Origin of the sequence: Turicibacter sp. KK003, assembly GCF_037014675.1 — a bacterium.
Lineage (GTDB): Bacteria > Bacillota_I > Bacilli_A > MOL361 > Turicibacteraceae > Turicibacter > Turicibacter faecis.
In genome coordinates this window covers 1,042,998-1,273,683 of the sequence record NZ_CP142738.1, presented here as the reverse complement: position 1 = coordinate 1,273,683, position 230,686 = coordinate 1,042,998, and the positions used below count along the sequence as shown (strand labels likewise).

The window sequence follows — 230,686 nt, the reverse complement described above, 5'->3', positions numbered from 1 at the left end:
AAATCCTACCCCATTTTTCATGGATATCATGAACGTGTCTTGGTCAACGATAATAAGATAGATTTGAAAATGATCAATAAGTGCTAGAAAGATGAGGAGTGAAAACCATGTTTTTTATTGGTGTGTTTGGAATCAATCAAAAGATGAGTGAAATTAAAGAATTACCTCCGATGATGTGTAAGTCTTGCCGACAAACGGAACGATTTACGTTAATGAAGTGTTATCAGCAATTTCATTTCTTTTTCTTACCCATTTTTAAGTGGAATATTCGTTATTTTATCCGGTGTTCATCGTGTCAGATGGTAGCAAATATCCCATTAGATAAAGGTCGTTTATTAGAAGCGGGAGAAGCGGTTGAATTAACGCTTTGGGATCAGGAAATCATTGAATCACCTGAAAAAAGAAAGCGACGTTGTCAGGCCTGTCATGAAATTGTAGAAGGAACCTTTATCTATTGTCCGTTTTGTGGGCAAAAATTGTAGCCTAAAAAAAGTGGTCCAATTCAGGACCACTTTTTTATATCTTACTGTAAAACGAGAAAATTACCTTTTCAAAAGGATACTTTCTTCTTTCTCCCAAAAGCGTATTGATTTTGTTCAACATCCTTAGTTTGCGATGTTTCGTAGACACTGCAAATAGGAACGCCACCTAGCAGCTAGGGTCAGTGTTAAATAACGAGGCGTTTGTTTCGAGTGTCAGCACGCGTGTTGCAAGGGTTTGTTTAAACGCCTGATCGTGTTCAACGACAATCATGGTCGGTTTAACTTCTTGAATAAGTTGTTCAATTTGTATTCGTGCATAAAGATCAATAAAATTGAGAGGCTCATCCCAAATGTAAAGATGGGCCTTTTCACAGAGGCTTTTTGCAATTAATATCTTTTTCTTTTGACCCGAAGAATAATTTTCTATCTTTTTTTCAAATTGTTGTCGAGCAAAGCCTAACTTGCGCAAAATAGTTTTAAATTGTGTTTCATCTAGTTGGTGCTCCTGTATAAATGCGCGAAGTGTTCCATTTAAATGATCTGTCGTCTGTGGCACATAGGAAATGATAAGATGAGAAGATCGTTTAATGGTTCCGGTGTAAGAGACCGACGAGTCAAGAATACAACGAAGCAAACTACTTTTACCGCTACCATTTTTCCCCTCAATGAATAGACGCTCCCCCTCGGAAAGAGAAAAAGAAATGGGGAAACAAAGACGACGGTGATCATAGAAAAGACTAACATCGGATAGTGATAGGAGAGGGCCAGCTGAATAGGGTAAAGAAACTAACTTTAAAGGTTCGTGTTTCTCTATATTTTTCAAAAGCGCCGCTTTTTCATCGATGGCCTTTTTACGCCGTGCCTCAATTGATTTGGAACGCTTCATAAGTTTAGCCGCCTTATGGCCGACAAATCCTTTATCAACCGGTCCAATTTTCGTCGCCTCTTTTTGATGGGACCAATTGGCTGATTGGCGCATCGACTGTTGAAGTCGCAGGACCTCTTTTTTTAATTGTTGATTCCTTTCAAGTTCCTGTTCTTGCTGGTGATTAAAGTTGACAAACCACGATGAAAAGTTTCCAGATTGACACTCAATGGTTTCTTTATTTAGGGCAAGAATATGATCCACACACGCATCTAGAAAATGCCGATCATGAGAAATAAGCATAAATCCTTTTTTACGTTTTAAATAGGCAGCGACGCACGATCTTCCATGTGCATCTAAATGATTCGTTGGTTCATCAATTAAAAGAAAGTTTCCTTCTCCTAAAAAAAGAGCGGCAAGTAAAACTTTTGTTTGCTCCCCGCCACTTAACGTCTGAAACGGGCGCGCTAAAATATCAGTTGAAAGATCCAGTTGCGAAAACTCACAAATAAATTCCCATGTTTCCCTCATCGGACATAACTGTTGTAACACCTCCTCCGTCGATTGTTGCGGAACTGGCACATTCATCGGAAAGTAATCAAAAGAAACAGAATGAACAATGGTTCCCGTGTAGGACTCCAATCCTTGTAAAAGCCGAAACAACGTCGTTTTTCCACGACCATTTCGCCCAATGACACCGAGTTTCCAGTCCGTGTCAACTTGCAAATGAAGATTTTCAAACACATAATCGCCACTCGTTGGATAAGCAAAAGTTAAATTTTCAATTTTAATCATGGACATCAAAATTCCTCCTTTGGGTTAAAAGATAACGATTCTTACAGGATGTTCGCTTGTCCCTTGAGGTTCTGATTCCCTTAAAATAAAAAAGGAATCCCAAGAAAGTTCATTCTTAGGATTCCTTTTCACATGTGATGCCCAAAAGGGGGCACTTGATGGCAAGAATCAGATCGAAAGATTACTTTTTTGACGTAAAGACAACGCGTCCATCACAACATAGACCGTTAATTTATTTTCTTTGTCAAAAAAGTTAATCATCTTTCCACCTCTTTCGATTCAAATTAAAAAAAGTCAGCAGGGGCATGTCACTATACATCTACGGTATCCTATCCACGCGGCGCTTTAGAATCAATTTTCATCGGACGCATACTAGGTCTTTACCGCCGATCCCTAAAGTGAGAAAGGCCGATGTTTCATCGTGATTTTGTTTCCCTCAATACACAGTAATTTAACATAGAAAACAAAGCATGTCAATTCCAAACAGAATGAATCTTCTTTTTTTCGTCTGAAACGGTTGCCATTTTAGGTTCTCATTCGAGGGGGGCTTGTCATATATTATAGAAGAGGGGGGTGTTTGTGTATGCTTAGTCAAACAATGTTGCGTATTAAAAGAAATATTGGAACGTGTCTCTCCGAAATCGATGAAATTATTGAGCATTGTCAGGGACTGCTTGAAAACAATAATATAATTATTTTAATTAATGGGGAACTTTATCATAAATTAGAAGGAGAATGTGCCAAGTTAACGAAGGTTCGCCACGCGTTATTTTATATTTACTCCAATTTAGAGACAGAATTTACGTCTTATGTCCTTGATTTAACGTTAGAAGGTCATGAACTGATTAAAAAAATTAATGACATTATTGAATGCATCGAGGAAAAATGGAATGAAGGGGACATAGACATCAATAAATATATATTAGCCCAGGCGATTGTGAGGTTACACTTAGACGGGGATGTGGTGATTGATATCGATGATTTAGAACGCGTCCTTCAACTTCCAAACCATTATTGGCTCTGTCTTTATGTGGTCAACGAGCGGGACATCAGGGTTTGCCACTACTCAGCATGGAAAACGAAGCAGGAGGCACTCCTTTTTGCGATGCAGATGAATGGATGCGGAAAGGATTATGTGATCAATCGATTTGAGTTAAAGATTGTTTAATCATTGAGGAGAGAAGGTGTTCAAATGGGGGAAAGCATATTTGAATATACGGATAAAGATGGGGTAGAGTTACAGGTTTATCACTGTAAGTTATACGATGAATACTTTATTCGAGTAGGGGAGCGGATTGTTGAAGTCGACCCTACTGTCTTAAGTGAGTTGCGCGATGTTTTAACTAAATTAACAGATACAATTTTATAATGAGGCATCAAAAAAGGGGATCTCACTTCGGTTCCCTTTTTTTGATAGAAGGTAAACTGGCGTCCTTATACGTTAGTTGGAAAGAGTCGCATCATAAATGAAAAAATTCATGTCGTGTACGCCCTCTTTAATTGTCACCTTCTTTTTTAGCTCGCAACGGCGCGTCATCCCTTTCCGTTCGTAAAAGGCAAAATTGCAACTTGTATCCGTAAATAAATAAAAGTCGTGTAAGTATTCTTGATGAAGGTAATCTAAAAATGCTTGATAAAGCAGTTGCCCAAGTCCCATTCCTCGGTAACTCGAATCGACCACAAATAGCGCTAATTCAGCTGAATACGTTTTTTTACATTCTTTTAGTAACTGTTGATCAACAGTACTTACGTTGCCAAATAATTGGGCTACCTGGCGTCCTTCTCGTGAGGCATAAAGGTGAAGAATGGCCTGAATCTGTCGCAATCGTTCATAAATAGAACACCGATGGGTAAAACAATTTTTACCTAAAATGATTCCGACCGGGGTTCCTTTATATAAGGCAACCATTGAAAAGGTTTGATTAGCCAAACAACTTCTTAAAAAGACGGCCGCCATTTTACCGGCTGTCTTTGAGTCCGTTAACTGGTCATAGTGCCAAGTTTGTCGAATGATCCTCGTTAAAGGTTTAAAATCTCTTTCTTGATACGGTCTAAAGCTTAAGTCCATCTGATTTCCTCCTTGTTTTTATCTTGAACACTTTATATAATAAAGTTTACAGTTACTGTAAGGTCAAGGAGGAAATAAAAAAATGAAACCATCCCATTTGCTAACGGTCCAACAATTTTCAAATTTACATCAGGTGAATAAACGGACCTTGCACTATTATGATACCATCGGCCTTTTTTCCCCAACACAAAAAGGTGAAAATGGGTACCGCTATTATGACACGACCCAAAGTGTTCATTTCGAGTATATTCAATTTCTCAAAGGATTAGGGTTGAGTTTAGATGAGATTCGCACATATTTACAGCAGCCCAATGCCCAAGACTTTTTAAAGTTGGCGGATGAAAAGTTAGATGAGTTGGCGAGACAGATAAAGCAATTACAGCGTCAATGCGAGATCTTACAGTTAAAAAAAGAGCAAGTAGAAAAAAGTCTTCACCCGGTGGAGGAAAAGATTCAGATCGTTGATTGTCAAGAAGACGCCATTGTTCTTTTAGAGGTGCGTCAGGGATTGGAGGACACTGAATTTTTCAAAAAAATCAAGGAACATTTTTCAATGGAGCAGTTACCATTAGGAATAGGAACGGTTATTTCATTAGATGGCGTGCGTCAACAGGGGATTAATTCTCATGAAGGATTCTTTTTTAGATGCTTTGAAGAGACGATCCCTTCTACTTCATTAAGAAAACCGAAGGGGCGTTATCTTTGTGGGTATCACCGGGGGACGTGGGAAGGGATTCCCGCTGTTTATGAACGGATGCTTCACTTTGCAAAGGAACATCATCTTCAGTTAGGGGCATACGCTTATGAGCGGGGATTAAATGAATTTGTCATTGAGAGAGAAGAGGAGTATTTAACAGAGGTCATGATTCCCATTCTTGAAGAAAAAGTTGAAGATTAAGGGAGAGATCCCTCGTTACGGACAAATCCCGCTCAACTTTCCCTAAGAAAGAAGCTTCCTCGTTTATCAGGCATATAAAAAAGCGATCGCTCTTTATTTAAAGGCGTCGCTTTTTTCTTATTCTTTTTCTTCTGTTCCTAAATGAAAGCTTAAATTTTGAATGGTTAAAGTTAATAGTTCAACCTGAGCTAACATTTTATAAATATGATACTCAAAAATAGGATCGATCGGTTGTTCTAACTGGATAGATTTTTGGCACCCCGTATTAAAGAACTCAATAATTTCCATCTTATTTTCAAAGGTCATCTCTGTTTCTTCATGATTGAGTTTAGCAATACACTTCGCGTGGAAATAAATATCGTGACAGGCATCAATCGAACATTTTAACTGTTGAAGGGAAACGGGATGCTTATGAAATTTTGTATCTTCACAATAATTATGATAAATTGCATTTAAGCGATTTAATTCTAAATTTAATGGTTGCATATTTAAATCTTGATGAATTAAAATATTCTTTACTAATTCAAGCGTTAAAGATTCGATTTTTTCAATCTCTGAGGTGAGTCGCCCGAGGTAGTTAGGCTGTGCAATGACATAATTCACCACAATTCCAACAATAATTCCAATCGACGTATCCGTTGTTCTTAATAACGAGTACACCAGCGGATCGTGATCGGCGGTAATTCCCATAATAATCGATAAGCAAACCGTGGTGGCGATGATAATCGATGCACTGATTTTACTCCTATTACAACAAACAATCGTTACAATCATCGCAATTCCAACAAAGAGGGGAGAGTTTAACTGAAAAAGGGCAAATAAATAACCAATGATTGCACCTAGAACCGTTCCTAATAAACGGTTTTTTCCGGCAACGAGCGAACTTTTCATCGTATTTTGCAATGCGAAAATCGTCCCAATGACTGCATAAAAAGCATTACTTACTAAAAAAGTATGGCCAAGGGCGGCAGTAATCACAACCGCAATTCCCGTTTTAAATGTTCGCATTCCAATAAATGAACTAATTCTCATCTTTTTCGCTCCTTTGACTCCTTTAAAAACTGACTACTTACTACTATATTACTGATTTTTCAAGGAATCAATAAAATATCACAAAATTTTGATAAAAATTGTTTATTCGGCCACACTAACATTGATTGTTTTTACGAAAGGGGTTTTTAGTGATGAATCAGTCGATACCATTTCCTAAAAAGGCGAAGCCACAAGTTCAACATCAACAGCCAGGAATCGAGTCTGTCATGGATCCAGCACCTATTTATGAGCATCCGGACTATCAAAAGGAGGCCCGCCTACAAGATAAAGTAGCGATTATTACTGGTGGAGATTCAGGAATCGGTCGCGCGGTAGCTGTTGCTTTTGCCAAAGAAGGGGCGGACCTTGCCATTGTTTATTATAACGAAACCGAGGATGCAAAAAAAACGAAGGAACAGATTGAAAAATTAAACCGACAATGCTTATTAATTCAAGGAGATTTGGCAAATGCCTCATTTGCGCAAGACATTGTTAATCAGACATTAACAACGTTTGGAAAAATTAATATTTTAGTTAATAATGCTGCCGTCCAATATCCCCAAGCTGATATTACCCAAATAAAAGATGAAGAGTTACATCGTACATTCGATGTGAATTATTTTGGAACCTTTTATTTAACACGTGAGGTCATTCCCCATTTAACAGCGGGAGATAGCATTATCAATACGACTTCTGTTACCGCCTATGAAGGCCATGAGATGCTATTAGACTATTCATCCACCAAAGGGGCATTAACAGCATTCACCCGCTCGTTAGCGATGAATTTAGCACCTCAAGGAATCCGCGTCAATGCAGTAGCACCTGGGCCGATATGGACCCCGTTAATCCCTGCATCTTTCGATGCGAAAAAGGTCGCCGAACATGGAACAAGCGTTCCTATGAAGCGTATGGGACATCCTGTTGAATTGGCGGGGGCTTATGTTTTACTCGCTTCAGTTGAAGGATCTTATATGTCGGGAACAACAATTCATATTAATGGGGGAACCATCACTAACAGCTAAACGAACATTCGTTCACACCTCGTGTGTGAAAAACTATCCCTCAGTGAGCGTTAAACACAAAAAAATCCGGTCTTTTCCCTCCCCAGAACCCAAAAAACAAATGATCGTTCGTGACAGAGGAAGAAGGTTCAACTCGTTAACAAACACATGTTCGCATAACAGATATCCATGATGTCAAACATACGTTCGTAAACAAAATCAACAGACACGAAGCGGTAATATGTTATAATAAAAAGGCGTGCAATAACTAAGAAAACAACATGCTGACAATGATAGGGGGCGTTCGTACGTGAAGCCTTATTTATTACCCGTCCTTTTTACTCTCCTTATGAGTGGGTTAAGCCTATGGGTGGAGCAAGGAGCCTACACGCCATCAACCCTTGGCATTCCGACGGTTCAGGTCGCTGATTACTCCGTCGGTTTATTAACGCTTGAGGAGCGATGTGTGGATGAAAAAAACCAGCAGGTGATCTGTCACCAATTAACGGATATTCAAGAAGGAGATATTTTAATCACTAAATCTAATCACACGCTATTTTACCGTCACGGACACGCTGGGGTTGTGATTGATGCGAAAGAGGGACTTGTTTTAGAGGCGCTAGGCTACGGAGAAAGCTCCACGCTTGAACCATTAGAAAAGTGGAACTATTATCCGACAGTTAAAGTTCTTCGATTAAAGGATGCTAGTCAACGGGATCGGTTAATGTCTCAAAACTTCACTCCTTTTTTAGGCATTGATTATCATCTTTTTGCTCGAAAAGCCGATTTATCGGCGACCCATTGCGCCGATATTGTGTGGAAAGTTTTTAATCAGATTGGCATCGATGTAGATAGTAACGGCGGGTATTTTGTGACCCCAAAAGATATTGCGAAGAGTCCTTATTTTTTTGAAATCGCGTCCTATGGTTTTGAAACTGAAGGAGGTTGGTCGTAATTTCTGACTTTTTATGTGAAATTCATACGTTTTTTTCATTAGCATCCGAATGCATTTTAAGTTAAAATAGATGAGGGCAATTTTTATGGGAAGAAGGGGAGTTTAAAAGTGCCATTAGCAGAATTAAAGTATATCGATACTGCTTTATTAACATTAGATAAGAAGCGGGATCATTTTGAAGTTATTTCAAAATTATTGAAAATAGAATTTAATGAAATTATGAAATTGTATTCGAAGGATTTTTTAAATATTACGACACGTGTCAAAGGACATGATAGTTTAAAGGAAAAGATTCTTCGCCAGGGGTACTATAAAAAGTTTGATGATCCAAAACATTTAATCTATCAATTATCGGATTTGATTGGCGTTCGCATTGAATGCCGATTTGAACAAGATGAACGCGAGATTTTTAAAGTCCTTAAAAAACATTTCGATGTGCGAAATAAAGAGGGGGGATATTATAACGAAAATAATCCCCATATTAAGCTTTATCTCGATGAACGACAACCTCAACGTCAAAAGAACGGGTTTAAAATTTTTAGAATTGACGGAGTGATCACGGATACCGATCACGATTTGCCATTTGAGTTGCAAATTAAATCGCTCGTTAACTTGTTTTGGAGTGAAATTGAACATAAAATTATTTATAAAAACTATAATGTGTTATTAGTTGACGATTTACTCGTTGAAATGATGCATTCGATTAAAAATAACCTCGCGTTACTCGATAAACAGTTGCTCTCAATCTATCGAAATGTTGAACAACGCCAAACCGATGGGGATTACCAACGTCGTAATCTCGAAGAGGCGATGGCTAAAATGTGCAATGATATTTTTGCGGCTCAACTGAAAGAGCAATTAGGGATGAATGTAAACATCAAAAAGGCGTGCCAAACCATTATGAAGTATACGTTTTTCCCAAATGGAATGTTTGAGATCCAAACAGTTAGTGATTCTTTAATTAAGGCGCTTGAACGTCTATCAGAAATTTCAAATGATAAGGTTGAATTTAACGTTCCAATTGTGTTTTCACGAGAACCGGTTTATCATTCAACTTTCTCACAACTGATAGGGCCTTATTTTCGAGAGGTCATGAATAAAGAGTTTCACTGGAATTTATTTTTCAAAATCTTATTTGAAATCGAACCACAAGATAGTGTCGATGACTTTGAAAAGTTTTTATCTTTCTTAGAACAAATTTATCAAACATCGCCTGCCATTACACGGTTGAAAAAGACATTATCCTCGCAGTTTGAGGATAAAGCACCACTTATTATGGATACATTAATTGAGACTTTAGCAGATACCATTATTTTAATTGATGATGTAGAGTGTATATATGAACATAATTTAACTAAGGTCACATCTATTATGGCGGAAACTTTACGTGATATTACCTCACAAATTTCCACCTATGATCAATGGCTCGTTCAAGAAGAGACTGTCCTTTTAGAATTTAAGCAAAATTTACTTGAAGAATTATCATAAAAAAAGCAAAAGCGATTTCTCGCTTTTGCTTTTTTTAATCCATAAAGTATGATTTTATTTCATCATGTTGTTGAGTCACACTCAGAATAAGCATCAGTTGAATTCGAGCCTTTTGACCATTTAAATTACTTGCTAAAATAGCTCCAGCTTCGATTAACTGTGCACCTCCACCCTCATATCCATATGATCCTAACACACGCCCCATTGGACAACGTGAAACAATCACAACTGGAATATCACAAGCCAGGGCGCGATTGATTCCGTCCATCATCATTGGGGGAACATTTCCGCGCCCCATCGCCTCAATGACAATTCCTTTTGCTCCCTGGTCGACCAAGAAATTTAAAAGTGTACTGTCCATTCCTGAAACAGCCTTCAATAAATGAACATTCGTTTCAATGGCATGTGTATTCACATGTTTCGTTGGAGTAGATTGTTTCTGATAATAGATGACATCATCTTGATCAACAATCCCAATTGGACCAAACTCTAACGATTTAAATGTATCCAGGCTCATCGTATGGGTCTTAGTTACCGATCGAGCACTATTCACCTCATTATTTAGGACAACTAAAACTCCTTTTTTTCGCGAATTAGGATGAACGGCTGTACAAATAGCGGCTGCTAAATTACTTGGTCCATCATAACCGAGTTCTGATCCATTACGCATTGCACCGACGACAACAACTGGTTTTTCAGAGTCAATGCACACATCTAAAAGAAACGCTGTTTCCTCTAAATTATCCGTTCCGTGTGTCACAACAACCCCCACAATGTCTTCTTGTGACAATTTAGATTCAACGACCTCTTTTAATTCCATCATTTTTTCCGGCGTCATATGCGGACCCGGAAGTTTACCAAATTCGACAATATCAAGTTCAGCCACTTGATCAATATTCGTGACCATTGACATGATATCCTCACTTGACATCGAAGGAATCGCGGCCTTCAGACGTGGGTCTACTTTCATTGAAATGGTTCCACCTGTAAAAATCACTGCTACTTTGTTTGCCATAAAAAAAGCCTCCACGTTCATTAGTTTTTATCGTACTACATAATATTGTACTCATTATACATAGGTGTTGCAACTATTTGTCAAAAAATAGAAAACAATTTCCTTAACCCCTTATTTTTGATAACCAAGAACAAATTCATCATGACGTTCACGAAAAAGCAGCGGGAGAAAAAAGGGGGGGCATAACCATTAAAGGGTAGCAGGCACCGAACGGTGAGCTAAACCGATCACCACATCATCAAGATGAAGTAATCCAATACTTAAAAAGACGCATACCGTTAAATGTTCTCCGCATCGCGCAATGGAAATCTTTCCTCCAGCATTCAGTCCTGTCGCTTTCATTGAAACTTGCATAATTGCATCACGAGCAGCACCTGCAACAGCCCCATCTAACACACAGGACTCCTTTGTCACATGCGTTTTCCGTGCGGCAATAATCGCACGTTCAATGATTTTTGGGATAGACTGAATCAAATTGCCACCAATATCAACAGCTGTTACTTGAATGCCTTGTCTATTTAAATCTTTAATTAGCTGCTCCTCCTCCTGACGACTAGACGTCATTGAAACTCGGACAGCAGCTTTAGCAACATCTAAACTACTAAATGACTTCATCGTGTAAAATCCTCCTTATATTAAATAACTATATATAGACGCCGAAATCGACCCGCGAGCCAAAAAGGATTCTACCTCAATAGCGGTACCCTATAGCTTTATCAGAGCATCAACTAAGTATTATTGGGTCACCTAACATTCATCATTTTATTTTAAAGAACTATCTCTTTAAGATTACACCTTTTTTAAATAAAACACAAAGTTTTTTCGATTTTTTTAAAAGACAGATTGTAATATTAAGTGCGACAAATAAAAAAAGCTCATAAATAGAATTCTTTGTTATAGAATGAAGTTACCACACCAAATTCTTAACAAGGAGATCTATTTATGAGTTATAAACATCTTAACACATTTGAGCGTACACGTATAGAAGTTCTTTCAAAAATGGGTTATTCAACGAGACAAATTGCGGGGCAATTAAATCGTCATCATTCAACCATTGCTCGTGAACTAAAACGAAATACTCAAAAGACGTATCAAGCAGAGCTAGCAGATGAATTAGCCGAGCAACGTCGCTTAGTTTGTCATCGTCCAGAGACCAAATCTGAAGAAGTTATTCAAACCATCCAACATTATTTAAAGTTAACCTGGTCGCCTGAACAAATTTCTAATACGGTTTTAAAGGGTGTTATTTCATTCAAAACTATTTATCGTTGGATTTATGACGGAACGATTTTGTTAGGGGATTTAAGCTGTTTAAGGCAAAAGGGAAAACGCCGAAAACCACGAGAAACACGCGGACGATTTAACATTGGGACATCAATTCATCAACGTCCGAAAGAGGTAAAAAAACGTCAGGCATTTGGTCATTGGGAACTTGATACAGTTGTTTCAAGCCGTGGTAAAAGTAAAGGATGTTTAGCTACATTTATTGAACGTCAAACACGATTTTATGTCGCCGTTAAAATCGAAAATCGCTCAGCATCTGAAATGTACCGAGCGATTAGTGAGTTATATGAACATTTTCCTAAAGACACCTTTAAAACTTATACCGTTGATCGAGGAAAAGAGTTTGCTTGTTATTCCAAAGTAGAAGCAGATTTAAAGGTTCCTGTTTACTTCGCTGACGCCTATTCCTCTTGGCAAAGAGGAAGTAATGAAAATGCCAATGGTCTTCTTCGAGAATTCTTTCCGAAGAAGACGGACTTAGCACGAGTTAGTGAGAAAGAGATTGATGAAGCCCTCCTCCTCATTAATCATCGACCACGAAAATGCTTAGGTTGGAAAACTTCATTCGAGCTATTTCATGAGAAACTGTCGCATTTGTATTGACAATTCGTCAAAATAAAAAAACACCATTGCCGGTCAATGGTGTTTTAGGAATGTAGGTAAAGATAAGGAGTGTGAGCACAAAATTGGCTCAAATCTATTATACGTTCAATTGGATAAGGCTTCAATAAAATCTCGTGACTGAAACTAAACAAATCTAATGGAATTGAAAGAGGATTCCCTTTTCTTACAACTTCAACTCGCTTTCGACGCAAAAAGGACACATTTTATTCTTACTCTTCGGTAGAATAGGGGATTTTGTAGATTTTTTAAAAGAGGTTAGGGTCAATTCGATTGGTTGTAGACTTTAACGCAGAGTGGGCGGGTCCCGATACGACCGCCCCGGTTACATCAAATCGTGAACCATGACAAGGGCAATCCCAAGTTCGTTCGGCACGATTAAAGGATAGTTCACATCCAAGATGAGGACACGTAAGATCAACCATCCATGTTTCACCTTGCTCATCCATATAAACCCCATATTTTCCTTCATCCAGTTTCAAAACAATAGCTTCACCCGGGGTAAGTTGGGATAAGTCTTCTTCCGCTCTTAACTTTCCTTTAACGAGCTCCCACGCCGTTTGGGCATTATAACGAATAAGGTTTTTGATTTGAGGGGCGATGTGTTGACGGTTAGGGTTAAAAAGAGAGGCATACGGCGACTCTTGTCCTAAAATTAAATCTTTCAATAAAAGCGCAGCAACCGTCGAAGTCGTCATCCCCCATTTTTTAAATCCAGTTGCAACAAAAATCTGATCGCCTTGTTTCATCTGACCAATATACGGAAGACGGTCAACGGTGTCATAATCTTCTGTTGACCAACGATACGAAATATTTGAAGGGGCAAAGTATTGCGTTGCAAACTTTGTCAGCGCCTCATATCGAGTCTTTGTCTCTTTTTCTGTTCCGGTGCGATGATCTTCTCCGCCAACTAATAAATAATTTTGATACGTTCGAATGGATCGGGTAGGTTGCCCGTAAGAAAGATACATGCCTTCAGGCATATTTTTTACACCTTCACACGCCATGAGGTAAGACGTTTGTGCCTCCATCTTAGCAAAAAGGAAAGACAAGTCATCATAAAAAGGGTAGTGCGACGTTTGAACAACCTTTTGTGCCTCAATTTCATAACCTAACGACGTGCACACGGTAAGGGTCCCATCCTTTTTCTTAATATCGGTTGCCGCAGTCTGCTCATAGATCCGAATGTTTGGGTATGTTTGGATTTCTTCTAAAAGAGCCGTCGTGTATTTAACCGGATTGAACTGGGCCTGATTCTCTAATATCAATGCACATTCAATGGGGAAGGGGAGATTCAATGTCTTAACTAATCGTCCCTTTAATCCTAGTTCCTGATAAGCTGCGTATTCTTTTTCAAATAACGGAATATCGTGGGCGTTTTGAGTGTAAATCGCCGAAAACTTTCGTTCAAACTCACAATCCATGCGATGCTGTTTAATGGTTTGGGAGATAAAGTCTAACGCTTCAAGTTGAGCATTTGCATAACACTTTGCATCATAATGGCCGAATGTGTGGATCAACTCATGATAAATTAAGTCATGTTGGGCTGTCACCTTGGCCGTTGTATAAGCTGTCGTTCCGCTTGAAACACGATCTGAATCTATTAAACAAATCGTGAGAGGGGTGTCTTTTAATAAATAAGCCAACGTGATCCCGGTTATGCCGGCACCGACAATACAGATGTCAGTTTTTGTATGTTGGGAAAGGGGGGGATAGGTTGATGTCTTCTGAGATAAAGACCATAAAGACTGATGCATCGGTAAAACCTCCTAACTATTAATCATTATCCGTCTTAAGCTAACTAGACCTGCCATTCACCGTTTATAAGCCTATCTAAAAGATAATCAGGCTATCATTTCCGTTGTCTATTCATCTGGCAACCTCTGAAAAGCGAATTGAGACTTAGATAGAGATATGCCCAAAAGAACTGGATCAGACGGACATGTTTATCTAATAGTGTGAAACAAGTCTGTTAAACTATGTATGATCAGTTACTATTTTGCAAAAAAAACATAAACTGAGCGTTCATAAAAGATTTCCCTTTATAAATAACCATTTCTTGATCATCTATCCATAACTTCTCATAAACTTCATTATGTTAACTTACTAATAGTTTTACTATTAGTAAGTTAACATAATATATATTATCGGTAGTTATGTCTGTTTAAATTTAAATCGCGTCATATCAACGATTATGAGTTCGTTAAATCCGTTAAATTCGCCTTTTTTTATAAAAACCGTGGTCAAATTGGGGTCAAAACTCAAATATTTTAAAATGATTCTGCTCTTTTTTAAAACTAGATGGAGTCATTGGAATCACGCCTCTTACTTCGGTAATTTTGTGATAAAACGCGCGTACCCTGTTGCGTTTTTTATTCCCTTGAATGTGGTTCCCTTTATTTAATAATCCCTCCTTTTATTAAGTCGTGGGGAATTCCCTTTAAAGACTCCCTCTTAAACTTGTGGCATACAAAAAGGACCTCCATTTGAGATCCCAATAATCGATGATACACTAATTCATAAAGCGGCCTTTTTCTTCCTTTTTTAATTCGCGCCCTTTGGACACTTCTGTTTTTACGATTTCCCACTCCACCTTCAACATTTTTTGGTATTCATCAAGCAGCTTGCGATAAGCAAAGTCTGATAAATCAGCTTCTGTTAAAACCGCCGTCGTCAGTTCATTCAAAAGAGTTAAAATCTTTCCATCCTGGGCCCAATTTAAATACAACTTTAAATACGCATCCAACTCCACAACTTCCTCTTTAATCTGATGAAGTTGCCCCCTCGATGCTTTCTTATCAGAACTTAACATTCGACTATTTTTATATTGCTCAATAAGCGAACAATACCTCGAAACAGCGCCCTTAATATCATGCATCCAGCGTAACTTCTCTTCCGTCATCCTCGCGCGAGATTGCGCCTCCTGATTCATTTCAAGATTACATCTGACAATAATTAAAATTCCGAATAGTGCTAAAACAATGACTGCGATTTCTTCCATAACTAACCCTCCCTACTCAATAAATTATTCACGGCACCCCCCATTTATGAACTAATTCGTTTAAAATTATCAGCTAACATGTCATTTCTCTATCACACCCTGCATATAGTAGAAAAGTCGGCATAACTGATTTTTTCATACAAACGATGGGCACGAGTTGTCCATCTTTTTTTTTGAAGAAAATAAAGACCGTTTATTTAAATTCCGCTTCCTGATGTATGACTTAGGACTCTTTTAGGCATACTGTAAGCATATGATTGTTGCTCAAGAGGAGGCACCTAACATGAAACGCAACGGTTTACTTTTAACGATGACCTTCCTATTACTTTGTGCCTGTCACCCCTTAACCCAGGATTCAATATCCCCTACTAATCCTACGCCGCGGCCTACTCAAATCCAACAAACGATCATTCAAATCATTGAACAACAGGAGTATGATACCATCCATTGGATAAGCAAAGAAGATATTCAAAATTTTATCTCTCTCAACCCCTCATTCATTGAAGAGTGCTATTTATCGTATGGAACCGATGACTTAAAAATGAGTGATCTTTTTATTATTAAACCGATTCATGGGAAGAAAAAAGCTGTCATTGACGCATATAAGATTCATCAACAATATCGGATGAATCAAAGTCTTCTCAATCAAGATGAGGCTAACTTTAACAAAGCCCAAAATGCCCTTATTTATGAACATGATGATTATTTAATTTTCCTTCTCTTGAATCACCCACTTCAGGCTCAAAAACAACTGAATGCCGTCCTTGACTTAAAAACAACTAAAAAATGTCAATGAATTCATTGACATTTTTTAACGAATTAAAATCCCTTCTTCCTTCGCCATTAACGTGTATTTAGTTACAAATTCGGATTTAGCTTCAGTATACGCATCCCGGTCGTTAGGATATTTCTTCCATAAAATCAATTTCAGTTGTTCATAAGCGCTAGCAATTTCGGGATGTTGATTTAAATACGCACAAAAGTATCGTTCATCGTGATCCCCCAATCGACGCAAATGAAGATGAAAGACCTTTTCTGCGAATCCTTCACTCGTGTACCCTTTGTTAAAGGAAATCCTTCCCGGCATTTTTGACATACACTGATATCCTGAAGCAATCAATGTCTTTTCAACCTGCACGAGCGCCACATCATCGGCCACTTCTATTAAAAGATCAATAATAGGCTTAGCCCAAATGCCTGAAATGGCCGTGCTCCCAATATGGCTTATCCTCAGCTCTTCGCTTAATGAAAGGAGTTTTTTTAAATGATGAGCTTCTTCTTCATACCAGTTAATCCAATGAGGTTGTGGCTCACTTAATTGAATGGGAAAGAGTTGCCATAACTCTTCTAAGCTCATTTCTGATAATTCTTTTTGCATGTTGCCTCTTTCCTTTCTAAGTTTTTTTCTTTTTAGGTTTGGGCAGAGGAATATCCGGATACATCACCTCTAATAATCCCGCCACAAAGGATCGAGAATCAAGATGAGGAACGAGAAGCATCGGTTTTGCTCCAGCATAAGGAATCGTATATTCTGGTGTTTGAACATAATTAATGGCTGAGAGGATGGGTTTTACTAAAAATTGATTATTATAAATACCACCGACTAACTTTTGACGATAATAAATGAGATACTCTCCCATCATCGCGCGACAGCGAATGTCTTCTAACTCAGATAATTGTTCTAACACATACTGAACATAAGATGGACTTGATGACATAATTAAAGACCTCCCTACTCGATGGACTAAAGCAACGATTCATTCAAGATATAAAAATGAAAAGTTGACCTCTATTTAATATAGAAAAACTGTTTATTTTTATACAAACAGCGTCCATGCCGTATAGTTTTGTGCCCGCCGGTTATGCTAGTTAATGAAAATTAAGCAGGATAGGTGATAAAAATGGAAAATAACAAGGCAATTCTTAAAGAGTTAAATAAATTTTTAAAAGGAATTAAAATGGGGACCGAGACATTTAAAAAATATGAAGAAAAGGCTCAGGATGGAAAACTAAAACACCAGTTAAGTCATATCCTTTCGATTTTTCATTCACACGATCAAAAAATTTCTGCCGCCGTGTTAGAATTGGGCGGAAAAGTCCACGACTCGTTAGGCATTGAAGGTGAAATGGCCCTGATGTTTGAAAAATTAAAAGAGGTCTTTGTAGATACTGATAAAGAAATCCTTGAACATGCCGTTAAAGCGATCGATATGGGAATTAAAAATAGTGAGAAGTCATTAAAAGCGTTAAAAGAATTAACGCCTCCAACTCAGGTGACTGAAGGAATGACCGAAATTGTAAATGATTACAAAACAACACTAAAAACACTCGAACACTTTAAATTTTAACACCATGAAAAAAAGCAGAGGACATCACTCCCGCTGCTTTTTTCGTTTAATTCCTTACGACGTAAATTCTAATAGTTTCAAAATATGTTGGGCGATATTCCGCTCCACCCCAATCGAAGGATAGGAATGAATATGGATAGCCGGATTGAAGTTCAGTTCAATAATCGCATAAGGGGATTCCTCATCGCCCTCACGTTCAATCATCATATCGACCCCACAAATTTTCGCACCGACCACTTGGGCGGCCGCAACAGCAATTTCTTTAAATCGTTGAGGCATGACATCTGTAAAATCGATACTATCTCCACCCGTACTAATGTTAGAATTTTTCCGCAAATAAACAGTCTCACCTTCTGCCGGAATATCCTGAACCGTTCGATGACTTTGACTTAGGAAAAGCTCAACTTGTTCATCTAATTTAATTTTTTCAAGTGGCGTTTTATACCCTTGTCCGCGTAAAGGATTCTCATTCTTTTTCGCCACCAATTCAGCAATGGTATGAATTCCATCCCCGATAACATTGGCTGGGACACGGTGTAGGACACCTACCACTTGATCATCAATCACAAGAAAACGATATTCTTTACCAGGAATAAATTCTTCAACCAGAACCGTCTGATCATGAGAAAACGCTAACTGTAATGCCTTTTTAAGAGCTTCCTCTGTAGCCCCCGTTTGAAAAATGCTAATTCCAAGTCCGAAGTTCGTCGATTTCGGTTTAATCACAAGTGGATGCCCGCTAAACGTTCCAATCGATTGATAGGCATCTTGCAAGTGATGAAACTCACTTCCTTTGGGAACGCGAATCGCCCCTTGTTCCAAAATTTTTTTTGTGACTAATTTATTTTCCATCATTAAGACAGAGACATAATTATCCTTTGATGTCTTAGTCGCCTGTTTCACATATTCCATTCGCTCTCCCTGTCCAAGAGAAATAAAATTTTCAGAGGCATCTAAAACATCCACGCAAATTCCTTGCTTGATTGCTTCCTTCATTAAAATTTGTGTCGATAACTCAAGATCTTCATACCCTAACAATCGAAATCGGCCATCGTTCGCCTGTTGCTTATACTCCCGCGCTAACGAAAGTGGTGCTTCGACCCCGCCCATTTGTTGTTTGCGTTTACGCATGGAATAGGCCCACGTAAAGGGATAACTTAACGCGCGTTGTTTGATAAGTAAGAATTCGTTTTCCCCTTGGAGTGAGAGTTTTTTGTTTAACTGCTCCATTTCATTGAAGATGGCTAACGCCCACTCCCGTTGACTAATCGTATGCCCTTGGCGTTTTAATGGCGTATTGTAATCGAGTCGTTTAGACACCCGCTCTTGATTTTGTTCTCCTTCTTCCCCCCATGATTCATCGATTTCCTGAGTTAAAAGGTAAATCATAAATAGATGAAGGAAACGAAGATCCCCTTGTGAAATCCCACACGGATCAAAAGGATTTGCTTGTAACTGCTTAATCGTTAAAGATGGCCCTTCCCCTTGAGCGATTTCAATCGTTGAACGAAAGAGAGCCGTCAAAAACCAGCGATAATACCTGGCGCGCTGAGTCATCTGCTGATAAAAACCGTGTTCCTCTAATGACCCCTTCATCAAATGATGTAACGGTTTCGCATAAGAATAATGATACGAAAGTATGCCCTCTTCTCCTTGTTGCAACGTAAGTGGCTGCCAGAAGTATCTATGATGAGGTAACTCTAATAATAATAAATGATGCAAATTAAGTAAAAACGCGTAGCTTGCCTGTGTCCCTAAAAGGGCAGGTGTTTGGAGGATGATTCCCCCATCCTTTGGATCTATTTTAAAATAAGGATGCTTGGTGTGAAGAAATGAGCAGGTTGCCTCAACAGGTTCCCCGTTTTCATTCACAACATATCCCTTTCGCGTCAATTGAATGATCGGTGTCATGTCGATGGTCGGATTGATCATCTGAAGTCGTATCTTTTCCACTTAACAATCGCCTCCTTACGATTCGTCGGTATAAATAATAGGACATACATCCCTTTAATAGACTTGATATTGCAATTGATAACCAAATGCCAGTGACTCCAAAGGGTTTCATGAGTAACAGGGCAAGTGGAATTCGAAGACAGGTAAATATAATGCTGATCAGTGCAGGAATGTTCGGACGCTTAATTCCTGTAAAGAAACCGTTTAATACCATTTCAATGGCACTGAAAAGTTGTGAACAAGCAATGACTTGTAGATAGTGACACGTCATCCTAATGGGGTGTTCCTCTTGAATAAAAAGTAACGTCAAGGGGCGCGGAATCAGGATAAACAGTAGCGATGCCACAGCGGCATACCCTACGGCAAGCCCTAATGCATAGTTAACTCCAATTCGGATACGGTCGTTTTGTATTGCCCCGTGATTTTGTCCAACAAAGCTTGCAATCGCACCATTAATACCTCCAATAACCATAAACACAATGGATTCTAGTTGGAGACCAATTTTTTGCGCAGCAATCGCCTCTTGTCCGAATATCGCGATGCATTTGGCAAGCACAATATTAACAAATGTAAATAATATGCGCTGTAATGCCATCGGAAACCCAAGTCTTACGATGTCCCATGCCGCTTTTCGCTCAAACCCAATCGAGGGTTGAAAGCGAAATAGCGGACGGAAACGGCTATAAAAAAGAAGCGTCATGACTCCATTAGCTATTAGCGAGGCCCACGCGGCACCGCTCACCCCTTGCCCACATCCGTAAATTAAAATCGGATCTAACGTGAGATTTAATAAGATTCCAATTAAGTTAATTTTCAAAACTTCTTGATTATTTCCATGAGCATTGAGTAGACGGGCGTATAATAAATTAAAGAAGTTAAAAAAGAGCATCGGGGCACTAATTAAGAGATAATGAGTCGCCCCTTGCGAAACGCCCGCATGGTTTAAATCTAAAAACCCAATCAGTCGCTTGGCACTGAGTGTAAGGAAAAGCGCATAAAGCGCCCCCACTATTAAGTTAATGAGCGTTCCAGCGTTTATATAACTTTTAATTTTTATTTTATTCTTTTCTCCGATAGCATGAGCCACGCTAATCCCCGTTCCAATCACGACAAAGGATTGAATCGCATAGCCAAGACCAATGAAAAAGGTTGATGATCCTACACTTGCAACGGCCTCACTTCCAAGGCGCCCCACCCATAGCATATCTACTAATTGATAGGTAAACTGTAGAAGTGAGCTCCCGATAATGGGAAGAGCTAGCGTCAATAGGAGGGTAGAAACCCTCCCTTGTGTCATGTCTATTTTTTTCATGCTACTCCTCCTTTTTTTGCTGACTAGCTCGGTGAGGAGCCTGCGTTTTTTGGTAACATTTTTGTCCCCCTGACAGGTTATAAACGCATTTGAATCCATGATTAATTAAAATATTTTGGGCGGCATTTCCAGTCACACCTTTATTACAATACGTCACGACAGGTTGTTGTGGATTCAGTGTCTTTAACTGATCACGAAGCTCACTTTGAGCGAGGTGGCGCGCCTGAGGAAGATGATTTTTTTCATATTGCGCTCGAACTCGCGTATCAATGACCTGAATTTCTTCCCCCTGTTGCAATCGTTGATGAAGTTCCGTCGGAGTCATCAGAGGACGACCGTGATTTAGAGCATTGTCTAGTGCCATTCCAACGTAATGGACAGGATCTTTTGTTGTTGCAACTTGCGGAGCGTAAGCTAAATCCAGGTGGAAGAGTTCGTCGACTGTCGCTCCATAGGTGATCAATGTAGCAAAGACATCAATACGTTTATCCACCCCATCGTATCCAATCGCCTGAACACCGAGCAATTTTTGCGTTTTTTTATCGGCAATCGCTTTAATCATTAGCTCCTTTCCTTTAAAATAAAGAGCTTTATCCGGCTTAATGGTATGGCAGATTTCAAGGTCAAACCCGGCCTGTCTCGCCTCGTCTTCTGAAAGTCCCGTTCGTGCAACTGTTAAATCAAACACGCTCACAAGGCTCGTGCCAAGACTTCCCTGATAACTCAGCGTTCCCCCAGTCACAACATCTCCCGCGATTCTTCCCGTCTTGTTCGCTGTTGACCCGAGCGGATGGTACATCGGTTGTTGCGTTAATCGCGAAAACGTTTCAATGCAATCACCGCAGGCGTAAATAGCTTCCTGACTCGTTTTCATCGTTGAATCGACTTTAATGGCCCCAGTTGTTCCCAGTTCAATGCCTGCTTTTTTTGCTAAGGTCACATTCGGACGAACCCCCGTGGCCAAAAGAACAAGGTCGGCTGATAAAGAGGTACCATCTTGCAACACCACGTGATCTTGTAAAATTTCTTGAATCGTTGTTTGTTTTAAAAGATTCACGCCCTTTTCCAAAAGTAAATGTTCAAAATAATGCGCCATATCCGGATCAAGTCCGATCGACAACTGTTGATTTTTTTCAACCAATGTGACAGAGAGCCCCGCTGAAATAAGTCCTTCTAACATTTCTAACCCGATAAATCCACTCCCTACAATGACAGCCGTTTTAGGATGATAGGACATTAAGTGTTGTTTAATCGTTAAAGCATCCTGTGCGCTTTTTAACGCATAGACATGCGATTGCTCCATTCCTTTAATAAGTGGAAAAGACGGCGTCGCTCCTGTCGCTAAAATAAGTGCGTCATAACGATCCGTAAACTGACGATTTGTTTTTAAGTCTTTGACCTGAATTTCTTTTTTTTCAGGGTCAATTGCAAGAACTTCATGAGCTGTTTTAATTTCTACAGCATAGCGTTCCTTGAAAAAGGTGACATCCCGTGGTGTTAAGGTTTGAAAAGAATCAATATTTCCTCCTATATAATAAGGAAGACCACAACTCGAATAGGAGATAAGCTCTCCTTTTTCATAAACGCTAATCTCAGCCTGCTCGTTATTTCTTCTTGCTTTTGCTAACGCAGACGTTCCCGCTGCCACGGCCCCAATTACAATAATTTTCATCTGTTAATCTTCCTTTCCTTCTTCTGTTATTGAAAGCAGTTGACTTAACTGTCTTAAAAGTTCCTTTTTACCTGCCTCGTTAATCCGATAATAATTCCAAGTCCCCACTTTTCTTGATTGAACAAGCCCACACCCAACCAGGATCTTCATGTGATGAGATAACGTCGGCTGTGAAATTTGAAAAAATTCTAATAACTCACACGCACACCGTTCCCGTTGTACTAATAGGCTTAAAATCTTTAGCCGATTCGTATCTGATAACGCCTTAAAGCACTGGGCTACCTCTTCCTCCTTCACTCTATCCCTCCTTCTTGAATCCTTAACTCAGGAGCAAATGCTCATTGCTATTTTTATTCATTGATCAACCAACCATTTTTTAAAGTCTAAGCTAATCGATTAAATCCGTATATATAGATAATTATCTATATATACACACCAAAAAGCAACAAAAAAAGCAGATGATTTATCATCTGCCTCCTATTTTTATGATTCTAAAATCCTTAATGCGGTTTCAACGGATTCATAAACCCCTTTTAAGCGATTCATCTCAAAGAGCGCCCCCTCAATTTCACTCATACTTTTCCCTTCAGACCGTAATCGGTCAATGAGATCCTGCGGGGCCTCATAACGCGATTGTAAATCCCGTTGGGCTTGTAACAACTGTCTTCTTATCTCTCTCATAACAAACTCCCTTAATTATATTCTTCCCCATTTACTTAAAACCAAAGAAGTAAACGATATCATTGTAACATTTTTCACTTATTTTGTCAAATTTGATTTAAAAATAACCTAGTCGGACCCAGTTGACTCATTTCTAAAGAGAAAAAAAGGGAGAGGAGCCCGTTGTTTAAAAAACTTTACGTTTCTTCCCCCTTTCATTAACACGACTAGATGCCCAACGACGACGTTTTACATCACCACTTAAATATTTATCTCCCTCATCTTTGAAGCCTTGAGCCCACCGTACACGTATCCGGTACGGCTATTCATAGAACAAACACGCTTTATTAGATGTTTTAACTCTTCTTTTGACACTAAGAGGATACCTAATACAACAGTCTATCTCCTTACATCTCCTCAACTACTAAAGTTATTAGTCAGGCGAATGCTCAACTTTTACAGTAAGAAACAAAAGACAAGAACTGTTGAAAGGAGATTTGCGCCCGCGTGAATCAAAATACCCGCAAAAAGGCTCCCGTCTGACTTCGTTTTCTTTAACCAGCCAAGTGTCCACCCGATACCGGCCGTTAATCCCACAACTAAAAAAATAGGCCCAATGCTCTGATTTAAGACTGAAAAACAATGAATCAGTCCAAAAATCGTGGCCTGTAACAGATTTGCCCATCCCCAATTGATCCATTGTCCAAACAATTCTAACAAAAATCCCCGAAAGAAGATCTCTTCCGAGAGAGCTGTTTGTATACAAGCCCACAAAACAAGGATTAAAATGTTTTGAACGCTCCACCCACTTTCTAAAAAAGAATCCACAACAAATCCACTATAGGTTAAACATCCTGTCTGATAAAGCCAAAGATACGGAATAAAGACCCCAAGGCCGATAGCTGTAAACAAGATAAACATCCATTTGAGTGGCAATCCCTTACCTATTTTAAGTCCTATCCAAGAAAAGAAGCCGCTAAATGCTCGACGAGAGCACACGTAATAAAGAAATGGAATCGCCATTAGCAAACCGACTTGTAATAAAGCACTTATAAGCTGATTCATTAAAATCATCCTCTAACCCCCTGACAGAAAAATGATCCACTTGATGAAGTGGACCATTTTTTTCTATTCGTTTACTATTCACTTTCGACTAAATTTGATGCTTCATTGTGAACGTGTTGATTTGAATAAGAATCTTCTTTACCCGGGATAAAACTCATTACTACTCCAACAACAATGGTTAAAACAACGACTCCCCATCCTCCGGTAACGAGGTGTGAAAGTGGGTATCCCGAATAAGGCGTTTGAAGATTTGTGATTAAGTAAGTGATGCTAATAAATAAGAAAATGACAGGGCAAATATATTTAATGGCAATATCCCACCAAACGCCATATTTAAAATCTGTATTTTCATTTAAATACCCGCGTAATTTTTTAGCACCAAACATCCATCCCAAGGCGAGACATTCAACGAAGCCAATGGCGATTAAATTAAAATCATTGACGAAGTGATCGACAATATCTAACCAATAAAGTCCAGCACGTGTTGCAAAAATTAAGCTAGCTAAACATCCGATGACGCATAACCAAAGTGTTGTTTTCTCTTTGTTCCACCCAAATTTATCAACTACTGCTGTAATAATCGCCTCCATAATTGAGAAGGCTGAATCAATCGCAAGCGTGAATAACATAAGGAAAAAGACTAATGAGAATAAAATGACCCCAAGACTTCCTCCAGGCATTTGCCCAAGCGCTTCTGGATAGGTCACAAAGGCTAACATAATTCCTGTATGACTCATATCAGAAATTGCAACACCACTAATTTGTGCTAAATAACCTAAAGTCCCGAAAGCGGCAAATCCAGATAAAAAACTGATTGCGGCATCAGCAAACCCAATAATCATAGCATCTTTAGTTACTTCCGCATCCTTACTTAAGTAACTTCCGTAAGCGATCATGATTGAGAATAAGATACTTAAACTAAAAAATATTTGTCCATAAGCAGCCGCCCAAACATTAACATCGAGCAACTTCGACCAATCCGGTGTTAAATAATAACTGAGTCCATCCATGGCTCCGGGTAACGTCACGGCACGGGCAATTAAAATCACCAATAAGATAACAGGTAAAATCACGGTATATTTCACGATTTTCCCAACTGATGTCACCCCATGTCGAATGCAATACCACATACAGAACCAACCGGCAATTAAGGCGATGACGACCACCGGGCTAAATCCACCTAAATCAAACATCCCGCTTGAGACTTGTAAAACATCCCCGGTAAAAATATCGGCTGCTGCTTTTTCCATCCAAGGCGATTGGAAGGATAAGCCAACATAATCAATGACCCACGCTAACACGACCGAATAATAGGCACAAATACAAAAGGCCGTTGCTACTCCCCACCAACCGATCCATTCAAATTTTTTGTTGAGTTTGGCAAGGGCACTCGGTGCACCAGATTGAAATCGTTTCCCAATCGATAACTCAAGTGCTAATAACGGGATTCCCGCAGTTAACAGAGCCACAAAATATGGAATTAAGAATGCGCCTCCTCCATTTTGATAGGCAATTCCCGGAAAACGCCAGGCATTTCCGAGTCCGACAGCCGATCCGATTGCCGCCATAATAAAGGTTTGTCTCGAACTCCATTGTTGACGTGCCATACAAAATTCCCCCTTTTTCAATCATTTAGTCCCCTTTTTACAGTAATTCTCTCTTTTCTCAATAAAATTTACCGTTTTAAGGCAACTACGGGTATTGTAACATATCCCAACAAGTTCGCAAGACACAAAAAGGACATTTTTTTAGGTGAAAAGGGTTTTAGCTCGCAAAAAAAGATGTCTCCTTGATTGGAAGACATCTTTTTGCTTTTTTCTAGCGATTATCTACTTTTTCTGGATATAAATCGTGATTCATCAAGCGATAGTTAGCCATTTCTTCGTATTTTGTTCCTGGACGTCCATAGTTACAATAAGGGTCAATACTAATTCCACCACGAGGGGTAAATTTTCCCCAAACTTCAATATACTTTGGATCCATAAGACGAATTAAATCTTTCATAATGATGTTCATGCAATCTTCATGGAAATCTCCGTGGTTACGAAAACTAAATAAATAAAGTTTTAACGATTTGCTCTCTACCATTTTTTGCCCAGGAATATAGGAAATATAAATCGTCGCAAAATCAGGCTGCCCCGTAATCGGACAAAGACTCGTAAATTCAGGACAGTTAAATTTCACAAAATAATCGTTATTCGGATGTTTATTATCGAATACTTCTAAAATCGTTGGATCATATTGATAGACATAGGCTGTTCCTTGATTTCCTAGTAAGGTAATTTCTTTTAATTCTTCTTTTTGACGACCGCTCATCTTAGTTCCCCGCTTTCTTTTTCATTAAATAGTGGTCAAGCCCTCGTTGGCGTAATTGGCAAGCCGGGCATGTCCCACACCCACTTCCGATGATGCCTTCATAACATGTTAATGTTTTGGTCCGAATATAGTCAAATTGACCGAGTTGGTCGGCAAGCTCCCACGTTTCGGCTTTATTTAACCACATGAGGGGCGTGTGAATGACGAAATCCGTATCCATACTTAAATTGAGTGTGACATTTAACGATTTGATAAAGATATCTCGACAATCGGGATAGCCGGAAAAATCGGTTTCGCAGACCCCTGTAATGAGATGTTTAGCGCCTTTAACTTTAGCTAACACACCGGCAAAACTTAAAAATAATAGATTTCGCCCTTCGACAAACGTTGAAGGAAGTTCCCCTTCCGCCCCTGGTGTAATGTCAATCTCTGAACGTGTTAATGCATTTGGAGCTAACTGATTCAATAAAGACATATCAAGCACATGATGTTCAATTCCTAATTCGTGACAGATTTCTTTTGCACACTGTAATTCAGCGATATGACGTTGTTGGTAATCAAATGTAACCGCGATGACTTCATCAAACTGTTTTAACGCCCAAAATAAACAAGTGGTTGAATCTTGTCCCCCACTAAATACAACGACTGCTTTTTGTTTCATGATTCTCTCTCCTTAATTCAGTAGCATAAGCCACTCTTGTCTTAAACTTGCGTCTTGTTCGATTTTGTTCCCTCGATACGTGAGGGTGGTCGTCGAGGTTCCTGGTTTTTTTATTCCTCGGGCCGTCATACAACTATGCTCTCCCTCAATTTTAATCATAATCGCTTCGCTTCCCGTAATTTTTTCGATAATTTCAGCAATTTCTTCCCCGATGCGTTCTTGAAGTTGTAATCGTCGCCCAACCATATCCGCAATACGCGCTATCTTACTTAACCCGATGACCTTGTCTTTTGGCAAATAAGCAACGCTCACCGTCAGGTTATACATCAAGGCTAAATGATGCTCACAATAACTAAAAATCGGAATATCTCGCACGATGACGACTTGATGGGGGGAGTTAGCGACCTCTTCCTCTTCAAAAGTGGTCCCAAATAAGTGAACCATCTCCTCATTACTCACCGTCATCCCGGCAAAAACCTCTTCATACATTTTGGCCACCCGTTTCGGTGTCTCTCTTAGTCCTTCACGCGTCGGATCATCCCCGAGTGCAACTAAAATCTCTCGAATACATGCTTCAATTTTTTCAGTATCAATCTGACGTTTCATGTTAAACTCCCCTCATCTCTTTTGGCCAAATATATTTGTGTAATTGGAGTTGCAAGCGAACATCATTTAACTGCTTCTCTTTCATAAACGCCACCACTTCTGCCGGGGAAATCAAATCCGTGACTGGGCTAAAATAGACCGGGCAACGTGTCGATAACTGCGACTGTTTTATTACCGAAAGCGCGTCCTGTAAGTCCGTCTCACTCGCAATAACAAATTTATAAACATCTTTTTGATCGACAACATTTAGATTATTTAGGCACATGTGACGATTCATTCGGCTCTCCCAACCTTTATAGTCGATAATAAAATGGACGTTTTGTTCCTTATATCGATGTTTTAATGGGGTGATATCGATGGATCCATTCGTTTCAATATGAATCACTAAACGATTATCTTGGACTAATCGATCCAACAAGTGCTCAATGCCGGGTTGAATTAATGGTTCCCCACCGGTTAAGGTCACGTTTTTAACATTCGCCTCTTGAATCCACTGGTAAATGTCTTCTACTCCCATTTTTGTAACACAACTCGTTCCATCCCATGAGTAGGTAGTATCGCACCAAGCACATCTTAAATTACAATCAGAAAAGCGGACGAAGGCGGCTAACTCGCCTGATGTCGGCCCTTCTCCATCAATCGAGACGAACGTTTCAATTACTTTGAACATGAATATTCCTCCGTGTAAATACAACTATTCGTTGGGGTTTCAAATAACTCTACCTCAGTGACAGCCACCCCGTCTGCTTTTAATTTTCGATAAATGTCGCGTGACATTTCCTCAGCTGTTGGTCGATAGGGAACAAAGACGATTTCAAACGCAAGTCCTGATTCTTCTAATTTTTTGGCGACTTCTTTCCCCTCTTCGCTCGCCTCAACGACTAACTTGTGATCAAAGCGATCATGAATCTTTTTAAGGGCTTCTTTGACCGATGAAAAATCATCGACCATTCCTCGTAAGTGACCCGTTTCATGCAAATCTTGACTTGAAACTTTAACGACTAATCGATAACGATGCCCATGAATATTTTTACACTTTCCTTGATATCCGCTTAAATAATGCGCAGTATCAAATTGAATTTCACTTTTTAATGTAAACATCTGTCTCTCTCCTACCTAAAAAAAGTTCCCGTTTATCCTGAACTAGACAGATAAAAGGGAACTTTTTTATTCTAAAGACGCTCAGTGAACGTCATCATTATAAAAAAGGGCGCCTATAGGCACCCGTTGTTTTTATCGATATGAGCCTAGTTTTGTTTTAAGACAGGATGGTCTGAATGAACTGTCTATTAAAATGAACCTCCTATTTATACCATAGTTAGCGAATGATGACAAGTCATTGTGTTTATTTTTTGACAGAAAAAGCCGGTTGATTAACATTCTTCCATCAACCGGCGCTCTTTTATTTTAAGAAGTTTCTTTCTCTGCTAAAACTAAACGTGCAAAGTTATACGCCATATACATATCACTCTCATCATGATTCGTTAAGAGAATAACGGTCACTTTATCTTCTTGATGGCGCAAAAACATTGAATGCCAACCGATAAGATTTCCGGTGTGTGACACGGTATTTTCAACCCCTGCATTGACAAACCATCCATAACCATAAGCCGAGGTTCCGATGGTTGAATACGCCTGGGTCATGAGACGATAACTTTCGCCTGAAATGAGGGTATTTTCCCGTAAGGCACGATCATACTTGTATAAGTCCATCGCAGTTGAATGGAGACCTCCTGATGAATAACCGAACGAGGGGTGTAAGACTTTAGCCTCGTCCCCATTGGCAATGTTTCCATTATACGCGGTGGCGAGATGCTCAATTTTTTCACCTGAAACATTCAGTCCAGAATCCGTCATCCCTGCCGGTTGAAAGATGTGTTCTTCTAAATAATCTGAATACGTCTGTCCACTCACTTGTTCAACAATCGCCCCTAACACGTCGTACCCTAAATTCGAATAAATAGACTGGGTTCCGGGTTCTTCGTAATAAAGGTTTGATGCCTTAAATGCCGGTGCAATGACGTCCATCACCGAGACTTCTCGTGAGTAATCGGTTAAATCATCGCCAGAATAAAGTCCCGAGGTATGTGTGAGTAATTGATGAATCGTAATTTGATCGGCGTGAGGCATATCCGGAAAGTACGACTCAATCGTTTGATCGAGGGAGAGTTTCCCCTCTTCGACTAATTGTAAAATACTCACAGCGACAAATGATTTAGAAACCGAGGCAATGTGGAATTGATGATCGACACTCATCGCTTCTTGATTCTTGACATTTGCCATTCCGTAAGGTTGTAATAAAACCATTTCACCTTCGCTTGCCACTAAGGCGACTCCATTGAAAGCGCGTTCCTTTAAATAAGCATCCAAGGACTGAGCCAGTGTCTGATAATGACCAGACATTACCGTTGTGGTGTTTTCTTGTTCTTCTACTTGTTTGGACGATTTCTCCCGTGCTTCTTCGTTTAAATGAGTGGTCGTCGCGCATCCTCCAAAGAGGGTCAGGACTGCCACTAAACAAATACACCCGACTCTTTTTTTCATAATTCCTCCCACGGTTGCCTTTATTGGGCCACTCCAGTCATGAGCAATTGGTTAAAGCGTGAAATAATCTCTTGATTAGGGTGAACCGATAAATATTTTTCAAAAACTAATCGTGCGCTTGTGTGATTCATCTCATGTAGCGGGATATCCACCGAAATCTCACGGGCATTCACCCAAAAGGATGCTTGATTTGATTCGCTAGTTTCCATCCCCAACGCGTAAATTCCTAAATCAGAACAAATATAACAAGGACTGTTTTTTGCTTCTTCGCAAAATGGATGAATGTCCCCGTTCAAATCTAATTGTGCTTTGATATTTTCCATCGGATTTAAAAATTCTAAATGGATGTGATGGATTGGAAACATACATCGTTTCACTTGGACTGAGATTTCATTATGAGCGACTTCTTTAATTTCTAAACACACATGATCGTTTTCATAATAAGGCGGATTGTGTCGTAAATGTTCCACCCCGTACTCTCCTTCAACTGATACTGATTTCAAATAATTAATAAACTTATAAATCATTTTCATCACCTCAGATTAAATCCGTCTAAATAAAGAGACATTATCTAGACGCTTGTTGAACTTAAACCCTGTTCCCTTAATTAATCTATGCCAACTTATCACAAACTATGATACTTGAGGGATGAATCTCAATCTTTTTCTTAAGAAAGGAATATAGAAAAGGTGAGTCGCCTTTAACGCCTCACCCTCATCATACACATAATTCGAATCTGCTGTTTTTATCGTGATTCCATCTTCCAAAAAACACTGTTTGCACTAAACGTGACACTTAACATGGACGAACCCATGAAAATTTATAGACTTTTATTCCAGTCGAAGGGGGTAAGACTAGAAGTTTCGTATTATATTTCAAGCCAAATGTATAGGTGAACCATTCGAAACATTAAATCAATGTTTTTAAGGTTACTCCTCCGTAAACATATCATCCATTTTGCTCATCCTTGTCGTATTAAATGATGCAAGATTGAACTCCTGCAATTCACTACAACCATTAAACATATAACTCCTATCTTGTACAGTACTTGTATCTAGACCACTTAAATCAATGATGTTTAATGGTGTTCTGCTAATAAGAGAGCTCCTTAAATCCGTTGTTTCTAACATTACTTTTTAGTAATTAACCGTTTCAAATTTAAGAGCCATCGGTGAGCTAGGAAACTTGTCTTCAAGATATTTTTAAATTATTTTATTTTCTCTCAGACTTCCCTACAATATAAATCTTCGTATCAGCACTGTCTCCCTTCTAGCTATTTAATCCAGCACTATCATCCGAATACTTCCAATCGTGAGATGAAAAAAGGTGATTCTCTCAAGGACGGAATCACCTTTTTTCATCTCACGATTCTTCTTCAGTTAGATTTCTCATTTTTTCAAGTTTTTTTTGATACTCCGCTTGTAACAATGCTCTTTTGGCCTCTTCTTCTTTTTTTAGTTGTTCTATTTCTTTTAAATAGTCTGCTTTTAATTGGAGATTTAGTTCTTGATAGTTTAATGCTTGCTCTTTTTTTACAATTTCGAGGTGTTGATTTAATGCCTCTCGTTCTTTTACGAGTAAGGCTTGTTGTCTTTCTTCTTGCGCTTTGATTTCGTTTCTTTTTAACTCTAATTGAGTCGTTAACCGCTTAATCTCCTCCATTTGATCTGCTACTTCTGCCTTTAGTTTAGCAACTTCTTCTCGTGTGGCCTTTGCTGAGTCAAGAATCACTTTGGTTTGCGCCGCTTCTCGCTCTAATTCTGTATTTTTTTGACGCAACAAATCGTTTAAATCCTTGAAGTTCCTTTCTTCTTCTTTATACGTCGTCACGGTCTGCTTTAACCCTTTTACCTCGTCTTTTAATTGTTGAATAACCTTTTCTTTTTCGCTTAATTGTTCGAGACTTTCTTTTAGCTTTTCAATTTCTTCTTCTTGTTTAATTAATTGTTGATTCTCCTTATTTTTAAGAGCTAACTCCCGAATCTTTTGGCGCTCCATCAGATGAATATAAATATCCGTCATGCGTTTTGTAATTTGTTGTAATTCTTCAACTTCTTGTTGAAATTGTTGGGATTCTCCTCCCATTTGATTCAATTCAAATTGCGCCACTAATAATTGCATTAAATCTTTATTATTAACTCCCGTTTCCTGTGCTAATTCAATAAATCGCTGTTTTAATTCCTCATCAATTCGTACACTTAATACTGTATCCGCCATTTTCTCACCTTTTTTTATTTCTTTTTTCTCTATTATACCTCATTCTTATTCTTTTTTCTACCCCTCCACTTATCCGCGCCACAAATGTTTACATGCGTAAACATTTGTTTTTGTATCAATATACAACAAGTATACTTATGTAAACAAAAAGTATACACTCAATCCAATAAGTTTTATATTCAATATAACTTTAATTATATTGAATATAATTAAGAGGATTTATTCTCCAATAATTAAGAGTAGTTTTTAGAAAAAACAAGGGAAGAAAGACGTTGAAAAAAGTGAAGAGATGAGTTAAATATTGGAATAAGAGAAATAGAGGTTTTTTTATCCCTATACAGAAAAAAACTTCGCCGATTTGAGATTTTCGTGTAAAAAAGGGAATTGGGATAAGTGCGACGTTGGAAACCAAGGATAAACGGTTCGAATAGCGTTGAGCCGTTATACACAGGTAAGAACTTGATATCCGTTGCACAGATTCACTTACACTTCTTTGAGAGTGGAGCTTCTCTAAGTTCAATTTAAACTATACCTCATGAATGACTCTCCCACCGCCTTACCTTGTTTTTAGACGGTTTGCGCGGGTTGTTCCATCACTAAACCGTACCGTTGACTTATAGAGAAATTTACTCCCCATCAAATGGCCATGACTGAAAGTCGAACGAGAGTGAGATTTTGTGTTAACAGGTAGCTTGTTAAATCTAAATTAATGACAATCTCTGAGAGGACACAAACGTGCGATAAACACTAAAAAATTTTATAAGATGTCCTACCCCTAAACTAACGATTTGTTCATCATTCAAAAAAATGGGCCCTATCCTTTCGTAAGCCGGGTTGTTTTAGCTGCCCCAAGATTGGCCCTTATAACATATCCCGGTCTATAATATGAAATCAAGGCGTGCATCGATTCCATACGTTTCCCATATCACGATGTATCGGAAACGGCATCTAAAAAAATGAGCCCTCCCAGAAAGGGGAAGGCCTCGTAGTCTTTCGCTATTTTTTAGTCTCCATTTCTAGTGATTCGTCCGAATAATTAACCTTCGGATAACCGTCTAAAACCCGTGTCTTGTCTTTTAAGGCCAGATGTCCTCCTTTTATTGAGCGGCCGGACATATTTTAGATCCTCCCCCTCAATTAAGAGGCGTATCAGTCGAGTTCAATAACTGACACATCTAATCCATGATCTCCGTAGTCTCCCCACTTACGTATGGTTCCTGGTTCAAAAAACGCCGAATCATGACGGGAACCTTCGTCAATCAAAAGGAGCTGCGTCTCCCTCGTCAATCGATTTTCTTTTAATGATTGGAGTTCCTTTCTTTCATCTACAAGCATAGGCGATAACACATAGGGTAAGGCGTACTCACAAATGTCCTCACGATGACGTGATGGTTCAAAGAGGAGTCGGACCACGAGCTCAACTGATGCTTCTTTAGACAACACATGGCGATAATTAATCCCTTGGGCAACGATGACCAATTCATAGTCCTTAAGGCTCTGACGCTCACGCCCAAGTGGATAGTTATGATAAACCTCAAGGGGGTAACCCTCTTTCTTAATGAGTTCTCTCATTGTTTTTTGCAACACCCATGTCACATCGCGATGAGTTATAAATTGATAATCTAAATAATTTTCCTTAATTTCTTCAATGGCTCTCCCTAGCAGTTCCTTAGCAGGCGTCATCTTACTTCCCCCCGAAAAAACAAATTAGCTTTCTCTTTAACTTATTCAGCCCCCTGGAAAAAAATAATATACTTAAGAAAATAAAACAAAAGGGAGGTCTATATTTTTGAATACCAGATCATCAGCGGAAAAAACGTGAACGAAGTTTCACATCGGCGGGCCACCAAACTGCCGTATAGCTACCATTCGCTCGGTTCCATAGTTCTTCCACTGGATAATCTGAGCTTAACCCGTTAGGATCCCATCGCAACAAATAATATGTTGGATAGAAGGGGCGATGCTCGTCCTGTGCATTGCTAATGCCATCCGCCAATGCCTCCCGACTTTCATAAACATAATGATTAAGACGTGCTGTTTCATCCTTCGATTGATTTGGAAAACTCCCCTTAATCGTCGTTAGTTCCATCATCGATAATGGACGAACCGTTGAAAAATCGTAATTTTGAATCCCTTGAGAAGGGGCGATTATGATAAATGGAACATCCGATGTGAAGTTTGAAAACATAGTATCTGGAATCGTATTTGCCTTATATTGACCAAAATCAATAATTTTTACCGCTGTACACCCACTAAACATCTCATCCACACTTGGGTCCACAGCCGTTTTGAATCCACTTAAGTCCAGGATTGTTACGCCACTACACCCACTAAACATTTGACTCATATTTGTGATATTCTCGGGTTGAAAATGACTCAAGTCCAAATCGGTTAACCCGGAACATTGGGCAAACATAGAACTCATATCCGTCACTTTTCCTGTATCAAAATGGCTCACATCTAAAGCAGTCAGACGACTACACCCCTGAAACGTAGAGCTCATATCCGTCACTTTCCCTGTATCAAAATGGCTAACGTCTAAAGCAGTCAGACGACTACACCTCTGAAACATTTGACCTATATTCGTCGCATTCCCTGTATCAAAATGGCTCACATCTAAATCCGTTAAACTCGAACAGTCGGAAAACATCCCATTCATACCTTTGACATTTCTTGTATCGAATTGACTCACATTTAAACTCGTTAGGCTATTACAGTAATCGAACATCCCCGTCATATCCGTGACCTGACCTGTGTCAAATTGGCTCACATCTAAACTCGTTAAGCCAGAGCAGTCTAAAAACATCCCCGTCATATCCGTGACCCGACTTGTGTCAAATCGACTCAAATCTAAACTCGTTAAGTTACCGCAATAGGCAAACATGGAATTCATATCGGTCACATTCTTGGTCTGAAAATTCGTCAGGTCCAAACTTGTTAAACCCGCACACTCATAAAACATGGAATTCATATCGGTCACATTCCCGGTTTGAAAATTCGTCAGGTCCAAACTTGTTAAACCCGAACACCCATAAAACATGGAATTCATATCGGTCACATTCCCGGTTTGAAAATTCGTCAGGTCCAAACTTGTTAAACCCGCACACTCATAAAACATGGAATTCATATCGGTCACATTCCCGGTTTGAAAATTCGTCAGGTCCAAACTTGTTAAACCCGAACACCCATAAAACATGGAATTCATATCGGTCACATTCCCGGTTTGAAAATTCGTCAGGTCCAAACTTGTTAAACCCGCACACTCATAAAACATGGAATTCATGTTCGTGACCTGACTCGTATCAAATTGACTTACATCCAAGGATTCCAAAGCACACTCATAAAACATGGAATTCATGTTCGTGACCTGACTCGTATCAAATTGACTTACATCTAGGTTCCTTATGCTACTGCTATTAAACATGTTAGACATATCCGTTACTTTCCCCGTATTAAATCCACTCACATCTAAACTTGTTAATCCCCTGCAGTTATAAAACATCGCACTCATATCAGTAACTTGACTTGTATCTAAACCACTTAAGCTTAAATCCGTCATTTCTTGACAGTCGAAAAACATTTGAGACATATTCGTGACCTGACTCGTATCTAGTCCAGTTAAATTCAGGTTAAGGACCGTCTGGTTATTTTTAAAAGATTCTAATAGGTCAGTGGTTTCTAATTGTACTTTTTTCCCACTCACTTCCTCCAGTTGTAGGTGTGTCATAGAGCTTGGAAAAATTTTAAGATCTTTGACGCTAACTTGGCGCCCACTATATTCACCTGGAATATAGATTTCCGTTTCCGTGCTACTTCCCTTCCACCCATTTAAGATATATTTATCCGGGATTGTGTCATCATAATCCCAATTATCCAAATTAAATGTTGCCATCATATCTCTCCTTTTTCTTGAATCTTCTATCGTATTTATATGGTCAACCTCCCCTTCTCGTGCAAGCCTTGGCCTAAATAAAAAGGATTTCTTCATGTTAAAAGAAATCCTCCTTGGCATTAAATACAAACGACCCTTAACTTGGTCAGCGGAAAAAACGTGAACGAAGTTTCACATCGGCGGGCCACCAAACTGCCGTATAGCTACCATTCGCTCGGTTCCACAATTCCTCCAAAGAATTAGACGCTGATAAGGGTTTAGCGTCCCACCGTAGGAAGAAATATGTTGCATAGTTTGGTCTTTCAGACAAATTTATATCCGGGATTGCTCTTGCCAATGCTTCCCGACTCTCATAGACATATTGACCTGGATATTCCGTTTTTTCTTTTAATCCTCCGAGAAAACTTCCCTGACCTGCCTTATATTTTAAACCTGATCGTGGGCGAATGTTTGAAAAATCATAGTTTTGAATACCGGTAGACGGGGAGATTATAATAAGCGGAATATTAGATTGAAATCCAAATAAATTATCCGCAGTTGTCCACTGACATTGCCCTAAATCAATAATTTTTAATTGAGTACATCCTTTAAACGTATCCCATTTAAACTGAACGTTTTCCAGATTAAATCTACCTAAATCTAAACTCGTTAACTCACTACATCCCTCAAACATGCAACTCATATTCGTGACATTTATCGTATCAAACCCACTTACATCTAAACCCGTTAACCCACTACATTCATTAAACATGGATCTCATATCCGTGACATTTGTCGTATCAAACCCACTTACATCTAAATTCGTTAACCTACTACAACTAGCAAACATGGAATTCATATTCGTGACACTTTTCGTATCAAACCCACTCACATCTAAACCTGTGAACCCGCTACAACCCGAAAACATCCCACTCATATTCAGGACATTTCCCATTTGAAATCCTCTCAAACTTAGGTCCGTTACCCCCCCTCCCCCCCCCCCCGCAATCACTAAACATGTAACTCATATCCGTAACATTTGTCATATCAAACCTACTCACATCCACACTTGTTAACCCACTACATTCATTAAACATACAACTCATATTCGTGACATTTCCCGTATCCAATCCGCTTAGATCAATATGAATAATCTTACTTCTATAACGAAAAGATTCCGATAAGTTGGTGGTTTCTAATTGTACTTTTTTCCCATTCACTTCCTCTAGTTCTAAGTGGGTCATCGAAGATGGGAAAATTTTAAGGTCTTTTAAACTAATTTGACGTCCGTTATACTCCCCTGGAATATAGATTTCCGTTTCCGTGGTACTTCCCGTCCATCCATTCAGTATATATTTATCTGGGCTTGTGTCATCATAATCCCAATCATCCAAAGTAAATGTTGCCATAGTTTCTCTCCTTTACATTGAGTCTTCTATCTCATTTATACGCTCACCCCATCTTGAGCGTGCCACCCTTAGCCTAAATAAAAAGGACTTCTTCATATTAAAAGAAATCCTCCTTGATGTTAGAAATGAATTATTCTTCACTTTTACCTGTGATGTTGGGTCCGCCCCCTTGAACTATACGGCCACCACACAGCATGGTAGCTTTGCCCTACCAACTCCTCTAGTGGAAGATCAGATAACGAAACATCTGACCTCCATTCTAGGAAACACCGCGTAGGACAAGCCGGATTTTGCGAGGAGCCTACAGTCTCTAATGCCTCACGACTCTCATAGACGTACTGATTAACTTGCATTGATTTTTCCTTTGATCCATCCGAAAAAACTCCATCGTTCGCCTTAAATGTTGCCCAAGATAAGGGACGAATGGATGAAAAATTGTAGCCTTTAATCCCTTGAGACGGAGATATTACAATAAGGGGGGCAGTTGATGAAAAGTTAAATACGTTGTTTGGAACGCTTACCCAATGACACTGACTGAAATCAATAATTTTTAATTGGATACATCTTGAAAACATCGAACCCATTTTGGTCACATTTTCCGTTTGAAACCCACTTACATCCAAATTTGATAAGCTGCTGCAATAATTAAAAATCTCAAACATACTTTGCACATTCTCTGTATTCCAGCCATTTACGTTTAGGCTCTTTAGATAAGAACACCAGGAAAACATTGCACTCATATTCGTTACTCGACTCGTATCTAAACCGCTTAAATCTAAATTAATAACCGTTCGATTTTCTTTAAAAGAGTCCAATAAATCCACTGTCTCTAATTGTACTTTTTTACCATTCACTTCCTCTAGTTGTAGGTGGGTCATCGAAGATGGGAAAATTTTAAGGTCTTTTAAACTGATCTGTCGTCCGTTATACCCCCCCTGGAATATAGATTTCCTTTTCCGTGGTACTTCCCGTCCATCCATTCAGTATATATTTATCTGGGCTTGTGTCATCATAATCCCAATTATCCAAAGTAAATGTTGCCATAGTTTCTCTCCCTTTCATTGAGTCTTCTATCTTATTTATACGCTCCCGCCATCTGAGGTGTGATCCCTCTTGTTTAACATTTTATAGAAAATGAGCTTCCCTCCCTAGGCAAAAAAAGGACTTCACCCGCCGTAGGCCCCAAGCAATTCGTACACATGATTAAGCTAAAACAAAAGTTATGAATAACCTTTAAAGGGGAGTCCCCCTAACTAAATATAACTGTTCGATTCATGGGGGCACAGTGAATTTTTCCATTTAAAAATGGCTCGCATGTCTCCAATCACTCCTGGATCCATACCAGCCATACCATTCAGTTCACCATTAAAACTGAATTAAATCTCCCGCATTTTCTTTCAACTTATCCACGGAGTGAACGTATCGATTCGTTGTCGCAATGTTTTGATGGGCCGCAAAATCACGCACCTTCTCAATACTTGCCCCTCCACGAATCGCGAGAGTAATCGCCGTATGCCGTGTCGAATGCACCTTCAAATGCTTTGAAATCCCCGCCCGTTGACACGCCGTCTTCATCATATAATTGAGCGAACTCGGATCTAATTTTTCATTGTTACGTTTATTTCGTGAATGCCCCACAAACAAATAACTGGATGCATCCTTGTCATAATCACGCCCTGTTCGTGCCACATACTCATCAATCAACGCCTTCACCGGTGCCTGCACCTTCACCATGTCCCGCTTATTTCCTTTTCGTACAACATGAATGACCTCGTATTCCCCATAAGTAGCAAGGTCCTTCAATCGAATATGAATCAATTCCGATTTACGTAGGGCGGTCGTCAGGGCTAAATAGATAATGGCCTTGTTTCTTAACTCGACCAATTTGGTTGTATCAAAAATCGCCAACAACTGCGTGCACTCTTGTTCCGTTAAGAACTCGGTCTCTTTCGATGTCACTTTAGGCTTTTCTTCTTTTAAATTACCAAATGGATTAAACCGAAGCAACGCTGTTCCCGTCTTGTTATCCTGATATTTTAACAACCACTTATAAAGTGAACTTAACGAAGAAACCTTTCGATTAATTGTCGCTGTTGCACATCCTTTTCCCCTCAAATCTAACAAGTAGTGCTCCACATCAAACATATTAACCGCAATAATTTGCTCAAGTGTAATCTGTTCTATTGTCTCGACTTGAAAGAAATCTAAAATATCCCGTTCATACGAGATCGCCGTATACCGACTATTGCTTGCTTTTAAATTCAAAAAATGTCGAATAAAGTGAACTTTTTTCTCTGGCCCAACCGCCCGATTTCGACTTAATATTAATTCCACCATCATCACCATCTCTACTTGAAATATTCTCATCATAGCATAATTTTGACGAATATAAAAGAATGAGATCAAAAAAAGGAACCAAATTGGGTTCCCTTTTTTAACGGTATGTATTTTTTAGTTTAATTCCTAAATAAATTTCACCTAAAGCTGTAATGATAAGTGCCGTTCCAATAAAATATGGGGCAGAAATCAACGCCTTAAATGGTTGGAATACGACCAACGCCCCAAAAATAACAAAAATAACATTGGCCGCCGTATAAATATTGAGTCCAAAGTAACCGTTACGAATCGATAAAAACGTTAAATAGATTCCTCGGACTAACACCCAAATCCCATAAACTAACACCAGGACATCGAGCGTTGAAATTGGATAAAGCCATAGCGTTAATCCGAATAAAATATTAATTAATCCATTAAAAATATAAAAGAAACGTCCTTCACGACCCTTACTTCGTACAATCGTCATCACACCGATAACCATAAACATTAACGCGATTAACGCACTCAGACTAATAATACTTTGAAGCGGGAAAATAAAAAAGAAGACGCCAATAATCGCGAAGGCAATTCCTTCTACAAGAAATAATTTCTCTAGATAACTTTGCATCTTATCGCTCCTTTCAATGAGCATGAAAAAACAGTGTATTTTCCACTTGAAAACACACTGTTAGTATGTAACAACATTTCTTATTTATAACCTCACCAAGGATGAATGAGCAAAAATCAAATTCACTTTCCTTATAAAATGGGGGAAAGCAACTATCAACACGGAAATTATTAATCTTACTTGCCGAAGTCTTCATAAAAATGAACAATTCTAAACCCTTTGTCGCTTTAAACCTCCAAGGGATAGGTATCTGGGTGAGTTTCATCATAAGACTCGTTACACCAAATAATAACAATTAAATCCGTTTCCCCAGTATTTTCGATGTGATGAGTATATCCTGCAGGGATATCAATCACCTTTAGGTCCTCTCCATTGACTTCATACTCCAAAATTTCATGACTAAAAATGGAACGTAATCGCACACATCCATACCCACTCACGACCAGAAATTTTTCAATTTTGGTCTGATGCCAGTGGTTCCCTTTAGTGACACCCGGTTTACAACAGTTAATCGAAAATTGCCCTCGATTAGATGTTTTAATAAATTCAGTGAACGACCCACGTGTATCCTTATGCATAATTAAGGGATAACTCAATTCATTTTCAGGTAAGTAACTAAGGTAGGTGCTATATAACTTTTTTACCAATAAGTTATCTGTTTGAATCACCTCTTTTGTTTGACGACTAGTTTTAAACCCCGTTAAGATGTTTGCTAATTCCCCTAGTGTCAAAGAATAAACTGGTGTGACAGTCAACAGGCCACTCTTTTTACGACAATCCTCATGCAAGATTTCTAGAAACTGATATAAGACATCATCAATATACACTAAATTTAATAGGAGATTTAGATCTTTAATCCAGATAGGCTCATCCCTTGCTATTTGATAACAAAAGGTGGCGACAGCCGAATTATAGTGGGGCTGTGCCCATTTTCCAAAAACATTAGGTAACCGATAAATATATACTTTCGCTAAATTCCTCTCAGCATAGCGTTGTAACGCCACTTCCGCGGATAACTTACTTTTTCCATAGGCAGTTTTATCACCAGCCTTAATGGATGAAGTAAACAAAATGGGAGTATTTTTCTCATGTGCCATTAAAACATTCGTTATTCGTTTCGTTAATTCCTCATTTCCTTCAAAAAACTCACTCTCATTTAATGGGCGATTGACCCCCGCCAAATGAAAGATAAAATCTGCCTGAAGTACCGCTTGATCTAATTCAGAAGGGGTCCCCCCCTTATCAATCTCAAGGATGTTATATTGTTGATAAGATTTAAGAGTTGCCACAAGATTTTTTCCAATAAATCCGTTCGCCCCCGTTACAAGTACGTTCATTTAAAATCATCCCCTCGATTAGTTTTTAATGCCTCCTGAATATAAGGAAGATTTAACAATTTTTCCTTTACCTCTTCTATAGTTAACCGATACGTATTATGCGACGTATAGGCTTGCTGTTCCACAAGCGATTTGGTCGTATTAACCGACGTATGATAGTTCAAATCCCTTTTATCGCATGGAATTTTATAATAGGAGTCATAATCCACGGCAACAAGCATATCCTCCGACGAAACTAAGGTCTCGTATAACTTTTCTCCGTGTCGCGTTCCTATTATGTCAATGAGAGGATCAACACCAAAAATCTCACATATAGCCTTAGCTAAACATTCGACCGTACACGCAGGGGACTTTTGAACAAAAATATCTCCTTGCTCCCCATTTTCAAACGCAAACATGACAAGCTTAACCGCCTCATCAAGACTCATCAAAAAACGTGTCATATGCGGGTCCGTCACTGTCACAGGATGCCCCTCTTTAATTTGATCAACAAACAATGGAATTACAGATCCACGGGAAGCCATAACGTTCCCATATCTAGTTCCACAAATCACGGTCTGTCCCGCTTCAAGCAATCGGGCCTTGGCAATAAACGTCTTTTCCATAAGCGATTTGGACATCCCCATCGCATTGATGGGGTAAACAGCTTTATCAGTTGAAAGACAAATTACTTTTTTGACCCCACAGCTAATTGCTGCATTTAATACATTTTCGGTTCCTAAAATATTCGTTTTTACTGCCTCAATGGGATAAAACTCACAGGATGGTACTTGTTTTAGGGCAGCCGCATGGAACACATAGTCAACTCCACGCATCACCTCTTTGACACGATCTGAATCACGAACATCCCCTAAATAAAATTTCAATTTGGGATTGTGATACTTCTTCCGCATATCATCTTGTTTTTTCTCATCGCGAGAAAAAATACGAATTTCCTTTAATCCTTGATGAAGAAACGCCTTAACTACCGTATTTCCAAATGACCCCGTTCCTCCCGTAATCAATAATACTTTATCTTTAAACATCGATCTCACATCCCTCATTCGATCAACCTTTTCTTTTCTATTCCTCAAAAAAACCACGTTTAGAATAATCAACGTTGATCCCTTCCTTTTCAAGGAAAGGAATCACCTCACGCGCCCACTTTCCACGAACAATGCTAAATTTATTTTGATGGTAATTTCCAATATCTATAATCGGATTTCTCGTTGCATTAATGTAGTATTTTTTTGTTGTCGAAAAACGCATCAACTCCCATTGCCACGGATTTTGAGGAATTTTTAATTCATTAATGAGCTCTGTTCGCTTCCAAATTCCCGGTTGGCAACTATGTAAGTATGGAGCCATTGGTGGCCGTAAATTAAATCCAGTTAAATCGGTTTTAATATTCGGACTATACTCTAACTCAAAGTTAAACATCACTGTATTTTCTCCAAAATGATCGATGCAATACTGAATGCGTTCCTCATTCACCTGACTCCGAATAAAAAAGTCATCTAATAAAATAATTACATACTTGGTATCAAGTAATTCGAGCGTTTTCTTAATACGCGTTGTCCAAACAGGCTCATTTACACAAAGTGTTGGTATTTTATCATAGCTTTTTGTTTCCGTCGCTAAATAAATTGGAAATGTGCAGTTGGGCCAATATTTTTTGAAACAGTGATAAAAGATATCCCATAAATCATCATAGCAATCACAACTTAATACTAAAATACACGTTTGATTCATCTTCACGCCTCCACATTCTCTCTCTTCCAATTTTCATATAATTGATTAAACGTTTCTTTTAATCGCGGGTTGCGTTTAACCTTTTGACGGACAGGAGACAGATGGAGTTCTGAAAAATGAAGGTATTGTGTACGGTATTGATCATAGAGTCCCTTCGCTTTTAAATCCAATCTCACTAAAGCTAACGATTCAAAAATTTCAAGACAATGCTCATTTATCACATGGACAATGCTATTTGGACGTTGATAATAATAATAATAGAGAGGTTCCTCTAACAACGTGATTTTTGGTCTAGCTAATAGTAAACGCAACGTGATGATGACATCCTCCGAATAAGATAGTGGGGGAAAATTCAATCCCGTTCCCTTTAAATAAGTATGTTTCATAAATTTCGCCCAAACAGCAGGAGCAAGTTGCGCGTTTAGGAAACAGAAAATTGGATCTCGGTTTATCTCATCCTCAGAAGTAAAAAATATTCGTAGGGGATGATCGCGTCCACCCTCTTTTAAAAAGGCCTGATAAATGACCATATCCGCCTCAGTTTCTACTGCCTTTTGATAAAGGGTTTCACAGGCTTTAGGAGCCAACCAATCATCTGCATCTAAAAATAAAATATACTCGCCCGTAGATTGGGCAAGACCGACTTCACGTGCTTTAGACGATCCTTGATTTTCTTGATGAATCACTTTAATCGATGGATACATTTGTGCTAACTCATCACATAAATTAGCGGTTTTATCGGTCGAACCATCATTAACAAGAATAATTTCAATCTCCTGAAGTGTCTGTTTTAAGACTGATGAAACACTTCTAATCAGATAATCCTCTACCTGATAAGCCGGGATAATAACACTCACCTTAATCACTATCTATTCCCTCCCTCTGCTCAATAATAAACTTTCCATTCAAATATTTCTCATACCAATGCTGATACTGCGAATCAAATGCCGCCTTTAATTCCTGATTTTCTAGACATACTTTTTTTACGGGTGATAAGTGTTGGAACGCAAAGTTAATATATTCTTTTTCATAGCGATCATATAATTGACAACCTCTTAAAACATTAGCCACTTCTTCTAAGGCCTTGAATATCTCTAAACGTGTTTCGTTCACCGAATGCACTAGACTCCCTTCTCGTTGATCATAATAATAAAATCGTTGATCACAAAAGCTAAGCTTAGGATGATAGCGTAGTAAACGACTTGTTACAACAACATCTTCTGCATACGATATGTCGGGAAAATGAATCTGATGTTCATTCAAAAAACTTCGTTTAATAAATTTTGCACACATCGAAGGTTTAATTTTATCCTGTAGGAAATGAAGGACTGGTGTAGCTGCAATCTCTTCGGGACATCCACTAAAAATATTCAGTTCATACCCCTTATTTCCGATAACAAGTACCGCTTGAAAAAGGACAATATCCGCTTCTTCGAGCGTCGCTTGCGTATACAATTTCTCTAAGGCCTCCTTATCGAGCCAATCATCTGCATCAAGAAATAAAAGATATTCCCCCTTCGCCATCTGAACCCCGACTTCACGCGCTTTCGCCGATCCTAAATTACTTTGATGAATAACTTGGATATTTTGATAGGCCTTCGCAATATCATCACTTAGTTTAGCCGTTAAATCAGTCGACCCATCATCAACGATAATTATCTCTACGTCCTTGAATGTTTGCCGTAAAACCGATGACACTGATCTTAAGATATATTTCTCTACTTGATAAGCCGGAATAATAACACTCACTTTATATGGAGAATAATTCACTTGCTTCTTCCATTGAAAATCATCCACAATTGTTTGAAGAATATTTTCAAGTTGGGTGATCCCACGCTCAAAACTTAAAGACTGCGCTGTCTTTAATCCATTTTGAATGAGTCTCTCTCTTAACGCCGGATTCGTAAGTAACCGTGTTAACCCATCGGCCAATTCAGAGACTTGATGCGTTTGTGAAATAAGGGCATTTTTTTCATGTTGGGCGTATTGCATAATCCCTCCACAATTGGTTGCCACCACACATACACCTGAAGCCATCGCTTCTAGTGGCGGCATAGCAGCTCCTTCATAATCAGAGCAACTAAGTAAAATATCCGCCTCTCGATACACTTTTGCCAATTCTAGTTGAGAAACATTTACCTGATAATCAATCTCAAAAGGAACCGGACTAACTTCTGGTTTGACTTGACATGCCCACACTACTTTAAAACGTAATCCGCGATTCCAAACATTAACTAATACGGTTAAGGCTTTGACAAATCCTTTAAATTTTAGCACCGGATTTCCTACTAATAAGATAGTTAACTTTTCCTTTTCCTTTTTAACTTCCGGATAATAGAAAGACGTATCGATATAGATAGGAAAGATATATGAATTTTTTCCAAACCGAGTTTGAACAATATCATGCACGTATAACGAATTCGTCGCATAGTAAATGTCGTGTGAAAATTGTTTTTTTAATCTATTTCTTAGGATCACCTCAGATTGCAATGATTGAACATCACCATATAACGCCTCATGCCCTTGCTCCCAATAAAATACAGGGATGCGGTCACTGACCAATTCTTCAAACTCTCCGGTAAAAGTCGCAAAAATAATATCGGCTTCTAAATCATCAGTTAAGTAAGGTTCGTAAGGACGACGAATAATCTCCTCATCCGGAACGAAATCCTCAACCCATGTTGGTACAATACGATCATAATCTCCACGGATCATCAGTTTAATCCGGTATCCTAGTTTTTGTAAAAACTTCATTTGTTCGTATAAAATTTTAAGTCCTCCGGTTAACGATCGGTGAGTAATAACATAAAGAATCGTTAATGGATTCCTTGATTTCATCATGGGTTGTAAGGGTTTCACCGCTTTAGAAGTAGCGGGATAAATTTTAATTAATTTCTGATTTAGTTTAGGTAATCGATAGAATGAAATATCAAAAGATTTAAAATCCGGTATTGTCCACGTTTGATCCAAATTATCGTCTTTAACTAGGGCATAAATTAAAGAAACTCCACGTTGAATAAGCCAATGTAATAATGCTTCCCCCTCCTGTTTACTAAGCGTATTTAGCGCATCGGGAATAAGGACCACATCATACGCTTGATTCCAGTGCGTTTCATGCGTCCCCCCTAACGAGTGAAAAAAAATCTTTTCATAATAGCCTAAAACATTGGATGTCATCTCCCCACTATTTACAACACATAAATCAATCTTTTTATTATCTAAAAGATTTACACACCCTAACACCGGAGTGAATAAGGGCGAGGAATGAGTCACCTCAAGGATTCTAATTCCTTCAGGTAGTTCTAAAAATGGGATGACTTCCAAGGCAGCTTCCAAATTTTTCGTTTCCATTTTTCGCACTCCCCTCCTAACCTTCAATATATGACATTATATGAAAGTTCGCCAAAAAGTATCACTTTTTACCTCCAAATAAGCATCAATACTAGAACCCTTTCATAAACAAACATTATCAATAATAAACTGAATTTAGCGACCATTTCTCCTTCTCCCCTACAAGAGTTATCCAGACTCATGAGAATTAAACTCTTTCAAAAAACACCTAACCCTTCATGGAACGACCGCATTTTTCAATGAGAAATGTCGCTTTCATTTATATAAAAAAGCCCCTTAGTTTCATAGCTAAGAGGCTTTGTTTTATTCTTAGGTCATTAAATATCTTCTAATTGTTTCGCAATCTCTTTGACAATAAGATCAACATTTGTCATACTCAACGATTTTTTCTTGATCTGAGGACAATGTTTATCTAGCTTTCGCGTCATTCCATGATTTAAAATATTTGTTAACAAAATGGCTAATTTTACGCCATTAAAATATTGATCATTATATCGTTTATCAACCTCAAAATACTTACAATTTGGAAGAATCTTTTTTAATTTTTGAACCGTTGGAGTTGCGCCCCCGACAATCATCACCTCAGGGCAATTTATTTTCTCAATGTCGAGCGCCTCGTCCACAACAATCTCCGTCATGTGATTCACCGATGGAGACCCTTCCTTTATGGATAGCTTGAGTGTTGCATATTCTCCCTGTAAACTTATTAACTCCTGTTCCAGACGCTCCTTTTCTTTTAAGGTTGTTATGAGCGTCGATTCTAATTCCTTCATTTTTGTTTTATTAGCTTTTTCCAAAGCGTCTTTTTGCTTACCTAATAAAGATTTTAAATCGGTATTCATCTCTTTTACCCGTGTTAATTCGTGTTTAAGGCGGTTCACCTCTTTTTCTAATTGTTTAGAAATAGATGGATCCTTCGTATGGCAGGACTGTAAAAAAAACTCCCGATTTTTTTGCATAATATTACTTAGGACAAAGTACGGTAATAATTCATATAACGATTGTTCAAAAGCGACGAAAATAGGCATCGGTAATACAAATTCACCTAACCGTACCGTCTGCTCCTCATCCGTTCCATACTCCTCATCTTCATCCGTGCAAAGTAGCAATGCCATCAACTGATAAACGTCTGCTTGTGTTAAGCGATAATCCATCTTCTGTGTCCATAACCCTAAATCTTTTAACCATTGAATCACTTTATGAGATTCAGCTGATTGGAAAAACGACTCCAGTTTGGCATTCAAAAAATCAACCACATTTTTCCCTAAATAGTCAGAGTATCCGCGACAAAAGCTTTTAATTCGCTTTGAGAAGAGCGAGTTGGATTTGACCAATTGATTTTTCAAGTAAAAATAACTTTCTTCCTCGAACTCAAAAAAGATTTGTTCCTTTTCTAATACACTCTTTTTTAATGTATTAAACGTGTTTTTTACCTCGTAGTTGACCCCCTGTTTTTCTAGAAAAAAATCAAGCACAGACAAATAAATTAAAAACTCCTGTTCATCAGGTTTTTCTTGATAGATAAATTTTTTAAGCTCTACTTCCTTTAGCACAGGATGCTTTCCAAGCTTGTTTTTTATCTCTTTATAAAAACGCGGATTTTGTTTATATAATTCATCAAATAACGCATTGAAAATAGTCTGATCGTCGTTTGCTGCTTCAAACAAGCAATAAGCAAACTTCACTTTATATTCTTCCTTTAACAATGGCCTTTCCAAACACACATGACGATAATACTTATACTTATCCCGGCGTTGCCAAACAAGTGGAAATCGATGATATAACCCTTCAATCGTTGAAAAATTATATCTTGCTAACACATAGGCCAAAAAGACTTCCCGATTTTCAACCAATCGAGTTCGTCTCATCCTCTCTATCCCCCTTTCTTTTTAACAGTATATGTGTATTCATCAGATAAATATGCGTTAAATACGAGCATTTTTCCGCTTATTCCAACGGCTCGGTTACCAAAAAAGGACAGTATACGCGATACTGTCCTTAAACGCTTTATTTTTTTAATTTTGGAAATCCGAAAATAATTGCCAAAATTCCGAATACACCCATTAGCATTGGATAATGGACATATTTTACAATTTCCATCGGGGAAATAGCTGCAAGACCTGCCGCCCCTAAAATTTGCGCTCCATACGGAATAAGCCCTTGCCAACACGATGAAAAAATATCAAGTAAGCTTGCACTACGACGCGGATCAATTTCATACTCCTCAGCAATTTCCTTTGCCAATGGTCCCGCCATGACAATGGCAATCGTATTATTCGCTGTTGCTAAATCCATCACACTCACGAGCGTTGCAATACCAATTTCTGCTCCTTTTTTAGAGCGAACGCGCGATTTGATTAAATACAATAAATAATCAATTCCACCATGATGTTTAATGAGTTCTAACACACCACCTACAACTAAACAAAGTAAGGCTAACTCCTGCATCCCCGCCATTCCCTGCGAAATAGCGTCAATGAATTGCTGTAACGTCAAGGCATGTGTCATAAATCCAATCACCCCTGCGAGGGCCACTCCGCTTCCAAGTAAAATAAAGACATTGATGCCCATTAAAGCCCCGACTAAAATACATAAATATGGAACAACCTTTAACCACTCAATTTGATACACCGCATCCAGCGTAACCTCATACTGTGAGGTTAACGCGAGTAAAATAATCAGGGCTAAAATCGCAGCGGGTAAAACAATTAAAAAGTTAACTTTAAACTTATCCCTTAATTCACACCCTTGCGTTCTCACCGCTGCAATTGTCGTATCTGAAATAATAGATAAATTATCTCCAAACATTCCACCACCGACGATGGCTCCAACAACAAGTGCTACATCAATTCCCGTTGCCTGCGCAACACCAAGTCCAACAGGTGTTAAAGCCGTGATCGTTCCAACTGATGTTCCCATAGAGACGGAGATAAATCCTGCAATAATGAATAGTCCAACCACCACTAAATGAGGTGGAAGTAACGATAAACTTAATTGTACCGTCGCATCAACGCCTCCCATCGCCTTGGCCACACCGGAAAATGCGCCCGCCAATAAAAAAATCATGACCATCATCATAATACTTTCTTGGCCAGCACCCTTACAAAATATACCTACCTTTTCATGAAATGACTGTTGACGATTCATGACGAATGCGGCAATTGACGAGAATAAAAATGCCACAAGAACGGGCATCGAGTAGAAATCTCCTGTCATGATTCCGCTTCCAATGAATAAAATTAAAAAGAGACCGAGTGGCAATAACGCCCACGGATTTCCTTTCCTTTGATCTGATTTCATCACTTTCCTCCTCCTAAGGTTCTAAACCTTTCCTACCAATCTACGCTTCCTTTATCAGACAATGGAATATGAATTAAGATTGAGAGACGTTTAAAAAAGAAATCTAAACATGTTTACCTTGTAAACGATTTAGTTAGACCATCCTTTGTCTTGCACGTCCTCTATATCGAATCTTTCAGTTGCCATATGAAATGTAGAAAGCACTTCTGTTTATACGGTTTATATATAGTTTACTGATGACCGTATTTTTTGTCAACATTTGCACCTTAAGTTTCGAAGCGTTTGTCCCATATTTTAAAAACATATGAAGAAAGGAGTATCGATTTTATGAGCATTAAACAAACCATCTTAGGTCGCCTTCATCAAGTGAATCGAGAGGGAATACACGAACTGATCCATTTTTTAACCCAAGAAAGTGATTATTTTACGGCGCCGGCGAGTGTCAAAGGACACGGTAACTATCCCCATGGACTTTCCATTCACTGTCATAACGTGGTAGAATTATTACTACAAAAAAATGAGATGTTTCATCTCGGTCTTTCACGTGAAACCATCTATTTAGCCGGCTATCTACATGATCTATGTAAGGTTAACGTCTTTCATCCGACGCTCAAGCTTAAAACTAATCAAAAGGGAGAGCGTGAATGTTACTTTACTTACGAGTATATCGACGAACTCCCGCTTGGACACGGTGAAAAAAGCGTCATGATAGCCCAGCAATACATTCGACTCACGATTGAAGAAATCATGCTCATTCGATGGCACGCTGGACCGCATACGATATGTGACAACACTTACCGTTACGATCAAGTGCTTAAGCTTTATCCTAGCGTCAAAGCCATTTACACGGCCGATGAAGAAGCGGCAACATTTTTAGAGAAGGTAAAAGACGCCCCCACTTTTCAAATCAGCGTCTTCTATAATTGGAAGAAGAATGGCGTCCTCCCAAAAGTATAAGAAATTCCAAGGTAGGAGAAGAAACCGTTTTAACGCATTCATTTAACCTACTCGTTATACCTTTATAAAATACTAAAAAACCACTCGTCGGCATGAGTGGTTTTTTAGTATTTTATAAAAATTAGTTCCCCTTCTAAGCAGAGGACAACATGACTTGAATAGATCAACCTAAAGAAATGGATTATAAAAACGTGAACCATTAGAAAACGTAATCCATAAAAAGAGAATCATCAGTACCCCCATTCCTAAAAGGGCAAATCCATCCTGTTTTCGAAACGGGCGTTCACTATAAAACGTCCGTTTTTTATACTTTCCAAATGAACGTAACTCCATGGCGTAACTAATCGTTTCTATTCGATCAAGGCTTGTTAACACAAGAGGCATTAAAATCGCCCCCATATTTTTAAGACGCTTCGGCAATTTTTCACGACGAGACAAATCAATACCTCGTGCCTGTTGAGCCTGCGAAATCTCAATAAAATCCCGCTGAATATCTGGAATATAACGCATAGCAATCGCAACCGAATAGGCAATCTTATAACTCACACCGATCTTATTCAACGAGGCCGCAAATTCACTCGGATGAGTCGTTACTAAAAAAATGAGCCCGATAGGAATAATCGTCAAATATTTTAACGTCATATTTAGCTGATAAAATAACTGCTCCCAAGTCAATGTATAGGGACCGATAAGTTTTATCACATCATGTCGAGTGTGATAGATTGCTACCCCCTCATACGGAGAGAAAAAAAAGACGGCTAGATTATTAATCACTAAAAAAACGAGAATAAAATAAAACACAAAGGCAATCTCTTTAAAAACAATTTTTGACACTTTATACATCACAAAACTAAGACCTAGCATAACGACAAGAACACGTGTATCGTAACTTAACATCGCCGTCATCGACCACATTAGAAAACAAAGGAGTTTCGTACTTCCCGTCAATCGATGAATCCACGAATCTTTGTCAATATAGGCGAGTAATTTCGGATTCACCTTATGATCCCCCTTTCTCATGTGCAATAAATTTATAAATAAAGGACTCAGGATCCACACCGATGCGATGAGCTAGCGAATAAAGAGAGGTTTGCTTTAAATGAGCGGCCTCAATTAATTCTTTATGACTCATGACTTGATAGGTTGGGGCATCTCCAATTAAGCGTCCATCAGCCATGACGAGCGCACACGTCGTATATTCAAGCATGAGATGCATATCATGCGTAATCATTAAAATCGTCATCCCACGCTCATTGAGCATTTTTAAAAACTCCATAATTTCCCGATAATGCTTTAAATCTTGTCCAGCCGTTGGCTCATCTAAAATTAACACCTCAGGATTTAGCACTAAAATCGCCGCAATACTTACCCGCTTCTTTTGTCCGAAACTTAACGCCGAAATCGGCCAATTACGGAAAGGATACAATCCACAAATTTTCAATGTCTCATACACTCGACGCTTGATTTCTTCTGGATGAACGCCTCTTGCTACAAGACCAAAAGCCACTTCATCAAATACCATTGTCTTAGAAATCATTTGTCCCGGATGTTGCATGACAAGGCCGATTTTACTTGCACGTTCTTTAATGGTCGATCCGGTTAAATCTTCCCCTTTAAACGAAATATGCCCCGACGTAGGCTGGTAAAATCCGCTAATTAATTTTGAAATGGTTGACTTTCCGGCCCCATTTCGTCCAACTAAACTCACCATCTCGCCTCGATGAATCTCAAATGAGACGTGTTTTAGGACGTGGTGATCAGGCGAATAGCCGAAACTTACCTGATCAAACGATAAAATGACATCCGCATGTTCCCGACCCATAGGTGCTTTTGTTGTTTCAAACCAATCTTTTAACTGATCGACACAGCTCGTTAAATCCATTTGATCTAAACATTCAGGATTCATCGACTCACAAATAGTGCACCCGGCTTCCTTTAACGCACTAATATAAAGCGGCTCTCGAATCATCACCTCTTGAAGCAAAGGGGACGCTAATAATTGATTCGGCGTTAAATCGCCCACAATTTCTCCGTGATTCATCACAATAATTCGATCCACCTTTTGAGAAAGAACCTCTTCTAAACGGTGCTCAATAATCACAATCGTCTTATCTGTCTGTTGATGAATGTCTTCGATAAGAGCCATCGTCTTCACCCCAGTGGCGGGATCTAAACTAGCAAGTGGTTCATCAAATAACAAAATGTCGATCTCATCAACCATAACTCCCGCCATAGTCACGCGTTGTTTTTGTCCTCCTGAAAGTTCATGGGGTGAAGATGCCAACTTCGAATCCACTTCAACAAGCTCAGCGACACGTTGAACCATTTGATCCATTTTTGTTTTTTTGACATTTAAATTTTCTAATTTAAACGCAATATCTTCCACAACGGTCAACCCAATAAATTGATCATCTGGGTTTTGTAAGACCGTTCCTACAACCATCGATCGTTCAAAAATCGATTGCGTTAAAGCATTTTGACCTTTAATTTTAAAAGTTCCCGTTGTTTGTCCTCGATAAATATGGGGGATTAACCCATTAATACAATGAGCAAGCGTACTTTTTCCCGATCCCGATGGCCCGACAATCAAGACTTTCTCACCTTCATAAATAGTTAACTGAATATTTTTAAGGGTTGGACATGATTGGACATGGTACTGAAAGCTAAAATTTTCAAATTCAATCATCGGTTTTTTCATCCGTCCCATCCTTTCTCTCAACTAATAAATAAAAATTTAACCTTTCACTCACAAGGGCTAAACCTCTTTTGAATAAAAATATAAACTTATCATTCTAACCTAAAAGAACACTTGTTAAATAAGCGTCAACCTTCATATTATAACACACCTTTGTCGAATAACGCACGATTTTGTATTTAACATCCGTGAAAAATATTCTTGTTCATTTCATCATTGACAAAAATTCTTTTCTTTAATCCATCCATCTTTCATTTCGAAAAAAAAAGTGACCCTTCCTTGAAGAAGTAATCACTGATTGCTCATGAATTAATCTTCTATCACGAGACTTCCTTTTTTAATCCGCGTTTTCGCATAAGCGTTCACTAAAAGCGATCCCAAAATCCCCACGGTCACCATATTCGCACATCCAGCCACCATCCCTTGTAAATAAACTTTATCCAAAGGTTCAGCATAAATAAGAACATCAAGGGTTGGAGCGACGATAAACCACCCAACAATATTAGCGAAAATCTGCGTGAAATTAAATAAAATTATTTGTTTCATTCCAAAATAACCATCTTCAATTTTAAGCATTTTAGAAGACATTCCCAGGACAAGACCAATCATCGCCGAAGCAATGATCCAACTAAACCAAGGGGATCCAAAAATAAGGACATCTTTAAGAAAGTGACCAATCAATCCCGTCGCAAACCCCGCGAGTGGGCCATAAAGAACGGCAATTAAGGCCAAAACAGCATAAGCTGTTTCTAAACTTGTATTAGGAATTCCCGAAGGAATGGATGCAAATCGTGAAAGCACAACAAAAATTGCCGCACCAATCCCAATTGCTACCACTGTTTTTATAGAATGAGTTTTTTTCATGTTGGAGACTCCTTTTTACCGACAAATTTCCTTATCTTAAGTATAGCCATCCTCATTTATTCTGTCAACAGTGAACACTAAGACCCTTTTTGCTCGCTAATCGCCTTGGCCGCCAAATAAGCCATTGACATCGCTGCCTGAATATTATATCCACCCGTATCCCCATCAATATCTAACACTTCACCGACAAAATAGAGATTAGACACCTTTTTCGATTCCATTGTTTTAGGCTTGATTTCTTTAATGGAAACCCCACCCGTTGTCACCATCGCCACATGATATCCCCCAAGCTCTTTAATCTCCATTTCATATTCAGTGAGCGCCATCAACAAATTCTGCCGCGTGACCTTCGTTAACTCGGCACACTTTAACTCCTCATCAATCTCACACAACTCAAGGACCTTATCCGCGAACCGTTTCGTTAGCGGAAGATTCCGTACAATTGTTTTCACTCGTGTCTTCTTTCCTTCACTTAGTGCCTTCGTCAACTGACTTCGAAAATCCTCAATCGAATCCACCCCCACGAAATTACACTTAATGACATCACCCGACTGTATATATCGTGAATAATTAATAATCCCTGGTCCAGATACCCCAGAATGCGTCAATAAAAAGTCCCCTTGATACGTGCCAATCTTCTTCCCCCCACGCCAATGCGTATACGACAGCTCCTCAAATGATGTTCCCGATAAATCAGCCAAGGCGTAATTTTTTATTTTGAGTGGCGTTAATGCCGGTTTAGTTGGCACAATTTTATGTCCAAATTGCTTTGCAAAGACATAGCCATCTCCTGTTGAGCCAGTATGCGGATAGCTAAGTCCACCCGTTGCCATGACAACGACGCGACTCATAAACTTCCCTTTATTTGTCGTTGCCACAAACATGTCCTGCTCTTTAATTAGCGATTGCACCGCATGCTCATAATAAATCTCAACCCCTCGTCGCTCACATTCATCGACTAACACCCGAAGCACATCTTGTGACTTCAATGACTTTGGAAAGACCTTTCCTTTTTCTGTCGTGATAAATTCTAACCCTCTTTTTCTAAAAAAATCTAATAACTCCTCGTTTGAAAAAGCTAGCAGAGCTTGTTTTAAAAAACGAGCATTCTCACCATAACACGTTAAAAAATGATCCATATCCCCGGCTTGCGTAATATTGCATTTTCCTGCACCGGCCATCAATAACTTTCGGCCACAGGACTTATTTTTTTCTAAAAGAGCAATCCGCTGACCTTTTTTTGCACACCCAATAGCGGTAAATAATCCGGCAGGTCCACCGCCTATTACGATTATGTCATACTGTTTCAAGCATCTATCCTCCAATGATATTCAACTTTTTATCAACAAAATTTGATGAATTTAGTTTATCACGAGCCCACTTCTTTATGCAAGAAAAAAACCTAAGCATCCTGCTTAGGTTTTTTCAAAAAGGTGGACTAACTGACGTAAAATCTCCTCACAAACCCCGTTAATATTCGCTAACGAAAGAACACCAAGTTCTTCCCTCTCACCTAGCGACGCTAAATCCCGAATTAGAACTTTGTCTTTCCACCCCATTAACTCTTGGGGGGTTAACAAGGGCATGACAATGTCCGTTGAATGAATGCTTGTTAAACAACTGCGCATGTCCGCTAACCAGCTGGCTTGAGATAGAACAAGTTGGTCGAGCTGAGCCGTATCGTGATAATAATAATCGTATAATGTCTGCCTCGGAATGTGGTCTTTATGGGCATGAAAGTAGGGAGCATACACTTGATCACGCCACACATAATCGGTATAAAGGTGAATCAAATATCCCATTAAAAAGTCGGCGGATACCTCTTTTAGCTGTTGCCGGGCGACACTTAATGCATATACGTAACTCACCTCTGTTTCTTCGTAAAAGTGTGTTTTCGCCTTGTCCGACCAGGTCTGATTCGCCCGGATATGAATCGCGTCTGGACTAATGGCCCCAAGGACGAGCTCAGAAGTAAGTGAGCGATGGGTTAATGCACACCACCTCACTAAAAGATCTAAATGAATCACCGGTGACGGCATCCTTATCCCCTCTTTTCCTCTGGTAATTCAATCGCTAACAGACTAGATACAAGGTAGTCCTCTAGCTTTTGCGCACGTTCTTTCGGATATAAGGTCATCCAGTCGTAGTAATGTAAGGCCCGTTGGTTCTTCCCTTTTAAGTAAACAAGCGGCTCTTCCAAAGCGCCAAATTTTTCGGCAAGATAGGCACTAAAAGCAATTTTCAAACTAAAAGCCAAATATCCCTCTAGCGTGCGATGCCAAGGCTTTACTAATTTATATTGTTTAATAAGTTCTTTATTTTTTTTCAAACGACGCACTAGTGGTTTAATGAATGGCTCCAACGCGATTGGAGCCAACCAACATTCTAGTAAGGAATGAATAAATTCTGATTGATTAAGTCGGGGAGAACCTAACACCACATCTCCAACCTTAACGACAGATGAGTTTACATTAAAACTTAACAAATAGACACGTTGGTAAGACAACAACGGTGAATCAAACTCCTCATTGACCTTTTCGATCAAGGTCAATACATCCTTTCCTTGCTCATAAGCTCGAATTTGATCATTAATTTGCGGTAATCGCTTTTCTAGCCAGAAGCGTTTGAAATGAACTCGCTCTAACTCGGCGACAATCATCATTAAAGCACCCATCAATTCTTGCGCATCCTTTGCGATGAACTTTTTATAATCTTTCGTCGCCTTGACATAATCGGGCGATTTTTTATATAACGAAATCAAATATCGATTTCCCTCTAATAACTCGGTCATTTGAAAGTTTTCAAAATCAGTATCTGCTAAAATAAGTGGCAAGACAAGTTCGGAAACTGTTTTATTTTTCGGCAATACCTTTTGAATACGTTTGATTTCTTCTTTTGCATAATCACTTAAACAGTCCTCAAAGTAATGGAGGCACTTTTCTTCTTCAGTAGTTGTCAATACCGATGGCGGCCCGACTAATAACTCTAAAAAATAAACTAGGTCTATTAAATACGACGGTAATATTTCTAATGCTTTTGGTTGTTCAGTCATGACACTATCCCCCTAAAAAGTCTCTTATCCCTCTTATTTTATCATAACCCTTATCAAAAAGGGAATTTTAAAATGCGGAATATAAATTATTATCTCCCTAATTAATAATCGATAAGCCTCATATGAATCAGGTGTGTTAGAGTTTAAAGGGCACCTATTCGGATCCTTCTCTCGGACACTAAAAAATCATTACTATTGCTTATCGCCCCCAGCATGCAGGGGAAGTGCCATGATTTTCACCCTTTTTTTAGTCCGCTTTCAAATCCTTACGGCTTTTAAATGTTTAATCTTGCCACCGTTGATTTAGCAATCGAATCATAGCGATATTTAAGATTCCTCCTTGGGTCAGATAAAGCGTCAATTGTTTTTGCACGTAATTACAGGCCTGGTGTTTTAAATAAAGTTGAAGAAGTTCCTCACGCTGATGAAGGGTTAAAAGTGGACTAACGATACCCTCTACCTGATCTAAGTACTCCTCATTTGGTAACATTAATAATTCCTCAAGTAACAAGCGAAGTGTCCCCCACCCTTCATTTGTCAATGGGGCGGCATCCGCCCCCTCTAAATGATCATTTATTTCACGGTAGTTCGAAGAGTAAGGTAAATTTACAAAATCATAGTCTTGCTGTTTAGTCATCAGATACATTAAATAATAATAGCGTTCCACGGTTTGAAAACTGTCAAAGGGGATGTACTGCTTGAAGTATTTATGACATTCTTCATAATTCCCACGATAAAATTGATTTTTTCCATACAGGTAAATAAGCTGTGAACTTCTTTCAAGTGGCCGACTTTTCTCAAGATAGCTTTGTGCCAGCTCGTAACATTTCTCCTTCATCAACACATCAATCAAAAGCACCTGATAACTCACATGAGTTTGAGGTAAATAGACTTCTAATTCCCGGGCTAACTCCATATCCGTCACGCCCATTTTCCTTAAACAAGCAGCAATCGAGTATACGATTTTATATTGGCTAGAATCTAGCAGTAAATATTTTTTGTAGTGGTCAATCGCCATCTCATAATCACCATAATACTCATAAAGAGTCGCCAATTTCAAATGTGGCCATAACCCTTCCGCCCCGCTAGCAAACTCGAATTGTGCCCCTGGCTTACCGAGTGTCAGACAAGCCTCATAACTTCGAATGGCTCGCGTTGGGAACCCCAGCTGTTCTTCAATGGTTCCCTTAATAAACATTAAATACGTAAAATGAGGATAAATTTTAATACCTTCATCTGCAGCCGCTAGAGCTTCCTGACTTTGCTTATTAGCAAGTAAAGTATTAATTCTAAAAATCATTAACTTTGGCATATACCCTTTCTGGTAATCAGTTGCCTCATATGCCTTATTATAGTAATAAATAGCCTCCTCGTAACGATTTAATTGAACAAGCTCATTGGCATAATTAAACTGATGGAACGGATTATCAGGCTCTGCTTTCAATACCTCTTCTAAAATAAGCTTATTTCGGAACGGTTTCTTTTTCGCATTAACAACCTCTTTCAAATATCCTGTATGGTAAAACCCAATCTCCGAAAATTGGGAATTAACAGTCTGATTTGTTAACAGTTGTTCATGAATCGCACCTTTATAATAAAACCCTCTATTTCGCCGAAAGAGTCGGTGATTTAAATTAATCACACAACTTTGAGGACTATTATCCTCCGTAAAACTGAGTGTTTTGATGTAGTAACTATCTACATCTTTTTCACATAGTACCGACTGAAATAAAGCACGATCACTTTCTCTTAAATATTCGTCAGCATCTAACACAAGAACCCACTCCTGCGTCGCAAAAGAAAGTGAGTAATTGCGGGCCTTTGCGAAGTCGTTCTCCCACTGATAGTGTTTAACGACAGCATGGTATTTTTGAGCAATCTCAACAGTTCGATCGCTTGATCCCGTATCCACAATCACAACCTCACTGACCAACCCTTGCATACTCATCAAGCATTTCTCTAAACAGGACTCTTCATTTTTCACAATCATACATAAACTCACGGAAGGCTTCGTTTCCATCCCAACACCCCCAACTTAATGTCCCCCATTTTTTTAGCCATGTATCCTCCTTCTATCATATGCTACCACTGCTTAAATGCTCATTCTTTTACTATAAAAATCCTAAAGTCCTCACACCTATCTACCATAAAAATTAAAACTCGTAGAATCTACACAAAAATACGGGTGTATTTCCCACGAGTTTTATAGCCGTTGAACTTATTTAATACCTTCAACACAACTGCTTAATGATGGAGTTACTCTGTTTCAACAGGCTCATGTGATTCAATTGTTACTACTGGGTTTGATAATGGAGTAGCCGCTCCACCAGTTCCTAAATTAGTAACTTTAACCCCAACTTTACTTGCCGGTGTTGTATTAATAAAGGCAAAGTTTGAAGCTTTTTGAATTGGATCCCCTAATGCATAAGTTTCCGTATCACCTGCAGGAATAACAATTGGTTGGATAGAGGCTGTGACTCCTTCAGGGCGGATTTTAACAAAAATTGTTTGATCAATCGATTTAGATGTATCAAATAAGGCTTGCGCATCTGCACCACCAGCAATATCGCCTAACTCGGTTGATGCGGTATAAATACCATAAGGAGTAAGTGTAACTGGCCCATCAATAGTTACACTCGGTGTCCCAGTTACACTTACCGCTAATGACTCATCTTTCACTGTTGTTACCGTCATTATTTCTGGGAACTTAATGTCTACTCCCGTCACTTCTACTGCTCCATCTAACGTAACTGTTGGAACTCCTGTGACACTGACTGCTAATGGACCATCACCCGCTGTTGTTACCGTCATGACGTCTGGGAACTTAATGTCTACTCCCGTCACTTCTACTGCTCCATCTAACGTAACTGTTGGAACTCCTGTGACACTGACTGCTAATGGACTATCACCCGCTGTTGTTACCGTCATGACGTCTGGGAACTCAATATCGACACCTGTTACTGTAACCGCTCCATCTAACGTAACTGTTGGAACTCCTGTGACACTGACTGCTAATGGGCCATCACCCGCTGTTGTTACCGTCATGACGTCTGGGAACTCAATATCGACACCTGTTACTGTAACCGCTCCATCTAACGTAACTGTTGGAACTCCTGTGACACTGACTGCTAATGGGCCATCACCCGCTGTTGTTACCGTCATGACGTCTGGGAACTTAATGTCTACTCCCGTCACTTCTACTGCTCCATCTAACGTAACTGTTGGAACTCCTGTGACACTGACTGCTAATGGACCATCACCCGCTGTTGTTACCGTCATGACGTCTGGGAACTTAATGTCTACTCCCGTCACTTCTACTGCTCCATCTAACGTAACTGTTGGAACTCCTGTGACACTGACTGCTAATGGGCCATCACCCGCTGTTGTTACCATTATGACGTCTGGGAACTTAATGTCTACTCCCGTCACTTCTACTGCTCCATCTAACGTAACTGTTGGAACTCCTGTGACACTGACTGCTAATGGACCATCACCCGCTGTTGTTACCATCATGACGTCTGGGAAGGTCAATTCTAATCCGCTAATTTCAATTCCAGACACTTGAACCGGTCCATCAATCGTTACACTAGGAACTCCTATTACGTTTACAGTTAACGCATCATCACCCGCTGTCGTCACCGTCATGACGTCTGGAAACTCGACATTTAACCCTGTTACTTCTACTGCTCCATCAATGGTGACACTCGCCATTCCAACAACATCGACGGCTAACGCCTCTCCTTCTGTTCGAACAACGACTGGAGGAAGCGTTGCCACATTCACATCAATTGGATATTCAGCAACAATCGTTAATGGGGTATTTAGAATGTTAACATCGATGACCTCAGGCTGTGACTCACAGGCAATCATCGTACGTTGGGTTGCCCATCCACCTGATACATTCCAAACAATAATTTCAAACGTATCTCTTTCAGGATCCTCACATCTTGATTGGTAAACCCATTCCCCCGTCTCACAGTCTAAATCTAATATCCCATGACGTGGTTTTTGACAGACATAGAAAAGGTTACGTGCTGGACAGTTACCATCGACATCAACTCGACCTCTAATTGGTTGAGAACAGTCCCCTTTTACATAAACGGGACTTTCAACAATCAATTTACAACACTCACAGTCTACCTCAGGAATTTCAACTACGATAGATCGTTGTCCCATTTCGGGAATAAACGTAATCATCGTGTCCGTTTCCTTAACAACAGCCATCCCGTCCTTAATAGCCATTAAAACAGCTGCACGTGAATCTAATTCACGATAAAGGTCTCTAGGATAAATGACTTCCATGACCGTTAAACGTAATTTTGGCTTAGCAAATTCAGTTTGAACCGCTTTTATTTTAAAAATTGGGGACTCATCACGTCCATACTTAGCAAAAAGGTGGCTTCCGCGGGCATTCGAAATCATAATCAAACTATTTATTTGATTATTTCCAAAATTGCTATTCATATATTCACCTCATTTATAAATATTAAAATTAATCTAGATTAATATGACCGACTAACTAATCGGCCACATGATATTATATTAATCATTCTTTATTTCGGCACTACATTCGTTAATGCTACGCCATAAAATTTCTATTTTTAGGTAAATATACTTGAAAGGCGTTATGGGCCCCTTCAAAGCACCTCCCCTTATATAATACTAGGTACCCAATCCGTTGACATTTTTCACTTGAAATCATCTCGATAAATATACCCCATGGAATAGAAAAATACGTTTAAACTGATGAAAGGAAGCTTCCTTTATAGATAAAATAAACAAATCCGAGTGAAAAAAACATAAAAAGTAACAGTAGAAATAAAAAATCCTAGGATGTAGACACGTGTATCATCTACAGACTAGGATTTTTCAAAACAATTTACTTTTTAGTGAAGCAATTTATCTTCGATTCGGAGCGGCCAAAACCTGAGTCCAAATATCATCGTATTGTTTAATGAACTCGCCAGGATCGCGGAATGTTTCCATTGGTAAAGAATCCAACAATTCTTCAGAGGGACTATAAGCCTCATTTTTTGTCCATTCTTGATCTTCCACCATTTTTAATGTTTCCGTATTAGGTGTTGAATACATTACATATTCTGTATTCATTTTCGCAATTTCTGGACGTTGCATGAAATTTATAAACTCATGAGCTAGTTCAACATTTTGAGCCGTTTTAGGAATAACCATCGCATCTACCCAAATATTTGAGCCTTCCTTTGGAATCACATATTCCATATTTTCATTTTCATCCATGATATACGTCGCATCTCCCGAGTAAACAACCGCAAGTGCAGCATTTCCAGCAATCATATTATCAATAACCTGATCGGTCACATAGGCATACACGAGCGGTCGTTGATCAATTAAAAGTTGCTTCGCCTCTTCTAACTCCCCAATACTTTGCGTATTCATCGAATAACCAAGAAGCTTTAGTGCAACCATTAACGAGTCACGTTGACTGTCATACATAAAAAGGTTTCCTTTATACGCGTCATCCCATAACACAGACCATGAATCGACTGGTCCGTCAACAATTGTTTTATCATAGAGAACCCCCACTGTTCCCCAAAAATAAGGAACAGAGTATTTATTATCTGGATCATACGGAAGATACTTATACTTATCATCAATATATTTAAAATTAGGAATCAAGTTATAATCTAACGGAATTAATAAATCCTCTTGAATCATTTTTTCAATCATGTAATCAGATGGAAAGGCAACATCATAATTCGTTCCACCCGCTTTTATTTTTTGATACATCGTCTCATTTGAATCATACAATTCATAAACAACCTTACAGTCAAATTCATCTTCAAAAATCTTTAATACTTCAGGGTCAATATACTCCCCTACATTATACACGTAAAGTTTCTCACGGTTATCCTTTGAACAGGCACTTAACACTAGTACAAGTGAGGCGACTACCATCATCAATCCTTTTTTCATCAGATGACTAAACCTCCCTTTTCTTTTTAATCGATAAATTATTTGAAATTAAAACCGAGACAAGAATGAAGCTAACCATAATAGTTGCCAACGCATTCACCGTCGGACGAATTCCACGTTTCGCCATTGAATAAACCTCAATTGATAAATTAGTAACACCATTACCTGCTGTAAAATAACTAATGACAAAATCATCAATCGACATCGTAAATGCCATTAATGCACCCGCCATAATTCCCGGTAAAATTTCAGGAATAACGACCTTTCGAATCGCTTGCATCGGTGTCGCACCTAAATCCATGGCTGCTTCTGCTAAATTAGGATTCATCGCGTAAAGGCGTGGGAGAACAGATAACACCACATACGGAATACAGAACATAATGTGTGAAAGTAACATCGTCGTAAATCCAAACTTCATTTTAAGTGTTTTAAATAACATCATTAACGCAACGGCCAATACAATATCCGGACTAATAACAGGTAAATAGTTAATATTTAAAACAAAAGCTTTTGTTTTCTTCGTTAACTTAAAAATTCCGATTGATGTAAAGGTCCCAACAATTGTTGAAATTGCCGTCGCTAACACTGCAACAATCACAGTATAGAAAAGGGCTGTTTGCATTTGAGAGTCTTGAAGCAACTCCTCATACCATTGCAATGAAAATCCCGTCCATTTTCCACTTGACTTTGATTCATTAAATGAAAACACAATCAAAACAGCAATCGGTGCATATAAAAATAAAAACATAATCGCTAAGTAAAAGCGTGATAACCATTTATTTACCATGGAAGTGCCCCCCCTGCTTGACCGTCTGAATCAAATCGTTTCATTAACCAAATCGACAATAAAATAAAAATCATTAAAATCATCGATAACGCCGAACCAAAATACCAGTTTCCTGTTAATAAGAATTGCTTTTCAATCAAGTTACCAATCATCATAAATTGCCCTCCACCTAATAGCTGTGGAATCACAAACGTACTAACAGCAGGTAAAAAGACCATAATGATTCCCGTAATAATTCCAGGAAGCGTTAGTGGAAACACGACCTTAGAGAAAACTTGACGATTATTCGCCCCTAAATCACGTGCCGCATCAATTAAATTTTTATCCACTTTTGTAATCGCTGTATGAATCGGCAATACCATAAATGGTAAAAAGTTATAGACCATTCCTAAAATAATGGCAAAATCAGTATACATAATATCGACAGGCGCTAAATGAAAGAACTCCAAAATATTATTTAAGATTCCATTTTTCCCAAGAATTGAAATCCAAGCATAAGTACGGAGTAACATATTAATCCACATTGGCATAATAAAAAGTAATAATAATGAGGATTGTCTTTTGGGATGACATTGAGCAATCACCCAAGCTAAAGGGTACCCAAACAACAAGCACGCAAGGGTTGACCATAAAGCAATCCATAATGAACGAACAAGCGTCGAAATATAGATTGGACTAAAAAATTTCGTATAATTATTAATCGTAAAGCGAAAAGCCATTGGATTTCCATCGCTTGGATCAATGACACTGTATAAGAAAATTAATAACATTGGAATAATGATAATAATAGAAATCCAGACAATGTATGGATAACTTAACCGTTTTGTTGATTCATGCATAATTAAATTCCTACCTCCATGACATGAATATCAGCCGGTGCAACCATCATCCCAACCACTGATCCAACTTCAGCACTTTGTGTACTATGGACAATGTATTCTCGACCCTCTACCATGACGATAATTTCATAATGAACCCCTTTAAAGATGACACTATCAACCACCCCAGTAAAGGCTCCCTTCTCTTTATCAACAATTTGTAAATCTTCCGGACGAATAACAACTTCAACTGCTTCATTAGGATTATATCCACGATCAACACATTCAAATATATGCCCTTCAAATTCTACTTTATAGTCCTCAATCATTGTCGCATTGACAATATTACTTTCACCAATGAAATTAGCCACAAAGCGATTACGTGGTTCATTGTAGATATCCACTGGTGTCCCAATTTGTTGAATTAACCCATCGTTCAATACGACAATTGTATCTGACATCGTTAAAGCCTCTTCCTGGTCATGTGTAACGAAGATAAAGGTAATTCCCATCTCACGTTGAATCTCTTTTAATTCATATTGCATGTCTTGACGTAACTTTAAATCTAGCGCACCAAGGGGTTCATCAAGTAATAAAACTTTAGGACGATTAACAAGTGCGCGAGCAATCGCAATACGTTGCTGTTGTCCTCCAGATAATGAGTCGATCCGACGATTCGCAAAATCTGTAAGTTTAATCATTTTTAACATTCGGTTTACACGTTCTGTAATTTCCTTTTCTGGAACATTTTTCATTCTTAAACCAAACGCAATATTGTCAAACACATTTAAATGTGGAAATAACGCATACTTTTGAAAAACGGTATTTATTTCTCTCTTATAAGACGGTATTTGAATTAAGTCTTTTCCTTTAAAGATAACCTCCCCTGAAGTCGGTGTATCAAACCCACCAATAATTCGAAGTAACGTTGTTTTACCGCACCCAGACGGACCTAATAACGTTACAAACTCATTTTCATGAATGGTTAAATCAATCCCCTTTAAGATAATATCCCCATCATATTCTTTCGTTAAATTTTTAATTTCAATTAACGGTGTTTTTGTCACACGAAACTCCTCCTTAAATCAAACTAAAATGTTGGTGGGGTTGACACCCAAAGAACAGATGCACATTTATCTGAATTATTCTTTAATTTATGATCCACATCAGCTTTATAATAAAAACTTTCACCTTGTCGAACCTTATACCGTTCTGTGCCGAGTACCAACTCAACCTCACCTTCTAAAACATACCCAAACTCTTCACCGTGATGAGGCTCATCATCATAAGACATTCCGCCTGGTTGAAGATCAATAATAATAGGTTCCATCTCATTTTTTTGAGCATTAGGAATAATCCAACGAATGGTCATATCGTAATCCGGCTCTTCTTTTATAAAAACGTCCTCTTGTTGAAATACAATTTTTTCATCCTTTTTTTCGTCGGCAAAAAATTCGCCAAGTGTTGTTCCTAAAGCCTCTAAAATGTCAACCAGCGTTGCAATGGATGGGGAAGCCAAGTCGCGTTCTACTTGAGAAATATAACCCTTTGTCAGCTCTGTACGATCAGCTAATTCCTCTTGGGTCAGTTGAAGTTCCATTCGTAAACGTCTTATTTTCCCTCCTATAATCATCTTAACACCTCGATCCCTCTCTAAACTATTTGTTTACTTTTAATAAACCACATTTAATTATAATGAGAATAAATTTTTTGTCAATATCTATCTAAAAAATATATTTTTTTCTTCCCCTTAAAAAGAGAAATATTTGAATCTGCCGTTACATCTTCCATCCCCCTTTTTATTTTTTGGATTTCCCGTCATTCTATACAAAAAAATCCTAGGAATAAAGTCCTAGGATTTTTTGTCTTATTCAGCGTTACGCTTACGTTTATCGAATTTTTTACGCTCGTTTGTATCTAAAATTTTCTTACGTAAACGAACAGAAGTTGGTGTAATTTCTACTAATTCATCTTCATTAATATATTCTAATGCATACTCTAATGTAATTAAACGTGGTTTTTTCAAGACAACCGTGTTATCTTTCCCCGCTGAACGGCAGTTTGTTAATTGTTTTGCACGTGTAACATTTACTGCTAAATCTAAATCTTTATTATTTTCTCCAACGATCATACCTTCATAAACAGCTGCTCCTGGCTCAATGAACATGATTCCACGATCTTCAAGTCCCATTAATCCATAATTCGTCGATTTTCCATTTTCCATTGAGACTAACGCACCATTTTTACGCTCTCCAACAGATCCTTTTTCCATCGGACGGTAGTCTGAGAAGGTATGGTTAATAATTCCATATCCTTTAGTCAACGTTAAGAATTCTGTCATAAATCCGATTAATGCACGAGATGGCACATCATAAATTAAACGTACTTGTCCGTTTTCATTATGAATCATGTTTTGCAATTGACCTTTACGGTATCCCATCGCCTCAATGACGCTACCTACGTGTTCCTCTGGCGTTTCAATTTGAACGTATTCATAGGGTTCACATAAAACACCATCAATTTCACGAATAATAACTTCAGGTTTTGAAACTTCTAATTCAAATCCTTCGCGACGCATATTTTCAAGTAAGATTGATAAATGAAGTTCCCCACGTCCTGAAACAACCCATTCCTCTTTTGTTCCGACACGCTCAACTACTAACGAAACATCTCGTTGTGTTTCACGATACAAGCGTTCATCAATTTTTGAAGCCGTTACATGTTTTCCTTCTTGTCCTGAGAATGGTGATGAATTCGTCGAGAACGTCATTTTTAATGTTGGTTCATCGATGTGTAAAATAGGTAAAGCTTCTTCTTTTCCAATCTCACATACAGTTTCCCCAACGTTGATATCAGGTAACCCTGCGATAGCTACGATATCTCCAGCTTGTGCCGATTCAATTTCAACACGTTTTAATCCTAAAAAACCAAATAATTTCGTTACACGGAATTGTTGCACACTTCCGTCTAAGCGACAGATTGACACCATTTGATTAACATTCATTGTTCCACGTACGATACGCCCGATTCCAATACGTCCTACATAGTCATTATAGTCTAACAACGCTGGTTGGAATTGTAATGTCCCATTTGGATCCATCCCTGGGTCTGGAATATTTTCTAAAATAGATTCAAAAATAGCTTCCATGTTTTCTTCTTGATCAGCAGGGTTAGAGCTTAAACTTGCTGTCCCATTTAACGCTGAACAATAAACGACTGGGAACTCTAATTGATCATCATCAGCACCTAATTCAATAAATAATTCTAATACTTCATCTACAACTTCTTCTGGACGAGCTGCTGGACGGTCAATTTTATTGACAACAACAATCGGTGTTAATTTTTGCTCTAACGCTTTCTTTAAAACGAAACGAGTTTGTGGCATCGTCCCCTCATAAGCATCAACCACAAGTAAAACACCATCAACCATGTTCATAATACGCTCAACCTCACCGGCAAAATCGGCATGTCCTGGCGTATCTAAAATGTTAATTCGGTAGTCTTTATAATCAATGGCCGTATTTTTAGCTAAAATTGTAATTCCACGCTCACGCTCAAGATCATTTGAATCCATTACGCGTTCAGCAACTGCCTCATTCTCACGGAACGTCCCCGCCTGACGTAATAATTGGTCCACTAACGTCGTTTTTCCGTGATCGACGTGGGCAATAATCGCAATGTTTTTAATATTCATATAGTCACCTCTGACTGAGTATTTTTTAATTTGTCCTGAAATATTATACAACAAAACATACGATTCTGTATCAAATTTTGACTTAAAAATATGAAAAAATTTTCAAAGCCTTTTCATTTTCACAGATTGAGAATAAATAACTCTAACGCTAGCTCCTTATCTAAGATCCCCGTTTTTATTTTATAATCCATATCCGCTAATTGAATTAAATATTTTTTTAAAACTTTAGGGTTAAAATGATGGGACTGACTGTGAATTAACTTCACACGATAGGGATGAACGTTTAACGTCTTTGCAATATCAGCCTCACGATATCCCTGTTGACTTAACTCAATGACTTGTGACATTAAACGAAATTGATTCGCGATTAAGATTAATAGCTTTAATGGCTCTTCATTTTGTGTCATTAAATCCTCATAAATTAAAAACGCCTCTTCAATCTTGCGCTTCGCCAATGCATCCGTTAATAAGAACACATTATCCTCTAATTGTCTCGCTACAAGGACATGAATGACCTCTACTGTTAACACTTTAGAAGGAGCATCCATAAAATAAATGATAATCTTTTCAATTTCCTGCAACAGCGTATCAATCTTCGCATGCGTAAGCCTAATTAATAAGTCTAAAACCCCTGGTTCACATTCAACCCCTTCTTTTTCTAGCTTTTGCTTTGCCCACTCTTTTAATGAGGCCTCCGAATAAGTCTCAAACGTAAAGACCTCTGACTTTTTCTTAAGTAATTTAACTAATTTTTTACGATCATCTAACTTATCATACGGAGCATATATAATTAAAATATTATCCGTTTTAGGATGTTCTAACACGTCCATTAACACGTTTAGATCATGGGGTTGCTCCCCTTTTCCCTCTTTTGTTGTTAAGAAAACGGGGTTTTTAATAATAATTGCCTTTTTAGGACTTAAAAAGGCAACGGTCTGTAAATCAAAAATTGCCTTTTGAATCGTTGTTTCGCGCATATCGTAAGAAATTGCATCGAAAGAATTAATTTGATGCTTATCCAATAACTCGTGTATTTTTTTCTCACATAAAACAACCTGTTCGCCAATTATCGTATAAATCGCCATAGTGTCACCTCGAATTTATTTTAACATAAAAAAGAAAAGACCCTTGATTTATTTCCCTATTTTTATAGTTTTATTTTAAATTCAGTGAACGATATGGGGTGTTTTTTTATAAATAAAATTTTTAGAGAATTGTCTAATTTTTTATTTTTTATATTATTTCTCATTAGGGCGCTCATAAATTTGACGATAAAAAAAACTAATGATGTGTTTTTCGCTTATCATTAGTTTTTATGTTGATAGTTTCCTCTCTTCGCTCATTCCTTTCATTCTAGCTAAATAATTAATGTATTTTCTAATTATTTGATTTTATTATTCACGAATAGCTGTGTGTAAATTAGGCCTTCCGCTTCGAATTTTTACTTGGATACTTCCATGATCCTGTGTATTTAACATCGGAATTTCTAACTGTTTATGTGTTTCTAATACCTCCGAACTTGGATGGCGATACCGGTTGTTTTTCCCACTAGAAATAATCGTTAGTTGCGGTTGAAGTCGTGTTAAAAAAGCGTGCGAATTAGATGTTTTAGAGCCATGATGTGCCGCCTTATAAATATCAGCCCTTAAATTAGGGTATTGCCTTAAAATTTCCGCTTCAACCTGTGCACTTACATCCCCTGTAAATAAAAAGGTAACTTGATCGAGGGTTACTTTCATCACAAGCGACTTATCATTTTCATTGTCTTTAGGGGTATCCGGTTGTAAAAAGGTGATTTCCTGGTTCCCGCATCGCACTTTTTCTCCTTGCTCTGGCGATAAAAGCAAAACGCCTAGCCGTTTTGCAACTTGGGTAATCTCTCTTAGATGATCACTTGTAGTATTTTTGGGGATAACAAGATACTTTACCTCAAAACGCTCGAGTAGGGAGATCGCCTCACCGACATGATCAAAATCACCATGTGTCAAAATCAAATAATCAATTTGACGAACCCCTTCTCCAAGTAAATAGGGTTCTAGTGTTCGCTCAAACAAAGCGATTTTTTCTCCCGTAAATGATACTTTTCCGCCTGTATCGATGACGGTGGTACACATTTGAAAAGGAGATTGCATCACCATACTATCGCCCTGTCCTACATCTACAAAAGTTACTTGGCTATCTGTCTTTAAGATCCGCTCCCCTTCTAAAATTAAAACAACACCTAGTAAAATCAAACATACACTTTTCCGCTTCACTCTTGGCTTTTCTAACAGCCACGCGACTAACACCAACAAGATAATAATGAACACAACAGATGTTAAATGAAGCTGCCCGATTATCCAGTTAAATTTTAAAAATTGTTCACTTATTAGAATAATCTTCTCAAACAACGTTAATAAATACTCGCTAATTGTAGCCAGTGGTGGAATCCATAAGGTTAAAAGGAGCAATGGAATTAATAGGCTACTAACGATAGGGACTAAGCACAAGTTAGCCACGTACCCCGCTAAATTTATTTCGTAACTGAGAAACAGTTGAATCGGTAACACCGCTAATTGGGCGATCAGGGGAACGAAGAGAAAAATAAATTTTCCACTGATTCGCTTCATCATTGATTGAGAGACGATTAAACAAAACGTGAGCCAATAAGAATAAATAAACCCAGTCTGATAAACCTGAAGGGGAAATAAAATAAAATTAATAAGAAATATCAAAGAAAATAAATCTAACGATGAAAATCCCCATCCCATTCGTTGATTCAGACGTGCTAAAATGGCCATTCCACCAGCACGCACAATGGAAGGACTAGCTCCACTTAATATCATAAATCCAACTAATAGAATAATTATTAAACTATCGGCCAGCTCCATCACGATGCCCACTCGTTTAAACATATATCCTACAATCCCTATAAGTAATCCCACATGAAGACCGCTTACAGCAAATAAATGTATAATTCCTAGATTAGAGTATCCTTCACTCATAGCCTCATCTAAGCCATCCCTTACTCCTAAAAACCAGGCTTGTATATAGGTGGCCGTTCGGGTAGGATAATGCTCCTCTACCCAGTTGGCTACTTGGCGCTGGTACTGCCTTGCACTCCATTCATGATCAATGACGCGCGTCTGATTTAAATAAACCGTTCCCCTCATCCCATTCGTGTATAAATAATTTTTAAAATCGAACCCGTGAAAGACACGGGGAGGCTCAGCCATTGAAGCCTCCTGATTCACCTCAATCCAATCACCAGGTAAAAGTCGAGGTTGTTCTGCCTGAAGGGTTAAATAAAAATACCCCGATTTCGTCCAAATCTTTGCCGTCTGCTTATTAGAATCTTGCTTTTTCACCTCGATGACCTTAGCATGTTCAATATGAAGAGGCTCAGTTGCCCCATCTAAATCCTGAATCTCTGCCACTTCCATATAAATAACGGCTATTATCCCTAGGAGGAAATAAACCCAGTATGTCTTAGGAAATCGTTTAAAATAGACAAAACCCACCGGAAGGAGTAAAAAAACGCCCTCCTTTACGAATAATGCGACAATAATAATCAATACAAAGTATATCAGATGCTGGCGTATTTTAAAGTTCAAGATACTCACGCAACTTTTCCAATGTTTTTTCCCCTATTCCATTTACATTTGTTAACTCCTCAACGGACTTAAATGTTCCGAACTCTTCACGGTAATCAATAATCGCACTAGCCTTCGCGGGACCAATTCCCGGCAGAGTTTGGAATTCAGCTAAACTTGCTCTATTTAAGGAAACCTTTTGCTCCTTTTGAGTTCCAACTTCTATTGGCGCCTCCTCCTCATCAATATGCGGAATATAAATGACCATTTCATCTTTTACCTTTTCAGCCAAATTTACGACATTTACATTAGCCGTCTCTAAAAAACCACCTGCCAATTCAATGACATCGTGCACACGACATGAGGAATCAATTTCATAAATTCCCGGTGCCTTTACTTCACCCTTTAGGTCAACCGTATAAACAGAGGGTTCTAAACTAGAGGAATCACTCTCTATCTCTTTCTCAACGTCCTCATACGGCGTCAAAGGAAGCTCCTGCGTTTCTTCTGGTTGCTTAATAAAAATAAATAGGATGACGGCTAATAGGATACCCCCGATAATCATTAATTGTTTTTTCATTAAATCACCTCATCTTAAAATACGCTTAATTTATCTCATTTCCTTTTATAAAAATTAGAAAAAACACTATCCTCCCAAAAAGGAAGATAGTGTTAGACATGGTTTATAGTAAAGGGGTTCCTGATAAACGAACAATTGAGAGATACCCAGCTGATCCAGCCTGTTGACTATTTACTACTCGAATTGCTCGTTGAGTCGTATTTTTAATTATGAAGTTAATTCCTTCATCTTCAACGTAAAAGCAGAAAAAAACATTTAATACAGGGGTTGCATGTGTCCCATCTAGACAAGTGTAATCGCTAAACGGAGCGGCTAATGGACTTGGATATCCGCCAGGACGAGTAAAGGTAAGTCCTAATCCATAAGTTGAAACACCCGCTGCTATTGGATATCCTGGATTTAACGGCCCACTTGGGTAAAGTTGGATAGTCGATGCTAGTAGATAAACCCCTGGCTGACTTATAGTGAAAGTCCCTGTATCCTCATTGTATCGAATCCAAGGAAATTCCCAAACACCATTCCAAATAGGACCCCATCCATCAACCGGTGTTCCATTCGCAATTTCTTTTCCGCCAGATTCAAAATCCGGTTGATCTAGAACATACTGTGCAATACCTACCGCACTTGGACCCGTTGGCCCCGTCGCTCCGGTTAACCCGCGTGGTCCTTCAGGTCCCGTCGGTCCGGTTGGTCCTCTTAATCCTCGAGGTCCTTGTTGACCCATTTGACCTGGTTGTCCCTGTGGCCCCTGTTGACCCACCGCTCCCTGTGGTCCTTGTTGACCCTCTGGTCCTTGTGGTCCGGTTGGCCCAGTTGGCCCAGTTGCTCCGGTTAACCCACGTTCTCCTTCTGGCCCTGTTGGCCCCGTCGATCCTCTTAACCCTTGTGGTCCTTCGGGTCCCGTTGGTCCTGTTGCTCCAGTTAATCCACGCTCTCCTTCAGGTCCGGTTGGTCCCGTTGCTCCAGTTAATCCACGCTCTCCTTCGGGTCCCGTTGGTCCTGTCGCTCCTCTTAATCCCGGTTCACCTTTCAAACCAAAATCACCTTTTGGTCCCATTGGTCCGGTTGGCCCTGTCGCTCCTCTTAGTCCGCGTTGTCCTTCGGGTCCCGTTGGTCCTGTCGCCCCTCTTAATCCGCGCTCTCCTTCAGGTCCCGTTGGTCCTGTCGCCCCAGTTAATCCCGGATCACCTTTTGGTCCCATTGGTCCCGTTGGCCCCGTCGCTCCTCTTAGTCCGCGTTGTCCTTCGGGTCCCGTTGGTCCTGTTGCACCTCTTAATCCCGGTTCACCTTTTTCTCCGCATTCACCCTTAGGCCCTTGATCACCTTTTAAACCAGATTCACCTTTAGGCCCCCTTGGTCCCGTTGGCCCTGTAGGTCCAGTTAATCCACGCTCTCCTTCGGGTCCGGTTGGTCCCGTTGCTCCGGTTAATCCACGTTTCCCTTCGGGTCCGGTTGGTCCCGTTGGTCCAGTTAACCCACGCGGTCCTTCTGGCCCTGTTGGTCCCGTCGCTCCTCTTAATCCGCGCTCTCCTTCAGGTCCCGTTGGTCCTGTCGCTCCAGTTAATCCACGCTCTCCTTCAGGTCCCGTTGGTCCGGTTAATCCACGTTCCCCTTCGGGTCCTGTCGGCCCTGTCGCTCCTCTTAATCCACGTTCCCCTTCGGGTCCCGTTGGTCCGGCTAAACCACGTTCTCCTTCTGGCCCCGTTGGCCCGGTTGGTCCAGTTAATCCACGCTCTCCTTCAGGTCCCATTGGTCCTGTCGCTCCAGTTAATCCACGCTCTCCTTCAGGTCCCGTTGGTCCTGTCGCTCCGGTTAATCCACGTTTCCCTTCGGGTCCCGTTGGTCCCGTTGCTCCGGTTAATCCACGTTCCCCTTCTGGCCCTGTTGGCCCGGTTGGTCCGGCTAAACCACGTTCTCCTTCTGGCCCCGTTGGCCCGGTTGGTCCAGTTAATCCACGTTCCCCTTCAGGTCCAGTTGGTCCCGTTGCTCCCCTTAACCCACGTTCCCCTTCGGGTCCTGTCGGCCCGGTCACCCCAGTTAATCCGCGTTCCCCTTCAGGTCCTGTCGGTCCAGTTAATCCACGTTTCCCTTCGGGTCCAGTTGGTCCGGTTGCTCCAGTTAATCCGCGTTCCCCTTCAGGTCCTGTCGGTCCTGTCGCTCCGGTTAATCCACGTTTCCCTTCGGGTCCCGTTGGTCCCGTTGCTCCGGTTAATCCACGTTCCCCTTCTGGCCCTGTTGGCCCGGTTGGTCCGGCTAAACCACGTTCTCCTTCTGGCCCCGTTGGCCCGGTTGGTCCAGTTAATCCACGTTCCCCTTCAGGTCCAGTTGGTCCCGTTGCTCCCCTTAACCCACGTTCCCCTTCGGGTCCTGTCGGCCCGGTCACCCCAGTTAATCCGCGTTCCCCTTCAGGTCCTGTCGGTCCAGTTAATCCACGTTTCCCTTCGGGTCCAGTTGGTCCGGTTGCTCCAGTTAATCCGCGTTCCCCTTCAGGTCCTGTCGGTCCAGTTAATCCACGTTTCCCTTCGGGTCCGGTTGGCCCGGTCACCCCAGTTAATCCGCGTTCCCCTTCAGGTCCTGTCGGTCCAGTTAATCCACGTTTCCCTTCGGGTCCGGTTGGTCCGGTCGCCCCAGTTAATCCACGTTCCCCTTCGGGTCCGGTTGGCCCGGTCGCTCCGGATAACCCACGTTCCCCTTCAGGTCCGGTTGGCCCGGTCGCCCCTCGTAACCCTCGTTGTCCTTTTGGTCCCGTTGGCCCCATTGGTCCCTCACAACAACTATCGCAATGATTACATTGATCAGGACAACAGCCTTGCGATTCACAGCTACAGTTACTTCTATAATCATTGCAATTACTATCTGGTATGTGTTTTATCATTTTCTTCACTTCCTGATCGAATTTATTAAGTGGATAAAATATCTATCCTCTCTAATATATTAAAGAAACCATTTATTTGTCACTGCCTACACCCTTCATCTTTAAATTAATAATTATTTCTACAAATATGAAAATTTACTCACTTAATTACATTAAATCTCAAAACTAATGAAGTTTCTCCCTACTTTGTTTCTTACTTAAAAAACTTTTTTCTTGACAACCCAAAAAAGAGACCCAGGTCCCAATCACATAACCCTATTTTCCACTACAACAATATTAAAAAATTCAAAGTCTCTCTCATATTTTACAAGAAAAACTTATTAAAAATGCTATACCGTATCAAATCAAATTGGTTCTATAATATTTGGTGTGGGTGATGCCCACACCTCTTTTATTGGAATTAAAAAATAAGTACAAAAAAAGAGACATAACGTCCCAAATTCTATACAATGTAATCGACCAAAAAAACACGAAAGGATTGGGTTTATGTCTCACACTAATTGTATCTCAACTTTACTTGATTTAAAAGATAAAAATATTACTTTTTCAAAAAATTGTATCCAAGAAACTCAGATTAAGAATGTTCGTTCTAAACTTATTTTGGGAACTCTTTCTTTTCAACCGACTCATTGCTACCACTGTGGTCATTCTTTTGACTCAAATATCATTAAACACGGCTTCAAAACTTCACGTATTAAGCTAGTCAAAATTTCCGGATTTGATGCTTATCTAGACTTAAAAAAACAACGTTATAAATGCCGTCATTGTGACCGAACATTTACCCTAGAAACATCTCTTGTTAACCCTAATTGTTTTATTTCCACTCCCGTAAAACAAGCCATCTTTTTAGAAGCTAGTCATAAGAAATCCGAAACAGATATTGCACGTGAGCTTAACGTTTCTCATTCAACCGTTAACCGCGTCATTCATTCTTCCTATGAAGAACAGCCGCTTCCCTTTAATTCTCTCCCAAAAGTTCTTTGTTTTGACGAGTTTAAGTCGGTTAAATCGGCCGAGGGAGCAATGTCCTTCATTTTTTGTGATGCGTCCAATGGAAAGCTAATTGATATCGTTGAAGACCGTCGCTTAAGTACTCTAAAGGACTATTTTATGCGGTTTTCTAAGGAAACTCGTGAAGGTGTAACCCACATCGTCATTGACATGTACGCCCCTTATATGACACTCATTAAAGAGGTATTCCCTAAGGCTAAGATTGTTTTAGATAAATTTCATATCGTTCAACTAGTCTCTCGTGCTCTTAATAAAACCCGCATTCGTTTCATGAATCAAAATAAAGAGTTTTATAATAAATTCAAACATTATTGGCGACTTCTCCTTAAAGCGCAAGAAGATCTTAACGCTACAAAATTCTTCTATTCCAATTGTTTTAAAAAGATGGTTTCTCAACAAGAAATTGTCGACTTTTTACTAGACTTATCTCCTGAACTAAAGGAGACTTATGATTTCTACCAAACTGTCCAACAGGCTATTAAACTTCGTAACCTTGAAATATTTCATCATGCCATTCAACACCCCTCTGACCTGCTTTCACACGAAATGAAAACAGCTTTAAAAACACTCACTCATTATCAAGATTATGTCAAAAATACTATCGAAACTCCTTATACAAATGGAGTACTGTAAGCACGTAATAATAACACGGATACAAAAATAGCTACCAATCCTGTAAACTAAAAGTACAGAGTTGGTAGCTTTTATCTTATATTGTTACTGACAAATCTCTTGGACTGTTTTCGCCCATGGCAAAAAGTCCACCAATACGCCTGGATTTCGTATGAAGTCCGTATTAGGTAGTTTTTGAAAAAGATAAGTGAGATATTTGGATGGATTTAGACTGTTTGCCTTGGCTGTCTCCAGGATTGTGTATGCCATCGCATTAGCAGTCGCACCCTTCATACTGGTTGAAAAAAGGTAGTTTTTACGACCAATCGCGATGGGGCGAATCGCTTGTTCAGCTAGATTATTCGAGGCTTCAAGATTTCCATCATCTAAAAAGCGCAAAAGCTCTACCTTTTGATTGAGGGCATACATCACCGCTGTTTGAAGTTTTCCTTTCATCACATAGAAGGATTCGAGCCACTTGAAAAATTCTTCGATGACTGGTTTGATGATCAGTTGGCGCTGTTTTTGACGTTGCTCAGGAGATAAATCTTTAATCGTCTTTTCAAAACGAAAGATTTGATCGCAGTATTCGACTGCCTTTTTTGCCTTACCGTTATTTCCAGGTATCTCAAAAAACTTTCTTCTGACATGAGCCCAACATCCAACTAATTTCACGTTGGGAATATTTTTATAGCCGGAGTACCCATCACAGTGAAGATAACCTTTAAATCCTTCTAAGATAGTGGTTGCCACCGCGCGTTCACGTGTTAGATCAGCGTGGTAATAAGCTACAGGATGTTGGGCATTTTTGATGGTTCTAAATAACCAAATCCTTGATTGAGAGGTGGCAGGTTTTCCATCCGCTCGATTTAAAATTTGATACGGTGTTTCATCTGCGTGTAAAACGGTCTGTTGAACTAGTTCATCTCTCAATCGCTCATAAATCGGAAGTAACCAATCATAAGAGGTAGTGATTATCCAATTTGAGAGCGTCTTATCACTCACACTTAATCCATAGCGTGCCCATTCTGATACTTGTCGATAACAAGGAATACTTAAGACGTATTTTTGATGAAAAACTTCAGCTAACATACTCGCTCCGGCAAAGCTTCTTTGAATCGGAGCTTTTGGAGTTTCGGCACAACGAATCGGTTTAGCTTCGATCGATGCATCATGACAATCACATGCATACGCGTAGCTAATGTATCGCTTTTTATATAATCGGGCTGGAACGAAACAAACTTCGTCACGAATGATCTTTTTTCCTATCTGTTTCATTTCGTTTCCACAATTTGTACATAAGCAGTCTTCTCCATGTAATTGACAATGGATTTCCTCAATTGGTAAGTCCTTGATTAATTCTGCCTTCCTTCCCTTTTGTTTTTTACGTCGATAGGTTATTTCTTCGACGGTTTGGTCTTCAGTTGTCTCTGTCTCTTCAAAAAATTATCTGGATTAAATAATGAAATTTGGCCGTCGGCTACTTTAGTCTTTTCACTCGAAGATCCAAATAGCTTTTTATTTAGGTACTGAATTTGTTCAGTTAGTTGGCGAACTTGTTCCAGAAGTGCCTTATTTTGTTCCATTAATTGTTGTTCAAGTTCTGTCATCAAATTCACCTGCTTTCAAAAAGGTTTCGTGTTAAGATTAGTATACCTAATCTTACAACTTATGAAAATAGAAATAAGAGATTTTTGTCGAAAATCCCTTATTTCTATTAGTATAAACATCCTGTTTTAGCAGGTTTAATGGCTTTGGGTTGTTGAATGGATAACCCCTCTAATAACCAACGGAGTTCTTGGGCCGTTAATTTCTTAACTTCATCTTGATCTTTAGGCCATTGTAAATTTCCATTTTCAATTCGTTTGTACAATAACATAAATCCCTCACGATCCCAGTACAAAGCTTTATATCGATCCTTTTTTCTTCCACAAAACAAGAAGATAGCATCATTAAATAAATCTAAGTTGTATTTATCCGAGACGACACTAGCTAAACCGTCAATCCCACAACGCATATCAGTATGGCCACAAACGATAAAGATATTTTGAACCGTAGTAAAATCAACGAGCATACTTAGACATCTCCGCTAGAACAGTATGTAAGATATATTTGTTCACACCATTGTAAAACGTGACTTCAGCATCCTTAATTTTAAAGTGACAAACAGGTGTATTTTTATTAGTCTCAGATACTGAATGAGACTTTAAATTAGAGTCACTCAATGCGACTGGAACTATAATAGGATTTTCTTTCATAAAAAATAGACCTCCTTTACTTTGATAGCTACAGTATAGCTCAAAGTTGAAGGTCATAATAGACATGTTTATATTACGTGCTTACGTTTAAACTCCCTTCAAGCTTATTTTAAACGATACACAAAGGAAGCACGTCATCGAGTAAAAAATATTGTGATTGATATGTACGCTCCTTACATCAGCCTCATTAAGGATCTTTTTCCTCATGCCCAAATTATCATTGATAAATTTCATCTCGTTCAACATCTCTCTCGTGCACTGAACAAAACTCGAATCCGATTCATGAAAAAGTTCAAAAAGCATGGTCGTAAATTCAAACGTTATTGGCGCTTATTTTTAAAATCTCACGCTTTACTTAATACCACCACTTATCGATCAGTTTACTGCTTTAAACAACCCATGCGTGAAATTGATATCTTAAACTTTCTACTTGATTTATCTCCTGAATTAAAAGCAACCTATGATTTATATCAAGAGTTACTTTTCGCTCTTCAGACAAAAAACTTAAAACGATTTAATCATTTACTCGAAACGGAACATCCGCTTGTTTCTCCTGAGTTTCAAACGGCTTTCCAAACCTTTAAAACTTATCAATCCTATATTAAAAATACACTCTCAACTCATTACACAAATGGTCCCATCGAAGGAATTAATAATAAAATTAAGGTCATTAAGCGTATTGCCTTTGGATATCGTAGTTTCTATCACTTTAAATCTCGTATTCTCATGGTTCAAAATCTAACAAAGCCTAAAACGAAAATCCTAGCAGCATAGCTACTAGGATTTCGATTTGAATTTTCGTTGTAACAGGTTACAAATTAATCAGCAACACTATTTGACAAAGAACCAATTTACCTCGATAAGATATTGGATGTGTTTAATATATTAAGTATTATAGTAATGATTATCAATAATTTTCACCACTATTGATAACACCAACTACTTTTGCGCTACAACAATAATACGCTCTGATTCCTCTGTAGGTGCCTCATCAAGAAAATCGGCAGAAATCTCTAAAATTTTAAAACCGATATCTTCTAACCACTGAACATATTCTTCAATAGCAAATGTTCGTTGATAATGTGTTTCTTCAAAACGCTCGTATCGATCGCCTTCACGTTTAAAGAATGTTAGCTCATGTTCAATACTATATGGATATTTACCTTCGCAAACGTGCCAAATATACGTCAAATCCGGGTTGGTATCCGCAAAAAGATAATCTTGAAATATTTCTGTTACCTTAAACAGCGAATGAACATCAAAGATTAATATTCCACCTTCTTTTATGCTTTCATAAAGGTGGCGAAATGTCTGAAAAACTTCTCTATCGTTTTTCAAATAATTTAATGAGTCAACATAAATCACCGCGCCGTCAAAATCGCTAAAACCTTCTAAACGTGACATATCTTGTTGAACATAGTGAATTCCAAGACCTTCTGTCAACGTTTTTTCATACGCTAAGGAAAGCATTTCTTCAGATAAATCAATTCCTGTTACATGATACCCTTCCTTTGCTAAAAGAATAGAGATGGTACCCGTTCCACAACCAACGTCTAAAATCGTACTTCCTTGGGGTAAATATTGCTTTGTTTTTGAAATCCACTTATGATAAGGAACATCCTGCATCAGGATATCATAGTAATATGAAAAAGCTTCATATGCCATTAGTTTAACATCCCTTCCACATTAACGCGAGGAACATCTGCCCATAACTTTTCTAAATTATATTCTAAACGAGTTTCTGGGGTAAATACATGTACAATAATTGTTCCGAAATCGGCTAATACCCATTCTGCATGGTGTGCCCCTTCGATATGTTTTAAACTTAACTCACTAATACCTTCTAAGTCTTTTAGCTCACGAATAATACCTTGTGCTAAACGATCATTTTTTGCTGTTGTAATAATCATATAATCATAAATTGGGGAATGATTTTTCATATCTAATACAACAATATCATCTGCATGCTTATCATCTAATGCTTTTACGAATTTCGCTAAAATTTCCATATTAATCCACTCCATTATAAATAATCATAATAATATTCATAGGCAGCCATTGTATCCGGGTGAATATCCGCTGATGACTTTTGTTTTAAATACGCAATCGTATTGGCTAATGTTTTAGCAACAGCCCTATTTAAATCCTGGCCAGACAAATTACGAATCTCATCTACCCCAGGTTGGATACGACCGGGTTCAATATAATCTGCTAAAAAAATAATTTTTTCAAGTGTCGACATCGCTGGCCTTCCAGTCGTATGGTACTTAATCGCGTTTAAAACATCCTGATCAATAATCCCGTAAGACTTTTGGGCAACAATTGCCCCAACTGGAGCATGCCATACCAACGGACTATAGTTTAAATACTCCATTTCATTTGCGGCGATTAACTTTTCTTTTAATTCATTATTTGGTAAATATTTCGCAATATCATGTAATAAGGCAGCTACCTGTGCGGATTCTAATAAAACATGATACTTTTCTGCTAATATTTCACTTGTTCTTACAACACCTAATGTATGTTCATAGCGTGTCGGCGGCAGTTGATTTTTAACTTTTTCTTGTAATTGTTTTAACTTCATCGCTTATTTAGGTAAAACAATTTGTTTCTTTTTACTTGATTCTTTATAAAAAACAATTGTTTTTCCAATCACTTGAATGATTTCAGCATCAATATCCGATGCAATCTCCGCCGCAATTGCCTTTGGTTCCTCAAAGCAGTTTTGTAAAATTGAAACCTTAATTAATTCACGTGCCTCTAACGCATCATATACCGTTTTAATTAGTGGATCATTAACCCCATTTTTTCCTACTTGAATAATAGGTTGCATGGTATGAGCGAGTCCCTTTAAGTAACTCTTTTGTTTTCCTGTCAACATTCTGTTCACCTCTTCATAGTTTCTTACTATTTTATCTACATAGTCTCCGATATTCTTTATAAAAAGAAGACTCGGCAATAATGAATAAACTATTTCTAATTGATTAATCACCCTTAACGGGTTCATTATACCATCGTTTAAGACAATTGCGCCTTTTAGATGAACTTTTTTTAAATCAGTGAAGGTCTAACTAATACACCGACACCCTTTGGCGCATAGACCGTTATTTCCTGGCCTGCCCCCATTAAAGTTATCCATCCTAGTCCTGAAATAACGAGGTCCGTTTTTTCTTTCCCGATATGGTACACATGTTTTTCCATCGCAGCAACACCGTTGGATGTTTCAACAATAGGTTTTAAGACATTTCCTGCCTGTGTTTGCCATAGGGAATCTGCTTTTTCTAATTTTGTACGATGAATATGCAAAGCATTTGAAAAATGAGTAATAAAAGAAGTACGCTCGCCTTTAACAAAATCCATTCGGGCTAAGCCACCAATAAACAGTGTTTGTTTTGGATTTAATTGGTAAACACCTGCTTTGATTTCTTTTTTAGGAGTAATTTCCTTCAAAACTTTAGGTGAGACATAATGAGCTAATTGGTGTTCGTTAATAATCCCCGGAGTATCAATAATTGATGTTTTTTCATCCAGAGGAATTTCAATAATATCTAATGTTGTCCCTGGAAAATGGGATGTTGTTATAACATCGTCTCGCTCTTCCGTAAATCGTTTAATAATGCGATTCACAAGCGTTGACTTTCCAACATTTGTACACCCGACAATATAAACATCTCGTCCCTTACGATATTTTTCAATCATTTCCATTAACTCATCAATTCCTAGTCCTTTTGCAGCACTTACTAATGCAACGTCTAGTGGCTTTAATCCAATTTCCTTTAATGAGCGTCGCATCCAATGATTTAGTTTTGTTTTATTTACTGATTTAGGTAATAAATCAACTTTATTTCCTACTAATAAGATATCATTTCCATTAATATGACGTGATATTCCTGCAACCATACTTCCTGAAAAATCAAAAATATCAACAATATTTATAACAAGAGCATCTGATTCTCCGACTTTTTGTAAAATTTTCAAAAAGTCGTCGCTTGTTAATGAAACATCTTGTACTTCATTATAATGTTTTAATTTAAAACAGCGTTGACAGTAAATGAATTGCCGATCCATTTTCTCAATACTTGATTTAGGTGTATAGCCTATCTCCTTAGAATTTATTGTTTGAATGGTTGCTCCACAACCAATACATTTTAATTCTTCCATAAAATCCTCCTCGATATTAGTCTAAATACGGTGGAGTTGGTAATTGACGTTTCTTTAGCCTTTTCACGACAAGCTTTTCGAGTTGACGATTTAGCTTCGTCGAACTTTCATCCGAATGTAGATGCACGGGTTCGACTAAAATCATATATAAACCAAGACGTTTAGCGACTAAGACATCCGTCATCAATTGGTCTCCAATCATTACGACTTGTGAGCGATCGTATTGTTTTAAAATTCGGCTCAATTTAACTTTTAATGGTTTCAATGCCTTATGATGAGCAGCTTTAATTTTTAAATCTTTTGCAAAGTATGCGACACGATCTTTGTTATTATTCGATACAATTATAACCTCAAATCCTAATTGTTTTGCCTCATCAAAAAATTTCAAAATTTCAGGTGTTGGGGCTTTGACAGTTGCTCCTACTAATGTATTATCAAGATCCGTTAAGATAACACGCTTTCCATCTTCCTTTAATTTCATCAAATCTATTTGGAATATATTTTTTACATATTCATCTGCTACAAAATAACGAATCAAAAAAAAACTCCCCTTTCATACTTCAATACTATTGACCACAAAATCGAATGACATTTTTCTACGTATTCATTTCATTTTATCATAAATTCACAATAGTTTTAAGTCTATCGACAGAAAGTTACGCATATAATCTACTAAGTCAATCCACGAGGGAGGTTCTTGCTTATGTTTTTGTTTCAATTTATCGCCTCACTCTTCTCAAACCTTGTACCATTAGTTGGTGCGATTAATAACCAGGCCTTTCCTAGCCCATTAACAGCTGAGGAGGAAAAATATTATCTTGAACAAATGGCTAACGGAGACAAAGAGGCACGTGAGAAGTTAATCGAACATAACTTAAGACTAGTAGCTCACATTGTTAAAAAGTATCAAAATCAAAACGATGATAAAGAAGACCTTATTTCTATTGGTACCATTGGTCTTATTAAAGCCATTGACTCCTATTCACCTGATAAAGGAACAAAATTAGCCACTTATGCTGCACGTTGCATTGATAATGAGATTCTAATGCTATTTCGTTCATCCAAGAAATCAAGAAACGATGTTTCATTATATGACCCGATTGGTTTTGATAAAGAAGGAAACGAAATTTGTCTCATTGACGTTGTCAAAGATAATGGTATGAGTATTAATGACGTTGTCATTCAACAAATGGATTTGGAAAAAATCGAAAAAAACTTAGATCAACTTACCGAACGTGAACGAGATATAATTGTTCGAAGATTTGGCCTTGGCCATCATCAAGAAGAAACACAACAGGAAATTGCTAACTCCTACGGAATTTCCCGAAGTTATGTTTCACGAATTGAAAAGCGCGCACTTTTAAAACTGTACCGTGAATTTATTAAAAACTAAAGACGGGAAAAGGGGATAAGTATCCCCTTTTTCCTATAGTCGACGACGATAGTCTGCATCTGATGGCATACGCCAATCCGTCCGTGGAGAAAGAGAAATATCTAATACTTTAGGTCCGTCCGGCATAGCTGAACGTTTAAATTGTTGAGAGTAAAAACGACGATAGAAAATCTGTAAATATTCTAATAATTTTTCTTCAGAGAACTCGTCTTTAAATGCTTCTTTCATTAAGAGATAAATACGATCTTCTGTATCCCCGTTATTAAGCATATGATATAAAATAAAGTCATGAATTTCATATTTACCAATAATCTCTTCCGTATGTTGTGGCGTGTCAATTAATTCCGGTGAAATCGGAGTATCTAACACATCGGCCAATGTTTCTTGCAATAATTTTGCATCTTCTTCATTCATTGTTAATTCCTCTGATTGAAGGCACATAAACTGTTTAACCATAAACTTGACTAGTGTTTTAGGAATCCCTGCATTAATTGCATACATAGACATTTGGTCTCCATTATAAGTACACCATCCTAAGGCTAATTCGGACATATTTCCCGTTCCTAAAACTAAACCATTCATTTTATTCGCTAAATTCATTAAAATATTAGTCCGTTCGCGAGCCTGTGCATTTTCGTAAGTAATATCAATTTCTTTAGGATCATGACCAATCGTTTCAAAATGAGATAGGACAGATTCCCTTAAATCAATATCATGATGTGTAACTCCTAACACTTTCATTAATTGGTTAGCATTTTGATTTGTTCGTTGAGATGTTCCGAATCCTCTAATAGTATAAGCCATAATATTTTTACGTGGTATCTCAAGGAGGTCAAATGTTTTAGCCGCCAATAATAAAGCCAGAGTTGAGTCTAACCCACCAGATACACCAATTAAAACTTTATCCAATTTAGTGTGCTCAATTCGTTTAGCTAATCCTGCCATTTGAATATTCATCATCTCTTCAAATGCATCTTTTAAATCATTTTTTGGAACAAATGGAGTGGGATCAATGGTTTGTTCAAATTTATAGTGTTTATTTTCAACAAGATTAAATGGAATGTGCTTTATATAATCCATATTATCTTCTGCACTTTGTCTAAAAGAAGACGAGCGACGACGATCAAACTGAATATTAGAAATATCTAAATCAGCAAACATAACATTTAAATCCTCGCGTGAAAACATGTCTGATTCAGCTAATAATGTTCCATTCTGGGAAATTAAACTATGGCCACCAAAGACCCCGTCCGTCGTTGACTCGTACACCCCAGATGAACAATAAATATAACCTGCAGCAAGTTTTAAACTTTGAATACGAACTAAATCTTTACGAGTTTTACTTTTTAAGTAAACCTCATTACTCGTTGATAAATTTAAAATAACGTCTGCTCCATTCAACGCTAAACGTTGACTTGGAGATGAGGGAACCCATAAATCTTGACAAATTTCTACACCAAATGAAATTCCTGATTGATGATGATCAAAAATAAGTGATCCAAATGGAACTTTACGACCTAAAAACTCGATTTCATCATAATGTTTAACGATTTCATACCCGCGTGTAAACCAACGCTCTTCATAAAATTCCATGTCATTTGGAAGATAAAACTTTGGAATAACTCCTAAAATCTTATCCTTTTGGATGACAATAGCACAGTTATATAAATTTCTATGAATTGAAATTGGTGCCCCGACAGCGCACACCCCTTCAAACGGATTATTTATTAATAAGTGTTCAATGGCCGTTTTAACATCTTGCAATAAATATTCTTGAAATAATAAGTCTTGGCAAGTATATCCGCAAATAGATAGCTCCGGAAATACTAAAATTCCTGCTTGGTGATCTTGGGCTACTTGTAACGCCCTTAACATCACATCTACATTTGCCATCGGATCTCCTACTGAAACTTTCGGCGATGAAGTCGCCACTTTTAAAAATCCATGATAAAACATGAATTATTCACCTCTTCCATATAATTGATGTCTTTTAATATAATCGTCGACTGATTCCAATACTAAATCGGTACGATTAGGGTTTTCTCGATACATAGTTGATGAGATATCACGTTGATGAAAAGCATCTAGAACTATAAAACGGTCTTTAAAAGATGGGAATTGATTACTAATCAGTTGATTTACCTCAATATCATCACGTTTAAAGACAATTAATTTAAATGTTTTCATAAGTTGTTCATACTGAAACCAGTTCGGTAAATCTTTTAAATTATCTGCACCGATAATAAAGGCAATCTCCTCTTCTGGATATTTTTTTTGTAGTTGACTTAATGTTTCATAGGTCGTCAACACTTTTTCCGACTGAACTTCGATTAAAGATACAGAAGCCTGTGGTAATTTTTCACACAACAATTCTAACATCGCAACTCGATGCTTTGCCGTAATTAACCCTCTTTTAGGATAATCGTCCCCCACCGGTAAAAAATAGAATTTTTTACAGAAGTTTTGTTTTAAAATGTGCATTGCTATTTCATAATGTGCGATGGTGGGAGGATTAAAGGATCCGCCAAAAACAACAATCATTAATTATCACTCCTCTTTTCACTTCACTTTATTATGAACCAAATATTATTTTTCATCCAAGGAACCGAAAAGAAAACAATCGCCATTTAAATGCGATTGTTTCCCCTAATTTAAATCATTGATACAAGTTCAGATACCATCTCTGAAGATTCTTTCGCAGCTACTGTTAGAAACTCATTAAAAGAAATATGTGATTCTTTTCCGGCAATATCTGATAACGCACGAACAATTATAAAAGGTTTTTCATAATGATGGCAAACTTGTGCAACGGCTGCTGCCTCCATTTCAATTGCAATCACGGACGGGCAATTTTTTTTAATCAATTCCATTTGATCTAAACGATTAATAAAAGAGTCACCTGTTCCAATTGTTCCTAACCAATAATTTTTCCCGATTTTATCCAGAATAGATTCCACTTTTTTCACTAATGAAACATTCGATTCATAAATTGCGGGCATTCCCGGGACCTGCCCATAGGCATAATTAAATCCAGTGACATCTACATCATGATATAATGTGCCTGTTGAAATCACAACATCTCCTATATTTGCTTCCTCATGTAAACCACCCGCTGATCCTGTATTAATAACATAATCAATATTATAATGTTCAAATAGTAATGTTGTCGCAATGGCGACATTGACTTTCCCTATACCACTTTTTAACAATACAACCTCACGATGATTTAATTTTCCTTTTGTAAATTCTACATGAGCAATTGTTCTAACCTCTTCAACTTCCATTGCATCACGTAATAATGCCACTTCTTCTTCCATTGCACCAATAATTGCAATTGTCATGATTTTCAACCACCTTTTAAAATTTAATAAAAAAGAGCTGCTTTGAGGCAGCTCGGGTTTTATCGGACGTTTACGATTGCAATCGTTAAGACACCTTTAGGTGTAGAAACAACTGCCGTGTCACCTTGACGTTTTCCCATTAATGCTTGTGCAATAGGTGATTCATTTGAAATTTTTAAATCAAATGGATTGGCCTCTGCACTACCTACGATTTTATATGTTACCTCTTCTTTTGTTGCATCATCGCGGTATGTTACCGTTGACCCAATCGTAATAACGTCGCTTCCTTCATCCGATTCAATAACAACGGCATTCTTTAAAATATATTGTAATTCTTGAATGCGCTCGTAAACCATTGCTTGTTCTTCACGTGCAGCATCATACTCAGCATTTTCCGAAAGGTCCCCTTGAGCACGTGCTTCTTGTAACTTAACTTTAATTTCTTCCATTCGCACCTGCGTTAGGTGATCTAATTCATCTTGAAACTTTTTAATCCCCTCAAGGGTTAAATGTTGTTGTTTTTCTTTCATTAAAAATTCCTCCGAATCAATTGAAACCAGTAAGATTGATTATTTCAACTATATATTATACATGAACTTCATAATTTAGTAAATATTATACCATTAATCAAATTGAGGTGTACAATTGTTAAGTTAATGTCTTATTTATTATTCCATTTTAAGGATAAATCATACTATTTTTTTCAATTTTAAAAAGTAGTTTATAATTTTTTCATTCTTTCTATGCGCTTAAAATACTATTGATTTTTGTAATTAGTAAGTCTAAAGCTACTGCATTAGTTTTACCGTCAGGTACAATAATATCCGCATATTTTTTCGTAGGTTCAACAAATTCTTGGTGCATTGGTTTAACCGATTCTATATATTGAGCAATCACTGAGTCAATCGTACGTCCACGTTCTGTTGTATCTCTTAATAAACGTCGAATAAATCGGATATCATCATCACTTTCTACAAAGATTTTGATATCTAATAATTCACGGATTTTCACATCTTCTAAAACAAATAATCCTTCCACAATAATAATTTTTGTTGGATCAATTTTTTCAGTCACGTCGCTACGTGTATGCTGAGTATAATCATAAACAGGTTTCTCAATTGAATAACCAAGCATTAACTTTTTTAAATGTGTGACAAGTAATTCATTGTCCATTGAAAGAGGATGATCATAGTTTGTCTTAATTCTTTCCTCCATGGTCATATGACTTTGATCATTATAATAATCATCTTGTCGTAACAATGTAATCGTGCGATCTGAAAAAGCGTCATATAAAATACGTGAAACACTTGTTTTACCTGAAGCTGTTCCTCCAGCAACGCCAATAATTAATGGTTTATTCATCTTTCTCTACCTCATTTATAACAATATTTTTAAAAAAAGATTGGACCGATTTTCTAATCAGAGAATCAAATATCCTATCTTTTTTTTAGTATTTTCTATTCAACATCTTTCAATTCCAAATACGTAGTATACACTATCTTTTTTCAAAATTCAACAATATTTTTACCGAATTCTGTCTTTAATCCTCGGAATATCTTGACAAAAAGCCATAGTTTTTAACTATGGCTTTTTTATTATTTAACGTGTTTTCTCATCATATCGTTTTTATAAACTTTAAAAGGCACCTTGAATTTTAGCACTTGTTTTGGATGCCTAGCTACTTCTAACGCCTCACCACGTTCATCAAATAATTCTTCAATCGTCATAACCTGTGTCTTAATTTTAGGACCGAAAAATTCAACGACTTCACCTTTTTTAAAGTGATTTCGCTGTTGAAGTGTAACTTCTTGTGTTTGTTCATTATAATCAAGGACTAATCCAATAAACTCTTGGGTTGGATGTTCATCTCTATTATTAAACATTTGCTCCTCATGAGACGGAATTCCTTCAAAAAAGGCCGGCGCAGTTTCGCGATTTGCACATTTTGAGAGTTCCACTAATAAGTCTTCATCAAACACAAAATGATCCGGATCTTCACAGTATAAATCAATTAATTTACGGTAAGTACTTACTACGGTAGCAACGTAATGGATCGACTTCATACGCCCTTCAATTTTTAAACTATCAATCCCTAGCTCGATCATCTCGGGAACTGAGCGTAATAAATTTAAATCTTTTGGACTCATGGCAAACTTAATCTCGTCCTCATTAAATAAATGTGTCATCTCATTACCTTCATTTTTTACAAGGTCGTATTCCCAACGGCAAGACTGACAACAACCTCCACGATTAGAATCACGGGCAGTCATATGATTAGATAGTGTGCAACGCCCTGAATAAGCTATACACATGGCACCATGAACAAATGCCTCAATTTCAACATCTGTTTGATCCACAATCTCTTTAATTTCTTCCTTTGTCGTTTCACGAGCTAATACAACACGATGAAGTCCTTCCTGTTCCCAGAACTTAACTGCCATAACATTCATTGTTGATTGTTGCGTACTTAAATGAACCTCAACATTTGGTGCCACTCGTTTACATGTTTCAATAATTAATGGGTCCGCTACAATAATACCTGCCACACCAATTTCTCCAAGTGCAGTTAAATACTCTTCTAGCCCCTCCATATTCTCATTATGAGCAATAATATTCGTTGTAATATAAATTTTAGCTCCATATGGCTTGGCAAATTCTACGCCCTCACGAATTTCTTCTAATGAAAAGTTTTGAGCGTTTGAACGTAGTCCGAATTCTCGCCCACCGATAAAAACAGCATCGGCCCCATATACAACTGCAATCTTAAGCTTTTCAAGGGAACCTGCTGGCGCGAGTAACTCCGGTTTCTTTACAATCACACGTTTTCCATCCACGATGGCTGATACCTTCTGTCTTGCCATAATTACGTACTCCTCTCTCTATTTATTTTTATAAATTGACGGTTTATAGAAAAAGCCACGATCAAGTAATCGAGATACCGGTTGAATTTCTTCCATTTTTTTATACAATGCGCGTCCCACTTGGTTATATTTTGCTGGGTCCTCACAAAATAAATCGATTGCAAAACGATAAGCTTGTGTCACCGACAATAAATATTCACGAGATTTTAAAATTCCGTCCACTCTTAAAGCATCTACACCCGCTTCAATAAACTCAGCCAAGTCGTCGATCATACACACGTCACTTCCATTGAAAATATGTGTACCTTGGCCATCCTCAAATACCGGATAATATAGTTGGCGCTCTGGATCAAAAAGTTGCAACCCTTGCTCACGTGACTGAACCTTTTCAACGATTTGCCCTTGGAACTTCAAGTAATTTCCAACTAAATGGCGTCGCGATTGAAACATACAAATAGCACCATGTACTAAAATTTCAATCTCACCTTTCGCATGATCTTTAGTTTCAATAACCGAATGCTTCATAATTTCAGGTGCTAAAATCGTGCGGTTTACTCCACGGTCATACCAGTAATTAACTGTAAAATAGTTTGTTCCAAGCGTTTCACTACTCCAGTGTAGTGTCATGTGAGGCATAATTTCCCTAGCAAGCATATATGCCCCAGGATCCGAAAAGCGTAAAGCATCAATCTCCCATTTTTTAAGCTCCTCAAGATAGATTCTCAATTCCTTCAATAGGGCATTGGTCATGATCGCATTAATAGCTACGTAAACCTTTTTATGATGACGTTTAATTAATTGAACCGCTTCATATAATTCATCTTTATTAAAATAACCTGCTAAACGCAACCCAAACTTTTCATCACCGATAATAAACGCATCCGCACCGGCTTCGATTAAGGGTTCAATCTCATCAAAATGATGAGGCGTCACAACTAACTCTGGTTTTTTCATCTTATCAACTCACTTTATTATACTAACTTTCAACTTCATCTTTGTTTTCCATATCAGATCTTTCATGATGATTATAAGGGCAAAAGAACCTCTACCCCTTCCTTCTTTTAACATCATGAATCACACATCATTAGGAACACAATTTTCTCCCGCATCTTACTTTTCAACATAAATTTGTTCTAAAACAAATGTGAGATGCATATCTATGATTATAAACTACTTACTTTTTTTTTGCACTTATTTTGGCTTATTTTGTTTAGAATACTGACTTATTCACTAAAAAACACCGCAAACTAGCAGTGTTCTTTCAAAATTTCTTTGTTTTTCTTCATGCTAATGGCAACGCCATCTCCAATTGGTAATAATAAGGTATCATACCCTTCATGTTGTGCTAACCACTCATTGTATCTATTAATCTTACGAACCAACTGTTTCAAATTTCGACTTTGCTTTTGTTGATTATCAAAAATGTGACCGTGGAAGATTAAATTATCGCTAATAATCATTCCATCTTCTTTCAATAAAGGTTCATATTTTTCAAAAAACTTTTGATACTGCGCTTTAGCCGCATCAATAAAAATCACATCATATTGTAATATAGGAAGTTGATTATTTTCAATTTCTAGTGCATCTGCCTCGATTAAAACTACCTGGTTTCCAATAGACGCGCGTTCATGATAAGACACTGCTTCTTGATAACGAACAGGATCTCGCTCAATACTAACAATTTTCGTATGTGGTAAATGTCTAGCCATCATAAGTGAGGAGTACCCAATGGCCGTTCCAATTTCTAAAATAGCTGACGGATTTTTAATTCTTAACAATTGAAGCATCAATTCAAGGCCTTGTTCCTGAATGATTGGTACGTGATGATCCTCAGCGTACTTTTTCATTTCAATTGAAAGATCATCATGAATAATGGTCTTAAAACGACTCATAAGTTGTAATAATTGTTCATTCATTACCTTCTTCTCCTTACTGCTGTCGACATACATTTGTCCCTGCCTCATATGAAGGGAGTAGATATGCGCGATAAAAATTCATGTGTTCCTCATATGTTTCAAAGAAATGGGTTTTCCCGTCCACACAACCAAACATATCCGCTATAAAGAATAAATAAGAATGACTTACCGGTTGTAAGACAGCCTTAACGGCATCAATCGATGGATTGCTCACCGGTCCAATAGGTGCACCTGGCGTCACATATGTATTATACGGTGATTGCACACGTGTCATTGCCTCTGTCACTCGTACCGCATGTTCATCTAATGCATATAAAACCGTCATATCGCTTTGTAAGTACATTCCCGAATTGATCCGATTAAAAAAGACACCCGCTACCATTGGCATTTCCTCTGTGTTTTGGGTCTCCCCCTCAACAACGGATGCTAAAGACATAACCTCATGTACACTTAAGGGGCTCGTTTCAAATAATTCACGGATAGGATCCAGTTTCTTTTGGGTCACATCAAGCATCTGACGTGTTAGTTCATCCACGGTATATGCTCCTTTTGAAAATGAGTAAGTAATCGGATAAATATACCCCTCAAGTGGATATTTTATTCCGTCTTTTAAAATATCCTCGGTTAAAAACCAATAATCATTAATCAATTGATTTATATACTCTGAATTTTTCCACTCGGTTAATAAGTCTTCCGCTGTCAAGGAAACCAGTGGTGATACATTCGCTGCGACGTATTCTAAATCATACCCCTCAGGGATTGTCACTTTAACACTATCGGGTTCGACGACGAGCCCTTTTTCGAATTTTTGATACATTTGCTCAAGCGTCATCGATGGTGTTAATTCATACTCTCCCGCTTGGATATGAGACCAATCATGAAGACGTACAAGTAAATCGGCCATTTTCGGATGTTTAATCAGCCCAAGCGCTGCTAACTGTCGATTAACTTTCTTCGTTGTTGTTCCAGGCTCAATTGTATAATTAATCACTGTGTTATCTTGGGAATTGAACGGTTTAACGGTTGCCTGGTATAAGTAACCTCCATATAAAACGACAACCACTAAAACGATACATACACCCCAAGTAAAAACACGTACAGCTTTTCCCATTCATTTTCACCTCTAAAATAAGCAGTGTAAGAGTGGAGGCCTCCTCCATTCCTACACTGCTTTTTATCAATTATTCTGCACTTTCAGCCTCTTCGTCAGCTAAAAATGTATTAATTACTTCTTCAATCATATCCCATTCTGCATCTGTTTCTACAGGTAATAATTCTCCACCTTCGTTATTATTACTTGGAATATAAGCTGAAACATGTAAATCAACATTTCCATCAGCATCCTCGTGCTCTGCCCCTACTGGGTAGTAAACGACATATGATTTATTATAGTCATCTGAATCAAATGTAAATAAAATTTCACATAATAATTCATTTCCGTTTTCGTCAATAACTGTTAATTGATTTTCATCTAACATTGTTAACACCTCTTATTTTATTATTACACGAATGAACGTGCCTGGCTTGAATCCAGATAGCTTTGTAAAATGATGGTTGCAGCCATTTTATCAACAACTTTTTTACGTTTCCCACGACTTACATCCGCTTGGATTAATACGCGTTCAACTTGCATCGTCGTTAGCCGTTCATCCCATAAAATTACTGGAACGCTTGTTGCCTCCTCAAGTTTTTTAGCAAACTCTTGTGTCGCCTGACCGCGCTCTCCGATTGAACCATTCATGTTTTTAGGCAGTCCTAAAACGATTTTTGAAACATGTTGTGTTTTTACTAATTGTTGAACGTGTAAAATTGCTTTTTTATAATGATTCTCTTCAAAACGGAACGTTTCGACCCCGTGAGCCATCATACCTAATGCATCACTAATCGCGATACCTAACGTACGTGTTCCTAAATCTAATCCAAGTGTTTTCATTTTCTTGTTTCAACAAATTTTTCTAATAAAACTTCTAAGATTTCATCACGTTCAATTTGTTGGATTTTATTACGTGCTCCCTGATAACTTGAAATATATGCAGGGTCTCCTGAAATCAAGTATCCAACCACTTGATTAATGGGGTTATATCCCTTTGTTTTTAATGCCTCAAAGACATCGACTAAAATTAACTCAACTGTTTCATTTTGATTTAATTTATCCTCAAGTGCCTCATTTAGCATCATCGTATGATTTGAGATCATCATATTCACCACCCATAAATAGTCCTTAATCCTATTTTACAATATTGCATTGAGGATGAAAAGAACTATAAGTTATTTTTTAACCATTCGTCAACGCTTAATAAGGCATCTGCAATTTTAGTGATATCTTTAGCTCCAGCTTGTGCCATATCTGGACGGCCACCACCACCACCGCCGCAAACGCTTGCTACTTCCTTAACAATTTTACCGGCATGGACACCTTGTTTAACATAGTCTGCCGTTACCCCACAAGAAATAGCTACTTTTCCTTCTGAGGCACTTGCTAAAACGATAACAGCTGAGTCTAATTGTTGTTTAAACTCATCTACCATTTGACGAAGATGATTCATATCTACGTCCATTAATTGCGCTGTTAAAACCGTTAATCCATTAACCTCATGTGTATTATGAACAATTTCTTTCATTTTTAAATGCGATAATTTAGATTTTAATGATTCATTCTCACGATGAAGCTCTTTTACTTCGTCTAAAACTCCCGCAACTCGTTCTTCAAGTAGCGCCGGTTTCGTTTTAAGCGTTTCTGATACGTTTGTAAATCGTGTAATAAAGTGATTCATATATTCATACGCCGCTTGAGAGGTTACCGCTTCAATTCGACGCGTTCCGGCACCAATTCCAGATTCAGAAATAATTTTAAACAACCCAATTTCTGAAGTATTTGTGACGTGACATCCACCGCACAATTCGATGCTATACTCCCCAGCTTTAACGACACGTACAACATCTCCATATTTTTCACTAAATAAGGCCATTGCACCCATCGCCTTTGCCTCATCAATCGATTTTTCAAACACTTGAACTGGAAGTGAAGCCCAAATTTTTTCATTCACAATGGATTCGATACGTTGTAACTCTTCAGCCGTTAGACCTTGCATATTTGTGAAATCAAAACGTAAACGCCCAGCTGATACTAATGACCCCGCTTGATTCACATGATCACCAATTACATCTTTTAATGCTTGATGTAATAAATGTGTCGCTGTATGGTTTTTCGTTAAAGCCAAGCGATCATTCACTGTAATTGAGGACTTAACACGGTCATTTAAAGACAGGATTCCCTCAACGTTTATTGTGTGTAAGTGTTGACCATTTGGCGCCTTAATAACATCTTGCACTTCTACCGTTGCCTGTTGAGATACCATCGTTCCTCTATCAGCTACCTGCCCTCCACTTTCTGCGTAAAATGGCGTGCTATCTAAAATCACTTGACCTTGTCCCGATAATGACTCTACAACTTCACCATCTTTTAATAATAAAATCACTTGACCTTCTGATGTATATTGATCATATCCAACAAACGTCGATGGTGTTTTAAAATTCATAAGCGCCTCATTTTGAGATTGCATACTTGCTACATCTTCGCGAGCGTTACGTGCACGGTCTCGTTGAGCCTGCATCTCTTGATCAAACCCATCTTTATCAACACTAAAACCTGACTCTTCCGCATACTCTAATGTTAATTCATACGGGAATCCATACGTATCGTAAAGCATAAAGGCATCTTTCCCTGAGATAATTTTTGTCTTACTTTTCGCCATTAAATCATTTAAGATTTTTTCTCCATCAGCAAGTGTTTGACGGAAACGATCCTCTTCAGACTTAATCACCTTTTGAACGAGTTCAATTTTATCTAACACGTATGGATAATAATCTTTCATGATATCCGCTACAACAGGGACTAACTCATACATAAACGCACGATCAATTCCTAAATTTTTACCATAACGAACAGCGCGGCGAAGTAAACGACGTAAGACGTAACCTCTTCCTTCGTTTGAGAGTAACGCCCCATCAGCCACCGCAAATGTTACGGTTCTTACATGATCGGCAATAACTTTAAAAGCAACAGCCGTTTCATTCGTGTATTTCACACCTGAAATTTGTTCTGTTTTTTTGATAATTGGCATAAATAAATCGGTATCGAAATTAGTTTCTACCCCTTGTAAGACGCAAGCCATACGTTCAAGCCCCATCCCGGTATCTATATTTTGATTTGGAAGCAACGGATACTCACTACGATCTAATCCTTCTTTAGAATTAAATTGTGAAAAAACAATATTCCAAATTTCAATGTAACGATCATTTTCAATATCTTCCTCCAATAAACGGAGTCCAATATTTTCTGGATCATATTTTGGACCACGATCAAAGAAAATCTCTGTATTAGGACCACATGGACCTTCTCCAATTTCCCAGAAATTATACTCTAATTTCACGATATGTTCTGGTTTAACTCCAAGTTTAATCCATAAATCATACGTTTCTTTGTCACTTGGATACACCGTTACATAAAGTAAATCCTTATCAAAACCAAACCATTCTGGAGAAGTTAATAATTCCCATCCCCAAGTAACAGCCTCCTCACGGAAATAATCACCGATTGAAAAATTTCCCAACATTTCAAAGAATGTATGATGGCGCGCCGTTTTCCCTACATTTTCAATATCATTTGTACGAATTGATTTCTGTGCATTTGTAATTCGTGGGTTGTTTGGAATTTCACGCCCATCGAAGTACTTCTTTAACGCTGCGACCCCACTATTAATCCATAATAAAGTTGGATCATTTGCCGGAACTAATGATGCCCCTGGCTCGATCATATGCCCTTTAGATTTAAAGAAATTTAAATACATTGAGCGAATTTCTGAACCTGTCATATATTTCATCGTTTATCACCTCTTAAAATGAGTATAAAAAAAGCCCTTATAAATTAAGGACGATGTGAACGCGGTACCACCTTATTTTTGTTTTTATGAAAAAAACAACACTTAAAGGCGATAACGGTGCTAACCGATAGGTTTTACCTACACTCAAGAAGTAGCTTTCGAGTATTTTTCATTAGGGTTTATCTCAGCCTAGAAACCCCTCTCTGTGGAATTACAAATCTCTACTTTCTTCTATCAACATTTTGTTATTCGACTCTATTTTATCGATTTTACGTCAGAGTTTCAAGCTTTTTTTTATATTTCGTATAACTATCGATCAAAAAGTTTTTCATTTAATCTAAAAAGAGCCTCCCCTAAGGGAGGTTCTTTTAAAATGGCATCATATCATGAAAGTAATCTTGCCAACATCCAATATTTTTTCGATACTTTTTCATTTGACGTTGAAATTGTTTTTTATAATGACATGGGTCTTCTTGATAAGCTACTGTCACAATAAACACTAAAATAAATAATACTAGTAGAACTGCTTTTTTCACACCATTCACCTCACTTCAACATGATAGTTTTAGTTTGGTTCATTTTATTTTTTTTATGTTAATATTCAAAAAAAATTTATCCTACTCGTCCATAAAATCATAGGGCGTGACTCCTTCAAGTTCCACCTCATCCAAATATTCAAATGGAATTCCATGTTCCTTAAAGTACTCCTCAAATGGATTTGTAATCGTTGTGTGTTCCTTTTGCATTTCAAAGCGTAATTTTAACGTTGTTTGCCGTTCATCTCCCTCATTTTTTACCCCTTTATCCAATGCCAAATACTCCCCAATAATAATGAGAGATTTTTTTGCCCGAGTGATAGCAGTATAAATTAATTTTTTTTGAAGCATCACGTGATAGGCATGAGTCATTGGAAGGATGACAATCGGATACTCTGAACCTTGAGATTTGTGAACAGAAACACAATAAGCATGGGTTAAATTTTGCAAATCACCTTTTTTATAACTTACCTCTTTTGAATCAAAACACGCGATAAGCCGGTCTTCCTTCTCTTCATTTTCATTCTTATAAGAAATCCCGATAACTTCACCAACGTCGCCATTCATAACCCCCGTTTCAGGTTGATTAGATAGTTGTAATACTTTGTCACCAATCCGAAAAATTCGTTGACCGAATACCATCTCCCTTTTATTTGAATCATCAGGGGGATTAAAGATTGCCTGCAACATTTCATTAATCGCGTCAATTCCACATTCTCCACGATACATCGGAACTAACACCTGAACGTCGTTTGCCGTATACCCTTTTGAAAGTGCATTTTCAACAATCTTCTTCAAGTAAAGCGGTATTTGTTGATGTGGTGATTCAACATATAAACGATCTGTTTTTTTTTCTCTTAAGTCGTTTGGTAGCCGATTATTCTTTACGGCATGAGCTAACGCAATAATCGACGAATCTTGCGCCTGTCGGTGTACTGTTGTCAAACGCGTTAATGGAATGGCCCCACTTTCAATTAAATCCTTTAAAACTTGCCCTGGACCTACCGATGGCAATTGATTATCGTCTCCTACTAAAATGACTTGAGCACCCGTTTCAATACATTGAAACAGCTGAAAGGCAAGCAGTGTATCTAACATTGAACTCTCATCAATAATAATTAAATCATAATCTAATTGAGAAAACTCATCATGTTGAAAAACACCGTCAACACCATATCCAAGTAACCGATGAATAGTTGAGGCCTTTAATGTCGTCGTTTCCGTCATCCGCTTAGCAGCGCGCCCCGTCGGGGCAGCTAACGCAATTGGAAATTTCTTTTCAGAGGTTGCGTATTGGCTAGGGTCAAGTGTGATTTTATGTAGTAAGGAATAAGCCTTTAAAATTCCTTGTACCACTGTAGTTTTTCCAGTTCCAGGTCCCCCCGTAATAATACTAACCGGATATTTTAGAGCCATTTGAATAGCCTCTTCTTGTTCCTTCGAATACGTGATTGACATCTCCTTGACCAACCGTTTCATTACTTCCTCTAGTTCCTTATCATTAATCGAATCTTTTGTCTGTAACCTTAAAATCGATTCAACGATTCCCTTTTCACTATTTACGAGTAACGGAATAAATAAGAATTCGCCTTCAATATAAATTTTTTTCTTCTGGATAAGTGATTGAATTTGTTGATCAATCTGAGAAAAATCAAGAAGTTGAGCAGACTTTTGATTTAAATACTGAAGAGCACTTTGTACGAGTTGCTTATGATAGACATACGTATGCCCTCTTTGAATAGCGATTTGATCTAGTACATATAGAAGTGCGGCACGAATTCGACGTGGATCATCCAATGAAATACCTAATCTTTTTGCCAGTTCGTCTGCCCGTAAAAATCCGACTCCTTCAATATCCTCAATAAGCCGATAGGGGTTCTCTTTAATTATTTCTAACGCCTGGTATTGATAGCGTTTAAAAATTTTCATGACAAGTTTCGGACTTAAATCGTATCCATAAAGAGGAGCTAAAATTTGCTCAGTCCCCTGCTGATCAACCAACGTCGCATATAGCTTATCCGCCAATTTTTTTGATAGCTTAGGTACTTTCTCTAACGCTTCGCGATTGTTTAAAATCACATTAATCGCGTCGTCCCCAAGTGTTTCAACAATTTTTTCAGCCGTCTTTTGTCCGATCCCCTCAAAAATATCACTACTTAAGTAATGCACCAGAGAAGATTTCCCCCTAACCGCGATACTTTCGTAGGCATTCACCTGAAACTGCCACCCATACTTCGGATGTTTGATTAGATTCCCCTTAAATCGATACGTTTTGTTTTCTGTTAACTTAGGAAAATAACCCGATACCGTCACCTTGTAATAAGTTTTATTTTCCGTTAATCCAATCGCTTCACATACTTTTTCATCTACAACTTTGTACGCTAATTGAATTTGCTCCTCGGGACATTGGTGTTCGGTAACTACTATTGTTCCTATTGAAAAACCATTATCCTCGTTATAAAAGATTGAATCTAAAAATATTCCCTGAATTGAGTTGACTTCTTCCATCAACGTCACCCTCTCTTAATACATTCGACGCTCACCGTCTTTAAAGGCTGCCTCGATACGTCCACCACCTAGGCATACATCCCCTAAATAAAAGACAGCCGCCTGTCCAGGGGTTACTGCACGAACCGGATCTAAAAGTCGAACCCTTAATAGTTCCCCTTCCATCCATTCAAGTTCAACTGGAACATCGGGTTGACGATAGCGGAATTTAGCCGTGCATTTGAAAACGCCTTTAAACTTCTCTGTTGGAATCCAGTTGACATTTGATACGTGTGCTTCATCTGCATAAACATATTCATTCTCAAAACCTTGACCCACATATAAAATATTTTTTTCTAAATCTTTTCCAATAACAAACCAAGCATCACCTTTACCACCAATACCCAGTCCTTTTCGTTGCCCAATTGTATAATACATCAGTCCGATATGTTCACCTAAAACTTCCCCGTCTAATGTTTGCATAGTCCCAGGTTGTGCGGGTAAATAGTTTTGTAAAAATTGGGTGAAATTACGTTCACCAATAAAACAAACTCCTGTTGAATCCTTCTTTTTAGCCGTTGCTAAATCCAACTTTTCGGCAATTTCACGAACCTCAGACTTTTGTAATTCCCCGACTGGAAATAACGTTTTACTAAGCTGTGCTTGTGTTAATTGGCTTAAGAAGTACGTCTGGTCTTTGTTGTTATCAACCCCACGTAACATTCTCACCTCTTCGCCATGTTCAACACGCGCATAATGTCCCATAGCAATATAATCGCAGCCAAGCCCCATCGCATAGTCTAAAAAGGCTTTAAACTTCACTTCTTTATTACACATAATATCTGGATTCGGGGTGCGGCCCGCCTTATACTCGTCTAAGAAATACATAAAGACGCGATCCCAATACTCTTGAACAAAATCCACACGATGAAGTTTAATTCCTAACTGATCGGCGACTGCCTTAGCGTCCATATAATCTACTTCCTGTGGACAGACCGCATCATTAACGGTAGGATTTCCTAATACATCCGAATTTGCGGCACTATCCCAATTTCTCATAAAAACACCTTCGACATCATAACCTTGCTCTTTTAATAAGTACGCAGCAACTGACGAGTCAACACCACCTGACATTCCGACGATAACTTTTTTTCCTTTATTTAAACTCATTTTTGAAACCTCCAATTTTCTCATACTTTACTACGGTTTAATTCATCAAACTATAGGGAATCCCATCTTTATTATAAAGGCTCCTCCACCTAGTACGATACAGCCTCACATAAAAACATTAAAACATTTATAGCGCCACTCATAAAAAAACTCATAATTTTTGATACGAGAAGGGATTAAACCGGATGATACAAAAATATTCATTATTTTACACGCATTATTTGAGATCATCTTTTGACACATAACCTTTAATTTAATAGGGATCGTTTACTCTATTATCGAACATTCGACCCCTATTCTATTCTTTATTATAAGCAAAATCTTAAAGATAAGCAATATTTGATAAGTTTCGCCTTCTTCAGTACTATAAATAAAAGGTTCTATAATATTTGGTGTGGGTGATGCCCACACCTCTTTTATTGGAATTAAAAAATAAGTACAAAAAAAGAGACATAACGTCCCAAATTCTATACAATGTAATCGACCAAAAAAACACGAAAGGATTGGGTTTATGTCTCACACTAATTGTATCTCAACTTTACTTGATTTAAAAGATAAAAATATTACTTTTTCAAAAAATTGTATCCAAGAAACTCAGATTAAGAATGTTCGTTCTAAACTTATTTTGGGAACTCTTTCTTTTCAACCGACTCGTTGCTACCACTGTGGTCATTCTTTTGACTCAAATATCATTAAACACGGCTTCAAAACTTCACGTATTAAGCTAGTCAAAATTTCCGGATTTGATGCTTATCTAGACTTAAAAAAACAACGTTATAAATGCCGTCATTGCGACCGAACATTTACCCTAGAAACATCTCTTGTTAACCCTAATTGTTTTATTTCCACTCCCGTAAAACAAGCCATCTTTTTAGAAGCTAGTCATAAGAAATCCGAAACAGATATTGCACGTGAGCTTAACGTTTCTCATTCAACCGTTAACCGCGTCATTCATTCTTCCTATGAAGAACAGCCGCTTCCCTTTAATTCTCTCCCAAAAGTTCTTTGTTTTGACGAGTTTAAGTCGGTTAAATCGGCCGAGGGAGCAATGTCCTTCATTTTTTGTGATGCGTCCAATGGAAAGCTAATTGATATCGTTGAAGACCGTCGCTTAAGTACACTAAGGACTTATTTTATGCGATTTTCTAAAGCAGCTCGTGAAGGTGTAACCCACGTCGTCATTGACATGTACGCCCCTTATATGACACTCATTAAAGAGGTATTCCCTAAGGCTAAGATTGTTTTAGATAAATTTCATATCGTTCAACTAGTCTCTCGTGCTCTTAATAAAACACGCATTCGTTTCATGAATCAAAATAAAGAGTTTTATAATAAATTCAAATATTATTGGCGACTTCTCTTAAAAGCCCAAGAAGATCTTAATGCCACTCATTACTTCTATTCCAACTGCTTCAAAAAGATGATCTCTCAACAAGAAATTATTGACTTTTTATTAGCCCTAGACCCTGAACTAAAGGAGACTTATGATTTCTACCAAACTGTCCAACAGGCTATTAAACTTCGTAACCTTGAAATATTTCATCATGCCATTCAACACCCCTCTGACCTGCTTTCACACGAAATGAAAACAGCTTTAAAAACACTCACTCATTATCAAGATTATGTCAAAAATACTATCGAAACTCCTTATACAAATGGAGTACTCGAAGGAATTAACAATAACATTAAAGTCATTAAACGTATTGCCTTCGGATACCGTAGTTTCTACCATTTCAAAGCAAGAATTTTGATTATTCATAAATACACTTTTGAACAAAAAAAGAAGAGGAACCAAGCCGTCTAAAGAATGGCCTAATTCCTCTTGATTACATGTATAGATTTTATTCACCCACACGATTTGACAAAGAGCCAAATAAAAGGTAAATAAACTAAACTGGTTAGTTTACTTACCTACCATCCACCCACGATAATAAGCGAGGGGCTATCTTAATTATTAAATTAACGTTTCCCTTTATCGTATGGTTCTCCAGCTGCTTTTGGTCCAACTATATTACGACTAAAGACCATTAGAGCAACTAATGTCATCACGTAAGGTAACGCGTTATAAAATTCCATCGGAATTTCAAATGACTTTAATGTATCATTAATAATCGCTAACTGACCTAATGTTTTCATAAATCCAAAGAAAAACGACGCAAATAAAACTCCCCATGGATTCCATTTACCAAAGATAAGAGCTGCAAGAGCCAAGAATCCAAGCCCAGCTACTGAACCATTGTATTCATTCGATGTCGTTACAATAATAATCGCACCTCCAAGTCCTGCTAAGAAACCAGAGGCTAACACACCGATATAACGCATTTTATAGACGTTAATCCCCATCGAATCTGCCGCTTGTGGATGCTCCCCACATGCACGTAATCGTAAGCCGAATGAAGTTTTAAATATAATATACCACGCTAGCACCACTAATCCTAAAACAATAAAGGTTGTCGCATACATTTTACTAAAGAATAGAGGACCAATAACCGGAATTTTAGATAAAATAGGAACATCTAAACGTGAAACACCTTTAACAATACTTATATTCTGACTTCCTGTCAGTGTTCGCGCTAGGAAAATAGTTAACGCGGGAGCCAATAAGTTAATAGCTGTTCCGGAAATAACTTGATCGGCTTTTAAATTAATACTTGCATAAGCATGGAGCAATGAAAAGGCACAACCAGCCAATCCACCGAGTAAAATACCAATCCAAATCGTTGCATCGCTTCCTGCATAATATTGATTAATAAATAATGCTGTCGTAAATCCACCAACAATCATTAATCCTTCAAGGCCGATATTGACAACCCCACTACGCTCACTAAATAGACCACCTAAAGCTGTCACTAACATTGGCGCTGTAAAGGCAAAGGCATACGGCATCATTGAAACAATAAAATCCCACATTATTTCGCACCTCCGTCTTTTTTCTTAGAAGCTATTTTTTTAAAGAAGCTTTGGAGTAATAATGAAATGGCTGAGAAGTATATAATCGTTGAAATAATAATATCAATCAATTCACTCGGAATCTCAGTCATGGCTTGCATAAATGCTCCCCCAACTTTCATAAATCCAAATAAAGCTGCTGATAAAAAGACCCCAATTGGTGTATTTAATCCAAGTAAGGCTACCGCAATTCCATCATACCCTTGCGTTGGTAACACCCCAACTTTGATATGATCCGTATACCCGACATAAAACGTCGCTCCAGCAAGTCCAGCTAAAATCCCTGCAATGATCATTGAAAGAATTACGTTTCGTGTAGCCTTCATCCCTGCATATTCTGCTGCATGATGATTATATCCAACGGCCTTTAATTCATAACCAAAAGTTGTTTTTTCAAGGATAAACCAAATGATAAAGCAAGCAATAATCGCAAAGATTAATCCTAAATTTACAGCAGAACCACTAAAGAATTCAGTCATAGCAGCCATTTTTAAAGATGCTGTTTCTGCAATCGTTGCCGATTCTGTAGAATACTTTCCAGGAATTAATGTTTTCACCGCATATTGCACGCTCCATAGCGCAATATAGTTCATCATAATTGAGGTTACTACTTCATGAATCTTAAATTTTGCTTTTAAAATTCCGGGAACAATTGCCCAAATACCACCGGCAATCATAGCCCCTAAAATTACAACAATCAAATGAATCATTCGTGGTAAATCAAGCGTTACCCCTAAGTAAACAGCCATAAATCCACCAACTAACATCTGACCCGGAACACCAATGTTAAACAGTCCCGTTCTAAACGCAAAGGCCACTGATAATCCTGTCAAAACTAATGGGGTCATCTGTAACAATCCATTTCCGAACTGTTTTAAATTACCTGATAAAATTCCTTTAAACCCACCTTGAAATAAATAAGTAAATCCTTCAAATGGATTATATCCAATCAAGAATAAAACGATAAATCCAACTAAAAATCCAAGAATAACTGAAGCAAACGGTGCTAATTTCTTCTGAACAGCATCATCCGACAAATTAAACTTCATGTTCTTCATTACTGTTCACCTCTTTCACGTCCGGCACCCGCCATTAATAATCCAATTTCTTGTTCATTCGTTTTTGCCGCATCTAAAATTCCTACAATCTCACCTTCATAAATAACGGCAATTCGATCAGAAACATTTAAAATTTCGTCTAACTCCAGAGAAATTAACAGGACGCCACGTCCCTTATCACGCTCTTCAATTAATTCACGATGAACATACTCAATCGCACCGACATCAAGCCCACGTGTTGGTTGTGCCGCAATCAATAATTTTGGTGAACGAACAACTTCACGTCCAATAATTGCTTTTTGTTGATTTCCACCCGACATACTGCGCGTAATTGTCTGGCTTCCCTGTCCACTGCGGACATCAAAACGTTGAATCAACATTTCCGATTGCTCTCTAATTGCTTGACGATTTAAAATTCCACCTTTACTAAAAGGTTGTTGATAATACGTTTGTAAAATAAAGTTATCTTCTAGTGAATACTCTAAAACAAGTCCATGCTTATGGCGATCCTCAGGAATATGTCCAATACCAGCTTCTGTTCTTTTACGTACAGATAATCGACTGATATCCTCTCCACCTAACTTCACCGTCCCTCGATCAGCTGGGCGTAATCCCGTAATCGCCTCGATGAGTTCTGTTTGACCATTTCCTTCAATTCCCGCAACTCCTAAAATCTCGCCTTCGTATACTGTTAAAGATAGCTGTTTTAAAGCATCTACACCACGGGCATTTTTCACACATAAATCATTAACTTCAAGAACTGGTGCACCCATTTTAGCTTCTTTCTTATCTAGTTTAAATGTCACTTTTCGCCCAACCATTAAATCAGCTAAATCCTGTTCTGTGACCTCATCAACGACAACCGTCCCAATTCCCTTTCCTTTACGAATAATCGTACAATGTTTAGCAATCGTCTTAATTTCTTTCAACTTATGTGTGATGACAATAATCGACTTTCCTTCTGCCGTTAATTGTTTCATAATTTTCATTAAATGATCAATTTCTTGTGGGGTCAAGACAGCCGTTGGTTCATCAAAAATTAAAATATCTGCATTACGATAAAGCATCTTTAAAATCTCAACACGTTGTTGCATTCCGACAGAAATATCTTCAATTTTTGCATAAGGATCAACATGTAAATTATAATGTTTTGATAACTCAGCCACACGCTTCGCTGCTTTTTTAATATCTATACATCCTCCGCGTAACTTCGGTTCACTCCCTAAAATAATATTTTCTGTGACCGTAAAATTATGAACTAACTTAAAGTGCTGATGAACCATCCCAATTCCAAGCTCAGTTGCAATGTTTGGATTGGTAATCTTCACTTCTTTTCCTCGTACCTTAATACAACCACCATCTGGTTTATACATTCCGAATAAAACGCTCATTAAGGTCGATTTACCGGCACCATTTTCCCCTAAAAGGGCATGAATTTCTCCCGGTTCCACTTGTAACGTAATATTATCATTTGCTTTAATTCCCGGGAACTCTTTTGTGATATTGAGCATCTCAATTACGTATTCCATTGCTTTACCCCTTTCTGTACACTTTGTTCTGTCCTCTGTAGCATCCTGTCTGTATTCCAATCCAAGTTACTGCTACTAACCTGCCCTCACCTGGTCATCGCTTCAATAAAAATAATCGTACCTTCTCTTTTTAAAAAGATACATGTTTCATCATTAAGCAAACTTGGTCTGTTAAACATGAGGTGATAAATGACACTATGGATGATTATCCATTCCTATTTATTATAGAATAATTTAATTAGACTAATCAATAAAAAAATATCGAATATTGTAATATTTCATCGCTTCTTTCTTTTTATTAACATCTTCACATAAAAACTGATATTGTCTAACTGGGGATTCCCCTTCTCACTACTAAAAAGGTAGCCATCATGCTTAAAGAATGATGGCCACCTTTCCACTTTTATTAAAAATCACTATTCTCCTGATAAGTTAAGAGATTCAAAATTATATCCGTATTCAGTTAATGTTTTTTCTACACCCGCTAAATCACTCGGAACAACTAAAGACCCATCTTTCATCATCCCATAAATTTTATCTGTCTCTGATTTCGTTGTTTCTGATAAATTTGGATTTTCTTTAGGTAACCCGATGGCATCGCTTTTTGCGTCTAATGTCACAACTTTTCCACCATCAAAGTTTCCATTAACCGCTTGATTAATAGCATCATATGCTGCATTATCAATACGTTTAATTGCTGACGTTAAAATCACTGAACGACCATCTGATAAAAGACCGTCTTCATATTGATCAACATCGACACCAATGACATAAACATTTTCTCCAGCCTCAGCGCGCTCTTTCCCTTCAGCAATAACACCGCTTCCAACCGCTCCAGCAGCTGTGAAAATAATATCGATTCCTTTATCGTACATTCCACCCGCTTGAGTTTTTCCTCCAGCTACATCAGTGAAAGTTCCATTATATAAATAATCTGCTACCTCTACACTCGTCCCAAGGTTAGCATTAGCATACGCCACACCCATCACAAATCCATATCCAAACTTTTGAACGGCTGAACTTACCATTCCACCTATAAATCCAACTTTATTTGTTTTTGTTTCTAAAGCTGCTGAAACCCCTGCTAAAAACCCTGCTTCTTGCTCAGCAAAATAAATAGCTAATGTATTATCCGTTACCGTTTCATCTACTTTCTCGTCTACTTTGACACGCGGTTGTCCATCAATAATAACAAATTTTTTATCTGGATTTTCAACTTGTAATTTAGCAATTGCTTCTTCAAACTTAAATCCAGGCGCAATAATCATTTCATAACCACTTGCAAATAAATTATCGGCTGCATCTAAGAAGTCTTGCGTTGCTTCACCTGTTGGTTTAAGGTATTTTGTTGAAATTGTTCCATTTTCTTCTCGGTAACGCTCAATTCCTTCCCACGTTCCTTGGTTAAATGACTTATCATCGATATTTCCTAAATCTGTCATCATCCCGACCTTAAGTTTTACATCAGCTGATGCTCCTTGTGATCCATTGTTGTCTGCTCCTTTACCGCAAGCAGTTAATCCCACTGTCGCTACAAGTGCAAGTGTTAACATAGAAAATTTCTTTTTCATTTTTGTATGGCCTCCTCATAAAAAATACACTATTAGTGTAACAAATTCTATTTTTATTGTAAATATCTAACGTTATTTTTTTATAGAAAAAGACAATTTTCTCTATTTTATTCATTTTCGACAATATCCAGCCAAAAAAAAGCGATACCCCATACATTTTAGGTATCACTTTTTTAAAGGTTTTAATTATTTATAATTAATTGTACTTGCATCATATCCAACTTCAGATAAGTAAGATTCTAAAGCATCTGCAGTCGCTGGAACAATAATTTCTTCCGTTTTAATTTGCGCTAAAACTTGGTCTACTTTTTCTTGTGTTTCTGTACTTAAATTAGGATTTTTTTCTGGTAATCCAATTCCATCTGTTTTGGCATCCATTGTGATGATTTGTCCACCAGGGAATTTTCCTTCACCATATGCTTTTAAAGCATCATATACAGCAGTTCCGACCTGTTTAATTGCCGAAGTTAACACAACAGAGTGTCCGTCACTCATTAATCCTTCATCATATTGATCAACGTCTACACCAATAACATAAACATTTTCACCATTTTCTGTACGGGCCTTCGCCTCATTAATAACACCATTTCCAACTGCCGCTGCTGCTGAGAAGATGATATCAATTCCTTTATCATACATTCCACCAGCCATCATTTGTCCACCTTGAACGTCGTGGAAAGTTCCTTGATATTGATAGTCAGCTATTTCAACATTTGTTCCAAATGTTGCATTTGCGTAAGCAACACCCGCTACATATCCCCAACCAAAACGTTCAACAGCTGGAATTTGCATCCCACCGATAAACCCTACTTTACCTGTTTGTGATTGTAACGCTGCCGCTACTCCTGATAAAAATCCTGCTTCTTGCTCTGCAAAGAAAATAGATAATGTATTTTCCCCAAGAGGTTTAGGTTCCCCTTCTAAAATAACAAAAGAAATATCTGGATTAGCAGTTTGAAGCTCTGTAATTGCCTCCTCAAATTTAAATCCAGGTGCAACAATGACATTATTTCCAGCCATCATCAAATTATCTGCTGCACTTAAATAATCTGCTGTCGTTTCACCACTAGGTTGTACGTGTTGTCCTTTAACTCCTTTGTGGTCTTTCATATATGCTTTAATTCCTTCCCACGTTCCTTGGTTAAATGACTTATCGTCAATCGTTCCTGAATCAATCATCATTCCCACTTTAAACTTCTCTTGAGTCGTTTCCGATGTTGAATCTGAACCACCCTTATCCTTTTGGCAGGCTGTTAACATTACCACAGCAACCATTATTATCACGAACATTGATGTAAATTTTCTCATAATAATCCTCCTAGTTCTAAAATTCCTTGAATAAGTCTATCAAAAAGAGGATGTTTTGTAAATATTTATCGAATATTTACTTTTTTATTTTTCATTACTCTTATTGACAATTAATATTATTAGAAATTTTATCAATTTTTATAAGAAATTTAAATCAATTTCAAAAAATTATTTCCATATTTAAGCTCTACTAACTCTCTCTTCTTTTAATCACATATTATAGATTTGTAATCATTTCGTGATATTGGGTTTCGGTCATGAGAACCTCTCGTGGCTTGCTTCCCTCACTCGGACCAATTAAACCATTCATCTCTAAATCTTCAACAATTCGTGCCGCCCGATTATAACCAATTCTAAATCGCCGTTGAAGAAGTGAGGCTGATACCTTCTTCGTTTCAATAATATATGCTAAAACCTCTCGCATCAGTGGATCCTCAAGGGTTTGGGCCTCATTTTGAATTTGTTCAATGTTTTCTAAAAAGTCTTGCTTCACCTCGTCTACGGCAACTTGCGACTTAATAAATTCGACGATTCGAATAACCTCTTCATCCGAAATAAATGCTCCTTGAACACGAGTCGGATTAGAGGCTCCCATCGGTAGAAATAGCATATCCCCTTTTCCAAGTAATTTTTCAGCGCCTGGCATATCGATAATCGTACGTGAGTCAACTGCCGAAGATACCCCAAAAGCAATTCGCGAAGGAATATTAGCCTTGATAACCCCGGTAATAACATCCACTGATGGGCGTTGTGTTGCAATAATTAAATGAATCCCAGCTGCACGTGCCATCTGTGTTAAACGCATGATACATTCCTCAACCTCTTTTGAAGCCACCATCATCAAATCAGCTAACTCATCAATAATAACAACAATAAATGGTAGAGGAGCTTTATGGCCGCCTTCTCCTTCATTATAACCTCTCACATATTCGTTATAACTTTCAATATTACGTGTTCCGCTCTCGCTAAATAGTTCGTAACGATACTCCATCTCTGAAACAACCTTTTTAAGTGCAAGTGAGGCTAAGCGTGGGTCCGTAACAACAGGGGCTAATAAATGGGGAATCCCATTATAGCCATTTAACTCAACTTTCTTAGGATCAATCATTAACATCTTTACCTCGTTAGGTGTAGAGCGCATCAGGATACTACAAATAATAGTATTGATGCAGACTGATTTTCCAGATCCCGTTGCTCCCGCAACCAGTAAGTGAGGCATTTTATTTAATGGAGAATAAACAGTCTTTCCAGAAATATCTCTCCCAAGGACCATCAATAATTTTTCCTTTTGCTGTTTATGCGGAACCTCTTTAACAATTTCTTTGAATGTTACCAACGTTTGTTTAGGATTAGGAACTTCAATTCCAATCGCTGATTTTCCCGGTATCGGCGCTTCAATTCGAATACCTTTTGCGGCTAATGCAAGTGCAATATCATCCGTCAAATTTAAAATTTTACTAACTTTAACGCCAACATTAGGTAGAATTTCAAATCGTGTAACCGAAGGACCAATATGAACTTCCTGCACCTTAGCCTTTACGTCAAAATTTTTAAAAGTATCCTCTAGTTTTCTCGCCTGTGATTTAGCACTCACCAACAATCTTTGTGAATGATTAGTCTGTTGGTAATCAACAAGTAGATCCAAAGGAGGAAGAACATAATTCTCATCTTTTAACACTTGTATTTCAGTCTCAAGAATAGGTTCTTGTTCAACTAAAGGTTGGTGTTTATCAAACTCTTTAATTTTAAACTCTTCTTCCTCAATATGTTCCTCTTCGTCTGTTTCCTCAACTTCTAACAGTTCCTCTTCATCCACACTTTCATTTAGCAGTGTCACTACAGGTTCGTGAGTCGTTGCATCTGTTTTCCTCACACGCTCTCTACTTGTTGTTGGCACACGCTTTTTATGTCGAACACTTTGACGTTGCTTCATCTGATAATCGCGAGCCTTTTCATAAAAATCTTTCACTGTTAAATCAAAAATCAGTAATGTTCCATAGCAAAGAACAAATAACGATACAATATACAGACCATTTGTTGTGACTAAAGGAACAAGTAATCCGTAAATAATCGCACCCGCCAATCCTCCTCCTGCCGTAAAAGAATTATTTAAAATATCATTTGAAAAATAGTATTTTAACATCCCTTCAAGAATGGGAATATTATGCGCCTTAAATTCACGGTATACCGGCAGATGACTAAAAACGATTAACGAAACGAAAACTAATCCCCATCCTATTTGCTTCGAGTTAAACGGACCAGGGCTTTGTCGTTTTACAATAAAACGCCACCCATAAATTATCATCGCAATTGTAAGTACCCAAAAAAACTCTCCAACTAAAAATAATCCTAATTTTTTCAAAAAAGTCCCAATAATACCTAGTTGGCCAATCATTAAAATGGATAGTAAGACGAGTAATATACCAACTAATTCATACCCTATTCCTGTTAATTTAACTTTCTTTTTACGTTCTTTCCTTGCCATACTCTTACCTCAATCATTTCATCTTTAAAAACTGCTTCTATTATCTCATAAAATTTAACTTTTTTCATGCTCATTCCATAACTATAACAAAAAAACTACCTTTCTTATCGAAAGGTAGTTTTCTCTATAGATTAAACTCTTCCACAATTGGAATAATAATCGGTTTACGTTTCGTTTTATTGAAAAGTAACTTTCCTACTTTATCTCGTAGCTCCTGTCTTAACCCCTGCCAATTTACATACTGTTCTGTCACAAACTGCCCAATAATCTGACGAACTAATTCGTCGAGTAATTTATAAAGTTCCTCGTTCCCTTTTTCATAAACAAATCCTTTGCTCACAATCTGAGGTCCCGCTACAATAGCCTTCGTATTTTTATTTAAATTCGCAATAACAACGATAATTCCATCATTCGCCATCAATTGACGATCGCGTAAGACAACACTTCCAATGTCACCAACACCCAAGCCGTCTACCAACACCTGATCGATTTGAATATGCTCGGTATGATTGACCAATTCACGTTGTTGAAATTCAACAACATCACCATTATCTAATAAAATAATATTTTCAGGACGATACCCCATTTGTTCTGCTACCTTAGCATGAGCAACTAAATTGCGATACTCACCAATAACAGGCATCACATATTGCGGTTTTAATAAATTCATCATTAACTTCAAATCTTCACTACTTGCATGAGACGAAGGTAACAAATTCTTATTAACAACAAACACCTGTGCCCCTGTGCGATAAAGCATATCAATTGTTCGGGCAGCCTTTACTTCATTCCCCGGAATTGGAGGTGTAGCCACAATCACCATATCCGTTTTTTCAATATGAATTAATCGATCTTGGTGTTTGGCCATTCTCGTTAATGAATTGAATGGCTCATGACGATTTCCTGTTGTTAACACTACTAAGTTTGAAAGATTATTATCGTTTTTTTCATCAATATATAACAGGTTCATTAACATTGATTTTGGAATACGTAAATATCCTAATTTCACTGCAATATCGACGATACGCTGCATTTTACGCCCAATAATAGCAATTTTACGTTTATATTGAACAGCTAAATCAATGACTAACTGAATGCGATAAAGGTCAGACGAATATAACGAACAAATAATACGTCCATTAGCACGTGAAAATGCCTCATCCAACTCATATTGAAGCGCCGATCCCGCTCCAGTATAACCTGATTTATCCGCATTAATACTCTCCGAAAGTAAACATAAAACGCCTTCTTTTGAAATTTCAGAAATTTTAGCATAATTTGTTTGATAACGTCCTTTTGCATTTTGATCAAAAGTAAAATCGGAGGTATAAACAATGACCCCATCCGTTGTATGAATACAAATAGCGACCGAATCAGGAATGCTATGAGTCGTTTTAAAGAAAGTAACTTTAATTTCCCCAAAGAACAGCTCATTATTCTCACGAATTTTATAAAGCTTATATTGTTTATAGTCTAATCCATTTTCCGTTAATGCATCTTCTACTAATGACATCGTTAATCGAGTTCCGTAAACAGGAACGTTAATCACGCTTAAAAGTTGTGGAATAGCTCCTATGTGATCTTCATGACCATGTGATAAAAAGACCCCTTGAACGCGAGATACATTCTCTTTTAAATAGGTAAAATCAGGAATAACTGCATCTACTCCTAATAAGTCCTCTGTTGGGTATTTTAAGCCTGCATCTAAAATGAAAATTTTATCATTTACTTCTACAACGTATAAGTTTTTTCCGTTTTCATCAAGCCCACCTAATGCAAAAATTTTAATTTTTTGTTCTACTATTGATGCCACATTCTCATCGCTGTCAATGATATGAAACAACTTACTATTTCATAGGTTACCTCAGTTGACAACGACCCACCTCCTTTAATTTAAAATTCAACTAAAAACATCTACTGTAACCTCTTTTATTTAATCATTGTAAACAATTCTATCATTTTCATATCCATGTAATAAAAGGGAAGTTTTCTCTCACTACGTCGCATAAACCTCATCTTTAATTAAACATTTTCATATCTATTAGTTTTGAATTTTTCAGACCTTAAAACCAACAACTCTACTCTTAAAGTTATTGGCAAGAACGACTAGTTTTATTCTGTCTATCTTTATTTAGTAATTAAGATCATACCGTCTCTTTTAACTTGCTCCATTTTTTAAAAAATAATGACGATTATTTCATCAACCGTTACGAATTTGTAAAATTAAAAGTTTAAATTAAGAATTCATTTAATTTATTAACGACATAAAAAAAAGATACACTATAACAATTTTTAATCTTAAAATAAAGACCCTGTCCCTCATTTATATCAAACCGAAAATGTTTATCTTCTACCTTTATTATAGTACATCCATTGAAAGACGACAAGTGTTAGAATATTTTTTTACCGAAAAACGGCAGCTAAATTAAAAGCAAAAAAACATCTGCTTTACTCAGATGTTTTTTCTTAATGTCTATTCGTCGAACAGTGGACTTAGTTGCTCAAACAGTGCCTGGCTTTCAAACTGATTCATCTCAACTAGTGGAAGTCGAAGCCCACCTACTTCCATACCAAGTTGATTTAACATGGCTTTAACCGGAATTGGATTGGTGGTCGTAAATAACCCCCGATAAAGGGGATCAAGTTTTTCATTCAACGCTTCCGCCTCCTCTTTTTGACCATTGTTATATAACTGATAAATTTTATTCATTTGTAATCCTGCAACATGAGAGGCAACTGAAATAACACCATCGCACCCCAACTTCAAGGCATTTAAATAGTTCGAATCATCCCCGCTATATAATAGAAAATCTTCTGGTGCCTTTTCCTTTAATGCTTTTAGTAGTTCCAAATCACCACTCGAATCTTTAATTCCTACAATATTTTTTATTTCCGCTAACTCCAAAATTGTTTCTAGCGATAGACTAACTCCTGTTCGAGAGGGAATATTGTATAAGAAAATAGGTAAATCTGTTGATTCGGCAATTGCCTTAAAATGCGTTAAAAGACCTAGCTGATTTGGCTTATTATAATAGGGAGTCACAACTAATACAGCATCAGCCCCCACTTCCTCGGCTAACTTAACATTATGAATGGTTGTTTTTGTATTATTCGTTCCCACACCCACGATAATAGGGATGGTTCCTCCCGCAAAATCAATGGCTGTTTCCCAAACCCGTAACCGTTCAATCGCTGTTAGTGTTGGGGCCTCTCCTGTTGTTCCTGTAACGACTAAGCTTGTTGATCCGTGTTTTAGAAGATGTAAAATTAACCGTCTTAAGCTACTAATATTTAGTTGATTATTTTCATTAAATGGGGTTACCATCGCAGTCATAACTGGCCCAAAACTATTCATAACTCTCACATCCTTCTTTTTAAATTAAATTATAATGTAAAAAATTCAATGTCTCTTCAAGTTTTAATGCGTCAACATAAAATGTTAGTTCCATAGGTGTTCTTTGCTGATTCATCCAACTTACCTGAACATAATTTCCATGCTTTTCGTACGAAAGCCCTTCGTCTTTTAAATACTTTTCAACGGCTTCCTCATCATAGGTTTGTGCATACCAATACTCTCCGTGTTTAACTAGTTCATGACACTCAATAGGACGAACAACACCAAAAATTTCATATCTTGTATATCCAGCCTTATAAGTTAAACTTAGTGTTGTTACTTCCTCATCAACAACATATGTCCCAATATGATCTGCACTTGTCGAACGTAGCCGTAAGTTTACATGGTTCTTTTTCGCTAATTCAATTGCTTTTAAATGAATAACCTTTGCCCCCCGGGCAGCTAAAGCAATTAAGCTATCGTAACTTATTTTTTCCAAAACTCTCGCATTTTTTACTAACTTAGGATCCGCTGTCATGACTCCCTCAACGTCAGAATAAATATCAACGTAAGTTGCCTTTAAAGCCCCACCTAAAGCAACAGCCGATGTATCACTTCCTCCACGTCCTAGTGTTGTAATACTTCCATCATCTGTCGTACCTAAAAAACCGGGAGCCACTAACACATCATAATCATTAAACAAATCCATCATTTTATCTATCTCAACCGTAATGATGTTTGCATTAGTATAGTTAGTATCTGTTTTAATTCCAACCTCACTTGGGGCCAGCGAAGTCACCTTTAATCCTTGCTGTTGCAAAAAGTCCGACATGACAATGCTTGAAAGAATTTCTCCGCATGAAAGAAGTCGATCATACTCCCGTTTAGACACATGATAAGTCACTAATTCTTTCAATGAATCCGTCGCATAGGGTTCGCCATGTCTTCCCATTGCTGATACAACAACAACGACTTTATACCCTGCACTCACTTCACGTCGAATATGTCTAAATGCTTGGTATCTCATTGCCTGATCTCTTACCGAAGTTCCACCGAATTTCATCACTACAATATCCATTTTAATCACCTAACAATCCGTTCTGATGCATATAATACGCAATCTGTACACTATTTAGGGCGGCTCCTTTAAGAATGTTATCCGCAACGATCCAAAAATGAATCACCTGCTCCTCGAACAAATCCTTTCGGATACGCCCTACAAATACCTCATCACGATGCTGTAAATATAAAGGCATTGGGTAGGTTTGATGTGAAATATCATCCCGTAAAACTACATCTTCACACTGTTCAAATAAATCAATAATTTCCATTCGCGTACTCACAGGTGACTTCAACTTAACCGTAGTTGAAATACTATGACCATAGCGAACTGGAACGCGAACACAGGTGGCATTTACCTTTATCCCATCATCGTTTAATATTTTTTGTGTTTCGTTAATCATCTTGATTTCCTCTTTCGTATAACCTGATTCCATAAACACATCTATTTGCGGAATCACATTATGCGCAATTTTATAATAAATCTCATCTGAGCGAGTCGGTAAAATTTGTGGTAGATGATTCTCGTCTGTTAACTCTGCATCATACTCATACAATGCCTTCGCTCCCGCTCCCGAAATAGCCTGATAGGTAGAAACATTCACTGACTCAATTCCGTATCTATCTCTTAACGGTTTTAATGCGACCACAAGTTGAATCGTCGAACAATTGGGATTAGCAATTAATCTTGTTTCCTTTGATAAAATATGAGCGTTCACTTCGGGTACAACTAAAGGAATCTCTGGGTCCATTCGAAAGGCACTCGTATTATCAATCACAACAGCACCTTTTGAGACAGCAATCGGAGCGTATTTTAACGATACACTTCCTCCGGCACTAAAAAAGGCAAGGTCAATATCATCAAACGAATTTTCCGTTAATTCCTCAATCACAACATTACTATTTCTGAAGGAATACACTTTTCCTGCTGAACGTTTAGACGCTAATAATCGCAAAGAAGAAACTGGGATAGGATAACGATCTAATGTCTCTATCATGTTGCGTCCTACCTCGCCGCTTGCCCCGACAATTGCAACACGATATCCTCGTTGGTCCATCACAATCCCCCTTTCTTTTCACTTGAGGCAATGTAATCTCTAACAAAGCGGAATAAATAATAAGCTGCCGTCTTAGGCGCAATAATACTTGGTAAAGACAATGCTAATTCCGATTGGATTCCCAATTCTTCAGCTTTCTTAAAGTTAACACCTCCCGGCTTACTACTCACGTCTAGAACGTAGCAGTCGCGTCTCACTTGAGTTAAATCCTGCTCATCTAGCATCATAAAAGGAACTGTATTTACAATGACATCATAATGATGTAAATCACTTCTCATCAAATCAATATGAATTGGATTTAATCCCATTTCAAATAATCGTGCCTCGTCTTTTTTCTTTCTAAAAGTCACGCTAACATATGCACCCAATGCCTTTAAGTCCCGTGCAATAGTCATCGCTATTCGCCCTGAACCAATAACTAAAATCTCTGCCTGATGAATCGTAATATCTGTGTTTTTTATAATATGATATATCACACCTTCCGCTGTTGGAATCGAATTATAAATTGCGACTTCATCATGGTCGAAAATCACTTCATATTTTCTTGGCACAACTTCTAGCAATTTCAATAATTTTGGATAGCGAATGGGGGTTAAGATAACACAATCTTCAGGCAAATGCCGTAAAACATCCTCTGTTAAATATAAATGGGTATTCGCAATTCTACCATCCTCTGCAATGCCACCGAACGGTAAAATAAGATAATGTGTTTCTTTTAAAATATGAAAATCAAAGCTTGAAGAATCCAGATGATATTGAATCAAATCCATCCCGCTATCACGAATATATTCAGATAAATAATTCATCCGTTTATCATTATTTATGATTAAAATCATAATGATCACCTACCTTCTCTGTAGTTACATAGTATTTTATGACGGGAGAAATCAAGTCGTGACAATATTATCAACAATGTCTTAATAACTCGTTGACATTTGAGAACTCTTATATTACGTAGCGTTAGGTGGATTTTTCTCCCTCATCCACTCTCCTTTAGTCTGTAAACAGGAGCCGATGATCGAGCTAATTTTTTCCTACGAAAACCTTTAATGAACTTATCTCTATCCCGCATTCCTACACTTAATTAACGAGAGTTCATATTTTTCAGCAAGATAAAACTCGTAGAAAAAGCGTCGAGATTGACTTTTTCTACGAGTTTTAATGTCTGATCAAAAGAACAACTCAATACTAGCAAACAATAGCAGTTCTGATATACCTCCCTATCTATCCGGCATTTAGCACACCATGAAAAACTACCACATAACTTCTTAAACTAACAGTTGCAACTTGGCTCCCCCTCACTATAAAGAACTCATTCATCACAAAAATAGATAATCTTAATTTCGTATCAGAGCGGCACGGAAAACTTATCTAAACAAAATAAGTATTTATCACTTCACCCTATAAATTTGCCCTAGGACTTCGGTTTATTTAGTTAACTTTGTCATGACTAAAAAGGCTAATGCTTACTTGCATTAGCCTTTTTAGTCACCATATTCAAAAAATATTTACTATCATATATCAGGTTTTAAACCATGAATCTTACTTTCTATCGACATTCCGGACGGGTCCCCTCTACTATTTCATCAATGGTTTTAAATTCATACCCTTTTTCTTTTAATTGATTAATCATCGGTTCTAAAGCAATAACCGTTTCAGGTTTAGGATGCATGAGAATAAGAGCACCTGGTTGTAGTTTTTTCATAACCCGATTAATTAAAACATCGGCTGTTCCACCTTTCCAATCTATGGTATCTGCCGTCCACATAATCGAATACATTCCCTGATCATAAGCCGCCTTTAATGTTCGATCATTAAATTCTCCTGCTGGAGGGGCAAAATAAGTAATGGGTTCATTAATAATTGACTTCAATACATCATTTGTTTTTTTTATTTCATCTACATATTGCTCATAAGTAAAACTACCCCAACGTGATGGATGTGAGTAGGAATGGTTACCGATAACATGCCCATCTTCGTGTATTTTTTGAACCTGATTTTTATGATTTTCAGCGTATCGTCCCTCAAAGAAAAAGGTTGCCCGAACACCTAAACGATCTAAGATGTTTAACATTTTATCTAACTCTTCCTCCCCCCAAGCCACATTTATCAAAAGAGAGACATAATCTCCATTCTCATTCCCCTTATAAATTGGGGTCTCTCGAAACTCTTCAGGGCTTTTTTCATAATTGATGGCACGACAAACTAATAACGACGGATCGAAACTTCCATTTAATAGCATATTATTATAAGATAACTCATAATCAATTTCTGATCCTTGTAGACCGGGTACAAATCCCCACACACTATCAATACGTGGTTCACTCGGTTCGACGCGATGAGTTTCCATATAATGAACTAACTGTTGGTGAATGTCATCATTCATATTTGAAACTGGGTATGACTTGGGATAGAAGTTCATCCCAATTAAAAGCGTGATATAAGCAATAATCCCAAACACAGCTCCTACTTTTTGCTTCACAGCGGTCACCTCTACTCATACGATTTAATCCTTATCAGTTTGCCACACTCATGTATGATTTATACATTTTTTTAATAATTTCTACCATATATTCGTATTTTACAAAGTTGCTTTCCAGAAAATAAAAAAACTCGCAAATATGCGAGTCCTTTTATTATTTTGCTTGTTGTTCTTTCATTGCTTCCTTACGTGATAAATTTACACGACCACGATCATCTACCTCAGTCACTTTTACGTAAATTTGGTCCCCAATATTAACAACATCTTCTGTTTTCGCTACACGTTCTTCTGCTAATTGAGAAATATGAACCAGTCCATCTTGACCAGGGAATATTTCAACAAATGCTCCGAACTTTTCAATACGAACAACTTTACCTAAATAGATTTTTCCAATTTCAACTTCGCGGACAATATCTTCAATCATTGCCATCGCCTGATTAATGTTTTCCGTTTTATCGTGCAAGATATAAACTGTTCCATCTTGCTCAATATCAATCTTAACTCCTGTTTTATCGATAATCTCGTTAATTTGTTTTCCACCAGGTCCAATGACATCGCGAATTTTCTCAACCTTAATTGTCATTACCTTAATTTTTGGCGCATAAGCTGATAAGTCCTCACGTGTGCTTGAAATCGTACTTAACATATGATTTAAAATTTGCATGCGTCCTACTTTGGCCTGTTGTAGAGCCTCTTCTAAAATCTCACGACTTAACCCTTCAATCTTAATATCCATTTGTAAAGCCGTAACCCCCTGAGCTGTTCCGGCTACTTTGAAGTCCATATCTCCTAAATGATCTTCCATCCCTTGAATATCTGTTAAAACCGTATAGTTATCGCCTTTTTTAACAAGTCCCATTGCAATTCCAGCAACAGGCGCCTTAATTGGAACTCCAGCTGCCATTAATGCCATGGTCGATGCACAAATCGATGCTTGTGATGTTGATCCGTTTGATTCTAAAACCTCAGAAACTAAACGAACAGTATATGGGAAATCTTTTGCAGATGGCATCACTTGTTTAAGCGCACGCTCACCAAGGGCCCCATGTCCAACTTCGCGACGTCCCGGTGCCCCATAACGCCCTGTCTCTCCAACAGAGAATGGTGGGAAATTATAATGGTGCATAAAGCGTTTAGTTTCTTCGACTTCTAGCCCATCTAACATCTGGTGTTCATTTAATGCCCCAAGCGTACAGATTGATAACGCCTGTGTTTGCCCACGTGTGAATAAAGCCGATCCATGTGTTCTTGGTAATAAATCAACGCGTGATGAAAGTGGACGAATTTCGTCAATTTGGCGTCCATCAGGTCGTACTTTTTCATCCGTAATTAAACGACGTACTTCTTCCTTCACAATTTTATTTAAAACCTCTTTAACTTGTTTAAGTTCCTTTTCGGTTACCTCTTCTTGTTCAAATACATCAATGACACGCGCGTTTACGGCATCAATTGCTTCTTGACGAGCATGTTTTTCAACCACTTGAATCGCCTTTAACATATCAGCTTCAGCCATTTCACGAACGCGTGTATTAATTGCCGGATCAATTTCATATAAATTTAATTCCATCTTTTCTTTTCCAATTTCCGCAACAATTTGCTCTTGGAAACGAATGATTTCCTTAATCGCGTCATGCCCAAACATGATTGCTTCTAACATCACTTCTTCAGGAACCTCTTTTGCTCCTGCTTCCACCATGTTCACCGCATCTTTTGTTCCCGCTACCGTTAAATCAATATCCGATTGTTCTAATTGTTCAACCGTTGGATTTAATACGAACTCTCCATTAATACGTCCAACAACCACTCCAGCGATAGGACCTTCAAATGGAATATCTGAAATAGATAAGGCCAATGATGATCCGATCATCGCTGCAATCTCTGGTGAGTTATCGTGATCAACACTCATTACATAGTTAATGACTTGTACATCATTTCTAAATCCGTCTGGGAATAATGGACGAATTGGACGGTCAATTAAACGTCCCGCTAAAATTGCATGTTCACTTGGACGTCCTTCACGCTTAATAAATCCGCCAGGAACTTTCCCAACTGCATAAAGACGTTCCTCATATCCAATTGTTAATGGAAAAAAATCAATATCTTTTGGTTCTTTTGATGCCACTGCTGCCGTTAAGACAACCGTATCTCCATAACGAACTAAAACCGAAGCATTCGCCTGTTTTGCTAACTCACCCATTTCAAATGTCAATGGACGTCCCGCTAACTCAAACGAATAAACGTGCTTTTCTGACATATATATTACTCCTTCATTTTCTTCATTTGTATTTATTCTTTTCTATCATACCATAAGCAAATAATTTAAAGCACTAATTTTTTTCATATTCCTCCCTTATTTGCCAAAGAGAGAAGAAAATCTTCTATCATTTATAAAAATTTCATTTATCCGCTGACTTCCCTTCAAATTCTTCACCACCTAAAAAAGAAAATAGACTTTTTATCTATCACCTACTTCATTGAGTATTCAAATCTAACTTCTCTTCCCCTATAGTTTAACCTTTTATTTTTAAATTCATTCCTGAATTTTTCACCATCAAAACAAATTATTAGAGAAATAACTAATTTTTAAATTTTTAAGTTAATTGTTTGTAGAATTAATACTCTAAAAAAGTCGCATCAAATTTATCATAAAAGAAGAGGCTAATTTCAAAAAAATGGACAGATGACCGAAAAAAAAAGCGCCTTTTAAGGCGCTTTTTAAGCCACATCAATGGTCGCTTTGATTTCATTTAAATGTGCAATAATTTTTTGAGCTTGACTAAAATCGAATAAATCAAGGATACTTCCCACACTCCTAAATGGATCTTCGGTTAATACTTGGTTATTTTCAACAAAACCATTGGCGGCGATATAATCGATCAGTAATTGAATAAACTTGAGTTGATTGACATTGAGGGATTGATCACTTAAAAATTCAGAAAAAATTTCCTGGGCTGCTTCTTTATCCATCCCCACCAGTTGTCTAACTAACTTTGTCACAGGCGTTTGACCAAATTCTTTTTGGTACTCTTCCTTTGTTCCAAGTTGCGTCCACATAAGTGTCTCTAACGTTTGAATATCTTGAACCGTTAAAGATTTATTATGGCGTAACTTATAAATCGCAAGTTCATCTCGGTGTTCATGTAAATAATGTTCCACCTTTTTACGATAATTTTTCAAATCATTTCCCCCGTAAATCGGGCCTGTTTCCTCCATCTCAATAATTTCATCAGAAAAAGACGTCGTATAAATCACTTGTGTTTGCCGCTCAATTAACTTCACTAAATCTCTTAGCGCTTGTCGAACATGCTCCAACTCAAAGATCGAGGCCTCATCCCAAAATTGTTCGGTTTGTAATCGTTCAATCATATCCTTATGCGCCACCACTTGTGCAATCGTTCCAAGTTTAGCTAACGATTCCGCCGTCTTGACAACGACCTGCACGGCTCGTGTTGGTTTTTGATGTTGTAAGTACGCCAATTCAATTAAATACATCGTATAATCAAACTGTTTAGCAAGTTCATCTTCTTTTTTCGGCATAATTAACGGAGAAATATGCGATTTTATTTCATTGACAGCCACCGCCCCAAGATGTTGCCACGACGCTTCTTGTTTATATTTATCCACAAAAGTTAACTTCATTTTCACTCGAAAACTGTCTTCATTTAATGATGAAATATCTTCTAAAACATCTGCAAGTAACGCTTGACGATAGTTCATATAGGGAGCTTCTTGATATGCTAAATCTTGAAGTTCTTTCATGATCTCCATTTTTAAATTAAATGTTTTTTCCGTTAAAGACGCCGTAATCTTTGTCTCCATTCCTTGAGGATTCAAACGGAAAAATTCAAAATTACGACAAAAATCAAAAATTAAAAACTCCTCCTTATCTTGATTTACGCCTAGTAAATCTTTGCACAGGCGCGTTCCTCGTCCAATCATTTGATGAAACTTCGATTTAGAACGCACCTTTTTAAAGAAGACAAGGTTTAAGACTTCTGGAATATCAATTCCCGTGTCTAACATATCAACGGAAACAGCAATTTGCGGATACTTTTTCGCCTCGCTAAAATCATCAATCAGCGTCTCAACATACTTCGTACTGTAATCAATGACTCGGGCAAAATCACCACCATATTCAGGATAGAGCTGATTAAAGCGATTCACGATTTCCTTCGCATGCCGGGAGCTTTTGGCAAAAATAATACTTTTTCCAAGCTTGTCTCCCCCTTCAACACGCAATCCTTTTTCCATCAATTCCGTTAACACTAGATCAATGGTATCGGTATTAAAAATCCACTGATTGACAGCCGAACTATCAATGGTGTCTTCAATCGTTTCATCCGCTTCAAATAGTTCATCAAACTGTTCCTTTTCTTCTTCCGATAGTTGATCATACGTGATCCCTTCTTCCATGACGGCTGATTTCATTTCATAGACGCGATAACTTACTAAATAACCACTTTCAACCGCCTCTTCAAGCTCGTAGGCAAACGTTGGTACCCCATTTTCAAGATCAAAAATCGAATACGTATTTTTATCAATTTCATCTTTTGGCGTTGCCGTTAATCCAATTAAAAGCGCATCGAAATAATCAAAAATCGCTTGATACTTTTTATAAATACTTCGATGGGATTCGTCTACAATAATCAAATCAAAATGTCCGGGTGTAAATAACTTTTTCCCGTCCTTTCGTTTGGCCTCATCAATCGCATTCATCATCGTCGGATACGTCGAAAAAATCATTCGAGCTTGCTCTGGATTTTCTTTTCGATCGAGGAGATTGCATAAGGTTAAATGAGGGAGAAGTTGACTAAAATTCGTTTTCGCTTGTCTAACGAGTGCCGTTCGATCGGCTAAAAATAAAACATTTTTCACATAATGATGTTTCATTAGCACATCGACCATCGAAATCGCCGTTCGCGTTTTTCCCGTTCCTGTTGCCATCACAAGTAACATTTTTCGTTGTTTTTTATCAATCGCCTCACAGACACGTAAAACCGCCTCTTTTTGATACGGACGATTCGTGATGTGATCTTGAATGTCTGAACTTAAGACAGGCGTGATCGTTTGCCGACGCTCAATCATTAATTGCAATTTTTCTTTTGTAAAAATTCCTGCCACTTTTCGTTCGGGATAGTTCACATCATCCCATAAATAAATCTCGTATCCGTTCGTAAAGAAAATAATCGGACGTTGCCCATATTGACGTTCTAAACAATCCGCATAAAGTTTAGCTTGTTGTTGTCCTACTTTTGGATCGACCGTTGATTTCTTCGCTTCAATAACGGCCACAGGTTTTCCATTATTTCCATAAAGGACGTAGTCAACAAACCCCATCTGACTCGTTGTTGGCATCCCACTCACTTGAACTTCTTCTAAGGCATCGACCCCTAGTTCAAAACCTGCTAATTTAACCTCTAAATCAATATAACGTTTGCGTGTTTGTTCTTCTGATAAAGGATCGACCTCAAATGAATACGATTTAACATGCTCTACTCGACGCTCCGTTAATTGTTGACGTAACGCCTCGTTCTCTTTAATCATTTCTTGTAACCGTTTATCTTTAGAACTTAGCGTCTCATAAAGGGTTTGTAATTCTTCCGGACGTGTTCGCTTCTCTTTTCCCTCATACAAAATCGACTCATCAAACGGCGTGGCTGTATACTCTTTTGCATAGCAATAATCAATCCAAGAAATAAATTGATGTAAGTTATGAAGTGAAAGAACGGCCTCTTCTCGTTTGATGCCGCTATTGGTATGCACCGCCACGTTTCCAAGTTTAATAATATATTTAATTAACGGGAACAACTCTTCATCCATAATGTCCCGAAACGAATGTTCATGAATTAAACTCGATAGATTATCTTGATAGGGAACGCGTAAAGCTTCATCGAAGCTATACACCCACTTGACAGCAAGTTCCAATGCCCGACGGCTTAAAATCGCACAGTTAGCGGGACTCACGATAATCCCCTTTTCCGCCTCCAAACAGGCAGCAGCAAAACTTTCAAACTCTGTCTTTCCCTCTAAAAACTTAAAATTACCACACATCAAACCCTCACTCCCTTCATCTTCCCTTTTTACAGTCAAGTCCACCTTCAGGTATTTTTTAATCTTTACTCTATTATACCGTATTTTCGCAAAACATTTCCACCCGAAGAAATTGGAAGACCGATGCCTTCTTTCACTAAAAAAAGACGCCCCCAAAAACGGGAACGCCCTCCATTACTCAACGACTAATTCTCCACGAAACGCGCGTTGCATTAACGAATGAAAGTTTGTTTCTAATTCAGCCAAACTCTTGTTTAATAATTCTTTTTGCTTTTCAATATTCTCAACCATTTCAGCAAAATGATTTTGAAGTTCGATAGGAGGGATATAAACCTTAATACTTTTAAATTCCTCCGCATTTATATTGGCCATTCCAACAATATTCTTAGCCATATTAAATAGAAGAGATTTTATATATTTGGTATTCATATACGATGCAATAAATTGGCCATTGGCTCTATTGTTAGGAATAGCTTTAACTAAATATCCTGCGTATGCCATTGGCTCCTCCCTTTTATAGACAGCCGTTTTTCCAACTAATTCTTTGCTATTAGTTCGATTAAATAAAACTTCCCCTTTATAAACTAAATATTTTTTTCTATCCTTTTCATCTAAGTCAATATACTTTAGGGCTCTCAAATCCCAATTACCACGATAAGTAATATTATTCATTCTCAATACTGCGTATTCACCTTCATTTTCATTAGCTTTAGTACTCGTTCCATATTGAGTTTTAACTATAATATCTGAAATTCTTCCACATTCCCATTCCTTACTATTTAACCCTGGGTCTCCAAACATGTCATAAAACACACTTTGAATTAAGTCATCAAGTAAAGCGATTTGTTCTTTTCGTTTATCGATTAACCTCCGCGCTTGATCTAGTATTTGAGCAATTTTAATTTGTGTTTCTAAAAGTGGTAAAAATATAATCATATCCTCAATCTCTTTAGGACTAATATTGGGTTGTGCCACCCCCATAGCTCTCTGTAGAATAATGCTCCTTAATGTATTTAAATAGTAATATAAATATAAATTATTAATCAAATTAGACGGGATAAGTTTTGCTACCCGTTGATTTAATAATGCCTCTGTATCCTCTTCATAGATACCAAATTTTCCAGTAGTTGCCCCCGATAAAGCAACCAATATATCTCCCTTATGTATACTATATTTTTGAAGCATATCTTGACTAACACTATCGACAAAGACTGTTTTATCATCTAAAAGAACTGAATTGTCACTTATGTTACTAATTCTTATCACCGGAATACCCTGCTTTTGGAAATCTATACTTTTAAAAGCGTAGCCCCCTCTTACTTCGCAAATATCACCTAATTTTACTTTTTTTATCATCCTTTATTCTCCAATCATTTTTTCTAATTCTTTTAGCCCCTGTTGAATTTCTTCTTCGAGTGTTTGAATTTTCTTTACAATGATGGATGGGGCTTCGTACTGGACTTCTTCGTATTCGATTTCTTTATATTTATTGATGGATAAATCGTATCCTGTTTCGCGAATTTCATCCACTGATACGAAGAAGGATTGTTCTGTTTTCTGGCATTCTACTTCATTTTCTAAATGACTAAAACGCTCAATGATGTCAGGGATATCATTATCCTGAATCGGTTGACGTTTATCATCAAGTGAATACCCATCTGCTTTCATATCATAAAACCAAACGTGATCGGTTCCACCGACAGTTGTTTTCGTAAAGATTAAAATCGCTGTTGAAACTCCCGCATACGGTTTGAAGACTCCACTTGGAAGAGAGATGACCGCCTCTAACTTATGATTTTCAACGATTTCCTTTCGAATATCTTTATGAGCCTTTGAGCTACCGAATAAGACTCCATCTGGAACAATTGAGGCACAACGTCCACCTGTTTTTAAAATCCGTAAAAATAACGATAAGAATAAAAGCTCCGTTTTCTTCGTTTTAGTCACTTTTAATAAGTCAGCAGATACCGCTTCATAATCAAGTGACCCTTTAAACGGAGGATTCGCTAAAATTAAGGTATATGTATCCTCGTCTTTATTTTGTTCAGATAAAGAATCTTTATATTCAATGTTCGGATTATCAACGCCGTGTAACATCATGTTCATCGCCCCAATCCGTAACATCGTACGGTCCATATCGAACCCATAAAACATGTCATTATTGAAATGCTCTTTTAATCCTTGATTATGGAATAAATCGGCATGATTGTCTCTTAAATATTGCTGGGCTGACACTAAAAAACCTGCGGATCCCGCTGCCGGGTCAACGATCACATCTGAAGGTGTCGGTTTCATTAATTTCACCATCATATCAATGATATGACGTGGCGTTCTAAATTGACCATTCGTTCCCGCTGTTGCCACTTTAGAGAGTAAATACTCATATAAATCCCCTTTAGTATCCGGTGTTAAAGGCAAGACATCAATCATATCGACTAACTTCGTTAACATTTGAGGGGTTGGAATTTTAAAAATCGCATCCCCCATATATTTGGTATATGCTGAGTCTTGGTTGGCATGCAACGATTTAATAAATGGAAAAACTTCAGTCGCTACTGTCTGATACATTTGCGTCGCTTCTTCATTTTTAAAACGGCTCCATCGTAATGCTTGACGATCGGCCGGAAACATTCCGGTATATGGGAACCCGAGCAACAACGCTTCACTTTCTTTACGTGTCTCAATTTCATCTAAATTTTTAATAAATAACAAATAAGTAAACTGCTCAATGACCTCTAACGGGTTCGTAATTCCCCCCGTCCAAAAGGTCTCCCATATTTTATCGACTTTACTTTTCAATTCACCAGTTATCATGATACGTTCCTCCCTTTTCTATGTCAAAGACGCTTTATTATCTAAACTCATTAGTTAAAGGCCTGCCCATTTAGTATGAAAATAGGACAGATTCTTTATACACGTTAAAAAAGAGCCTTCTTAGAAGGCTCTTTTAAAATTATCGACGTAATCCTAAACGCTCGATTAAAGTAGCGTAACGGTTGATATCTTTGTTACGTAAGTAAGCTAATAAGTTACGACGTTTACCAACCATGCGTAATAATCCACGACGTGAATGATGATCGTGTTTGTGTTGTTTTAAGTGGTCGTTTAAGCGATTGATTTCAGCTGTTAAAACAGCGATTTGAACTTCTGGAGAACCTGTATCTCCTTCGTGTACTGCGTAAGCTTTAATAATTTCTTGTTTTTCTACTTTTGAAATAGCCATAACTATTACCTCCTACATTTCTTTTAAATACGCCTCAATCCAAGCTATTCGCTGGAGGAGCTAAAAGCATAGAATAAGGACATTTCTAATTCTATCATACTTTTTCATTATTGCAAGTCTAATTTAAAATAACTTCGCACTAATTGTCGATCAAAGGCTAACTGTTCCATTAACTTTTCAATCGATGAAAATCGTTGTTCGTCCCTTAAATAGGCACAAAAGTCTAAAATTAGCTCTTCCCCATAAATGTCAGCATCAAAATCTAAAATATACGTTTCAATACAAATTTGATGATTAAAATTAAAGGTCGGGTTATGCCCAATGTTACACATTCCAACGTAGTGGCGTCCACGCACTTCAACCTTTACCGCATAAACCCCACACTTCGGAATGACATAATCTTCACTTAACTTCAAGTTTGCTGTCGGAAATCCAATTTGTCGTCCTCGTTGTTTTCCGCTAACAACGACTCCACGTAATCGATAAGGGCGTCCGAGCATCTGTGTAACCTTTTCTAAATTACCTTCAGCTAAATAGGATTTAATTTCAGTCGCTCCAATTTTTTCTTCGTTCAACTCACATTTAGGCGTTACATTGAGACTAAAATGCTTTGAATAGTTGGCTAGCAATGTTACTTCTCCTTCCCCTCTATATCCAAATCGAAAATCAAACCCTGTTGATACATGAGCAATGGACGGTTCAATTAAATAACGTTGGATAAAGTCGGTCGCTCGCATCTTCGCAAGCTCCTCATTAAACGGTAAAATAATAAGTTCGTCGACTCCTAACTCTTTTAACACTCGAATTTTTTCTTGATGCGGTGTTAAAAGATGAGGGCTGTTTAATTTATTTAAAAATTGATTGGGATTCGGTGAAAAGGTCATCACTGCACTTCTAATCTGATGCTTTTTCGCATAATCCACGACTTCTTTAATGACTGCTTGGTGTCCTAAATGCAGACCATCAAAATAACCGAGAGCCACAGCTAGCGGTTGATCCATCTTTTTCGTTAAATTTAATTCAATCACTTTCATCGTTATTCCTTCCTAAAAGAATCCACGTACCGAACGATAAACCTCGCGTGTCGGATGTTTTTCATAAACAGCTAAACACTTCCCATCACGGCTAAACAAGGCGACTGGTGAAGACGCTGTTTGTTTCACTTGATCATGATGAAGTTGAACACCATTACGAACCAGCTTTTCAACCCAAGCATCTACCGTAACCGATGGGAAGGCAGACATGGCCTCTTCGATGGACATCAATGTTAACGTTCCTTGTTCAGCTCGTTGTTTAAACTCTTCCATTGTTAAACAACTTTCAATTTTAAAAGGACCCGATGCAACCCTTCTCAAATAAGACATATGCGCGGGATAACCTAATTTTTCACCAATAGTCACTGCAACGGTTCGGACAAACAACCCCTTACTTCCTCGAACACGAAAACTGAATTTCACAAGCCCGTCATCTGTTTTCGTAATCTGACTTGTTAATTCAAGATTTTCGATCGTCACCTCGCGCTTAGGGCGTTCGACCTCAATTCCCGCTCGTGCATACTCATATAACTTTTTCCCATTAACTTTGACAGCCGAGTACATCGGCGGAACTTGAATACTTGGCCCCATCATCTCGTTAAAAACAGATTTTACATCCTCCTCTGTGATTTCCCCTTCAACGAATTGACGGTCGACCATCTCTCCGTCAGCGTCTTCAGTCGTTGTCGAAAAACCTAGGGTCACTTCCCCTAAATACTCTTTTTCATTCGCCGTTAAGAACTGAGAAATTTTCGTTGCCCGACCTATGCACAACGGCAGGACGCCCGTTACATTAGGATCAAGTGTCCCTGTATGTCCCACTTTCTTCGTTTTCAATACTTTTCGCGCAATATTTACACAATCATGGGACGTCATCCCTGCTGGCTTATCTAATAATAAGACTCCATCCATTCGTTACCGTCACCCTTTCCTTAAATAGATAATAAAAATTGTTCAAATACATCATTGGCCATCAAAAGACCTCGCCGTGTTAACTTAATTCGATTATTTTGACGAATTAAATATCCCTCTTTTATTAATTGTTGAAGGGCTGTTCGATATAAAGACTCAACATCTCGTTCATAGTGAGCTGAGATTTCCGATAAATCGACCCCCTCTTGTAAACGCAAACCTAAAAACATCTCCTCTTCTAAATGTTCTTCTACTGTTAAAGTGCGCGACTCAATAATTGGTAGCTCTCCTTTGTTCAACTTTTCGATATAGGCATTAATCGAGCGTGTATTTTGATAACGAACACCCTCAATATAACCATGCGCCCCGAGTCCTACGCCAAAATATGTCTTATTTTTCCAATACCATTGATTATGAATACTCGGCCGAGATGTTGAAAAATTGCTGATTTCATAGTGATGATACCCGTTCTTTTCTAACGTATTAATTACTAACTCATACATATGGGCTTCTAGTTCGTTATCCGTCAAGGTCACCTGGTCTTTCATATAAGCTAGATAGAGTGGCGTATGCTCCTCTACAATCAATGAATAGGCGGATATGTGTTCAACACCAAGTGAAATAGCCTCCTCTACATCCCGCTGAACTTGCTCGAGCGTCTGCGTTGGAATGGAGTAAATTAAATCAATATTTATATTCGTGATACCTTTTGATTGAAGCAGCGAAACCGCCCGATGCACTTCTTGACGTCGATGCTTTCGTCCAATTATTTTTAACAACTGCTCATCAAACGTTTGAACACCTAAACTAAATCGGGAAACATGATTCGCGATAAAATAGTTCACTTTTTCTTCAGTTAAGTTTTCAGGATTAGCCTCTAAACTAAATTCAACTAACTGATCAAGGGGAAGGGCTTGCGCTAGGTAATCAAATAAAGGACGGATTTGCTCAATACTTAGGGCCGTTGGTGTTCCGCCCCCTATGTAAACCGTCTGAACCTCATCAAACCCTACTTGCTGCTCGTAATATCGAAGTTCACGAATTAAAGACTCCACATAGGCCTCGTGACGCTGACCCTTCGTTAATAACTTAGGAAAATCACAATAGGTACAAATATGGTCACAAAAAGGAATATGAATATATAACCCTTTAGGCATAAAAACCTCCTATAAATGCGTAATGACATTTAACTTTAGCCGTTTCGCAAAGTCACGCGCCATTTGCATATATTCATCATTTAAATAAGCAGGATCATGACAATCAGAATTCACCATCACCTTAACTTCTTTAAACTCCGTGGCGATAATTTTCCAAAACTTCTCCGATGGATAAGGATAGCGAACACCATCTTCATATTTTTGTTCTCCTCGACGTAATCCATTTGCATTCACTTCTAAAATCACATCGTACTTAAGTGCAGCTCTTGCAATTTGTCGAGTTACTTTTTCACAGGCTTCATCCCATTTAGGATAAGTCGTCATGAAAACATCTGGATGAGCCAAAATTTTAAAAAATCCTGTTGCCATTCCCTCTTCAATACCCGCCGCATAAAGCTCTAACTGACGAGGTTCTGTGAAATGAAACGCATCTTTAAATTTTCCATCAATCTGAATATAATGTTGCGCTAAAATTAAATAATCCGTTTGCTTACTTAATGCCTTAATATCTTCAAAAAGAATAGGAAAATATTCACACTCAAGTGCTTTTAAAACGCGGATCTGGGGATACTTTTCTTGAGCTTGTTCAATATCATTAAAATAATCTGATAGTTCATCATAACTCATTCGACGCGTTCCTAGTTGTTTAAAGTTGCGATGCGGCGTATGACAACTCATTCCAATTTCGTCATAATGATGTAAAACAGCCTCACGTACGTAAGCCTCGACACCACCCTTAGCATGTTTGCAACGGTCATGATGTGTATGATAATTTGTTAACTTCATCGTTCCACCTCTTTTAATGTTTTTCTTTCTTATTCCTCCCGCTTATAAAGCCAAAGGGACAAGCTTTCATCCTATCACATTCACTTCATAAAATAGAAGCTTTTTTTATCCTATTATTACCTATACATCCAATCCTATTTTCATCTTCATAAAGTTAGCTAAACAGGCGCCAATTTGCTATTTCATCTAAGAGAGAAATACTCCCCCTAATAGAGACGTTAAATTATTTTCAGGAATAGGTCACTTATTGCCACCTCTAATGATTAGGACTACCTTTTTCATCTTTCCTATCAAAAATTAGCATACTGCAATGACGCAGCAAATGAATGAACCGCCATTAGGAACCCTCCCTTATTGCTCAACTTTAAACATTTATTTTACGAAAAACTTATCTGGCCTTATCTATAGTTTACCTTATATTTTAAAAAACATCATTCATTAGCTGTTTTTTTTATCTATAGAAAAAGAGAGGGCGCCTCCTCTCTTAATCTTCGTCCATTGATAAGACCGCCATAAATGCCTCTTGTGGAACTTCAACCGATCCAACAGACTTCATACGTTTCTTACCTTCTTTTTGTTTTTCAAGTAACTTACGTTTACGTGAAATATCTCCACCGTAACACTTCGCAAGAACGTTTTTGCGTAATGCTTTAATCGTTGAACGAGCAATAATTTTACCACCGATGGCTGCCTGAATAGGAACCTCAAATTGTTGTCTTGGAATAATTTCTTTTAATTTTTCCGTAATAACTTTCCCTCGTGAATACGCAAAATCTTTATGAACAATTAAGCTTAGTGCATCAACAATCTCTCCATTTAATAAAATGTCCATTTTCACTAGTTTAGATGGCTTGTATCCAATTAACTCGTAATCAAATGAAGCATATCCTTTAGTCGAAGATTTTAATTGATCAAAGAAATCATAGACAATTTCACCTAACGGAATTTCATAATTCACATGAACGCGTGTCTCATCTAAATATTGCATATCAATAAATACACCACGTTTTTTCTGACATAATTCCATAATCGGTCCTACATAATCATTCGGTGTCATGATTGACGCTTTAACGTAAGGTTCTTCAATCGATTTAATGGTTTGTGGCTCTGGCATCTGAGAAGGGTTGTCAACAACCAACTTTGTTCCATCCGTTAAATAAACATGATAGATAACAGACGGCGCTGTTGCAATTAAATCAATATTAAACTCACGTTCAATACGTTCTTGAATAACATCCATATGAAGTAATCCTAAAAACCCTGTACGGAATCCAAATCCAAGAGCTTGTGAAGTTTCCGGTTCAAATTGTAAAGAAGAATCGTTTAATACTAATTTTTCTAATGCATCACGTAAATCATTATAGCGAGCGGCATCGATTGGGTATAACCCACAGAATACCATTGGATTTAATTTACGATAACCTGGTAAAGGTTCTTCAGCTGGCTTTGCAACCGATGTAATCGTATCCCCTACGCGTACCGTCTTCACATCTTTAATCGATGCGGTAACAAAGCCTACATCTCCAACACTTAAATAATCAACGACTTTTTCATGAGGGGTATGCACACCAACTTCGACTACCTCATATTCGGCTCCAGTTGCCATCATTCGAATCATTTGCCCTTTTTTAATAGTTCCATTAACGACACGAATAGACGCGATGATTCCTCGATATTGGTCATAAACAGAGTCGAAAATTAACGCTTGTAATGGGGCATCCGGATCACCTGTCGGAGCAGGAACCTTCTCAACAACCTGTTCTAAAATCTCTTCAATTCCGATTCCAGCTTTTGCCGAAGCTAATACCGCGTCATCCGCAGGAAGACCAATGATATCCTCAACCTCTTGTTTGACACGCTCCGGATCCGCACTCGGTAAATCAATTTTATTTACTAATGGTAAAATCTCTAAATCATTATCTAATGCTAAATAAACGTTCGCAAGCGTTTGCGCCTCAATTCCTTGAGCAGCGTCAACAACCAATACCGCTCCCTCACATGCAGCTAATGAACGTGACACCTCATATGTAAAATCGACGTGTCCTGGCGTATCAATTAAATGTAAGATATACTCATTTCCATCTTTCGCTTTATATGTTAACTGCACGGCATTTAACTTAATTGTAATTCCGCGCTCACGCTCAAGTTCCATTGAATCTAATAGCTGATTTTTCATCTCACGTTTTTCCAATGCGTTCGTTCGCTCTAAAATACGATCCGAAAGCGTTGTTTTTCCATGATCGATGTGGGCTATAATTGAAAAGTTGCGAATTCGTTTTTGTCGCTCTTTAATTTGTTCACTATTAATCGCACTCACAAAGCTCACTCCATTCCAGTTTAATATCCATTTTATTTTACTTTAAAATGGCCTGTCTCACAAGAAAAATTTGTTGAATCGTTTGTTTTTATCAAGATTCCAAAAAATTCAGCCCTCTGCGTAGGAAAAAAACCTTCTTCACCAAATAGAAGAAGGTTTTTTCCTACGATTCACTAATCACACGATCAAAAAAACGAACTGTCGTTCTTAACACCTCACGAACGACCGTTTTTAATAGATTTCCAATATCCTGTCCAGCCTTTGAAATATTATTATGGCCAATTCCCCTCATTTGATTTGAATGATCGGTTAAATTTCCCTGCTTTTCAAGAGTTGAGGAGTTTTGTTGTACACTCTTTCCTTCCTGTACCACCTGACTATACGGAACAAATGTATGGTCCTCATCGTCTAAGCTCTCCTCATATTGTTCGATTTGGTCCTCTAGAAAAGTTGAATCAGGGATAGGCGCCGATTGAATCTTGATCGTCTGTCCCCTTAAACTATACAGGAGCCCAATCATAAAACATATCACGCCTAATGTTACTGTTCCCCCTCTTTTCATAGCTCCCCCTCTCACTAATTTCCTGTGACGTAATCTGCTAAAACATCTGCAACAGCTTGGGCTGAGTTGTATACCTCTTCATACGTATTATACTCTCCGCCGACTTCAATCAGTAACATCGTCGTTGCAAAGTCTTGATTGTAAACACCATTATATCCCGCGCCCCCATTCGGTCGAATTCCTCGAGAAAGACCCGGGTATTTTTCGTTAAGTTTAGCATCTAACTCTTTAATAATTTGATGATTTTCCTCATGTCGGTCGTTATCAGTCCCAAGAACAAACATAATTTTGGCGTACGGTTTTCCGTCAATCGTAATCGCAGAGTTAGCATAACTTACCGAATCGCGATGGAAATCAATAAAATATTTCAATGTCTCATGTTGACTTGCCGTATCCTCTAAATACACACGTGAGGCTTTATATGAAGACGCATAATTCCAACTATTCTTACTCACATACTCTGCAACTGATCGCGATTCGACTAACGCATTTATATTTTTTCCTTGGAGGGCCTGTGCCACCATATACGAAAGATCGACGACACTTAACGGGCGACCAAGCGAATCATTAACAGCTCCATCCTCATATAATTCCCCGTCATGTGAGTTAAAAATATAGACCAGTGGATTTTCCGTATAGGTCGTGGCGCCCGTCTCTGAGGCCTGATCTGGCACTGCCTCAGCGGCTTTACTTTTATAGGTGTAGCGATAGCCCTCTGCCGACGGAATGGCCGCCGTTGCATTTTGAGAGGGTGATTTCATGTTGATAAAAGCAAATCCGTCATTAATGAAAGAATATAATTGATTTAAGTCAAGTGACGTCATCACGGCCTTAAAATATTCTTGTAAGTTGAACACAACATCAATAATATCGCCTGCTGTTGAAAAATCAAAAATACTTGATAAAATCGGCTCCTGTTGACGATGCTCATCATTAGCATTCCGTTGATTCAGATAAAATAACTGAAAAAACTGGGTGAAAAATAGCGTAAGAACAAATCCAACTCCAACAAGGTATGGCGTTAATTTATTCAGCTTCTTTTTTAATCTTTTTCTTCGTAAACGTTGTTTTCGATTCAAGTCCTCCCGCCCCCTAAAACTCTATTTTCAAAAAGACTCTCTTTTTGCTCATCCCTTTATAAAAATATATAGTCCATTATACAGAAGCGGGAGTGTTAATTCTTGTTGTTTTATGGATACGATTTAGCTAAATTGTACGTTTGTATGAAGAGCCCGATTAATTCCATTGGAAATTAATGTCGCTAATTCTTCCATATCCGTATCAATTTCCTTAGGGGTCACAATCAAATTATATCCATTGGGGGTCAATACTTCAGAGATTAACTGGCGCTTTTCCTCTTCCTCAAGCACACCTACCTGCCCCATAAATTGCTGGCGAAGTTCGGTTGAAGGTAAATCATCATCCGTATAAGTTTGACGCACCGTCGAAAACGGAACCAGTTTTTTATATGAACGTTTTTCCTCTTTTAATGATTTACCTATATGTTTCAATAGCAAGTCAATCGTATCACTTGTAATTGAAACTGCGTCAACTACTGTCGGAACCCCAATTGCAAATACCGGGATCCCTAACGATTCCTCATCAATCGCCTTTCTTTTATTACCAACGCCACTTCCTGGAGCAATTCCTGTATCCGTCATTTGAATCATCTTATTCACCCGTTCAATTGATCGTGAAGCGAGGGCATCAACGACAACCAAAAATTGAGGTTTCACTTTTTGAACCAATGACTCGATGATATCGTAGGTTTCTATTCCGGTCATCCCCATAACCCCTGGAGCAAGCGCACAAACTTCCCGATAACTGCGGTCCACTTCATCGGGGCGTAACTCATATAAGTGTCTTGTCACAATAACTTCGTCAACTACCATCGGTCCTAAGGCATCCGGTGTAATATGATCATTTCCTAGCCCAATCACTAAACACGTATCTGTTTCCTTAATTCCACGATGAGCTAATAATTTTGAAAATTGGTCGGCAAAAACCTCCATTGCTACTGTTAATTGGTCGTGATCATGAGTTATTACGGAAGAAGTATCTAATGTCATATATCGCCCCGCTTTTTTCCCAACACGCTCAACTGCCTCTTTAGCTACATCAATACACGTTACCTTCAATCCGCGAATTCGGTCTTCCTCATAAACGACACCTTCCTCATTCGGTTCATCCACCTCACCAACCATTTGTTCAACAGCCTCTAAAGCCAAATCTGATCGACACTGCCACTTATTCATTTCCTGTTCATTCATTCTAATCACCTCAAAATTAGTGTGAACCAGTTTTCATCATTTCATGAAAAATTATTTGAAAATATTTTGTATACCGCCTCTATCCCTCTACCTGCTTCATTTATTACCTATAAAAAAAGCCCATCTTTAACTGAAGATAGGCTGTTATAGTTTATTATTTGATGCTTTTTAAAACTTCACATAAGAATTGATAAACGCGTTCTGTTGATGAGATTGATAACGATTCTTTCGGCGTATGTGCCCCTGTAATATCAGGACCAATTGAAATCATATCAACATTTCCTAATTTTTGAGATAAGAATCCACACTCTAATCCTGCATGAATGGCTGAAATTTGCAATTCTTTCCCATACATTTGTTGATAAACCTCTTTCATCACTTCACGTACTTTTGATTCCGGAGCAAACTGCCATTCTGGGTAATCCGCAATTAATTCTACCGATGCACCCGTTAACTGAGCGATCGCTTGGATTCGTTGAGTAATTTCTGCTTTTAAAGAACTAACCGAACTACGAATAGCACTATCGATGGCAATTTCGTTCTCTAACATTTCAACAACCCCTGGATTCGTTGAACTTTCTACTAATCCTTCAATAGCTGCACTCATTGTTTGCGGACCATAAGGAATTAATTTTAAAATGTATTCTAAATTTGTCGCCATTTTTTCAGTGAAGACTTTCGTTACTAGTTCCCTTTCACTCATCGTCACAACAACCCCTGGATCCGTCACAGAAAATTCAATACGGACCATTTCTTCGAATGCTTGAACTTTTTCTTTTAACTGATTAACCTGATTAGCAGGGAGTGTATAGGTTAATTGTGCACGTTTTGAAATAGCATTCATCTTTTCTCCACCGAATAGTTGTGAAATATATCCCCCTAATCCGTGAAGTTCTGTTAGTAAACGTCCCATTAATTTATTTGCATTTGCACGCCCTTTATTGATTTCAATTCCAGAGTGTCCACCTTTTAACCCGCTAATCACAAGGTCATAAGTTACCATTCCATCTCCTTCAACAGACGTCCATTCAATTGGTAATTTTAATGAATTACGCACCCCTCCGGCACATGAAGTCAAGGCAAATCCTTCTTCTTCTGAATCAATGTTAATTAAAATATCTCCTGGTACGTTTGCTGGATCAAGTGCCATGACTCCATCCATTCCTGTTTCTTCTTCTGTTGTCACTAAAACAGTTAACGCTGGGTGCTCAAGCGTATCGTCTGCTAAAATAGCAAGTGACATTGCTACCGCAATCCCATTGTCCGCACCAAGTGTCGTTCCCTTTGCACGTAACCAATCACCATCAACATAAATTGGTAAAGCATCTGTTTCGAAGTTAAAATCCAACTCGTCTTCTTTCACACATACCATGTCCATGTGTCCTTGTAAAATCACTCGTGGCGCCGATTCGTACCCTTTTGTTGCTGGCTTTTTAATAATAACGTTTTTACAAGGTTCTTGGATATATTCTAATTGATGAGTTTTAGCAAAATTCACTAAATAATCACTAATTGCTGCCTCGTTTCCTGATTCGTGCGGGATCTTTGTCATTTCTTCAAAGTAATGAAAAACCTGTTTGGGGTTTAAATTTCCTAATATTTCTGCCATCATGATGACCTCCTTTTTTCTTTATTCTACCATATTTTTGTGTTGAAACAACTGACAGTACCAATCATTTCTTGCAATGACTTTTATGACTATCTGGTCTTTCCTATCATTACGTCAGCCTTATTTATCCGAATCTTTCACTTTATATTCCGTCGAATCAAAGACTGTCTTTTTTTGTTGTTCCTCTTTTTGCTGACGTTTAACCGTTAATTGATCCGGAATAATAAAAATACATGCAATGTATAAAATAAAACCTGTTCCGAAAGAAAAAATTGTAATCATCGCCCAAAGTAAACGAACAACCGTTGCATCCATGTTTAAATAATTCGCAATTCCTTGGCAAACTCCCGCAATCATTGCGCCTTCACGGACTTTATATAACCGTTTATTCGACATTTTAATCACCCTTTCTTAACGTAATTACCGTTATTATAGCGTAGTTTGGAAACGACTGACAACTTATTTCAAGATATTTTATAGAATCCTAACGAAAATGTTGGTGATAATCCTTGAATATACTATATAATAGAAATATCTTGCCGATAGATAGAAAAAAAGAGAAAAATTGGAGGTTGTCTTATATGTCTTATGAAATTTCTAAGCTACTTCAAGCAAGCGAAGTAACCTTAAAAGAAATACTACGCCTAATAGAAGAGTCACCTAGTCTTTCGCTTAAATCATTCAATCCAAACCAAACAGCAATCGTTGTGATCGATATGGTCAATGGATTTGTGAAAGAGGGACCCATGTCTTCCCCAAGAATTCAAACCATTATTCCACCTATTGCTCACTTAATGAAGGCCGCAAAAGAAGGGGCTTTTCAGTTGGTTGCTTTTGCTGATTCACATGAAGAATCATCGGTTGAATTTTTATCTTATCCGCCACACTGTTTATGCGGAACAGCTGAGAGCGAAATCGTCGATGAACTAAAAGAAATTGGGGGCTATCAATTAATCCATAAAGCTTCAACAAACGGCTTTTTAGAAGCTGAGTTTCATGCCTGGCTTCAAGAGCATCAAATGGTTGAAAACTTTATCCTCGTGGGTGACTGTACGGATATTTGTGTCGAACAATTTGCCATCACCTTAAAAACTTACTTTAATACGATTAACCGCCAAAGCCGAATTATCGTTCCGGTTAATGCGACAGAAACTTACGACCTTGGTGCGCATCATGGAGATCTGATGCACCTGTTGGCGCTTTATAAAATGCAAATGAACGGAATTGAGCTCGTTCAAGAAATTAATGACTAGAAAGAGGCTTTTAACATGAACTTAAAATCAGTCAATTTAACAATGCTCGTTGATTTTTACGAGTTAACAATGGCACATGGTTATTTTGAAAACGGTATGGAAGATCAAATCGCTTATTTTGATATGTTTTTCCGTCGTGTTCCCGATGAGGGCGGATTTGCTATTATGGCAGGTCTAGAACAACTTATTGAATACTTAAAAAACCTAAAGTTTACAGACGATGATATTGATTACTTACGAAGTAAAAATATTTTTTCAGAAGCTTTTTTAACCTATCTTAAAAACTTCAAGTTTTCGTGCGATATTTATGCGATTGCGGAAGGTACCCCTATCTTCCCAAATGAACCTATCCTAACCGTTCGTGGGCCTATTATTCAAGCGCAATTTATTGAGACGATGATCTTACTTAGTATCAATCATCAATCATTAATCGCAACGAAATCTAACCGTATTGTCCGCGCCGCTAATGGGCGTCCCGTTCTTGAATTAGGAGCACGCCGTGCCCAAGGAGCTGATGGAGCTATTTTAGGGGCACGCGCTGCTTATATTGGAGGATGCGTGGGAACGGCATGCACGATATCAGATCGTGACTTTAATGTACCAGCGCTTGGAACAATGGCACATAGTTGGGTACAAACCTTCGACACAGAATATGAAGCATTCAAAAAATATGCTGAACTTTATCCGCAAAACTGTACCCTCCTCGTCGATACTTACAATACGTTAAAGTCAGGAATTCCAAATGCTATTAAAGTCTTTAAAGAAGTCCTTATTCCGAAAGGATACGCCCCTGGAGCTATTCGTATTGATAGTGGGGACGCTGCATATTTAGCTAAAAAAGCTCGCAAGTTACTTGATGAGGCCGGACTCTTCGACACAAAAATTGTGATTTCAAATTCTTTGGATGAATATATTATCAAAGATTTACTCATCCAAAAGGCACCGATTGATTCTTTTGGCGTCGGTGAACGTCTAATTACCTCAAAAACAGAACCGGTTTTTGGAGGCGTTTATAAAATTGTAGCGGTTGAAAAGGAAGGAAAAATGATTCCTAAAATTAAAATTAGCAATAATATTGAAAAAATTACTAACCCTGGGGCTAAACAAGTCTACCGTTTATACGATCGTGAAACGAAAAAGGCCATTGCTGATGTGATTACCCTCGCTCATGAAAAAATTGACGAAACGCAACCCTATACGATTTTCGATCCTGAACATACGTGGAAGCGTAAAGAAATTACTAATTTTATTGCCCGTCCTCTTCTTACACCGATTTTCATTAAGGGTAACCTTGTTTATCAATCCCCTACTCTTGAAGAGATTGTCACTTATTCTAAAGAACAAATAAATACACTTTGGGAAGAAGTCTTACGTTTTGAAAAACCTCATACTTATTATGTCGATCTTTCAAGTGAGCTATGGACGTTAAAAACGAATCTATTAGAAAAATATTCTAGATAACAATAGAATTTTAGAAAAATTATTCGCTTTTCAATCAAGATTCTAACATTTTTCTTACCATTTACTGAAATTTTGTAATTTATTCTTGCATTTTAGACTTTGGTCTGATAGAATGATTTTGTTGTATTTTCAATGGAGGTGAACTAGAATGCCAAATATTAAATCACAAATTAAACGTGTGAAAACAAACGAAAAACGTCGTCAATTCAATGCTTCTTACAAAGCATCTATGCGTACTGCAATCAAAAACGTTGAGGTTGCTATCGAAACTAAAAACGTTGAGGCTGCAAAAGAAGCTTACAATACAGCTAACAAAAAATTAGACAAAGCTGTTGCAAAAGGAATTTGCCACAAAAACTTCGCAGCTCGTCAAAAATCACGTTTAAGCAAAAAAATCAACGCTTTAGGATAATTGTTAATCGGTTGAAAAACCGATTCATTATCACTTAAACATGGTAAAAAAAGACCTTATTTGTTCTCTGGCCAAATTGGGTCTTTTTTTTATGTCTTTACCACCAAAAAAAGAACCTTTACTGTTTTGAAAACAAGTGAAGGTTCTTTTTAGCATATCTAAGAGTCCTTAGTTATTTTTAACGGTTAAGGTTTTCAAATCACCTACCATTAACGATACCTATTTAATTGATTTGAACTGTACGTGTACATCTGGGTTTGTTGCAAATTCAGTTTTTGCCATCATGATGATTTCATTTGTTTGCTCTAATGTTGGCTCCTCTGTCCCCTCTAAGAAAACTTGAACTGTTTCTTCATTTGTACGAACTAAAACATCATCATATCCTTTAGCTTTAATTAAAGATTCAAGTACCGTTTGATGTTGCGTATCTTTTGTAATTTTGTCTAAATCATCTTTAGCTTCGCTTTTTTCTGTTGCATCAGAGTCTTTGCTTGCAATGATTGATTTTAATTGTGCAACTAATTCACTCTCTGCCTTTTTAACTTCTGAGCGTTGAATTTGAATTGAGCTTGTTTTTTCATCCTTTTTCTCTTCTTTTGTTCCTTTTGCTTCTTTTGTTTCTTTTACTTCTTTTCCATCTTCTTTTGCTGTTAACTCTTCTGCTGATTGAGCGTCTGTTTCTTTCATTTCTAAATTTGCTTGCGGAACAGCTGATGTTGATCCTACTTTTGCATCATTTTCTGTTCCATCCCCAATGCTTACGTAGAAAACTGTTAATAATACGAAAACCACGAATAATGCTGCTGTTACATATGAATTTTTGTTCATTTTAATTTCCCCCTATAGTTCAGATGCTTTTAATAATGTAATTTGATGAATTGGAACGTCAAGCAATAAGCTGATGGCATGTGTTACATCATATGGTGCCTTTATCGTTCCTTGATAGACGATCACCACGCCATTTGAAACCGTCTCTTGACTACTTGAAAAGAGAGCTGAAGAAGTGTCTGCGACTGATTTATATGAGATATTAATACTATCTACCGTTACTCCTTCTATTGATTCAAATAAAGCTGTGATCTGTTCTTTGTGTTTTACTTCGACGGATGTTTGTGCCGAAGATTCTTGATTGTTAGCCAGAGAACCCAATGATCCCATATCATCTTTGAGTAAAGACGTCACCACAAATGCGGCGCCAAGAAACATGATGATTCCCAGTGGTCCAACGTCAGCCATGATTTTTTTTAACCCCGAGCTTATGCGGCCCGGTTTAGTTGATGGCTTCCCTTCCACTTCTTTTACCTCCTATCTTCGGAACTCCTTCCCTCATATTGTCGCTTCTTTTCCATCAATCCCCTCCTTTAAAGATAACATCCTCTTGCTTCAGACCAAGCTGATTGAGCATACACGTTTTAGACTCTGAATCAGTCTTGGCCATCTCTAGTGTGAGTACATCACCAAATTCAAACCCTAAGATTTGAATTCCACACTTTTCACCTGAGGATTCAACCCGCGCCTCCATCTCACTCAATGTCATTTGAGATAAATCAGTTTCAATCAATCCTTGATAATACTGAATGGATTCATCAAACTTCCCTTCATCAAGAAAGGAAACTGAATCGATGAGTGACGTCACCTCATTATTCATTATACTAATCACCGGCTTTAAAATGATAACAATGATAAAAAAGTGAAGATAAAACGTAATTATTTTTTTGTACGAAGCCGGAATCACCAATAAATTGACAATAGCTATCAAGAAAAACATGGCGATAATCTGTTTTGCATATTCATATAGCATATCTTTTCCCATCTCCTCAAAACTTGTCGCATAGAATTAGTTCGTTAATAGCATCATATTTGAGCTGTATAAAATAATGAAGAACGTGAAAATAAACATGACCCCGATAATGATCATAATGACTAACAAGTTCATAAGACCCGTATTAAAGACATCTAAAATTTTAATATAGTCTTTACTTACAATCGGTTGAATGACTCCAGTTAGCAATCGAAAAAGAATCAGACTGACTCCTACTTTAATGATCGGAAAACTAACAACGACCACTAGTGTAATAACACCCAAAAGCCCCACGCTATTTCTTAAGATAGATAGCGTTGATACAACTGAAACGATTGTATCTGTAAAGCGTGTTCCAATGACTGGAATATGATTCATTAAATTTTGCGTGGTTCTAAAGAACAATCCGTCTGCAAAACTTAGTGTCATATTCTGAATAGACATCAGCGCCAAGAAAAAGGCGAAATACCCACCTAATGTCCACAAAGCTACTTTATTAACAAAACTTATTAATCGACCGTATAAATCCTCTACATTAATCTGATTAATAAACCCAAAGATCGTTCCAATAACTGTGAGTGGAAGACTAATGGCATTAATAAAAAAGTACGATGCATTGATTAAAAATACCACCGCAGGTTTAAATAACGTCTGATTCCAAAGCGCCCCCGTAATGGTAATCAATGAGAGCAGCATCGGGAAAATAGCGACCACAATGTTCATATATCTCGTTAAAATATCTAAGACGTAATCATGATAAAAAATGAAGAGTTGAAATAATTGAACCATTAAGATCAGTTTTAAAACAATATTCGTTACTTTCTCATACTTTGTTGAAAAAGTAGATTGAATATTTTGAAAAAGGGCGATGATGATTAAAAAAATTAAAATACTTTTAAACTGGGTAAATCCGGTTGTTAATTCATGCAACGCGTAGTCACCTAACGATTGAAAAAAACCAACCAAATTAAAATTTTCAACTTTTAATAAATTTGTTTTATCTAAATAATCGGCATCCATCAACCAATCATACTGTTGATAGATTTCAGACCATATATTTTCAAATGTCGATAGATCAAATTCTGCTGCATCCATTACTCCCCCTCCTAGTCCATCTATTTTACTAGACAACCGATAAAATAAGCTCAAATAACTTAATAATCATCGGTAAACTGTATCCTATTAAATAAAGTTTCACGATATACTCAAACATTTTTCCGACATTTCCAAGGCTCGTTTCTGCAAGCAAAAAACTTACAAACTCCGCATAATAAACAATTCCGATTAACCGAATAATAATCGTAACGTATTGCTGCCCTATATTAAAGTCAAGAAAGACATTTGTAATTTGACCAATAATACTTGATAAAAGTTGCAAGGCCATCATAAAAAAATACGTCAATAGAACTAAACTAAAACACTTGGCGTATTTAGAACTAACTTCATTTAACAATAAATACATAATGGCGCATCCAATAACAAGTGTGAGTACTTTAACAATGTCAATGACGGCCCCCTCCTTTACAACATAAAGATTGTTCGTAAGCTCGTCATTAAAACTTCAATTAATTGGACGATAAAAACGAGCATATACACGTATCCGGCCAACATTACCAAATCGCTAATCTCTTTCCCCACATCAAATTTTTTGAAAAATAACGCAACAAATCCAAGCAGAAAAGCCACTCCTGCAAACCTTAGTAATCCTGTAACATCAACCATTGGCATGTTCATTACACCTATCCTTTCGTGAGAATTTGCTAGTTAACTTTATGCAGCATCCCCTTAAAAAATGAAACTTTCTACCGATAAAACACATTTTCTTTTCCTACTTCTCTTCAATATTTATCCACCAAGTCAGAAAAAGACAAGAAAACTTACCTACTTCCCATGTAATGTCGAGAAAATACGACTACCGCTCGGTCCCACCTCAAGCGGTAGTTAACAAATAATCCGGCCCCTTCTTCTTTAATTCAACAACTTAATTATTCCCGTACTTCAAAATCGTCTCCCCAGATCATCATAAAAGTCTCTCCCTGTAAAAAAAGCGATCCTATCCACTCATAAGATTTTTATTTTGATTAGCCTCGCTAAACTGAACGTACATAAATTAAACGCGACTAGCAATACTACTAGTGTAAGAGGCGTTTGTTTAAGAGGAATGAAACAATAGCAAACGTTATGAGTCAATATCTTATCTCTCAAGAGAAAAGTTTTACTAATCCACTCATTTGGTTCGATCTAACATTAGAAATTATAAATTTCCTTCACACCCAAGAGGTTAAAATATGTATTTCTATTTATTCGACTGATTGGCGGCTTTCTGTATTTATACTTTCATTACTGCTGCACTATTTCGTCATTACAAATTAAGGAGGTGTTCCGTTTTGGAGAAAAAAACGAGTGATCACCATTAAAAGCGATAAAAAAAGGGGATGAGGCCAACCGCGACCAAGCCGACTCCCCCAACCCGCTAAGTTGTTTATATGCATTTATTCGACTGATTTGGTGGCTTTTAGTATTTATGCTTTCATTACTGCTACTCTATTTCGTCATTACAAATTAAGGAGGTGTTCCGTTTTGGAGAAAAAAACGAGTGAGTCACAATTAAAAGCGATAAAAAAATGGAATGAGGCCAACCGCGAGAAGGCGAATTACACCCGAGGTAAATCTGCAGCTAAAAGCTTCATTAAGAATAAGGCAACACTAGAAGATTTAGAGATGTTAGAGGAAGTCATCCACGAGCGACGCCAGTCATTAAAATAAGGCTCTGTTAGATAAAAATGTTGATAAGACAGAAAAAAAGTGAAGATGAGCATCTTCACTTTTTTATTCACTTAATGAGCTTAACTTTTCTAAATCTAACACTCCATTTGTTGCATGGTAGCCTATGTTGAAAGTCCCAGCACCATAACCTTTAACACACGAGATGTTTATCTCATCATAGATGCGAATATCTGCTAATTCTTTTCCTTTTTTATCGCGCACAAAGATACTAAACTTTTCTTGAGCAAATTCATAACCTTTGGCATTTGTTGTGGTCTCAAGGTCTTTATTAGAAATCTTGAAGTTTAAGTTATTTAGTTCGCTAACTAAATAAGTGATTTCCTCTTTGGATAGTTCAATACCCTCTAATCCATTTTCACGTACTTGAATACTTCCAACTACCTTTTCATTTAAACTGAATGAATAAATGGAAATAAAATAACATCCTAAGATAAGGACGATAATTCCCACAAATAAGGCTATCTTTTTCAAATTCAATCACCCCTATAATGTTATTAATATCTTCATTATAAGTTATTAGATAAAATTTTACAAATAATTTTAGCGGAATAAAGCCTGACGTGTTTTATAATCTTCAATCTTAATCTCTAATTGACTTGAAACAGCTTGAATAAGGGTGTGTTTTCCTTTTATCACTTCTTTATCATCTTTAATATACTCAAGCCACTTAAACCAATATAAATAGTTGACAAGGTACTTTGTTGAAACTCCATTAAAATTCTTCATCCAATTTTTCAAGCGACTATGAAAGGAGTTCAATCTTTGTATAGAGTAAAAATCTTCTGTTAAATAGCGACCCGATTTAATTGGTTTGTGCTCCAAGTTAAATTCTTTTGCAAATTGAATATACCCTTTGTGACTATCTGTGCATAGCGTTGAATCTTGGTCAATACGACCTTCTAAGACCCTATTTAAATCTGAACTCTTAAAGCGTCCCTTGCAGATTAATTCCATATAAATATTGCCATAGCGGTCTAATCCTGTTAGTACACACACTTGTTCAGAACTAATACCACGCTTCTTAACTTCTTTCCCACGCTTGCGAGCTGGACGTGGCATTTGAAATCCACTTTTCTCATGATTGCCCTTAAAGGATTCTGCAAAGAAAGTTTCATCCATTTCGATAACCCCTTCCAAATGCCCCATCCCAATAGCCATACGAATAGCGTCTAAGATGCGGTGGCGCATATAAAAAGAGGTTTTAATGCATACATCGATATGCTCAGCACACTTACGAATACTTGCACCTAAAATCATTAATTTAGTATATTCTAACCATTTTGATAAAGGAATTTTAGAACTCGATAGAGCTGATTTAGTCAAGTCAGTGAATGTTTTAGTGCATGACTTACACTTATAGCGTTGTTTAGAGTTAGCTTTACCAAATTTAGAAATAGCGTTACTTTCACAATGCGGACACTTTTGCCCCATAGCAAAACGAGCCTCGCGACACTCTTTTATTGTGACAGGACTTAATGACAACATTTCAAATATGCGATTTGCTAATATCTCTTTTTGGTAATCTGTTAAAAACATTACATCAGCCATAACGCTATCAATGGTTGGCATAAACATTCACCTCAAACGTTTGTTTGTATTAGTTTACCACATTTCTAAGAAGCTATGCAAATTTCAACATTAAAGTCTAACAGAGCTTAAAATAAAAACAAATCCCTTCGGCATTTTACATCGCTACTTCATTAAATCACCTATTTTCAAAAAACAAAAAGGAGCTAACAAACTGTATATTGCAAGTGAAAAGTTAACATTTGTGCAATTTAATTTTTAACAGTAACTATTGTTCGATTTCAAGGAATTTTTTTGATTGCTGGAGTCGATAACTTGTTCCATTCATATTAATGACATAGGATTGATGGGTAATACGATCGACGATAGCCGCTGTAATAACAGGGTCATGGAAGATTTCATCCCATCGTGAAAAAGGTAAGTTAGTGGTAAATAAGGTTGATGCCTTTTCACACCGGGTTGAAATAAAATTAAAGAGGAGTTCAGCCCCTTCTTTGTCGAAGGAGATATATCCTAATTCATCTAAAATAATCAGTTGGTATTTATCAAATTTTCTTTTTAGACGTTGGAGGACACGTTCATTTTTGGCTTCCTTTAATTCAATGATGAGTGTTGGGACATGGGCGAAATAAACATGATACCCCATCTGACAGGCCTTAATGCCAAGACCAATAGCGGTGTGACTCTTGCCGGTTCCCGGATTCCCGGCTAGAATAATATTTTGATTTTTTTTAATAAATTCTAAGCTCTCAAGCGTTTTAAAATGTTTTTGTGCCTCTACAGGAAGCGCCGTTACCTCTAACTCTTCTAAGTGTTTGAGATAAGGAAATTTAGCAGATTTAATTCGGCTATTCACTCCATTTTGTTGTCGAAGTTCCACTTCATATTGAAATAAGGTGAGGAGAAATTCTTCATAGGTTTGGTTTTCAAGACGTGATTGTTCCAAATGAAGATGAAGATTTTGGGCGATATAGGGTAATCGTAAATTTTTCGCGTGTTTTTTTATTAGTTGATCCATGACAATTCTCCTTGTTGATAGATTGAGCTAATTTCTGATAATTGGTTGTAACAGGCCTCCTCAACTTGTTTATCTTCGGGGGCGGTTAAAGAACTTTGTGGTGCTTCTCGTGTTAATAAAAAGTGAATGATTTGATCATTTTGAATCGGAAGATTCTGTTGCCGAAGGGATTCAATCGCTAATTGAATACGTTCGAGTGAATATTCCCTGATTAAGGTTAATAAATAAATGAAATCTCTAGGATTTGTGTTATAATGATTTTGGAATATTTTTTGGAGCCACGGAGTAGCCTGTTTGAGAGCCAGGCTATGTGCAACTGCACCGGGCTTCTTTTTTAATGTCGCTAGATAGTGATGGATATCTAAGTGATACTGGTGACGTCCGATGAGACGTTTGGCTTTAAATAAAAAGCGGCCATCGTAGTACACTTTAAGGTGGTTAATGTTTTTACGAACAGTCACGTCTTTTCCAACCAGATAATCTGGAACGGAATAGAAGTTTGTATCGACATGAATAAAGCTATATTTATTCACTTTATATACCGCCGTTAAATAGGTGTCTAAGGGAACCCGATAAGGCAATAAGTGCGATTGCTCAGTGAGAAATTGTGCATCGGCTGAAGTTTGTGTTCGCTGCTTCATTTTCTTATTTTCACGTGCGGTCGCCTCTAAAAGTGCAGTAACGGCATCTGCCACGGTGTTAAAGTGGTGAGATGAACTAAAAGCTTTACGTCGAATCAGCTCTACGGAACGTTCAACGTGTCCTTTTTCATTTCCACTATACGGATTAGTAAACCGGACGTGATAACCATAATAGTTCGTTAATTTTTCAACAACCGCTGTCGGTTGTTTTTCTTTACCGGCTAAATGTTTGACCTGAACTCGAGCATTATCATAAACAATTTCGTGGGGAACACCCTTAATCTCCTCAAAGAAACGTGCATGAATATCAAGAAAAGCTTCCGTATTTTCATGCGAATAGAGATAGGCAAAACGTTTATCGCTATATTTCAAGTCGAAGACGCCTATTTTAAATCGCCGTTCCGCCCCAAGTTCTTCAATAAATAGGGTCACATCTCCCCAATCAAACTCTGCCACCTGACCAGGATCGTAGGCTTGTCGGATAAAAGCTTCTTTTGAATGGTTCATTTGTTTCGCAACGTAAACGCAGACCGATCGATAGCTAATATCTACTTGTTTAGAAATTAACCATTCATAAATATCTGTATTTTTCATGATTAATTTACGTTTCCCTTGTTGGATTTTCTTTTTATTTTCATCAAGACAGGAATCAATCATGGACTCAACCTCAGGTGTTAACTTAATGCGTTGACGTCTACTAGCATCATATTTTGGTTTAGCAGAAGACTGAATAATGATCTGTTCCTTTTCAGCCGTTGATGTGGCACGTTCTAAAGCTTGTTGGTTAAGTTCGTACGCTTTAACATATTTACTAACAGTTTGTCTTGTCATTCCTATTTCTTTCGCAATAGCGGTGTAGGAAAGACCTTTCAAATATAGGCGAATTAATAAATCTTTTTTTTCCAAGGTTAACACTTCACTTTCCTCCATATCACCAATTGATATGGATAATTTTACAAAAGGGGTGTTAACTTTTCAATTGCATTCCTGTTAATTATTAGAATACAATAAACACAAACGCTAGGAACTCAAAGATAAAGAGTATTCAAATGATTTAAAGCAACGATCGGCCACACGATTATTTATTAAAATAAAGCACCTCAAGAAGATATCGAAGAATTTAAACAGCTTTTAGCGGACCACGAACAAATTTTATAACCTAACATAAAAAAACTCAACGTCGCATCCATCTAGCCTAACCATCAATAAAAAATAGCTCCCTTTGTTTCGTAAAAGTAGCCGGTGTCACTTATTAAACACGCTATAATTAATATCGTTTAGGATTTCAATAAGAAATAACTCCTGTTTTATGTCCGTAAATCAGTTATTTTACCTTTCTTGTTGAAATTCTTTTTTGTCTCTTTATATCGATAAGATTTTGAAACCTTCATCAACACTAGATGTGAACGGAAAGTAAATCCATTTATGAAAGCGGGTCCCACCCCTTCATTTTCAAATAACTCGGCCCATAAAAAAACTAAATGTGTTGTGGACATGATACGACCATTTTCTGAATGATTTAAAATGACCTGAAAGACTAACGCTTAGTAATGAAAGGGCACTATTAAATCAGATGATTCCTTGCTAATAAATAACACTGCTTTAACTATACTTTTATCTCCTTACAGGACCCTTCCCGCTAAACGTCGTCCACTCATTCTGTCGCTAGGTTAACGGCCATCTAAAAGCGGGAATGATTCTCCCTTATCGTTTACCGTATTAACTACAAAAATAATCGATTCAGCAATTGAAAAAATTCACCCCTTAAAATTATGGCTAATAAAATAATTTGATTGGGATACATGCGGGGTAAAAGTGCAAATATGCATAAAAAAAAGACTTTAAGGGCTTAGATCCTTAAAGTCTTTAAATGTTGTAATTTCAATGGTTTCATCCCTTACCAGCGTATACGAGACGACTGACAGAGAAAAAAGCATTAATTACCCACGAGAAACGTAACGTCCATCGTTTGTATTGATGATTAATTTATCCCCAACTTCAACGAATAATGGAACTTGTAATGAGTATCCTGTTGAAACTGTTGCACTTTTTGTTGCATTAGAAGCTGTGTTTCCTTTAACACCTGGTTCACATTCAACAACTTCTAAAGTGACTTTTTCAGGTACATCTACCCCTAAAATTTCATTATTGAATGTATTGATTTTAACTTCCATTCCTTCAACTAAGAAGTTTTTCTCTTTTTCTAATTGTGCAACTGGAATTTCTAATTGCTCATATGTTTCATTATTCATGAAAACATACTCGTCACCCATTGAGTATAAGAATTGCATAGTTGCTTTTTCGATATGCGCACGTTTTACTTTTTCACCGGCATTAAATGTATTATCAATGACAGCCCCTGTACGTAAGTTACGTAATTTTGAACGTACGAATGCTTGTCCTTTACCAGGTTTAACGTGTTGGAACTCGATAACTTGGAATAAGTTTCCTTCATAATCAATCGTCATTCCTGTTTTAAAATCGTTTGTTGAAATCATAAAAATCCTCCTTGCACACGATACAAATTACATCTACTTTTAGAATTGACATTTCCTTTTTAATTATAACATTTATCAAAAAATTGTCTATGCTATGCTCCCCTTTTTCCCCCTAATTACCCTTCTTTTTTTAAAAGATTCCTACTCTTCTCAACAAATAAGAGACTTTCTTCATATCATGATCATTTTAAGATCAAATTCCACCCATTTAGAAGACGTTGTCGGCGTCTTTTTTAACGATAACACGCGCAAATCGCTTCTCAAAATAACTGGGTAAAAAAGAGCTTTATTTTTAATAAAAAATTCTGTAAAATATTATTATAGATTAAAAGATAAGGAGGTTTGGATCATGAATTGGAGTTTAATTATTGTTGCGATTCTTTTAGGTATTGCTTTAGGATTATGGATTATGTTACGCCGCGAATCAAAAAAAGCCGTAACCCTTCTATCAGAAAAAGAGTTTGTAGAAAATATGCGTAAAGGACAACTCGTTGATTTACGCAAAAAAGAGGAATTTGATGCTGGACATATCAATGGGGCCCGTAATATTCCATTCGTTAATTTAACACGTAACCCTGGAAAATTACGTCGCGATTTACCTATTTACTTATACTGTGAAAAAGGAAAAGTTTGTAAACGTGCCGCTCTTGTCCTTTATGGTAAAGGATATGAAAACATTTATCAACTTCAAGGCGGATTAACAAATTGGACAGGACCTTTAAAAAAGACCACAAAAAAATAAAATCTCCTTTTAAACATCAAAAAGATGCTCCCTCTGAAGCATCTTTTTTTATTTTCCATTGTAACCGATCATTTTGATTAATCCCCCACACGCTCAAGTAATGCCCCCACTGAAGCCAAGCGAGATGGCCATCTAAACAAAAATTTAACTCCTACTCTAGTTAAATGATAAACCATGAACTCAATATCTCGGTCGTGCATTACTGTAAAATTTAGATTCTACTATAGTTAAACGATAAACGCCACAAACTTCTAAAAGCAACGACATTCTAAAAGCATTTAGATTCTACTATAGTTAAACGATAAACCCGTTAAACGGGACTAATATTGTTATTTTATACCTCATCAACCTATTTTATTCGTTCGTTTTATGAACATAATAACAATAATAAGCTTATCTTCGCTTCGATTGCTTCATTTTATCTGTCGTTCCCCCGAGGTTTTTACCTCAAAGGAAGTCGACAGATTCGAAGGCAAACGTCTATGAACCAAAAAGAACAGAATTGAGAGTAGTCCCTATTATATGAACAAAAGTTGATTGATCCATAACAATTAATCTAACGAGCATAAAACATCATCAATAATTATAATTTAAAAATCATCTACTCCCTTATAAGAGGTAATCAAAACTCAATTTGTTGCCTTATACAACTTTTGCATCGATGAATCATTTTGTATGAATTGATCAAAGTCTTCAAACTCTCCAACCAATTCATGACGACTAAACGAAATAACATTATGATCCTCAAGATCAAAGTGTATAGCATCCACATTTTCAATAAGCGAAAATAACACAACTGCATTTCCTTTTAAAACGGTCTCTTGTGAAACTTGTTTTTCCTCTTTCTTACCGATTTTAACATCTGTGTACTGAAAATCTTTATACGCAATTGTTATTTCATATGGAGGCTGATTTGTCTTTAAAGAAAACCCCGTTAAATACTCATTAGCAGGCAATTTATTAAGGATGGTACCGACTGCTGAATTGTTTCCAACATAAGTCCCTTTATAATCAGCCCATGAAAACTCTCTAGGTAAACGAGAGCAACCAGTAAATAAAGCGAAAAACATCACTAATATTAAAATTCGTTTTTTCATCGTTATTCTCCTTTAATATAAAAAAACACACAAAGATGTGTGTTTTATTTTTGGTTTAAGTAAGCTTTCACTAATGTACTTACTAGGGCACCATCTGCACGTCCTTTTGTTTGAGGAACGATTGCACCCATCAACTTACCCATGTCAGATGGATTGATTGCGTTAATCTTTTTAGCTGTTTCAGATATAATTTGTTTGATTTCTTCCTCAGTAAGTTGCGCTGGTAAATAAGCGTTTAAGTACACTAACTCTTGCTCGATTTTCTCTGCTAAATCTTCACGATCAGCCGCCTTAAATTCTTTTAAAGAATCTCGACGTTGCTTCACTTCACGTGATAGAACAGTTAACTCTTGTTCTTCATTCAATCCAGCTACCCCTAGGTGAATAGCTTCGTTTTGTAAAGATGCCTTTAACATACGAATGACTGATAAGCGATCCTTTTGTTTCGCCTTCATAGCCTCTTTCATATCAGCATTTAATTGATCGAGTAATGCCACTGAAATCACCTATTTAAATATTAGTATTTGTTACGCTTATTAGCTGTTTTACGAGCTGCTTCAGATTTTTGTTTACGTTTGATACTCGGTTTAACGTAATATTCACGTTTACGAGCTTCAGTAAGGGTACCTACTTTAGATACTTCTCTCTTAAAACGACGTAATGCATCATCTAATGATTCGTTTTTTCGAACTACAGTTTTAGCCACCACTAACCCTCCTTCCGCTTCGCTACGATTAACAGTAATATTATACTACATATATCGTCGTCTGTAAACAAAACAAAATAAATTCATTAAAATGATTTTATCTATTTTATGTTATAATAATTACTGACAATTATAGTAAACTAATTACTAGTAAACAATTAAACTATTAAAGGTGGAGTTTTATGAAATTTATAACGAATATACCGGCTGATCGTTTCAATGCATTTGCTGCTAAACATCAAAAAAATCATTTTTTACAAAGTTACGAATGGGGAGTTTTTAAATCAAAGTCACCCGATTGGTCTTTCGATACCGTTGGACTAGAAGACGAGAATGGTCAACTAGTTGCTGGGGCCCTTGTTTTACTTCGACAACTTCCTCTCATTAAGCGTCCATTTATCTACATTCCCCGAGGATACTTAATCGACTTCAGTCAAAAACAACTTGTAGAAACTTTTACCAAATCCATGAAACAGTATGCTCAACAGAAAAAAGCTATTTTCATTAAAATTGATCCTGATATTAAATATATTGACCGTACGGTTGATGGTGAAAAGATCCAAGGTGGACTCGATAATCAGCAACTTGTTCAACATCTCATTGATTTAGGATACCATCATCTTGGATTTACACAAGACTTTGATTCAAGTATACAACCTAGATACACCTTTCGATTAGACTTAACACCCTCAACAAAAGATCTTCTAAAAGGGTGTCAATCAAAAACACGTTATAATATCAAAGTGGCCCAGAAAAAAGGAATTGAAATTATTGAGGGGACACGCGAAGATTTAAAAACATTTGAATCCATCATGCGCGTTACAGGTGAACGAGACGGATTCTTAACACGTCCTCTTACTTACTTTGAAGATATGTACGATACGCTTGCCCCAAGCGGAATGTGTAAACTTTATTTAGCTAAACTAAATACTGAACAAGCTCTAACGAGTATTAAACAAGAGTTAAATCTCACAGAGAAATCGATTCAAAATTTGCAGGTTCAATTAGATAACGAAGAATTAACAGAAAAGAAGCGAATTAAACTTCAAAATAAACTTGAACCTGAATTAAATAAACAAAAAAACCTCATTCAACAACAGGAAGAATTAAAGAAATTATACGATCAACATCCAGAAGGTATCACCATGTCGGGAATTATTACAACCTATTTTGGTAATAAATCATGGTACTTATACGGCGCAAGTGATAATGTTTATCGCGAGTTTATGCCAAACTACGATATTCAATGGGTTGCTTTCACCGAAGCTAAAGAGGCTGGATATGAAATTTATGACTTTTTTGGTATTAGTGGTAAGACAGATGAGTCTGATCCCTTATATGGACTTTACCGATTTAAAAAGGGATTTGGTGGGGAGTTTACCGAATTCATCGGCGAGTTTGACTACGTTATTTCACCATTAGGGTATTGGATTTGGACTAAACTCCTTCCAGAATTCAAAAAATTCAAGAAAAAATTACGTAATAAAAAACATTAATTCTAAAAAAGACCTACTAACGTGTAGGTCTTTTTTTGGTTCTATAATATTTAGTGTTGCTGATTAAGCAGCACTTTTTTCATAGGATAAAAAAAAAGAGACTTCAAGTCTCAATCCTGTTACAATGTTATCGACTAAAACAATATTGAAAGGATAAGATTTAATGTCTCACTCATATTTTACTAGAAAACTTTTAAATATTAAAGATAAAAATATTACATTTTCAGAAGATTATCTTGAGGAAGTGAAGTTGAACGGAATTACTAGCTTTATCTTTAAAGGTATTCTTACGTATCAACCGACTCATTGTCAAAAATGCGGAACCCTATTTGATTCAAAATTTAAGAAGCATGGATTTAAAACCTCTCGAATTGTCATTCCAAAAGTCTCTCTTCACGATACCTACTTAGACCTAAAAAAACAGCGTTATTATTGTGGGCATTGCCAGTCTACTTTTACACTAAGTACTTCAATTGTTGAAAAGAACTGTTACATTTCTTATCATACGAAACACGCCATTGCTTTAGAGGCCCAAAATAAAATTTCTGAATGTGATATCGCACGTCGCCATCAGGTCTCTCATTCAACCGTCAATCGAATCATCCATAGCTTTTATGAATCTCAAACCTTAAACCTTAATTATTTACCTGAAAATCTCTGTTTTGATGAATTTAAATCCGTTAAGTCTGCTGAGGGGCATATGTCTTTTATTTTTTGCGATGCTGACTCAAAACAAATCATCGATATCGTTGAAGATCGTCGTTTAAACTCCCTTCAAGCTTATTTTAAACGATACACAAAGGAAGCACGTCATCGAGTAAAAAATATTGTGATTGATATGTACGCTCCTTACATCAGCCTCATTAAGGATCTTTTTCCTCATGCCCAAATTATCATTGATAAATTTCATCTCGTTCAACATCTCTCTCGTGCACTGAACAAAACTCGAATCCGATTCATGAAAAAGTTCAAAAAGCATGGTCGTAAATTCAAACGTTATTGGCGCTTATTTTTAAAATCTCACGCTTTACTTAATACCACCACTTATCGATCAGTTTACTGCTTTAAACAACCCATGCGTGAAATTGATATCTTAAACTTTCTACTTGATTTATCTCCTGAATTAAAAGCAACCTATGATTTATATCAAGAGTTACTTTTCGCTCTTCAGACAAAAAACTTAAAACGATTTAATCATTTACTCGAAACGGAACATCCGCTTGTTTCTCCTGAGTTTCAAACGGCTTTCCAAACCTTTAAAACTTATCAATCCTATATTAAAAATACACTCTCAACTCATTACACAAATGGTCCCATCGAAGGAATTAATAATAAAATTAAGGTCATTAAGCGTATTGCCTTTGGATATCGTAGTTTCTATCACTTTAAATCTCGTATTCTCATGGTTCAAAATCTAACAAAGCCTAAAACGAAAATCCTAGCAGCATAGCTACTAGGATTTCGATTTGAATTTTCGTTGTAACAGGTTACAAATTAATCAGCAACACTATTTGACAAAGAACCCTTTTTTTCTATCCGATATTTAATCGTTTGCGTAAAATTGTTTTAGCTACTTCTCGATCATCAAGTTCAATATTCCCGTTTTTCCAGTACTGTAACTTTTCATGTCCACGACCCGCAATTAAAACAATATCATTTTTCTTCGCTTTATTAATTGCAGCCTCAATTGCTTTTATTCGATCAACAATAACCTCATAGGTTTGTTGATCTATTCCCTCAGTCATCTCATTTAAAATATCGACAGGATTTTCCGAATGAGGATCATCGGTCGTAAAAATAACATCATCTGCATAATCTACTGATAACTTAGCGATAACAGGGCGCTTTGTTCGATCACGATCTCCTGGACAACCAATGACGACTTTCACTGAATTTTTCTTAATATCATTCACAAATTCTAATACCTTCTCAACTCCATCAGGCGTATGTGCATAATCAACGATAACTGTAAAATCCTGACCCTCATTAATCAATTCCATTCGTCCATCGACTGGAGTTAACGTTGCTATTAAATCAACCACCTGCTGTAGTGGCATTCCCGCTGAATATGCAGATGCCATGGCCCCTAACACATTATGCACGTTAAATATACCAAGTAATGGTGTCTTCACCGGGTACGTTCCCTCAGGAGTAGCTAAGGTAAACGTCGTACCTGAAGTTGTCATCTTAACATCTAATGCCCTGAAATCTGCCTCCGTATTAATCGCAAATGTATAGTAAGAGATTCCATCCTTTTCAAGACGTTCCACTATTTTTTTCCCGTAAACATCATCTATATTAATAATCCCATATCCATCCCGTTTTAACATCGTAAATAATTTATATTTTGCTTCAAAGTACTCATCCATTGTCGGGTGAAAATCTAAGTGTTCCGGCGTTAAATTAGTGAACAGAGCGACTTTAAATTGACAATAGTCAACGCGATGGAGCTCCAATGCATGCGACGAAACTTCAATCGCAACATTTCTTACCCCTGCCTCTACCATGTCATAAAATGTTCGCTGTAAACTTAATGGTTCTGGTGTCGTATTCTTCGGTTCTAAAAAGGTATCTGCATAACGGATTCCATTTGTTCCGATATAGCCAACATGCCCTTCAAATCCAGTTAATAAATGCTCTAAAATATAGGCTGATGTTGTTTTCCCGTTTGTTCCGGTTAAACCAAATAATTCGAGTTTCTCTGTAGGCTTTCCAAACATTAAGTGAGCCAAACGTGGTAATTCTACTTTTGTATCTTTCACAATAATTTGGGGAATCGTTACCCCTTCTACTAAATGTTCACCTACAATCGCCACTGCTCCAGCATCTTCTGCCGCCTTAGCAAATTGATGACCATCGACTGTATACCCTTTAATACATACGAATAAATCGCCTGCCTTAACTCGTCGATTATCAGTCTCGATTCCCATTATCTCTAAATCATAGTCTACATCAAATAATAATTTAATATTCATATGTTCACCCCTCATTAACAACTATTTCACCCTGACAGATCGGATAATCCGCTTTCACAACTTTAACAGGGACAACCTCCCCAATTAAATGAGTTTCTCCCTTAAACTCTACTTTTACATAATTACTTGCATGTCCAACCAAATATCCCTCTTTTGTATGCGACTTTTCTTCTGGAATGACTTGTAATACTTCTCCTTCACACGAACTAGCATACTCTTTAGCTAATTGTTCACTTAAAGCTAATAATTGATTAACACGCATTGATTTAACTAACTCAGGCACCTGATTTTCCATACGTGCAGCAGGTGTTCCATTACGCACAGAATAAGGAAAGACGTGTAGCTCTGAGAAACCAATACGTTTAATTGTTTCTAATGTTTCATTAAATAATTCTTCTGTTTCACCTGGGAAACCAACGATAACATCCGTCGTAATAGCTAAATTATCAAATAACTCTCTTAATTCCGCCACTTTTTCTTCAAACTCAGCTAATGTATACGGGCGTTTCATCCCTTTTAAAATTTCATTTGAGCCCGCTTGAATTGGCATGTGAAGATGGTTAACAATTTTATCCGATTTTTTCATCGCTTCAATGACATCATCGGTTACTTCTGAAGCCTCAATCGAAGAAATACGAATACGTTTAAGTCCTTCAATTTCTACGAGATCCATTAATAGTTGACCAAAACTATAATCTTCTAAGTCTTCCCCGTACGCTGCGGTATGAATTCCCGTTAACACAACCTCGCAGTGTCCATGATCAACAAGTTGTTTCACTTGATCAATAACCACTTCCGGTTTTTGTGAACGAACCGTTCCACGCGCCCACGGGATAATACAATATGTACAAAAGTTATTACATCCATCTTGAATCTTTAAGGTCGCACGTGTACGATCTGAGAACTGTGTAACATTTAATGTTTCAAAACCATCGACTTTAAACACATTTTGAATATGTGAAATTGGCTGACGTTCCTCACGGTATTTTTGTACAAGGGCTGGGATTTGATCACGGCCATGAGTACCAATGACGATATCTACACCATCAATATCCATAATTTCTTTAGGTTTGGTCTGCGCATAGCACCCCATAACGCACATAACAGCTTCAGGGTTGCGGCGGATAGCGCGTCGGATCACTTGACGACTCTTTTTATCCCCAGTATTAGTAACCGTACATGTATTAATAATATAAACATCTGCTACTTCTTTAAAATCTACCTTCTCATATCCCTCGTTTTTAAATAATTCCCAAACAGCTTCTGTTTCATAATGGTTTACTTTACATCCTAACGTATGAAATGCTACAGTTGGCATCCACATCAATCCTTTCTCTTCTCTTGTTGTTAATTAAAGTTCTAATGCATAAGAGATAGCACTCATCACATAGATAGGAGCTGTTTCAGTCCTTAAGATACGTGCTCCTAATGCACAAGGTTTAAATCCGGACTCAATGAGCAATCGCTCTTCGCTTTCACTAATTCCACCTTCTGGCCCTATAATGACTAACATTTTTTCACCTGGTGAAATTTCGGTTAATGACTGTTTTAATTGCGATAAACGTCCCTGTTTAGCAATTTCTTCATAGGCAAACAGACAAACATCATACTCCGAGGCTTTCGCAATTAATTGTTTTAATGAATGAAGAGGAAATACTTCAGGCACCATCTGTCGGTGCGATTGTTCGGCCGCTTCTTTCGCAATTTTATTCCAACGCTCTAGTCTCTTCAGTGACTTTTTCTCATCCAATTTCACCACTGAGCGATCCATGATCAGAGGAATAAACGCAAAAGCACCACACTCGGTAGCCTTTTGGATAACCCATTCAAACTTATCACCTTTTGGCAACCCCTGAGCAATAGTAACATCAATGGGTAATTCTGTTTCCGATGCTACCTTTGAGTCTAATTTAACTTTAATTTCTTGTCCATCCATTTGCTCTATTGTCGATAAATAACAGACTTTGTCCTCATTACAAATAATAACTTGATCTGATAACCCCATTCTCATAACTCTAGAAATGTGGTGCGCATCATCGCCTGTAATAACCGCCATTTGATCATGAAATTGATGATTTTTCAAAAAATAACGTTGCATCTTACATCCTCCAACAGCTAATTTTTTATAATTTTAGGCTGATTGAGGCATAGCCACAATCGCTATCCAACCATTTTTTTCTTTAATTTGACAAATCTTAAATTGATGATGATTTAATGCTTCAACCACCAATTCCTTCTCATGTTCAACGATTCCCGAACAAATAAAAGGACGATTAGATGGTAAAACTTTTTTGACATCAGCTAACATTCCAATGATAATTGGCGCTAAGATATTAGCCACCATAAGCGTCGGTTTTTCATCTAGTGCATTTACACCATCAATTAAATTATTTTTTTCAACACATATATTTTGACAGTGATTTAATGCAACATTTTCTTTCGCTCGAATAACAGCCATCGCATCCAAATCCACCGCATACACTGATTTTGCACCTAATTTAGAAGCTGCAATCGCCAAAATTCCTGATCCGGTTCCAACATCTACGACCACTTGATTTTGATCAACATACTCTTCAATTAACTCTAAACAAAGCTGTGTAGTTTCGTGGGTTCCAGAACCAAAAGCCATACCTGGATCTAACATAATTTCAACTACATTAGGATCAGTTGTTGGTTCTAACCATGACGGTTTAATCACTAAACGCTCCGTAATTTCGATAGGTTGATAATGTTTTTTCCAACTATTGGCCCAGTCCTCCTCATCTAACTGACGAATTTGAAGGAGTTGTTGCGATTCATTTAAATTTAATAATTGCGTCCTTACATATTCTAATTGATGCTCGATATCAGGAGTTACGGCAAGATATCCCTTTATAACAACCCCTTCTTTCGGATAATCATCGGGATTAAGACGATAAATCTCACCAAATTGATCTTCATGCGCCTCTGTTAATGTATGAGAGTCCTCAACTAGAACCCCTTTTGAACCAGCTTCAATAAAAATATTGCTGACTAAATCGTAAGATTCATGACTCGTATGAAAACTTAATTCCAACCAGTTCATTACTTCACCTCTATTTCAAATTATTGAGCTAGTATCACTTACAATCATTTTATAACATTCTAGCCACTTTTTATATTTTTTTATTATATCATAAAATAATCTAAACATAAAATTTTGTCATTCATCGCTTAAAAAAGAGGTTGCAAGATCATTATCTCACAACCCCTTCACTTATTTAAAAGCTTTTTTTAATCGATCCCAAATTGACCCTGTTTTATCCTCTAACTGATCAAATTCATTCAATAGTTCTCTTTGACGATGATTTAATTTCTTTGGAACAACAAGTTTTACTTTAACGTAAAGATCACCTGTCATCTCACGGTTAATGTATTTAATTCCCTTATTACGTACCCTAAATTCTGTTCCTGGTTGTGTTCCTTCTGGAATTTTCAACGCGACCTTACCGTTTAAGGTTGGTACTTCAACCTCGGCACCTAGGGCTGCTTGAGAGAATGAAATTGGAATTTCACATCGAAGGTCATAGCCATCTCTGACAAAGAAGTCATGTGGTAAAACACGGAATGCAACATATAAATCTCCGCTTGGACCACCATTTCTACCTGCCTCTCCTTGACCACTTAGGCGAATTTGTTGTCCATCATCAATTCCCGCAGGAACCTTAACCTCAATTGTTTTTGTTTTATTGACTGTTCCACGTCCGTGACAAGCATCACAACGGTGTTTAATTTTCTTACCATCTCCGTGACAATCCGGACAAACACTTTGTGTTTGAACTCGTCCTAAAATAGTATTTTGGACTTCTGTTACACGTCCGCTACCGTTACATCTTGTACATGTTTCAATATCATCTTTTGAGCGAGCACCACTTCCACCACATTTTGTACACTCTTCTTCACGTGTCACTGAAATTTCTTTTGTTGCACCAAAGGCTGCCTCTTCAAAAGAAATAGTAATCGATTGTTGTAAATCATTTCCTCGTTGTGGAGCATTCGGATTTCGGCGGCCGGCTCCGCCACCAAATCCTCCGAAGCCTCCTCCAAACATACTTTCAAAAATATCCCCGATATCCTCGAAGCCTCCGGCTCCACCGAATCCGCCAAATCCTCCGAAGCCACCGGCTCCACCGAATCCTTCAGCTCCAGCGTGTCCAAATTGATCATAAGCCGCACGTTTTTGTTCGTCACTTAAAACATCATAGGCTTCCTGTACTTCTTTAAATTTTTCTTCCGCATTTTCCTCTTTCGAAACGTCCGGATGGTATTGTTTTGCCAATTTACGATATGCACGTTTAATTTCGATATCACTTGCCGTTTTTGAAACCCCAAGGATTTCATAATAATCACGTTTTGCCACGTCTTTACCCTCCTCTTCTTCTACTTTCCTAACTATATCATAAAAAAAGTCAAAGTCATAGTAGACTTTGACTTTTCACTTTTTTATTATACTTCTTTGTATTCAGCGTCTACAACTGAATCATCGCCTGAATTTCCTTCACCTTGTGCAGCCCCTGCAGCTTCTGCTGCTTTAGAATACACGCGAACTGCTAATTCTTGAGCAACTTTTTCAAGTTCTTCTTTTTTCGTTTTAATTTCATCCACATTACCTTCGCTTAATGCTTTTTGTAATGCTTCAACACCTGATTCAACATTAGCTTTTTCTTCAGCCGTTACTTCGTCACCTAATTCGCTAACTGATTTTTGTGCAGCAAAAATTAATTGCTCAGCTTCATTACGAATTTCAGCTTGCTCTTTACGTTTTGCATCCGCATCCGCATTTTCTTCTGCTTCACGAACCATACGATCGATTTCCTCGTCTGTTAATCCTGATCCCGAAGTAATAGTAATACGTTGTTCTTTTTGTGTTCCTAAATCTTTCGCTTTAACATTAACGATACCATTTGCATCAATATCAAATGTTACTTCAATTTGAGGAATTCCGCGAGGTGCCGCAGGGATATCACCTAATTGGAAGCGTCCTAATGTTTTATTATCGCTTGCCATTGGACGTTCACCTTGTAAAACGTGAATATCTACAGCTGGTTGGTTATCAGCAGCCGTTGAGAAAACTTGTGATTTTGAAGTTGGAATTGTTGTGTTACGTGGAATTAAGACAGTCATAACTTGTCCCATTGTTTCAATACCTAAAGATAATGGAGTTACGTCTAATAATAAGATGTCTTTAACGTCCCCTTGTAAGACTCCACCTTGGATTGCAGCTCCCATTGCAACAACTTCATCAGGATTTACCCCTTTATTTGGTTCTTTTCCTAATTCATTTTTAATTGCCGCTTGAACTGCAGGAATACGAGTTGATCCACCTACTAATAATACTTGATCTAAATCATTTGCTGTCATTTTTGCATCTTTTAATGCTTGGCGAACTGGTCCCATTGTACGTTCAACTAATGGAGCAGTCATTGCATCAAATTGCGCACGAGATAATGTTTTTTCTAAGTGTAATGGTCCTGTCGCATTCATAGAAATGAAAGGTAATGAAATTTGAACAGATGTTACACCTGATAAGTCTTTTTTAGCTTTTTCAGCCGCATCTTTTAAACGTTGCATCGCCATTTTATCCGCTGATAAATCAACACCTGTTTCAGATTTAAATTCTTTAACTAACCAATCAATGATTACTTGGTCGAAATCATCTCCACCTAAACGATTATCACCAGCCGTTGCTAAAACTTCGAATGTTCCATCTGCTAAGTCTAAGATAGAAACGTCAAATGTTCCTCCACCTAAATCGTAAACTAAGATAATTTGCTCTTTATCTGTTTTATCTAATCCATAAGCTAACGCAGCAGCTGTTGGTTCATTAATAATACGTTTTACATCTAAACCAGCAATACGTCCAGCATCTTTTGTCGCTTGACGTTCAGCATCGTTAAAATAAGCTGGTACAGTAATAACCGCTTCCGTTACTGGCTCTCCTAAATATGCCTCAGCCGTTGCTTTTAAGTTTTGTAAAATAATCGCTGAGATTTCTTGTGGTGTATATTCTTTACCTTCAATTGTCACTTTATGATTTGTACCCATATGACGTTTGATAGACATGATTGTATTTGGATTTGTAATTGCTTGACGTTTTGCTACGTCACCTACTTGACGTTCGTCACCTTTAAATGAAACAACAGATGGTGTTGTACGAGAACCTTCTGGATTCGCAATAACCTTAGCTTCTCCACCTTCCATTACAGAGACACATGAATTTGTTGTTCCTAAATCGATACCAATAATTTTACCCATAGAGATTCATCCTCCTAATCTATTTTTATTCGCTTACTTTCACCATCGACGGGCGAATCACGCGATCTTTTAACTTATATCCTTTTTGTAACTCTTGTAAAACAATACCTGAAGCTACACCTTCAACAGACTCCTGCATCACCGCTTGGTGAACAGTTGGATCGAAAGCCACACCTTCTGCTTCGATGACTTCAACGCCTTCTTGTTTTAACGCCTCTACAAGTTGAGCGTGAATCATCTTAAAGCCTGTTAAAAATGTTTTTGTACTTTCATCTTCAACGGTTGTCGCTAAAGCGCGCTCAAAGTTATCAATCGCTGGAATAATGCTTGTTACGATTGATTGGGAACGATACTTCATTTCACGTGTACGTTCTTCATTCATTCGACGTTTAAAGTTTTCAAGCTCAGCAGCATTTCTTAATAATTGATCTTTTAAATCTTCAATTTGTTGCTTTAAACTTTCTGTTTCCGAAACTTCTTCAACAACTTCTGTTGTCTCTTCATTTTCTTGACAACACGTTGATTCATTTTCTTCGATAGTTGTTTCGTCTAATTCCTCAACTGATTGGGCTTCCTTATTCAATCGTCCCACCTCCTATTTATATAAATCAGACATAATGCGAGCGACCTGTTCTAACAGAGGAATAATCTTGCGATATTCCATTCGAGTGGGTCCCAAAACGGCAATCTTACCAAATTCATAATCATTAATTTGATAAGGAACTGTAATGAGTGTACAATCCTCCATCGCCTTAATCTCATTTTCCTGTCCAATTTTGACCGTTAATTGGTGGCTATCTTCATCGGCCTCTATCACTTTAACAATTTCGTCGGCTTCTATCATATTAAATAAATGATAAGCTTTATCTAAATCGTTAAATTCGGGTTGCTTCAGTATATTTGATTTTCCACTTAAAATATAGTTATGTTGATTTAATGACTGAGTCAAAAGTTGTAACATGGCATACATAATCTCTTCCTTATAAGAAATGAAATCATGCAGTTGATTTTCAAAACTCTCAGTCAATTTTTCTTGAACCCGACCGATGTATTCACCGACTAATAATTCATCGAGCGCCTTAATAATAGTCTCCATTCGTGCAATGTCCATATCTTCAGGTAATGTAACTGTTCGGCTTTCAACATGCCCTTGATCCGTAATTAAAACAAATACCGCTTGGCGTGCAGAAATTGGAACAAACTGAATTTTTTTCACCCGACTGTAATCCCTAGAGGGACCAAGTAAAATAGACGTATAATTTGTTAAGCTTGATAGGAGACGCACCGCTTCTTTAATTGTGGTTTCGCGCTCAAATTGTTTTTGTTCTAACAATTGTTTAAATATTCCTACCTCTGGTGTCGTTTCTATTGGTTCTTGATTGATGATAAAATCTACATAATAACGATAACCCTTTTGACTAGGAACACGTCCACTTGATGTATGAGTTTTTTCAATAAATCCTAAATCCTCTAAATCAGCCATATCATTACGGATAGTAGCCGCGGAGAAATTCAAATCCTCCTTTTTAGAAAGGACCCTAGAACCAACAGGTTGTGCAGTCTGTATGAACTCTTCTACAATTGCCTTTAAAACTAATATCTGCCGTTCTGTTAGCAATGTAAACACCTCTTTTAGCACTCCTCATCATCAAGTGCTAATACAATTATATATCTTCCTATTAGCACTGTCAACAATTAAGTGCTAATTTTTTTATTTTCTATTTCATTTTATTCTTTTACCCTATCCCCTCTGTTTAAACATAAAAAAAGAGGCTACTTCTTCAGTATATCCTCTTTTTTCTTTTTTATTATTTATTTGTTTCAATTAATGATAATAATGAAGCTTTTGGTTGGAAACCTACCGTTTGTTGAATAGCTTGACCATCTTTAAACAAAATTAATGTTGGAATTGACATGACTTGATATTCTGCTGCCACTTCTTTACAATGATCAACGTTAACTTTTACAACCTTCGCTGTTTTTTCAACTTCCTGTGCTAATTCGTCTAAAACAGGAGCGATCATTTTACAAGGCCCACACCAATCGGCATAAAAATCAACTAATACTAATCCATCTGCAATTTCATTTGCAAATGACTCTTCTGTCGCATGAATAACTGACATCTATATTCCTCCTCTTATCTTTCTTTCTAAAATTAAGTATAACATATTCCCATGAAATTACAAATACCTTGCACTTTCTTTCCTATTATCTCACAATATTTTAAATCTATCCTCATTCATTAGATGAAATGTAAATCCTACAGCTTTAGATTGATATTGCTTCGCCTTCTCTTTAATTCTTTAATTTAAGATACAGGCAATGGTTCCTCACCCTCAAATACTTATCATTTTCTTCTATACTTGACAAGATTCCTCAGCGGTTTTTATAATAATTTTAATAAGTAAAAGGAGGAATACGTATGTTGACATTTACCGAAATAACACCCCAAGATATTAAGGAATTAGCCCAACTCTTTATTGAGACATTTAATAGTAGTCCATGGAATGAGCAATGGACGACGGAGACCGCCGAAAAAAGATTATCTCAAATGATTCATGTGGAATCCTTTTACGGTTTGAAAGCTTTTTTTGATGGGGAGCTATGCGGCTTAATTTTAGGTTGTATGGAACAGTACGATCATCATATTAATTTTTATCTACGAGAATTTTGCATTAAAAACTCTTTACAGGGGAAAGGAATTGGAACACTTATTTTAAAAACCTTTGAGGAAAAACTGATTCAAAATGATGTTAAAGAACTTTACTTATGTACAGCTAGAAACAGTACTGCTGAACTCTTTTATCACAAAAATAAATATGAGGAAGATAAAAAGTTGTTACTTCTCTCTAAGCAACTCTAATCCCGATTTTCTCTCGATCTTATTCAAAAAGCTGACTTCAACAATGGGTTGAAGTCAGCTTTTCATTTTTACTTTAACTCGACAACCGTCGCACCAGTTCCACCTTCACCAGCACCACCAAATCTGAATGAGGCCACATGTTTATTTTGTTTTAAATATTTATGAACACCTTGACGGAGAGCCCCTGTTCCGTGCCCATGGATAATTGTCACCGTTTGATATCCCGCTAACAATACTTCATCCATATATTTATCTAAACGTAACATGGCGTCTTCATAACGTTCACCTCGTAAGTCAAGTTGAATCCCTATGTCTGTTCGACGCTTATGAATCATTTTACCTTTAGCCGTATCCTTTTTCTTTACAGATTTACGTAAATACTCTAGGTCATCCGCCTTAATATTTACCTTCATCATGCCAAGCTGAACCATCCATTCTCCATTTTTAGTTTGTTCAATTAATTCCCCTTGACGATTGAGTGAAAGTACCATAACTTCATCTCCCGGCTTCAATGGAGCCTTGTTACGGGCCTTACGTTTAAACTGCTCGGCTTGCTTTGCCTCTGAGGCCTTTAAAGCAGTTAACTTCTCTGTTAATTCATGATCCTTTATCGTCAAGTCTGCCGCCTTTTTGGCTTGGCGTAAATCAGCGACAATTTGTTCTGCCTCTTCCTTAGCCTGGCGAATATTTTCAAATGCCTCTTTTTTTATTTGCTCTAATAATTTTTCTCGCTCCGCCTCAAATTTAGCAATTTTTCGCTCATAGTCTAAGCGCATTTGTTCAACTTCCTGATTTTGCTGTTGAAGACCTTGAATTTCTCGATCAAGTTCTAATCCTCGATCCTCTAACTTAGTAATTAAATCCGTTAACTCTGTCTTAGTTGTTTCAACTCGCGTACGAGCTGCCTCTAAAATTGCCTCTTTTAAGCCAAGACGTTTGGAAATCTCAAAGGCATTTGAACGTCCCGGAACGCCAACTAACAGACGATAGGTAGGTGATAAAGTTTCAATATCAAATTCAACAGAAGCATTAATTACATCATCACATTCATAAGCATAAGCCTTCAACTCAGGATAATGGGACGTTGCAATAGTCCTTGCTCCTCTGACCTTTACATAGTCTAAAATAGAAATGGCTAGCGAGGCCCCCTCTTTCGGATCTGTTCCCGCTCCTAATTCGTCAAAAAGAATTAAGCTATTCACCGTCAAGCGCTCCATAATACGAACAATATTAGTCATATGAGAAGAAAAGGTTGATAAACTCTGTTCGATACTTTGTTCATCACCAATATCAGCAAAAACATGGTCAAAAATAGCTAACTGTGAAGAAGCATGCGCAGGAATCAAAAGTCCAGACTGCGCCATCAACGTCAGTAAACCTACCGTTTTTAATGTGACCGTTTTTCCTCCGGTATTAGGACCGGTAATCACAATTGTTGTGTATTCATCACCAATTTCAATGTCATTTGCGACCACTGTACGCGCATCAATCAACGGGTGTCTTGCCCCGACAAGACGTATAATCCCCTTTTGGTTCATCTTTGGACGTATTCCGTGAATAAGGCGGGCATATTTCCCCTTAGCAAACATAAAGTCAATTTCACTTAAAACGTCGACATTAACAGATAATTCGTCCACAAACTTTTTAACCTCTTCTGTTAATGCCCTTAAAATACGCTCAATTTCGCGACGTTCTTCCACATGGTATTCTTGTAACTTATTATTTAAATCCACCACTTCTTTTGGTTCAATAAAATACGTATTTCCCGAAGACGACTGATCATGTACGGTTCCACCAAATGTATTTTTAGCTTCCGCACGCACGGGAACAACGTATCGCTCATTTCGAATCGTTACAATTCCATCGGTTAATTTATTTCGACGTTCAGCCACAACCTGATTTAACTTCTCTTTAATTCGACTTTCCGTTGCTTGAATCGCTCGTCGGATGGTACGCAGCTCAGGTGAGGCGCTATCTAAAACGGATCCCGTTTCATCAATACAATCATTAATGGCTGATTGCAAACGATTTAGTGAGACTAGACTGTCTACCTGTGACATAAAAATTGGGGCCTCAACTTTTATATCTGTTAACCGATCCGAAAACGCCTTAAGTTGAGAAACGGCATATAATAGTCGGCTAATACTTAAAAGTTCGTTTGCACTCAGTAACGCCGAAATTTTAGCTCGTTTAATCGGTTCCGTAATATCACTTACACCCCCGAGCGGAGCCTCACCCAATGCTAAAATAATCTTTAATGCTTCATCTGATTGATTTAACGTATACTCTACCTGCTTCTCATCTGTAGAGGGCATTAATAAAGCTACCCGCTTTAATCCTAGTGATGACGCACATAATGATTCAACTGTCTGTTTAATTTTATGAAATTCTAATATTTGAATGGCTTGTTTCATTCATCTCACTCCAACTGCCTAAAAAATGCAAATATATTATCGATGTTATTTTATCACAAATTTACCTAAAAACCTAGCCATGTCTATTGATGACATCCACTCATTAAAAATATATAATCTCTTTTATTATTTCACTTCATTGAAATTTTTATTCCCGGCCCTGCGTCCCTTACGGAAAAAGATTATATTTTCATAGGAAACATCTCCTTTTTCTGTTAAAATCATACTAGACACTGAAGAAAGGCAGGAAAGACTATGGCCACTATTACATTAACTGTTTCTCAAGAAAAATTAGAAAAAATGTACCTGCATTATAGCAAACATATCGTTAAAATTCCTAACCATACACTATTCCAAGCAAAAACGGCAAACTGTACAATTACAGCCTATCTAAGTAAAAAAGTAGTTTTTCAAGGAAAATCACCTGAAGTAGAAGCTAAACAATGGGGATCTTCTGCTCAATCAACTCCTAAAACAACGATATCACACTCACAACTTCCCGAACAAATCGCAACAATGAGTGCCGTCGGATGCGATGAAGTTGGCACAGGCGATTATTTTGGACCATTAGTCGTTTGTTGTGCCTACGTCCCGCAGGATCAAATAAAAAAACTTCAAGACATGGGAGTTAAAGATTCTAAAGCATTAAAAGATAGCGAAATTTTGCACCTTGCCAAACAAATCGAACCCTATATTAAACACCAGGTTCTTATTCTACCTAATCAAAAATATAACGAGATGATAGACCGGGGAATGAATGCAAATTCAATTAAAGCTTTTTTACACAATCAAGCTTTACTGAAACTTACCGCTTCGCTTAACCCCTACCCAGAGTATTTAATTATGGATGAATTTGTTAATGAAAGAAAGTATTTTGAATACTTAACCCAACTGCCTAAACAATCTCCTATCATTAAAGATCACCTGTATTTTATACAAAAAGGTGAATCTGTTCATATAGCCGTAGCAGCAGCATCTATTTTAGCACGCGCCTCATTTGTCAAATATATGTCCATTATGAGTAAAAAATTAAACTTTGAGTTACCTAAAGGTGCTGGAGATCCAGTTGATGTAGCAGGACGTCGACTTATCCAACAACTCAATACGCAACAGTTTAAGGACCTAACAAAATGGCACTTTGCTAACACAAAAAAAATTATAAAATAAAAAAAGTTCGCGATGCGAACTTTTTTTATTGAACCCATTCATTTGGATCAAGTTTTAAACGCTGTTTAAACACTTCTAACTTTTCTATTTGGTGGGTTTGATAATAATAGGCCATAACACTACGGTTATAAGTACTATAATCTGTTTGACTTGTTAAATAGGCCCCACGGTTAAAAAGCCCCGTGATTAAAATAAGTAAGGTTGCTCCAGCTAAAAATGTACGTGAGATATAATACGACTGTTTGGGCACACCTAAAATACTTGCGATTAAAAAGCCTCCTAAAAAACCTCCTAAGTGTCCATAAACATCAATACCCGGCTCAATTATGATCCAAAAAATTGAAAAGATTAAAATAGGAAACACTAATGTGCGAACAAAGTGCATAAATATTTTTCGCTGTTCTAGCCCTAAAAATAAAATCGCTCCTAATAACCCATAGGCAACGGTAGAGGCACCAATAGATAACCCTTCTACAAAGGCATAACTACACAAATTACCAAAAATAGCGGAGCCAATCATTAATATAATCATTCGCCACCACCCAAAAACGTGCTCTACCATCCGTCCAAATTGATAAATAAATACCACGTTAAATAGAAGATGCATTAAATCAAAATGTAAAAAGGATGGCGTTAATAACCGATAATAATCCCCCGATAATATGAGCGGATTATATTTTGCCCCATAATTAATAGCAATTGGAACGAGCCATTCCTTTATCGGTTGAAGATGTAAAAAAAGGAAGACCGCTGTTAAAACGATTAAAAATGTATACGTGACGATTGCCCGTGATTGAAACATTAACATGTTCTTGACATGAAGTGCCTTCTCTTTTGTCGACTCATGCATCTGAGCCATAACCTGTGCCATGGGTTGCTCAAGCTCAGCAGATTGCAAATGAGAAAAAAGTTGCTGCAACTCGACATTTTTTTTAAAGTCACTCGCTTCATTAATATCAATTACCTTTAAATAATGGCGATCATCATTTAATAAATGGGGGCGTGTAGGATTAATATTAAGAATAAGAACATTTAATCGTCCCATTAAATAACGACGACGAAGGCGAGCACGTATCACATGCACCTGTTTAAAAAGTTGTGTTGTTTGTTCTTCATTAAACATACTCCGCTGATTAAGATAAATGAGTTGTACCGTTGGATGCGATAAATTTTCTAACCAAACATCTCGCTCATTTCCAACATACACATAACCTTCCTCTGACATTAAATAATGGACGATGTTCATCGCTAATTCACTTTGAATTTCTATCCGAATTTCTTTCATCACACCTCGATTTGTCATCTCATCATCACCCGTACCTATCCTAATTTTTCAAGGCTCTCAAGAGCTTCTTCAAAATAGGAAGGCAGTTCAGCCGAAAACTCTAAGTACTTTCCGGTTTTAGGATGATCAAAACCTAAAACTGCTGCGTGTAAAAATTGACCCCATTCACTACTAATTGTTTTACGTGGTCCGTATTGTGGATCTCCAGCTAAAGGATAACCGATATATTTCATATGAACACGGATTTGATGCGTGCGTCCAGTCTCTAAACGGCATTCAATTAAGGTAAAATTTTTGAAGCGACGTAACACTTTAAAGTGAGTAACTGCATGCTTTCCACCTTCGATTACCGTCATTTTTTTTCGATCCTTTGGATCTCGGCCAATCGGGGCATCAACCGTCCCATTATCATGAGGAATTTCGCCATGAACAAGGGCAATATACCGACGAGTTACTGTTTTTTCCACTAACTGATTAACAAGCGATTCATGCGCAAGGTCATTTTTTGCCACCATGAGTAAACCTGATGTATCTTTATCAATACGATGCACAATTCCTGGACGTAAAACCCCATTTATTCCTGATAAATTTTTTGCTTGAGCCATTAATCCATTTACAAGTGTTCCACTCATACTTCCTGGAGCAGGATGAACAACCATACCTGATGGTTTGTTCACTACCATTACATAGTCGTCTTCATAGACAATATCTAAATCCATGTCTTCTGGAACAACATCCAACGCTTCTGGTTCGGGAATAGTTAGATGGATTTGATCATTCAAACGGCATTTATAGTTTGCTTTTTCCACTTTTTCATTGATCAGGACTTTTTTATCCTTAATTAATTGTTGAATATACGAGCGGGATAAATCGCTAAATAATTCACTTAATACTTTATCTAGTCGAACACCTACTAACTCCTCTGGTACGATTACTAATTCTTGGTCCATAAATTGCACGTCCTTTCCATAAAGCAAAACTACCCTTTATAACCTCCCCGTTTATCTTTTCATATCATTTTTAATGTTATCCGCGTTTTTTAACATCTAAAACAGCATCAATTCCCATTAATAAAACACCTATACACAAGGCACTATCGGCAATATTAAAGATAGGAAAATCATACCCAAAAATATAAACATTAATAAAATCGGTGACTTGCTGATAAAGCACACGATCAATTAAATTTCCTAGGGCTCCCCCTAAAATTAACGATAACGCAATTAAAAGCAATTTTTCTTTTTTAACATCTAACTTTTTAATCCATAGAACAACCATTGTGACGACTAAAACTGTAACGACATAGAAGAAAATCATTTTACCTTGTAATATTCCCCAAGCAGCCCCCTGGTTACGGTGCGACGTCAAATATAAAAAATGATCAATTAATGGGATAGATTGACCAATTGTCATATATTTCATCACTAAAAATTTAGATAATTGGTCAATAATTAGTGAGGAAACAACGATAAAAAAAGAAAGCCACATTTATTTCACTACTCCTTTATTCTTCATTTTACCTTGACATTTCACCATTATAACAAACAATTTATTTTTTGTATACATTCCCCAATCCTTACCAAGATATCTCGACATTCAGTCCATCTTATTCCTTTAATTCGAGTTGAATAGAAACTGCTATTGTTCCCATTTGACGATAGGTGACACCTGCCGCATCTAACATTCGTTTAGAAGCCAACGTACTATCCGTATTCGCATATTTGTCACTCATAAAGATAATTTCATCAATTCCAGACTGGATAATATATTTTGCACACTCATGACAAGGAAATAACGAAACATATAATCGACATCCACTTAAATTTCCAGTGCTATTTAAAATTGCGTTTTGCTCAGCATGGACAACATACGGATATTTTGTTTTTAGAAAATCCCCTTCACGTTCCCATGGAAATTCTTGATCTGAACACCCTCTTGGAAATCCATTATAACCAATTCCTACAATACGATTTTTTTTATTAACAATGCATGCTCCAACTTGGGTTTGAGGGTCCTTGCTTCTCATCGCCGATAAGAGTGCAATCCCCATAAAATATTCGTCCCAACTTAAATAAGTTTCCCGCATTTATTAAGGCACCTCCAACTCTTCTGTTTTTACTATCTACTCTATGACCACCTTTTGTTGATCAGAGAAAAATTGCTACTATCGATCCTGTCAGTCTTTTTACCTTAGGAAGCGCCTAACGAACAACATCTTCTCAGATATTTCTTTTCCACCATGAATCATAGGCTTATTCTGAATAAATATTTAAAATATTAGCTTCTATTTTATCTTGAGAACTAGTCTTAGAACGTGTTAATGATTGTATTTGGTAATCTAAATTTTCGTTAATTAACGTAAACTTTCCAGTTAATTGTTCCACCTCTAAGTGTTTCAAGTAAAGATTTTCTCCAGTGAAATCACCGTTTACCGTTTCAGCGGATAACCTTCCTCCATCTAAGTCAGATAATTGAAATTCACCATTCACTGTTTCAAATGAAAACTCATCTGAGTCAACTTGATTAACTTTTAAGGCTCCATTCACAGCTTCTAAATCAAGAGATGTTAAAAATTCACTCTTGTTTACAAAGATATGTCCATTTACTAGCTCCAACTCACCTTCTTTAAAGGTAGAACGAGTCACACTAATCTGTCCATTCACTACCTCAACATTTAAATCTCGTCCATCTGCTTCTAAGCAAACATTTCCATTCACCGTTTCTAAATCAAAATCGACGGTATCACCAGGAACCTGTATAGTAATCTTCGCTTTTTTCTCTTTCATGTCACCAAATGGCCAAATGAAAGGTTGTTTTTTTTCTTTGATCACGAGTTCCCTGTCAGTTCTATCCATCCGATAATGCTCTGGACGATCCGTACTGATTTTAACTCCTAGTTCTCCATTTTTCGATTTTTCAATCATAACATCCGCTTGAATTAATTCAACACTTACGTCAAAAGGTGTATCTACCGGCAATGTAAAGTAGCTTTCATGAATAGATTCCCCATTTGACCCTATTTCATACGATAAATTTGTTGTTCCCCCAAATCGAGGATCTAAAAATCTAGATAAAATATGATCAACTTTCATCGGTAAATCAATTACTCGAGTTAAAATTCCCGTTATTATTCCGGCAATAATTACACTCATTAAAATAATAGAAAACCCTTTAATCTTTCTCCCCATATAAATCCCCCCTAAAATACAACATAAGGAACTTGACGCTAAAATGGCCCCTCCGTGATAACACAAATTATTTAAAGTTTCTCTTCATTTTATGCAAAAATAATCAAAAATTTTCCTCTTTATCATTCATTAATAGAAAGGACAATAACCTAAAGGCTATTGTCCATCTGAATTATCCATTAACGACTTCTGAACAACGGTTACAAATTCCCGCTTCATCGATATCATCTACAATTAACCAACAACGTGCACATGTATGCCCTTCTGCTGCTTCGACGATAACCGATAATCCATCAAATTGTAACGCTTGATCTGGCGCCTGACCTTCTTCGATGACTAAGTCAGACACAATGAAAATTTGTTTTAAATCAGCGTTTAATGATTCTAATAATGCTTTCTTCGATGCGTCTGGATATAAATGCAATGATGCATTTAATGATTTACCAATAACCTTTTCATTACGCGCAATTTCTAATGCTTTTAACACGTCATGGCGTAAGGCTAATAATTGGTTCCATTTTGCCGATACCTCATCCGCATTTTCATACAATTTAACCTCCGGCATATCTGTTAAGTACACAGATACCTCAGTGCTTCCTGGAATATATGAATAAACTTCATCCGCCGTATGAGGAATAACTGGTGCAAGTAATCGTACTAAATCGCAAACATGATGGTATAATACCGACTGAATTGAACGTCGTGCGTGGCTATCTTTTGCATCAATGTATAAAATATCCTTTGTAAAATCTAAATAAAAGGCGCTTAAATCATTTGAAATATAGTTGTTAATTGATTTAAAGACATCATCAAAACGATATTCCTCGTATGCTGCCTTTAATTCAGCTGTTAATTCATTTAAACGAATCATCATAAATTGATCCACTTCGTTTAAAGAGTCATAATCTAATAAATCTGTTTCAGGATTAAAATCATTTAAGTTCCCTAATAAGAATCTAAATGTATTACGCATTTTACGATAGCTTTCAGAAACTTGTTTTATTAAATCTTCAGAAATACGTACATCTGCCTGATAATCAACTGAGGCTACCCACAATCTTACAATATCTGCTCCATACGTGTTAATTAATTTTAATGGATCCACTGTGTTTCCAATCGATTTAGACATTTTGCGTCCTTGTCCATCAAGTACGAATCCATGACTCACAACAGTTTTATACGGTGCTTTTCCTGTCATTGCAACTCCCGTTGAAAGAGAAGAGTTAAACCATCCTCGATACTGATCTGAACCTTCTAAATATAAATCAGCTGGATATGGTAAGCCACGCTCTACTAAAACGCCGTGGTGAGATGATCCTGAGTCAAACCACACATCCATGATATCCATTTCTTTTCTGAATTTTCCATTTGGGCTTCCAGGGTGAGTAAATCCTTCCGGTAATAAAGCTTCAGCCTCTAACTCAAACCAGATATTTGAACCTTTTTCACGGAATAAGTTAGCCACGTGGTTAATCACAGCCTCATCTAAAATAGCCTCACCATTTTCCGCATAAAAAACAGGAATTGGAACTCCCCAAACACGTTGTCGTGAAATACACCAATCTGCACGATCCTTAATCATATTTCCTAATCGCACTTCTCCCCATGATGGTAACCATTTTACTTCCTTAATTTGTTCCATCATTTGAGGCTTTAATGCTTCGATTGAAGCAAACCATTGTTCCGTTGCACGGAAGATAATAGGTTTTTTTGTACGCCAATCATGTGGGTAAGAGTGAGTAATAAACTTTAATCCAAGTAACGCACCATTTTCCTCTAGCTTTTGTCCTACAGCTTTATTCGCATCTTCATAGTATAATCCTTCGAATTCCAATGCTTCTTTTGTCATATAGCCGCGATGATCAACTGGACATAAAACTTCTAAATTATATTTACGTCCTACGTTAAAATCGTCTTCCCCGTGTCCTGGAGCCGTATGAACAAGACCTGTCCCAGCTTCTAGTGTGACATGATCCCCTAAGATTAACAATGATTCACGATCAAAAATTGGGTGTTTTGCGGTCATATATTCAAAGTCTGACCCTTTATGTGTTGCAACAATCTCATAATTATCCCAATTAAATTCTTCAGCTAAAGATTTAACAAGCTCTTTAGCAACAATAAACTTACGTCCTGAAACAGCTACTGTCGCATACTCTAAATCTGCATTGACACAGATCGCTAGATTTCCTGGAATCGTCCAAGGTGTTGTTGTCCAAATGACAAACTCTTCATCACCTGACAGAATATCTTTTCCATCCACCACCTTAAAGGCAACATAAATAGATGGTGATTTCTTATCATGGTATTCAATTTCTGCCTCTGCTAGTGCTGTTTCCGATGACGGTGACCAATAGATAGGCTTTAATCCCTTATAAATCAAACCATCTTTCACCATTTTACCAAACACTTTAATTTGCTCAGCTTCAAACTCTTTTTGTAATGTAATATAAGGATTGTCCCAGTCACCTAATACACCTAGACGTTTAAATTGTGTTTTTTGTCCTTCTACTTGTTCTAAGGCATATTGTTGGCATAATTCACGGAATTCTGCTACTGTTTTTTCTTTACGATTAATTTTTTTATTATTTGTTAACGCCTGCTCAATAGGTAATCCATGTGTATCCCAACCCGGAATATAAGGAGAATAAAAACCATTCATATTTTTATAACGAATAATAAAATCTTTTAATATTTTATTCATCGCATGACCCATGTGAATATTTCCATTTGCATATGGAGGCCCATCGTGTAAAACAAACGGTGTTTTATCTTTATTTTTATCTAATACACGTTGATAAATCTTTTCATCATACCACTTTTGTTCAATTTGTGGTTCTCGTTTAGGAAGATTCCCACGCATTGGGAAATCTGTTTTAGGCATTAATAACGTTTCTTTTAATTCCATCGTACAATTACCCCTTTTTATCTTTTTATATAGTTTCATGAGAATAAAAAAAACTTTTCATCACCTAAGGACGAAAAGTTTCGTGGTACCACCTTAATTCACAGTAAAAAAATAAAAGTTTTACTGCCTCTTACCATTTATCGCATGGATAACGTCATGCTTTTTATTCACATGAAAGCTCCTGGATGATTCTATATTATCCTTTTTGCCGATCTTTCACCGTCATCGACTCGCTGAAAAAAAGTTGATATTATAGCATGGCCCACTCATCGCTCATATTTACTATATTTGTATATCATTTTAAATAAAAACGATATAAAAATCAACATATTTTTAGTTTTTTCTAAAACAATTTCGAATGTCATCCACTTTTGTATTTAAAAAATCAATCAGTTCATCTTTAATTTGCAATTGTTGTTGTTCAAAAATTGCTGTTTCATCAATTATTCTTTCTACATCTTCCATCGCCTGTTCAATCATTACCTTAGAGATTTTTTCTGTTTCTTGAATAATTTTAAGTGCATCTCGCTTCGCGTGGTTCTTTAATGTTTCAATTTGTTCTAATTCATTTTTTAAGTGCGATTGAGAAGCCTGTTGCATGAGTTGAACTTCTTTTTTTAAAGATTTATTTTGATTCTCTAGCGATTCAATTTGTTCAATTAATAAACAAAAGACACGATAAAGTTCTTCATCTGAGAACTTCTCCCACGATTTTTTCATCTGAACTTTTAACATTTCTGCCGGTGTCATGTCTTTCCCCCTAACTACACTACTTTTCCTACGATAACAATTTTTCGTCCACTTTTAGTTTGCGATTTAATTTCCAATAGTTTATAGCGTCCATAACGTTTAATTGAAATCATATCTCCAATGTGACATTCCTTAGAATGATTTTGCTCGACCTTAAAGTTATGTTGAATATTGCCTTGCTTGATTGATTCGGACGTAAACGAACGTGACTCCTTCGTTAACGCACAGACAATAACGTCTAACCTCATTGATGAAACGATTATTTCACGTCTTTCATAGGTTTCAATACGCTCTAATTCATTTATTTTTTTCTTCACCAGACTAATCGAGTGTCTTCCAACCTTGACTAAGGCTTGCTCAATAAAAGGTGCCATCTCCTCACATACGGCTAGGAAGATTCTCTTATCTGCTAATATTAAAATATCACCGATAATCTGTCTTTCAATTCCTAAGGACATGATTGTCCCCAATACTTGAGGGTGTCTCAGATCCACCATTTTATGGGCGTATCTCACTTCATACCCTATGACTGTATAACTAAAATCTTGGTCGTTTAGATAAGTTGGAATCAATATAGCCCGCTTTCTTTCTGCATTTTTAAATCCACCAATCCATTGAACCTCAACATCAGAAAACTCATTTACTAGCATCTGAACAATTTCCTGTTCTCGAGGCGTTAAAAATTTCGTTGTCTTTAGTTGATAGCCTTCATAGACTTGGTGGATTAAATCTTCCATCCTTACTATAAAACCGTGCTCCTCTTTTTTAAAATGAGCTAAATTCATAGTAAAATATTTATTAGACCTTGCATCGCAAACTCCAATACGATAAATGCGACAATCGGTGAAAAATCAAACATTCCCAGCGGTGGAATAATTTTTCTAAAAATTGATAAATACGGTTCGACAACTGCACCTATTGCACGTCCAATCTGTGTCGAGCGAGTTTCTGGAATCCAACTCATAAAAATATAGATCAACATTAAAAATTGATAAATCCCTAAAACTGATCTAAATAGTAATATGATGTATGTCATATCTATTACTCCTCTATTTCTTGATGAGGCTCGTTCATTGTTACTTGACCCTCAGTTTCTACACTCTTTGGTGTACATAAAAATAAATTTGTTCCCACACGTTTGATATCCCCATCAATCGCATAAATTGTTCCACTTAAGAAATCAACCACACGCTTCGCTTGAGATTTTTCTAAACGTTGAAGGTTAATAAAAACTGGATAGTTTTCTTTTAAACAATCCGCAATATCCTGAGCATCAGAATACTCATTTGGTTCGCGAATAATTACTTTATTTAAATTACTATCAAATTTTAATCGATTTAATTCATTATTCATTGGCGTCACAACACTCTTTCCTTTACTCGTTGATGTATGAGTGGCGTTTGAAACAACCGTTAAATCAGGTTTAGGCAGCGGTGCCGGCTTAATAACTTCTGGCTCTTCAAACTCCTCTTCAAAATCATCCATTTCATATTCCTCTTCGTCTATTCCCATCATTGTTTTAAGCTTATCTTTAAAACTCATCTTCTTCTCCTCCTATAATTATTTGTGTTTGTGTCTGAAATATACTAGTCTTGAAATAAAATGGATCCGAGTCTTATATGCGTTGCCCCTTCCTCAATGGCAATCATATAATCTTGACTCATTCCCATCGATAAGCGATCGCAAGTTACTCCCCCTTGGTTTAACGTTGCAATCTTTTCCTGTAATTGCTTCAAACCTTTAAAGCAGCGACGTATCACAGTTGGATCATCGGTATTCGGCGCCATGGTCATTAATCCAACAACTTTTATCATTGGGTACGATTTTAACGCCTCTAAAAATGAAATTACCTCATCCACATCAATTCCATGCTTACTCTCCTCTTTACTAACGTTGACTTGAATAAAGCAAGGTAATGGTTCCCGACGGTATTTTTGTATTTCCTTTGCCAACGATAAACGGTCGAGCGAATGGAGACAAGAAATTTCGTTAATAACCTCTTTTACTTTACGTGATTGTAGGGTTCCAATAAAATGCCACTCTATTGGTAAAGATATCTGTGATTTTTTCTCAAGCAGCGCATCTACACGATTTTCCCCCATCATTGTAATTCCACAAGCAAAAAGGTCCTTAATTTGTTGCACACCCACATACTTTGTTGCTGCAACAATATTTACATTTCGTCCATCAGCAGCAACCAATTCAATATTTCGTCGCACCTTGTCGACATTTTTAGAAATATTCATACTATCCACCTATCAATTCATAATATTACTGCATGATACTATAAATTATACCATAATTCATAGGGAATGGAAAATTTTTTTATTCTCCTTTGCGGATATTATTTGATTCCCCACTTCGACACCCTTCTGTAAACTTAAAAAGGAAAGGACAACACGGCCCTTTCCTTTTTTATTGTGTTGCAGATTTACTTTTCACTAAAATTCGTTCAATTGTTGAGCCACATTAACGATAATAACATCCTCTCCAATTTTTAAAATTTGATTCCACGGAACGACAACTGATGCCTCATCTTTAGAAAAAAAACTAACAAATTTCATTGACGGTTGAACTGTAATTGCGATAATTTGTCCAGAGTTCGTATCAATTCTTAAGCTAGATACAAAACCAATTCGCTCACCTGTCACCACATTAATGACATCCTTCTCTTCAATATCACTTAAAGTCATAATTGAATCTTTCATCATTTCCCCCACCTTTATATCCATGTAATTCATTTTATGTCCTTCTTTTCAGAAATATGTAAGCTATCCCTATTTATCTACTCTGATGAAAGCCTATAAATAATAACCACGTGATTTTCATCAAAAAAAGTGTGCTAAGGGCTATTCCCTTTACACACTTTTTTTGAATGAAGCAACAACAAAAGTTAAATTAACTTTTCATCATTTCTTCCATGGTATGTAACGCATTCTTTTCTAATCTTGACACCTGGGCCTGAGAAATTCCAATTTCGGCGGCAATTTCCATTTGTGTTTTTCCCATAAAGTATCGATCATGAATAATCCGTTTCTCACGACGACCTAATCGCTTAAATCCCTCTTCTAACATTAACTTAGCACTCCATTTTTCATCCGTAATACTATCATCTTTAATTTGATCAATTAAATGGATGGTATCTCCTCCGTCATTATAAATAGGGGAGAAAATAGAAACCGGATCTGAAATAGCCTCTACTGATAACACAACGTCAATGGGTTCCACACCGATTGCCTTAGCGATTTCCTCATTCGTTGGGTCACGTTGCAATTCAATCGACAATTGATCTTTCATCTGTAACACTTTATATGCAGTATCACGTAATGAACGAGAGACGCGTAAAGAATTATTATCACGTAAATAACGTCGAATCTCACCAATAATCATAGGCACAGCATAAGTAGAAAATTTAACTTCATGAGATAAATCAAAGTGATCAATAGCTTTCATTAAACCTAGACAACCAACTTGAAATAAATCGTCTAAATTTTCTCCCCTATGATTAAATTTTTTTATAATACTTAATACGAGTCGTAAATTCCCCTTAATGAGGGCTTCACGAGCATCCATATCACCACTTTGAAACTTTTTAAATAATTCAATCATTTCTGCATTTGTTAGTACTTCTAACTTTGATGTATCGACTCCGACAATATCAACTTTATGTTTGGACATGATGGTCCCTCCTGTTGCACTACATTGTTCCTACACAGAAGTATGAGCAACATCATGTCAAATCATTCATAAATTATCATTTTATTGTCATTTTCTTTCGACACATTATTTTATTTTTAAAACCTCTTTACGGATCTTATCAATAATTTTCTTTTCTAATCGCGAAATGTACGACTGTGAAATATCTAACTTTTGTGCAACTTCTTTTTGTGTTAAAGGCTCTTCTCCACATAATCCAAATCGCATATACATGATCTCACGCTCGCGTCTTTTTAGGCGATTAATAGCATCAAATACGAGTTGTCTTTCAACATCTTCTTCAATATCTTTATAGACCTCATTTTCCTCAGTTCCTAAAATATCAGATAAGAGTAATTCATTTCCATCCCAATCTACATTTAATGGTTCGTCTAAAGAAACTTCATGTCGAATTCTGTTCGTCTTTCGTAAATGCATTAAAATCTCATTTTCTATACATCTAGACGCGTAAGTGGCTAACTTAATATTTTTATCCATCTTAAACGTCTGCACTCCCTTAATCAGGCCTAATGTCCCAATACTGATCAAATCCTCTAGATTAACACCTGAACTTTCAAATTTCTTCGCAATATATACCACTAATCTTAAATTATGTTCGATTAATGTTTGTCTCGCCAGCTCGTCCCCTTCTTGAAAGTTAGTTAAAACCCTGAATTCTTCCTCCTTAGATAAAGGCTCTGGTAGTGTTTCATTTCCTCTAATATAGTTTACGTAATTTTTCTTTCGTTTACTAATCTTTTCAAACCATTTAATAAAGAACATCATTAAAGCCTGCATGTCATCTCCCCCTTGACTCCCAATCCATCTAGATACTTCTTACTATACTTGGTTGAAGTAAAAAATCGTATTCATAAAATTGATTTTCTACAACCCCTATGAGCACATTCTGTATCACCTTATCATTAATTAATAACAGTGTCGGTTTAAAAACTAACAATCTCTGTTGATCATCATTTATGACCGAGTAACCAGTCGACCATGATGAGATCGATTGCCTATTCAAGAATTCTTCAATCTCCCCTAAACAAAGCATCTCTTTTGGAACCATCATAATAGGTAATGCTGTTTTTTCATCTGTTAAATGATTCCCGGTATCAACGAATCCACTCCCCTTTAGCTCAGTTGATCCACAAAAAATACGCACCTCATAAATAAACTGGTCAATTAACTGCTGACTATTTAACCAGCGAACCTTTAAGATATATATTAATGTCACAACAAACGAAAGCACCATTAAAACACAAATATATGGAACAATTGTTAAATCAAATTTAATAAAATGACTAATCGTATAAATAGAACCACTTAAAATAAAACTCAAGCAATAAAAATATAAGGTTTTGGTAATAAACCCTTTAAGATTCCCCTTTGAAAAGACAATGAGTAAAACAACAATTGGAACACCGCCTGCTAATGCGGTAAAGTCTATCATGAATAACATAGCACTCAGTACTAGACTACTCAAAAGTCCCAAACTTAAGCGGGAGAGCTTCATTCTTTCTTCAGTTAAGATGGCTACACCATTTAAAATGAGATAGTCGTAAATTAAATTTTGAATGATGAACAAATCTAGGTACATCTATATCTCCCCCCTTTTCTATCCCCTCGATTACCTCTACATTTTATCCAAAACCATGTGTAAAATCTGTCAATTCTTTGTTCAATCCTGACTTTATTTAGAAAAAATAACCACTAATTTTGCTTCTTTTTAACAATCGACGTATAAAATAAAGGGGATTTTCTATAATAATATTAAAAATAGGTTCTATAATATTTGGTGTGGGTGGGATTACTCACACCTTTTTGATTGCCATAAATATTGAGACAAAAAAAGAGACATAGTCCCCAAAATCCTATACAATGTAATCGGCTAAAACAACACGAAAGGATTGGTTTTATGTCTCACACTAATTGTATCTCAACTTTACTTGATTTAAAAGATAAAAATATTACTTTTTCAAAAAATTGTATCCAAGAAACTCAGATTAAGAATGTTCGTTCTAAACTTATTTTGGGAACTCTTTCTTTTCAACCGACTCATTGCTACCACTGTGGTCATTCTTTTGACTCAAATATCATTAAACACGGCTTCAAAACTTCACGTATTAAGCTAGTCAAAATTTCCGGATTTGATGCTTATCTAGACTTAAAAAAACAACGTTATAAATGCCGTCATTGTGACCGAACATTTACCCTAGAAACATCTCTTGTTAACCCTAATTGTTTTATTTCCACTCCCGTAAAACAAGCCATCTTTTTAGAAGCTAGTCATAAGAAATCCGAAACAGATATTGCACGTGAGCTTAACGTTTCTCATTCAACCGTTAACCGCGTCATTCATTCTTCCTATGAAGAACAGCCGCTTCCCTTTAATTCTCTCCCAAAAGTTCTTTGTTTTGACGAGTTTAAGTCGGTTAAATCGGCCGAGGGAGCAATGTCCTTCATTTTTTGTGATGCGTCCAATGGAAAGCTAATTGATATCGTTGAAGACCGTCGCTTAAGTACACTAAGGACTTATTTTATGCGATTTTCTAAAGCAGCTCGTGAAGGTGTAACCCACGTCGTCATTGACATGTACGCCCCTTATATGACACTCATTAAAGAGGTATTCCCTAAGGCTAAGATTGTTTTAGATAAATTTCATATCGTTCAACTAGTCTCTCGTGCTCTTAATAAAACACGCATTCGTTTCATGAATCAAAATAAAGAGTTTTATAATAAATTCAAACATTATTGGCGACTTCTCTTAAAAGCCCAAGAAGATCTTAATGCCACTCATTACTTCTATTCCAACTGCTTCAAAAAGATGATCTCTCAACAAGAAATTATTGACTTTTTATTAGCCCTAGACCCTGAACTAAAGGAGACTTATGATTTCTACCAAACTGTCCAACAGGCTATTAAACTTCGTAACCTTGAAATATTTCATCATGCCATTCAACACCCCTCTGATCTGCTTTCACACGAAATGAAAACAGCTTTAAAAACACTCACTCATTATCAAGACTATGTCAAAAATACAATTGAAACTCCTTATACCAATGGAGTACTCGAAGGAATTAACAACAATATCAAAGTCATTAAGCGAATCGCTTTTGGATACCGTAGTTTCTACCATTTCAAAGCAAGAATTTTGATTATTCATAAATACACTTTTGAACAAAAAAAGAAGAGGAATCAAACCATCTAAAGAATAGCCTAATTCCTCCCGATTATATGTATAGATTTTATTCACCCACACTATTTGACAAAGAACCTAAAAATATTTATTTAAAGTCTCTTAGATAATCACGCAGTTCAAACGAACTATGTCTACATAAAAAAAAGAGAGACATAGCTCTCTTTTTATTTATAACGATTCATTAACCAGTTAGGGATCATTTCAACATTATCCCCACCGAATGGTTGACGTTTAGGTTGTGATGGTTTTGGTTGCTCCGGTGTTGTTGGAGCTTCTTGCTCCGCTTGTGGTGTAGTTGTCTTTTTATTTCTATTATCACCAATTAACATTTCTACCGGTTTTGCTGTTGCATTTGTTTCATCAAATCCAGTCGCAATAACCGTTACAATTAAATCTTCCCCTAAATCAGGATTAATTGTAGCACCATAAATAATATTAATTTCTGTTGTTGAGGCATCACGAATTGTTCGTAAAGCTTCATCAACTTCAAATAAGGCAATATCCATTCCACCTGAAATATTAATAATAGCATCTGTTGCCCCATCAATATCATTTTCTAATAATGGACTCGCAATCGCTTTTTTCGCCGCCTCTGTTGCACGATTTTCACCTGTTCCTAAACCAATTCCCATAATAGCTGATCCCTTATTATGCATAACTGTTTTTACATCGGCGAAATCGAGGTTAATTAAACCTGGAACGGCAATAATTTCTGAAATTCCTTGAACACCTTGACGTAAAACATTATCCGCTTCGCGGAATGCTTCTAACATTGGAGTCGTACGATCTACAATTTGTAATAATCGATCATTAGGAACAGAAATTAATGTATCAACATTCGCCTTTAGTTCTGCAATACCGCGTAAAGCAAAATCTGTTCGGCGTTTTCCTTCAAATGTAAACGGGCGTGTAATAATTCCTACCGTTAAAGCTCCACTTTCTTTTGCAGCTTTGGCAATAACAGGTGCTGCACCAGTTCCTGTTCCTCCACCCATTCCGCAAGTAATGAAGACCATGTCGGCTCCCTTTACTAACTCTTTTAATTCACTTAAATTTTCTTCAGCTGCATGTTGTCCAACCTCTGGATTCCCTCCTGCGCCTAATCCGCGTGTTAAATCACGTCCGATTTGAAATTTACGATCTGCAATTGCTAAATTTAACGCTTGTGCATCCGTATTAACAACGACAAACTCTACTCCTTGCACATCATTTTCAATCATACGATTCACGGCATTACTTCCACCGCCACCTACACCTACAACAATAATTCTTGGGGCATATGTAAATTCATTTCCAAATCCGAAACCTTCCATCCCTGAAACCTCCTCTTTCCTTTTACTTCTATTCTACTTTTTCATCAAATATCATATCGAAAATCCGAACTAAGACACCACTATTTTCTAGCTTATGGTCCATAAACGTCCTCTCTTGTTGTTCCTTTATCTTGGGTGTTTCTTCTACCACTTCAAGTTCCTCTCGACTATCAATAGCATGGACTAGGACATTTTCATATTTGCTAAAGTCAATTATATTACTTTTTTGTCCAGTCAACAATGATATTTCATGAATAAATGTTGCCATCCCAATTAATTTTACATATTTAGCACTTCGGGCTCCTAACATCATTGGCGTACAAATTGTCACCTCTTGATGAAAAATCTTTTTCGCTAATGTGTTAAGTCCTTCTATTTCGCTTGCACCACCCGTAAAAATATAATCCATTTGATCATACTTATAGCAATTTTCCATTAAATACTGTTTGACTAACTTCAAAATATTCTCGTATTTAATAGTGAGACTATCGCTTAACATTTGACGCGTAATGCATGTAAATTGTCCCTCTACTTCATCTGCATAAATAATTTCAGTCGACGAAGATTCAGAACAAACTTTACCGAAATTTAGTTTTAACATTTCTGCTAAGGGTTCATCAATCTTGAGGTTTTCACTAATGTGCTTCGTTACATCTTGACCACCCGTTGACAATGATACCGAAGAAACAATTTTCCCCGAGTGGACAACCGTAATCGTGGTCATCCCCTTCCCAATATTGACATGGCATGCTCCTTTTTTCAATTGTTCCGGTGTTAACACATACATCATCTCTGTGATACTTCCTAAAACAATATCCGCAATTCGGAATCCTGCTAACTCAGCAATATTAATGAGATTATACACGACAGACGCAGAAGCCGTTATTTTTTGTGCATGTAAGACCAATTCTTTTCCAATAATCCCAAGAGGGTTTTGAATTGTATTTTTATCATCTACCACAAAAGCTCGCGGCATCACATTAATGGCTACTTGATCATGATATGTCGGTTGCGTAATAATATCACGGAACAACTGTTTAATATTAGCGTGACTAATTGGTTGATTAGAGTCTAGTTCCAATGATTTAACAACGTTATCAATACGGCATTCTACACTTGGAATAGCTAACACAACATTTTGAATGTCTTGCTTAAGATCCGCCTCAACATTAGCTTTTAATCGTTTTAATTTTTCAACAATTTGATTTACGTTAACGACAGTTCCATTTTCAATTCCAGCCGTTACAATAGATTGTTGTGATAAAACATACAGGCGTTCCTGCCTAATATTACACACCATCAATCTAACTTCTGCACAACCTATTTCTAAGCAAGCATAAATATTATTTTTCACCTCTAACCACTCCACTAACATACGGTTTTATTACCATAATATCATAATTTATTTTACTATATTTTTGAGACGATGAAAAGAGTATTTACAAAATATAATGACGATTAATCACATATTATACACATTATTTATCCACAGTCTATTCCTCTTGCACGTCCTGTTCTCCTTTATTGTCGAATAAAACCGAATTAGCACCCGAATAAGGTTCAAAATAATCCCCTACGTCTAAATAATAGGTTCCACATTGCCCTTCGGACAACTGTCTCACCTGATCAACCATTGTTTGATAATATTTTAACTTTTCAACCATACTGTAGCTATTTACCTTAATCGTATTACCATCCTGTAGAAATAAGGAAAACCGGTTGTTATCCCCATATAAGGGTTCATAGTGGATTTCCTTTATTAAGTTAATTAAAATCGGATCTAGCTTCATCATGGACTCAATAAATAATCCCAAAACTGGTTCCTTTAATGTTTTTTCGGTTAACCCGTAAATAATTGTTCCGGGACAGACAACATCTAACGTATTACTTTGTTCAATCAAATGACCATCACTTAATACATACTGATATCCATCTCCCATATCAACGCACCCAATAACATCCTTTTCCTCTACTAAAATTCTTAATTCATTTAATCCTACCCTTGTAACTACCGCCTTTGTAATGAGTGGATGTTTTTGAATTTGCGACGCGATTTTCTTTGTTTTAAGTTTAAAATAGTCATCATCATAACTAAGATTTGCTAATTGCAAAACCTCAGAACGTGATACGTAATTGAGCCCCTCAAAATACACCATAGATAATTTTCTCAGGGGAGACGTAAAATAAAAAACCCCTCCAATAACGCCCATAACAAAGAGACTAAAAAAGAAGGTATTAAGCCTCTTTTTTAGTCTTTTTTTCGGTTTATTCTGTTTATTTTTTTGACGGTACTGCTCCATAAAAACAACTTTTTTTACATTCATGCTCCCCTTCACCTACCAGTTAAACATTTCAACCTCTGGATGTAACTCGATTCCACTTTTTTCAAATACGACGTTTTGTACGTGTTGGATTAAATCATAGATATCTTGTGCAGTGGCATCTCCTACATTTACAACAAAATTACAATGTTTCTTTGAAACTTCAGCTCCACCTATTCGTACCCCTCGTAATCCTGCCTCCTCAATTAGTTGCCATGAATAATGAGGTAACGGATTTCTAAAAGTACTTCCAGCCGATGGTAGATTAGTAGGTTGTGATTCAATGCGGCGAATTTTACGCATTTTCATTAACTCAACGATTTCTTCATAGACTCCCTGCTCTAATTCTAAAACGGCTTCAACAATTGTCCAATGACGATTCATTTGCATAATCGATGTTCGATAGCCAAAGTTTAACTCATCCGGTGATACCCAATTTAATTCACCCTTATCGTCTAGAATTAAAACCTTCACTAAAACATCTTTAATCTCTTTATTATAAGCCCCAGCATTCATGTATATTGCCCCACCAACTGAACCTGGAACACCTGATATAAATTCTAATCCTGATAAATTTTGTTTAGAGACACGGTTTGCAAGAAGAATCGTCGAAACCCCGGCACCTACTGTAACGTAATTCTCGTTAATCTCAATATGATCAAGTCCTTTATCACACTTAATGATTACGCCATCAAATAAATGATCTGATGGTAATAAATTTGAGCCACGTCCAATCACCTTATAATTCAAATGATACTTTTTAACAAGACTTATGGTTTGGATTAAAGACTCCTTTGCATTCGGCACGACAAAGATACGGGCAGGCCCCCCTACCCGAAACGTTGTATGCTTAGCAAGTGGCTCATTCTCAATTAGTACCCCAAGGTCATTCCCTCTATACTCCTCTATAAAACTTTTAAACATTAAAAACACCTACTTTTTCTCAATAATTTCATTCATCACATTAATTAAACGATGCGCTGCATCTGGAATCCCTAGTTGTTTCGAGGTGTTTTGCATATTTAAACGCAATTGGCAATCTTTCATTATACGATCAATCTCCTGATAGAGTCGTTCTCCCGTTAACTCTTTTTCAAGCAACAAAACTCCCCCGCCATGGTCAGTTAAACTTCGTGCATTATATTCTTGATGGTTAGCCGTCACATACGGTGAAGGAATCAAAATACACGGAACACCTAGTGCCGTCACTTCAGCCAAAAATGTTGCCCCTGAGCGCCCAACAAACAGATCCATATTCACAAGATATTGTGGCATGTTATTAATAAAGGGTAACACGTGAACATTTTTTAACTGTTCCACATTTTCTATTTGATTTTTAATCGTTTCATAATGTTTGTTTCCTGTCACAAAGACGACCTCATAATCCGCTTCCTCGTATTTTTTAATCATAGACAAGACCGCCTCATTAATCGGCTCTGCTCCACGGCTTCCACCACTAATCATTACGGTTTTCTTATGAGGATTTAAACCAAGGGCACTTTTTCCAAGCTTTAATGTTGCCGCTACCTCTGTTGCTCGCGGATTCCCTGTTAACACTACCTTATCTTGCGGAAAATATGAGCGCGCCTCTTCAAAACAAATCGCGACTTTATTCACATATCGTGATAAAAATTTATTCGTAACCCCCGGTAAACTATTCTGTTCATGAATAATAGTTGGTACCTTTAATCTCGATGCACTGTAAACAACAGGGCCACAAACATATCCCCCAGTTCCAATCACAACATCCGGTTTAAACTCTTTAATATATTTTTTTGATACTGAGACAGATTTAAAAAATTTCATAATTGTTTTGACATTCTCAAAAGATAAAGAACGCTTAAATCCAGCTATCTCAATATACTTAAACGGTATTCCCTCTCGGGTCACAATTTCATTTTCTAATCCTTTTTCAGTTCCTATGTATAAAACTTCCAGTTGGTCATCCACCTCTTGCAATGCTCGAATAACAGCAAGCGCAGGATAAATATGACCACCCGTTCCACCACCAGTGACAAGGACGCGCATATTCTCACTCCTTATTAGACCTTATTGTCTTTTTATCATTTTATATTCTAACATATTTTAAACAAAATCTGTTAGCGTATTTTAAAATTCATCGAAATATTATTTAATTTCATTTTTTTCGTTAAAAAAAATTTTTTTTCATTTCCAAAACTTCACCTCATTTATATTTTTTTAATATTTATCTCAATTCCCTTCACTTTCTGTCATATACATTATTATATATTTTGAAGCAAAGGGGAATTCTAATGAAAAACAAATTACCTTCAATTGATTTATTAACCCTACTCCTCGCTTTAAGTATTAGTACCATCGGTTTAATTTTTGTCCTCTCCTCTTCTTATATTTGGGCAGAATATAAATTTGATGATGCTTTCTACTTTTTCAAACGACAATTGTTGTTTGCTGGAATAGGAGTTATCGGGATGCTTGCAGTTTCGCGAATTGATTATCCCATCTATAAAAAATATGCCTCAACTTTTTTCTTCGGAAGTTTAATTTTACTTATTCTTGTTCTCGTCCCAGGAATCGGAATGGTTCGTGGGGGGGCGCGAAGTTGGATTGGAATCGGTGCCTTTTCCATCCAACCTTCAGAGTTTATGAAATTTGGTCTCATCATCTTTTTGGCCAAGTACATGAGCACCTATGTAGAAGATGCAAAAACATTCAAAAAGGGAGTTATTCCTTTACTTTTTTGCATCCTACTGGTCTTCGGTGTGATTATGCTTCAACCCGATTTTGGTAGTGGGATGGTGCTCGTTGGAACAGGGTTTGTCATGCTATTTGTTTGTGGTGTCCCTATTCGTTATTTTATGTACTTTATCCTCACCGGGGTCGCTGGAATTGTGGCCTTAATTATATCCGCACCTTATCGTTTAGAGCGAATTACCGCTTATCTTGATCCTTGGAGTGACCCAATTGGTTCAGGATTTCAGATTATCCAATCATTATATGCCATTGCCCCAGGGGGGTTATTCGGTGCAGGATTAGGAAATAGTGTTCAAAAGTATTTTTACCTCCCTGAGCCCCAAACCGACTTTATTTTCGCTATTGTTTCCGAAGAGTTAGGGTTTATTGGTTCAGTTGGAGTCCTAATTCTATTCATCCTTTTCTTTGCTAGATGTACCTATCTTATTTTAAAAACAGATGATCTTTTTGCAAAATATATTGTCGTTGGAATAATGTCTATGTTAATGATTCAAGTTATGATTAATATTGGGGTTGTTATTGGCCTATTGCCCGTAACAGGAATTACCTTACCATTAATGAGTTATGGTGGATCATCTTTAACAGTCACCTTATTATCAATTGGGATTATTTTAAATATCAGTCGTTATATTAAGTAATTTAAACAATAAATTTAGTAAGTATCGTAGTTCTAACCACTAATAGTTTATTCAAAATGACTTTAAATGCTCCTTCTTAAAAAAACCGCCTTCATCTAAATGAAGACGGTTTTTTTCATGCCCACCATTTTTACAATGATACACGCTTACTGCAAATCAGACCGTACCTTTTACATCCCCCTCAGTCTAAACATTGTTAAAAAAATATATACGCCCACCATACCAAGCACTATTAATCATTTATTAATTTGCCGCGGGTTTTGAAATTGTCGTTTTATCTTCCCTTCCATAAGCTAATAAAAAATAGAAGTCTTTCATTTAATAATCAATTATCCCTCATGAAATGCCACTCCTCAAATCAATCTAGATAGTCAACGAGAAAAACAGGATAGATCCGTAGTAAATACCTATTTATGAGCCTTTTTCCTTGAATCATGTTGTCATATATTCCATAAAAAAACTAGGAGATGGATCGTATCCAATGCTCCTAGTTCAATCATTTAATTTTCTATAAGTTTTTATTTTTAAGTTTCTCTACTAAGTCAATAAAATGATCCCCGCGAGTTTCAAAATTTGGATATTGATCCCAACTTGCGCACGCTGGAGATAAGAGAACATGATCCTTCTCGCGGGCAACCTTAACGGCGGCATCCATTGCCTCCTCCAACGTATCAACGGCTACGCATGGAAGTGAATATTCATCAGCCAATTGTTTAAAACGTTCTTTCGTCTGCCCGAAAGAAATAAGCATTTTTATTTTAGGGAAGTATGGAATTAGACCGCTCAAATCATGTTGGCGATCCAAGCCACCCGCTAAAAGAATGATAGAGTCATCAAAGGCATTTAATGCTGTTTGGGTAGCAATGACATTAGTTGCCTTTGAGTTATTATAATAATCAACCCCAGCAATGGTCGCCACATATTGTAAACGATGTCTAACCCCAGAAAAACGCATTAATACACGTTGAATCGAAGCCGTGTCACATCCGTACAATTTACTAACTGCGACCGCACCTAATACATCCTGTAAATTATGCTCCCCTTTTAATAAGATGGCATCAACATCAATAATTTTTTCACCTTTAAAATAAATCGATCCATTAGATAGATATGCTCCCTCTACCTCCCTGTAAAGAGAAAAAGGAACGCATGTTGCTGCCGTTTGGGTAATTCCCTTGACAATCACCTCATCATCCGCATTGTACACACAATACTGATCAGATGTTTGATTAGCAATGAGATTAAGCTTTGCCTGACGATACTCCTCAATATCCGAATGATAGTCTAAATGCGCCTCCGTAATATTTAATAGCAGTGAGATTTGTGGTTTAAATGAGTCAATTCCCATCAATTGAAAGGAAGATAGTTCGGTAACCAATACCTGATCTTGACTTGCTCCTTCCGCTACCAATGAGGCAACTTCCCCGATATTCCCCGCAATCAATGGATTTAATTGACCTTCTTTTAACATTTCATAAATCAATGTTGTTGTTGTCGTCTTCCCATTTGTTGCTGTAATCCCAATAAAAGGGGCTTCGCTCACATCGTAAGCCAATTGCACTTCTGTTAAGACAGGAATCTGGCGTTTGAGTGCCTCCATTAATAACGGAACCTTTAAATAAGGAATCCCAGGATTTTTAACAATAAAATCAAAATTTTGATCTAATAATTCTAGGGGATGCCCTCCTACCACTACCTCAAATCCCTCTGCTACCATTTCCTTAGCATCTGAATTTTCAGGCAATGGTTGACGATCATTAATCACAACATGGGCACCTAATTTTCTTAAAAGTCTCGCCGCAGCCTTTCCACTTTTGGCTAATCCCATGACTAAGACTTTTTTATTTTTATATTTCACTATTTTTTTCATTTCAATCATCCTTTTCCACAATCTAAGGGTCTCCTACCTTAGATTGCGATAACTAATCCGATTGCGGCACACACTAAAGTAACAGACCACAAGAAAATAACAACCTTCCATTCACTCCAACCGCATAACTCAAAGTGATGGTGAATAGGTGCCATTTTAAATAGACGCTTCTTCGTCCGTTTATAGTATGCAACCTGAATAATAACTGATAATGTTTCAATAACATAGACAAGTCCGATAATCACCAATAACAACTCTTGTTTCAGTAAGATAGAGACGGCTGCAATAGCTGCTCCAAGTGCTAAAGATCCCGTGTCACCCATAAATACTTTAGCTGGATTTAAATTAAAAACTAAAAATCCAAATAGGGCCCCCACAACTGCAAAACAAAATAAAGCAATACTCGGTTGTTGCATCGCAACGGCAATCATTCCGAATGCTCCAAAGGTAATAACGCTCACGCCACCGCATAATCCGTCTAAACCGTCTGTAAGATTAACAGCATTTGAAAATCCGACCATCCAGAATAAAATAAATAATCCATAAAGCCAATGTAAATTTACACTAAATAGATTAAAGAACGATAACTCTGTAGAATATCCACTCTTTAAAAATAAGTAGAAAAAGACTGCTGCTAATACAAGTTGTGCCAATAACTTCTGTTTCGGTTTAAGTCCTTCATTATTTTTACGAACAACAATAATAAAGTCATCAATAAAACCAATGAGCCCAAAACCAACCAATGTTAAAAGCAACATCATTAGTTCGTTTGTCATACCCGTATACTTCGTAAAGAGTACCGCCACTAATAATATAACGACAATCGAGGTAATAAAAATAATCCCTCCCATCGTTGGTGTCCCAGATTTTTTACGATGGGATTGTGGACCCTCTTCCCTAATCGCCTGACCAAACTTTAGCCGATGTAAAAAAGGTATGAAGAATGGTCCAATAATCGTCGCCATAAAAAACGAAAAAATTAATACAAATAAAATTGATTTTAACATTATTATATACCCCTTTTTCTAATCACTTCTTCAACGACTATTTTATCATTAAAAGGAACTACTTTACCATTAATATTTTGGGTTTTTTCGTGGCCTTTCCCTAAAATAACGACTAGATCATTAGGCTTAGCCTTCTCAATCGCCGCTTCTATCGCCTGCTTACGATCCACAATAACCGTATAGTTACGGTGAGTTGTCCCTGACAAAAGATCATAGATGATACTTAATGGATCCTCATTACGTGGATTATCACTTGTAAAGAAGACATAATCCGATAATGTAGAAGCATGATTACCCATGATTTTACGTTTAGCTTTATCACGATTTCCCCCTGCTCCTAAAACAGTGATAATTTCACCTTGAGAAATAACATTCAGATTCGTTAATACTTGAAAAATCGCATCTGGGTTATGAGCATAATCAATAACAATCGTCACCCCGTTTTTGGTTTGCACATATTCAAAGCGCCCCTCGACAGATGAAACATTTTCAATAAAAGGAATAATTTCCAACACTGGATAACCTAACGAATAAAAATAACCAATAACTGATAAAACATTATAAACATTATACTTTCCAAATAAGGGGATTTTTACACGCTTCACAAATTCTCCCTTCACATAAAGCGAAAAGGTAGTATGGTCAATGGCGTAAACAATATCCTCTGCATAAAAGTCAGCCTGCGGGCGACAACCGTAGGTTAAAATACGTCCATTAGTTACTCCAATAAAATAATCTGAATGCTCATCATCGCAATTAATGATGGCCATTCGGTGATCCTGGTAATCATTCATTTGTACAAAAGGTCTCATTTTAGTGAATAAATAATCTTCAAATGTTTTGTGATAGTCTAAATGTTCCGGTGTAATATTCGTAAAAATCAAGCGATCAAAATGAATTTGATCCACCCGATTTTCCTTAATTCCGTGTGAGGAAACTTCCATTACAAGATATTGTAAATTATTTTTAACACTATCCTTTAATAAATAATTCAAATCTAAACTCATTGGGGTCGTGTGCGTAGCCTTCTTTTTACTTCCAACCCACGATCCGTTTGTTCCAATTAACCCACTATTGATGCCCAAGCATTCAAACACATGTTGAATCAAATAGGTGATTGTTGTTTTTCCATTTGTTCCAATAACCCCTACTAAATTAATGTCTTTTGATGGTGTTTCATAATATTCATTAGAAATAACGGCTAAGGCTTTTTTCGTATTAAAAACTTGAAAATAAGGAATACTTAACGTTAAATCCTTCTCCCCTACAACTGCAATGGCGCCATTTTCTATCGCCTTTTCAATATAATCGTGACCATCCTGATCTTGTCCTCGAATAGCAAAGAAAACGCCTCCGTCTTTCACATCTCGTGAGTCATAGGCTAAATTTGAAATTAATTGATTCTCACCCGTAAATCGAATGCCTAACAACTCACTCATCTCTACTAAATTCATACGACTTCCTCCTATCCTTTCCTAATTTCCTAAATATAATCGGACAGTCCCACCTTCGATTGTTCGGGAATATGCCTCTGGTTGTTGGGAAATAACTTTAGACCCTTCCCCGTAATATTCAATTTTATAAAGAGCAGATGGTTCAATGTCTTTTGGTTCCTTACCCACAAAATCTGGAATGGCTACATATTTTGTATCTGTCCATAAATATTTCTTTTCAATTTGTTCTTCGCTCGGTTTCACTCCAATATACGGAAGTGCCTCTGCTAAAATAGAGCGTGCTATTGGAGCTGCAACAACCCCACCATATTGAATGGTATTCTTCGGATTATCAATTGCAACATAAACAACGAGTTCAGGATCATTCATTGGGGCAATTCCAACAAAAGATAAGATATACTCCCCGCTAATATATGCGCCGTCTTTAGCCTTTTGTGCCGTTCCGGTTTTTCCACCGACACGATACCCATCTATATAAGCACTTTTACCACTTCCCTGTGCCCCTACCATTTCTAATGCATAGCGCATCGTTTCAGATGTTTCTTCTGAAATCACTCGGCGTCTCACTGAAGGCTCACGTTCATATAAAATTTCGTTTGTATAAGGATGAATCATTCGCTTAACGATATATGGCTGCATTAAATTTCCACCATTTACAGCAGCACTTACCGCCGTCACTAATTGGATAGGGGTCACTGAGTTTCCTTGTCCAAACGAAGAAGTTGCTAACTCAACATTCCCAATATTATCTGGATTGAAAATAATACCTTGCGATTCCCCTAACATATCAACGCCCGTTTTTTCATTAAATCCATAAGCCCTAATATATTCAAATAATTTTTCCTTTCCAAGGCGTTGACCTAATTCAATAAATCCGGGGTTACATGAGTTCATAATTACCTCAAGCATCGATTGATCCCCGTGTCCCCCTGCTTTCCAGTCACGGATACGAACACCATCAACAATTGCATATCCCGGATCAAAGAAACGATCTTCTAACTTCATAACGCCTTCTTCAAGCGCCGCAGAAAATGTAACAATTTTAAAGGTTGATCCTGGTTCATATGTTGACCAGATTGGAAGATTACGGTTGTAAATTTCTTGATCATACTCCTGATAATTTTCTGGCTCATACGTTGGGCGTGATGACATAGCTAAAATTTCGCCTGTCTTTGGATTCATAATTAAACCGATCATTTGATCAGGACTATACTTTGCCACCGCATTATCAAATTCCCGTTCAAGAATTTCCTGCAAGTGTAAATCAATCGTTAATTCCATATCTAAACCACGGGAAGCTAACGAGTAATCATCAGAAAACTGTGGTAAAAAATTCCCCTTTGCATCCGAGAAATATTTCCACACTCCATTCTCCCCCATTAGATAATCATTATAAACATATTCTAGTCCAGTAATCCCCTGATTATCAATTCCTGTAAACCCTAGTGTATGCGCTAATAAACTTCCATAAGGATAACTACGTTTCACATCATTTACTAGATAAACACCGTCTAAATTCGCTTCTTGAATCGCTTGAACTTGTTCTAACGACAATTTACGTCCTTCGGGTTGAATCCGTTCAATAGAAACCCCTTTTGTCACGTGTTTCTTCGCTTCCTCTACACTCACGTTTAAAATCTCTGCTAGTACCTCCGAAGTATGGTCCACATCTGTCACCTGACGTGGAATAACAATTGCTGAGGGAGCAACCACATTTTCTACAATAGCATCGTGATTACGATCATAGATAATTCCGCGTTGCCCTTCAATTGGTAAATTCCTTGACCATAACGACTCCGCCCGATCAACTAAGGTTTGCGAATCAAAAATTTGTAAATAAGCCAACCGAATCATGAGCGCGATAAAGTAAATTAAAATAATTGAGAGTAACACGACCAATCGTCGTTGGATAACTCCAGACTGTTTCATCTCTTATCCCCCTTGTTAAATAGTCTTAAGATTCATTTATTACTTCCTATACGTCCATAGTAACTATATGATTACATCTTCAAGTAAATACATAATCCTTATCTTAAAACCTTATTTATTCTACTTTATTAAATAAATTCCCATTTTATGATTTTTCTTACTCTGCATTAGGGTGCACATAAAAAAGGACAACTGTGATTTAGAAACAGTCGTCCTTTTTTATCCTTATTCAGAAGAATTAGATGAATCCATAGATGGCTTAGCGTCTTTAGACAATGTAAGCGTCACTTTTAATGAATCTGTAACCATTTCTCCCGCTGCTACAGATTGATCAATAATATACCCCTCACCTTCATAATCCACCTCTAATCCTGTTAACATTGCAAACTGAACCACTTCATCTTTTGTCCATCCAATAAAATCAGGTAACTCATACTCTTTTGAGGTCTGTATAAAAACTTTACTTGATGCACTTACGATAGATGCAGCTTTCGGTGATTGAGCAAACGTCTGTGTCCCGCTTCCGATAACAACGGGCGTTAAATTTGCCTGTTCTATTTTTTCTACCGCAGTCTCTACGGGTTCATTCATTAATTGTGGCACCGTCGAATTTTGATAGAAATCCGAAATATCAACCATCGGGGTTTTCTCAGCCCCTAAATAAATAAGCGAATTTTGCATAACAAATCGATAAAGACTTCCTAATTGATCATGTCCTCCCGTCTCTGGTTGGTTCATAGCTACATACATGACAAGATTGGGATCATCTACCGGAGCAAAACCGATATAACTATAAACATAATCATTTGCTAAATACCCGTTTGCACCATCGGCGATTTGAGCAGTCCCTGTCTTCCCACCACTCGTAAACCCATTTAACGAATAGGCAATTCGACCTGATCCTGTTTCCTTCTCAGTTACTCCTACCATCAACTGCTTGACCTGTTCAGCTGTCTCAGCAGTAATTGGCTTTTCACCTAACTCCCGAGTAAATTGATAAAGTTCCTTTTCAGTATTTAAATCATAAACTTTAGAAATTAATTGAGGCTTAACAATTTGCCCCTCATTCAAAATAGCGGTAATCGCTTGAATATGTTGAATTGGAGTTGTTAACATCCCCTGCCCGAATCCCGCCGTAATTTTTTGCATCGAATCTCGTTGACTTGGTAATGTTCCGGCACTCTCTAACGGCAATGGCAATCCTACCTGACTACCAAACCCGAACTTTTTCAAATACTCAATATTTTCATCCGGAGTAATCCAGTGAGTCAACATATCAATAATAGCCGTATTGGATGATCGATAAAACCCTTCATCATAAGAAATTGTTCCCCATGTCGTATTATAATCTCGAATCGTTGAGCCATTAACGAGTCTCGAACCAGATTCAAATAACTGTCCCCCAGAATATTTTCCTTCGTTAATCACTGCCGCATATGTATATATTTTCATAGTTGAACCTGGTTCAAAAGGCTCGGAAACTACTGGATTGTTATAGCCTTCTATATCTCGAATATTTGGGTCAAAACTCGATCGATTTCCCATCGCCAAAATTTCCCCTGTTTTTGGATTGGCAACAACAGCCACCAGACTACTCGGATTAGCTTGTTCCCAAACCTTATCCATGGCCTCTTCTAAAAAGGTTTGGATGGTGGCATCCAATGTTAAATAAAAATCGTATCCATCCTTAGCTTGTTCAATAACATATTCCGTTTTATTCGGCTGTAAATACCCCTTTTTATCTTTAATATATTGGACTAGGCCATCCGTTCCTGTCAAATAATCATTAAGTGATAATTCTAATCCCATCTCACCTGTCAACGTCCCGGTCTCTTCATCCAATTTAGTATATCCGAGCGTATGTGATGCAAAGACACCGTTAGGATAAAAACGCTTATTGTTTTGTCGAAACTTTATTCCGCTCAATTTTAAATTTTCAATTTTTTCTTTTTGCAAATAAGTTAATTGACGACCGGCATTTCCAAATTCCACCTGACGAGCTTCCCTAGATAGCACATCCACAATTTCTTCCTTTGTTAAATCAATAACTGTGCTCAACTTTTCAGCCGTCTCTTCGATATTTTCTACCACATCCCCATATTCTCTATATAAATTAGCATATAAAGTATAGGATGTTAACTGTTCAGCTAGAGCGTTTCCATCACGATCATATAATGTTCCTCGCCGTCCTGTTACAACATCTTCAACTAAGTACTTTTCTAAGGCATACTCATATAAATCCATGCCTCTTGTTTCACCAGTAACTGCAATTTTTATAAAACACCCTGCTACATAAACAAACAGGATTCCAGAGGTAATCATCATTCCGAAAATTAACTTTCTTCCCGTATTATTCAACTGTTGTCTTTGTTTCTTTTTCTTCACCTACACCAACCCCATCAATCATTATTTCTCCAGTTTGGATTAACAAATAAAGCACACTATAGCTCTATCACTTACTTTAATTCAGGCATTCCCTCCTATATCAAAGCCAAAGATTTTTACAGCTGATAAACTACATTTTTATAGCGTGATTACAAAGATAGAGAGTAACCAGGGCTACTCTCCAATCGTAATCGTGTTTTCATAGGTTGATAAACCATTATTCTTGGCAACTTCCATTGCCCTTGAATAAGTAGATAGTTCTGAAATTTTAGAATATAACTCTTCATTCACTACCGTTTGTTGGTCTATTTCTAATTTTTTCTTTTCAACACGATAGTGAATCTCATTAATTTGCGCATCTAAATATAATTGACCAATCAAAAGCATAAAAACTAAGACTGAACTAATCCCAATCAATCCCTGTAAAGAATATAACCCCTTTTTCTTTACCTTTTGTTTCTTTAACGTTGACGCTACCTTTTGTTTTGGTATTTCATGATGCTCAATCCTTCTTTGTAATGGACTCATCTAATTCTCCCCCTTATTCTACTTCAAACGCATAGCTACCCTTAACTTAGCTGAATGTGAACGATTATTCTCTGCCAACTCCCCTTCATTAGCAACGATAGGTTTCCGTGTTATCACTTTAAATTCTGGTTGAAACTCTTCCGGAATAATCGGTAATCCCCGCGGAATATCCTTCGATTCACTACGTTTTTTAAACATATGCTTACAAATTCGATCCTCTAACGAATGAAACGTAATAACGGCAACACGGCCATTAACGTTTAACATATCCATCGCATCCTTTAAGGCATATTCAAAAACTTTTAATTCATCATTAACAGCAATCCTTAATGCCTGAAACGTTCGTTTCGCCGGATGACCACCCTTACGACGCGCCGGAGCTGGAATAGCGGACTTGATAATCTCAACCAATTCAAACGTAGTTTCAATGGGTTGTTTTTCACGGTATCGCTCAATTGCACGAGCAATTTGTTTTGAAAACTTTTCATCACTATAGACGCGAAAAATAAATTCTAAATCTTTATACTCCCACTCATTGACAATCTCATAGGCAGATAGACTGGCCTCTTGATCCATGCGCATATCCAATTTTGCATCGTGGTTATAACTAAACCCACGCTCAGGGGTATCAAATTGTGGAGATGAAACACCTAAATCAAAAATAATTCCGTCAATTTTCTCTATCCCACGTGCATTTAACTCTTCTTTTAAATGGACAAAATTACTTTTTATAATGGTGAAATTATCCCCTATTTCCTTTAGTCGTTTTGTCGCATTTTCAATAGCAAACATGTCTTGATCAAATGAGTAAAGATGACCTGTTTTTAAACGCTTTAAAATCTCGCTACTGTGTCCGCCACCACCTAAGGTACAATCCACATAAATACCATCCTCTTTAATAGCCAAATTTTCAATTGATTCATGAAGTAAGACTGAGTAGTGATTGAACATCGTTGAACCCTCCTATAAATCAACTTATCTCTTAAACTGATACAAATATTATTTATAATCCTAACTAAGTAGGCTCTTATATCCACTTTTCAGAACTAATTATACCGTATATAACCTAAATTTAAAATAAAATTTACCGTATTTAGAAAAAAAAGTTCTATCAATCCCATTTTCAACATATAATGTTCCTTCCCATCACTTAACTTAAAATTGCTCAACATGCCGACCCGTTTTAATCCATCGAAAAGTAAAATCACTAACTTGACCGCTCCCTAGCCCCTATAACACTGAAAGACTCCTACATCAACTTTATAAGGGACTAAAAAACGGCATGAGCTCATCCTTCACTTGAACTCATACCGTTTTTTATTTTAATTTTATTCTTGCTCCATTTCAACTATAATTTCGTGGTATTGTTTGATTAAATCTTCAAAAATTTCTAAAACTTCTTCACGCCCCTCGTGTGTTTCAGATGAATAAGCAACAAAAACATCATCTTCATCAAAATCAAGGGTCTCTTTAATAAGCTTTTCTTGTTTTTTGTACTGACTGCGATTAACTTTATCTTTTTTTGTACCAATCACCAATGTTGGAATTTCATAATACTTATATAATCCATACATTGCAATATCCTCAGGTGTTGGTTTATGACGATAATCTACAAGTAAAACTCCTAAAATGAGTTCCTCACGTTCAACCAAATACTCTTCAATCATTCGTCCAAATGATTCCTTTAGTGAACGATTAACCTTAGCATAACCATACCCTGGAACATCTACTAAATACATTTCATCATTTATATTGTAGAAATTTAATGTTTGTGTCTTCCCTGGACGGCTCGAAACACGGGCTAAGTGCTTTCTATTGGTTAGAGAATTAATAAATGATGATTTTCCAACGTTTGAACGCCCCGCAAAAATCATTTCCGGTAATCCATCTGTTGGATAGTGATCAGCTCGAACACAACTTTTTACATATTCTGCTTTATTAATTTGCATATTATTCACACCTTATCGTAACGCCTGCTGTAAAACTTCATCTACTGTAGAAACAGGAATAAATATCATTTCATCTTTAACACATTTTGGAATATCTTCTAAATCTTTTTCATTATCTTTTGGCATAATAACAACTTTTAATCCCGCACGATGAGCTGAAATTGTTTTTTCCTTTAAGCCACCGATTGGTAAAACTCGACCACGTAATGTAACCTCACCTGTCATTCCGACTTCCCGCTTAACAGGTTTCTTCGACAATGCAGATACAAGAGCGGTCGTCATTGTTACCCCTGCAGATGGTCCGTCCTTCGGAGTCGCTCCCTCGGGAACATGGATATGGATATCATGATCCTTAAATAAAAGGGGATCAATGTTTAATCGCTCCGCATTTGCTCGCACATAACTAATTGCTGTCTGTGCCGATTCTTTCATCACATCACCTAGTTTACCAGTCAATACCATTTTACCTGTCCCTTTATAATAGGTTACCTCTACTGGTAAAATATCGCCACCGAATTGCGTGTAGGCTAAGCCAGTGACAACCCCAATCTGATCCTGTTCTTCAAGTAATCCATGAGTAAACTTGTGTTTTCCTAATAACGTTTTCAACATCATAGAATCGACATGAATGCGGTCAATTCCTTCACCTAAAAGCTTTCTAGCCGTTTTCCTACAAATTGAACCAATCAATCGTTCAAGCTGACGAACCCCTGCTTCACGCGTATAGTGTTGGATAAGCTCCATCACCACCTCATCCGTAAGCGTTAATTGATGAGCAGTTAACCCGTGTATTTCTAATTGTCGTGGAATTAAATAACGAATGGCAATTTGAAACTTCTCTTGCTCAGTATAACTATCCACGTGAATGATATCCATACGATCTCGAAGAGGAGCCGGAATATTCTCTAAATAATTGGCTGTTGCCACAAATAGAACCTGTGATAGATCATACTCCTCTTCTAAATAATGGTCACTAAAATGACTATTTTGTTCAGGATCTAAAACCTCTAGCATCGCAGAAGCGGGATCTCCCTTGTGATCACTGGCCATCTTATCAATTTCATCTAATAGGAAAACAGGATTTATTGTTCCCGCTTTTTTCATCGCTTGAATAAGACGTCCAGGCAATGCTCCAAGATAAGTTCTGCGATGCCCTCGAATTTCAGATTCGTCTTTAACGCCCCCTAAAGAAACCTTGACAAACTTTCTACCCAAGGCCTCTGCAATAGAACGTGCTAACGAAGTTTTCCCAACCCCTGGAGGACCGACTAAGCATAGGATAGTTGAGGGATTTTTACCCGTCATCGTTTTTACCGCTAAATATTCTAAAATTCGTTCCTTCACCTTTTCTAGTCCATAATGCTGCTTATTGAGCGTTTCCTCCGCAAATAGAATATCTTTATTATCTTCAGTTTGAACACTCCATGGTAAGGCAACTAACCATTCTAAATAAGTTCGCACCACACCAGATTCACTAGAATTAGCAGGTAGCATTTCAAAACGTTTAATTTCCTCTAACGCTTTTTCCTTTACAGCATGCGGCATTCCAAGTGATTGGACTTTTTCTCTAAACTCCTCACTGACTGCCTCTTTCGAGTATTCGTCACCCAACTCTTTTTGGATGGCCTTCATTTTTTCCCTTAGATAAAATTCTTTTTGATGTTCATCTAACGCTCGCTTAACCTCCTGATTAATTTTCAGTTCTAATCGAGCAATATGTTTTTCTTTCTCAACCTCTTTTAAAAGAGCAGATAATCTGTCCTCAACTGAAGGCATTGAAAGATATTTCATTTTATCTTCTTCTGAAATACGTAAATAAAAAGCAATTATATCCGTGATAGCGATCGCATTTTCAGCCTCATCGATAAGTGAAGCGACATCGGTTGGATGAGCAAACAATAAACTACCATGCTCGGCAATCTCCTCTTTTAACAAACGAAGCATCGCTTCCTCTTTGTCAGAATTCGTTAATAAAGAAGGCATTGTTTGTACTCGTGCCTCAAAATATGGTTCGAGTTGCGTATACTCCTCTATCTCAATACGAGTAATAGAGTTAAACTTCACTTTATAGTGTCCGTTTGGAAGTTTAATTTTCATTGTAATCTTGGCAATAGTCCCGTAATGACATAAATCTTCACTTTGCGGTCTTTCAACATTTGGATCGATTTGTGAAACTAACGCTACATAATTCCCATTCGCTTCGCATACCTCTAGAGCTTCAATTGATTGTAAACGACCAATCTCTAAACGAACCTCCGTATTAGGCAATGAAACAACACCTCGAACAGGTAACACAGGGAGTGTATGCACCTCAACGTTGTTTACATCTATTCTCATTTCCACTCACCTCACTAGTACTTTTAACACTACATCTTTTAGTCAATAACGAAAATCTTAAAACTTTCTGTTATCATAATAGCTCCGTTTATTAAAACGATGACCGTATTTCCTAAGCGAATATTTTAACTAATATAGAAAAGGAAGCTATTAGCTTCCTTACTCTACCTTTTATTATAGCACAAATCCATTCAAATATATGACTAAATACACATTATGCTACATCATTTTTAAAAACTAATGTTGGTCTTTCATTATGTTCAATTACTTCACGGGTAATGATACATTTTTCAATATTATCCGTTGAAGGGATTTCAAACATAACATCCGTCATAATAGCTTCGATAATTGAACGTAATCCACGTGCACCCGTTTTACGCTCAACCGCCTTCTCTGCAATGGCCGAAATCGCACCTTCATCAAACTCTAAAGAAACATTATCCATTTGGAAGATTTTTTTATACTGTTTTGTCAATGCATTTTTCGGTTCTGTTAAAATACGTACTAAGTCTTCCACCTCTAATGGATTTAACGCACCGATAATTGGAAATCTACCAATGAACTCCGGAATCAAACCAAATTTCAATAAATCATCCGGCTGAATATGACTGTAGATTTCTTTTTTACTCATATTATTAGCGACTGAGTCTGCCCCAAATCCAATAACTTTTTTACCAATACGACGTTTTACAACCTCTTCGATTCCGGCAAAAGCCCCACCTGCCATGAATAAAATATTCGTTGTATCGATTTGGATAAACTCTTGATTTGGATGCTTACGCCCACCTTGTGGTGGTACATTTGCTACAACACCTTCTAAGATTTTTAACAATGCTTGTTGAACCCCTTCACCCGAAACATCTCGTGTAATTGAAGGGTTGTCAGAACGACGTGCAATTTTATCAATTTCATCAATATAGATAATTCCACGTTGTGCTTTTTCAACATTAAAATCAGCGGCTTGTAATAAACGAAGTAAAATGTTTTCAACATCTTCTCCTACGTACCCTGCCTCCGTTAATGACGTTGCATCTGCAATAGCAAACGGAACATCCAACACTTTAGCTAGTGTTTGTGCGAGTAATGTTTTTCCACTTCCCGTTGATCCAAGCAATAAGATATTACTTTTTGAGATTACAACTCCATCGTCACCTTCATGATTTGAAGTTAGGCGCTTATAGTGATTATAAACCGCTACAGCTAGCACCTTTTTCACTGCTTCTTGACCAATTACATATTCATTTAATAATTCATAAATCTCTTTTGGTTTCGGTAAAGTTTTAAACTCTTCGCTTAATTCATCTGACTGTTCATTCTCAATAATTTCCGAGCACATCTGAATACATTCATCACAAATGTAAACCCCCGGTCCGGCAATTATTTTATTGACTTCATCATGACTTTTCCCACAAAATGAGCAGGTAATATCAATATTATTCATCCTTTACACCTCCATACAGTGACAAATCTCATTATTGAGTAACCACTACCAATATATTCAGTGCCTTACTAATTTATTAACATCTATTTTTGACATTTTTTGCAATAGCGTATATTGTGCAAAATGAGGCACGAATATCCGCGCCTCATTAAAAGTAATGTGTTTGTGTGTGTAAAAGCTTATTATTTGCGAACTGATTTTTCAACAATAAAGTCAACAGCTTTTTGAACTTTTAAATCTTCTTTTAACATCGCTAAACTTGGTAATTGAGCCTTTAACTCTTCTAATTCACGTCCATAAGCTTGAGCAATTTCTGCTAATTTTTCATTAACTTCTTCTTCAGTTACATCGATATTTTCAGCTTTTACAATTGCTTCTAATGTTAAATTGTAGCTTAAGCGTTTTTCTGCCTCAGGACGTAATTGTGCCTTAAATTTATCCATATCCATTCCAGTAAATTGGAAGTATAAATCTAAATTAAATCCTTGCATTTGGAAACGTTGATCGGCTTCACGAACCATTTGAGCAACTTCTGAATCAATCATTTCAGATGGAATCTCAAATTTTGCGTTTTCAGTCACTTTTTCAACAACTGTATCAATAACATGGTTGCGTGCTGCTGTTTCTTTTTGATCTTTTAATGTTTTTTCTAAGTCCGCTTTTAAATCTGAAATTGTTTCAATTCCTTCGCGATCTAAATCTTTTACGAACTCATCATCTAAAGTTGGTAATTCACGAGTCTTCACTTCGTGTAAAGTAACTTTAAATGTTGCATCAGCACCTGCTAAATCTGCTGCGTGATATTCTTTAGGGAATGTCACATTGATTTCTTTTGTTTCTCCTGTTTTCATTCCAATTAATTGCTCTTCAAATCCTGGAATGAATGAGTTTGAACCGATCACTAATGGGTGGTTTTCACCTTTTCCACCTTCAAAGGCAACACCATCTTTAAATCCTTCATAATCGATAACAGCTGTATCTCCGTTTTCAACAGCTCCTTCTTTAACAACAATCTCAGCATGATTTTGTAATAATTTTTCTAATTCATTTTCGACGTCTTTTTCTGTTACTTCTGTCGATAACTCTTCAACTTCAATTCCTGTGTATTGTCCTAATTCAACTTCAGGTTTTACAACAACTGTTGCTTCAGCTACTAACTCTTTACCTTTTCCGATTTCTTTGATATCCCATGTTGGAGCAGCAACAGGAGCAATGTTTGTTTCTTCAATTGCATTTACATAAGCTTGAGGTAAGATTGCATCTAATGCGTCCTCGTATAAAGCTTCTACCCCAAATTTTTGTTCAAACATTGGACGTGGTACTTTCCCTTTACGGAATCCTGGAACTTGTAAATTTTTTGATACCTTTTTAAATGCAGCGTCTAATGCTTTATCAAATGATTCTGCTGAAAGAGTAATTGTTAATTTTACTTTATTTTTTTCAATTGTTTCAACTTTAACTGCCATTTCTTCTAACCTCCATTAATAAACGTTTCGTTTACATCCTTGTAACAACTTCTAAATTATAACATAGCCTTTTTCTAATTTCTACATTAATGATGATAAACTTAGGATATACTGACTCATTTTGTATGTAATGTCAGGATTTGTTGGAGCCGTTTCACAGCTATTCAACCCCTCTAAATCTAACCCAAAAACTTGCTGGGCCAACTCCTTTATCACGTCGTCCTCATAAAAATCATCTATAAAAGGAAATGAGTATTGATAAAAATACACAAGTAATTGCTTCAGCTCTTCCTGGATGCACTCGTCTAACTTTAACATCTCTAATCGTTCAATTGCATAGGCATAACACCTCTCCATTTTTTTTAAAACTGCTGGCTCTGCTAAAACACGCCTAGTAACTCCATTAGCTTTAAAGGTAATGACACCTTGTAAATTTTTACGACTCATCAATTCAAATAACGCTGTTTTAACAAAAGGAATTTCACAACTATTGGTTATATCTTCTAATACATGGGTGAATGGCATTAATCGCTCCTCTTCAACCTCATATAAATCTGAAATAATAGAGAATTTCAATTTTAAATTAGTCCCGGTTTGAAGGGTATCTATTTTTTTCACTATCTGTTCATACCAATAATTCTCATAATAATCCTTTAAAGAGTACATTAGCTCCTTTAAATTTTTTATAGAAAATGATGATAACTGATTAAAGTAAAAATTTTCTTTTTGTTGTCGCATTTCCTTTTGGTTTTGAAAAATAGCAACCAATATATCATGTGCAGCAATCGTTAAATCTAAACGTTTCTTTTCAAAAATAGAAGCAATTAATCGATCGACTGCATCAAATTCACGTTTTAGTGTATAGGCCGACATTAATTGTTTTTTTATTTCTGTCCCAATATCAACGCATGTAACGGATACTAAGAAGTCCTCTAACAAGCAAATAGCCTGATCAATATACCCCTTCTCAATCAACTCAATCGATTGTTCAATTTTCGCTCGATAATTAGTCTGTAATTCATAAATTTTGGCCACTCTTACCCCTCACTCTTTACTGCTTACAGAGAAAGCAGCTTAAAATACAAAAAAAGAACTACTTAGTGTAGTCCATCATTATCGTTAAATGGCATCCCGGGAGGGATTCGAACCCCCGACCGACGGCTTAGAAGGCCGTTGCTCTATCCAGCTGAGCTACCGAGACTTAATAGTTATTTAAATGAAATGGCATCCCGGGAGGGATTCGAACCCCCGACCGACGGCTTAGAAGGCCGTTGCTCTATCCAGCTGAGCTACCGAGACATGTTTTCCAATTACACAACTTATTCTAAATCATTTAGTTTCATTTGTAAAGCCTTATTTAACAATTTTTTTCTTTTTTCTTCAAACATTAGAGCCATTATGTTTGTTATTAATTAAAAAGAGGGAATTATTCCCCCTTTAATTAAACAAGATGATGAGCTTTATATGCCCCTTCTAACGTTGGAACATGAATACAACGAATGTCATATTCTCCATACGTCATACTTTCTAATTTATAAATCCATGCCCACGGATCACAAGGAAACATATGAATGACATCAACATATTTTTCATAGAAATCATTTAAATAGCGTCGGCACTCCTCTTCTGTCTGAAACGGCATTACAATTTTAACAAATGAGTTCTTATAGTCGCTCACCTTATCCTTAACAAAGGTTTCAAGTAAATCCCCTGTCAACGAAAGTTCACCCCTACTCCACGCTATAATCTTATCTTCCACCTCCTGTAACTGTTGATTAAAACCATCCTCAATCATCATTTGATTTACTACAGGTTTCCAATAGACGTTCATCGTCAATCCCCCCAAATGGTTTTAGTCGCACTTTCTTCATATTCCTCCTCCCTGCCCTTTAGAAAGCGCTTTACACCTAATCATACGTAACTAAGCTTAAAAAGATGAATACTTTAGATAAATTAAATTATTTTTGATTTTCGAGGCGACTCCACTTAAAAATCATCCTCCCCTTCATTAAACTAAATGCTAAGTCTAATTCATAAACTGAGATGGATGCAAATGGATCCGCTGTTGTATTATATTTCTTTTTTTTGATTTTTTAGCTTGATTAATCATCTAATTATGTTATAATTAAATTGTAAATGCCAGTGTGGCGGAATTGGTAGACGCAGTGGACTCAAAATCCACCGAAGTTTACTTCATGCCGGTTCGAGTCCGGCCACTGGTACCAATATTGCTAACTAACACCCTGAGTAATTAAGGGTGTTTTTTTTTGCATTAGGGCGATTATACAGACATTTTCTCCCCGCCTTCATAGATTATATTGAGGATACCAATTCAAACATCCATCTTAAAAACATCCTATTCATTCAAACATCCAACCTTCCTACACTTTTATTAACAAGATCTATTTACTTAATCACTTTCGGTATCCTCAGTCGATTAAGGACAGTAGAATAACTCTAATTATTCATTCTAATTTACAAATACAATTTCCTATCCATAACTTATCATTCTCCTACATTCTCTCTACTTTTTAAAAGTATTCCTATCCATTTTATACAGTTATTTTTATAAACTATTAAATTTACCACACCATATTACATTTTTTACACCACTATACTGTCACTTAAAAAAGATCTCCTGATTCAGAGACTCCCCTTCTAGGGGATGTCATCGGGAGGTCTTTTTCTTATTCTATCCTTCTCACCCCATCGCGTTTATCTCGTTAAACACTCATTAACCGATCCAACTATTATCAAATCATACAAAAAAAGGAACGCCAGTCAATCTATGAGCAGCGCCCTATAATAGAACATGAAATATAAATTCCTGTAAAGTTAATTTACATAAGGGGGAGAAACATACGATTCTTTGATGTTATCATTTTTATTTTTCTAAAATCACCTACTTATTATAAGTATTCAATTCAAAAGTTAAAAAAAGAGTTCACTTAAAATCCAATAAGTAATACACATTTCAAAAATGGCACCAAAAATAAAAGCTTCTATCGTCATATTAATCACTCCCCTACAAAAATGTCATATCCTTAGTATTTATTTTTTTTTATATTTTACACCATCTTTTTATGATTTTTTATTACTGTGAAATGGATGTTCGATAAACGAAATAACTCCCCTTCTTAAAGCCAATATATGAGTGTACATATCCTAATGTATCATTATGTGAGCGACCTAGAATTCGTTGCGTTAAAACAAGATCATGACCAGGTAGCGAATCCTGGCTTTTAATAGCACTCGAACGACTAACCGGCGCTACGACCCCTTTTAATGTCTGTTTCAGCTCACCTTTTTCATTATAAATAGCTTCAAGGTAATCTTGACTTCGCTTAGAGACATCTACTACCGTTACTTCCTGTGTATTTAAATTTTTAATTTCAACCTGATAATTTGGTAAATACGATACCTGAAATTTAAGCTTCTCCTCTAACATCTTATTACTAAATCCGAGCATCATTTTCGCCTCGTGATTAAAGAAAATGTAATAATCCACTTGGTTTCCCGTTCCACCACTAAAGATGTAGACACCGATATCTAATTGCCCGTTATGGGAAAAATCAACTAAGTCAATTCCTCCCCCCATCCCCTTTGACGTCGGAATAGGGTAAAATTCTCTTTCGCTAGTTACCCCACTTTCAATAACAAGCGTTATATCATGATAAATTAACTGATCCCCCTCCTTCATACCAAGCAAATAAATTTGGTCTACTTTCCCATTCCCTGCAAGTGATATACTTTCATGGGCAAGTTCAACAACTTCACTTCTAACGTACCGATAATCGGATTGATACCCACTAATTCCATATTCCATCTTATCGCCTCACTTTTACAATCTACTTTACTATATGCAAAACGTTCGCCTAACGAAACTAAATAAATCAAAAGGCACCTTATTTCATTTGTCGCCCCTATTTCTAATAATAAAAAAACGACGAGTAGAAAACATCTACCCATCGTTTTTTAATTTTCCCCTCGCACCATTTCCTCAAAAGTTGCTCGATCACTATACTCTATTTCATCGAGTTCCCATTCATAAAGAAATGCTAGTGGCGCACACTCTGTTGGTTTAATCATATTAAAGCGAATATACTGTTCATCCATTGTTTTTATAATGATTGAAGCCTTATTATACGTCTGATTTCCAAGTGCTAATTTAATTTTCATCCGTCTATATTGGTCCGTTTTAGCACAGCAATCCTCGTAATAGAAAAATCGATAATTTTCGCTATCAATAAAACGCTCCGTTAAGTATAGTTTATTTTGTTTATCATATTCTCTATTGGTTTCTTGCCCCAATGGATGTCTCATAATTAAATTCACATGGTAAGCTACGATTTCAAGTGGTGTCGGGTGACTAAAATTAATATAGTTTAACACAATAAGACCTATTATTGTCAACACCAAGACAACATAGTAACACCAAACTTCATTAAATAAAACAGGACCTACTACAATGTAGCGCATTAAAAATGCTAGGGCAATCAATAGGTCATACACAAATAAAAAGGTTCGATTAACTCTAAGCATTATAATCCCCCCTCTATCCTTTCAGGGTTAATAACCCTCTTTAATGCATTATATGAAAAAATAAAGGATATGGAACTTAAACCTATCAATTAATCCATCTTTTTACCTAACTCATTAAAACAACAGATAAGAAAGAAGCATTGATAAAATCATTCCAATAATCGACGGAACAATGGTCCGCTTCACTAATCGATACGGCGCAACCTTCAACATCGATGAAATAATGATAACCGTTGGTGAAACAGGAGAAATACTTTTTACTAAATGAGACACAAATTGCATAGGAATAGCCAACATTAACGGATTGACAAATGGAGCAAAACTTGGCATAAACTCAACACAGGCATAAAAAAGAGCTAATCCACTTCCACTTAGTAAACCAATTCCTAACGCAAGCAAACAGAAAAATAACATTAGAATAAAACTAGCTCCTGCTAATTGATGAATTTCTCCAGTCAGGAAATCAATCACCCCTATTACCTTTAATCCTTCAACAAATGTCATCGCCGCAATAACTTGAATAACAACGGTCGTCAATCCAACCCCCATCCCATCAAAAAAGCATTGAATAGATTCAAAGCCATGTTGAATTGAACGTTTTCTAATAACCTCACATAAAATGGCAAGGACAAAAGAACACAATGTGACCTCAACCATTCCCACATTAACTTTCTTTAAAATGACATTAAAAATAATGAGAATAATTAACGGCAACATTGGTAAAATAGCATAAAATCGTGGGACACAAGTAGCCCCCACACCTGACTCTATAATTTCGGATTTAAATGAAAAGCCTGACGCTTGCTCCCTCTTATCACAGAATCGTTGCCAAAAAAAGTGAATCACCGCTAGAATTAAAATAACGGGTAATGAAACTTTCGCATGATAATCAAAAACGTATGTCCCTACGTCCATTGAAAGTGCATCCGCCGCTAAAATATTATCTGCACCTAATGGAGTCGGTGCAATCGTAGCGGCCATTGCAATGACAGCCCCAACACTGAGTGGAGAAACACCTGCCGAAACTAAAATTGGATAAGCTGTTGTCATCAGGAGAACTGATAAGCTAGAAGCACTTGGGATCATTAGCCCTAAAACATTTCCAATCAAATAAAAAAATGGAATTAATAACGCCTTGTATTTAAGCCTTGATAAAGGACGACTAAATAAATAAACAGTCATTTGGTTAGCCCCAATCTCCCTCATGAAGGCAGTATAACCGAATAATAACATTAAAATAAAACTAGCCCCTGTTAATTGCTTAGTAAACACTTCTCCAATCAACTTAAATAAATCAAAAAATGGAACACCGCTACTTTTTTCTTCCGTTAAAAGCGGGATGTGTAAAAAAATGGCGCAAATCATTAAAAGAATCCCACTGAAAAACATTACCCACTTAATCTCAACCTTCTTTTTAATTAAATAACCAGCGATCATTAGTACCAATAAGGTGATTAAAACGATAATCATATCTCATCTTCCCTTCTCAATTATCCTATAAATAACCTTATTATACTAAAATACTACAAAAAATGCTATAAAAATCCTTCGCAAGAAGTTTTCTCCTTGGAAGGACCTTATTTTATAAATGCCAATCAATCTTATCCGACTGAGGGGCCCGACATTGCGGACAATATTTATCATTTTCACTCAATTCATAACCACAATTTTCACACGCCCGAATTTGTTTCACTTGGTTAATCTCTACTTGTATTTTTCGAATTTTTGATTTTTGTAATGAAATCTGATGAAAAAGTTCCTGCACTTGTTCAGAATGTGAGAGATCTGTTACTTTATTCGTATAAACAAATTCACCCAATTGCTCAAATAGTTCGTTTAACTCAAGCTTTGCGGCATTTAATGACATTGTTAGCTTCCCAATCTCTAACCATTTATTTGTTTGTTTAAGACCTGATTCGGCCGTTTTAGATACTGTTTTTTGTAGATCATCCCAAAAAGCCACATCATCACCTTCTTCCCTACATTATCATATTAAGCGAATCACTATTTGGTCCATATTTCCTATGATATTTCACATAAGAAGAAGTCAAAAATTTAAACTTCTTGTATAATAAAAGAAAGACCATTACATTTAAAAGGAGGATTCATAAATGGCTGATGCACTAAGCGTTTATTTACTTGATAATTACAATATAACACTTACCCCTGAACAAAAACAGGCGGTTGAAGCCTTAGATGGACCGACCTGCGTTATTAGCTGTCCTGGAAGTGGAAAAACGACAGTCACTGTCATTCGGCTTGCCAATCTAATTGTTAAGGGAAACGTTTCACCTCATCAAATTTTAGCCTTAACCTTTTCTAAGGCTTCAGCTAAAGATATGAATGAGCGTTTCCAATCCCTTTTTCCAACGTTAGCCTCTCACGTGAAATTCTCCACTATTCATAGTTTTGCCTTTCACGTTATTCGACACTTCGAAAAAATAACCGGATCGCATTACCAATTTATTGAGTCGACCGCACCATCTCACATAAATAAAAAACAACTCCTTTCTGCCATCTACCTTGAACAAACCGAACGTTATTTAAGCGATGATGAATATGAGACCTTAACTGGACAAATTAGTCTTCTAAAAAATCTAATGATTTCTCCGAGTCAAACAAATGAAATCAAGCAATACGTCGAAGAGGAACAGGCATTATTTATCCAAATTTATCGGGCATATGAAGCAAAAAAAGAAGCCCACCATTTTCTCGATTATGATGATTTGTTAACAACCGCCTTTTACATCTTAAAAAACCATGATTCCTTACGAAATTTTTATCAACAAAAATATACTCATATTCAAATTGATGAAGCTCAAGATACCTCGAAAATTCAATACGAGTTCATTAAACTACTTGCGGCCCCTTTAAATAATCTTTTCTTAGTGGGCGACGACGATCAGAGTATTTATGCGTTTCGCGGTGCCTACCCCAAACAACTATTAGATTTTAAAAAAACATATCCAGAGGCAACCTTTATCTATTTAACCGATAATTTTCGTTCTAGCAAAGACATTGTCGACCTTTCGTCTAGATTTATTAGTTCTAATACCGAGAGGTACCCTAAGGAGATTAAAACCCCTAATCCAAAGGGTCCCCTTCCCATTCTTCATCATTTTCAAAATGAACGCGAACAATTTGATTATCTCATCGAACAACTAAAGCAAATAAATAATCTTAATCAAGTGGCAATTTTATACCGGCAAAATGTCTCTGCTATCTCACTCATCGAACATTTAGAACGAAATCAATTACCTTTCTGTTTACAAGAGGGACGTATCTCCTTTTTTTCACATCCCATTGTTAAAGATATCGTCGCCTTTTTTCACTTGTCTCTTTATCCTCAAGATGCCGAAGCTTTTAAACGCATTGCAAAGGTGCTATATTTATCGGCCGCCACGATCTCAGCGGCACTTTCGCAGACTAAAAACTCATACCTTGACTTTCTAACCCAGGAAGTTACCTTTAAAACGACCTTCCAGCAAAAGAAAATTAGAAAATTCAAACTCCTTCTTCCAAAAATAATCACTCTTCCACCAAGAAGAGCCATTAACTATATTTTGGATTCCCTTGATTATGAATCCTATTTGGTAAAAAAGGGATTTTTAAAGGATGAAAAGGAGCGTACTTATACCCAGGGAATTGCTATCATTGAAACATTAAAAGGTATCGCAACGGAAACGAGCGATGTCCATAAATTTTTGAATCGATTATCTCATCTCTATCGCCTTAGCCATCAAAATATAACATCTGCTCAAAATGCCGTTCGCCTGCTCACTTTCCACGCTTCAAAAGGATTAGAATTTGACACCGTGTTTCTGATCGACTGCATGGATGGAATAACTCCCTCTTCAAACGCGCTTACTCAACACCTTTTAAAAGATGATGCAGAGTTTGAGGAAGAACGACGACTTTTTTATGTAGCCATGACGAGAGCGCGTCACCAGCTATACCTTCTGAGTATTTCTAGTAAGCATAACATGATTTTTGATCGCTCCATCTTTATCAAAGAAGTCCATAAAATCCTGAATCCTAATCCACAATTCCAATCCAATGAATCTACTAAACGTACATTAAACGGTAAGAAAATAAATGATTTGAAAATTTTACCTGGGTCTTTAGTTAATTTAGATGATTATACGGTTGGAACATTAATTTCTCATCAACAATTTGGTGACGGAATTATTACGGACCGTGAAGGAGAAATTGCTACTATTCAATTTCATTCATCCAAACAAGAAAAACGTATCAGTTTAAAAATTACGGTATCAAACGGAAATCTTACTTTAAAGTCCTCTTAAAAAGGTCTATCCATTACACGGATAGACCTTTCTTTTATACACGTCCCGCTTTAACATGCCCATGTTTTGCTTTTCCCTGAATTTCTGGAACAGGTGGCATATCGTTTTTAGGATGTTTATTTTTCTTATTGCTTTCAGTTCCATGAGGTTCACTAGGATCTGGACGACGCATTCCTTTTTTAGCCATGCGAATCACCTCGCTTTCCCTCATAGTATAAACAAAAGCCAACAACTCATACCTCTAAACTACACACTCGAACCTAGAATAATCGTCATTGTGATTGAGCGAATTTAAGGCGTTCTTTTCCAATCTAGTTTTTTAAATCATTGGCTAACCATAAACGACTAACTTTAAACGTTCTTCCTTGAACATCTACAAAACCTAAATGCCTCAAGTCTTTCAATAAACGACTCAATGTTTCACGACGAATCCCTAATAAATCAGCTATTTCTTGCCTAGAAATCGGAACAATCACTTCAATCCATCCATCAGATCCTTGCGTTTCTTGCTTCAATAAATTAAACAGCCATTTTTTTAGACGCTCTTCCGCCCCCATAAAAACTTGATCGGTCGCTAGCTGTTGGATCCCTTCTAATCGACGATTCAGATATCGAAACCATTCATAGGTCGCCTCTTTTGTTGATAACACCCCTTCCTCTAACACTTGCCGTGGTAACTTCATCACTCGTGCCCGATTAATGGCAACGGCAGTCGCGGGAAACAAATGCGGAGGATTAAATAAAGTACTTAATGCCAGAAATTGTCCTGTTGTATACAGCGAAAGAATTTTTTCTTGTCCTGTTTCCGACACCCTTACAACCTTGACCATCCCGTGATTAACGTAATAAACATAATCGGCAACCTCAGCCTGAAAAAATAGTGATTGCCCTCTTTGAAGTTGTACTTCTTCCATTTGTACATTTAGCTTTTCCAGTGATTCGATAGACATCTTTTTTAATAGCGGATGATTGTTCACCTTCATTGCCCCCTTTACTACAGAAAACTATCATTTTTACTATTTATCTTATCCTTTTAAAAACCTACTATCCCCAAAAACATTAAAACCCCCTTCTGAATATTTCAGAAGGGGGGAGATATTACTTATTCGATGGGGTAAGCATGGTTGCTAGTAAGAAAACTAAAATTGCTGGTAAACACCAACCGAGTCCCATCTCATTAAATGGTAAATAATCTAAAACATCTTTAAGGCTCGTCACATCAAAAATATTAGCCAACGTTGTTATAGTACTTAGCCCAAGAACAACATAAACAGTACTTGCAATCACTCGATTAGATTTAACCATTCGTCCAAGTAGTGTTAATAAAATTAAAACAATTACAACTGGATAAATAATATCTAATGCCGGCCCTGCTAAAGCAACAATTGAATCTACATCATTTGTCGCCATCAAAATACTAATCACCGTTAGAACCACTGCATTCACAGAATAAGGAATACGTTCTTTAAATAAACGGGTAAAAAAGCTTGCGCTTGCTGTTAACAAGGCAATGGACGTTGTTAAACACGCTAAAATAGCTGAAACACTTAAAAAGACTGCTCCAAAAGATCCAAATACTTCTTTCGTAATATACATAACTAATTGTGTACGGGAAAAACTTAGACTTTCAAGTGATGAGGTTTGTGCCCCTAAATACATCAAGCCTCCATAAACGATGGCAAGACCGATAACCGAAATCAATCCAGAAAGTAAAATAACTTTTGACATACTACGGTGATCCTGATATCCTTTGGCTCTTACAGAAGAGAGTATAATTGAACCAAAAATCATAGCGGCAATGACATCCATCGTCTGATATCCTTCTTTAAATGATAAAGAAAAGGCTCCTTCAACGCCGAGTGACGCAACCTCTCCGATTGGAAATACAATCCCTTTAATAATAATTAAGATTAATACTGTTAATAATCCTGGCGTTAAAAATTTTCCAATTAAATCTACAATCGAAGTCGGTTTTAAAACGAAAAATAAACATATAGCAAAAAAGATTAATGTTGTCACTAAGGCATTAGCCCCAGGAAGAAGTGTAGCTACCCCCAATTCAAATGTAGTCGAAGCCGTTCTTGGAATGGCGATAATAGGACCAATGGCTAAAATTAAGATTGTGGCCGATATTTTAGCAAATAATGGACTTACGCGCGATGCCATTAATTCATAAGAACCCTCAGCACGTGAGCAGGCCATAATTCCAAGTAAGGGTAGACCAACGCCTGTCAATAAGAATCCAATTAATGCTGGTAAAAACTGATCGCCCATCATATTTCCTAAAAAAGCAGGGAAAATTAAATTCCCGGCACCAAAAAACATGGCGAATAACGCAAATCCGATAACAAGTGCGTCTTTAAATAACTTTTGATTCATACTTTTTCCTCCTCTAGCTACCTTTACAGATAACCACCTACAATATCTACTAAACTAAAATTAACGACACATCGTAATGTACCGTGTAAATTTTCCTTTAACAGCTGTACACTGTTCTAAAACTTCGAAACCTACCTCTTTTAATTGTTGGTTCATATTGACTTGTGTCACAATAATGAGTTCATCCGCAATACGACGGGCCTCTTTAATAATCATCCGCTGCACTTCAGGCTCAATTGGATTAAAGTGCCCATAAGGTAAATCCAGAATAGCAACCTCGTAATGCTCCTTAATATCTTGAATATCACCAATTTGAATAACCGGCTCATACCCATAGTGTTTTAAGTTTTCAATTGCTTTTTGTGCCACCTTTGGATTTAATTCATTCCCAACAATTTTTCCACCTACCGTTAAAACTTCGAGAATTACCGTCCCAGCTCCACAGCACGGATCAATAATTTGTCGATGAGGATGACGTCCCACCGCAATGTTAGCCACCGCGCGTGAAACGCGTACACTTAAGGAAAAAGAATAGGAATGGGGTTTATTTTCATGACTTACCCACTCATTCGAATTTGCCTCAAGGATTCCAAATAACCAACGCCCTTCAATTACGGTTAATCCTAATACCTGCTTTGGCTGATACATATCCGCTTCCCCGCCAATTAAGAAACCAATATCTTTTAATCGTTTTAAACGCTCTTGATATGAAAGCTCCTGTCCTTTAAACCTTAAAAAGAGACACTTAAATGTTTCAAGATTTAGAGGATTCTCCTTTACTTGTTGATACAATCCTTCATACGTTGGATGCGAGTATAAAATGGTTAAACGCTCTTTAATAAAAACACTTCGGGACGGGTCAATCGCTAGGCTAGAAAATAGATACTTACCTGTTAGCTCTTGATTAAATAGCACCTTCATCTCTAAACGACATAAAGACTCTTCGCCTTCTGCATAATTAATGATATATAAATAACCATCCATCGTTTCTGTCTTCATCACTTGTAAGCCATCCTTTTCTATTTAATCTTACGGTACATACGATATGTTTCATTATAAAGGACTTTGACTGTGATTTGCAACAAAAAAGAAGTTAAACCGACATTTTAGTCATTCCTTGGCAATTTAATAAAAAAGAATGAACCGATAGCTTCCCACTTCTACCTATTCATTCTCATAAAAGTTTTATAAACAATTCACGACCCTACTCGTTTTCGTCTTTTCTCCCTTGAAGGTTCCCAATCCTTCTTTATTCAAGCTACCAAAAAGGGTAAACCATTTCCGCTACCTTACCCAGGATAAGGTATTCAATCTCTTGTCATGTCCTATGAACTAAAGGTCTCCCATTCCTTTTTTTTATGCTACACAACTAAACGCTACCTAGACACTCCCATATAGACAATCAGTCATCTCATTCTGATTTATTCTCTACTCTCCTACCTTCTAAATCCACTAAATATATCTCTTGATTTCTCCTCGATTCTCCCTTAATCGATGAAATCCGATGACTCCCTAAAAATAACAATATAATCATCAATAAAATCCAAATAAAATTCATTTTTATTTTTTCATCCCTCATGTATGCTCTTCATCCTTTAAATCCTACTATTTTTAATCGTTTTATTCTTTTAACTCACCCTCTATTTTAAATCGATTATTCTACTTTACTTATCATCTCACTTACCCTTTCAGAACTCTTTTTATCACGTGTCGAATATATCATATTTAATTTTATTTTTATACCCCTTTGTGCAAACTGGACGATAACTGTAGCAGTTTGGACAAAATCGATCAAAAATTAAAGTTTTATATCAAAAAAAACAAGAAGCAAAGGAATTTATTTCCTCTACTTCTTGTTGAATAATTTCCCTAATATTAGCAATAATGCAATCCAAAAAACTGCAAATACAGGATACAATAAGAAGGTCAAAAGCGCTCTAATCGGTAAAAGACATATCACAGTCCCCATCACAAAAAAGACCATCATTAAAGAAATTTTCCTGTAGTAGACTTTCTCCTCTCTCTGAAGCGGCTTATTAGGGTGTTCAAGCGGAGCCAACCTATAGATGGTGTAAAAACTTAACCCTAATCCCACTACAATTAACCAACGAATCTCCAAAAAGGATAAATAATGAATTAAAATAAGCGTTACTGTATAGATGGTAGCAAATGTTAAGGTACAAAGCAGATAATTTTTAGCATGATAACCCCCAGTAAATTGACGTAACGTGCAATAACATCCTAAAAATAACCCTGTTCCAATCCACTCTCCAAAAATTCCACCCAATACAAACGCAATCAATACATTTACTATAAAATAAATCAAAATCTCAAATCCATAACGATAAATCTCCGCTTCTTGCGACTCAATCATTCCATAACGAATTAATTGTTGAACGAGCATATTAGCCAATGATTGAAACATATAGCCTCCTTAACATGACACTAAAATTTATCGCTCCTTATATAGAAGAAACAATATCATTCAAAAGTGGGAAACCTTCCCGAATGGAAAACAAATTGAAAGTTATATAACTATTGATTCCTGTTGCATTGGATGAACGTATCTGTATTCCCCATTTGAATTCTCATCTTCAGTTATCCGCCTGCCTCCCCTGACTAAGAAACTACAAGTTGTTTTAGAAATCATTGGGCATCTAACTACAAAGTGAGGCGCATAAATAACAAAGACCAAATCCTTTAAAAGCCCCATCTATCTTTTCCCCCCTAAATTAACTCTCCTAACGCAATCGTCAAGGCAGTTTTTAGGCCAGATAGACGATACTTGCTCACGGGAATTTCTATCCCACCCCGCATTTTAAGTGATTGCGACCCTAGAGATTCTACTTGTCTCAAACTAATAATGTAACTATTATGACAGCGATAAAATCCGGTACCATCTAACTCATTTAAGCGTGTTTCCATTTCAGCAATGCTCATCCGAATCGAATGCGCCCCATTAAGCGTATGAATAATCAAATTAGGACGTTTAGTTTCAATATATAAAATAGAATGGACCCCGATACGAAAAATAGAATTTTTCTCACGTAAGACTAAATCCTGGGTTGTCTTTAAGCGTCGTTCCCTTATACAGGCTAGTATATGTCTTGATAATTTAGTTTCACTTACTGACTTTAGGATATACCGGTAAGCCCGAACTTCATATCCCTCCGGGGCGTAGTCAATGATTGAGGTTAAAAATAAAATATCAACTTGTGTATCATAAATTCTAATCTCTTTCGCTGTCTCAATTCCATTTAATTGTTTCATTTGAATATCTAAAAAAAGAATATCTAATTTTTTAGGATAATTTTCTAAAAGGTCTTCACCCGATTCAAATTCGTAAATATGATGAAAGATTCCAGCGTTATCTAGGACGCGTGTTAGCATTTCTTTAAACTTTAAACGAAACACAGCATCATCATCACATAAAGCGAGGTAAATCATCATGATTGCCCCTTTCTAATATACAATATAATTTTATTATAACATATTTCGACATCTTTTATCACTTAAATCAATTACCTCTAATGATCAAATTTTGATCGTCCACCTCTTCTTTTCCTCTCCTCCTTCCAACCTATAAAAAAACGCCCCGGGGGCGCTAACTTATTTATGCCTTCTATGTTTAGGTTTGAAAACCCAATTTAGAAAAATAGGGGTCATGACGGTCGTTACAACAACCATTAATACCACAGGAGCAAAAAATGCTGTTCCCATTAGTCCAACTGCCGCCCCTTTACTTGCAACAATTAGGGCAACCTCCCCTCTTGAAACCATTCCAACACCGATTTGCAAGGACTCTTTTTTCGAATAATGACACATTCTCGCACCTAAACCACAACCAATAATTTTAGACACAATCGCAATCACAACGAGCAAAATGGTAAACCAAAAAAACTCATGATTCATTCCTGTCAAATCTACCTGAATACCGATACTTGCGAAAAAAATAGGGGATAATAACATATACGAAATAATTTCGAACCGTGAAGTAATATAAGGAACACAGGGCGAATTCGATAAAATGAGTCCTGCAATAAAAGCACCCGTTATATCGGCAACCCCAAAAAACTCCTCTGCGCAAAATGATAATAACAAGCAAAAAACAAAGGCAATAATCACAAATCGTCGCATATCCTTGTGATAGCCTTTAACCCAATGACTATACACACGGTAAAAGATAATACCCGCTCCAATTGCAAACACGAAAAAAAGAACAATCTTCCCCAATACCATACTGACGTTGACTGAGGCATCTGCACAACTCGTTACAATTGTCAATGCAATAATTCCTAAAATATCATCAATAATAGCCGCCCCTAAAATAGCGTTCCCGGCCCGTGTATTTAAACAACCTAATTCTTTTAAGGTTTCCACCGTGATACTCACAGAAGTTGCTGTTAAAATGACCCCCATAAAGATATTTTGTAAAATGACATTTGCCTCTTCGGGACCACTCTCGTGATTATAAAAAGAAACAAGTAAAAATCCAAGTAAAAGTGGGACAAGCACCCCAAATAGGGCAATAATAAACGATGCCTTTCCTGTCTTTTTCAACTCGGATAAGTCTGTTTCAAGTCCCGCCGTAAACATCAAAACAATCACACCAATTTCAGCAACCTGTTTAATAAAATCCGTTTCATGTAAAACATTTAGCACCGCAGGTCCGAGAAAAAGCCCCGCTAATAACGCCCCTACCACCTGTGGCATTGAGAATTTCTTTGTAAGTAAGCCTAATATTTTTGTACTAAGTAAGATAATAGCGACATCGAATAAAAACTTATACGATAACATCTGTTTCACTCCAATCCCCTAAAGAAAGTTACTCTCTTCCGTTTATTACATCTTTCCTTTTATTTATATGCAATAAAAAGGCATCATCAGAACCTGACGATGCCTTTTTATTAATCTTTGATCTATAAGCCCATTAAAATACCAACAACGGCGCCTAATGCGATAAAGAAAATAGGATGTTTATTGATTTTTGTTGTCATAAAATACATCACTATAAACAATAACGCTGCTTTCCAGTTTAACAAATCAACGACCTGATGGGTAATTTCAAATTGATCGAGCGTTAAGACTGCTATTTTAAAAACTCCAAATCCAGCCACGGCAATAAGCCCAGCTACCGCCGGACGAAGAGCATAAAAGATTGCTTGCACCACTTGGCTTTTTTTAAACTTATTTAAAACATGAGCGACAATAATAATGACAATAACAGACGGTGTGACCAGTCCAACGGTTGCAATGATTCCACCTAAAATACCAGCGGCATTAAATCCTGCGTATGTCGCCATATTAATTCCAATAGGCCCCGGAGTTGATTGAGAAACGGCAATCATATTTCCTAGCATAGCCTCATCAAACCACGTATATTTTCCCGCTAATTCTGATAAAAAAGGTAAAGTTGCTAGCCCCCCACCTACGGCAAATAACCCAATCTTAAAAAACTCTAAAAACAATACTAAATATGTCATTAACGATGTTCCACCTTTCTTCCTTTAACAAATAATCCGATGAGGGCAGCAGCAACCACGATAAAGACAGGTGAAATATTCGTTAAAATTCCAATTAAAATCGTCAAAATGGCAATGAGCAGACAAACTTTGTCTACTACCGCTCCCTTCCATAACTTAATCACCGCTGTAAGAACTAACACACAAACAGCAACACGTATTCCATTAAATGCATGCTGAACAAGCGCAATTTCTGCAAAAGACTGTAAAAACGCAGCTAAAACCATAATAATAACAAGCGAAGGGAAAACAACACCTGAAGTAGCCACAATCGCCCCTAAAATTCCATGATGTTTATATCCAATAAACGTTGCGGTATTCACAGCAATAATCCCTGGGGTACATTGTCCCACGGCATAATAATCCATGACTTCCTC

At 37.2% G+C, this 230,686-nt stretch carries 206 protein-coding genes, 3 tRNA genes and 1 other annotated feature (1 of these 210 running past the window's edge); of the genes, 28 read left to right on the top strand and 181 right to left on the bottom strand.

Going from position 1 to position 230,686, the window contains the following annotated elements; translation table 11 throughout:
- Positions 1 to 107 precede the first annotated feature (107 nt).
- Positions 108 to 482 (top strand): zinc ribbon domain-containing protein, encoded by a 375-nt coding sequence (locus VXM77_RS06305; RefSeq protein ID WP_161832050.1) that lies wholly within the window; start codon positions 108 to 110, stop codon positions 480 to 482.
- A gap of 166 nt (positions 483 to 648) precedes the next feature.
- Here the strand turns inward: VXM77_RS06305 and abc-f are convergent, their stop codons facing one another.
- Positions 649 to 2,148, bottom strand: a complete 1,500-nt coding sequence (gene abc-f, locus VXM77_RS06300; RefSeq protein ID WP_161832049.1) for an ABC-F type ribosomal protection protein — start codon at positions 2,146 to 2,148, stop codon at positions 649 to 651.
- A gap of 577 nt (positions 2,149 to 2,725) precedes the next feature.
- Between abc-f and VXM77_RS06295 the strand changes: the two genes are divergently transcribed.
- Positions 2,726 to 3,310 carry a hypothetical protein gene (locus VXM77_RS06295; RefSeq protein ID WP_161832048.1) on the top strand — a complete coding sequence of 195 codons (585 nt, stop codon included), beginning with the start codon at positions 2,726 to 2,728 and terminating at the stop codon, positions 3,308 to 3,310.
- Positions 3,311 to 3,334: 24 nt separating this feature from the next.
- Complete coding sequence (locus VXM77_RS06290) at positions 3,335 to 3,511, top strand: hypothetical protein (protein WP_161832047.1); 177 nt, start codon at positions 3,335 to 3,337, stop codon at positions 3,509 to 3,511.
- Positions 3,512 to 3,583: 72 nt separating this feature from the next.
- Here VXM77_RS06290 and VXM77_RS06285 read toward each other — a convergent pair whose 3' ends face one another.
- Entirely contained in the window at positions 3,584 to 4,210 is a 627-nt protein-coding gene (locus VXM77_RS06285; protein WP_161832046.1) for a GNAT family N-acetyltransferase, read from the bottom strand.
- An 82-nt stretch (positions 4,211 to 4,292) separates the two neighbouring features.
- On the opposite strand from VXM77_RS06285, the gene VXM77_RS06280 reads away from it, so the two are divergent.
- Positions 4,293 to 5,108, top strand: a complete 816-nt coding sequence (locus VXM77_RS06280) for a MerR family transcriptional regulator (protein ID WP_262953417.1) — start codon at positions 4,293 to 4,295, stop codon at positions 5,106 to 5,108.
- A 117-nt stretch (positions 5,109 to 5,225) separates the two neighbouring features.
- Here VXM77_RS06280 and VXM77_RS06275 read toward each other — a convergent pair whose 3' ends face one another.
- A complete protein-coding gene (locus VXM77_RS06275) occupies positions 5,226 to 6,140 on the bottom strand; it encodes an aromatic acid exporter family protein (RefSeq protein ID WP_161832044.1) in 915 nt (304 codons plus the stop codon).
- A 152-nt stretch (positions 6,141 to 6,292) separates the two neighbouring features.
- Between VXM77_RS06275 and VXM77_RS06270 the strand changes: the two genes are divergently transcribed.
- The 3 genes from VXM77_RS06270 (at position 6,293) to VXM77_RS06260 (ending at position 9,584) form a co-directional block, all read left to right on the top strand.
- Positions 6,293 to 7,162 (top strand): SDR family oxidoreductase, encoded by an 870-nt coding sequence (locus VXM77_RS06270; protein ID WP_161832043.1) that lies wholly within the window; start codon positions 6,293 to 6,295, stop codon positions 7,160 to 7,162.
- 289 nt (positions 7,163 to 7,451) lie between these two features.
- Positions 7,452 to 8,096: a YiiX/YebB-like N1pC/P60 family cysteine hydrolase gene (locus VXM77_RS06265; protein WP_262953416.1), complete on the top strand. Its 645-nt coding sequence runs from the start codon at positions 7,452 to 7,454 to the stop codon at positions 8,094 to 8,096.
- A 108-nt stretch (positions 8,097 to 8,204) separates the two neighbouring features.
- Positions 8,205 to 9,584, top strand: a complete 1,380-nt coding sequence (locus VXM77_RS06260) for a (p)ppGpp synthetase (RefSeq protein WP_262953415.1) — start codon at positions 8,205 to 8,207, stop codon at positions 9,582 to 9,584.
- 34 nt (positions 9,585 to 9,618) lie between these two features.
- Here the strand turns inward: VXM77_RS06260 and VXM77_RS06255 are convergent, their stop codons facing one another.
- Together VXM77_RS06255 and VXM77_RS06250 are read right to left on the bottom strand one after the other, a co-directional pair.
- Positions 9,619 to 10,599, bottom strand: coding sequence for an asparaginase (locus tag VXM77_RS06255; RefSeq protein ID WP_338505709.1), 981 nt, complete (start codon positions 10,597 to 10,599; stop codon positions 9,619 to 9,621).
- A gap of 189 nt (positions 10,600 to 10,788) precedes the next feature.
- Entirely contained in the window at positions 10,789 to 11,214 is a 426-nt protein-coding gene (locus VXM77_RS06250) for a HutP family protein (RefSeq protein ID WP_161832040.1), read from the bottom strand.
- Positions 11,215 to 11,541: 327 nt separating this feature from the next.
- Between VXM77_RS06250 and VXM77_RS06245 the strand changes: the two genes are divergently transcribed.
- Positions 11,542 to 12,486: an IS30 family transposase gene (locus VXM77_RS06245; protein ID WP_289461060.1), complete on the top strand. Its 945-nt coding sequence runs from the start codon at positions 11,542 to 11,544 to the stop codon at positions 12,484 to 12,486.
- 266 nt (positions 12,487 to 12,752) lie between these two features.
- On the opposite strand, the gene VXM77_RS06240 is transcribed toward VXM77_RS06245, so the two are convergent.
- Together VXM77_RS06240 and VXM77_RS06235 are read right to left on the bottom strand one after the other, a co-directional pair.
- A complete protein-coding gene (locus VXM77_RS06240) occupies positions 12,753 to 14,261 on the bottom strand; it encodes an FAD-dependent oxidoreductase (RefSeq protein WP_338505706.1) in 1,509 nt (502 codons plus the stop codon).
- Positions 14,262 to 15,016: 755 nt separating this feature from the next.
- Complete coding sequence (locus tag VXM77_RS06235) at positions 15,017 to 15,505, bottom strand: hypothetical protein (protein WP_161832038.1); 489 nt, start codon at positions 15,503 to 15,505, stop codon at positions 15,017 to 15,019.
- Positions 15,506 to 15,788: 283 nt separating this feature from the next.
- Between VXM77_RS06235 and VXM77_RS06230 the strand changes: the two genes are divergently transcribed.
- The gene (locus VXM77_RS06230; RefSeq protein WP_161832037.1) at positions 15,789 to 16,301 is read left to right on the top strand and encodes a DUF4358 domain-containing protein; all 513 of its coding nucleotides are present in this window, start codon (positions 15,789 to 15,791) and stop codon (positions 16,299 to 16,301) included.
- Between the two features lie 15 nt (positions 16,302 to 16,316).
- On the opposite strand, the gene VXM77_RS06225 is transcribed toward VXM77_RS06230, so the two are convergent.
- On the bottom strand, positions 16,317 to 16,883 hold the full coding sequence (locus VXM77_RS06225; protein ID WP_161832036.1) for a GrpB family protein: 567 nt from the start codon (positions 16,881 to 16,883) through the stop codon (positions 16,317 to 16,319).
- 16 nt (positions 16,884 to 16,899) lie between these two features.
- Complete coding sequence (locus tag VXM77_RS06220; protein ID WP_161832035.1) at positions 16,900 to 17,223, bottom strand: competence protein TfoX; 324 nt, start codon at positions 17,221 to 17,223, stop codon at positions 16,900 to 16,902.
- Positions 17,224 to 17,406: 183 nt separating this feature from the next.
- Here VXM77_RS06220 and VXM77_RS06215 point away from each other — a divergent pair, with 183 nt between their 5' ends.
- Positions 17,407 to 17,853: a DUF2383 domain-containing protein gene (locus tag VXM77_RS06215; RefSeq protein ID WP_161832034.1), complete on the top strand. Its 447-nt coding sequence runs from the start codon at positions 17,407 to 17,409 to the stop codon at positions 17,851 to 17,853.
- 54 nt (positions 17,854 to 17,907) lie between these two features.
- Here the strand turns inward: VXM77_RS06215 and gshAB are convergent, their stop codons facing one another.
- The 29 genes from gshAB to VXM77_RS06070 form a co-directional block, all read right to left on the bottom strand.
- Positions 17,908 to 19,806 carry a bifunctional glutamate--cysteine ligase GshA/glutathione synthetase GshB gene (gene gshAB, locus VXM77_RS06210; protein ID WP_338505704.1) on the bottom strand — a complete coding sequence of 633 codons (1,899 nt, stop codon included), beginning with the start codon at positions 19,804 to 19,806 and terminating at the stop codon, positions 17,908 to 17,910.
- The gene (locus tag VXM77_RS06205; protein ID WP_338505703.1) at positions 19,718 to 21,118 is read right to left on the bottom strand and encodes an MATE family efflux transporter; all 1,401 of its coding nucleotides are present in this window, start codon (positions 21,116 to 21,118) and stop codon (positions 19,718 to 19,720) included. Before VXM77_RS06205 ends, gshAB begins: the two co-directional genes overlap by 89 nt.
- Before the next feature lies 1 nt (position 21,119).
- Positions 21,120 to 22,790: an FAD-dependent oxidoreductase gene (locus VXM77_RS06200; protein ID WP_262950486.1), complete on the bottom strand. Its 1,671-nt coding sequence runs from the start codon at positions 22,788 to 22,790 to the stop codon at positions 21,120 to 21,122.
- A 3-nt stretch (positions 22,791 to 22,793) separates the two neighbouring features.
- The gene (locus tag VXM77_RS06195; RefSeq protein WP_338507420.1) at positions 22,794 to 23,087 is read right to left on the bottom strand and encodes a metalloregulator ArsR/SmtB family transcription factor; all 294 of its coding nucleotides are present in this window, start codon (positions 23,085 to 23,087) and stop codon (positions 22,794 to 22,796) included.
- Positions 23,088 to 23,273: 186 nt separating this feature from the next.
- A complete protein-coding gene (locus VXM77_RS06190) occupies positions 23,274 to 23,471 on the bottom strand; it encodes a hypothetical protein (protein WP_161832029.1) in 198 nt (65 codons plus the stop codon).
- A gap of 435 nt (positions 23,472 to 23,906) precedes the next feature.
- Positions 23,907 to 24,524: a CPBP family intramembrane glutamic endopeptidase gene (locus VXM77_RS06185; protein ID WP_262950483.1), complete on the bottom strand. Its 618-nt coding sequence runs from the start codon at positions 24,522 to 24,524 to the stop codon at positions 23,907 to 23,909.
- A 65-nt stretch (positions 24,525 to 24,589) separates the two neighbouring features.
- Positions 24,590 to 26,122: a sodium-dependent transporter gene (locus VXM77_RS06180; RefSeq protein WP_338507418.1), complete on the bottom strand. Its 1,533-nt coding sequence runs from the start codon at positions 26,120 to 26,122 to the stop codon at positions 24,590 to 24,592.
- 211 nt (positions 26,123 to 26,333) lie between these two features.
- Positions 26,334 to 26,831, bottom strand: coding sequence for a preQ(1) synthase (queF, locus tag VXM77_RS06175; RefSeq protein ID WP_161832025.1), 498 nt, complete (start codon positions 26,829 to 26,831; stop codon positions 26,334 to 26,336).
- A 1-nt stretch (position 26,832) separates the two neighbouring features.
- On the bottom strand, positions 26,833 to 27,492 hold the full coding sequence (queC, locus tag VXM77_RS06170; protein ID WP_161832024.1) for a 7-cyano-7-deazaguanine synthase QueC: 660 nt from the start codon (positions 27,490 to 27,492) through the stop codon (positions 26,833 to 26,835).
- Between the two features lie 12 nt (positions 27,493 to 27,504).
- The gene (gene folE / locus VXM77_RS06165; protein WP_262950480.1) at positions 27,505 to 28,098 is read right to left on the bottom strand and encodes a GTP cyclohydrolase I; all 594 of its coding nucleotides are present in this window, start codon (positions 28,096 to 28,098) and stop codon (positions 27,505 to 27,507) included.
- Between the two features lies 1 nt (position 28,099).
- Positions 28,100 to 28,768 (bottom strand): putative 7-carboxy-7-deazaguanine synthase QueE, encoded by a 669-nt coding sequence (gene queE / locus VXM77_RS06160; protein WP_161832022.1) that lies wholly within the window; start codon positions 28,766 to 28,768, stop codon positions 28,100 to 28,102.
- Positions 28,756 to 29,199, bottom strand: coding sequence for a 6-carboxytetrahydropterin synthase (locus VXM77_RS06155; protein WP_161832021.1), 444 nt, complete (start codon positions 29,197 to 29,199; stop codon positions 28,756 to 28,758). The genes queE and VXM77_RS06155 overlap by 13 nt, the downstream gene beginning before the upstream one ends.
- Before the next feature lie 306 nt (positions 29,200 to 29,505).
- Complete coding sequence (locus tag VXM77_RS06150; RefSeq protein WP_262950478.1) at positions 29,506 to 30,642, bottom strand: serine hydrolase domain-containing protein; 1,137 nt, start codon at positions 30,640 to 30,642, stop codon at positions 29,506 to 29,508.
- 20 nt (positions 30,643 to 30,662) lie between these two features.
- Entirely contained in the window at positions 30,663 to 31,169 is a 507-nt protein-coding gene (locus tag VXM77_RS06145) for a hypothetical protein (protein WP_161832019.1), read from the bottom strand.
- Between the two features lie 835 nt (positions 31,170 to 32,004).
- Positions 32,005 to 32,859 carry a hypothetical protein gene (locus VXM77_RS06140; protein WP_161832017.1) on the bottom strand — a complete coding sequence of 285 codons (855 nt, stop codon included), beginning with the start codon at positions 32,857 to 32,859 and terminating at the stop codon, positions 32,005 to 32,007.
- Between the two features lie 1,149 nt (positions 32,860 to 34,008).
- The gene (locus VXM77_RS06135) at positions 34,009 to 34,542 is read right to left on the bottom strand and encodes a hypothetical protein (protein ID WP_161832016.1); all 534 of its coding nucleotides are present in this window, start codon (positions 34,540 to 34,542) and stop codon (positions 34,009 to 34,011) included.
- A 121-nt stretch (positions 34,543 to 34,663) separates the two neighbouring features.
- Positions 34,664 to 36,847: a BspA family leucine-rich repeat surface protein gene (locus tag VXM77_RS06130; RefSeq protein ID WP_338507415.1), complete on the bottom strand. Its 2,184-nt coding sequence runs from the start codon at positions 36,845 to 36,847 to the stop codon at positions 34,664 to 34,666.
- Positions 36,848 to 36,896: 49 nt separating this feature from the next.
- Complete coding sequence (locus VXM77_RS06125; RefSeq protein ID WP_338507413.1) at positions 36,897 to 37,685, bottom strand: BspA family leucine-rich repeat surface protein; 789 nt, start codon at positions 37,683 to 37,685, stop codon at positions 36,897 to 36,899.
- Positions 37,642 to 38,139, bottom strand: a complete 498-nt coding sequence (locus VXM77_RS06120) for a BspA family leucine-rich repeat surface protein (protein WP_338507411.1) — start codon at positions 38,137 to 38,139, stop codon at positions 37,642 to 37,644. The genes VXM77_RS06125 and VXM77_RS06120 overlap by 44 nt, the downstream gene beginning before the upstream one ends.
- Positions 38,140 to 38,282: 143 nt before the next feature.
- Positions 38,283 to 38,993, bottom strand: a complete 711-nt coding sequence (locus VXM77_RS06115; protein ID WP_161832476.1) for a BspA family leucine-rich repeat surface protein — start codon at positions 38,991 to 38,993, stop codon at positions 38,283 to 38,285.
- Positions 38,994 to 39,504: 511 nt separating this feature from the next.
- Entirely contained in the window at positions 39,505 to 40,479 is a 975-nt protein-coding gene (locus VXM77_RS06110; protein WP_338507409.1) for a tyrosine-type recombinase/integrase, read from the bottom strand.
- A gap of 94 nt (positions 40,480 to 40,573) precedes the next feature.
- Entirely contained in the window at positions 40,574 to 41,083 is a 510-nt protein-coding gene (locus VXM77_RS06105) for a DUF308 domain-containing protein (RefSeq protein ID WP_161832478.1), read from the bottom strand.
- Between the two features lie 227 nt (positions 41,084 to 41,310).
- Positions 41,311 to 42,420: an NAD-dependent epimerase/dehydratase family protein gene (locus VXM77_RS06100; RefSeq protein WP_161832479.1), complete on the bottom strand. Its 1,110-nt coding sequence runs from the start codon at positions 42,418 to 42,420 to the stop codon at positions 41,311 to 41,313.
- Positions 42,417 to 43,445: a polysaccharide biosynthesis protein gene (locus VXM77_RS06095; RefSeq protein WP_338507408.1), complete on the bottom strand. Its 1,029-nt coding sequence runs from the start codon at positions 43,443 to 43,445 to the stop codon at positions 42,417 to 42,419. Before VXM77_RS06095 ends, VXM77_RS06100 begins: the two co-directional genes overlap by 4 nt.
- Before the next feature lie 37 nt (positions 43,446 to 43,482).
- Entirely contained in the window at positions 43,483 to 44,151 is a 669-nt protein-coding gene (locus VXM77_RS06090) for a hypothetical protein (protein ID WP_161832481.1), read from the bottom strand.
- A 2-nt stretch (positions 44,152 to 44,153) separates the two neighbouring features.
- Complete coding sequence (locus VXM77_RS06085; protein ID WP_338507407.1) at positions 44,154 to 45,017, bottom strand: glycosyltransferase family 2 protein; 864 nt, start codon at positions 45,015 to 45,017, stop codon at positions 44,154 to 44,156.
- Positions 45,010 to 47,502 (bottom strand): glycosyltransferase, encoded by a 2,493-nt coding sequence (locus VXM77_RS06080; RefSeq protein ID WP_338507406.1) that lies wholly within the window; start codon positions 47,500 to 47,502, stop codon positions 45,010 to 45,012. Before VXM77_RS06080 ends, VXM77_RS06085 begins: the two co-directional genes overlap by 8 nt.
- A 317-nt stretch (positions 47,503 to 47,819) precedes the next feature.
- A complete protein-coding gene (locus VXM77_RS06075) occupies positions 47,820 to 49,370 on the bottom strand; it encodes a hypothetical protein (RefSeq protein ID WP_338507405.1) in 1,551 nt (516 codons plus the stop codon).
- A gap of 139 nt (positions 49,371 to 49,509) precedes the next feature.
- On the bottom strand, positions 49,510 to 50,802 hold the full coding sequence (locus VXM77_RS06070) for a Na+/H+ antiporter NhaC family protein (protein ID WP_320100845.1): 1,293 nt from the start codon (positions 50,800 to 50,802) through the stop codon (positions 49,510 to 49,512).
- 327 nt (positions 50,803 to 51,129) lie between these two features.
- Between VXM77_RS06070 and VXM77_RS06065 the strand changes: the two genes are divergently transcribed.
- A complete protein-coding gene (locus VXM77_RS06065) occupies positions 51,130 to 51,759 on the top strand; it encodes an HD domain-containing protein (protein ID WP_338507403.1) in 630 nt (209 codons plus the stop codon).
- A gap of 168 nt (positions 51,760 to 51,927) precedes the next feature.
- Here the strand turns inward: VXM77_RS06065 and VXM77_RS06060 are convergent, their stop codons facing one another.
- The 18 genes from VXM77_RS06060 to VXM77_RS05975 all read right to left on the bottom strand — a co-directional run bounded on the left by VXM77_RS06060 (position 51,928) and on the right by VXM77_RS05975 (position 76,648).
- On the bottom strand, positions 51,928 to 52,758 hold the full coding sequence (locus tag VXM77_RS06060; RefSeq protein WP_338507401.1) for an energy-coupling factor transporter transmembrane component T: 831 nt from the start codon (positions 52,756 to 52,758) through the stop codon (positions 51,928 to 51,930).
- 1 nt (position 52,759) lies between these two features.
- Complete coding sequence (locus VXM77_RS06055) at positions 52,760 to 54,457, bottom strand: DUF3744 domain-containing protein (RefSeq protein WP_338507400.1); 1,698 nt, start codon at positions 54,455 to 54,457, stop codon at positions 52,760 to 52,762.
- 306 nt (positions 54,458 to 54,763) lie between these two features.
- Complete coding sequence (locus VXM77_RS06050; protein ID WP_338507399.1) at positions 54,764 to 55,318, bottom strand: ECF-type riboflavin transporter substrate-binding protein; 555 nt, start codon at positions 55,316 to 55,318, stop codon at positions 54,764 to 54,766.
- Between the two features lie 77 nt (positions 55,319 to 55,395).
- On the bottom strand, positions 55,396 to 56,628 hold the full coding sequence (locus VXM77_RS06045; RefSeq protein ID WP_338507398.1) for an NAD(P)/FAD-dependent oxidoreductase: 1,233 nt from the start codon (positions 56,626 to 56,628) through the stop codon (positions 55,396 to 55,398).
- A gap of 105 nt (positions 56,629 to 56,733) precedes the next feature.
- A complete protein-coding gene (locus tag VXM77_RS06040; RefSeq protein WP_338507397.1) occupies positions 56,734 to 57,345 on the bottom strand; it encodes a zinc dependent phospholipase C family protein in 612 nt (203 codons plus the stop codon).
- Positions 57,346 to 57,359: 14 nt separating this feature from the next.
- Entirely contained in the window at positions 57,360 to 58,370 is a 1,011-nt protein-coding gene (locus tag VXM77_RS06035; RefSeq protein ID WP_338507395.1) for a hypothetical protein, read from the bottom strand.
- A gap of 283 nt (positions 58,371 to 58,653) precedes the next feature.
- Positions 58,654 to 60,390 (bottom strand): glycosyltransferase, encoded by a 1,737-nt coding sequence (locus tag VXM77_RS06030; RefSeq protein ID WP_338507394.1) that lies wholly within the window; start codon positions 60,388 to 60,390, stop codon positions 58,654 to 58,656.
- 236 nt (positions 60,391 to 60,626) lie between these two features.
- Positions 60,627 to 62,834 carry a hypothetical protein gene (locus tag VXM77_RS06025; RefSeq protein WP_338507392.1) on the bottom strand — a complete coding sequence of 736 codons (2,208 nt, stop codon included), beginning with the start codon at positions 62,832 to 62,834 and terminating at the stop codon, positions 60,627 to 60,629.
- Between the two features lie 435 nt (positions 62,835 to 63,269).
- Positions 63,270 to 64,322 (bottom strand): ABC transporter substrate-binding protein, encoded by a 1,053-nt coding sequence (locus tag VXM77_RS06020; RefSeq protein WP_338507390.1) that lies wholly within the window; start codon positions 64,320 to 64,322, stop codon positions 63,270 to 63,272.
- 7 nt (positions 64,323 to 64,329) lie between these two features.
- On the bottom strand, positions 64,330 to 65,109 hold the full coding sequence (locus VXM77_RS06015) for an ABC transporter permease (protein WP_338507388.1): 780 nt from the start codon (positions 65,107 to 65,109) through the stop codon (positions 64,330 to 64,332).
- A complete protein-coding gene (locus tag VXM77_RS06010; protein WP_161832704.1) occupies positions 65,103 to 65,948 on the bottom strand; it encodes an ABC transporter permease in 846 nt (281 codons plus the stop codon). The genes VXM77_RS06015 and VXM77_RS06010 overlap by 7 nt, the downstream gene beginning before the upstream one ends.
- Before the next feature lie 2 nt (positions 65,949 to 65,950).
- On the bottom strand, positions 65,951 to 66,994 hold the full coding sequence (potA, locus tag VXM77_RS06005) for a spermidine/putrescine ABC transporter ATP-binding protein (RefSeq protein ID WP_161832703.1): 1,044 nt from the start codon (positions 66,992 to 66,994) through the stop codon (positions 65,951 to 65,953).
- 23 nt (positions 66,995 to 67,017) lie between these two features.
- Positions 67,018 to 67,560 (bottom strand): XRE family transcriptional regulator, encoded by a 543-nt coding sequence (locus tag VXM77_RS06000; protein ID WP_338507385.1) that lies wholly within the window; start codon positions 67,558 to 67,560, stop codon positions 67,018 to 67,020.
- A gap of 234 nt (positions 67,561 to 67,794) precedes the next feature.
- Positions 67,795 to 69,621 (bottom strand): translational GTPase TypA, encoded by a 1,827-nt coding sequence (gene typA / locus VXM77_RS05995; RefSeq protein WP_161832701.1) that lies wholly within the window; start codon positions 69,619 to 69,621, stop codon positions 67,795 to 67,797.
- A gap of 119 nt (positions 69,622 to 69,740) precedes the next feature.
- Positions 69,741 to 70,706, bottom strand: coding sequence for a DNA polymerase III subunit delta (gene holA, locus VXM77_RS05990; protein WP_338507384.1), 966 nt, complete (start codon positions 70,704 to 70,706; stop codon positions 69,741 to 69,743).
- A 309-nt stretch (positions 70,707 to 71,015) separates the two neighbouring features.
- Complete coding sequence (locus tag VXM77_RS05985; protein ID WP_338507382.1) at positions 71,016 to 73,223, bottom strand: DNA internalization-related competence protein ComEC/Rec2; 2,208 nt, start codon at positions 73,221 to 73,223, stop codon at positions 71,016 to 71,018.
- Positions 73,204 to 73,773, bottom strand: coding sequence for a helix-hairpin-helix domain-containing protein (locus tag VXM77_RS05980; RefSeq protein WP_338507381.1), 570 nt, complete (start codon positions 73,771 to 73,773; stop codon positions 73,204 to 73,206). The genes VXM77_RS05985 and VXM77_RS05980 overlap by 20 nt, the downstream gene beginning before the upstream one ends.
- Positions 73,774 to 73,876: 103 nt before the next feature.
- Positions 73,877 to 76,648 carry a hypothetical protein gene (locus VXM77_RS05975; RefSeq protein ID WP_338507379.1) on the bottom strand — a complete coding sequence of 924 codons (2,772 nt, stop codon included), beginning with the start codon at positions 76,646 to 76,648 and terminating at the stop codon, positions 73,877 to 73,879.
- Positions 76,649 to 77,134: 486 nt separating this feature from the next.
- Here VXM77_RS05975 and VXM77_RS05970 point away from each other — a divergent pair, with 486 nt between their 5' ends.
- The gene (locus tag VXM77_RS05970; protein WP_338507378.1) at positions 77,135 to 78,292 is read left to right on the top strand and encodes an ISL3 family transposase; all 1,158 of its coding nucleotides are present in this window, start codon (positions 77,135 to 77,137) and stop codon (positions 78,290 to 78,292) included.
- Positions 78,293 to 78,376: 84 nt separating this feature from the next.
- Here VXM77_RS05970 and VXM77_RS05965 read toward each other — a convergent pair whose 3' ends face one another.
- The 4 genes from VXM77_RS05965 to VXM77_RS05950 form a co-directional block, all read right to left on the bottom strand.
- Positions 78,377 to 79,672 carry an IS66 family transposase gene (locus VXM77_RS05965; RefSeq protein ID WP_338507421.1) on the bottom strand — a complete coding sequence of 432 codons (1,296 nt, stop codon included), beginning with the start codon at positions 79,670 to 79,672 and terminating at the stop codon, positions 78,377 to 78,379.
- On the bottom strand, positions 79,669 to 79,881 hold the full coding sequence (locus VXM77_RS05960; protein ID WP_338505928.1) for a hypothetical protein: 213 nt from the start codon (positions 79,879 to 79,881) through the stop codon (positions 79,669 to 79,671). The genes VXM77_RS05965 and VXM77_RS05960 overlap by 4 nt, the downstream gene beginning before the upstream one ends.
- 107 nt (positions 79,882 to 79,988) lie before the next feature.
- Positions 79,989 to 80,345 carry an IS66 family insertion sequence element accessory protein TnpB gene (tnpB, locus tag VXM77_RS05955; RefSeq protein WP_338505925.1) on the bottom strand — a complete coding sequence of 119 codons (357 nt, stop codon included), beginning with the start codon at positions 80,343 to 80,345 and terminating at the stop codon, positions 79,989 to 79,991.
- A complete protein-coding gene (locus tag VXM77_RS05950; protein ID WP_338505923.1) occupies positions 80,335 to 80,529 on the bottom strand; it encodes a hypothetical protein in 195 nt (64 codons plus the stop codon). Before VXM77_RS05950 ends, tnpB begins: the two co-directional genes overlap by 11 nt.
- Before the next feature lie 72 nt (positions 80,530 to 80,601).
- Between VXM77_RS05950 and VXM77_RS05945 the strand changes: the two genes are divergently transcribed.
- Positions 80,602 to 81,303: an ISL3 family transposase gene (locus VXM77_RS05945; RefSeq protein ID WP_338507423.1), complete on the top strand. Its 702-nt coding sequence runs from the start codon at positions 80,602 to 80,604 to the stop codon at positions 81,301 to 81,303.
- A 165-nt stretch (positions 81,304 to 81,468) separates the two neighbouring features.
- Here the strand turns inward: VXM77_RS05945 and VXM77_RS05940 are convergent, their stop codons facing one another.
- The 6 genes from VXM77_RS05940 to VXM77_RS05915 all read right to left on the bottom strand — a co-directional run bounded on the left by VXM77_RS05940 (position 81,469) and on the right by VXM77_RS05915 (position 85,228).
- Positions 81,469 to 82,194 carry a class I SAM-dependent methyltransferase gene (locus VXM77_RS05940; RefSeq protein WP_338507376.1) on the bottom strand — a complete coding sequence of 242 codons (726 nt, stop codon included), beginning with the start codon at positions 82,192 to 82,194 and terminating at the stop codon, positions 81,469 to 81,471.
- A complete protein-coding gene (gene rsfS / locus VXM77_RS05935; RefSeq protein WP_338507375.1) occupies positions 82,194 to 82,538 on the bottom strand; it encodes a ribosome silencing factor in 345 nt (114 codons plus the stop codon). The genes VXM77_RS05940 and rsfS overlap by 1 nt, the downstream gene beginning before the upstream one ends.
- Positions 82,539 to 82,552: 14 nt before the next feature.
- A complete protein-coding gene (gene yqeK, locus VXM77_RS05930) occupies positions 82,553 to 83,113 on the bottom strand; it encodes a bis(5'-nucleosyl)-tetraphosphatase (symmetrical) YqeK (RefSeq protein WP_338507374.1) in 561 nt (186 codons plus the stop codon).
- A 3-nt stretch (positions 83,114 to 83,116) separates the two neighbouring features.
- Positions 83,117 to 83,410, bottom strand: a complete 294-nt coding sequence (gene yhbY, locus VXM77_RS05925) for a ribosome assembly RNA-binding protein YhbY (protein ID WP_338507373.1) — start codon at positions 83,408 to 83,410, stop codon at positions 83,117 to 83,119.
- Positions 83,411 to 83,580: 170 nt separating this feature from the next.
- Positions 83,581 to 84,690, bottom strand: coding sequence for a ribosome biogenesis GTPase YqeH (gene yqeH / locus VXM77_RS05920; protein ID WP_338507372.1), 1,110 nt, complete (start codon positions 84,688 to 84,690; stop codon positions 83,581 to 83,583).
- A gap of 16 nt (positions 84,691 to 84,706) precedes the next feature.
- Entirely contained in the window at positions 84,707 to 85,228 is a 522-nt protein-coding gene (locus tag VXM77_RS05915; protein WP_161832531.1) for a YqeG family HAD IIIA-type phosphatase, read from the bottom strand.
- 165 nt (positions 85,229 to 85,393) lie between these two features.
- Here VXM77_RS05915 and sigK point away from each other — a divergent pair, with 165 nt between their 5' ends.
- Positions 85,394 to 86,083: an RNA polymerase sporulation sigma factor SigK gene (gene sigK, locus VXM77_RS05910; RefSeq protein ID WP_161832530.1), complete on the top strand. Its 690-nt coding sequence runs from the start codon at positions 85,394 to 85,396 to the stop codon at positions 86,081 to 86,083.
- Between the two features lie 33 nt (positions 86,084 to 86,116).
- Here sigK and VXM77_RS05905 read toward each other — a convergent pair whose 3' ends face one another.
- The 16 genes from VXM77_RS05905 to mnmA form a co-directional block, all read right to left on the bottom strand.
- Positions 86,117 to 88,039 (bottom strand): NAD(+) synthase, encoded by a 1,923-nt coding sequence (locus VXM77_RS05905; protein WP_338507369.1) that lies wholly within the window; start codon positions 88,037 to 88,039, stop codon positions 86,117 to 86,119.
- Positions 88,040 to 88,042: 3 nt separating this feature from the next.
- The gene (gene nadD, locus VXM77_RS05900) at positions 88,043 to 88,624 is read right to left on the bottom strand and encodes a nicotinate (nicotinamide) nucleotide adenylyltransferase (RefSeq protein ID WP_338507367.1); all 582 of its coding nucleotides are present in this window, start codon (positions 88,622 to 88,624) and stop codon (positions 88,043 to 88,045) included.
- 110 nt (positions 88,625 to 88,734) lie between these two features.
- Positions 88,735 to 89,424: a 5'-methylthioadenosine/S-adenosylhomocysteine nucleosidase gene (gene mtnN / locus VXM77_RS05895; protein ID WP_161832527.1), complete on the bottom strand. Its 690-nt coding sequence runs from the start codon at positions 89,422 to 89,424 to the stop codon at positions 88,735 to 88,737.
- 59 nt (positions 89,425 to 89,483) lie between these two features.
- On the bottom strand, positions 89,484 to 89,954 hold the full coding sequence (gene greA / locus VXM77_RS05890) for a transcription elongation factor GreA (protein WP_161832526.1): 471 nt from the start codon (positions 89,952 to 89,954) through the stop codon (positions 89,484 to 89,486).
- A 211-nt stretch (positions 89,955 to 90,165) separates the two neighbouring features.
- The gene (gene udk, locus VXM77_RS05885) at positions 90,166 to 90,786 is read right to left on the bottom strand and encodes a uridine kinase (protein WP_161832525.1); all 621 of its coding nucleotides are present in this window, start codon (positions 90,784 to 90,786) and stop codon (positions 90,166 to 90,168) included.
- 233 nt (positions 90,787 to 91,019) lie between these two features.
- A complete protein-coding gene (locus VXM77_RS05880; RefSeq protein WP_338507366.1) occupies positions 91,020 to 92,285 on the bottom strand; it encodes a U32 family peptidase in 1,266 nt (421 codons plus the stop codon).
- Between the two features lie 18 nt (positions 92,286 to 92,303).
- A complete protein-coding gene (locus VXM77_RS05875; RefSeq protein WP_262953752.1) occupies positions 92,304 to 93,239 on the bottom strand; it encodes a peptidase U32 family protein in 936 nt (311 codons plus the stop codon).
- 293 nt (positions 93,240 to 93,532) lie between these two features.
- A complete protein-coding gene (locus VXM77_RS05870; protein WP_338507363.1) occupies positions 93,533 to 94,201 on the bottom strand; it encodes an O-methyltransferase in 669 nt (222 codons plus the stop codon).
- Positions 94,202 to 94,214: 13 nt separating this feature from the next.
- Positions 94,215 to 95,312 carry an endolytic transglycosylase MltG gene (mltG, locus tag VXM77_RS05865; protein ID WP_338507361.1) on the bottom strand — a complete coding sequence of 366 codons (1,098 nt, stop codon included), beginning with the start codon at positions 95,310 to 95,312 and terminating at the stop codon, positions 94,215 to 94,217.
- Between the two features lie 70 nt (positions 95,313 to 95,382).
- On the bottom strand, positions 95,383 to 95,679 hold the full coding sequence (locus VXM77_RS05860; protein WP_161832520.1) for a DUF1292 domain-containing protein: 297 nt from the start codon (positions 95,677 to 95,679) through the stop codon (positions 95,383 to 95,385).
- A 23-nt stretch (positions 95,680 to 95,702) separates the two neighbouring features.
- On the bottom strand, positions 95,703 to 96,134 hold the full coding sequence (gene ruvX / locus VXM77_RS05855) for a Holliday junction resolvase RuvX (protein WP_161832519.1): 432 nt from the start codon (positions 96,132 to 96,134) through the stop codon (positions 95,703 to 95,705).
- Positions 96,131 to 96,400 carry an IreB family regulatory phosphoprotein gene (locus tag VXM77_RS05850; RefSeq protein ID WP_317452439.1) on the bottom strand — a complete coding sequence of 90 codons (270 nt, stop codon included), beginning with the start codon at positions 96,398 to 96,400 and terminating at the stop codon, positions 96,131 to 96,133. The genes ruvX and VXM77_RS05850 overlap by 4 nt, the downstream gene beginning before the upstream one ends.
- A 62-nt stretch (positions 96,401 to 96,462) precedes the next feature.
- Positions 96,463 to 99,084: an alanine--tRNA ligase gene (gene alaS / locus VXM77_RS05845; protein WP_338507358.1), complete on the bottom strand. Its 2,622-nt coding sequence runs from the start codon at positions 99,082 to 99,084 to the stop codon at positions 96,463 to 96,465.
- 43 nt (positions 99,085 to 99,127) lie between these two features.
- Positions 99,128 to 99,331, bottom strand: a binding site (T-box leader).
- Positions 99,332 to 99,452: 121 nt separating this feature from the next.
- Positions 99,453 to 99,620: a hypothetical protein gene (locus tag VXM77_RS05840; RefSeq protein ID WP_202618787.1), complete on the bottom strand. Its 168-nt coding sequence runs from the start codon at positions 99,618 to 99,620 to the stop codon at positions 99,453 to 99,455.
- An 81-nt stretch (positions 99,621 to 99,701) separates the two neighbouring features.
- A complete protein-coding gene (locus VXM77_RS05835; RefSeq protein ID WP_338507355.1) occupies positions 99,702 to 102,128 on the bottom strand; it encodes an ATP-dependent RecD-like DNA helicase in 2,427 nt (808 codons plus the stop codon).
- 15 nt (positions 102,129 to 102,143) lie between these two features.
- Positions 102,144 to 103,277, bottom strand: coding sequence for a tRNA 2-thiouridine(34) synthase MnmA (mnmA, locus tag VXM77_RS05830; RefSeq protein WP_262951039.1), 1,134 nt, complete (start codon positions 103,275 to 103,277; stop codon positions 102,144 to 102,146).
- A 511-nt stretch (positions 103,278 to 103,788) separates the two neighbouring features.
- Here mnmA and VXM77_RS05825 point away from each other — a divergent pair.
- Positions 103,789 to 105,081, top strand: coding sequence for an ISL3 family transposase (locus tag VXM77_RS05825; protein WP_338506149.1), 1,293 nt, complete (start codon positions 103,789 to 103,791; stop codon positions 105,079 to 105,081).
- A 155-nt stretch (positions 105,082 to 105,236) separates the two neighbouring features.
- On the opposite strand, the gene VXM77_RS05820 is transcribed toward VXM77_RS05825, so the two are convergent.
- The 27 genes from VXM77_RS05820 to VXM77_RS05690 form a co-directional block, all read right to left on the bottom strand.
- Positions 105,237 to 106,187, bottom strand: a complete 951-nt coding sequence (locus VXM77_RS05820) for an ABC transporter permease (RefSeq protein ID WP_161831855.1) — start codon at positions 106,185 to 106,187, stop codon at positions 105,237 to 105,239.
- Positions 106,187 to 107,284: an ABC transporter permease gene (locus VXM77_RS05815; protein ID WP_161831856.1), complete on the bottom strand. Its 1,098-nt coding sequence runs from the start codon at positions 107,282 to 107,284 to the stop codon at positions 106,187 to 106,189. Before VXM77_RS05815 ends, VXM77_RS05820 begins: the two co-directional genes overlap by 1 nt.
- Entirely contained in the window at positions 107,284 to 108,813 is a 1,530-nt protein-coding gene (locus VXM77_RS05810; protein WP_161831857.1) for an ABC transporter ATP-binding protein, read from the bottom strand. Before VXM77_RS05810 ends, VXM77_RS05815 begins: the two co-directional genes overlap by 1 nt.
- 416 nt (positions 108,814 to 109,229) lie before the next feature.
- Positions 109,230 to 110,384, bottom strand: a complete 1,155-nt coding sequence (locus VXM77_RS05805) for a BMP family ABC transporter substrate-binding protein (RefSeq protein WP_161831858.1) — start codon at positions 110,382 to 110,384, stop codon at positions 109,230 to 109,232.
- A gap of 186 nt (positions 110,385 to 110,570) precedes the next feature.
- Positions 110,571 to 111,692, bottom strand: a complete 1,122-nt coding sequence (locus tag VXM77_RS05800; RefSeq protein ID WP_161831859.1) for a BMP family ABC transporter substrate-binding protein — start codon at positions 111,690 to 111,692, stop codon at positions 110,571 to 110,573.
- 217 nt (positions 111,693 to 111,909) lie between these two features.
- Positions 111,910 to 114,177, bottom strand: a complete 2,268-nt coding sequence (locus tag VXM77_RS05795; protein WP_262953744.1) for a DNA translocase FtsK — start codon at positions 114,175 to 114,177, stop codon at positions 111,910 to 111,912.
- Between the two features lie 124 nt (positions 114,178 to 114,301).
- Entirely contained in the window at positions 114,302 to 115,990 is a 1,689-nt protein-coding gene (locus tag VXM77_RS05790) for a ribonuclease J (RefSeq protein ID WP_262950382.1), read from the bottom strand.
- 660 nt (positions 115,991 to 116,650) lie between these two features.
- Positions 116,651 to 117,532, bottom strand: coding sequence for a 4-hydroxy-tetrahydrodipicolinate synthase (gene dapA / locus VXM77_RS05785; protein ID WP_161831862.1), 882 nt, complete (start codon positions 117,530 to 117,532; stop codon positions 116,651 to 116,653).
- Positions 117,533 to 117,551: 19 nt separating this feature from the next.
- Complete coding sequence (locus VXM77_RS05780) at positions 117,552 to 118,589, bottom strand: aspartate kinase (RefSeq protein WP_161831863.1); 1,038 nt, start codon at positions 118,587 to 118,589, stop codon at positions 117,552 to 117,554.
- 1 nt (position 118,590) lies between these two features.
- Positions 118,591 to 119,628, bottom strand: coding sequence for an aspartate-semialdehyde dehydrogenase (locus VXM77_RS05775; protein WP_161831864.1), 1,038 nt, complete (start codon positions 119,626 to 119,628; stop codon positions 118,591 to 118,593).
- A complete protein-coding gene (locus VXM77_RS05770; RefSeq protein WP_338507352.1) occupies positions 119,628 to 120,464 on the bottom strand; it encodes a dipicolinate synthase in 837 nt (278 codons plus the stop codon). The genes VXM77_RS05775 and VXM77_RS05770 overlap by 1 nt, the downstream gene beginning before the upstream one ends.
- A gap of 713 nt (positions 120,465 to 121,177) precedes the next feature.
- Positions 121,178 to 122,110: a polysaccharide deacetylase family protein gene (locus VXM77_RS05765; protein ID WP_161831866.1), complete on the bottom strand. Its 933-nt coding sequence runs from the start codon at positions 122,108 to 122,110 to the stop codon at positions 121,178 to 121,180.
- A gap of 154 nt (positions 122,111 to 122,264) precedes the next feature.
- Positions 122,265 to 124,364: a polyribonucleotide nucleotidyltransferase gene (gene pnp / locus VXM77_RS05760; RefSeq protein ID WP_338507349.1), complete on the bottom strand. Its 2,100-nt coding sequence runs from the start codon at positions 124,362 to 124,364 to the stop codon at positions 122,265 to 122,267.
- A 461-nt stretch (positions 124,365 to 124,825) separates the two neighbouring features.
- Entirely contained in the window at positions 124,826 to 128,161 is a 3,336-nt protein-coding gene (locus VXM77_RS05755; RefSeq protein ID WP_338507347.1) for a DEAD/DEAH box helicase family protein, read from the bottom strand.
- Between the two features lie 174 nt (positions 128,162 to 128,335).
- The gene (locus VXM77_RS05750; RefSeq protein ID WP_338507346.1) at positions 128,336 to 129,517 is read right to left on the bottom strand and encodes a restriction endonuclease subunit S; all 1,182 of its coding nucleotides are present in this window, start codon (positions 129,515 to 129,517) and stop codon (positions 128,336 to 128,338) included.
- 3 nt (positions 129,518 to 129,520) lie between these two features.
- On the bottom strand, positions 129,521 to 130,975 hold the full coding sequence (locus tag VXM77_RS05745) for a class I SAM-dependent DNA methyltransferase (protein WP_338507344.1): 1,455 nt from the start codon (positions 130,973 to 130,975) through the stop codon (positions 129,521 to 129,523).
- A 139-nt stretch (positions 130,976 to 131,114) separates the two neighbouring features.
- Positions 131,115 to 131,384 carry a 30S ribosomal protein S15 gene (rpsO, locus tag VXM77_RS05740; RefSeq protein WP_161831871.1) on the bottom strand — a complete coding sequence of 90 codons (270 nt, stop codon included), beginning with the start codon at positions 131,382 to 131,384 and terminating at the stop codon, positions 131,115 to 131,117.
- Between the two features lie 107 nt (positions 131,385 to 131,491).
- Entirely contained in the window at positions 131,492 to 132,418 is a 927-nt protein-coding gene (locus tag VXM77_RS05735) for a bifunctional riboflavin kinase/FAD synthetase (RefSeq protein ID WP_161831872.1), read from the bottom strand.
- Positions 132,419 to 132,430: 12 nt separating this feature from the next.
- Positions 132,431 to 133,330 (bottom strand): tRNA pseudouridine(55) synthase TruB, encoded by a 900-nt coding sequence (truB, locus tag VXM77_RS05730; protein WP_338507341.1) that lies wholly within the window; start codon positions 133,328 to 133,330, stop codon positions 132,431 to 132,433.
- A gap of 20 nt (positions 133,331 to 133,350) precedes the next feature.
- On the bottom strand, positions 133,351 to 134,487 hold the full coding sequence (gene hemW / locus VXM77_RS05725; protein WP_338507339.1) for a radical SAM family heme chaperone HemW: 1,137 nt from the start codon (positions 134,485 to 134,487) through the stop codon (positions 133,351 to 133,353).
- Positions 134,488 to 134,496: 9 nt separating this feature from the next.
- Positions 134,497 to 135,273, bottom strand: coding sequence for a histidinol-phosphatase (locus tag VXM77_RS05720; protein WP_161831875.1), 777 nt, complete (start codon positions 135,271 to 135,273; stop codon positions 134,497 to 134,499).
- 484 nt (positions 135,274 to 135,757) lie between these two features.
- A complete protein-coding gene (gene lepA, locus VXM77_RS05715) occupies positions 135,758 to 137,590 on the bottom strand; it encodes a translation elongation factor 4 (RefSeq protein ID WP_317452431.1) in 1,833 nt (610 codons plus the stop codon).
- A 163-nt stretch (positions 137,591 to 137,753) separates the two neighbouring features.
- Positions 137,754 to 138,152, bottom strand: coding sequence for a hypothetical protein (locus VXM77_RS05710; RefSeq protein WP_338507338.1), 399 nt, complete (start codon positions 138,150 to 138,152; stop codon positions 137,754 to 137,756).
- A 14-nt stretch (positions 138,153 to 138,166) separates the two neighbouring features.
- The gene (gene spoIIP / locus VXM77_RS05705) at positions 138,167 to 139,231 is read right to left on the bottom strand and encodes a stage II sporulation protein P (protein WP_161831877.1); all 1,065 of its coding nucleotides are present in this window, start codon (positions 139,229 to 139,231) and stop codon (positions 138,167 to 138,169) included.
- A 123-nt stretch (positions 139,232 to 139,354) separates the two neighbouring features.
- A complete protein-coding gene (gpr, locus tag VXM77_RS05700; RefSeq protein ID WP_338507335.1) occupies positions 139,355 to 140,422 on the bottom strand; it encodes a GPR endopeptidase in 1,068 nt (355 codons plus the stop codon).
- Positions 140,423 to 140,576: 154 nt separating this feature from the next.
- Positions 140,577 to 142,031: an aminoacyl-histidine dipeptidase gene (locus VXM77_RS05695; RefSeq protein ID WP_338507333.1), complete on the bottom strand. Its 1,455-nt coding sequence runs from the start codon at positions 142,029 to 142,031 to the stop codon at positions 140,577 to 140,579.
- A 120-nt stretch (positions 142,032 to 142,151) separates the two neighbouring features.
- Positions 142,152 to 142,427, bottom strand: a complete 276-nt coding sequence (locus tag VXM77_RS05690) for a PspC domain-containing protein (RefSeq protein ID WP_161831880.1) — start codon at positions 142,425 to 142,427, stop codon at positions 142,152 to 142,154.
- 185 nt (positions 142,428 to 142,612) lie between these two features.
- Here VXM77_RS05690 and VXM77_RS05685 point away from each other — a divergent pair, with 185 nt between their 5' ends.
- The 3 genes from VXM77_RS05685 (at position 142,613) to rpsT (ending at position 145,157) form a co-directional block, all read left to right on the top strand.
- Positions 142,613 to 143,284 (top strand): isochorismatase family cysteine hydrolase, encoded by a 672-nt coding sequence (locus VXM77_RS05685; RefSeq protein ID WP_161831881.1) that lies wholly within the window; start codon positions 142,613 to 142,615, stop codon positions 143,282 to 143,284.
- 15 nt (positions 143,285 to 143,299) lie between these two features.
- Complete coding sequence (locus VXM77_RS05680) at positions 143,300 to 144,745, top strand: nicotinate phosphoribosyltransferase (RefSeq protein WP_161831882.1); 1,446 nt, start codon at positions 143,300 to 143,302, stop codon at positions 144,743 to 144,745.
- Between the two features lie 148 nt (positions 144,746 to 144,893).
- Positions 144,894 to 145,157: a 30S ribosomal protein S20 gene (gene rpsT / locus VXM77_RS05675; RefSeq protein WP_161831883.1), complete on the top strand. Its 264-nt coding sequence runs from the start codon at positions 144,894 to 144,896 to the stop codon at positions 145,155 to 145,157.
- Positions 145,158 to 145,376: 219 nt separating this feature from the next.
- Here rpsT and VXM77_RS05670 read toward each other — a convergent pair whose 3' ends face one another.
- The 6 genes from VXM77_RS05670 to VXM77_RS05645 all read right to left on the bottom strand — a co-directional run bounded on the left by VXM77_RS05670 (position 145,377) and on the right by VXM77_RS05645 (position 148,686).
- Positions 145,377 to 145,985, bottom strand: coding sequence for a SpoIIIAH-like family protein (locus tag VXM77_RS05670; RefSeq protein WP_161831884.1), 609 nt, complete (start codon positions 145,983 to 145,985; stop codon positions 145,377 to 145,379).
- Between the two features lie 12 nt (positions 145,986 to 145,997).
- Positions 145,998 to 146,393 (bottom strand): hypothetical protein, encoded by a 396-nt coding sequence (locus tag VXM77_RS05665; RefSeq protein WP_161831885.1) that lies wholly within the window; start codon positions 146,391 to 146,393, stop codon positions 145,998 to 146,000.
- Positions 146,394 to 146,505: 112 nt separating this feature from the next.
- Positions 146,506 to 146,958, bottom strand: coding sequence for a stage III sporulation protein AF (locus VXM77_RS05660; RefSeq protein WP_161831886.1), 453 nt, complete (start codon positions 146,956 to 146,958; stop codon positions 146,506 to 146,508).
- A 36-nt stretch (positions 146,959 to 146,994) separates the two neighbouring features.
- Positions 146,995 to 148,053, bottom strand: coding sequence for a stage III sporulation protein AE (locus VXM77_RS05655; protein WP_161831887.1), 1,059 nt, complete (start codon positions 148,051 to 148,053; stop codon positions 146,995 to 146,997).
- A 28-nt stretch (positions 148,054 to 148,081) separates the two neighbouring features.
- Positions 148,082 to 148,420 (bottom strand): stage III sporulation protein AD, encoded by a 339-nt coding sequence (locus VXM77_RS05650; protein WP_237658919.1) that lies wholly within the window; start codon positions 148,418 to 148,420, stop codon positions 148,082 to 148,084.
- A 59-nt stretch (positions 148,421 to 148,479) separates the two neighbouring features.
- Positions 148,480 to 148,686, bottom strand: coding sequence for a SpoIIIAC/SpoIIIAD family protein (locus VXM77_RS05645; RefSeq protein WP_161831888.1), 207 nt, complete (start codon positions 148,684 to 148,686; stop codon positions 148,480 to 148,482).
- Positions 148,687 to 149,538: 852 nt separating this feature from the next.
- Here VXM77_RS05645 and VXM77_RS05640 point away from each other — a divergent pair.
- Positions 149,539 to 149,724 carry a hypothetical protein gene (locus tag VXM77_RS05640; RefSeq protein WP_161831889.1) on the top strand — a complete coding sequence of 62 codons (186 nt, stop codon included), beginning with the start codon at positions 149,539 to 149,541 and terminating at the stop codon, positions 149,722 to 149,724.
- 63 nt (positions 149,725 to 149,787) lie between these two features.
- Here VXM77_RS05640 and VXM77_RS05635 read toward each other — a convergent pair whose 3' ends face one another.
- The 5 genes from VXM77_RS05635 to efp all read right to left on the bottom strand — a co-directional run bounded on the left by VXM77_RS05635 (position 149,788) and on the right by efp (position 155,429).
- Positions 149,788 to 150,216, bottom strand: coding sequence for a hypothetical protein (locus tag VXM77_RS05635; protein WP_300855605.1), 429 nt, complete (start codon positions 150,214 to 150,216; stop codon positions 149,788 to 149,790).
- Between the two features lie 69 nt (positions 150,217 to 150,285).
- The gene (locus tag VXM77_RS05630) at positions 150,286 to 151,314 is read right to left on the bottom strand and encodes an IS1595 family transposase (RefSeq protein ID WP_300855607.1); all 1,029 of its coding nucleotides are present in this window, start codon (positions 151,312 to 151,314) and stop codon (positions 150,286 to 150,288) included.
- Between the two features lie 226 nt (positions 151,315 to 151,540).
- On the bottom strand, positions 151,541 to 152,290 hold the full coding sequence (gene istB / locus VXM77_RS05625) for an IS21-like element helper ATPase IstB (RefSeq protein WP_338506988.1): 750 nt from the start codon (positions 152,288 to 152,290) through the stop codon (positions 151,541 to 151,543).
- Complete coding sequence (gene istA / locus VXM77_RS05620) at positions 152,278 to 153,846, bottom strand: IS21 family transposase (protein ID WP_338506990.1); 1,569 nt, start codon at positions 153,844 to 153,846, stop codon at positions 152,278 to 152,280. The genes istB and istA overlap by 13 nt, the downstream gene beginning before the upstream one ends.
- Before the next feature lie 1,025 nt (positions 153,847 to 154,871).
- Entirely contained in the window at positions 154,872 to 155,429 is a 558-nt protein-coding gene (gene efp, locus VXM77_RS05615; protein WP_161831890.1) for an elongation factor P, read from the bottom strand.
- 349 nt (positions 155,430 to 155,778) lie between these two features.
- Here efp and VXM77_RS05610 point away from each other — a divergent pair, with 349 nt between their 5' ends.
- Entirely contained in the window at positions 155,779 to 156,171 is a 393-nt protein-coding gene (locus tag VXM77_RS05610) for a rhodanese-like domain-containing protein (RefSeq protein WP_161831891.1), read from the top strand.
- Positions 156,172 to 156,800: 629 nt separating this feature from the next.
- Here the strand turns inward: VXM77_RS05610 and VXM77_RS05605 are convergent.
- From VXM77_RS05605 to rpsU, 3 genes are read right to left on the bottom strand one after another with little or no spacing between them, the layout of a single operon-like run.
- On the bottom strand, positions 156,801 to 157,268 hold the full coding sequence (locus VXM77_RS05605) for a DUF4825 domain-containing protein (RefSeq protein WP_161831892.1): 468 nt from the start codon (positions 157,266 to 157,268) through the stop codon (positions 156,801 to 156,803).
- Between the two features lie 44 nt (positions 157,269 to 157,312).
- On the bottom strand, positions 157,313 to 157,765 hold the full coding sequence (locus VXM77_RS05600; RefSeq protein ID WP_161831893.1) for a GatB/YqeY domain-containing protein: 453 nt from the start codon (positions 157,763 to 157,765) through the stop codon (positions 157,313 to 157,315).
- A 20-nt stretch (positions 157,766 to 157,785) separates the two neighbouring features.
- Positions 157,786 to 157,974 (bottom strand): 30S ribosomal protein S21, encoded by a 189-nt coding sequence (gene rpsU, locus VXM77_RS05595; protein WP_161831894.1) that lies wholly within the window; start codon positions 157,972 to 157,974, stop codon positions 157,786 to 157,788.
- A 182-nt stretch (positions 157,975 to 158,156) separates the two neighbouring features.
- Here rpsU and VXM77_RS05590 point away from each other — a divergent pair, with 182 nt between their 5' ends.
- Positions 158,157 to 159,470 carry a peptidoglycan bridge formation glycyltransferase FemA/FemB family protein gene (locus VXM77_RS05590; protein ID WP_338507323.1) on the top strand — a complete coding sequence of 438 codons (1,314 nt, stop codon included), beginning with the start codon at positions 158,157 to 158,159 and terminating at the stop codon, positions 159,468 to 159,470.
- A 163-nt stretch (positions 159,471 to 159,633) separates the two neighbouring features.
- Positions 159,634 to 160,920 (top strand): ISL3 family transposase, encoded by a 1,287-nt coding sequence (locus tag VXM77_RS05585; RefSeq protein WP_289461271.1) that lies wholly within the window; start codon positions 159,634 to 159,636, stop codon positions 160,918 to 160,920.
- Between the two features lie 82 nt (positions 160,921 to 161,002).
- Here the strand turns inward: VXM77_RS05585 and VXM77_RS05580 are convergent, their stop codons facing one another.
- The 9 genes from VXM77_RS05580 to trxA all read right to left on the bottom strand — a co-directional run bounded on the left by VXM77_RS05580 (position 161,003) and on the right by trxA (position 170,841).
- Positions 161,003 to 162,445 carry a UDP-N-acetylmuramoyl-L-alanyl-D-glutamate--2,6-diaminopimelate ligase gene (locus tag VXM77_RS05580; protein WP_338507321.1) on the bottom strand — a complete coding sequence of 481 codons (1,443 nt, stop codon included), beginning with the start codon at positions 162,443 to 162,445 and terminating at the stop codon, positions 161,003 to 161,005.
- A 4-nt stretch (positions 162,446 to 162,449) separates the two neighbouring features.
- Positions 162,450 to 163,763, bottom strand: coding sequence for a tRNA (N(6)-L-threonylcarbamoyladenosine(37)-C(2))-methylthiotransferase MtaB (mtaB, locus tag VXM77_RS05575; RefSeq protein ID WP_262950412.1), 1,314 nt, complete (start codon positions 163,761 to 163,763; stop codon positions 162,450 to 162,452).
- 33 nt (positions 163,764 to 163,796) lie between these two features.
- Positions 163,797 to 164,543 carry a 16S rRNA (uracil(1498)-N(3))-methyltransferase gene (locus tag VXM77_RS05570; RefSeq protein ID WP_262950414.1) on the bottom strand — a complete coding sequence of 249 codons (747 nt, stop codon included), beginning with the start codon at positions 164,541 to 164,543 and terminating at the stop codon, positions 163,797 to 163,799.
- Positions 164,544 to 164,576: 33 nt separating this feature from the next.
- Positions 164,577 to 165,509, bottom strand: coding sequence for a 50S ribosomal protein L11 methyltransferase (gene prmA, locus VXM77_RS05565; RefSeq protein ID WP_161831732.1), 933 nt, complete (start codon positions 165,507 to 165,509; stop codon positions 164,577 to 164,579).
- Between the two features lie 171 nt (positions 165,510 to 165,680).
- Entirely contained in the window at positions 165,681 to 166,823 is a 1,143-nt protein-coding gene (gene dnaJ / locus VXM77_RS05560; RefSeq protein WP_161831731.1) for a molecular chaperone DnaJ, read from the bottom strand.
- A gap of 86 nt (positions 166,824 to 166,909) precedes the next feature.
- Positions 166,910 to 168,718: a molecular chaperone DnaK gene (dnaK, locus tag VXM77_RS05555; RefSeq protein WP_161831730.1), complete on the bottom strand. Its 1,809-nt coding sequence runs from the start codon at positions 168,716 to 168,718 to the stop codon at positions 166,910 to 166,912.
- A 25-nt stretch (positions 168,719 to 168,743) separates the two neighbouring features.
- Positions 168,744 to 169,301 carry a nucleotide exchange factor GrpE gene (gene grpE, locus VXM77_RS05550; RefSeq protein ID WP_161831729.1) on the bottom strand — a complete coding sequence of 186 codons (558 nt, stop codon included), beginning with the start codon at positions 169,299 to 169,301 and terminating at the stop codon, positions 168,744 to 168,746.
- A gap of 12 nt (positions 169,302 to 169,313) precedes the next feature.
- Complete coding sequence (gene hrcA, locus VXM77_RS05545) at positions 169,314 to 170,345, bottom strand: heat-inducible transcriptional repressor HrcA (protein WP_262950416.1); 1,032 nt, start codon at positions 170,343 to 170,345, stop codon at positions 169,314 to 169,316.
- A 181-nt stretch (positions 170,346 to 170,526) separates the two neighbouring features.
- Positions 170,527 to 170,841 carry a thioredoxin gene (trxA, locus tag VXM77_RS05540; RefSeq protein WP_161831728.1) on the bottom strand — a complete coding sequence of 105 codons (315 nt, stop codon included), beginning with the start codon at positions 170,839 to 170,841 and terminating at the stop codon, positions 170,527 to 170,529.
- 299 nt (positions 170,842 to 171,140) lie between these two features.
- Between trxA and VXM77_RS05535 the strand changes: the two genes are divergently transcribed.
- A complete protein-coding gene (locus VXM77_RS05535) occupies positions 171,141 to 171,581 on the top strand; it encodes a GNAT family N-acetyltransferase (RefSeq protein WP_161831727.1) in 441 nt (146 codons plus the stop codon).
- 68 nt (positions 171,582 to 171,649) lie between these two features.
- Here VXM77_RS05535 and VXM77_RS05530 read toward each other — a convergent pair whose 3' ends face one another.
- The gene (locus VXM77_RS05530) at positions 171,650 to 173,995 is read right to left on the bottom strand and encodes an endonuclease MutS2 (RefSeq protein WP_161831726.1); all 2,346 of its coding nucleotides are present in this window, start codon (positions 173,993 to 173,995) and stop codon (positions 171,650 to 171,652) included.
- A 255-nt stretch (positions 173,996 to 174,250) separates the two neighbouring features.
- Between VXM77_RS05530 and rnhC the strand changes: the two genes are divergently transcribed.
- Positions 174,251 to 175,162, top strand: a complete 912-nt coding sequence (gene rnhC, locus VXM77_RS05525) for a ribonuclease HIII (protein ID WP_161831725.1) — start codon at positions 174,251 to 174,253, stop codon at positions 175,160 to 175,162.
- 25 nt (positions 175,163 to 175,187) lie between these two features.
- On the opposite strand, the gene VXM77_RS05520 is transcribed toward rnhC, so the two are convergent.
- From VXM77_RS05520 to VXM77_RS05450, 15 genes are all read right to left on the bottom strand, one after another.
- A complete protein-coding gene (locus tag VXM77_RS05520) occupies positions 175,188 to 176,465 on the bottom strand; it encodes a rhomboid family intramembrane serine protease (protein WP_161831724.1) in 1,278 nt (425 codons plus the stop codon).
- 17 nt (positions 176,466 to 176,482) lie between these two features.
- Positions 176,483 to 177,397 (bottom strand): RluA family pseudouridine synthase, encoded by a 915-nt coding sequence (locus VXM77_RS05515; protein ID WP_161831723.1) that lies wholly within the window; start codon positions 177,395 to 177,397, stop codon positions 176,483 to 176,485.
- A gap of 76 nt (positions 177,398 to 177,473) precedes the next feature.
- Complete coding sequence (gene lspA / locus VXM77_RS05510; RefSeq protein ID WP_161831722.1) at positions 177,474 to 177,935, bottom strand: signal peptidase II; 462 nt, start codon at positions 177,933 to 177,935, stop codon at positions 177,474 to 177,476.
- A 118-nt stretch (positions 177,936 to 178,053) separates the two neighbouring features.
- Positions 178,054 to 178,533, bottom strand: coding sequence for a dCMP deaminase family protein (locus VXM77_RS05505; protein WP_161831721.1), 480 nt, complete (start codon positions 178,531 to 178,533; stop codon positions 178,054 to 178,056).
- 166 nt (positions 178,534 to 178,699) lie between these two features.
- Positions 178,700 to 179,635, bottom strand: a complete 936-nt coding sequence (locus tag VXM77_RS05500) for a DUF4097 domain-containing protein (RefSeq protein ID WP_262953729.1) — start codon at positions 179,633 to 179,635, stop codon at positions 178,700 to 178,702.
- Positions 179,636 to 179,807: 172 nt separating this feature from the next.
- The gene (gene ileS / locus VXM77_RS05495) at positions 179,808 to 182,543 is read right to left on the bottom strand and encodes an isoleucine--tRNA ligase (protein WP_161831719.1); all 2,736 of its coding nucleotides are present in this window, start codon (positions 182,541 to 182,543) and stop codon (positions 179,808 to 179,810) included.
- 333 nt (positions 182,544 to 182,876) lie between these two features.
- Positions 182,877 to 183,293: a hypothetical protein gene (locus tag VXM77_RS05490; RefSeq protein WP_161831718.1), complete on the bottom strand. Its 417-nt coding sequence runs from the start codon at positions 183,291 to 183,293 to the stop codon at positions 182,877 to 182,879.
- Positions 183,294 to 183,307: 14 nt separating this feature from the next.
- Positions 183,308 to 184,030, bottom strand: coding sequence for a YlmH/Sll1252 family protein (locus VXM77_RS05485; RefSeq protein WP_262950424.1), 723 nt, complete (start codon positions 184,028 to 184,030; stop codon positions 183,308 to 183,310).
- Between the two features lie 44 nt (positions 184,031 to 184,074).
- The gene (locus tag VXM77_RS05480; RefSeq protein WP_161831716.1) at positions 184,075 to 184,329 is read right to left on the bottom strand and encodes a YggT family protein; all 255 of its coding nucleotides are present in this window, start codon (positions 184,327 to 184,329) and stop codon (positions 184,075 to 184,077) included.
- Between the two features lie 5 nt (positions 184,330 to 184,334).
- Entirely contained in the window at positions 184,335 to 184,835 is a 501-nt protein-coding gene (locus tag VXM77_RS05475) for a cell division protein SepF (protein ID WP_161831715.1), read from the bottom strand.
- A 44-nt stretch (positions 184,836 to 184,879) separates the two neighbouring features.
- Complete coding sequence (locus VXM77_RS05470) at positions 184,880 to 185,539, bottom strand: YggS family pyridoxal phosphate-dependent enzyme (RefSeq protein ID WP_161831714.1); 660 nt, start codon at positions 185,537 to 185,539, stop codon at positions 184,880 to 184,882.
- A gap of 195 nt (positions 185,540 to 185,734) precedes the next feature.
- Positions 185,735 to 186,001, bottom strand: coding sequence for a YlmC/YmxH family sporulation protein (locus VXM77_RS05465; RefSeq protein WP_161831713.1), 267 nt, complete (start codon positions 185,999 to 186,001; stop codon positions 185,735 to 185,737).
- A gap of 190 nt (positions 186,002 to 186,191) precedes the next feature.
- Positions 186,192 to 186,971, bottom strand: a complete 780-nt coding sequence (gene sigG, locus VXM77_RS05460) for an RNA polymerase sporulation sigma factor SigG (RefSeq protein ID WP_161831712.1) — start codon at positions 186,969 to 186,971, stop codon at positions 186,192 to 186,194.
- Positions 186,972 to 187,076: 105 nt separating this feature from the next.
- The gene (gene sigE / locus VXM77_RS05455; protein WP_161831711.1) at positions 187,077 to 187,787 is read right to left on the bottom strand and encodes an RNA polymerase sporulation sigma factor SigE; all 711 of its coding nucleotides are present in this window, start codon (positions 187,785 to 187,787) and stop codon (positions 187,077 to 187,079) included.
- Between the two features lie 28 nt (positions 187,788 to 187,815).
- Complete coding sequence (locus VXM77_RS05450) at positions 187,816 to 188,589, bottom strand: sigma-E processing peptidase SpoIIGA (RefSeq protein ID WP_161831710.1); 774 nt, start codon at positions 188,587 to 188,589, stop codon at positions 187,816 to 187,818.
- A 318-nt stretch (positions 188,590 to 188,907) separates the two neighbouring features.
- Here VXM77_RS05450 and VXM77_RS05445 point away from each other — a divergent pair, with 318 nt between their 5' ends.
- Complete coding sequence (locus tag VXM77_RS05445) at positions 188,908 to 190,200, top strand: ISL3 family transposase (protein ID WP_338507311.1); 1,293 nt, start codon at positions 188,908 to 188,910, stop codon at positions 190,198 to 190,200.
- Between the two features lie 155 nt (positions 190,201 to 190,355).
- On the opposite strand, the gene ftsZ is transcribed toward VXM77_RS05445, so the two are convergent.
- The 5 genes from ftsZ to murG all read right to left on the bottom strand — a co-directional run bounded on the left by ftsZ (position 190,356) and on the right by murG (position 195,853).
- Complete coding sequence (gene ftsZ, locus VXM77_RS05440) at positions 190,356 to 191,504, bottom strand: cell division protein FtsZ (protein ID WP_161831709.1); 1,149 nt, start codon at positions 191,502 to 191,504, stop codon at positions 190,356 to 190,358.
- Positions 191,505 to 191,532: 28 nt separating this feature from the next.
- Positions 191,533 to 192,858: a cell division FtsA domain-containing protein gene (locus VXM77_RS05435; protein ID WP_262950427.1), complete on the bottom strand. Its 1,326-nt coding sequence runs from the start codon at positions 192,856 to 192,858 to the stop codon at positions 191,533 to 191,535.
- Positions 192,859 to 192,997: 139 nt separating this feature from the next.
- Positions 192,998 to 193,828 carry an FtsQ-type POTRA domain-containing protein gene (locus VXM77_RS05430; protein ID WP_161831707.1) on the bottom strand — a complete coding sequence of 277 codons (831 nt, stop codon included), beginning with the start codon at positions 193,826 to 193,828 and terminating at the stop codon, positions 192,998 to 193,000.
- Between the two features lie 12 nt (positions 193,829 to 193,840).
- A complete protein-coding gene (gene murB / locus VXM77_RS05425) occupies positions 193,841 to 194,749 on the bottom strand; it encodes a UDP-N-acetylmuramate dehydrogenase (RefSeq protein ID WP_161831706.1) in 909 nt (302 codons plus the stop codon).
- Positions 194,750 to 194,758: 9 nt separating this feature from the next.
- Positions 194,759 to 195,853 (bottom strand): undecaprenyldiphospho-muramoylpentapeptide beta-N-acetylglucosaminyltransferase, encoded by a 1,095-nt coding sequence (gene murG / locus VXM77_RS05420; RefSeq protein ID WP_161831705.1) that lies wholly within the window; start codon positions 195,851 to 195,853, stop codon positions 194,759 to 194,761.
- A gap of 245 nt (positions 195,854 to 196,098) precedes the next feature.
- Between murG and spoVE the strand changes: the two genes are divergently transcribed.
- Positions 196,099 to 197,196 (top strand): stage V sporulation protein E, encoded by a 1,098-nt coding sequence (gene spoVE, locus VXM77_RS05415; RefSeq protein ID WP_161831704.1) that lies wholly within the window; start codon positions 196,099 to 196,101, stop codon positions 197,194 to 197,196.
- A 508-nt stretch (positions 197,197 to 197,704) separates the two neighbouring features.
- On the opposite strand, the gene murD is transcribed toward spoVE, so the two are convergent.
- The 15 genes from murD to VXM77_RS05340 all read right to left on the bottom strand — a co-directional run bounded on the left by murD (position 197,705) and on the right by VXM77_RS05340 (position 215,393).
- Complete coding sequence (gene murD, locus VXM77_RS05410; RefSeq protein ID WP_161831703.1) at positions 197,705 to 199,066, bottom strand: UDP-N-acetylmuramoyl-L-alanine--D-glutamate ligase; 1,362 nt, start codon at positions 199,064 to 199,066, stop codon at positions 197,705 to 197,707.
- Positions 199,067 to 199,104: 38 nt separating this feature from the next.
- Complete coding sequence (mraY, locus tag VXM77_RS05405; RefSeq protein WP_161831702.1) at positions 199,105 to 200,073, bottom strand: phospho-N-acetylmuramoyl-pentapeptide-transferase; 969 nt, start codon at positions 200,071 to 200,073, stop codon at positions 199,105 to 199,107.
- 2 nt (positions 200,074 to 200,075) lie between these two features.
- Positions 200,076 to 201,527 (bottom strand): UDP-N-acetylmuramoyl-L-alanyl-D-glutamate--2,6-diaminopimelate ligase, encoded by a 1,452-nt coding sequence (locus VXM77_RS05400; protein WP_262953727.1) that lies wholly within the window; start codon positions 201,525 to 201,527, stop codon positions 200,076 to 200,078.
- Positions 201,528 to 201,548: 21 nt separating this feature from the next.
- Positions 201,549 to 203,456 carry a stage V sporulation protein D gene (locus VXM77_RS05395; RefSeq protein ID WP_161831700.1) on the bottom strand — a complete coding sequence of 636 codons (1,908 nt, stop codon included), beginning with the start codon at positions 203,454 to 203,456 and terminating at the stop codon, positions 201,549 to 201,551.
- 225 nt (positions 203,457 to 203,681) lie between these two features.
- Entirely contained in the window at positions 203,682 to 205,841 is a 2,160-nt protein-coding gene (locus tag VXM77_RS05390; RefSeq protein WP_338507310.1) for a penicillin-binding transpeptidase domain-containing protein, read from the bottom strand.
- 174 nt (positions 205,842 to 206,015) lie between these two features.
- The gene (locus tag VXM77_RS05385) at positions 206,016 to 206,369 is read right to left on the bottom strand and encodes a cell division protein FtsL (protein WP_161831699.1); all 354 of its coding nucleotides are present in this window, start codon (positions 206,367 to 206,369) and stop codon (positions 206,016 to 206,018) included.
- Positions 206,370 to 206,387: 18 nt separating this feature from the next.
- Positions 206,388 to 207,320, bottom strand: a complete 933-nt coding sequence (gene rsmH / locus VXM77_RS05380) for a 16S rRNA (cytosine(1402)-N(4))-methyltransferase RsmH (protein WP_161831698.1) — start codon at positions 207,318 to 207,320, stop codon at positions 206,388 to 206,390.
- Between the two features lie 377 nt (positions 207,321 to 207,697).
- Positions 207,698 to 208,318: a ribosome biogenesis GTP-binding protein YihA/YsxC gene (gene yihA / locus VXM77_RS05375; RefSeq protein ID WP_161831697.1), complete on the bottom strand. Its 621-nt coding sequence runs from the start codon at positions 208,316 to 208,318 to the stop codon at positions 207,698 to 207,700.
- Positions 208,319 to 208,330: 12 nt separating this feature from the next.
- Positions 208,331 to 210,655 carry an endopeptidase La gene (gene lon, locus VXM77_RS05370; RefSeq protein ID WP_161831696.1) on the bottom strand — a complete coding sequence of 775 codons (2,325 nt, stop codon included), beginning with the start codon at positions 210,653 to 210,655 and terminating at the stop codon, positions 208,331 to 208,333.
- 214 nt (positions 210,656 to 210,869) lie between these two features.
- A complete protein-coding gene (gene clpX, locus VXM77_RS05365; RefSeq protein ID WP_262950432.1) occupies positions 210,870 to 212,096 on the bottom strand; it encodes an ATP-dependent Clp protease ATP-binding subunit ClpX in 1,227 nt (408 codons plus the stop codon).
- Between the two features lie 182 nt (positions 212,097 to 212,278).
- Positions 212,279 to 213,562, bottom strand: coding sequence for a trigger factor (gene tig / locus VXM77_RS05360; protein ID WP_161831694.1), 1,284 nt, complete (start codon positions 213,560 to 213,562; stop codon positions 212,279 to 212,281).
- Between the two features lie 81 nt (positions 213,563 to 213,643).
- A complete protein-coding gene (locus VXM77_RS05355) occupies positions 213,644 to 214,597 on the bottom strand; it encodes a hypothetical protein (protein ID WP_161831693.1) in 954 nt (317 codons plus the stop codon).
- Between the two features lie 89 nt (positions 214,598 to 214,686).
- Positions 214,687 to 214,763 (bottom strand) — tRNA-Arg (locus VXM77_RS05350).
- A gap of 21 nt (positions 214,764 to 214,784) precedes the next feature.
- Positions 214,785 to 214,861: transfer RNA gene (locus VXM77_RS05345), tRNA-Arg, on the bottom strand.
- Between the two features lie 142 nt (positions 214,862 to 215,003).
- Positions 215,004 to 215,393 carry a hypothetical protein gene (locus VXM77_RS05340; protein WP_161831692.1) on the bottom strand — a complete coding sequence of 130 codons (390 nt, stop codon included), beginning with the start codon at positions 215,391 to 215,393 and terminating at the stop codon, positions 215,004 to 215,006.
- A 307-nt stretch (positions 215,394 to 215,700) separates the two neighbouring features.
- On the opposite strand from VXM77_RS05340, the gene VXM77_RS05335 reads away from it, so the two are divergent.
- Positions 215,701 to 215,787: transfer RNA gene (locus VXM77_RS05335), tRNA-Leu, on the top strand.
- Between the two features lie 869 nt (positions 215,788 to 216,656).
- On the opposite strand, the gene VXM77_RS05330 is transcribed toward VXM77_RS05335, so the two are convergent.
- The 4 genes from VXM77_RS05330 to VXM77_RS05315 all read right to left on the bottom strand — a co-directional run bounded on the left by VXM77_RS05330 (position 216,657) and on the right by VXM77_RS05315 (position 220,067).
- Positions 216,657 to 217,388 carry a hypothetical protein gene (locus tag VXM77_RS05330; protein WP_161831691.1) on the bottom strand — a complete coding sequence of 244 codons (732 nt, stop codon included), beginning with the start codon at positions 217,386 to 217,388 and terminating at the stop codon, positions 216,657 to 216,659.
- Positions 217,389 to 217,537: 149 nt separating this feature from the next.
- Complete coding sequence (locus tag VXM77_RS05325; RefSeq protein ID WP_161831690.1) at positions 217,538 to 218,104, bottom strand: hypothetical protein; 567 nt, start codon at positions 218,102 to 218,104, stop codon at positions 217,538 to 217,540.
- A 114-nt stretch (positions 218,105 to 218,218) separates the two neighbouring features.
- A complete protein-coding gene (dcuC, locus tag VXM77_RS05320; RefSeq protein WP_161831689.1) occupies positions 218,219 to 219,574 on the bottom strand; it encodes a C4-dicarboxylate transporter DcuC in 1,356 nt (451 codons plus the stop codon).
- 112 nt (positions 219,575 to 219,686) lie between these two features.
- Positions 219,687 to 220,067, bottom strand: a complete 381-nt coding sequence (locus tag VXM77_RS05315; RefSeq protein WP_161831688.1) for a zinc ribbon domain-containing protein — start codon at positions 220,065 to 220,067, stop codon at positions 219,687 to 219,689.
- 148 nt (positions 220,068 to 220,215) lie between these two features.
- Here VXM77_RS05315 and VXM77_RS05310 point away from each other — a divergent pair, with 148 nt between their 5' ends.
- Positions 220,216 to 222,408, top strand: coding sequence for an ATP-dependent helicase (locus tag VXM77_RS05310; RefSeq protein WP_338507304.1), 2,193 nt, complete (start codon positions 220,216 to 220,218; stop codon positions 222,406 to 222,408).
- A gap of 34 nt (positions 222,409 to 222,442) precedes the next feature.
- Here VXM77_RS05310 and VXM77_RS05305 read toward each other — a convergent pair whose 3' ends face one another.
- The 9 genes from VXM77_RS05305 to VXM77_RS05265 all read right to left on the bottom strand — a co-directional run.
- On the bottom strand, positions 222,443 to 222,595 hold the full coding sequence (locus VXM77_RS05305; RefSeq protein ID WP_172676248.1) for a hypothetical protein: 153 nt from the start codon (positions 222,593 to 222,595) through the stop codon (positions 222,443 to 222,445).
- Positions 222,596 to 222,719: 124 nt separating this feature from the next.
- Complete coding sequence (locus VXM77_RS05300) at positions 222,720 to 223,385, bottom strand: Crp/Fnr family transcriptional regulator (RefSeq protein ID WP_161831686.1); 666 nt, start codon at positions 223,383 to 223,385, stop codon at positions 222,720 to 222,722.
- Positions 223,386 to 223,506: 121 nt separating this feature from the next.
- Complete coding sequence (gene brnQ / locus VXM77_RS05295; protein ID WP_161831685.1) at positions 223,507 to 224,787, bottom strand: branched-chain amino acid transport system II carrier protein; 1,281 nt, start codon at positions 224,785 to 224,787, stop codon at positions 223,507 to 223,509.
- 60 nt (positions 224,788 to 224,847) lie between these two features.
- Positions 224,848 to 225,786 (bottom strand): hypothetical protein, encoded by a 939-nt coding sequence (locus VXM77_RS05290; protein WP_202618730.1) that lies wholly within the window; start codon positions 225,784 to 225,786, stop codon positions 224,848 to 224,850.
- 847 nt (positions 225,787 to 226,633) lie between these two features.
- Positions 226,634 to 227,212: an accessory gene regulator B family protein gene (locus tag VXM77_RS05285; RefSeq protein ID WP_161831683.1), complete on the bottom strand. Its 579-nt coding sequence runs from the start codon at positions 227,210 to 227,212 to the stop codon at positions 226,634 to 226,636.
- 302 nt (positions 227,213 to 227,514) lie between these two features.
- Entirely contained in the window at positions 227,515 to 228,237 is a 723-nt protein-coding gene (locus VXM77_RS05280; protein ID WP_338507301.1) for a LytTR family DNA-binding domain-containing protein, read from the bottom strand.
- A gap of 159 nt (positions 228,238 to 228,396) precedes the next feature.
- Positions 228,397 to 229,584 carry a cation:proton antiporter gene (locus VXM77_RS05275; RefSeq protein ID WP_338507300.1) on the bottom strand — a complete coding sequence of 396 codons (1,188 nt, stop codon included), beginning with the start codon at positions 229,582 to 229,584 and terminating at the stop codon, positions 228,397 to 228,399.
- Positions 229,585 to 229,706: 122 nt separating this feature from the next.
- A complete protein-coding gene (locus VXM77_RS05270; RefSeq protein ID WP_161831680.1) occupies positions 229,707 to 230,270 on the bottom strand; it encodes a chromate transporter in 564 nt (187 codons plus the stop codon).
- Positions 230,270 to 230,686 carry the 3' portion of a chromate transporter gene (locus VXM77_RS05265; RefSeq protein WP_161831679.1) on the bottom strand. It continues 126 nt past the right edge of the window, so 417 of the gene's 543 nt are visible here — the last part of the coding sequence; the start codon falls outside the window, past its right edge — the gene reads right to left on this strand; the stop codon is at positions 230,270 to 230,272. The genes VXM77_RS05270 and VXM77_RS05265 overlap by 1 nt, the downstream gene beginning before the upstream one ends.

Bases quoted from the DNA above. Each gene is read 5' to 3' on its own strand.
- VXM77_RS06305 (WP_161832050.1), top strand. From the start codon at position 108: ATGTTTTTTATTGGTGTGTTTGGAATCAATCAAAAGATGAGTGAAATT.
- abc-f (WP_161832049.1), bottom strand. From the start codon at position 2,148: ATGTCCATGATTAAAATTGAAAATTTAACTTTTGCTTATCCAACGAGT.
- VXM77_RS06295 (WP_161832048.1), top strand. From the start codon at position 2,726: ATGCTTAGTCAAACAATGTTGCGTATTAAAAGAAATATTGGAACGTGT.
- VXM77_RS06290 (WP_161832047.1), top strand. From the start codon at position 3,335: ATGGGGGAAAGCATATTTGAATATACGGATAAAGATGGGGTAGAGTTA.
- VXM77_RS06285 (WP_161832046.1), bottom strand. From the start codon at position 4,210: ATGGACTTAAGCTTTAGACCGTATCAAGAAAGAGATTTTAAACCTTTA.
- VXM77_RS06280 (WP_262953417.1), top strand. From the start codon at position 4,293: ATGAAACCATCCCATTTGCTAACGGTCCAACAATTTTCAAATTTACAT.
- VXM77_RS06275 (WP_161832044.1), bottom strand. From the start codon at position 6,140: ATGAGAATTAGTTCATTTATTGGAATGCGAACATTTAAAACGGGAATT.
- VXM77_RS06270 (WP_161832043.1), top strand. From the start codon at position 6,293: ATGAATCAGTCGATACCATTTCCTAAAAAGGCGAAGCCACAAGTTCAA.
- VXM77_RS06255 (WP_338505709.1), bottom strand. From the start codon at position 10,599: ATGGCAAACAAAGTAGCAGTGATTTTTACAGGTGGAACCATTTCAATG.
- VXM77_RS06250 (WP_161832040.1), bottom strand. From the start codon at position 11,214: ATGAAGTCATTTAGTAGTTTAGATGTTGCTAAAGCTGCTGTCCGAGTT.
- VXM77_RS06245 (WP_289461060.1), top strand. From the start codon at position 11,542: ATGAGTTATAAACATCTTAACACATTTGAGCGTACACGTATAGAAGTT.
- VXM77_RS06240 (WP_338505706.1), bottom strand. From the start codon at position 14,261: ATGCATCAGTCTTTATGGTCTTTATCTCAGAAGACATCAACCTATCCC.
- VXM77_RS06235 (WP_161832038.1), bottom strand. From the start codon at position 15,505: ATGGAAGAAATCGCAGTCATTGTTTTAGCACTATTCGGAATTTTAATT.
- VXM77_RS06230 (WP_161832037.1), top strand. From the start codon at position 15,789: ATGAAACGCAACGGTTTACTTTTAACGATGACCTTCCTATTACTTTGT.
- VXM77_RS06225 (WP_161832036.1), bottom strand. From the start codon at position 16,883: ATGCAAAAAGAATTATCAGAAATGAGCTTAGAAGAGTTATGGCAACTC.
- VXM77_RS06220 (WP_161832035.1), bottom strand. From the start codon at position 17,223: ATGTCATCAAGTCCATCTTATGTTCAGTATGTGTTAGAACAATTATCT.
- VXM77_RS06215 (WP_161832034.1), top strand. From the start codon at position 17,407: ATGGAAAATAACAAGGCAATTCTTAAAGAGTTAAATAAATTTTTAAAA.
- VXM77_RS06205 (WP_338505703.1), bottom strand. From the start codon at position 21,118: ATGAAAAAAATAGACATGACACAAGGGAGGGTTTCTACCCTCCTATTG.
- VXM77_RS06200 (WP_262950486.1), bottom strand. From the start codon at position 22,790: ATGAAAATTATTGTAATTGGGGCCGTGGCAGCGGGAACGTCTGCGTTA.
- VXM77_RS06190 (WP_161832029.1), bottom strand. From the start codon at position 23,471: ATGAGAGAGATAAGAAGACAGTTGTTACAAGCCCAACGGGATTTACAA.
- VXM77_RS06185 (WP_262950483.1), bottom strand. From the start codon at position 24,524: ATGATTTTAATGAATCAGCTTATAAGTGCTTTATTACAAGTCGGTTTG.
- VXM77_RS06180 (WP_338507418.1), bottom strand. From the start codon at position 26,122: ATGGCACGTCAACAATGGAGTTCGAGACAAACCTTTATTATGGCGGCA.
- queF (WP_161832025.1), bottom strand. From the start codon at position 26,831: ATGAGCGGTCGTCAAAAAGAAGAATTAAAAGAAATTACCTTACTAGGA.
- queC (WP_161832024.1), bottom strand. From the start codon at position 27,492: ATGAAACAAAAAGCAGTCGTTGTATTTAGTGGGGGACAAGATTCAACC.
- folE (WP_262950480.1), bottom strand. From the start codon at position 28,098: ATGAAACGTCAGATTGATACTGAAAAAATTGAAGCATGTATTCGAGAG.
- queE (WP_161832022.1), bottom strand. From the start codon at position 28,768: ATGTTCAAAGTAATTGAAACGTTCGTCTCGATTGATGGAGAAGGGCCG.
- VXM77_RS06155 (WP_161832021.1), bottom strand. From the start codon at position 29,199: ATGTTTACATTAAAAAGTGAAATTCAATTTGATACTGCGCATTATTTA.
- VXM77_RS06150 (WP_262950478.1), bottom strand. From the start codon at position 30,642: ATGAAAAAAAGAGTCGGGTGTATTTGTTTAGTGGCAGTCCTGACCCTC.
- VXM77_RS06145 (WP_161832019.1), bottom strand. From the start codon at position 31,169: ATGATTTATAAGTTTATTAATTATTTGAAATCAGTATCAGTTGAAGGA.
- VXM77_RS06140 (WP_161832017.1), bottom strand. From the start codon at position 32,859: ATGGCGGATACAGTATTAAGTGTACGAATTGATGAGGAATTAAAACAG.
- VXM77_RS06135 (WP_161832016.1), bottom strand. From the start codon at position 34,542: ATGACGCCTGCTAAGGAACTGCTAGGGAGAGCCATTGAAGAAATTAAG.
- VXM77_RS06130 (WP_338507415.1), bottom strand. From the start codon at position 36,847: ATGAAGAAATCCTTTTTATTTAGGCCAAGGCTTGCACGAGAAGGGGAG.
- VXM77_RS06125 (WP_338507413.1), bottom strand. From the start codon at position 37,685: ATGGGAAATGTCCTGAATATGAGTGGGATGTTTTCGGGTTGTAGCGGG.
- VXM77_RS06120 (WP_338507411.1), bottom strand. From the start codon at position 38,139: ATGGCAACATTTACTTTGGATGATTGGGATTATGATGACACAAGCCCA.
- VXM77_RS06110 (WP_338507409.1), bottom strand. From the start codon at position 40,479: ATGATGGTGGAATTAATATTAAGTCGAAATCGGGCGGTTGGGCCAGAG.
- VXM77_RS06105 (WP_161832478.1), bottom strand. From the start codon at position 41,083: ATGCAAAGTTATCTAGAGAAATTATTTCTTGTAGAAGGAATTGCCTTC.
- VXM77_RS06100 (WP_161832479.1), bottom strand. From the start codon at position 42,420: ATGAACGTACTTGTAACGGGGGCGAACGGATTTATTGGAAAAAATCTT.
- VXM77_RS06095 (WP_338507408.1), bottom strand. From the start codon at position 43,445: ATGTTTAAAGATAAAGTATTATTGATTACGGGAGGAACGGGGTCATTT.
- VXM77_RS06090 (WP_161832481.1), bottom strand. From the start codon at position 44,151: ATGAATCAAACGTGTATTTTAGTATTAAGTTGTGATTGCTATGATGAT.
- VXM77_RS06080 (WP_338507406.1), bottom strand. From the start codon at position 47,502: ATGGAAACGAAAAATTTGGAAGCTGCCTTGGAAGTCATCCCATTTTTA.
- VXM77_RS06075 (WP_338507405.1), bottom strand. From the start codon at position 49,370: ATGAGACGAACTCGATTGGTTGAAAATCGGGAAGTCTTTTTGGCCTAT.
- VXM77_RS06070 (WP_320100845.1), bottom strand. From the start codon at position 50,802: ATGAAATCAGATCAAAGGAAAGGAAATCCGTGGGCGTTATTGCCACTC.
- VXM77_RS06065 (WP_338507403.1), top strand. From the start codon at position 51,130: ATGAGCATTAAACAAACCATCTTAGGTCGCCTTCATCAAGTGAATCGA.
- VXM77_RS06055 (WP_338507400.1), bottom strand. From the start codon at position 54,457: ATGAAAAAACCGATGATTGAATTTGAAAATTTTAGCTTTCAGTACCAT.
- VXM77_RS06050 (WP_338507399.1), bottom strand. From the start codon at position 55,318: ATGAAAAAAACTCATTCTATAAAAACAGTGGTAGCAATTGGGATTGGT.
- VXM77_RS06035 (WP_338507395.1), bottom strand. From the start codon at position 58,370: ATGACTGAACAACCAAAAGCATTAGAAATATTACCGTCGTATTTAATA.
- VXM77_RS06030 (WP_338507394.1), bottom strand. From the start codon at position 60,390: ATGGAAACGAAGCCTTCCGTGAGTTTATGTATGATTGTGAAAAATGAA.
- VXM77_RS06025 (WP_338507392.1), bottom strand. From the start codon at position 62,834: ATGAATAGCAATTTTGGAAATAATCAAATAAATAGTTTGATTATGATT.
- VXM77_RS06020 (WP_338507390.1), bottom strand. From the start codon at position 64,322: ATGAAAAAAGGATTGATGATGGTAGTCGCCTCACTTGTACTAGTGTTA.
- VXM77_RS06015 (WP_338507388.1), bottom strand. From the start codon at position 65,109: ATGGTAAATAAATGGTTATCACGCTTTTACTTAGCGATTATGTTTTTA.
- VXM77_RS06010 (WP_161832704.1), bottom strand. From the start codon at position 65,948: ATGCATGAATCAACAAAACGGTTAAGTTATCCATACATTGTCTGGATT.
- VXM77_RS06000 (WP_338507385.1), bottom strand. From the start codon at position 67,560: ATGATTATAGGAGGGAAAATAAGACGTTTACGAATGGAACTTCAACTG.
- typA (WP_161832701.1), bottom strand. From the start codon at position 69,621: ATGAATATTAAAAACATTGCGATTATTGCCCACGTCGATCACGGAAAA.
- holA (WP_338507384.1), bottom strand. From the start codon at position 70,706: ATGGCGATTTATACGATAATTGGCGAACAGGTTGTTTTATGTGAGAAA.
- VXM77_RS05980 (WP_338507381.1), bottom strand. From the start codon at position 73,773: ATGAAAAAACAATTAATGATTATCGGGGGTATCCTATTAGCCGTCATC.
- VXM77_RS05975 (WP_338507379.1), bottom strand. From the start codon at position 76,648: ATGATAAAACACATACCAGATAGTAATTGCAATGATTATAGAAGTAAC.
- VXM77_RS05970 (WP_338507378.1), top strand. From the start codon at position 77,135: ATGTCTCACACTAATTGTATCTCAACTTTACTTGATTTAAAAGATAAA.
- VXM77_RS05960 (WP_338505928.1), bottom strand. From the start codon at position 79,881: ATGACAGAACTTGAACAACAATTAATGGAACAAAATAAGGCACTTCTG.
- tnpB (WP_338505925.1), bottom strand. From the start codon at position 80,345: ATGCTCGTTGATTTTACTACGGTTCAAAATATCTTTATCGTTTGTGGC.
- VXM77_RS05950 (WP_338505923.1), bottom strand. From the start codon at position 80,529: ATGAAAGAAAATCCTATTATAGTTCCAGTCGCATTGAGTGACTCTAAT.
- VXM77_RS05940 (WP_338507376.1), bottom strand. From the start codon at position 82,194: ATGGCATATGAAGCTTTTTCATATTACTATGATATCCTGATGCAGGAT.
- rsfS (WP_338507375.1), bottom strand. From the start codon at position 82,538: ATGGAAATTTTAGCGAAATTCGTAAAAGCATTAGATGATAAGCATGCA.
- yqeK (WP_338507374.1), bottom strand. From the start codon at position 83,113: ATGAAGTTAAAACAATTACAAGAAAAAGTTAAAAATCAACTGCCGCCG.
- yhbY (WP_338507373.1), bottom strand. From the start codon at position 83,410: ATGTTGACAGGAAAACAAAAGAGTTACTTAAAGGGACTCGCTCATACC.
- yqeH (WP_338507372.1), bottom strand. From the start codon at position 84,690: ATGGAAGAATTAAAATGTATTGGTTGTGGAGCAACCATTCAAACAATA.
- sigK (WP_161832530.1), top strand. From the start codon at position 85,394: ATGTTTTTGTTTCAATTTATCGCCTCACTCTTCTCAAACCTTGTACCA.
- VXM77_RS05905 (WP_338507369.1), bottom strand. From the start codon at position 88,039: ATGTTTTATCATGGATTTTTAAAAGTGGCGACTTCATCGCCGAAAGTT.
- nadD (WP_338507367.1), bottom strand. From the start codon at position 88,624: ATGATTGTTGTTTTTGGCGGATCCTTTAATCCTCCCACCATCGCACAT.
- mtnN (WP_161832527.1), bottom strand. From the start codon at position 89,424: ATGACAATTGCAATTATTGGTGCAATGGAAGAAGAAGTGGCATTATTA.
- greA (WP_161832526.1), bottom strand. From the start codon at position 89,954: ATGAAAGAAAAACAACAACATTTAACCCTTGAGGGGATTAAAAAGTTT.
- udk (WP_161832525.1), bottom strand. From the start codon at position 90,786: ATGAATAAACCATTAATTATTGGCGTTGCTGGAGGAACAGCTTCAGGT.
- VXM77_RS05880 (WP_338507366.1), bottom strand. From the start codon at position 92,285: ATGGCAAGACAGAAGGTATCAGCCATCGTGGATGGAAAACGTGTGATT.
- VXM77_RS05875 (WP_262953752.1), bottom strand. From the start codon at position 93,239: ATGAAAAAACCAGAGTTAGTTGTGACGCCTCATCATTTTGATGAGATT.
- VXM77_RS05870 (WP_338507363.1), bottom strand. From the start codon at position 94,201: ATGAATGAACAATTATTACAACTTATGAGTCGTTTTAAGACCATTATT.
- mltG (WP_338507361.1), bottom strand. From the start codon at position 95,312: ATGGGAAAAGCTGTACGTGTTTTTACTTGGGGTGTATGTATCGTTTTA.
- VXM77_RS05860 (WP_161832520.1), bottom strand. From the start codon at position 95,679: ATGTTAGATGAAAATCAATTAACAGTTATTGACGAAAACGGAAATGAA.
- ruvX (WP_161832519.1), bottom strand. From the start codon at position 96,134: ATGAAAACACTTGGATTAGATTTAGGAACACGTACGTTAGGTATCGCG.
- VXM77_RS05850 (WP_317452439.1), bottom strand. From the start codon at position 96,400: ATGATGATCTCAAATCATACGATGATGCTAAATGAGGCACTTGAGGAT.
- alaS (WP_338507358.1), bottom strand. From the start codon at position 99,084: ATGAAATATATGACAGGTTCAGAAATTCGCTCAATGTATTTAAATTTC.
- VXM77_RS05835 (WP_338507355.1), bottom strand. From the start codon at position 102,128: ATGGAAGAAGTCAACTCAATTCAGGGAATATTTTTAGATTCAATCTTT.
- mnmA (WP_262951039.1), bottom strand. From the start codon at position 103,277: ATGAGTTTAAATAAAGGAAAAAAAGTTATCGTCGGAATGTCAGGTGGT.
- VXM77_RS05825 (WP_338506149.1), top strand. From the start codon at position 103,789: ATGTCTCACACTAATTGTATCTCAACTTTACTTGATTTAAAAGATAAA.
- VXM77_RS05820 (WP_161831855.1), bottom strand. From the start codon at position 106,187: ATGTGGGATTTTATTGTTTCAATGATGCCGTATGCCTTTGCCTTTACA.
- VXM77_RS05815 (WP_161831856.1), bottom strand. From the start codon at position 107,284: ATGAAGAACATGAAGTTTAATTTGTCGGATGATGCTGTTCAGAAGAAA.
- VXM77_RS05810 (WP_161831857.1), bottom strand. From the start codon at position 108,813: ATGGAATACGTAATTGAGATGCTCAATATCACAAAAGAGTTCCCGGGA.
- VXM77_RS05805 (WP_161831858.1), bottom strand. From the start codon at position 110,384: ATGAAAAAGAAATTTTCTATGTTAACACTTGCACTTGTAGCGACAGTG.
- VXM77_RS05800 (WP_161831859.1), bottom strand. From the start codon at position 111,692: ATGAGAAAATTTACATCAATGTTCGTGATAATAATGGTTGCTGTGGTA.
- VXM77_RS05795 (WP_262953744.1), bottom strand. From the start codon at position 114,177: ATGGCAAGGAAAGAACGTAAAAAGAAAGTTAAATTAACAGGAATAGGG.
- dapA (WP_161831862.1), bottom strand. From the start codon at position 117,532: ATGAATAGTTTTGGGCCAGTTATGACTGCGATGGTAACCCCATTTAAT.
- VXM77_RS05780 (WP_161831863.1), bottom strand. From the start codon at position 118,589: ATGGATATTGTAGTGATGAAATTCGGTGGAACTTCGGTAAGAGATCAG.
- VXM77_RS05775 (WP_161831864.1), bottom strand. From the start codon at position 119,628: ATGGACCAACGAGGATATCGTGTTGCAATTGTCGGGGCAAGCGGCGAG.
- VXM77_RS05770 (WP_338507352.1), bottom strand. From the start codon at position 120,464: ATGATTTTAATCATAAATAATGATAAACGGATGAATTATTTATCTGAA.
- pnp (WP_338507349.1), bottom strand. From the start codon at position 124,364: ATGTCAGAAAAGCACGTTTATTCGTTTGAGTTAGCGGGACGTCCATTG.
- VXM77_RS05755 (WP_338507347.1), bottom strand. From the start codon at position 128,161: ATGTGTGGTAATTTTAAGTTTTTAGAGGGAAAGACAGAGTTTGAAAGT.
- VXM77_RS05750 (WP_338507346.1), bottom strand. From the start codon at position 129,517: ATGATAAAAAAAGTAAAATTAGGTGATATTTGCGAAGTAAGAGGGGGC.
- VXM77_RS05745 (WP_338507344.1), bottom strand. From the start codon at position 130,975: ATGATAACTGGTGAATTGAAAAGTAAAGTCGATAAAATATGGGAGACC.
- rpsO (WP_161831871.1), bottom strand. From the start codon at position 131,384: ATGGCTATTTCAAAAGTAGAAAAACAAGAAATTATTAAAGCTTACGCA.
- VXM77_RS05735 (WP_161831872.1), bottom strand. From the start codon at position 132,418: ATGAAAGTGATTGAATTAAATTTAACGAAAAAGATGGATCAACCGCTA.
- truB (WP_338507341.1), bottom strand. From the start codon at position 133,330: ATGGATGGAGTCTTATTATTAGATAAGCCAGCAGGGATGACGTCCCAT.
- hemW (WP_338507339.1), bottom strand. From the start codon at position 134,487: ATGCCTAAAGGGTTATATATTCATATTCCTTTTTGTGACCATATTTGT.
- VXM77_RS05720 (WP_161831875.1), bottom strand. From the start codon at position 135,273: ATGAAGTTAACAAATTATCATACACATCATGACCGTTGCAAACATGCT.
- VXM77_RS05710 (WP_338507338.1), bottom strand. From the start codon at position 138,152: ATGAAAAGAGGGGGAACAGTAACATTAGGCGTGATATGTTTTATGATT.
- gpr (WP_338507335.1), bottom strand. From the start codon at position 140,422: ATGAATGAACAGGAAATGAATAAGTGGCAGTGTCGATCAGATTTGGCT.
- VXM77_RS05695 (WP_338507333.1), bottom strand. From the start codon at position 142,031: ATGGCAGAAATATTAGGAAATTTAAACCCCAAACAGGTTTTTCATTAC.
- VXM77_RS05690 (WP_161831880.1), bottom strand. From the start codon at position 142,427: ATGTCGAATAAACGGTTATATAAAGTCCGTGAAGGCGCAATGATTGCG.
- VXM77_RS05685 (WP_161831881.1), top strand. From the start codon at position 142,613: ATGTCTTATGAAATTTCTAAGCTACTTCAAGCAAGCGAAGTAACCTTA.
- VXM77_RS05680 (WP_161831882.1), top strand. From the start codon at position 143,300: ATGAACTTAAAATCAGTCAATTTAACAATGCTCGTTGATTTTTACGAG.
- rpsT (WP_161831883.1), top strand. From the start codon at position 144,894: ATGCCAAATATTAAATCACAAATTAAACGTGTGAAAACAAACGAAAAA.
- VXM77_RS05670 (WP_161831884.1), bottom strand. From the start codon at position 145,985: ATGAACAAAAATTCATATGTAACAGCAGCATTATTCGTGGTTTTCGTA.
- VXM77_RS05665 (WP_161831885.1), bottom strand. From the start codon at position 146,393: ATGGCTGACGTTGGACCACTGGGAATCATCATGTTTCTTGGCGCCGCA.
- VXM77_RS05660 (WP_161831886.1), bottom strand. From the start codon at position 146,958: ATGCTATATGAATATGCAAAACAGATTATCGCCATGTTTTTCTTGATA.
- VXM77_RS05655 (WP_161831887.1), bottom strand. From the start codon at position 148,053: ATGGATGCAGCAGAATTTGATCTATCGACATTTGAAAATATATGGTCT.
- VXM77_RS05650 (WP_237658919.1), bottom strand. From the start codon at position 148,420: ATGTATTTATTGTTAAATGAAGTTAGTTCTAAATACGCCAAGTGTTTT.
- VXM77_RS05645 (WP_161831888.1), bottom strand. From the start codon at position 148,686: ATGCCAATGGTTGATGTTACAGGATTACTAAGGTTTGCAGGAGTGGCT.
- VXM77_RS05630 (WP_300855607.1), bottom strand. From the start codon at position 151,314: ATGCCAACCATTGATAGCGTTATGGCTGATGTAATGTTTTTAACAGAT.
- istB (WP_338506988.1), bottom strand. From the start codon at position 152,290: ATGGATCAACTAATAAAAAAACACGCGAAAAATTTACGATTACCCTAT.
- efp (WP_161831890.1), bottom strand. From the start codon at position 155,429: ATGATTTCAACAAACGATTTTAAAACAGGAATGACGATTGATTATGAA.
- VXM77_RS05610 (WP_161831891.1), top strand. From the start codon at position 155,779: ATGAATTGGAGTTTAATTATTGTTGCGATTCTTTTAGGTATTGCTTTA.
- VXM77_RS05605 (WP_161831892.1), bottom strand. From the start codon at position 157,268: ATGAAAAAACGAATTTTAATATTAGTGATGTTTTTCGCTTTATTTACT.
- VXM77_RS05590 (WP_338507323.1), top strand. From the start codon at position 158,157: ATGAAATTTATAACGAATATACCGGCTGATCGTTTCAATGCATTTGCT.
- VXM77_RS05585 (WP_289461271.1), top strand. From the start codon at position 159,634: ATGTCTCACTCATATTTTACTAGAAAACTTTTAAATATTAAAGATAAA.
- VXM77_RS05580 (WP_338507321.1), bottom strand. From the start codon at position 162,445: ATGAATATTAAATTATTATTTGATGTAGACTATGATTTAGAGATAATG.
- mtaB (WP_262950412.1), bottom strand. From the start codon at position 163,763: ATGCCAACTGTAGCATTTCATACGTTAGGATGTAAAGTAAACCATTAT.
- VXM77_RS05570 (WP_262950414.1), bottom strand. From the start codon at position 164,543: ATGCAACGTTATTTTTTGAAAAATCATCAATTTCATGATCAAATGGCG.
- prmA (WP_161831732.1), bottom strand. From the start codon at position 165,509: ATGAACTGGTTGGAATTAAGTTTTCATACGAGTCATGAATCTTACGAT.
- dnaK (WP_161831730.1), bottom strand. From the start codon at position 168,718: ATGGGTAAAATTATTGGTATCGATTTAGGAACAACAAATTCATGTGTC.
- trxA (WP_161831728.1), bottom strand. From the start codon at position 170,841: ATGTCAGTTATTCATGCGACAGAAGAGTCATTTGCAAATGAAATTGCA.
- VXM77_RS05535 (WP_161831727.1), top strand. From the start codon at position 171,141: ATGTTGACATTTACCGAAATAACACCCCAAGATATTAAGGAATTAGCC.
- VXM77_RS05530 (WP_161831726.1), bottom strand. From the start codon at position 173,995: ATGAAACAAGCCATTCAAATATTAGAATTTCATAAAATTAAACAGACA.
- rnhC (WP_161831725.1), top strand. From the start codon at position 174,251: ATGGCCACTATTACATTAACTGTTTCTCAAGAAAAATTAGAAAAAATG.
- VXM77_RS05520 (WP_161831724.1), bottom strand. From the start codon at position 176,465: ATGACAAATCGAGGTGTGATGAAAGAAATTCGGATAGAAATTCAAAGT.
- VXM77_RS05515 (WP_161831723.1), bottom strand. From the start codon at position 177,397: ATGGACCAAGAATTAGTAATCGTACCAGAGGAGTTAGTAGGTGTTCGA.
- lspA (WP_161831722.1), bottom strand. From the start codon at position 177,935: ATGTGGCTTTCTTTTTTTATCGTTGTTTCCTCACTAATTATTGACCAA.
- VXM77_RS05505 (WP_161831721.1), bottom strand. From the start codon at position 178,533: ATGCGGGAAACTTATTTAAGTTGGGACGAATATTTTATGGGGATTGCA.
- VXM77_RS05500 (WP_262953729.1), bottom strand. From the start codon at position 179,635: ATGGGGAGAAAGATTAAAGGGTTTTCTATTATTTTAATGAGTGTAATT.
- ileS (WP_161831719.1), bottom strand. From the start codon at position 182,543: ATGGAATTAAAAGAAACGTTATTAATGCCTAAAACAGATTTCCCAATG.
- VXM77_RS05490 (WP_161831718.1), bottom strand. From the start codon at position 183,293: ATGACACCGGCAGAAATGTTAAAAGTTCAGATGAAAAAATCGTGGGAG.
- VXM77_RS05485 (WP_262950424.1), bottom strand. From the start codon at position 184,030: ATGGAAGATTTAATCCACCAAGTCTATGAAGGCTATCAACTAAAGACA.
- VXM77_RS05480 (WP_161831716.1), bottom strand. From the start codon at position 184,329: ATGACATACATCATATTACTATTTAGATCAGTTTTAGGGATTTATCAA.
- VXM77_RS05475 (WP_161831715.1), bottom strand. From the start codon at position 184,835: ATGAGTTTTAAAGATAAGCTTAAAACAATGATGGGAATAGACGAAGAG.
- VXM77_RS05470 (WP_161831714.1), bottom strand. From the start codon at position 185,539: ATGAATATTTCTAAAAATGTCGACAAGGTGCGACGAAATATTGAATTG.
- VXM77_RS05465 (WP_161831713.1), bottom strand. From the start codon at position 186,001: ATGAAAGATTCAATTATGACTTTAAGTGATATTGAAGAGAAGGATGTC.
- sigG (WP_161831712.1), bottom strand. From the start codon at position 186,971: ATGTCCAAACATAAAGTTGATATTGTCGGAGTCGATACATCAAAGTTA.
- sigE (WP_161831711.1), bottom strand. From the start codon at position 187,787: ATGCAGGCTTTAATGATGTTCTTTATTAAATGGTTTGAAAAGATTAGT.
- VXM77_RS05450 (WP_161831710.1), bottom strand. From the start codon at position 188,589: ATGTACCTAGATTTGTTCATCATTCAAAATTTAATTTACGACTATCTC.
- VXM77_RS05445 (WP_338507311.1), top strand. From the start codon at position 188,908: ATGTCTCACACTAATTGTATCTCAACTTTACTTGATTTAAAAGATAAA.
- ftsZ (WP_161831709.1), bottom strand. From the start codon at position 191,504: ATGGAAGGTTTCGGATTTGGAAATGAATTTACATATGCCCCAAGAATT.
- VXM77_RS05430 (WP_161831707.1), bottom strand. From the start codon at position 193,828: ATGAATGTAAAAAAAGTTGTTTTTATGGAGCAGTACCGTCAAAAAAAT.
- murB (WP_161831706.1), bottom strand. From the start codon at position 194,749: ATGTTTAAAAGTTTTATAGAGGAGTATAGAGGGAATGACCTTGGGGTA.
- murG (WP_161831705.1), bottom strand. From the start codon at position 195,853: ATGCGCGTCCTTGTCACTGGTGGTGGAACGGGTGGTCATATTTATCCT.
- spoVE (WP_161831704.1), top strand. From the start codon at position 196,099: ATGAAAAACAAATTACCTTCAATTGATTTATTAACCCTACTCCTCGCT.
- murD (WP_161831703.1), bottom strand. From the start codon at position 199,066: ATGAAAAAAATAGTGAAATATAAAAATAAAAAAGTCTTAGTCATGGGA.
- mraY (WP_161831702.1), bottom strand. From the start codon at position 200,073: ATGTTAAAATCAATTTTATTTGTATTAATTTTTTCGTTTTTTATGGCG.
- VXM77_RS05400 (WP_262953727.1), bottom strand. From the start codon at position 201,527: ATGAATTTAGTAGAGATGAGTGAGTTGTTAGGCATTCGATTTACGGGT.
- VXM77_RS05395 (WP_161831700.1), bottom strand. From the start codon at position 203,456: ATGAAACAGTCTGGAGTTATCCAACGACGATTGGTCGTGTTACTCTCA.
- VXM77_RS05385 (WP_161831699.1), bottom strand. From the start codon at position 206,369: ATGAGTCCATTACAAAGAAGGATTGAGCATCATGAAATACCAAAACAA.
- rsmH (WP_161831698.1), bottom strand. From the start codon at position 207,320: ATGTTCAATCACTACTCAGTCTTACTTCATGAATCAATTGAAAATTTG.
- yihA (WP_161831697.1), bottom strand. From the start codon at position 208,318: ATGCAAATTAATAAAGCAGAATATGTAAAAAGTTGTGTTCGAGCTGAT.
- lon (WP_161831696.1), bottom strand. From the start codon at position 210,655: ATGAGAATAGATGTAAACAACGTTGAGGTGCATACACTCCCTGTGTTA.
- clpX (WP_262950432.1), bottom strand. From the start codon at position 212,096: ATGAATAATATTGATATTACCTGCTCATTTTGTGGGAAAAGTCATGAT.
- tig (WP_161831694.1), bottom strand. From the start codon at position 213,562: ATGGCAGTTAAAGTTGAAACAATTGAAAAAAATAAAGTAAAATTAACA.
- VXM77_RS05340 (WP_161831692.1), bottom strand. From the start codon at position 215,393: ATGAACGTCTATTGGAAACCTGTAGTAAATCAAATGATGATTGAGGAT.
- VXM77_RS05330 (WP_161831691.1), bottom strand. From the start codon at position 217,388: ATGGAATATGGAATTAGTGGGTATCAATCCGATTATCGGTACGTTAGA.
- VXM77_RS05325 (WP_161831690.1), bottom strand. From the start codon at position 218,104: ATGCTTAGAGTTAATCGAACCTTTTTATTTGTGTATGACCTATTGATT.
- dcuC (WP_161831689.1), bottom strand. From the start codon at position 219,574: ATGATTATCGTTTTAATCACCTTATTGGTACTAATGATCGCTGGTTAT.
- VXM77_RS05310 (WP_338507304.1), top strand. From the start codon at position 220,216: ATGGCTGATGCACTAAGCGTTTATTTACTTGATAATTACAATATAACA.
- VXM77_RS05305 (WP_172676248.1), bottom strand. From the start codon at position 222,595: ATGGCTAAAAAAGGAATGCGTCGTCCAGATCCTAGTGAACCTCATGGA.
- brnQ (WP_161831685.1), bottom strand. From the start codon at position 224,787: ATGAATCAAAAGTTATTTAAAGACGCACTTGTTATCGGATTTGCGTTA.
- VXM77_RS05290 (WP_202618730.1), bottom strand. From the start codon at position 225,786: ATGAAGACAGAAACGATGGATGGTTATTTATATATCATTAATTATGCA.
- VXM77_RS05285 (WP_161831683.1), bottom strand. From the start codon at position 227,212: ATGTTTCAATCATTGGCTAATATGCTCGTTCAACAATTAATTCGTTAT.
- VXM77_RS05280 (WP_338507301.1), bottom strand. From the start codon at position 228,237: ATGATGATTTACCTCGCTTTATGTGATGATGATGCTGTGTTTCGTTTA.
- VXM77_RS05275 (WP_338507300.1), bottom strand. From the start codon at position 229,584: ATGTTATCGTATAAGTTTTTATTCGATGTCGCTATTATCTTACTTAGT.
- VXM77_RS05270 (WP_161831680.1), bottom strand. From the start codon at position 230,270: ATGACATATTTAGTATTGTTTTTAGAGTTTTTTAAGATTGGGTTATTT.